Origin of the sequence: Streptomyces sp. NPDC052301, from assembly GCF_044593395.1 — a bacterium.
GTDB lineage: Bacteria > Actinomycetota > Actinomycetes > Streptomycetales > Streptomycetaceae > Streptomyces.
The window spans coordinates 378,834-606,548 of record NZ_JBIUBE010000003.1 but is presented as its reverse complement, the minus strand read 5'-3'; the positions used below and the strand labels follow the sequence as shown (position 1 = coordinate 606,548).

Sequence of the window (227,715 nt, the reverse complement as noted above, 5' to 3'; positions counted from 1 at the left end):
TAGGAGCCGTCCGCGTCGATCACGGCGGCGGTGTTGTACAGGACGCCCGGCTGTTCCTCCTCGTACATCGGCAGGACGAGGACGATGCCCAGCTCGCGGGCGAGGCGCCGGAAGCGCTGGACGGTGGGCCCGTCGGGGATGCGCTCGGCGTACTCGTAGAACGCCTTGTCCTGGACCTGGCAGAAGTAGGGGCCGTAGAACAGCTCCTGGAAGCAGAGGACTTGGGCGCCCTGGGCGGCGGCGTCGCGGGCCGCCTGCTCGTGGACCTGGATCATGGATTCCTTGTCGCCGGTCCAGGCGGTCTGGAACAGGGCGGCACGGATCACTCGGCTCATCGAGGCCTCCGGTAGCTCGGTGTGCGGTGAGCGTAGAAAGCCCGGACGGCCGCCTCGACGGGCAGCGTGTCACGTCTGCGGGCGGTCGGCGTGCCACCGTGTCACGCGTTCGCTGGCCCATGTTTCACCGCCGTTTTTCCAAGTCGTCTCTTGTTTCACCGCTGTTGCGCGTCGTGCGCGAGGAGCGCGATGTGCACGGAGGCCGCCTGTTCGAAGTCGTCCAGGTCGACGCCGAGGCGGGCCTGTATCGCCTCCAGACGGCGGTAGAGGGCCGGCCGGGAGACGTGGTGGAGCTGGGCGGTGCGGGACTTGTTGCGGCCGGTCGCGAGGTAGGTCCGCAGGACGTTCAGCAGCTCCGCGTCGCCCTCGCCCAGCAGCCCGTCCAGCTCCCGCTCGGCGAACGACTGCACCTGCGGGTCGTCGCGGAGCAGCCGGACCAGCCCGCGCAAGTGGACGTCCCTGAGCCGGACCACGGCCGGCAGGTCGAGCGCGCCGGATGAGTCGGCGACGGCGTCGGCGACGTGCCGGGCCTCGCGCAGTCCGGCGGGCACGTCGTCCCAGGCGGTGCGCGGCGCGGCGGCGGCGACGACCGCGGTCGGCGCGCCGGTCTGGTCACGCAGCCGGGCCGCGAAGTGTCCGGTGAGCGCCTCGGCGTCCTGGTCCCGGGCGAGGCTGAGGAGGACGGCGGTGGCGCCGCCGGCCGGCTCCGCGACCAGCCCGGACAGCCCGAGCAGCCGCAGCAGCCGGTCGAGCCGGCCCGGCTGCGCGCCGGGGACGACGAGCGGGACGAAGGTCCGCCGGTTCACCGGCAGTCCGGCCGCGCGGGCCCGGGGCAGCAGCTGCCGGGCCGGTACGGCACCGGAGAGGAGGTCGGTCAGGAGGCTCTGCGCGGACTGTTCCTCCCAGCTCTGCGCACAGCCGCCGCCGAGCATGCGGTGCAGCACCAGCGCCTCGGCGGCCCGGTCGGCGAGGAGGCGCCCGCTGGCCGCGTCCCCCCGGTAGCCGCACAGCAGCAGCCGGCCCCACCGCTCCCCGCGGCCGCCCAGCTCGGCGCCGATCCAGCCGTCGCCGGCGCCGGCGCCGGCCTGCCGGGCGATCCGCTCCCAGTCGCGCAGCACGTCGTCCACCGCGGACCGCTCCCCGGCCGTGGCGAGGACGCGGTGGGCGAGGTTGGTGACGACGACCGGGCAGCCGCTGTGCACGGCGACTTCGTCGAGGAGCCGCCCGAGGGGGGCTCCGGCCGTGATGAGGCCGGTGAGGGCGGTCCGCACCGACTCCGAGAGGCTGACGGCGGCGAACTTCCGCCGTACCAGCCGGGACTGGACCTCCTCCGTCAACTCGGCGAACGGGGAGGGCCGATGGAGGACCACCAGGGGCAGATCGCAGCGGTCCGCCGCCCGCCGCATCGCGTCCGGGGGCGCGGGGAAGGCGCGGCCCAGGCCGAGGACGACGGCGGCGGCCTCGGCCCGGTGCAGCGACTGGATGTACTCGGCCTGCTTGGCCTCGTCGCCGGCGAGGAGCACTCCGGTGGTGAGCACCATCTCGCCGCCGCTGAGCATCACCCCGACGTCGGCGGCCTCGGCGACGTGCACCCAGCGCACCGCCCGGTCGAGCTGGCCGCGGCCGGCCACCACCTCGGGCTCCCCGGCGAGCACCCGTTCCAGGGTGAGCACCTGGCGGACGGAGAGGGCGGTTTCCCAGCCGTACCGGGACTCCAAGGTGGTGGTCATGGCCGTACACCCGTTCTCTAGTAGGTGCTCCTGAGGGCCCGTTCCAGGATCGCCGCGCCCTCCTCGGCCTCGGCGACGGTGAGCGACAGCGGCGGGGCGATGCGCAGGGCGCTGGTGTTGTGCCCGCCGCCCTTGCCGATGAGCAGCCCGCCCTCGCGGGCCGTCTCCAGCACGGTCGTGGCGGCCTGCGGGTCGGCCTCGTCGGTGCCGGGCCGGGTCAGCTCGATGCCGATCATCAGGCCGCGCCCGCGCACCTCGCGCACGCCGGGCAGCTGGGCGGCGACCGACCGGAGCCGTTCGATGAGCAGTCCGCCGACGCGGCGGGCATTGCCCTGCAGGTCGTGTTCGAGGAGGTAGGTGAGGTTGGCGAGGCCGGCGGCCATGGTGATCTGGGTGCCGCCGAACGTCGAGATGCTGTTGGAGTCCAGGCAGTTCATGATCTCGGCCCGGGCGATCACGCCGCCGATCGAGGCGCCGTTGCCGATGCCCTTGGCGAAGGTGACGAGGTCGGGCGGGCCGCTGCGGGCGTGCGCCTGCCAGCCCCAGAAGTGGTCGCCGGTGCGGCCCCAGCCGGTCTGCACCTCGTCGGCGATCCACAGCACGCCGTGTTCCTTCAGCACCTCGCGGAACGCGGCGTAGAGGCCGTCGGGCGGGGAGGTGAAGCCGCCGACGCCCTGGACGGGTTCGGCGATCAGCGCGGCGGGCGGCCGGGTGTGCCCGAGGACGTCCCTCAGGTCGGCGACACACGCGTCGATGAACGCGCGGTCGTCCAGCTCGGCGAACGGGCCCCGGGTGCGCACCCCGCCGTGGACGTACAGCGTCTGCAGCGGGGACAGCGAGGTCGGGGACCAGCCGCGGTTGCCGGTGATGCCGACGGTGCTGAAGGAGCGGCCGTGATAGCTGTTGCGCATCGCGAGGACGGTGTTGCTGCGCCGGTAGGTGGTGGCGAGCAGCAGAGCGGTGTCGTTGGCCTCGGTGCCGGAGGTGGTGAAGAAGACCCGGGCGTCGGGGATGCCGCTCACCTGGGCGATCCGCTCGGCGAGTTCGACCATCGGCCGGTTGAGGTAGAGGGTCGAGGAGTGCAGGATGCGCCCGGCCTGTTCGGCGACCGCCTTGGTCACCTCGGGCAGCGCGTGGGCGGTCGTCGTCGTCAGGATGCCGCCGAAGAAGTCCAGGTACTTGTTGCCGGCGGAGTCCCAGACGTGGCGGCCCTCGCCGTGGGTGATCTCGATCGGCTCGTCGTAGTAGAGGGCGAGCCAGTCCGGGAGGACCTGGCGGTGGCGGGAGTACAGGTCGTTCACGGCTGCACCAGCCCTTCGTAGGCGTCGGGGCGGCGGTCACGGTAGAAGGCCCACTGCTGCCGCACGTTCTCGATGAGGTCGAAGTCGAGGTCGCGGACGAGGAGTTCCTCGGTCTTGTCGCTCGCCGGCTCGCCCACGAACTGTCCGCGCGGATCGACGAAGTAGCTCGTGCCGTAGAAGTCGTTGTCGCCGTACTCCTCCTTGCCGATCCGGTTGATGGCGGCGACGAAGTACTCGTTGGCGACGGCCGCGGCGGGCTGCTCGAGCTGCCAGAGGTAGGCGGACAGGCCGCGGTGGGTGGCGGACGGGTTGTAGACCAGCTGGGCGCCGTTGAGGCCGAGTTGCCGCCAGCCCTCCGGGAAGTGCCGGTCGTAGCAGATGTAGACGCCGACCTTGCCGACGGCGGTGTCGAAGACCGGCCAGCCGAGGTTGCCGGGTTTGAAGTAGTACTTCTCCCAGAAGCCCTTCACCTGCGGGATGTGGTGCTTGCGGTACTTGCCGAGGTAGCTTCCGTCGGCGTCGATCACGGCGGCGGTGTTGTAGTAGAAACCGGACTGCTCGACCTCGAAGACCGGTACGACGATCACCATGCCGGTCTCGCGGGCGAGGTCCCGCATCCGGCGGACGGTCGGCCCGTCGGGCACCGGCTCGGCCCAGCGGTAGTGCTCGGGCTCCTGGACCTGGCAGAAGTAGGGGGCGTTGAAGACTTCCTGGAAACCGATGATCCTCGCGCCCCGGCGGGCCGCCTCGCGGGCGTGCTCCTCGTGTTTCGCCACCATGGACTCGGTGTCGCCGGTCCAGGTCGCCTGGACCAGTGCGGCTCGTACGACGTTGGCCATGAGCTGCTCCTTCGACGGGACGTCAGAGCCTCTACGCCCGTAGAACAGGCCGTAGAGGGACGAACGTAAGCCTCCGCGCGGCCCTTGCCAAGACCATCGTCGTCAACCCGCGGAGTCGATCATGTTTCGCACTCCTGTGGGTGAGCCGACGGGCCGGCGGAGACGCCGGAACCGGGACACATCGGGACGACATTATCCGGCGCCGGTCACGTCGCGTGCCCGGCGACTCGCAGTGCGTGCACGAGGTCCCAGTGGCGTTCGTCGGAGACGGCGCGGGCGGCCTCCAGCAGCAGGGGCACCAGCCGCCGCGGATCGGCCGCGGCACTGCGCGCGGCCTCCTCGGGCGCACGGACCCGGACGTAGGCGTCCAGCAGCGTTCGCACCTCGTCCCGCCGTCCCGCGCCGTCCAGCCGCAGCACGGCGGCACCGATCCGCTCGGGCGGCCGGGCGACCCCCTGCCGCAGCATCTGCCGGCCGTCCTCCTGCCGCCCGGCCGAGGCCAGCGCGCCCGCGGCGGCCACCACCCGCTCCGCGGGCAGCGAGGCGGCCTCCCACAGCAGCGTCGCCCAGTCGGCGCCGAGCCCGGCCCGGTGCAGGGCGTCCGCGAGCAGCGGGAAGCGGGCGGCGGGCCACTGCGTGACCTCGACGAGCAGCGTGTGCGCCTCGCCGCTGCGCCCTTCGGCCCGCAACCGCCCCAGCCGGGCCACGGCCCGGCCGACGGCCTCCCGCGCCGCTTCCTCGGTCTCGCCCTCAGCCCCTCCCCCGACCCTGTCCGCCCCCACGGCGCCGGCCGCCCGCTCCGGCTCCCCCTCGGCCACACCTCCGGCGAACCGGGCCCCACGGGGCGTACGGCGCCCGTCGGCCACGTCCTGGGCCGGTACCGGCGCCTGCGGTACGACGAGGGGCGCCGTGTCGCTCTCGGCCATCCCGGCGAAACGCGCGCCGCCCCGGCGGCGCCTGCGAGGCTCGGCGGGGGCGGCAGTCGGCGGTGGCGCGCCGGCCCCGCCGGCCCGCCGCGCCACCTGCGCGCCAACTCCCCTCGGCCCCGGCACGTCCGCGGGGCGCCGGTGCAGCGCAGCCAACCGGTCGCGGAGTTCGGCACACCTTGCGGTGGCCCGCCCGTGGTCGTCGCGGGCCCAGGCGAGGTCGACGCGGAGCAACTCGGCCTCCTCGGCAGAGACCGGCGTGGACAGCAGGCGGCTCAGTTCCGCCTGGCGTTCGGCGGCGTAGCGCTGTTCGCGGAGCATGACGTCGAGCCGGTCGGCCAGGGCGTCCCGGGCGCCGGGCCGGGCGTCGTACGCGGTGAGCGCGGCCCGGTGCAGGGTGCGGGCCCGTTCCCGCTCGGCCGCCGCGGCGGCCGCGCCGTATGCCGCGCCGAGGTCCCGCAGCAGTGCCTCCACCACGTCCCACGGCGGGACTTCACACCCCTCCAGACAGGCTCGCATGCCCTCGGGGTCCCGCTGCCAGAAGACCCCGCTCCATCCTCCGCCCGGGTCGAGGCGGGCCAGCAGGCCGTCCAGGTAGCTCGCGAACTCGCTCATCGGATCGGGGAGTTGCCCCTCCGCCATCGTCCCGCTCCCGCCCGGCCGCCGGCACTGACGCCCAGCAGGCAACACCAGTCGTGTTACGGGCCTGCTACGCAGAGTTTTCCGGCAGAGGGCGGACCGCTCAGCGCGCACTCCGGGCCGGCGCGCGCACCCCTTGCGCCGTGCGGCAGCTCAGACGGCCACCGGCGCGCACAGGGCCGCCAGTTCGTCCATCGACAGCCCGAGCGCCCCGGCCAGCGCGGCCACGGTGAAGAACGCCGGCGTGGGTGCCCGCCCCGTCTCGATCTTGCGCAGCGTCTCGGGCGAGACGTCGGCCGCGGCGGCGACCTCGACCATGCTCCGCTCGCCGCGCGCCTCACGCAGCAGCCGTCCGAGCCGCTCGCCGCGTTCACGCTCTTCGGGAGTGAGGGGGGTGCGCACCATGGGCCCCATTCTAATACCGCCCCCTGCCCGCCCCGCCGGACCGCACCCACCCTCTTCCCATTCAAATACCGGTATAGTAATTGGCATGGTGGAACTGAAGACGGACACATCACTCGACGCGATGCACGCCGCGGGCCAGGTCGTCGGCCGCGCCCTGACGGCCGTACGGCAAGCCGCCCGGGTGGGCGTCTCGCTGCTGGAGCTGGACGAGGTCGCGCGGGAGGTGCTGCGCACGGCCGGGGCGACCTCGCCGTTCCTCGGCTACCGGCCCTCCTTCGCCCCGACGCCCTTCCCCGCGGTCATCTGCGCATCGGTCAACGACGCGATCGTGCACGGCGTGCCCAGCCGGTACCGCCTCCGCGACGGCGACCTGCTCTCCGTCGACTGTGGCGCCGAGCTGGACGGCTGGGTCGGCGACTCGGCGATCAGCTTCCCGGTGGGCCGGGCGCGCCCGGCGGACCGGCGCCTGATCGAGACGGCCGAGCGCGCCCTCGCCGCCGGCATCGAGGCGGCCGTCGTGGGCCACCGCATCGGCGACATCGCCCACGCCGTCGGCCGGGTCTGCCGCACGGCCGGCTACGGCATCCCGCAGGGCTTCGGCGGGCACGGGGTGGGCCGCCGGATGCACGAGGACCCGGAGGTCCCCAACGAGGGCCGTCCGGGCCGGGGCCTGCCGCTGCGCCCGGGCATGGTCCTCGCCATCGAGCCCATGCTGATCGCGAGCGGCAAGGACGACTACCACGAGGCGGGCGACGGCTGGACCCTCAGGACGAGCGACGGCTCCCGTGCAGCCCACGTGGAGCACACGGTGGCGGTCACGGAGCACGGCCCCCGGATCCTGACGGCACGCGTGCCGTCGGGATGACGCACCTCCCCGCCCCGTGGGCGAACATGCCACCCCCCACGGATCGTGCCATCGTGGGCATGAGCACCCCACCCCCGGGTTACCCGGCGGAGCCAGTCTTCAGCGAAGGAACGGAACGCCATGACCAACGGCTACCCTCCTGACCCCTTCGGCGAATTCCTGGCCCGCTTCTTCAGCGGGGCCGCCGGCGGAGCCCGGAGCCCGCGTCACATCGACATCGGCCGGCTGCTCAGTCAGCCGGCCCGGGAGCTGGTCAGAGGGGCCGCCGTGTACGCCGTCGAGCACGGCAGCCGGGACCTGGACACCCAGCACCTGCTGCGCGCGGCCGTGGCCAGCGAGCCCACCCGGAGCCTGCTGAGCCGGGCCGGCGCGGACCCCGACTCGCTCGCGACGGAGATCGACGACCGGGCGGGCCCGGCCCAGCACCCGCCGGGCGAGGCCCCGCCGCCGACCTCGCTGTCGCTGACCCCGGCCGTCAAGCGCGCCCTGCTGGACGCGCACGACATGGCCCGGGCCAGCGGCGCGGGGTACATCGGCCCGGAGCACGTGCTGAGCGCGCTGGCCGCGAACCCGGACTCGGCCGCGGGGCACATCCTGAACGCGGCCCGGTTCTCGGCCGGCTCCCTGCCGCCCGAGGCCCCGGAGACCACCCAGATGCGCCCGGAGCGGCAGCGGGCCACCGGCACGCCCACGCTGGACAAGTACGGCCGCGACCTCACCGAACTGGCCCGGCAGGGCGGGATCGACCCGGTCATCGGCCGGGACACCGAGATCGAGCAGACCATCGAGGTGCTGTCGCGGCGCGGCAAGAACAACCCCGTCCTCATCGGGGACGCGGGGGTCGGCAAGACGGCCATCGTCGAGGGTCTCGCCCAGCGCATCGTGGACGGCGACGTCCCGGACGTGCTGGTGGGGCGCCGGGTCGTCGCCCTGGACCTGACCGGGGTGGTGGCCGGCACCCGGTACCGGGGCGACTTCGAGGAGCGCCTGAACAACATCGTCGAGGAGATCCGCGCCCACTCCGACCGGCTGATCGTGTTCATCGACGAGCTGCACACCGTCGTGGGCGCGGGTTCCGGCGGCGAGGGCGGCGCGATGGACGCCGGGAACATCCTCAAGCCGGCCCTCGCCCGGGGCGAGCTGCACATCGTGGGCGCGACCACGCTGGAGGAGTTCCGCCGGATCGAGAAGGACGCGGCGCTGGCCCGCCGGTTCCAGCCGATCCTGGTGCCCGAGCCGACGGTCGAGGACACGGTCGAGATCCTGCGCGGGCTGCGCGACCGCTACGAGGCCCACCACCAGATCCGGTACACCGACGAGGCGCTGGTCGCGGCCGTGGAGCTGTCGGACCGGTATCTCACCGACCGGCGGCTGCCGGACAAGGCGATCGACCTGATCGACCAGGCGGGCGCCCGGGTACGGCTCGGCGCCCGGACCAAGGGCACCGACGTGCGGGCGATGGAGCGCGAGGTCGACCAGCTCGTCCGGGACAAGGACCAGTCCGTCGCGGACGAGGACTACGACCGGGCCAAGGAGCTGCGCGACCGGATCGGCGAGCTGAAGCAGCGGATCGCCGAGGTGAGCGGCGACGAGAAGGCCGACGAGGGGCTCGACCTGGAGGTGACGGCCGAGGCCATCGCCGAGGTGGTGTCCCGGCAGACCGGCATCCCGGTCAGCCGGCTCACCCAGGAGGAGAAGGAACGGCTGCTCGGCCTGGAGGAGCACCTGCACCAGCGGGTGGTCGGCCAGGAGGAGGCCGTCGCCGTGGTCTCGGAGGCAGTGCTGCGCTCCCGGGCGGGGCTCGCGAGCCCGCGCCGGCCGATCGGCAGCTTCCTGTTCCTCGGCCCGACCGGCGTCGGCAAGACCGAACTGGCCCGCGCGCTCGCCGAGGCGTTGTTCGGCAGCGAGGACCGCATGGTCCGGCTGGACATGAGCGAGTACCAGGAACGGCACACCGTCTCCCGGCTGGTCGGCGCCCCGCCCGGGTACGTCGGCCACGAGGAGGCCGGCCAGCTCACCGAGGTGGTGCGCCGGCACCCGTACTCGCTGCTCCTCCTCGACGAGGTGGAGAAGGCGCACCCGGACGTCTTCAACATCCTGCTCCAGGTGCTGGACGACGGCCGGCTGACCGACTCCCAGGGCCGGACGGTGGACTTCACCAACACGGTCATCGTGATGACCAGCAACCTCGGCTCCGAGGCGATCACCCGGCGCGGTGCCGGGATCGGGTTCGGGCCGGGCGGGGCGGACGCGGACGAGGAGGCGCGCCGGGAGCAGATCCTGCGCCCGCTGCGCGAGCACTTCCGGCCCGAGTTCCTCAACCGCATCGACGAGATCGTGGTCTTCCGGCAGCTGACGAGCGAGCAACTGCGGCGGATCACCGACCTGTTGCTGGAGGGCACCCGGCGACTGATGGACGGCCAGGGCGTCACGGTCGAGTTCACGGACGCGGCCGTCGACTGGATCGCCGAGCGCGGCTACCAGCCGGAGTACGGCGCCCGGCCGCTGCGCCGCACCATCCAGCGCGAGGTGGACAACCGGCTGTCCCGGCTGCTGCTGAACGGCACGATCTCCGAGGGCAGCCGGGTGACGGTGGACGTCACGGACGGACGGCTGGACTTCCGCCCCGAGGAGGCCCGGCCGCCCGCACCGGAGTTGTGAGACCCGCGGTGGGCCCTACGGCGCCGGGTCCACCACCATCGCCGAGCCGCCGCCGCGCCGTACCTTCTCGGCGGCGGCAAGCCACTTCCCGCCCGGCAGGCGCTGCACACCGGTCGCCGCGCCGATCTCCGGGTTGAGCGAGAAGGAGTGCCCGATGGCCTCCAGCTGCTTCCTCAGGCCGGAGTCGTAGAGCGCCGGTTCGAGTTCCGTCTTCGCCGCGTTGCGCTGGCTCGCGCGGGGTGCGGCGATGGCGTCGACCAGCGGCAGATGCCGGTCGAGGAACCCGGTCAGGGTCTGCAGCACGGTGGTGATGATGGTCGCGCCGCCCGGCGAACCGAGCGCCACCACCGGCCTGTTGTTCCGGTCGAGCACGATGGTCGGCGAGATGGACGAGCGGGGCCGCTTGCCCGGGCCCGGCAGGTTCGGGTCGTGCACGGCCGGGTTGGCCGGGGCGAAGGAGAAGTCGGTCAGCTCGTTGTTGAGCAGGAAGCCCCGGCCGGGCACGGTGATGCCGCTGCCGCCGGTCTGCTCGATGGTGAGCGTGTACGAGACGACATTGCCCCACTTGTCGGCGACGGTCAGATGGGTGGTGTTCTCGCCCTCGTACGTCGTGGGGGCCGCCGTACCGCCCTTGCCGCAGGCCGCCGGCCGGCGCGGGTCGCCGGGGGCGAGCGGGCTGGTGAGGACCGCGTCGTCCTTGATCAGGCAGGCACGCGAGTCGGCGTACTTCTGCGACAGCAGCTGCCTGGTGGGGACGTCTTCGAAGGCGGGGTCGCCGACCCAGCGTCCGCGGTCGGCGAAGGCGATGCGGCTCGCCTCGATGAAGTGGTGCAGGTACTGCACCTCGCTCGCCTCGGAGAGATCGGTCTTCTCCAGGATGTTGAGCGCCTCGCCGACCGTGGTGCCGCCCGAGGAGGACGGGGCGATGGAGTACACGTTCAGGCCCCGGTACGACGTCCTGGTGGGCGCCTGGAGCTTGGCGCGGTAGACGGCGAGGTCCTTCTCGGCCAGCTTGCCGGGGCGCGCGTTCCAGCCGGAAGCCGGGTCCACGGGCGGGTGTTCGACCGTCCTGACGATGTCGTCCCCGATGTCCCCGCGGTAGACGGCGTCCGTGCCCCTGCGGCCCAGCTCCTCGTAGGTGCGGGCCAGTTCCGGGTTCTTGAACGTGGAGCCGACGACGGGCAGCCGCCCGTTCGGCAGGAACAGCTTCGCGGTGTCCGGGAAGTAGCGGAACCGGGTCTCGTTCGACGCGGTCTGCGAGCGGAAGGTGTCGTCCACGGTGAAGCCGTGGCGGGCGATCCGCTCGGCCGGCTGCAGGACCGTGCCGAGTCTCCTCGTGCCCCACTCGTCCAGGGCCGTCTGCCAGGTGGCGGGCGTGCCCGGCGTGCCCACGCTCAGGCCGCTGCTGACGGCGTCGTTGAAGGCGAGCGGCTTGCCGTTCTCCGTGAACAGCCCGGAGTCGGCACTCTGCGGCGCCGTCTCCCGGCCGTCGACGGTGTGCACGGTGCGGGTCCTGGCGTCGTAGTAGACGAAGTAGCCGCCTCCGCCGACGCCGGCGGAATAGGGCTCGGTGACCCCGAGCGCGGCCGCGGTGGCGACGGCGGCGTCGACCGCGTTGCCGCCGTGCCTGAGGACCTCGATGCCGGCGGCCGAGGCGTCCGCGTCGACGCTGGCGACCGCGCCGCCGTAGCCCACGGCGACGGGGACCTTGGTGACCGTCTCGCTCGTCCTCGCGTCGGGCGGCGCCGCCGCTCCCACCGAGACCAAGGCGGCCGATACCGCCAGAACCGCCAGCTTCCGCGTGCCAGGACGACCCATCCGTACCTCCCGTCGGGACAGTCCGCGCAGCCTAACGAGATTGCCGTACCACCGACAGTACGCCTGCGCGCCCTGCCACACGAACGTCACAGATCGAACACCGGTGCGTACCCGGTCCCCGGGCCCGCTAGCATGCGCGGCCATGAACGACGACGTGCGCAACATCGTCCTGGGCCTGGTGGCGACGGGCATCTCCGCCTCGCTCGGCTGGCTCGCCCGTACGCATCTGTGGCGCCGCAAACTGCGGCGCAAGCAGGCGTTCTTCGGGCTGCCGGACCATGCGGAGTCGCTGCTGGTGGTCAACCGCAACGCGGGCGGCCCGGAGCTGTCGGTGATGCGGCACGACGTGTTCGCACTGCTGGAGCTCTCCGCTCTCATCAAGGACTGCAACGCCCACGCGCAGGTGGTGGCGCACGACGCCACCCGGCAGGGGTTCGGTGAGCGCACGGAGTTCTGTCTCGGCGGTCCCGCCTCGAACCGCCGGATGGAGGCCCACCTCTCCTCCCTGCTGCCGGGCGTACAGGTGAACGCCGAGGCCGAAGCCGGCCCGGAGCAGGGCAAGTTCCGGGTCGGAGGGGAGGACTACCGCATGGAAGGCGGCCGGAGCGAGTACGTCCTGCTCGCCCGGCTCACCGCGGGCGGCCGGAGCGAGGCCCGCCCGGTGTTCCTCTTCTGCGGCCAGCGGGCCGTCACCAACCAGGCCGCCACCCGCTACCTCGCCCGCCACCACGAGCGGCTGGCCCGCAAGTACGGCACGGGCTCCTTCGTGTTGCTGCTGAAGGTGGTCAACTCGCAGGCGTACGGCCCGGACGTGGTCGAGCTGGTGGCGGACGTGACGCGGGCGGCCCGGACGCCGCTGCCGGAGGCCGCGTCCGCCGACGCCGCCGCTTAGCGGTTCAACAATCTTTACTGGTACGTAACTTACCGACGGGTTACTTACAGTAAGGGGCGGCGGTTACCGTCGGGTCACTTTGCACCGACACCTGAAGGAGTGACCCATGGGAACCGGTCGCACCGCGCTGCGCACCTCCGCCGTCGGAGCCGTCTCGGCGGCGTTGATCGCCGGGACCGTCGTCGGCCTGGCCCCGGCCGCCCAGGCCGCGCCGTCCGTCCGCTTCGTGGACATCACCGGTGACGGCGGCACCGTGCTGAAGGCGAACGTCGTCACGCCCGCCGGCGCCGACGGCTCGCAGAACTACCCGCTGGTCGTGCTGCCCACGAGCTGGAGCCTGCCCCAGGTGGAGTACCTCGCCCAGGCCCAGAAGCTCGCCGACGCCGGCTATGTGGTGGTCACCTACAACGTGCGCGGCTTCTGGCAGTCGGGCGGACAGATAGAAGTGGCCGGTCCGCCGGACACAGCGGACGCCTCCAAGGTCATCGACTGGGCCCTCGCCCACACCCCCGCCGACCCGCGGCACATCGGCATGGCGGGGGTCTCGTACGGCGCCGGGATCAGCCTGCTCGCCGCCGCGCACGACAAGCGCATCAAGGCCGTGGCCGCGCTCAGCGGCTGGGCCGACCTGGTCGGCTCGATCTACTCGGGCCGCACCCAGCACGTGCAGGCCCTGGGCGTGCTCGACGGCGCGGCCACCCTCACCGGCCGCGAGAGCCCCGAACTGCGCCAGATCTTCGACAACCTGTACTCCTCGAACCTCGCCAAGGAACAGGAGATGATCGACTGGGGCAGGAAACGTTCCGTCGCGACCTATGTCGACCAGCTGAACAAGAACGGCGCCGCCGTGATGCTCGCCAACGCCTGGGGCGACACGGTCTTTCCCGCCAACCAGTACGCGGACTTCTACCAGAAGCTCACCGTGCCCAAGCGGCTGGAGCTGCGCCCCGGCGACCACGCGACCGCCGAACTCACCGGCCTGTTCGGGCTGCCCAACGACGTCTGGACGGACACCGAGCGCTGGCTCGACCACTACCTGAAGGGCACCGACAACGGCATCGACCATGAGCAGCCGGTCCAGCTGAAGTCCCGTAGCGCGGGGGGATACGAGGGCTACCCGGACTGGAAGTCGGTCGGCGCGACCCGGCGGAAGATCGCGCTCGCGGGCTCCACCACCATTCACGCGAACGTCGACTCCGGCGCGGACGGCGGGATCGTCTTCCTCTCCAGCATCCTCGACCAGGTGGCCCAGCTGCCGCCGATGGCCTCGATGCCGCTGCTGCCGCGCCGCTGGGCGGCCGTGTGGCAGTCGGAACGGTACGGCACGGCCCAGCGGGTGCGCGGCACCGCCGCCCTGCACACCACGCTCGAACCGACCGCCGAGAGCGGCACCCTCGTCGCCTATTTGTACGACGTGGGCCCCCTCGGTATCGGCAAGCTGGTCACGCACGCGCCGTACACCTGGCACGGGCGGACGCCCGGTGAGCCGTTCGACGTCGACCTGGACCTGTTCTCCACCGCCTACGACGTCCCCGCCGGACACCGTCTCGCGGTGGTGGTCGACACGGTCGACCCGCTCTACATCGAGCACAACCCGTCCGGCGCGCAGCTGACCTTCTCCTCGCCCCCGGACGACCCGTCGTACGTGTCCGTCCCGCTCGGCGAGCAGTGATCTCCGGCTGCCGCCGGACGAGCCTGGCCCGTGTGAACTGCCGCCCCCTGGGGTGCCGGGGCCTTGGGGGGCTTCCCATCCGGCCGGCGCACCACGAGAGCAGCATGCACATCCCGATGCGGTTCGGCGGAATCACCATCACCACAGGGATGAACGGCAAATCGTAGTCGAGGTTGGAGGCGATGGGCTTCCCGGTGTGGAGGAACTCCTCGCCGGCGATGAGGAAGCCGAGGGAGGTGTCCTTCGGCGCGGGCGGGAACTGCGCCTTCCGTGCACCCGGAGGGCATCCCCCCGGTGGACGCGAACTGCCTTGCGCCGACGAGGAGATGGAGGATCCGTCATCCTTACGGTCTCGATGCCGAAGCGCGCGCAGGCGGCGGCGAGCGGCGAGAGGAGGGCGAAGGGGGTGCGAGGTCCTCGCCCTCCTCGGGCAGCGGACGCCCGTCGAGCGGGACGGTGCCGGACCGGACGGCCGCGGACCGGTCGACCGTCGTGCGGAGCGTCGGCCTCCCCGGCCCCGACGGGCCGGTGACCACGACCGCCTCCCCCTCGCCGGCCGTGAGGTCGGTGTCCCCGAGGACATGCAGGTTCCCGTGGTGCGTGTTGACGTTCCGCAGTTCGATCAACGGATCGACGGCCATCCGCAGCCCTACTCACTCTCCGCCATGTCGTGGTCGCCGCAAACTATCCAGACGTCGGCGGACTTGAAGAACGACACGCACCTTTCGGGCATAAGCCGTATTTAAACCCGACGGGCGGGGCGGGTTCAGGTCTCGGCGATCTCCCCGTACAGCTGTGACAGCTCGGGCACGCCGCTCGCCGCCCACCCCTGTCCGGCGTCCACGACCTCGACCTCGCGGCCGGAGGCGAGGCGGACGACGATGTCGCCGTCGGGGCGGATCCGCCAGGCGGCGCCGGGCACCGTGCGCACCACGACCGTGCCCAGGTACAGTCCGGCGTCGTTGCCCAGCCAGGGCAGCGTCTCGGCGTCGTCGCGCCAGCGCGGGACGAGCTGGTCCAGGGCCTCCAGGGAGGCCGGGGTGTCGTCCAGGCGGACACCGGCCCGGGCCGCCTGCGAGCGGAGCAGTTCGCACTCCGACAGCAGCGCGGCGACCCCCTCGGGGTCGGCGGGGAGCCCCGCCTCACCGCGCTTCTTGTGCCGGTGGCCCAGGAACGGAAGGTTCATGGACCCAGCGTGGCATCAGACGACGAGGTCGACCACCACGGGCGCATGATCGGAGGCACCCTTGCCCTTGCGCTCCTCGCGGTCGACGTAGGCGTCCTTGACGGCCCGCGCGAACGGCTCGTTGCCGTACACCAGGTCGATGCGCATGCCGCGGTTCTTGGGGAAGCAGAGCTGGCGGTAGTCCCAGTAGGTGAAGGGGTGCTCGTACTTCAGCGGGCGGGGCACGACGTCGCTCAGACCGGCCTCGCGCAGGGAGGCCAGGGCGGCACGCTCGGCCGGGGTGACATGCGTGGAGCCCTCGAAGGCCGCCGCGTCGAAGACGTCGTCGTCGGTCGGTGCCACGTTGTAGTCGCCCAGGACCGCGAACGGGCGGCTGCCGGAGGCGTCCCCGGCGACGGCGGCCTTCAGGGCCTCGAACCACTGGAGCTTGTAGGCGTAGTGCGGGTGCTCCACCTCACGCCCGTTGGGCACGTACACCGACCAGACACGGACCGGGCCGCAGGTCGCCGACACGGCCCGCGGCTCGGTCACGCCCTCGTAGCCGGGGTCGCCGGGCAGGCCCTTGACCACGTCCGTCAGGCCGACGCGGGAGAGCACCGCCACCCCGTTCCACCGGCCGGTCGCGTGGACCGCCGCCTCGTAGCCCAGCTCGCGCAGCTGGTCGAACGGGAACTGCCCCTCGGCGATCTTGGCCTCCTGGAGGCAGAGCACGTCGGTGCCGCTGCTCTCCAGCCAGGCCAGCAGCCTCGGGAGGCGGGCGGTGATCGAGTTCACGTTCCAGGTGGCGATGCGCATGCCTCACAACCTACCCGGAGGGTGTGACAACGCCGGTGGTCACGTCAGACCTGCGCCGACGCCCCGGGCGTCAGCCGCTGGTGGTCCGTGCCGCCCAGGGCACCGATCTGGCGGTCGTAGATCGGCCGGGCCAGGTCGGTGAGCAGGGCGTCGTGGACGTCGTAGGCGCGCTGCGGCCGGACCTCACGGACGTAGTCGATGACCTCGGAGATCTTGTTCCAGGGCGCCATCACCGGGAGCATCAGCGTCCGCACCGGCCGGTCGGGGACGGTGAGCGCGTCGCCGGGGTGGAAGACCACGCCGTCGTCGATCAGATAGCCGACGTTGGTGATGCGCGGGATGTCCGGGTGGATCACGGCGTGCAGTTCACCGTGGACCTGCACCTCGAAGCCGGCGGCGGTGAAGGTGTCGCCGTGGCCGACGGTGTGCACCCGGCCCGGGAAGGCCGCGGAGATCCGCTCGGCGACCGACCGCAGCGTCCAGATCCGGGCCGCCGGATCGTGCTCCATGGCGGCCCGCAGCCGGGACTCGTCGAAGTGGTCGGCGTGCTCGTGCGTGATCAGGATCGCGTCCGCGCCGACCGCGGCGTCCTCCTCGCTGAACCCTCCGGGGTCGATCACGAGGGTCTGCCCGTCCTTCTCCAGGCGGACGCAGGCGTGGGACTTCTTGGTGAGCTTCATGCCCCGGCATCCTGCCGGACGCGGCGGCCCGCCGCCCGCGACCGCCCCGGCCGTATCACTCCGCCGGTGTGGTCTCCTCGCGGATGACCCGCTGGGCCACCCGGAAGGCGCTGTTCGCGGCCGGCACCCCGCAGTACGCGGCCGTCTGCAGCAGGACCTCCTTGATCTCGTCCGGGGTGAGGCCGTTGCGCAGCGCCGCCCGGGTGTGCAGGGCCAGCTCCTCCAGGTGGCCGCCCGCGACCAGCGCGGTGAGCGTGACGCAGCTGCGGGTACGGCGGTCCAGGCCGGGCCGGTCCCAGATCTCGCCCCAGGAGTAGCGGGTGACGAATTCCTGGAAGTCCCCGGCGAAGTCGTCGGCCTGCGCCAGCGCCCGGTCGACGTGCGCGTCGCCGAGCACCTCCCGGCGGATCTTCAGCCCGGTCCGGTACCGGTCCGGCGCCGCGGGGAGCTGCGCGGGTACGGCGGCCGGGGCGATCTCGGCGACCGGCACGGCCTGCGGCGGCGCGGCCTGCACCGGGACGGCCGGGGCGCCCGGCAGGGCCGTCTGGCCGGTGTCGAAGGGCTGCTGCCAGGCGGTGGAGAAGTGGTGCACGAGCAGGTCGGTGACGGCGGCGGGCTGCTCCACCGGGACCAGGTGGGAGGCGCCGGGGACGACCGCGAGCCGGGCGTCCGGTATGCCGGCGACCAGGGTGCGGGCCTCGGCGGGTCCGGTGACCTGGTCGTCGGAGCCGACCAGCACGAGCGTCGGCACCCCGACCCGGCCCAGCTCGGCCCGTACGTCGAACGCGGCGAGGGCTTCGCAGGCGGCGATGTAGCAGCCCGGGTCGGTGGTGCGGACCATCTGCACCGCCCACTCGGTGATCGCGGGCTGGGCGGCGGCGAACCCGCCGGTGAACCAGCGGTCCGGCGCGGTCCGGGCGATCGGGTCCAGCCCGTTCGTCCGGACGATCACCCCGCGCTGCCGGAACTCGTCGGCGGTGCCGAACCGGGGCGACGCGGCGACCACGGCGAGGGAGGCGAGCCGCTCGGGGTGGCGCAGCGCCAGCTCGAGGCCGATCGCCCCGCCCAGCGCACAGCCCGCGTAGGCGAACCGCTGCACGCCGGCCGAGTCCAGCGTGGCCAGCAGCCGGGCCGTCAGCTCGGCGACGGAACCGGCCGGCCGGGCGGGGGCGCCGCCGTGCCCGGGCAGGTCGAAGCGGAAGATCCGCCACTGCTTGACCAGCTCGGGCACCTGGCGGTCCCACATGTGCCATGTGGTACCCAGTGAGGGACCCAAGATCAGGACCGGAGCGTCTTCTGGCCCGTCAAAGCGGTATTGCAGGGTGTTCGGTGGTGTCTCACTCACGCCCCAGACCCTCTCACGTCTCACGGACGCCCCTATGACGCGGGGGTGCGGGCAACCGGTCTGACCAGGTTGAATACCTCGCGAGCTGCGTATCGCTTGAGGCATCGGATGATCTCACGGCGGGTCTTGCCCTCCTGGGTGCGGCGTTCGTAGTACGCCTTGGTGCGCGGGTCGTGGCGCAGGCGGGTGAAGACGATGCGGTGCAGGGCCGCGTTGGCCTGGCGGTCGCCGCCGTGGTTGAGCCGGCGCGTGCTCCGACGGCCGGAGGAGTACTCGATGGGGCTGACTCCGCAAAGGGCAGCAAAGGACGCCTCCGTATTCAGCCGCTCGGGGTTGTCCCCCATGGTGATCAGGAGAGTGACGGCGCTGTCCGGACCGATGCCACCGGTACGAGTAGCTGTGGGGCGTGGGCTTCGACGAGCCGGGTCAGGCGCTGGTTCAGCTCATCGATCTGCCCGGTGAACTGTTCGATGCGCTCGGCGAGCATGCACAACGTCAGGTGGGTGGCATGGGTCACCGCGTCCTCGTCTCCCCCACCGCCGGATAGGCCGAGGCGTGCGAACGTGCGGAACAGCTCGCGGTTGCCCAGGCTGGACAGCCGTTCCCGCAGGGCGGGATCGGCGATGACCAGGACGGCTTTGAGCTGGTTGATCGCCTGGGTACGGGCCTTGACCGCGGAGTCCTTGGCGAGCTTGAAGATCCGGGCGCTGTGCACCAAACCGTCGCCGGACTTGGCCCGAGCCCGGGCGCGACCGCTGAGCACGGCCCGCGCGGCGGCCTGAGCGTCGAGCGGGTCCGACTTCCCGAGCAGCCGGCGGGCCGAGCGATCGGGCCGGTTCACTTCGAACACCTGGATCTGTTGGGCCAGCAGGTAGCGGGACAGGACCGCGCCGAAGGTGCCGGTGCCTTCCACGCCGGCCCGACGCACCGTCCCCCGCTTACGGGCCCACACGAGCAACTGCCGGTAGCCGGCCGCCGTCGCCGGGAAGGACTCGGTGCTGAGGATATTCCCGAGCAGGGAGAGCACGGCGGCAACATGCACCTCGCCGTGTGTGTCCACGCCCAGGACGACCTCGCGCCGGACGGGAGGATCCGTGCTCGAGGAGGTGCTGCGCTGTCGGCTCGTCATGATGGTTCGCCTCCCACGTGACGTGCTGCTGGGGTGAATGGCACCGACCTGCTCGGGCGGTCTGAACCGTGATAGCGCCTAGAACGCGGCAAGGCCCCTATTGGGACGCGCCCTGTGGCTCGGTACCGGCAGACGCCATCCCGCAACGGCAGTCGACACGCCTGTGACTGGACACTTCGGTCATAGATCTCATGAGTCAGACCCCCGCCCGGGACGGCAGGGTGCAACCGTCCCACTGATGTCGGTCCAACTGCATGACTCGATCACTGCCGGACGACTCTGTCTGAACCGGCCCTCAACCTGGCTTGGTCGGGGTGACGCGAGTCGACTTCCCGGCCACCCGTGACCGGCATTGACGGACAGCCGTGGGCCGCCTTATCGGCAATCAGTTGTCGTGTTTATGGCACGAATCGGCCCGTGGCCGACACCGCGGCCAACGACTCGCGATCGTGCGTGGCCATGGCTTGACCGCACGCCTGACCGAGCGGGGGGACTGGGGCGGCCTCTGGCGACCGTGATCGGGCTTCACGCCGTACGGGCCTTAATGACTGCGCCAGGGCTCAACCGGGAAGCCGACATCACCATCTTCTCTGGCCGGACGACCGCCATCACCGCGCGTGCGGGCCAGATTTTGCCCTGGCGAAGGGTCGGTATTCGAGAGGCGCAGTAACCCGGCGGTTCGTCGCGCGGCCAGCCGAGTAGAGCTGGCTGCGATTGCGGAGCCGAGGCAGCGTCGTAGTCGCGTTCAGTGGCACCGATGCTGATCGTGGCGTGGTGGTGACCGTGCGGAGCCGTGGGAGCCATGGGGGTCGGTGAGCTTCGTCGTGATCACGGGACCCTCTGGCGTTCCAGATTGGCTGGCAAGCAAGATCGTGTCGTAGGTCAGCACCTCCTCGGAGATCGGCGATGCAGGGCAAAGTGGTACCTCCGCTCGGACCCAGCTACTGTCGAAAGCGCCTGGAGGTCTAATTCGGCACATTTCGGCCATCGTGGCCCCGGCCTCATTTGTTGGCCGGCCCGGCCGCTGTACGGTCCCAGACCGCGGGAGTCGTGATGACCGCACTCGCCTACATCGTCCACGTCGCTCCGTCGAAGCCGGCGGTGTCCGACGACCTCCCACCGGGCGAGGATCGGCGGATGTGGTCCCCGACATCGTCGACGCTCATCTACGGCGAACGTGACGCGGTGCTCGTGGACCCGTTGCTGACCGTGGACGAATCGCGCCGCCTGGCCGACTGGGTCGCCGCGCAGGGCAAGAACGTCACCACGATCTTCGTCACGCACGCGCACGGCGACCACTTCTTCGGGGCGCCCGCAGTACTCGACCGCTTCCCACAGGCCCGGCTGGTCGCCGCACCGGACGTCGCGGCCCACGCTGGGGCGCAGTGGGGGTCCGCCTGGTTCGACGGGTTCTGGCAGCCCCGCTTCCCTGACCAGCTCCCCGACCGTCACCTCGTCCCCGAGCCGCTGCCCGACGGCCGGATCGAGTTGGAGGGCGAGGAACTGCGCGCGATCGAACTCGGTCACACCGACACCGACGGCACGAGCGCCCTGCACGTGCCCTCCCTCGGACTGGTGGTTGCCGGCGACGCCGTCTACGGCGACGTCCACCTGTACCTCGGTGAGGCCAAGGGTGACGGCACGGAGCACTGGCTGCGCGCCCTGGACGTGATCGAGGCACTGCGCCCGAGCGCCGTGGTCTCCGGCCACAAGCGCGACGGCGATCCGGACAGCCCCGACGACGTGAGGCGGACCCGCCGCTACATCGAGGACTTCACGGCCGCGGCGGCGACGGCCAACGACCACACCGACCTATACACGTCGATGCTCCGCCTTTATCCCGACCGCGTGAACCGCGGCGTGCTCTGGAACTCGGCCAAGACCGCGCTCTCCTGAGGATTCCCGGCGCCGCCCTCGGCCCCGCTCCGGTCTGGAAACGGGTACGCGTGCGGCGTGAAGGCGCCGCTCATGGACCCGCGGCCGAGAGGCGTCCGCGTGCATCTGTTGCCGAGCGGCACTTCGCACCTGGGCAGGATCATTCGGTCGAGAGTCAGCTGACCGGTCGGCGTTGACGGGCAGTCAAGGAACCACCGAGGTGGACGCAGAGCCGGCAGCTTCGGACGGCGAGCGGCTCCCCTTCAAGATGTGCAGCGCAGTTCACGACCAGCGCCTGCGTTGCCACCGTTGTTTACGTGAGGCGTTCGTGAAGGTCGGCTTGCGACTGGTTCTGGGTGGCGGCCCAGGTGGCCAGGAGACGGAGGGCGTCGGCGCTGGGGCTGTGGGGGACGGCGGTGTAGATCACGAGTGTGAGGCTGGGGTCGGAGTCCAGGGACATGGTCTCGAAGTTCAGCTCCAGGTTTCCGACGGCTGGATGATGAATTTTCTTGGGTCCGGTGCGGTGTTGCCGGACGTTGTGGTCTGCCCAGCGTTTCCGGAAGATCTCGCTGCGGGTGGACAGCTCCCCGATGAGGTCGGTGAGGTCCTTGCTGTAGGGGTTTCGGCCGGCCTCCCCACGGAGCATTGCGGCGACGTCGTTGGCGGCCTTGTCCCAGTCGGGGAGGAAGTCGCGGGCGGCTGGGTCGAGGTAGATGAACCTGGCGATGTTGGCGGGGCGGCGCGGGCCAGCGAGGAGTGGGGCGTACAGGGCCTGTGCCAGGTCGTTGGCGGCCAGCAGGTCCTGGCGGTCGTTGTGGATCCATGCGGGTGCGTCCGTGATGGCGTCCAACATGTACTGCAGGGCGGGCCGGAGGCGCTTCGCCGCGGTGCGGCGGCGGGCCCTAGTGGGCGGGGAGGTGTGCCGGGCGAGGTCGAACAGGTACTGGCGTTCGGCGTCGTCGAGGTGGAGGGCGCGGGCCACGCCGTCCAGGACGCTGTCGGAGGCACCCGAGAGATTGCCTCGCTCCAGTCGCACGTAGTAGTCGACCGACACACCGGCCAGCATCGCGACCTCTTCACGGCGCAACCCCTTTACCCGCCGGTGGCCGCCGTAGGCGGGCAGTCCCGCCTGCTCGGGGGTGATGCGGGCCCGGCGGGAGGCCAGGAACTCCCTGATCTCGGCTTGGTCGTCCATCTCTCCACGGTAAGCGAGCCCCCTTGGGCGAGACAGGTACTGCCATTACCTGCAACACCAGGCACTGCCACCTGTAGGGGAAGCAGGGTTTGCTGGAGGTGGCTGTTCAGGGCGGCCGGCGCCGACGCATCGGCGACACCGCCAGCCGCCAGTCACCAGCGGCGGCCGCCTCCGACCCGGGAAAGTGATCATGAAGCAGACGGCTCTTGGACATTCCGAAGTATCCGGCATCGGCCTGCGCGCGATGGACACGTCTTCCCGCCCCGCCGACGGCGGCAGCGGCACGCGCTACATCGTCATCGGAGCGGGAGCGATCGGCGGAACCATCGGGGCGCGGATGGCTGAGGCAGGGCACGAAGTGGTCCTGGTCGCAAGGGGCGCGCAGTACGCGGCGCTGAAATCGGGCGGCCTGCGCTTCCGCGCCCCCGACGGCGAGCGCGTCCACCGACTCCCCGTCGTCGACGCTCCGGAGACGTTGGGCGCGTTGCGCGCCACGGACGTGCTCGTGCTGACCGTCAAGACACAGGACTGCGAGGGCGCCCTGAACACCTGGGGCCAGGCACCGGTGGAAGGCGGCGGCACGGCCGCGGAACGGCTTCCCGTGGTGTGCGCGCAGAACGGCGTCGAGAGCCAGCGGATCGCCCTGCGCCGCTTCCGCCACGTGTACGGCGTCTGCGTCTGGCTGCCGGCAACCTTCGTCGAACCAGGGGTCGTCTCCGCGTCGGGCGCTCCGCTCAGCGGCATCCTGCACCTCGGGCGGCACCCCCATGGCACCGATGACACCGTCCGCCGGATCGCCGCCGACCTGGAGACAGCGCGCTTCGAAGCCCCCGTGGTGCCAGACGTGGCGCGCTGGCAGTACGCCAAACTGCTGGGCAACCTCGCCAACGCGATCGACGCGTTGAGCGGGCCGGTCCCAGGTGACGGAGGCCGGCGACTGTACGCACAGGTGCGCACCGAGGGCGAAACAGTACTCGATGCCGCCGGCATTCCGTATGCGAGCGCGCAAGAACAGCACGACGCACGCGGCGCCAAGGTCCAATGGGCCCAGGGAGGCGGTGGCTCCTCCTGGCAGTCCCTGGCTCGCGGCACGGGCACGATCGAGGCCGACTTCCTCAACGGTGAGATCGTCCTGCTGGGCCGGCTGTACGGCGTCCCGACCCCCGTGAACGAACTCCTGCAACGTCTGGCCACCGAGTTCGCACGGGACAAGCGCCCCGCCCGGTCACTACCGGTCACCGATCTGCTACGACTCGCTGACGAGGCGGTGGACGCGGCCCGGGTCCGCGGCGGAACACATGCCCCACAAGACCGCCCGGCGCGCGCTTGAAGTCGGCGTTCCGCACGGCTCGGCGCAGCGGTGCGCCGAGGCCATCCACAGAAGGCGGGTCCCGGTTGCGAGGCAGGTACTGGCGTTACCTGGAAGGCCAGGCACTGCCACCGGACAGCGAAACGAGATTCCCTGGAGACGGCTGTTCGCCCGATGACATCTGGTGCAAACCGTGACATGGGGTGTCCGAGCAGCAGCGCCGCCCGCAGCGTGTCGCAATCTGCGGCGGCCGTATCCGCCCACTCCAAGAAAGTCATCATGAAGCACACCACTTTGCGAGATCTGCAGGTCGCCCGTATCGGCCTGGGCACGATGGGCATGTCCTCCTACTACACCGGCGCCGGCAGCGACGATGCCGAATCCGTCCGCACCATCGCGCGGGCCCTCGACCGGGGCGTCACCCTGATCGACACCGCCGAGGTCTACGGCCCTTACGTCAACGAGGAACTCGTCGCCAGGGCGCTGGCGGGCCGCCGTGACGAGGTCGTGCTGGCCACCAAGTTCGGCCTGATCTCGCACGCCGCACCGGAGCGGGGCACCCATGTCCTCGACAGCAGCCCGGCCACCATCCGTGCCGCTGTCGAGGGCTCCCTCAAGCGGCTGCGTACCGACCACATCGACCTGTACTACCAGCACCGCATCGACCCGGACACGCCGATCGAAGACGTGGCCGGCACGGTCGCCGAGCTGGTGCAGGAGGGCAAGGTCGGGCATCTCGGCTTGTGCGAGGCCGGCCCCGAAACGATCCGTCGGGCCCACGCCGTACATCCGGTGACCGCGGTCCAATCGTCGTACTCGCTGTGGAACCGTGAGGTCGAGGAGCGCGTGCTGCCCACGCTGCGGGAACTGGGTATCGGTTTCGTGCCGTACTCTCCGCTCGGCCACGGCTTCCTCACCGGCACGATCCGCTCCCCCGAGCAGTTCGCCGAAGACGACTGGCGCCGGACCAGCCCCCGCTTCCAGGGGGAGAACTTCTACCGCAACCTGGCTCTCGCCGACGAAGTCCGGGCGGTCGCCGACGAGGTCGGGGCCACGCCCGCCCAGGTCGCTCTGGCGTGGCTGCTGGCCAAGGGCGAGCACATCGTCCCGATCCCAGGAACCAAGCAGGTGACGCGAGTCGAGGAGAACGTCGCCGCCGACGGCGTCGCACTCACCCCGGAACAAATGGCCACGCTCGACAGCCTGCCTCCAGCTGCCGGCAGCGCCGAGAACGACGAGGCCAGGCAGCGGATCGAGCGCTGACACACTCGCAGCGCCCCGGCCGGCGCAGCCGGCACCTTCGACGATCGGTCGGCAACTGCCGCTACTTCACCGCGGATCCAGGCCGTCCCGGCCCGCAGGGGACCACCGTCCCACAGCAGCCATGCGCACACACATCGTCGTCTCCTTCAGCTCCCGCAAGGACAGCCTGCGGGGTGCGCCCCTCACCTAGCATGACCTGCGCGACCATCCAGGTGATGCCCTGTCAGAGGACGCAGCCGTGGGTGCCCGTCCGAAGCCGAGTTGGCGGGCGGTATCGCGGCGGATCCGTTTACCTGCGACTTCGCCCTCGGCCGGCACATGCCGCTTCTTCGGACTCAGACGTATCCGCAGACAGTGGGGCTCTTGTACGGTCCCGGAAACCGACCGCAGTCGGTGCGGCGCTGCCGCGGCCGTGGCTGAAGCCGGTTGCAGCGGCAGCGATCAAGCCGGTGACGGGCCCAGCTATGGACATCGCCCGCGCCCGCGGCTTTCGGAGTCTCCTTGGGTCTTGGGCGTTCCAGCAGCTCAGGGCTCTTCTGGCTTGCCCACAGGGTGGTGTCTGTCCACGCATGGGCCATGCCGGAAGCGCCCCGGATTCCCGCCGCGTGGCGAAGCCGCCTTGCTGAGGGGTCAGGCGTGCTCCGCCGCGCGCTCGATCCGGTCGAGCAGTCGGTGGTGCCGAGCTCCGTGGGCGAAGTCCGGCACCTCGGATCCGCCGTGCGTCAGGTCACGCCGGATCTGCGCGTAGGCGGCGCCGACGTTGTACGCGGGGGTGCCGCGCAGCTCCTGGAGCGCGGAGTCGAAGTACCGCTCGGGTACGGCGAGCCGGCTGAGCTCGGCGTCGGATCCGTGCGCCCCTTCGATGGCGAACTCGCCCAACTGAAGGTGCCCGATGTCGCCGGTGACGACCAGGTCGCCGTCCGTTCCGTTGATCTCCCAGTGGAAGTTGGTGCCGCGGGAGATGCCGCCGCGGTAGTGGGCAGAGGCCACGGCGCCGGAGGAGAGCACGCCGCCGAACACCACCTGGTCGGCGACGTCGGGCCGGTAGACCCGGCCGGACTGCGGGTCCTTGACTTCTCGGTGGCGCGTGGCGGTGACAGCGGTGATCTTCTCGACATCGCCGAGCACCATGGTCAGGCCGCTCATGGTGTGCCCGAACGGGATGGTCAGCATGGTTGCGCCGTTGGCGCGATCCAGCAGGTAGGCGCCGTTTTCAGGGAACACCGCTCCCCAGCCTCCGCCCGAGGCCACCAGGCTCGTCGAGAGCACCTCGCCCACGTAGCCGTCGGCGACCAGATCGCGCAGGTAGCGCACTGCCGGGGCGGACCGGGCCTGCAGTCCGGTGAAAGTGTGCAGCCCGCGCTCGGCAGCGGTGGCCGCCAGCTCCTCGGCCTCGGCCAGTCCGTTGCCCAACGGCCACTCGGAGAACACCATCTTCCCTGCAGCCAGGGCGGATTGGATGATCTCCCGATGGTCCGGCACCTTCACGGTGACCACCACCAGGTCGACCTCGTCGGCCGCCGCCAGTTCGCCGGCCGTCCCGAAGGACCGCGCGACTCCGTACTTCTCCGCGGCCTGCCGCGCGGACTCGGCGCTGCTCGCAGAAAGTGCGCGCAACTCAAAGCCGTCCAGCTGTTGCAGCGCGGGCAGGTGGGCCTGGGAAGCCCAACCGCGCCTGGCGGAAAGACCGACGATGCCCACACCGATGGGGGCCTGTTGGGTCGATGACACGGTGGGACTCCTCGGCAGCACGCGAGACTGTTTGATGAGTGGTAAAGGGCCGGGCCACTTACTTGAAATTTCATGTCACATCCTATGCCAGCGACGTATGAAGCTTCAAGCGTGAGCGTTCAAAGCGAGCCGGTGCGCCCACCCTGGTCCCCGCGGCAGAACCGCGGCCCGGCGGCTGTCGCCTCATCGGCGGGGGCGCCGGAAGCCGTCGAGGATGGGGCCGTTGGAGGAGCGGGAGCATGCCGCGCGGCAGCACGTAGAGGTCCTTCAGGCAGGCCCTGATCCGGCACGGGGTGCCCGCCGATCCGTTCCCGCCGTCGGCGGCGACGCGGACCGGGCCATTGCTTCCGCAGGACGGTCACCCCGACATCACTCACCGCAGGGCCCCGAGTGATCGCAGTACGGCTGATGGCCGCTCTGCCCGCAGGCGCACAGGATCGCCCTGGTCTCGGCGCGCGGGCCTTCCACGGTTTCCACGCTCAGCTCACCGCGCACGGTCAGCTGCCCGATGGAGCCGCGGACGATCCGCGCGGGCCGGACCGGGATCTCCGTCCCGCCGTCCGCGAGTTCGTACTGCAGCGCGCCCGAGGGGCAGCGCCGCACCACCTCGGCCAGGCGGTCGGCCGCGGCCACCGTCCGGCTGGATCCACGGGCGCTTCGCCGTGTCGAAGACCTCCGGCAGGCCACGGACGCATTCGGCGGCGTGCAGGCAGCGCCTGGCCTCGAACGTGACCGTGATCGCTTGCCCCTCGTACGCCTTCTTCTCGGATCTGCCGCTCATTCGGGCCTCCTTCACCATCGTGTTCGGCTGCTCGGCCGTTCGTTCAGTCACTGACCTTGCTGCGCGACTGGTACGGCAGGTCCTGGTACTCGGGGTGGCGGGCGATCCAGCCCGCGAAGAACGGGCATGTGGCCAGTACGAGGAGCCCCGAGGCGCGTGTCTCGTCGAGGGCGGAGCGGACCAGGGCGGACCCGCCCCCCTGCCCGCACTCCGGCGCTACCTCGGTGTGCACGAACGCAACGACTTTTGCCGTACGGATGTACTCCGCGACGCCCGCGACCCTGGCCTCTCCATCGACGCGGGCCTCATAGCGGTTCGCTCCGGGCACGTTGTTCACTTCGACCGTCACATGCCCTCCCCTTGGACCTGCTCCCGTTCAGCTCCGCGACAGTCCGGCAACGTGCGCGAAAGCGCTCCGGCATTGCCGCCACGCGGCGGAGGGCACCGTGCGACTTCATGAGCAACGGAGGCCGGGCCCTCCGGCCGGGCCCGGACCGATCAAGCGGACGGCCCGCCTTGGCGGACGACGCCGAGCGCGAGCTCACGGCGGTTCCACATGACGACTGCCGCCAGGACGAGCAGCACCGCTGCCGGTACCGGACTTTCGTCGATCACGAACAAGCAGGTCAGGAATGCGCCCGTCATGACTCCAGTGAGTATCAGACCACCCAGGGCACTCAGTCGGGGAACGAGCAGCAGGACGGCCCCGGCCAGCTCCAAAGAGCCGGTGACGTACCGAAGCCATTGCCCGGCACCGACGTCCTGGAAGACTTTGACCATGTCCTGCGCGCCGGCCAACTTCGAAGCCCCCACCATGACGAACACGCCGGCCAGAATGATCTGAAGGACCCACAGGACGATGTTCCGGGCCTTCCCGCCCACCCTAGGCACACTCTGCACAGTACGAGACATGTCTTCTCCCTAACGCACGAAGCGGCCGGCGCTCACCGTCCGGTGCGAAGCCGACCACACTTGAACTTTCATGTCACACCCTAAGACGCGACACATGAATATTCAAGCGAGAGTCGACTCGTGCTGCGGGGCCGAGGCGACCCGGGTGCACCATCTGCGGACCGCGGCCGACGTTCCGGTCGACGGACGGCCACACTGCCGTGCTGATCAGCGTCAACGCAGGCATCCTGGCGCGAGGTCGGCCGCGAAGCTCCGCGGAGTCGAGACGCCGCCTCCCGCCTGAGCGGATGGAGTCTTCGGCAAGGGCAGGGTCAGACGCTGATGTCGGCGGTGATACCGGCGAACAGGTCGTCCTCAGGGAGCGAGGTGTCGACCAGCGAGCGGGCCAGCTCGTACTCCTCGGTCGGCCAGATCTCGCGTTGGACGTCGAGCGGCACCAGGAACCACGGGCCGTCCGGGTCGATCTGGGTGGCGTGGGCGATCAGCGCCCGGCCGCGCACATCGAACCAGTCGGCGCACTGCACCCGGGTGGTGAACTCGCGTTCCCTGCGGCCCTCCTTGTCCCAGTCGGCGATCCACTCGCCGAAGGGGGACTCGTGGCCGTGCTCCATCAGGTAGGCGTGGAGGGCGCGGATCCGGGCCATCGACATGCCGTGGTTGTAGTACACCTTCAGCGGCTGCCAGGGCTCACCGGACTCCGGGTAGGCGTCGGGGTCCCCGGCCGCTTCGAACGCGGCCATCGTGATCGTGTGGGTCATGATGTGGTCAGGGTGCGGGTAACCGCCGGTCTCGTCGTACGTGGTGATCACGTGCGGGCGGAACTCCCGGATCAGCCGGACCAGCGGCTCGGCCGCCTTCTCCACCGGAACCAGCGCGAAACAGCCCTCGGGCAGCGGAGGCAGCGGGTCGCCCTCCGGCAGACCGGAGTCGACGAACCCCAGCCAGGCCTGCTTGATGCCGAGGATCTCGCGGGCGGCGTCCATCTCCTTGCGCCGCACCTGCTGGAGGTTGGCCTCGACCTCCGGGTTGCCCTGCAGCTTCGGGTTGAGAACGGAGCCGCGCTCTCCCCCGGTACATGTGGCCACCAGGACCTCCACGCCCTGAGCGGCATACTTCGCCATGCTGGCAGCACCCTTGCTGGACTCGTCGTCCGGGTGCGCGTGGACCGCCATCAGCCGCAACTGCTCTGTCAACGCATGCTCCTTCCGCATCGCCTCGCTGCGAGGACCGGAGACCTTCCCGGGGCCCTCCGCGCCGAACGGAGGCCCACTGAGCGGCCTGCCCTGCCTTTTGCGGCGGTGATGTCGTGCGCGTATCGCTCCACCGTCGCCGTGGCAATCGACTCGAGCCCTCCGCCCGGCATTTGAGCTCACGTCACATGACCGCGACCGGCGCCCGGAGCCGGCCGGAGGCCGCTGCCCGTCCACGAACGGCAGCAGATGACGGTGCACGAAGCGGCCGACGCTCGCCGACTGACGCGGGGTCGAACCTTCACTTGAACTTTCATGTCACACCCTAGGCGGCAACTCATGAAGATTCAAGCGTGGTGCCGTATCATGAACTTTCATGAGTGACGTTTCTGAGGTGATCGCCCGGCTGGAACGGGTCGAGACCGAGCTTGCCCTGCGCCGCGCGGCGCACCAGTACTGCGTCGCGGGCGACCTGCGCGATCTCGAGCTTTGGCGTGGCGTGTGGACGCCGGACGCTGTGTGGGAGCTAAGCCCCGACATGGTGTTCACCGGTATCGAGGCGATCTGCGAAACCGTCGAACGGCAGTGGCAGATGTTCCCGGCCATGTCGCACGGAACGGTCAATCTCGACGTCGACGTGGAGGCCGCTACCGGCCGCAGCGACGTCATCGTCCACATCCAGCTCCAGGACACCACCTGGGTCACCGGCGGAGCCACCTACCTCGACGAGTACCGCCGCCACGACGGCGCCTGGCGCATTGCGCGGCGGAAGGTGACCCGGACGTTCAACGTCGGGCCGATCCCGAACTGGGGGCCGCCAGGGGAGCGGTAGCCGGCCACGGGCCTGTGCGAGGGTCACGGCGGCTGTTCGGTCGTTGACGTCGAGCTTGGTGAACACGTGCAGCAGGTGGCTTTTCACGTGGCCTCGCTTACGTTCAGCACCTGGCTGATGGCGTTGTTGGACAGCCCACGGGCGACGAGCGCGAGCACCTCGGCCTCGCGCTCAGGCCCGGCCGTTGCATGGTGGGGCGGTCACGAATGTCGTACTCGGTCGGGATGATCATCACCGAACAGATTCACCAGGCTGTGCTCAAGGTCCCCGCCCCCGCCTGGACGCCGGCGATCGAGCCGGACGGTGGGATCCGGGACGGAGCCTGGGTCGCCGAACTCACCGGTGACTGCCTGAAAAGCCGGCCCAAGGGGATGCGGCTGATCGTCGCAAGGAACGTCGCCATCCGGGAGCCCAGTTGCGCATCACCGACGCCGACGGGCTGCGGCTCACCGCGTTCGCGACCAACAGCGCCGACGGGCCGATCGCCGTACTGGAGCTGCGACACCGCCAGCGCGCTCGGGCCGAGGACAGTTCGGTTACGGGCCCTGCGACGGCCGGTCAGCCGATCAGGGAGGGGTAGTCGGTGTATCCGGTGGCGTCGCCGCCGGAGATGACCTCGGGCCGGAGTGCGTTGAACGGGGAGCCGACGGCGAGGCGGCGCGGCAGGTCGGGGTTGGCGATGAAGAGGCGTCCGAATGCAATGGCGTCGGCCCAGCCCGCGCGCAGGATGCGGGCGCTCTTGTCGGGGGTGTAGTTGCCGGCGGCGATGATGACACCGTCGTACGCCTCGCGGAGCTTGATGCGGAAGTCGTCGTCGAGTGCCGGGCCGCCGTCCCAGTCGGGCTCGGCCAGGTGGAGGTAGCCCAGTTCGCGCCGGTTGAGTTCACCGGCGATGTGCAGGCCCATCTCCAGGCCGTCGCTGTCGTCCAGGCCGCGAGCCTTGATCATGGGGGAGATACGCATGCCGACGTGGGCCGGATCCCATGCGTCCACGACGGCGTCGACGACCTCCAGGGGGAAACGGGCGCGATTGTCGAGGCTGCCGCCGTACTGGTCCTCGCGGTGGTTGCTGCTGGTGGACATGAACTGCTGGAGGAGGTAGCCATTGGCGCCGTGGATCTCGACCATGTCGAAGCCGGCGGCGCGGGCGTTGAGGGTCGCACGGTGGTAGTCGTCGGCGACGCGGGGCAGTTCGTCGGTGGCCAGGGCGCGCGGGGTGGGCGCGTCGACGGAGATGAGGTTGCCGTCGGGGCCCTGGATCCTTGTGGTGCCCTCGAACGGCAGGGCGCTGGCGGAGACGCCCGGCTCGCCGCCGTGGACGGCGGGGTGGGTGATGCGGCCGACGTGCCACAGCTGGAGGGCGATCCTGCCGCCCGCTTCGTGGACAGCGTCGGTGATGCGGCGCCACCCGGCGACCTGCTCCTCGGAGTAGATGCCCGGGGTGGCGTGATAGCCCTTGCCTTCGGGGCTGATCTGGGTGCCTTCGGTGACGATCAGGCCCGCGCCGGCGCGCTGGGTGTAGTACTCGCGCATGAGGTCGGTGGGGACGTCACCGGGCTGGGCGGCGCGCATGCGGGTCAGGGGCGCCATGAACACGCGGTTGCGGGTGGTGAAGGCGGGCAGGGCGAGCCGATGGGTCAAATTGGGCATGGGTATCCCTCCAACCGGCATCGGCCGGCTGTGATCGGTGTTCTTGGATATGTGTACCGCCGCCCGACGCCGGACGGGCGGGCCTGCTAGTCGATGCCGTGGGCGGTCAGCAGGGCCTCCACCGCCGCGCGCACGGAATCCGGATAACGGCCGGTGAGCAGGGTGTAGTCCGCCGCCCCGGTGTGCACCACGACGAGCTGCTCCGCGAGTACCTCCGGCTCGGACGCCCCGGCGCGTTCGGCCTGGCGGCGCACATAGCCGTGCAGTTGGTCCTTGTGGGAGCGCGCCTGCCGCACGGCAGGGTGCGACGGGTCACGGAACTCGGTGCCGATGTTCACGAAGAAGCAGCCTGAGAATCCGGGAGCCTCACCGTGGACGCGCTGCGCCTCGAAGATTCCCAGCAGCCGCTCGCGCGGTGTGGCGTCATCAGTCTCGTCAGGGAAGTCCTGCACGGCCATGTCGTGGCACCGGTCAAGGACTTCCGTCAGGAGTTCGCCCTTGGAGCGGAACTGCTTGTAGAGCGTTTTCTTCGAGATTCCGAGATCGGCGGCAACGCGGTCTACGCCCACGGCATGGAACCCCTCACGGTGGAACAGGCCGGTGGCGTGCTCCACCAGGCGGTCCCTGGTGTTTTCACTAGCCATGATGCGAATGTAACACACATGGAAACAGATCTGTTTCCTGTTCCCTGGGCCGTGAGGCCCTGCTCCTCGAGGGGTGACGCAGATGACGCCGATGATGAGGTGCAGACCGGGCGGTTCGGCGACCCGGCGGCATTCAGCCTCTGTGTTGGATCACACCCGTAACGGGACCCTGGTTACCCAGGGCCCCGTTACGGGCTCAGCCGTGGAGCCGACCGAACAGGCCGCCGGCGCGGCGTTCGCGTTCGCACTCGGCTACGGCGATGGCAGTCCTCTCGCCCGCCTTCCGGCGGGCCAGGGCGTCAGACCCGGACCGCCTTGAGGGCGCGGGCCCAGGATTCCAGCTGGTCGAACAGAGTGGTCGCAGCGGCGTCGTGCTGCTCCGCCGGCTTGAAGACGGAGAAGTTCTCGAAGTCGGTGAACAGCGAGAAGGACAGCTGCTGACGCACGTGGGCCAGCTGCAGTTCGCTGGCGACGCCCCGCAGGTGCTCGATGGCCCGAGCGCCGCCGAGAGAACCGTAGGAGACGAAGGCGGCGGCCTTGTTGTTCCACTCGCCGTACAGGTAGTCGATCGCGTTCTTGAGTACGCCGGAGGTCGAGTGGTTGTACTCAGGGGTCACGAAGATGTACCCGTCGAACTCGGCGATCTTGGCCGCCCATGCCTGGGTGTGCTCCCCCTGGTACTGGCCCATGGCCGGCGGGATGGCCTCGTCCAGATGGGGCAGCGGGTAGTCGGCGAGGTCGACCAGCTCGTACTCGACGCCGGCGCGGGCGCCGGAGCGGTCGACCACCCAGTCCGCCACGGCCTTGCCGTTGCGACCGGGCCGGGTGCTGCCGAGGATGACGGCGATCTTCAGGTCACTCATGTGGTCTTCTCCTTGACGGGTCGACCGGCACAAGGCCGACCCTTCACTTGAATTTTCATGTCACAGCCTAGACCGTCGACTCATGAAGATTCAAGCCTGAACCGCGTCTCGTGAACGTTCATGCCGGATAGACTCCGGGCATGCCTGAAAAGCCTCAACCGTCGAACGATCAGCCCCGCTGGCTGACCCCGGCAGAACGGGAGACTTGGCAGCAGTTCGCCATGATGCTGCACAGACTGCCTGCCGCCCTGGGAGCGCAGCTGCAGCAGGACGCAGACCTCAGTTACATCGAGTACTACGTCCTTGCCGGACTGTCCGACCAGCCGGAACACCGCATGCGGATGAGCGATTTGGCCGTCCTCGCCAACTCCGAGCAGTCCCGCCTCTCCCACATGATCAGCAGGCTGGAACGCCGGGGCTTCGTCCGCCGCGAACCCGACCCCACCAACGGCCGCTACACCCACGCGATCCTGACCGAGGCCGGCCATGCCCATCTCACCGAGGCCGCCCCGGGGCACGTGGCCCGGGTACGCGACCTCGTCTTCGACGTGCTCGACCCCGCCGAGCTGGACAACCTGCGCACCGCCGCCGAGAAGATCAGCGAGCGCATCGACCACTGGGAGCAGCGGAAGTAACCCCGCAAGGACACCGCCCCGCCTCTCGGCTGCCGCAGCGGGACGCCACGCGTGGGGACGTCCGGCCAGTCGAGGACTGCACCTCCGACAAGCGCGGCCGGTGCGCGGTGCTCACCGACCAGGGCGTCGAGGGTACTGCGGCGCACCGCGCCGGGCCATGCCCTCCTCGCGCCCTTCCTCAGGCGGTGACCGGTGTCTCAATGGGCAACCACCGGGACCGCCACCTCGACCTCGGCGTCCTCGCCGGCCGGGCGGCGGTTGACCAGGGTCAGGGCAATGAGCGTGGCGATCAACAGCACGCCGACGCCGAACCAGAGGGCGTTGGCGTAGCCGTGCACCACACCCTGCAGCTGAACCAGCTGCTGCTGCGGCTTCGTCGCAGCATCGGCGATGTGGTCCTTGACGTACGAAGTCGTCGCGGAGGCGGCGATCGTGTTCAGCAGGGCGGTGCCGATCGCGCCGCCCACCTGCTGCGAGGTGTTGATCATCGCGGAGGCGACACCGGCGTCCCTGGGTTCGATGCCCAGGGTGGGCAGGGACATGGCGGGCGGCAACGCCGTACCCATGCCGAGACCGAGCAGCACCAGCGCCGGCAGGACGGTCGAGGCGTATGACGAGCCGACCTCCAGCCGGGCCAGCAGCAAAATGCCGACCGCAGACACCAGAAAACCTGGACCCATCAGGAACCGGGCCGGGACGCGAGTCCCCAGACGCGTGCCGATCTGGGTCGAGCCGACCATCATGCCCGCGACCATCGGCAGGAAGGAGAATCCGCTCTCGACCGGCGAGTAGCCCTTCACGACCTGCAGGAAATAGGTCAGGAACAGGAAGCTGCCGAACGTCGCGATGACCGCGATGCCGAGGGAGAGGTAGACGCCGCCGCGGTTGCGGTCCATGACCACGCGCAAGGGCAGCAGCGGGGCCTTGAGCCTGGCTTCGGTGATCACGAAGGCGAGCAGCAGGACCGCCGACGCGACGAACAAAGAGATGGTCGTGGTGTCGCTCCAGCCGTCGGACTCGGCCCGGGTGAAGCCGTAGACCAGCGAGACCAGGCCCAGGGTGGACAGGACGACGCCGGGGATGTCGAGCGGGGAGCGGTTACGGCTGCCCTCGGGCTCACGGACCACGAAGTAGGCACCTGTCGCCGCGGCGATCGCGAACGGGATATTGACGAAGAACGTCCAGCGCCAGTCCATGTACTCGGTGAGCACGCCGCCGAGAATGAAGCCGACGGCGCTGCCGCCACCGGCGATCGCACCGAAGATGCCGAACGCCTTGGCGCGCTCCTTGCCGTCCGTGAACATCACGGCAAGGAGGGAGAGCGCGGCGGGGGCGAGCACGGCACCGAAGGCGCCCTGGAGAGCGCGGGCGCCGAACATCGCCGCGCCGGTGGTTGCCGCGCCGCCGAGCGCGGAGGCGGCGGCGGCGGACCAGGCCCATGACGAACGCTTTCTTACGGCCCCACAAGTCGGATACCCGGCCGCCGAACAGGAGCAGACCGCCGAAGGCCAGGGCGTAGGCCGTGACGACCCACTGCCGGTCGCCGTCGGAGATGCCCAGGTCCTGCTGGGCGGAAGGCAGGGCGATGTTCACGATGGTGGTGTCGAGGACGACCATCAGCTGGGCGAGCGCGATGAAGACGAGCGCTTTCCAGCGGTTGGCGTGCGCGTCACCGGGAGCCTTGAAGGCTGTTCGGGACATGAAGGTTACCCACTTCGGGAAAAGAAGGAGCCGGCTGAAGGTGACTGAGAGCGTGCGGGAGACACGGCTCGCCCACGTCGGCGGCCGACGGTCTCGTCGCGTGTGACGTGCACGAAGCGGTCGACGCTCACCGGCCAGCGATGGGCCGGCCCCTCACTTGAATTTTCACGTCAACCCTAGACGGCGATTCATGAAGGTTCAACCGCGCACGGGCGGCCTCTTCCGACACCGGCACTCGGGTCCCAGGCCGACCGGCCCCACACCAGCGCCGACGGCTTCCCGTCCGCAGGCCGGTGCGGCGGGAGTCGGCCCGTCGAGTGGGGTTCAGGCGTGGGCGTCCTCGAGGGCGACTCGTCGTACCGTGCGCAGCGTCGACTGGAGACTGTCCATATCGGTCGAGCCGAGAGCGAGGCGGAGCGCCTGTGGCGTGTGCTTCGTGGTGGTGAAGGGCTCCGCTGTGCTGACCGAGATGTGCTGACGCGCGAGGGTGGCGGTCAGGCGATCGGCGCGTGCGTCGTCGGGCAGGGTCAGCCATGTGAAGTAGGACGAGGGGTGGCCGATGAGGGGGAGGCCGGCCAGTTCTCGTCCGGCGAGTGCTTGGCGGGCCTTGGCGTCCTCTCGTTTCTGCGCTTCCAACTGGTCCACCGTGCCGTCCTCGAGCCAGCGGCAGGCGATCGCGGTGGTAAGGGCCGGGGTGTTCCAGGTGGTCGCCCGAATCGCGCGTTCGAGCGACGGCACCCTAGACGGCGGGGCGACGACGAAGCCGACCCGGAGGCCGGTGGCGACGCTCTTGGACAGTCCCGAGACGTAGACGGTGATGTCCGGTGCACTTGCAGCCAGAGGCGGTGGAGGATCCTCGACCAGGTAGGCGTATGCGGCGTCTTCGATGATGAGCGGACCGTGCCGCCGGGCGATCTCGATCAGACGGGTGCGGTCGGTTGCCGGCATGACCCACCCCAGAGGATTGTGCAGGGTTGGCATGGTGTAAATCGCGCGCACAGGGCGGGTCGCGCACAGCTTCTCGAGGGCATCGAGATCCGGCCCGTCGGTGGTTGTGGGTATGGGCTCCAGGTCGAGATGGAAGGCATGCGCGAGCACCTTGAAACCCGGGTAGGTGAGGGCGTCGACCGCGACGACGTCGCCGGCGTTGAGCGCGGCCATGACGGTGATGGCCAGGCCGTGCTGCGCACCGTTGACGATGAGGATCCGATCCGCGTCAGGAGTGATCCCTCGACGCCTCAGGTGCCGGGCGATCGAGGCTCTGTCCTGGGGACGCCCTCGATGGGGTTGGTAGCGCAGCAGCGAGTCGAGTTCGCCGGAGGTGGCCACCTCTCGCAGAGTCTGCCGTAGGAGATCGGCTTGGCCGGGCAGCGACGGATAGTTGAAGTTGAGATCGACCACGTCCGTGGCGACGACGTGCAGATCGATGCCGTGGCCGGCGGGAACCGCGATGTCTCGCACGAACGTGCCGCGGCCCTGTTCCCGGCTCACCAAGCCCATCGCTTCCAGCTCGGCGTACACCCGAGTCGCGGTCACCACGGCGATGCCCTCGCAGGCGGCGAGCTCGCGGTGTGTCGGCAGCCGCACGCCTGCGGCGAGCCGGCCTGTCCGGATGTCGGATGCGAGCGCGTCGACCAGGATTTTGTACCGCGAGGCTGCCATACGCCGGATTGTATCCATGACAATTCTTTGACTGTCCTGTTCGCGGGTCCTTACCGTCAAGCCCCACTCATCCGGAAGGACGGCCGCCATGCACATCGCCATCCTCACCTTCGAGGGCTACAACGAGCTCGACTCCCTGATCGCGCTCGGCGTGCTCAACCGCATCAAGACCGACGACTGGCGCGTCACCATCGCCACCCCCGGCCCCAAGGTGACGTCAAGGAACGGGGTGACTATCGAACAGATGTCCACTCTCGAGGAGGCGTGCGCCGCTGACGCCGTCATCGTCGGCAGTGGCATCGCCACCCGCGAGGTCGTCGAAGACCCGGCGATCATGAACATCCTGCGCGGCCTGGACCCCTCGCGCCAACTCATCGCCGCGCAGTGCTCCGGCGCGCTCGTGCTGGCCAAGCTCGGCCTGCTCAACGACATCCCCGCCTGCACCGACCTGACCACCAAGCCCTGGGTCATCGCCGCCGGCGTCGAGGTGCTCAACCAGCCCTTCTACGCCAAGGACAACATCGCCACCGCCGGCGGCTGCCTCGCCTCGCACTACCTCGCCACCTGGATCATCGCCCGCCTGGAGGGCAACGACGCCGCCGAAAGCGCACTGCACTATGTCGCCCCGGTCGGCGAGAAGGAGGAATACATCGAGCGCGCGTGGCGCAACATCACCCCCTACCTGCCCGCTCCCACACCGGCGCTCGTCTGAAACGACCAGACGCAAGCAGTGACCGGGCGGGAGGTCATGCCCCCGGCAGCCTGGCTGGTCGTTCGCGGATCACCGTTGTGGTGTAGACGTGGGCTCCCGACCCAAATCCCGAGACCGCCGCGACCTGGGCGAGGGTGTCGTGCTTGCGCAGGTACACCAGGGCGACCAGGGCACGCTGGTGCGGTGGAAGCTTGCAGCGGCGCTCGCCCTCGCGGGTGACGATGAGCATGGTGACCCCTCAAGAATGCTGGTGGTCATTCGAGCGCACTCGGCGAACTGGTCGGCCGGCACCACCGCTCCCAGCCGTTCCGATATGACGGGCAGCAGGTCCAGTCCGGGTCGCTGATCGGGAGCCGGGTCAGCGCGAAGGCGAGTCTGCCCTCGCGCACGTCGGCGATCAGAGCCTGGGAGGTGCCGGGCCAGCGCAGGAGTTCGCACCTCTCGCTGACGCGCCCGGCGAGCGTGTTGAGAAGATCCCTCGGCCTGGGGTGCACGCCGACAGGAATGCCGACGAACAGGGTGCTGCGTCCCGGCCGGGCCGCATCGCGCAGGCGCCACGGAAAGGAGTTGACCTGCTCCAGTACGTCCCGCGGGATCGGCGGGAGAGCCTCTCCGGCCGGTGTGAGCGTGACATGGTGGGTGCGGCGTCGAACAGCCGGTGGTCGAGTTCCCGCCCGAGGTCTCTGATTCGCTGGCTCAGCGGCGAAGTGGCCATGTGCAGCCGACGGGCCGCCGCCGAGAAGCTCTGCTCCTCGCCAACCGCAACGAAATAGCGCAAATGCAACATCTCCACCCCGTCACGTTAGCCCCGATCCGCCAGTCGGTCCCGAGGCGTCGCACTCAGGACGGCCTTGCCGGGCCGGCTCAGCGAAACTCCGCCACAGCCTTGCCGAGGTCGCGTTCGAGCTCACCGGGCGTGTGGAGGCCCCTGCTCGCCAGGTAGTCCAGTCGCTCACGGGTTTCGGGCAGGCTGACCAGGCCGAGGAACATGGCCGAGTCCGAGCGGACGTTCGCCTGGTCCGGCAGCGTGAGGTTGTTGATGGCGCGCTTGGCGGCCTTGACCCCCTCGGGCGGAAAGCCGGCGATGCGCTTGGCCAGGCGCTCGACGAAGCCGTCCAGTTCGGCGTCGGGCATGGCTCGGTTGATCCAGCCGTAGCGTTCGGCGAGTTCGGCGTCGAAGTCGTCGGCGCCGGCGATGACTTCGATGGCGCGTGTCCTGCCGAGCCGCCGGGCCAGATGCTGTACGCCGCCGGCGCCGGGCAGGGCGCCGGTACCGGACTCGAACTGCCCAAAGATCGCGTTCTCGCGCACGGCGAAGATCATGTCGCACGCCAGGGCGAGTTCGTTTCCGCCGCCGCGGGCCCTGCCGCGCACCTTGGCGATGGTGATCACCGGGACGTGCGCCAGCTTATAGAGGAACATGCCGAGCGAGGCATCTCCAGGGCCGCCGGCCTTCGCGGCCTCTGCGGTGTACTGCGGTACCGCCGTGAGATCCACATGCGCCGAGAAGAACTCGGGCGACGCGCTCTCGACGACGACGACTCGCACATCACCGGGGTCGGTGTACAGCACGTCGACGAGCGATACCAGGTCGCGGACAAGTTCGACACCGAGGAGATTGAGAGGGCCGGCGTCGAGGGTGGCAAACAGGACACCGTCCTCTTGTCGGGTCTGGATCGAGGAGTAGGTGAATCGCATGATCACTCCATTGAGTGCGAAGGGAGCCGGGAAAGGGGCTGCAAGTTCTGCCGGAAACTGACTCCTGGACAGAGAGGGACGCCGTCTCAGATTTCGCAGTCCCTGTTCGCGCGGGCAGAGCCGTCCTCGTCCCGCCGGCGTCGCCCTTCGCCGGCGTCCTGCACTCTGGAAAGTCCCACTTCGAGCCGGTGCTGGACAGCTCCCCGGGCTCATGGATGTCGCGCCGAGGCCGAAGCTGCTCATGCGAGCCTCCCTCACGGTCGGGAGATTTCTCGTCACCGGCCAGCAGGCGGACCGTGACCTCCTGGAGCACCCAGCCGTTGCCGTCCGGGTCGCTGAACGAGGCGTAGGAGCCATAGCTGGTGCGGTCCGGATCCGGTCCGGACACCCGGCCCTCGGTCCCGGCGCGGTGGAACACCCCGCCCTCGTCGTGGAACACCTCACTGATCTCCACGCCGCGGCCGGCGAGCTCGGCCCGGGCCGCCTCAATGTCGGAGACGATGAGGTGAAGTCCCTCGGCGGAGCCCGGTGCGGCGGAGGTGAGCCCCGTACCGAAGATAACCGAGCACGGCGAGCCGGGCGGGGTCACCTGGATGACCCGGAAGTCCTCACCACGCGCGACGTTGGCGTCGAGCCGCCACCCCAGGCCCTCATAGAAACTCTTGGCCCAGTCGACATCGGCGACCGGCACCACAACGACCTCGAGCTTCATGTCCATGTTCGACGGCTCCTGCTGTTCGGCGTCCTCGCGGTCTCCGGCCTCGGCACCGGTGTGTGCCTGGTGGTACGTCGGGACGGTCAGGCGGGCGACGCCCGAGTCGGCCGCGAGGCGATCGTAAGCAGACGCCGGGCCCTGCCGCGTCCGGTGACGCCGGCGTTTCGTCCATCCGACTGGTGCCGTGCCCGCCCTCCCGCCGCTGTCTCCGCCGTCGGCGCGTGCCTGCCGACCTCGCCGTCGGCGAGCGGTCCGCGCCATACTGCGTATCACCCTGTCTCGGCTCCCCCAACAACTTGCCCTGCCATGGGAGTCCGTCGGCTCGTAGGACGTACCATCAGCGGTCGCGATCTCGCGCCGGTTCCCGATGCCGCGTTCGTAGTAGTTACAGGAGTGCGGATCGACGCCCACATGGACATCGCCCCTGACAGTAATGCAGCCATGGCTCCACCACAGACCGCCAGCTCATCTGCCGGTGACCAGCTGGTCGATCCGGCCGTTCCCGCTCCCGCACTCACATGACCCGGTCGCGCTGGGAGGGACACGCACCCCTAGTACGGACGCATGAGCGGGTGCGATCGCCAATCAGGCACCCGAGAGAGTCACAGACACACGGACCGCACGAGTCACCGACCGCATCGTGCGCGCCAGCGCGTTCGATCTCACAGCGAAGCCGCACCGGAGTGCTCCGGTGCGGCTTCGCCGTCTCACGGACCCGCGCAGAGATCCCGTCAGAACGGACCTCGGTGGAGCCTCGCCGTATCACCCGCGTATCACACAGCCATCACCAACTGGGCAGACCCTCCCGGACTAAGAGGCTCTGACCTGCAAGTCCATGCCCGCACTGGACTGGCATAGACGTCCCTGGACGGTCTCTACAACCTGTGCCAGGTGGTACCCAGTGAGGGACCCAGGATCAGGACCGGAGCGTCTTCCGGCCCGTCAAAGCGGTATTGCAGGGTGTTCGGTGGTGTCTCACTCACGCCCCAGACCCTCTCACGTCTCACGAAATCTCACACGGCCAGGTGAACCCGGCGGCTCGTGACCTCGCGGCGCGGCACGCCCCTGCACTGCCGAGACCCTCATGGGTCCACGTACGGGTTCTTCGGTGTGCACGCCTGACCGTGGGGACAGTGCGTCCTCCTCGCTCGCGCACCCTTCCGCTCCCTGCGCCGCACAGCTTCCCTCTTCGGCACGGCTTCCAGACGGTCTGGTGTGCAGCAAAGCGTGTAGTGCCGTCCCCAAGGGTCGGCATGACGCACCTAAAGACTCCGCCGACCTTGTCACCTCGTCCGTCGCATTCGTGCGGGTTTCGCAGCACGCAAGTTCTCAAGCGGCGATGACGCTGACGCCGTCCCCGAGCAGCTTGAGACCGAGGACGAAGAAGAGGACGGCCATGACGGCGACGTTGTGCTGCGCGGCCCAGTCCCGCCAGTTGCCGAGCACACTTTTCGCCCGTTCTCCCATGAGCAGATAGACGGCGAGGGGTGCGAGCACTCCGAGGGAAGCGATCACCACGAAGACCGCGAGTGTCCCGATCTGCTGGGGTACGGGGATGCCGGCCGAGCTGATCGAGGCGCCCGCGGCGATGGTCAGAGGCGCGTTCTTGGCGTTGGCTGCCGACAGTGCCAGTCCCAGCCCCAGGATCTTGACGGGGGTGAAGCGATCGATCGCGGCCATCCACTTCGGGAGCTGGGCCTGGGAGGGGTCTTTGGGGCGGCGGCGCCACAGTCGGGCGCCGAACAAGACAAGCAGCACACCCAGGGCAAGCTTGAGGGCTCCGACCCAGGTTGCCGGGTGCTTGTGGGTGGAGGCTGCGCCCGCGCCACCGACCACCAGCATGATCGCACCCAACAGGGCGAGCCCGAGAACCCAGCCGAGTGCGAACAGCGGGCCGTTGAGGTGTCCCCGGGGGGTCGCCAGGATGAGGATCATCGCCACGATCGGGAGCGGGCTGACCGCGACAGCGGCAGCCAGGCCAAGCACATCACCGACGGCGTGTCCCACTGCGGCCTCCGTAAGAAGGTAGTGATGGGCGGCTCGGATACTTTCAGGACCCTGGCCACGTCGGCCGGCTCGCACCTCACGTGCCTGCTCCGGCAGGGGGCGCGGCCCTCACCGGCATCGTGCGATCCCGTGGGCCCGATGGCCAGCGCCCTGCGGCGAACGGGTGAAGGCTCTCGTGGGTGCTTCAGCGAGCGCACGCGCTCGGCCTGTGTCTACGGTGGTGTGAGAGCGAGTCGCTCAGCAGTTCGGCCTCGGCTCCGATCCTGGATTCGGTCGGCGTCCGTTGCAGCGAGGCGGCTACGCCTCGGCGGACGACCCTCGAGTGTCCGGTTCACCACAAGCACCGCGCGGCAGGGCGGGTGCTGGTTCAGAAGGTGCAAGATGTCGCCGCAGTTCATTCGGTACACGCCGGACGTGGAGATCCCCGAGCCGGATTTCGATGAGAATCTGCCAACAGTGATCGCCAGGACGGAGCAGTTCATCACCGAGTCGGTGACGACGGGGGGAACCGGTCAGGCGGTCCGGGATGCGCATGCCAAGGGATACGGCCTGGTCAGAGGCGAGGTGGAGATCCTGGACGGGCTGCCTGCGGAGTACGCCCAGGGCATTTACGCGACACCTGGCCGTCACGACGCCCTGGTGCGTTTCTCCAACGGCTCACCCCATGCCGGGGCCGATGCCCGTCTGGGGCGGGCGACAGGTCTGGCACTGAAGATGTTCGACATCGACGGCCCGACACTGTTGGAGGACGAGCCGGACAGCCGGACCTTCGACTACAACACGATCAACGCGCCCGTCTTCTTCTGCAACAGCGTCGCGCACTACCTGTTCATCCAGGAACTGTTCCTCAACGCCGGCACCTACTTCGCCGAGGGCAAGAGCGGTCGGCACCGCTTCTTCCGCGAATTCGTGACAGGGAAAGGCTCGCTCGACCAGGACCACTGGGCTTGGGAGGAGTTCCTGACCTTCCTCCTCGTCTCGCAGAGGCCGTTGGTCAATGTGCTGCTGGCGACCTACACCACGATGGGAGCGGTCCGGCACGGCGACTACATCGCCAAGGTGCGTCTCGCTCCGGATCCGGCCTGCGCGGCGGGGGTGGCGGAACGCCGCATCGATCCGTCCTCCGCGCGCGAGGTGTTCCGGCCGGCGCTGGTGGCCGAGCTGCGCGCGCGCCCGTACGTCTTCGACATCCAGGTGCAGCTCTGTGCCGACCTGGAGCGGATGCCGGTGGAGGACCTCACCGTGGAGTGGCCCGAGCAGTTGTCCCCCTACGTCACGGTGGCCAAGCTCCGCTTCCCCGAGCAGGACATCTCGGGCGAGGACAACCTCAGGCGGATGGACGGGCTGTCCTTCACGCCTTGGCGGGTGACCGAGGCCCACCGGCCCCTCGGCAGCATGATGCGGGCCCGCAAGGAGGTCTACCGCGCCTCGTCACGCCTGCGTCATCGGCTCAACAACCAGGACCGGTGCGAGCCGCGCAGCGCGGACGACGTGCTGCCGCTCGCCGCGTCCGTCCCACACCACCACTGAAGGGCTCGGGCGCGAGGGCCGGGGCAGGCATCCAGGAAGGGCACGGTGACAGACCGCGATGGCAGAGCGCGCGAGCGAGTCCGCAGGTCAGGTGCTGGAGCTGGAGGACATCCAGGGCACCCTGCTCAGGCAGCGACCAGCCCCCTACGCCGGGGCGTACGTCCTGCTGCGCATCGACGACGCGGCGGACGGCCGCCGACTGATCGCACGTCTGCTGCCGCACGTGGCTTCGGCGGCACGCTGGTGGGATCCACCTAGCCAGGCGTGGCTGAGTGTCGCGCTCAGCTACGCCGGCCTGCGAGCCCTGGGTGTGCCGCAGGAGTCGCTGGACAGCTTTCCGCAGGCGTTCCGCGAGGGCATGGCGGCGCGGGCCGACCGGCTCGGCGACGTGGACGAGAGCAGCCCCGAACACTGGGACGCCCCCTTGGGCAGCGCCGACGTCCATCTCGCGATCTCGGTGTTCGCCCGGGACGCCGAGGGGCTGGAATCCCTGTTGGAGGCTGGCCGGGAGGCCCTGCGCGGCCTGCCCGGCGTACAGGTCATCTACCGACTGGACGCCGCCCAGTTGCCTACCAAACGGACCCATCTGGGCTTCGTGGACGGCATCGGCGAGCCGGACGTCGAAGGCGCGGGAGTAGCCAACCTCTTCCAGGCCAAGGGAGAAAACTACGGCTACCTGCCCGGGTTCGGCCCCACCATCAAGGCCGGCGAGTTCGTCCTCGGCTACGAGAACCAGCTCGGGCGGCTTCCTCCGACGCCGCAGCCGACCGAACTGGGCCGCAACGGCACCTACGTGGCCTTCCGCAAACTGCACCTGAAGGTGGCGGACTTCCGTCGCTACCTCCACGACAACGCCTCCTCAGCCGAGGAGGAGGAACTGCTCGCAGCCAAGATGGTGGGACGCTGGCGCAGCGGCGCGCCCTTGGTTCTCGCGCCCGACCACGACGACCCCGAACTCGCCGCAGACCCGAGGCGCGTCAACGACTTCACCTACCGCAAGGACGACCCCGCCGGTCTACGTTGCCCCATGGGAGCCCACATCCGGCGTATGAACCCCCGCGACGCTTTGGAAGAGACCATCGCGGATGTCCGTATCCACCGCGCCTTGCGCCGCGGCACGCCCTACGGCCCCATGCTCCCTGAAGGCCAGCTCGACGACGACGGCGCCGAGCGCGGCATCGTGTTCATCTTCATGGGCGCCGACCTCGTGCGACAGTTCGAGTTCCTCAAGGCCCAGTGGGCCAACGACGGAGACTTCGTCGGCCTGGGCACCGAAAAGGACCCCGTCGTCGGCGCCAATGACGGCACCGGCACCTTCACCATCCCCCGGCGCCCCGTCCGCCGCCGTCTCAAGGAACTGCCCCGCTTCGCCGTCACCAAGGGAGGCGAGTACCTCTTCATGCCCGGCATCCGAGCCCTGACCTGGCTGGCCGAACTCGAACCCTGAGCCACGCAGCCGGACAACCGGCTGCAACTCCATCCAAGCGGCCCTGTGACCGCCCAAAGCTTCCCGAGAGGGGATGTCCCACATGACCACGAAGACCGAGAAGCCGAGCCGCCCGGGCATGGAACAGGGCCGGACCAACGAGTTCACCCTGTTCTTCAACGTCAAGCCCGGCCACGGGCAACAGATCCGCGAGGTATTCCAAAGCCCCGGATTCGAAGAGATGCGCAACCGCCTCAGGGAGCGCCTCGACACTCTGCACGATGCGCGGTGGGTCCTCTTCGACGACGACACACGCCTGTTGTTCGCATCCAACTTCGACGGTGACTGGGACGCCTACATCGACGACTTCGCCAGCGAAGTCCCCGCCCTCTTCGACAGTGTCCTGGAGCACACCGAGGGCTATCCGGGCATCAACTCCCCGGACATCAAAGACCACGTCGTCGCCCACCAGACCACCGCAGTCTCCTATTTCCGCACCATCCCTGACGCAACGATCAAGGAGATCAAGAAGGCATTGCGCGTTCAGGATGCATTCCAAAAACTGCTCGACGAGGCGAGCTGACTCGCCGATCACAAGGACGCCCGTTCCGGGTGACCCGATGGCCTTCGGGGGCGTCAACGACCGCCCTCGTAATCCGGGATGAAGAGGCCGTGCCAGATCGTGCGGGGAACCGCGGGGAACACCGGGTAGCGGGAGCAGCGATCAACACGGCGCGAGCCCCCGTGGACGCAGGTCAGCAAGGCGGTCGAGGCGAGAGCACGCGAGCTTCCGAAGCTGAGGGCTCAAGGCGGCTCCATAAGTTGCTGGATGGCCCGGAAGGGCGGGGTGCGGCTCAAGGCGGCTTGTCGCTCGGAGCGAGTGGCCGCCGTGCCCTTTCGGGGCACCTTGGCTGCTGATTGAGATGTGCGCGCCTTGTGCGGTCGCTGGTTACGGAGCAGACAGCGGGGTGTTCCTCGGGCCGACGGAATGCCGCGCGGCGTGAGGAGGGGCGAGTGAGTGAGCCACGGACCCGAGTACGGGCCGGCATCGATGCAGGCAAGGGGCATCACTGGGCGGCGGTCGTCGACGAGACCGGTGCGACTCTGTGGTCAAAGAAGATCGACAACGACGAGTCGGCCATCCTGACCGCACTCGGCGAGATTCTCGGCCTGGCGGGCGTAGTCCACTGGGCCGTGGACATCTCCGGGACGTCCTCCGCGCTGTTGTTGGCCCTGCTTGCGGCCCATGGCCAGCAGGCTGTCTACGGGCCCGGCCGCACGGTGAACCGTATGTCCGGCGCCTACCGTGGCGAAGCGAAGACCGACGCCCGCGACGCCTATGTCATCGCCGAGACGGCACGTCACCGCAGCGACTTCGCCACCGTCTCGTAGAGGCGCACTCTGCGGAGTCCAAGGATCTCCATGAGCCGGTAAGCGCGTCTGCGGAGCTGCTTCGTGACCACCTCCAAGACGACATCGTCGCCCTGGCCACCTGGTGCACGGTCAAGACCCGTGGAGCCCTGAAGGGGCAGTACCGGCACCTGGCAGCCGACCGTTCACCGGTCACCTACGCGATCAAGCTCACCGACAGGATGCGGACCCCGCTGCCGCCGCACCCCGCCGCAGCCCGCGGGCATCCCGCCGCTTCACGCGGCCGGGGCTTCCTCGAAGTGGCTCGGTCTGCCGTCCTGCACGATCAGGCGGCCCCTGGGGGCGGCTTGCTGGTGGGGCAGGAGGGTCCACGTGCCGTCCCTACGGTGGAGGGCCGTCGAGTGCCAGGGGGTCGTCCAGGCGTCCGGCGCGTCGAGGAGGCGGATGCCGAATTTCGGGGCGCCGGTGGGCTGGGGGTGGATGGAGAGGCGCACGGCGCGGGGGTGGTGTTCGGCGATCAGGGTGCCCCAGGCGCGGCTGCGCTGGATGACGCCGTACGCCCGTTGTCTGCATGCGCGTTGGAGGGCGGAGCGGGTGCCGGTCCAGTCGGCGGTGTCCTCGACGAGGAAGCGGGTGATGCCCCGGTAGAGGGAGAGGGCCTGGTCGTCGCCGCGGACCTCGGCGCGGAGGGCCTCCAGGGTGGGGGCGTAGCTCGCATGGATGAGGGTCCGTTTCGTGTCGTGCGGGAGATCGCCGAGGACGTCGCGCAGGTCGAAGACGGACAGTCTGTCCAGTCCCGTCCGGTCTATCTGTATGCGTAGGTCGTCGGCGTAGGCGTCGATGTGCTCGTCGGGAACGCCGATGAGGTCGCCGAAGACGTGGCCGTCGGAGCAGATGATCACGTGGGCACCGGGTGGGTAGACCCGTTCGATCTTGGTGCACAGGGTGTTCAGGAAGGCCAGGGAGAGGCGTTCACCCTGGTCAGGCAGGTGACCGAGGACTTTGGCCGGGTTGGGGGACTTACACGGAAAGCCGGGCAGAGTGAAGACGACAGGGGCGCCGTCGCGGATGAAGCGGGCGATGCGGCGGACCTGATGAGGGAACGCTTCCACACGGGCGGGAAGAGGAGCGTGGTCGCGATCGGTCGTGCGGTGGTGGGGCAGGAGCAGGTTCAGGATCTCCTTGCCGATGCGGGTGGGGAGGGCGTCCGACGCGACCGTCAGTGGCATGTCGTTTCTCCGTGAGGACCAGGCAGTACGAGGGCACGTCGGCATGGCGCCGTGGCGGGACATGCGAGCCAGGCGCCGATGCTCGGTGGGTGGGTGGGTGGGTCAGCTGGGGCCGGGTCGACTGGTGGGGCGGGACCCGGTCAGCGGTACGTCGGTGTCAGAGGCGGCGTTCGTAGTCGGCGGGCAGGTGGTTGGTGCCGCGGCCGAGCACGGCCGGGATCCACTCGATGTCCTCGTCTCTGATGGCCAGGTGCAGGCCGGGCAGCCGGGTGAGCAGGGTGCCGAGGGCGATCTGGAGTTCGGTGCGGGCGAGGGCGGCGCCGGGGCAGAAGTGGATGCCGTGGCCGAAGGCGAGGTGGGGGTTGGGGCTGCGGTCGAAGTCCAGGGTGTCCGGGTCGGGGAAGCGGCGCGGGTCGCGGTTGGCGGCGCACAGGGAGACGATCACGGAGTCGCCGGCCGGTACCTTCGTGCCGTGCAGGTCGCTGTCCTGGTCGAAGAAGCGCCAGGTGGTGAGTTCGAAGGCGCTGTCGTAGCGCAGGAGTTCCTCGACGGCGCGTGGCAGCAGGCCGGGGTCGTCGCGCAGGCGGGCCAGCTGGTCGGGGTGGCGAAGCAGGGCGATCAGGGCGGTGGTGATCTGGTTGGTGACAGGCTCCTGGCCCGCGACGAGCAGCTGGAAGATCATCGAGTCCAGCTCTTCCTGGGAGAGTTCGCGGCGGTCGCGGGCCACGACGAGGCGGCTGAGCAGGTCGTCGTCCCAGTGCTCTCGCTTGTGGGACACGACATCGGCGATGTAACTCTGCAGGCCGTGCAGGCGGGCCTCATAGAGGGGGCGTCCGGGGTCGGTGGGGCCGACCGGCTGGACGACCTTGCCCCAGTCCCTGTCGAAGCGGGCCGCGAGCTCCTGCGGGAGACCGATGACTTCGGCGAGGACCTGGAAGGGGAAGTGGGCGGCGAAGCCGGTGACGAGGTCAGCGGGGCCCTGCTCCGGCAGTGCGTCGACGAGGGAGTCAGCGAGGTCCTGGAAGCGCGGGCGGAGCTGCTCGATGCGCCGCGGGGTGAAGGCGTCGGTGACGAAGCGGCGCATCCGGGTGTGCTGGGGCGGGTCCTGGTGGAGGAGGTGGACCTGGAGCTGGGAGTGCTGTGGCTCGGGCATGATCGAGGCTCGGGCGCGCCAGCGGTCGTTGCCGCGGTCGTGGTTCTTGCCCAGGCGCTCGTCGTTCAGCGCGGAGTACGCGGCCTCGTAGCCGGTGACGAGCCAGGCTTGGACGCCGCTGGGGAAAAGGACGCGGTGGACCGGACCGGCCTCGCGCATCTGCTCGTACAGAGGGTAGGGGTTGGCCTTGTAGGGGCAGCCCATCAGCGGGACCGGGTCGGGCAGGACGTCCGCATCGGTGGCGGGTATCGGTTCCTGGAGAGTCATGGAAAGGCTCCTCAGAGGGCGAGTTCGGGCTGGTAGTGGTCCAGCCACAGGGCGAGGTCGACGACGCGTTCGAGGCGCAGGCGGTGGCCCCACTCCAGCCGGTCGGGCGGGGTGTCGAGGCAGGGCTTGATGCGGGTCTCGTCGGCCAGGGCGCGGATCTGTTCGGTGGCGAGCGCGTCGCGGGCCATCTGCTGCAGGCCGCGGTTGTAGTCGGGGTGGTGGGTGGCCGGGTAGTGGTTCTTGGGGCGGTGCAGCACCGAGTCCGGAGCCAGGCCGGCACCCATCGCACGCAGCAGGCTCTTCTCCCGTCCGTCGAAGCTCTTCAGCGCCCAGGGCGTGTGGAAGGCGTACTCGACGAGCCGGTGGTCGCAGTACGGGACACGGACCTCCAGGCCCTGGGCCATGCTGAGGCGGTCCTTGCGGTGCAGGAGCTGGCGCAGCCAGCGGGTCAGGGACAGGTGCTGCAGCTCGCGCTGCCGGTGTTCGGCGGGGCTCTCGCCATCCGTGTGCGGTACGGCGGCCAGGGCGGCGCGGTAGGTGTCGTCGCGGAACTCGGCGATGCGCAGATCGAGTTCCGGGTTCAGCGGCATGGCGGCCTCGTCGCCCGTCACCAGCAACCATGGGAAGGTCTCCGCTGCCAGGGCCTTCGGATTGTGGAACCAGGGATAACCACCGAAGACCTCGTCGGCCGCCTCGCCGGAGAGGGCGACGGTGGAGTGCCGACGGATCTCGCCGAACAGCAGGTACACCGATGTGTCCATGTCGCCGACACCGATGGGTGAGTCGCGGGCCACGACGACGGCCTTGCGGTGCTCCGGGTCGAGCAGGGCGCGCGGGTCGAGGACGACGGTGCTGTGGTCGGTGCCGATGAAGGCGCCGGCCTCGATGGCGTAGGGCGTGTCGTGGCCGGTGCGCAGGACGTCGCCGGTGAACTGTTCCGCCTGGTCGCTGTAGTCGACGGCGTAGGAGCGGATCCGGGCGTCCGGGCCTTCGCGCCGGCGCAGTTCGTCGGCGAGCAGGGCGGTCAGGACGGTGGAGTCGATACCGCCGGAGAGCAGGCTGCACAGCGGGACGTCCGCTTCGAGCTGGCTGCGGGCCGCGGCACCGACCAGGGCTCGGGTCCGCTCGATGGCAGTGTCCTGGTCGTCGGTGTGGTCGACGGCCTCCAGTTGCCAGTAGCGGCGTCCGCGGATGCCGGCCCGGTCCAGGACGAGCACGCCGCCCGGCTCGACTTCCCTGACTCCGGACCAGACGGTCGGGCCGGTGTTGAACAGCAGGCTGTACGCCTCCCGCAGCCCGTCCGCGTCCACCCGCGGCCGGATCTCCGGATGAGCGAACAGCGCCTTCGGTTCGGAGGCGAAGGCGAGGCCGCCGTCGACAGTGGCCCAGAACAGGGGCTTCACCCCGAGCCGGTCGCGGACCAGGAGCAGCCGCTGGGCGCGTTCGTCCCATACGGCGAAGGCGAACATGCCCTGCAGGTGCTCGGCGACTGCCTCGCCCCACTCGGCGTAGGCGCGCAGCACCACCTCGGTGTCGCTGCGCGTGTGGAACTCGTGCCCGCGGGCGCGCAGTTCGGTGCGCAGTTCGTGGTGGTTGTAGACCTCGCCGCTGTAGCTGAGCACGAGGTCCGGCCGGTCGGGCCGGTCGGTCATGGGCTGTACGCCGCCTTCGAGGTCGATGACGGCCAGTCGGCGGTGGCCGATCGCGGCCCGTTCTCCGAGCCAGACGCCGCCGGCATCGGGTCCGCGTGGCGTGAGGGTGGCGGTCATGGCCTCGATGACCGGGGCCTGGGTGCGGGCGTCGCCGTGGAAGGACGCCCAGCCGGTGATTCCGCACATGGGAAGGACTCCTCGGTCAGGAATGGTGGGCGGCGGGAGCGTCGCCGGTGGACATCTCCTGCTCGAACGCCGGCCTGCGTCCCGGCAGTGCGAGCAGGGGTACGGCCAGACAGGCGGCGGTTGCCGCCAAGGTCAGCCCGGCCGTCACGCCGTCAGCCCCTCCCGCCAGGCCCCAGGCGGCAGTGGCCAGGGCCGGGCCGAGGGTGAAACCGAGGCTGCGGGCCAGCTGTACGGAGGAGCCCACGGTCGCCGTGCGGTCCGGTGGGGCGGCGCCCATGACCAGGGCCTGGGTCGGGCCGCCGTTCAGACCCATGCCCAGGCCGGCCAGCGCCAGCCGCCAGGCCACACCCACCGGTGACCAGTCACCCCCCAGCGGAACGAGGAGGAGCAGACCGGCAGCGGTGAGGGCGGCACCGATGACCGCCACCGGCCGAGCCCCGGTGGGGGTCCCCCCGCGCGAGCGGAGCCGAGCGTGGGGGAGGTCGGCGAGACGACCGCCAACCGGACCAGCCAGCCCCATCCCGAGCGGGAAGGCCAGCACGGTCAGACCGGTCGTGGTGGCGCTGACGCCGTCGTCGCGCTGAAGGTGCAGGGCGACGACGTAGTGCATCGCCGCGAAAGCGGCCGCCAGCGCGAGCACCGCCGTATGCGCACGGATCAGCCCCGTCGCCCGCAGTACGCCGACCACCGGACGGCCGCCCGGCCCCCGCAGCCACCACCACACCGGCGGTACGGCGGCAAGCGCGAGCACCAGCGCCCCCGGGCTTCCCGGCGCCAGGGTCAGCGCCAGCAGCAGGGCGGCCACGCCGGAACCCACCAGCACGGCATCCGCCGCCGACCGCCGGTCGGGCAGGCGCAGGCCCCCGTCCCTCGGCATCGCCCTCCACGCCACGACAAGGGCAAGCAGACAGAAGGGGATCTTGACCAGGAAGACGGCGCGCCAGCCCAGGTGGTCCAGCAGCAGTCCGCCCACCGCCGGACCGGTCACGGCACCCAGTGGGCCCAGCGTCGCGGGCACGCTCATGGCCCGCCCACGCAGTTCCGGCCGTACAGAACGCAGGGCGAGAACCGGCATCAGCACGAAGAGCACGGCCCCGAACGCACCCTGGGCGAGGCGGGCGGCGATCAGCCAGGACGCCCAGGGTGCGGCGGCCGCCAGCGCGCTGCACAGGGCGAAGCCCGCGGCCGCGACCAGCAGGGCGGAGCGCATCCCGACCCCGTCCAGCCACCGGCCGACAGGCAACAGCAAAGCAGCCACGGGCAGTTGATAACCCAGGACCGCCCACTGAGCGGTCGCGGCCGAGACGTGCAGACCTTCGGCGATGTCCGCCAGGGCCACATTGACGATGTTCATGTCGAGCATCGCCACGAACGCCAGCAGGCCGGCCACCGCAACGAGCAGCCAACGGTCCTCGCCGCCGACGGGTATGTGGCCGGGCTGTTCCGAACCGGGACTGTGGCCTGTCACCGTTGCCGCCCCTCACGCTCGTGGATGGGCTGCCGGACGGCAGCCTCGTCCCACAAGTCGGGAGGGATCGCACACGAGTTCCCGAGCGCGTCCAGAAAACTTGGCGGGCAGGCTGAAACTGCCCGCGCCGATCAGTCGCGGCGGCCACCGCGGGCCGGTCTCCCCGACACGGCCGACCCCACCAGCAGGTACAGCAGCGCGCAGAGGATCAGTCCGGCGGCACAGCCGACAGCCGCGCCGAACGCTCCGTCGACGACGGCTCCCAGCCGGCCGTACCCGGCTACGAGAACGGCCACGGTGGCCGCGAGCAACGGCCGGGCTCCTCCGTTGATCCGCGCCCAGCCACGCCGGATCATCCTTGGCTCAGGATCCCAAGGCCGTATCGCTTGGGAACCGCCGTGCACGCCCTGCCGAAGCCGCGCCATCCGACCGCCCTCCCCCACCGCGCTGAACACGCCCGCCGCCCGATGCGTGCCGCCGAGGGTTCCTTCCCTGCCACCGGACATCGAATCAGCATGCCTGCGGCGGAACTCCACGCTCCGCTCAGCCGACCACTGAGGCGACGGCGTCGGCCTGAACGACCGCATTCAGGCATCGGTACGCCACACCGAAGTCCCCGTCCGCACTCTGGAGTTGCGCCATGGAGCAGAAGAAGTACAACGTCACGGGAATGAGCTGCGAGCACTGCGCGGCGAGCATCAGGGAAGAGGTCTGCGAGGTACCCGGGGTGAGCGAGGTCGTGGTCGACCTCGCCGCCAACGCCGTCACCGTGCACGGCACGGACCTTGACGACGAGCGGCTGCGCGCGGCGATCACCGAGGCCGGGTACGGCATCGCCGACTCGATCGCCGCCTGATCCGGGCGGACGGCCGAGCGGGCAGGACGTGACCGGCGTCCTGCCCGAGCCCGTTCATCCCCGGCTGGGTGTCTCCAGCGGCACGGCCGTCGGTGCCTCGTCCGCCGGCGTCCGGTGGTCGAAGGCGATGAGCGGATCACCGGTCAGGGGATGGTCGACCACCGCCGCTCGCACCCCGAACACCTCCGCCATCAGCGTGGGTGTGAGGACTTCCCGCGGCGGGCCGGAGGCGACGACCGCTCCATCGTGCAGGACGTGGAGACGGTCACATACGGAGGCCGCGGCGTTCAGGTCGTGCAGCGACACCAGGGTCGTACGGCGCTGGGCGCGCAGGAGCGCGAGCAGGTCGACCTGGTGGCGGATGTCGAGGTGGTTGGTCGGTTCGTCCAGCACCAGGACGTCCGGGTTTTGTGTGAACGCCCTTGCCAGCAGCACGCGTTGGCGTTCACCGCCGGAGAGGGCCGTGAAGCGGCGTCCGGCCTGCTCCGCCATGCCGACGTCGGTGAGCGCCTGCGCGACGATGTCCCGGTCGGAGGCGTCCTCCCCGGCGAAGGCCCGCTTGTAGGGGGTTCGGCCCATGGCGACGACCTCACGCACGGTCAGCTCGAAGTCGCTCCCGCGCTCCTGCGGCAGGGCCGCCACGTGTCGTGCCGACTGGAGCGGGGTCATCTCCCGCAGGTCGGTGCCGGCGAGCAGGACCCGCCCGGCGGTGGGCTTCAGGTGCCGGTAGACGGTGCGCAGGAGCGTGGACTTGCCGCTGCCGTTCGGGCCGACCAGACCGGTGATCTCGCCCTCGGCCGCGACGAGATGGGCGCCCGCGACGACCCTACGGCTCGCGTAGGCGACGGACAGGTCCTCGATTTCGATCCTCAACTGCCGCTCCCCAGGCGCCGGTCCAGCAGGTACAGCAGGGCCGGAGCCCCCAGCAGCGAGGTGACCACGCCGACCGGCAGCTCCTGCGTGTCCATCGCCGTACGGCACACGATGTCGACCACCACCAGGAGCAGGGCCCCGAACAACGCGGAGACCGGCAGGAGGCGCCGGTGGTCGCCGCCGACGACCAGGCGGCAGACGTGCGGCACCATCAGCGCGACGAAGGCGATCGCGCCGGAGACCGCCACCAGGACACCGGTCAGCACGCTGGTCACGGTGAACAGCTCGCGGCGCAGCCGGGTGACGTCGATGCCGAGTCCGGCGGCCGTCTCGTCGCCCATCAGCAGGGCGTTCAGGCCCCTGGCGCGGGCCTGGAGCCACAGCAGCGCGGCGGGTACGGCGACGGCGGGTACCGCGAGCAGGTCCCACGTCGCTCCGCTGAGGCTGCCCATGAGCCAGAACAGGACACTGTGGGTCTGCTGTTCGTCCCCGGCCTGCAACACCAGGTAGCTGGTGAACCCGGAGAGGAACTGGCCGATCGCGACCCCGGCCAGCACCAGCCGCAGCGGCGCGAACCCGCCACCGCGCCGGGCCACCGCCCACACCAGCGCGAACGTCGCCAGTGCGCCGGCGAAAGCCGCCCCGGACAGGCCCAGGCCCAGTGCCCCGCCGGCGCCGAGGCCGAGGACGATCGCGGTGACCGCGCCGAGGGAGGCGCCGTTGGAGATGCCCAGCAGGTAGGGGTCGGCCAGCGGGTTGCGCACCAGCGCCTGGACGGCCGTACCGACGACGCCTAGGCCGGCGCCGACGAGGGCGGCGAGCAGGGCACGCGGGAGACGGAGCTGCCAGACGATGAGGTCGTCCGTGCCGGGGCGCGGCGCCTCACCGGAGAGCCGCCGCCACACCACACTCCATACCTCGCCGGGCGGGATCGACGTCGAGCCCCAGGCCACGGCCGCCGTCAACGCGGCCACCAGCGCCACGGCCAGAACCACCGCCAACGGACCGGCGGGCAGGCTGCCGCGCTCCTCCGCAGCCGCGGCTTTCCGGCGCACCAGGGTGAAGGCCACGATCAGGCGACCTTGCCCGGGTAGAGGGTCTTGGCGATGGCCTCGACCGCGTCGGCGTTCTCGACTCCCGCGATGGTGGTCTGCTCGGAGCCGATGCGCAGGAAGTGGCCCGCCTTGACCGCCTTCAGGCCCTTGGTGGCGGGGTTCGACTTCAGCCACTGCTCGGCCTCGTCGAACGCCTTCCTGTTCGCTACCTCGCTGCCGCGGTTGCGGACGCCGAGCTGGATCCAGTCGGGGTTCTTGGCGATCACGTCCTCCCAGCCGACCTGCTTGTGGTCGCCGTCGCAGTCGGCGAAGACGTTGCGGGCGCCGGCCAGGGTGATCACGGCGTTGGCGATCTGGCGGTTGCAGGTGACGGAGGGCTGCTTCGTACCGGCGTCGTAGTCGAAGAAGAAGTACGTCGGCCGCTTGCTCTCCGCCGTACCGCCGACCGCCTTCTGGACCGCGCCCACCTTCGCCTTCATCCCGGCGACGAGTTTCTGTGCCTGCGCACGGGTGCCGGTGACCGCGCCGAGGGAGGTGATGTCGGCCTCGACAGCGGACAGATCGGTCACCGGGGTCTTGCTCTGGGCAGCACAGGCGGTGGACTTCAGGTAGATGTGCTTGATCCCAGCCGCCTTGAACTCCTCCGCCGTCGGCGCGTCCCCCATGCCTGAGCCGCCCATGCTCCCCATGGAGGCGAAGGTGTCGATGTAGAGGTCGGCTCCGGAGCCGAGCAGCTTCTCCTTCGGGATCACCGTCTCGCTGAGCGCCTTGACCTTCCGCGCCTGTGCGTCGAGCGCGCCGGGCAGCGTGCCCTTTCCGGGCGGGAAACCGGTGCCGATCACCTGGTCGCCAGCGCCGAGGCGCAGCAGCAGTTCCAGACTGGAGGCGTTGCTGGTGACGATTCTCCTCGGCGCGCTGGAGAAGGTGGTCCTGGCGCCCGTGCAGTCCGTGACGGACACCGGGTAGCCGCCGGAAGCCGCCTTCCCTGCCTGCCCCGCGTTCCCGTCCGCCGTGCCCTTTCCCCCGCCGCCGCAGCCCGCCACCAGCAGGCCGCCCAGTACGACGGCCGCGGTACCGCCCCACACACGAGAACGCATCGAACAACTCCCGGATCCACTCGGTACACGGGCGAGCCTTCGTCACCCGCTCCAGTAGTCGGAGCGAAGGTGCCTTGAGTTCCCGGCCAGTTGGCGATCCGGCTCTGGTGAACCGCTCCCGGTGCTCCAGCGGCGGCGAGGGTGCCGGAGCCGTTCTTCCAGCCGGCACCGGCACCCTCCCGGCAGTCAGGCCGCCAACGCGGCGGGCTGGTCCTCCCCCACTGCCTTAAGGGCGTGGGAGGTGCCCCCATCGTCCAGCAAGCCCATCAGCGTTGCGCGGGCGCGGGCCACGCGGGAGCGGACCGTGCCGATCGGGCAGTCGCTCACCTCGGCGGCCTCCGCATAGGGCAGGCCGAGCAGCTGCGTGAGGATGAACGCCTCCCGGCGGTCGTCGGGCAGCGCGGCCAGCAGATCCAGCAGTGCGATGCCGTCGTCGAAGCCGGGCAGGTCGCACGGCTGGGCCAGCTCGGCGGCCAGCTGCCAGTCCGGCACGTTGGCCAGGCGTGGCCGGGCGGCGGCGTACCGGTAGCTGTCGATCACCGCGCGGCGGGCGATGGACAGCAGCCAGGCCCGCGCCGAGGAACGCCCCTCGAAGCGGTGCAGGCTGCCGAGCGCCCGCAGGAACGTGTCCTGCGCCAGATCGTCCACCGCCTGGGGATCGCCGCACAGATGGGCCACGTAACGCTGGACGTCCCGGTGCAGGGCGCCCACGAACTGCTCGACCGCCTCCGTGTCACCGCCCCGGGCGGCCAGCGCCCAAGCGGTGATCGATTCGTCGAGCGCTGCCGGCGTGTCACTCCGGGAGCGCGAGGTGGGCAGGGCAGAGGTATTCACCTGGTGTCCTTCTCGGGTCAACCGTGATCCGGACCAGGGCGCGCCACAGCACGCGGTCCGGTGAAAGTGGGAGAGACGGCCCTACGGCGTCACTGTGGCGCTACCGCGCCCTGTGCGGTCGTACGGCCGTGGCCCGAGGCGCGACCGGGCAGCCGGGCAGCCTCGGGAAACCAGCTGTCTTCAGACGACAGCCGTCCCCACCGGCGGACCCCGAGAGGTGATCGCGTGGACGAGGAGGAGAAGACGCGGCGCGCGGTCCGAGCGGCAGCGCCGCACCCGGACGCGTGGGCGGTCAGGGGTGACCGGCAGGGCGAGCAGCAGCCGCAGCGGGGCTGCCAGCCATCCGGCGGCGGCCCGCAGGATGCGGAAGGCGGCCTTCTCCCCGTACGCCAGCCACAGGCCGCACAGCACCGCGGCGAGCAGGTGGGCGGCGAGCATGCCGAACGACGACGAACCACCGTTCACGGAGTGCCCCATGTGGTCCATGGGGCCCATTCCCGTGTGGCGCACAGGCATGGAGCCCATGTCCATGGAGCCCATCGGCATCGAGCCCATGCCCATGGAGCTGTCCATGGGGCCCATGCCGCTCATGTCCACGGAGGCCGAGCCGCCGGACGTGCCGGACGTCGACTGGGCGTAGGAGAACGCCTCGTGGAGCACCGTCTGGGCGGCGACCACGACCGTCACGATGAACGGCAGCCCGCGCTCACGCCCCGCCAGACACCAGCCCACGAACCCGGTCACGGCCCCGCCGGCGGCCAACGCCCCCGCGGGCACATCGCTGCCGGACATCAGGACGTGGCCGAGGGCAGCGAGCAGCACGCACATGGCCGCGAACACCGCGGCCCGTATCGCGCGAGCACACCACCCTGCTGTCATGGCGCCTCATCCTCGCATCCGGGCTTCGGTCGTCATGCGTGGGTACGGACATCCACGGGGGACCGTACTCAATCCGCAGGATGTGATCCAGCCCACGACAACAGGCTGGAACTCGACGACACTCTGACCCGACGTCTAGAAGAGGACGCCTCCGCCACGAGGGTCGGCGATCACCGGCCGCCGCCGCTCGGGCGGATCACGACCGCGATCGTCTCGGCCGGCGCGCTGTGCTCGAAGTGCAGCGTGAACGGTACGAGGTCACCTGCCCGCCAGCCGGCCCCGGCCCGCAGCGTCACGTCCACACCGCGCGGCGACATGGACAACCCGCCGCCCGCCGGGACGCCGGCCGAGGTCACGTCGACCTTGTACGCGGCCCGGCCGCCCAGCATGCGGTGCCCGCTGAGGGTGATCCGGCCGTGCGTGGCGGTGGACGTCACGTTCACCAGCCGGTCGTCCGCGCCACCGGCGTTGGCGATGTCGAAGAGCGCCGCGGTGTCCGTGCTGTCGCCGTACGGCAGGAGGACCCGCCCGTTCGAGACGGTGATCCGGGCCGGGCTGCCCGCCTTCCCGGCCCCGACCCAGGTCGTCAGGCCGCCCAGGGCGAGACTGCACGCGGCCACGGGCGCGAACGCGGCGAGGAGGGTGTCGGTCAGTCGACGGCGAGTGGGGCGCCAGAGATTCCGCTCGGTCATCGGGTACGCCTCCGGGCGGGAGCGGGCGAGGGCTGCCAGGCGCGCAGCCGCAGGCTGTTGCCCACGACCAGCAGCGAACTCACCGACATCGCCGCCGCTGCGAGCATCGGATCGAGCAGGCCGACCATGGCGAGCGGCACGGTCACGACGTTGTAGCCGAAGGCCCAGACGAGGTTGGCCCGGATCGTGCCCAGCGTGCGCCGGGCGAGCCGGACCGCGTCCGCCAACGCCTCGATGTCCCCGCGTACCAACGTCACGTCGGCCGCCCCGATGGCCACGTCCGTGCCGCTGCCCATGGCGATGCCCAGGTCGGCTCCGGCCAGGGCCGCAGCGTCGTTCACTCCGTCGCCGACGACCGCGACGTGGTGGCCCTGCTCCTGCAGGTCCCGTACGAGGGCGGCCTTGGCCTCGGGGGTGCAGCGGGCGTGCACCTCGTCGATGCCCACGGCTGCGGCGACGGCCTGAGCGGGTGCCTCGCGGTCACCGGTGGCGAGCACCGGCCGCACGCCGAGGCGCCGCAGCCGGTCCACGGCCCGGTAACCTCCGGGCCGCACCACGTCCCCGACCTCGATCAGGGCCTCGGCCACACCGTCCACCCGGACCAGGACGGGCGTGTGGGCGGCGGCCTCGGCCACCGACAGCGCGTCCGCCAGGGCGGTGGGCAACTCGCCGTCCGCGGCGAGGACTTCCACCAGCCGGCCGTCGACCAGGCCGCGCACGCCCCGCCCCGGCACTGCGGCGAACTCACTCACGTCCGGCAGCGTCCCCTCGGGGAGTTCCCGCCGGGTGTAGGAGGCGATCGCGCGGCCCAGGGGATGCTCCGAGCCGTGCTCGACGGCCCCGGCCAGTTGCAGCAGCGCCTCCTTGCCCGGTCCGTCGGGTACGACCGTGACACGGGCGACGGTCATGTGGCCGGAGGTGAGCGTGCCGGTCTTGTCCAGGACGACCGTGTCGAGGTGCTGGAGCCCCTCCAGTGCCTGGGGTCCGCTGACGAGGACGCCCAGTTGGGCACCACGGCCGGTCGCGGCCATCAGCGCGGTCGGCGTGGCCAGGCCGAGCGCGCAGGGGCAGGCCACGACGAGGACGGCCACGCACGCGGTGACGGCGGCCTGCAGGTCGGCCCCGGCGCCGAGCCAGAAGCCGAGACAGGTGACGGCCAGTGTCAGCACGACGGGGACGAAGACGCCTGCCACCGTGTCGGCCAGCCGCTGCGCCCGCGCCTTGCCTGCCTGGGCCTCGGTCACCAGCCGGGTGATCCGGGCGAGCTGTGTGTCGGCGCCGACGGCCGTGGCCTTCACCAGCAGCAGCCCGCCGGCGTTGACGGCACCGCCGACCACCGCCGAACCCGGCCCGACCTCGACGGGGTCGCTCTCGCCGGTGACCAGGGACAGATCGACGGCTGAACTGCCTTCCACGACCTGCCCGTCGGTGGCCACGCGCTCCCCCGGCCGCACCACGAAAGCCTGCCCCACCCTCAACCGCGCGAACGGAACGAGCTGTTCGCCGTTGTCATCACGGATCGTCACTTCCTTGGTGGCGAGTTGGGCCAGCGACCTGAGTGCCGCCCCGGTCCCCCGCCGGGCCCGCGCCTCCAGGAAGCGCCCCGCCAACACGAACAGAGGTACGCCGACGGCCGCTTCCAGGTACAGGTGCGCCGCCCCGTCCGAAGCCGAGGGCACCAAAGTGAACGGCATCCGCATGCCGGGCTCTCCCGCACCGCCGAGGAAGAGCGCGTACGCAGACCAGGAGAAGGACGCCACCACACCGAGCGACACCAGGGTGTCCATGGTCGCCGCCGCATGCCGAAGCCCACGCGCCGCACGCACGTGGAAGGGCAACGCGCCCCACACGGCGACCGGCGCGGCCAGCACGAAGCACAGCCACTGCCAGTTGCGGAACTGCAGCACGGGCACCATCGACAGCACGAGCACGGGCACTGCGAGCAGCGCGGTGATCAGCAGCCGGCCCCGCTCCTGGCGAGCATCCTCGGACTCGCCCGCGTCCGTGGCCTCGCGCGTCTCGGACTGTTCGGGCGCTTCGGGAAGGGCAGCCGTGTAGCCGGCCTGCTCGACGGCGGCGACGAGTTCCTCGGGGTTGATCCCGGGCGGGTGGTTCACACGCGCCCGTCCAGTGGCCAGATTGACGGTCGCCGTGACCCCGTCCAGCTTGCCGAGCTTCTTCTCGACGCGCCTCACACAGGCCGCGCAGGTCATGCCACCGACGGTCAGGTCGGTCGTCACCAGGTCCACGGCCACCGGTTCCCCGCCCATCAGTGGCCACCCCCGTGCATGTCCCCCATGTCGTCCGTGCCGCCGCCCCCGCCGGGGCCACCGTCCCCCCGGCTCGTGCCGGTGCCGTGCATGCCGGGCGCGACGGGTCCTGCGGCGGCACCGACGGCGTACGACACCGTGAACACCAGCGCCAGCAGGAGAAGGAATCCGCACAGGGCGGGCGGAGGAACCAGCTTCCGCGACACCGCACCCGCGCCGGAGGAAGAGGATTGCCGGGACTCATCCATCAAAGGCGTCTCCAGATCACGTCGTACGGCGTCGGTCGGATCGCGCCGTACTGCCTCAGGAGTCGGAGCCGCCGGGAGTCGAGTTCCGGAGCAGGGTTGTGGTCCGCGTCACGTGAGGGACAACTGTGCCGGGGGTCGCGGCGACGGAACGGTGCCCTGCCGACGGCCACCGTCGGCAGGGCAGGTTGCGCTACTCCGCCTGAGACCCGGCGGAACGGCCGCGCACGACGGCGAAGCCCGCCGCTGCCAGGCCCAGCACGCCGACGACCAGCCCGGCGATGCCGAGACCGCGGGCGGTCGAGGAGGCGGCGTCGGTGATGGTGCCGTCGTCGGTCTTGACGGGCGTCTTGAGCTTGGTGTTGGTGACCTGGGCGGTCCAGCCGTCCTGCGGATGGACCAGGACGCCGAGGACGGGGTGGTCGGTGGGCAGGAAGACCTGGACCTTGGTGGCGGAGGCGTTGTCCTCCTCGTTGAGGACACGGAAAGTCAGCACACCGTAGGTGGCGCCCTTGGCGTAGCTCTCGGGGTGGACGGTGACGTGCGCGGAGGCGACGCCTGCCGCAGCGAGGAGTCCCGCGGCGGACAGGGCGGTCACGGCGCCCGCGCGGCGCAGGGTGGTGCGGGTCCTGGACATGAGGTGAGGGATCTCCGTACGGAAGAAGGGATGTCGGGTTCGGATCGCGTACGACATCCCCATCGGCGGCCCCCGCCGGTGAACGGCGTACCTCAGCCGTACCTGCCGCATCACCCACGGCTCGCCGGCGGCCCTACGCACAAGCCTCGGCGCGGCCGGTGCGCGCCACGCCCCGCCGGCCACCTGCCACCAGGCGGCAAGGCCCGGCACCAACGCGACCGCCCACCGCAGCAGCGACCACAGCGCCGCCTCACCCGCCGCAGCCACCAGGTCGCGACGGGTCCTACCCGCACGGCAACCCCCTCGACCCGCTCCTGGGCGCCGACCCCAAGCGCGCCGACGACGCTGGAGCGGGCGACGGAGACCCGTCCCAGCCGGTACGGCCCGGGCGGGTCGGTCGGCGAGGGAGGGAAGACCGGCCCGCCCGGGAGATCAGGGCTGCGTGTCGGCTACAGGCCCACGTCGCGGCTGCGGATGTCCTCCAGGGATTCCCGTCGGACGAGGAGGCGGGCGAAGCCGTCGCGCACGGCGGCCACCGGCGGGCGGCCGACCAGGTTGTAACCGGAGGCCATGGACAGGTGGTAGGCGCCGGCCACGGGTACGGCGAGCAAGTCGCCGGGGCGGGTGTCTGCGGGGAGATCGGCGTCAGCGGCCAGGACGTCCCCGGCCTCGCAGTGCCGGCCGACCACGGTCACGCGGGCCGGGACCGCGGCGCTGTGCCGACCCACCAGTCGCGGCGCATATCGCTCGCCGTACAGCGCCGGGCGCGGGTTGTCGCTCATGCCACCGTCGACGGCTACGAAGACGTGGTCGCCCGTGTGCTTCACCGACAGGACGCGGTACAGGGCGACCCCTGCCGGGCCCGCGATGGCCCGGCCCGGCTCGATGATCAGGCGGGGTACCGAAAGTCCTGCGGTGGCGCAGGCGTCGGCGAGTTCCGCGCGGACCTTGCGGGCAAGTTCCGTCAAGTCCAACGCCTCCTCGCCGGGGCGGTAGGCGATGCCGTGGCCGCCACCGAGGTCGAATTCCGGCAGGATCAGGCCGTGCTGCTCGTGCAGCCGTGCCATCAGCCCGACCATCCGGCGTACGGCCACCAGGTAGGGCTTGGCGCTGACGATCTGAGAGCCCAAGTGACAGTGGAGCCCGGTGAGTTCGAGCTGCGGCTGGTCGAGAATGCGGGCGATGGCATGCTGGGCGTACCCGTCGGAGATGGACAGGCCGAACTTCTGGTCGTCCGTACCGGTGCGGATCTTCTCGTGACCGCCCGCGCTGATCCCGGGCACCACCCGCACCATCACCTTCTGGTGGCCGTCCGGGCCGACGGCGGCGGCCAGACGCGCGATCTCCGAGGGGCTGTCGATGACGATCCGGCCGACGCCCAGGCGCAGGGCGGTGTCCAGGTCGCGCGGGGACTTGGCGTTGCCGTGCAGCACGATCCGCTCGGCCGGAAAGCCGGTTGCGACGGCGAGTTCGAGTTCGCCGGCCGAGCAGACGTCGAGGCCCAGGCCCTCCTCGTCCATCCAATGGGCCATGGCCCGGCACAAGAACGCCTTGGCGGCGTAGAGGACTTCGGCGTCCGGGAAGGCATCCCGGTAGGTACGGCAGCGGTCGCGGACCTCGGCCTCGTCCAGGACGTAGACGGGGGTGCCGAAGCGGTCGGCCAGTTCGGCGAGCGATACGCCGCCGACGGTGAGGTCGCCGTGGGCGGACTCGGTGGTCGAGGCGGGCCACACCGACAGATCGGTGAACCTGCTGGTCGCGGTGGGTTCGTGAACCGTGGTCATCGTGGCTTTCCCTCTCAGGCGATCCTTGCGATCCGCAGCGCGGGAATCTCGTGGGCGACCGGTGTGGGGGCCAGGGCGGTGAACTGCGGGTCCACCGTGACGGCGGTGACGCCGAGCGGGGCGGTCAGGGCACGGAGGGCGGGCTCGGCGAGCCGGATCCACGCCTGATCGGGGCCGAGAGTGGCAGTCAGCCGGCACTCGGAGGTGAAGCCGACAGCGGTCCGCTCGCCGAGCGGGGTTCGAAAGAGCCGGGCGGCACATCCGCAAAGACCCGGCCGGACCGGGACGTACAAGGGTCCGGCCGGGAAGGGATCGGAGGGCTCGGGGTCTTCGCCGTACAGAGGTTCTGCCATGGGGTGCCTCCCGAAAGGGCAGGGAGCGAGGGATGTGGGCTGCCCCGGACGCGGGGAGGCGGACCGGGGCTCGCTGTCGACGTTATGCCCGGTGTCCCCGGGTTCCGGGCATGCCCTGACGGGACGCTGACGACGATCGGGGCGACCTTGACGGGATGCTGACGCCCAGCTCAGGGGGCACGGAAAAGGTCGTCAGAAGGGCGCCAAGAACTGACGTGCGGACTGTTCGAAAGCCCCGGTGCCGAGGTGGGATGGAAGCGGTTCCCAGGAGAATCGCCGACCGTGAACCCTTCCGTCGGCGTGTGCAGAACGGTGAATGGCATGTCCGAGTAGCGCCCGCCCTCAGCCGCCCGCGTCGTGGTGGGGGTGAGCGGCTCACCGGGCAGCCTCACCGCGCTGGGCCGGGCGGCCGAGGAGGCCCGGCGCCGAGGAGCCGAGCTGTGGCCGGTGCTGGCCTGGGAGCCGCCGGGCGGGGACCCGACCGCCCGCAGGTCCCCGGCCGCGACCGCCCTCGTTCCGGAATGGGAGCGGCTGGCGCGGGAAAGGTTTTTCGGGGCGCTGCATGAGGTGTTCGGCGGCGTGGACACCGGTCTGCCCGGTCAGGCGCTCGTCGCACGGGGCGCCCCGGGTCCGGTGCTCGTGCGGATCGCAGATCGGGATGACGACCTCCTGGTGGTCGGTGCCGGACGGCGGGGTCGGCTGCACCGGGCGCTGTGGCCGTCGGTCGGCCGCTACTGCCTCGCCCGCGCCGCCTGTCCCGTCCTCGCGGTGCCGCCGTCGCCGCTGCAGGCCGCGCTGGCGGCCGTGCACCGTCGCAACATCTGGCGGCTGCGCCTGGACACCGGGGACATGCGGAGGGAGTTCGAGACGGTGCCGCCCGGCGCCTGATGTGTGCTCAGGTGGCGGCCGCCGCCGGTAGGTCCGGCTGTTCCGGTCGGGGGCCCGTTGCCGTCGGCAGGGCGAGCACCATGGTGAGGCCGCCGCCGGGCGTGTCCTCGGCGTGCAACGTGCCGCCGAGGGCCTCGGTGAAGCCCCGGGCGACCGCGAGGCCGAGGCCGACTCCGACACCGCGGGGCGCATCGCCGTACCGCTGGAAGGGTTCGAAGATGCGGTCCTTGGCCTCGTCCGGGACGCCGGGGCCGCGGTCCACGACCCGTACCTCGACCCGGTCGGCGAGGGCGCTCGCGGAGATCAGGACCCGCTCGTCCGGGGGGCTGTACTTGACGGCGTTCTCGACGACGTTGGCGACGGCCCGCTCGAGCAGCCCTCGGTCGACGTGGACCATGGGCAGGGTCTCGGGGATGTCCAGGTCCACGCACTCCTCCGGGTTGGGGACCCCGCCGAGCGCCATGGGCACGACCTCGTCCAGGTCGGTCTCGCGGATGATCGGGGTGACCGTGCCGGTCTGCAGGCGGGACATGTCGAGCAGGTTCCCGACGAGGTGGTCGAGACGGTCTGCGCCCTCCTCGGTGGCCTGCAGCAGTTCCGCCCGGTCCTGTTCGGACCACTCGACGTCGTCCGACCTGAGCGAGGTCACCGCGGCCTTGATACCGGCCAGCGGGGTGCGCAGGTCGTGGCTGACGGCCGCCAGCAGGGCCGTGCGGATGCGGTTGCCCTCGGCCAGTTCCTTGGCCCGGTCGGCCTCGCTCTGGAGGCGCTGGCGGTCCAGGACCACGGCGGCCTGCGCGGCGAAAGCGGCCAGCACCCGGCGGTCGGCGGCGGGCAGCACCCGGCCGCGCAGGGACAGGGCCATGTGGTCGCCGACGGGGACGTCGACGTCGGCGTCCTCCGGGATCTCGGCCGGCTGGGGTCCCACGCTGCCGGCGCAGGTCCAGGGAGCGGTCTCGCCGGAGCGCTCCAGCAGGGCCACCGACTCCATGCCGAAGGTCTCGCGGACCCGCTCCAGCAGCGCCTCCAGCGTGGTCTCGCCGCGCAGGACGTTGCCCGCGAGGAAGGAGAGGATCTCCGACTCTGCGCGCAGCCGGGATGCCTGGTGGGTGCGCCGGGCGGCGAGGTCCACGACCGAGGCCACGGACACGGCTACCCCGACGAAGATCGCGATGGCGACGATGTTCTTCGGGTCGGCGATCGTCAGGGTGTGGACGGGTGGGGTGAAGTACCAGTTGAGCAGCAGGGAGCCCACGACCGCCGAGGCCAGCGCCGGGAACAGGCCGCCGAGCAGGGCCGCCGCCACCGTCAGGGTGAGGAACAGCAGCATGTCGTTGGCGAGGCCGACGTCGGGAGTGGCGCTGGTGAGCAGCCATGTGAGCAGGGCGGGGCCCAGCACGCCCACGGCCCAGCCCCAGATGAGCCGGGAGCGTCCGAGGCGGGCGCCCCGGGCGACGGGCAGTCCGCGGCCCTTGCCCGCCTCGTCGTGGGTGATGAGGTGGACGTCGAGGTCGGGGCCGGAGTCCCGGGCGACCGTGGCGCCGACCCCGGGTCCGAAGACGTACTGCCAACTGCGTCGGCGGGAAACTCCGAGGACGATCTGGGTGGCGTTCACGCCCCGGGCGAAGTCCAGCAGCGCGACGGGTATGTCGTCGCCCACGACGTGGTGGAAGGTGCCGCCGAGGTCCTCGACCAGGGTGCGCTGGTCGGCGAGTTCCTTCGGGGAGGCGGCGGTGAGGCCGTCGCTGCGGGAGATGTAGACGGCGAGGACTTCTCCGCCGGCGCCCTTCTCCGCCAGGCGGGACGCACGCCGTATCAGGGTGCGCCCTTCGGGGCCGCCGGTGAGGCCGACCACGATCCGCTCACGTGAGCCCCAGATGGTCGAGACGCGGTGCTCGCGGCGGTACTCGTTCAGATACTCGTCGACCCGGTCGGCCACCCACAGCAGGGCCAACTCCCGCAGCGCCGTCAGGTTTCCGGGCCGGAAGTAATTGGACAGGGCCGCGTCGACCTTGTCCGATTTGTAAATGTTGCCGTGGGCCATGCGGCGGCGCAGGGCCTGCGGGGACATGTCGACCAGTTCGATCTGGTCGGCCCGCCGTACGACCTCGTCCGGCACGGTCTCCTGCTGCCGGATGCCGGTGATCGACTCGACCACGTCGCCGAGGGACTCCAGGTGCTGGATGTTGACCGTGGAGATCACGTCGATGCCGGCGGCGAGCAGTTCCTCGATGTCCTGCCAGCGCTTGGCGTTGCGCGAGCCGGGGATGTTGCTGTGCGCCAGTTCGTCCACGAGGACGACGGCAGGGGCGCGCCGCAGTACGGCGTCGACGTCCATCTCGGTGAAGACGCCGCCCCGGTACTCGATCTCCTTGCGCGGCACCTGCTCCAGGCCGTGGAGCATCACCTCCGTACGCGGCCGGTGGTGATGTTCCACGAAGGCCACGGCACAGTCGGTGCCCCGCTCGATACGGCGGTGTGCCTCGGACAGCATCGCGTAGGTCTTGCCGACGCCGGGTGCCGCGCCGAGGTAGATCCGGAGCTTGCCGCGTGCCATGTCATCCTTCGAAGCGGTAGCCCATGCCGGGCTCGGTGATCAGATAGCGGGGGTGAGAGGGGTCCGTCTCCAGTTTGCGGCGGAGCTGGGCCATGTAGACGCGCAGGTAGTTGGTCTTGTTGCTCTGCGAGACCCCCCAGACCTCCTGGAGCAGCTGCTTCTGCGTGATCAGCCGGCCGGGGTTGGTCACCAGGATCTCCAGCAGGTGCCATTCGGTCGGAGTCAGCCGGACGTCCTTCCCCTCCCGAAGAACCTTCTTGGCGAGCAGGTCGATGCTGAAGTGCTCCGTCTCGACCAGCGTCGTCTCGGGAACCAGCGGGGTGTCCTCGGTACGGCGGACCGCGGCGCGCAGCCGGGCGAGCAGCTCGTTCATGCTGAACGGCTTGGTGACGTAGTCGTCGGCGCCGGCGTCGAGCGCGGCGACCTTCTCGTCGGACGCCTGGCGGGCGGACAGAACCATGATCGGTACGCGGGTCCAGCCACGCAGTGCCTTGATGATGTCGACGCCGTCCATGTCGGGCAGGCCCAGGTCGAGCAGGACGACATCGGGCTGGCGCGCGGCGGCGAGCCGGAGGGCCGTGGCACCGTCCGGGGCGGCATCCACGCCGTAGTGGCGTGCCTGCAAGTTGATGACGAGGGCCCGCACGAGCTGCGGGTCGTCCTCCACCACTAGCACCCTGGTCATGGGTGTGTGCCTCTCCTGTCATGCGTCGGGCCGTGGGCGCGGGAAGCGGGGCGGCCGACTTCACGGCTGCGGGAGCCGGCGGAACCGGGATGCCTCCCGGACCGCCGACTCCCGTAGGGATCGCGTAAGGCCGTCACTTCTTCGCTGCGAGGTCCTTGAGCGCGATGTTGAGTTCCAGGACGTTCACCCGGGGCTCGCCCATGAAGCCCAGGGTCCGGCCCTCGGTGTGGTCCTTGACCAGCTTCTCCACCGCGGAGACGGACAGACCGTTCTTCGCGGCGACCCGGTGGACCTGGAGTTCGGCGTAGGCCGGGGAGATCGCCGGGTCCAGGCCGGAGCCGGAGGAGGTCACCGCGTCCGCGGGTACCTCCGACGGCTTGACGGTGTAGCCGGGCACCGAGTTGTCCTTCACGACGGCGTCCCTGGCGGCGAGCACCTGGGCGCAGAGCGTGCCGTCGTCGGGCTTGTCGGGGCACTTGCCGTTCACGGCGCCGCTGTCGGCGGACAGGTTGGTGGCACCGGACAGGATCAACTTGTACTGCGTGTTGACGCTGTTGGCGCCGAGGCCGTTGGCCGGGCGGCCCTGGAACCACTTCAGGTCCGGGTCCGGGGTCTGCTGCCCCTTCTTCAGCGGCAGGTTGTACGACTGCCCGATCAGCGACGAGCCGACGACCTTGCCGTCCGCCTTGATCTCGGAACCGTTCGCCTTGTCGTGGAACAGCCCCTGGGCGATGCCGGTGACCACCAGCGGGTAGATGACACCGGTCACCAGCGTCAGCACCAGGAGGGCCCGGAGGCCCGCCCAGAGCAACCGGGCGGTGTTCGTTACGGAGTTGTTCATGGCGATCAGCCGATTCCGGGGATGAGGGAGATGAGCAGGTCGATGATCTTGATGCCGATGAAGGGGGCGATCAGGCCGCCGATGCCGTAGATCCCGAGGTTGCGGCGGAGCATCCTGTCGGCGCTCATCGGCCGGTAGCGCACGCCCTTCAGGGACAGCGGCACCAGCGCGATGATGATCAGCGCGTTGAAGACGACCGCGGACAGGATCGCGGAGTCGGGCGAGGACAGGTGCATGATGTTGAGCTTGTCCAGGCCCGGGTAGACCGCCGCGAACAGCGCCGGGATGATCGCGAAGTACTTCGCGACGTCGTTGGCGATGGAGAAGGTCGTCAACGCGCCGCGTGTGATCAGCAGCTGCTTGCCGATCTCCACGATCTCGATGAGCTTGGTCGGGTTGGAGTCGAGGTCGACCATGTTGCCGGCCTCCTTGGCGGCCGACGTCCCGGTGTTCATCGCCACGCCGACGTCCGCCTGCGCGAGCGCCGGGGCGTCGTTGGTGCCGTCACCGGTCATCGCGACCAGCTTGCCGCCGGCCTGCTCCCGCTTGATGAGGGCCATCTTGTCCTCGGGAGTGGCCTCGGCGAGGAAGTCGTCGACGCCCGCCTCCTCGGCGATCGCCTCCGCGGTCAGCGGGTTGTCACCCGTGATCATGACCGTCTTGATGCCCATGCGGCGCAGTTCCTCGAACCGCTCCCGCATGCCCTCCTTGACGACGTCCTTCAGATAGATGACACCCAGCACCCGGGCGCCCCTGTCGTCCTTGACGGCGACCAGCAGAGGCGTGCCGCCCGCCTCGGAGATCCGGTTGGCTATCGCGTCGGCGTCCTTGGCGACCGTGCCGCCCTGCTCCTCGACCCAGGCGATGACCGAGGCGGTGGCGCCCTTGCGGATCTTCCGGCCGTCGACGTCCACACCCGACATGCGGGTCTGGGCGGTGAACTCGATCCACTCGGCGCCGACCAGCTCGCCCTGGTGCCGCTCGCGCAGCCCGTACTTCTCCTTGGCCAGGACGACGATCGAGCGGCCCTCGGGCGTCTCGTCGGCCAGCGAGGACAGTTGGGCGGCGTCCGCGACCTCGGCCTCGGTGGTGCCCTTGACCGGCACGAACTCGGCGGCCTGGCGGTTGCCGAGGGTGATGGTGCCGGTCTTGTCCAGCAGCAGGGTGGAGACGTCGCCGGCGGCCTCGACCGCCCGGCCCGACATGGCCAGCACGTTGCGCTGCACCAGGCGGTCCATGCCGGCGATGCCGATGGCGGAGAGCAGGGCGCCGATCGTGGTCGGGATCAGGCAGACCAGCAGGGCGACCAGCACGACCATGGTCAGGTGCGTGCCCGCGAAGGTGGCGAACGGCGGCAGGGTGGCCACCGCGAGCAGGAAGACGATGGTCAACGACGCCAGCAGGATGTTCAGCGCGATCTCGTTCGGCGTCTTCTGCCGGGCGGCGCCCTCGACCAGGTTGATCATCCGGTCGATGAAGGTCTCACCGGGCTTCGTCGTGATCTTGATGACGAGCCGGTCGGAGAGGACCTTCGTACCGCCCGTGACGGCGCACCGGTCGCCGCCGGACTCGCGGATGACCGGGGCGGACTCGCCGGTGATGGCCGACTCGTCCACCGAGGCGACACCCTCGACGACGTCACCGTCGCCGGGGATGATGTCGCCGGCCTCGCAGACCACCAGGTCGCCGATGGTCAGCGCGGTGCCGGGGACCTGCTCCTCGGAGCCGTCCTCGAGGAGCCGGCGGGCGACGGTGTCGGTCTTGGCCTTGCGCAGGGTGTCGGCCTGGGCCTTGCCCCGGCCCTCGGCGACCGCCTCCGCGAGGTTGGCGAAGATCACGGTCAGCCACAGCCAGGCACTGATGGTCCAGCCGAACCAGTCACTCGCGTGCTGGAAGGAGAAGACCGTGGTCAGGATGGATCCGATCCACACCACGAACATCACGGGCGACTTGACCATCACCCGCGGATCGAGCTTGCGGAACGCCTCCGGCAGGGACTTCAGAAGCTGTTTGGGGTCGAAGAGGCCCGCTCCGACACGGCCCTCGTCGGGCTTGTGCCCAGTGGGGACGTCGCTGTGCGGTGCCCGGGTGGGAGTGGCTGTGGACATCGAGTCCTCTTGCTTGTCTATGCCAGTGGTCATGACGCCAGCCCCTCGGCGAGCGGACCCAGCGCCAGGGCCGGGAAGTAGGTCAGACCGGTGATGATCAGGATCGCGCCCACCAGCAGGCCGGTGAACAGCGGCTTCTCGGTGCGCAGGGTGCCCGCCGTGACCGGGACCGGCGTCTGCTCGGCGAGCGAGCCGGCCAGTGCCAGGACGAAGATCATGGGCAGGAAGCGGCCGAGCAGCATCGCGAGTCCGGTCATGGTGTTGTACCAGTCGGTGTTCGCGTTCAGGCCGGCGAAGGCCGAGCCGTTGTTGTTCGACGCGGAGGTGAACGCGTACAACACCTCGGAGAAGCCGTGTGCGCCGGAGTTGAGCATCGAGTGCGGCGGGGTCGGCAGCGCCATGGAGGCCGCTGTGAAGACCAGCACCAGCGCCGGGGTGACGAGGATGTAGCAGGCGGCGAGCTTCATCTCGCGGCCGCCGATCTTCTTGCCCAGGTACTCGGGCGTACGGCCGACCATCAGGCCGGCGATGAACACCGCGATGACCGCCATGATCAGCATGCCGTACAGGCCGGAGCCGGTACCGCCGGGCGCGATCTCGCCCAGCATCATGCCCAGCATCGCGATGCCGCCGCCGAGGCCGGTGAAGGAGGAGTGGAAGGAGTCCACCGCACCGGTCGAGGTCAGAGTCGTGGACACCGCGAAGATCGAGGAGGCTCCGACGCCGAACCGGGTCTCCTTGCCCTCCATCGCGCCGCCCGCGGCCTGCAGCGCCGGGCCGTGATGGGCGAACTCGGTCCACATCATCAGCGCGGTGAAGCCCAGCCAGATGGTGAACATCGTGGCGAGGATCGCGTACCCCTGCTTCACCGAGCCGACCATCACGCCGAAGGTGCGGGTCAGGGAGAACGGGATGACGAGGATCAGGAAGATCTCGAAGAGGTTCGTGAACGGGGTGGGATTCTCGAAGGGGTGGGCGGAGTTGGCGTTGAAGTAGCCGCCGCCGTTGGTGCCCACCTCCTTGATGGCCTCCTGCGAGGCGACCGCGCCGCCGTTCCACGCTTGCGAGCCGCCCATGAACTGGCCGACCTCGTGGATGCCGGAGAAGTTCTGGATGGCACCGCAGGCGACCAGGATCACCGCGGCGACGGCTGCCATCGGCACCAGGATGCGCAGCGTGCCGCGCACCAGGTCGGACCAGAAGTTGCCCAGCTCACCGGTGCGCGAGCGCGCGAAACCGCGCACCAGCGCCACCGCGACGGCTATACCCACCGCGGCGGAGACGAAGTTCTGCACGGCCAGACCGGCGGTCTGCACGACGTGCCCCATGGTCTGCTCGCCGTAGTACGACTGCCAGTTGGTGTTCGTCACGAACGACACGGCCGTGTTGAACGACTGCGCCGGGTTGACCGACGAGAAGCCCATCGACCCGGGCAGCACGCCCTGCAGCCGCTGCAGCAGGTACAGGAAGAGGACGCTGACGGCGGAGAAGGCCAGCACACCGCGCAGGTAGGCGGGCCAGGTCATCTCGGCGTCGGGGTTGGCACCGATGGCCTTGTAGATCCACTTCTCCACCCGCAGGTGCTTCTTCGAGGAGTAGACCTTGGCCATGTAATTGCCAAGCGGGATGTAGGCGAGCGCCAGTGCCCCTATGAGGGCGAGCAGCTGGAGCAAGCCTGCGAGGACGGGACTCATGTCGCCCGCTGCGGAGGCAGCTGATGTCACAGTCAGAACCTCTCCGGGAAGATCAGGGCGAGGACGAGATAGCCCAGCAGGGCGACGGCCACGACCAGGCCGACTACGTTTTCGACGGTCACAGCTTCGTCACCCCCTTGGCGACAAGGGCCACCAGCGCGAAACCCGCGAGCACGGTGACGACGAAGGCCAGATCGGCCATCGCGAACTCCTGGAGTGAGGTTCGGTTGAATCGGACGATTAGAGGAAAGCGCCTCTCTGGCCGGTTCTGGTCGCCCGTTGACGACCCTCTTACGGCGGACCCGGAACCTTTGACGGGACTCATACGACTCCTGGCTCGTACCGGTAAGCAGGAGTCGGTGACAGTAGGTGACCCAGCTCACGGCAGCCGGAAGCGCAGCCGGCAGATCACCGCGTCCGTCTCCCACCGCACTGCCTGCGCGACGACCGCACCCCGCTGGTTCTGCAGCAGCCGCTGCCACAGCCGCTCCGGCTCGGTCTCCGGGATCAGCACGGTGACGCGGGTGCCGGGCTCGGCGGCGGCCAGCTCACGGACGTACGCGGCGATGGGACGGCCCAGACTGCGCCGCTCGCAGGACAGCCGCACCAGCTCCACCCCCGGATCCCACTCCGCCCAGGAACGCTCAAGCGCGTGCAGAGGCGCCCGATCCTCCGGGTCGGGACAGCAGACGGTCACCGCGCGGACCTCGTCGCCGAGGGAGGCGGCCGCGGTCAGCGCCTCCGAGGTCAGCCGGGACAGCGAGGACACCGGCACGACCACCAGCGAACGGTCGCGGCGGGGCGCCTTTGGGATCCGGCCCGAGCCGCTCGCCGATCCGGCCGTAGGCGCGGTGCACGATCTCGAAGGCGGCCACCAGCAGCGGCAGAGCGATGACGATCAGCCACCCCCCCTCGGTGAACTTGCTCGCCGTGACGACGACGGCGGCGAGCCCGGTGAGGACGGCCCCGAACCCGTTGAGCAGCGCCTTCCCGCGCCGGCCAACGCCCTTTTCGAGCCGCCAGTGCCGGACCATGCCGACCTGGGCGATCGTGAAGCCGACGAAGACACCGATGGCGAACATCGGCACCAGGGTGTTGGTGTCACCGCCGGAGAAGACCAGCAGCGCGGCCGAGACCACGGCGAGCGCCAGGACACCGTGCCGGTGCACCTGACGGTCGGCCTTCAGCGCGAAGACATGCGGCGCGTAGTTGTCCCGGGCGAGCAGCTTCAGCAGCACCGGCAGCCCGCCGAAGGACGTGTTCGCCGACAGTGCCAGCAGGATCATCATCGCGAACTGGATGACATGGAAAGCCCAGTTGTGGCCGAGCGCGGCGTCCGCCAGCTGGGCGAGGACCGTGACACCCTCGACCGGCTGGAGGTGGAAGCGGCCGATCAGCACCGACAGGCCGACCAGCATCAGGCCCAGTACGGCACCGAGGGCGACCTCCGCGCGCTGAGCCCGGCGCACCCGCGGCACCCGGAAGGAGGGCACGGCATTGGCGATGGCCTCCACGCCGGTCAGCGCGGCACACCCGGAAGCGAAAGCTTTCAGCAGAAGGAGCGCGCCCACGGAGGAGGCGTTGTCGGCGAGGACCGAGGCGTGTCCGGCCGCGGTCGCCGTGCTCACGGGACGGGAACGGAACAGCCCCACGCCGATGAGGACGAAGATCGAGCCGACGAACACGACGGTCGGCACGATGAACGCCTTCGCCGACTCCACGATCCCGCGCAGATTGACGCCCGTGATCAACGCGAGCACCGCAAGGCACAGCCACAGCCGGTCGCCGTAGAGAGAAGGGAAGGCGGACGTCAGCGCCGCCACGCCCGCCGTGACGGCGACCGCGACGTTGAGCACGTAGTCCAGCACCAGCGAGGCGGCCGCCACCAGGCTGGTCCGCGCACCCAGATGCGTCTTCGCCACGGCATACGGCCCGCCGCCGTCCGGGAAGGCCGCGATCACCTGCCGGTACGACGCCACGAGCACCGCGAGCAGGGCCGCGATGGCCAGCGTCACCGGCATCGTGGAGCCCAGCCCGTGCGCGCCCGCGGCGGCGAGAACGAGGACGATCGCCTCGACCGCAGCTCCCGGAGCCCGACGGCGAAACCCTCGCACTCCCGGTCCTGGAGGCCCAGGACGATCTCGGCAACGAGGACGACGACCGCGGCGGCGCCTACGGCACCCATCCGGATGGCACCTGCACCGACGGGAGCCTCAGTGGGCGTCCGTCCCTTCATCCGGACGCGAGCAGTCTGCGGGTCCGCATCACCTGGCTGCGGGGCGGCGGGGAAACGGCGTACGACATGACGCTGGGTGTCCGGCAATGAAGGCGCAGCAGGCGACACGCTCGGCCTTAACGCGGTCTTGACGCGTGAGGCGGACATACATGTGGGCCCATACGTCACTCCTTGCTTACGCTGGTGCCGCCGTCCGCGTGACGGCCCGAACCCCACGCTGAGCCGCACATCAGGAGAGCACGTCCATGGCCACCACCGACCACCCTCCCAGTACCAGCCGCCTGCGCACGTGGATGCTGGAGGGCCTGTCCGACATGGGCAAGCACGGCGGCCACACCGGCCCGCACGCCGAGCCCGAGCCGCCGCACAAGGGCCAGCGCTGGTACCGGGTGATGTGCCTGACCGGTGTCGACTACTTCTCCACCCTCGGCTACCAGCCCGGCATCGCCGCCCTGGCGGCCGGCCTGCTCTCCCCGATCGCCACGCTGGTCCTCGTCGTGGTCACCCTGGCCGGAGCCCTTCCCGTCTACCGCAGGGTGGCCGAGGAGAGCCCGCACGGCGAGGGCTCCATCGCCATGCTGGAACAGCTGCTGTCCTTCTGGAAGGGCAAGCTGTTCGTGCTGACGCTGCTGGGCTTCGCGGCGACGGACTTCCTGATCACCATCACCCTGTCCGCCGCGGACGCCTCCACCCACCTCATCGAGAACCCGCACCTGACGAACGTGCTGCACGGCCAGCAGATGCTGATCACGCTGCTGCTGGTGGCGCTGCTGGGCGCGGTGTTCCTCAAGGGCTTCCTGGAGGCGATCGGTGTCGCCGTCGCCCTGGTCGTGGTCTATCTCGCCCTGAACGCCGTCGTCGTGGTCGTCGGCTTCTGGCACGTCCTGACCGCCGGGCACGTGGTCACCGACTGGACCAGCGCCCTGACCACCCAGCACGGCAACGTCCTCGCCATGATCGGCGTGTCCCTGCTGGTCTTCCCCAAGCTCGCCCTCGGCTTGTCCGGCTTCGAGACCGGCGTCGCCGTCATGCCCCACGTCCAGGGCGACCCCGACGACACCGAGGACAACCCCAAGGGCCGCATCCGGGACACCAAGAAGCTGCTGACGGCCGCCGCGCTCATCATGAGCGTGTTCCTCATCGCCACCGCCTTCATCACCGCGGTGCTGATCCCGGCGAACGAGTTCAAGACGGGTGGCCAGGCCAACGGCCGTGCACTCGCCTATCTCGCCCACGAGTACCTGGGCAACGCCTTCGGCACGGTCTACGACCTCTCGACCATCGCCATCCTGTGGTTCGCCGGCGCCTCCGCGATGGCCGGCCTGCTCAATCTCATGCCGCGTTACCTGCCGCGCTACGGCATGGCCCCGCACTGGGCGCGGGCGGTACGCCCGATGGTGATCGTCTTCACGCTGGTCGCCTTCCTGGTGACCTGGATCTTCGACGCCAACGTCGACGCGCAGGGCGGGGCGTACGCCACCGGTGTACTGGTCCTGATGTCCTCCGCGGCCATCGCCGTGACCATCGCCGCCCGCCGCGCCGCCCAGCGCGGGTGGACCATCGGCTTCGCGGTCGTCTCGGCCGTCCTGCTCTACGTGACCGTGGCGAACGTCATCGAGCGCCCGGACGGTGTGAAGATCGGCGCCTGCTTCATCGTCGGCATCATTCTCATCTCCCTGGCCTCCCGGCTGGCCCGCGCCTTCGAGCTGCGCGTGACCCATGTCGAGCTGGACGACATGGCGGAACGATTCATCCGCGACATCGCCAGCCGGAAGATCCGGTTCATCGCCAACGAGCCGGGCCGGCGGGACAAGGCCCAGTACCGCGACAAGGTCGAACAGATACGGGCCGACAACGACATGCCCGAGCAGGAGGACTTCGTCTTCGTCGAGGTCACGGTCACCGACCCCTCCGAGTTCGAGGCCGGCCTGACCGTACGGGGCGAGGTCCTGCACAACCGCTATCGCGTGCTGACGGTCGAGTCCTCCTCCATCCCCAACGCCCTCGCCGCGCTCCTCCTCCACGTCCGGGACATGACGGGCTGCACCCCGCACATCTACTTCGAGTGGACCGAGGGCAACCCCTTCGCCAACTTCCTCCGCTTCTTCCTCTTCGGCCAGGGCGAGGTCGCCCCCGTCACCCGCGAGGTCCTGCGCGAGGCGGAACCGAACCGGGAGCGACGCCCCCGCGTTCACACCGGCTGACGCAGACGGCGGCATCAGGATCCCGTCAAGGTTCAACCGTTCGGCGTTAGGGCCCCGTCAGCGTCGGTCGCCGGACCCGGCAGGGCCTTCTAGCGTCGGCTCCGTGCAGCGGAACGGACCGACGGGCCCGGCCGGCGACCGCCACTGGCGTGGCAGCGCCCGGCTCGCGGTCAGCTGTGCCCTGCTGTTCTGCGCCATGGCCCTGCTCGTCGACTGGGACGCGGGAAGCCTCACGCCCCTGCGCGCCCTGCTCTGGGTCATCCTGACTGCGGCGGTGGGCGCCGTCCTGCTGCCGCCCCTGGTGAGCGCGGGCCCCGGCTGGCTCGCGGTACGCACACCCTGGCGCCGGCACGTCGTCCGCACGGACGCGCTGACGGCCGTACGACAGTACGACGGCCCTTCCTCCCACCTGGTCCTGCGCGACATCCACGGCCACCGCCTGGAGCTCGATCCGCGGACCCTTGCGGCCAACCCGTTGCTCTGGCACGAGCTCGACACGGGTGTGCGCCGCTCACTGGAGCGCGGGACCCTGCGGCAGGGGGCGGATGTCCTGGACCGGCTGGGCCACCGCATCGACGACGCGACGCTGCAGGCGGTCCTCCGGGCATCGGATCTCTCCTGACCAGGCACGGAGGAGCCGGTCCAAGACGACGCCAGACGATCGGGGACGCATGTTCCGCCGCGCGTCGAGCGACACCTCCCCCTGCTCGGTCAGCCCGAGCACGAGGCGCTTGCGCATGCCAGGGGTGACATGCGCGCACCGCGTCGAGTCCGAGTCGTCGACGTGCACCTTCGAGGGGACCACTCAGTGCTTCTCCGCACGCCTCCTGGGCGGCGTCTGCGGCATCGTCGGCGCCTCCCTGGCCGCCTTGCCAGGACGCCGTCCCGCATTCCCGCCGCCATGGCCGCGTTGGAGGCGTGCGTCCCTCGGCGACCGGGGCGTCTATACCTCGATGTGCGAGCCCATGATGACGGTGCGGTCACGGGGCAGGCCGAAGTACTCGGCGGCGTCGGCCGTGATGTAGGACGTGGCGATGAACAGCCGCTTGCGCCAGGGCGCCATCGTCGGCGCCTTGCCCCGCCGCAGGTCGATCTTCGACAGGAAGTACGACGCCTGGTCGAGCTGCAGCGGCCCCTCGGTCTGGCCGGGTCGAGCATGGCCAGGGTGCTGGGCACGTCCGGTGTCTCCATGTAGCCGAACCGGGCGGTGACGTGGATGATCCCGTCGTCGGTGTAGCCGAGGTCGTCGACGACGAGCCGCTGGTCGCCCGGGACGCGGGGCACGGTCTCGGTCTGGATGGAGAGGATCACGACCTGGTCGTGGCGCACGTGGTTGTGTTCGACGTTGGCCCGCATGGCGAGCGGCGCGGTCTGCTTGCCCCGGTTGAGGAAGACAGCCGTACCGGGGATCCGGAGCGTCGGCACCTTCCCACTGCGCAGCTGGTCGATGAACTCGGGCAGCGGGCCTTCCTGCCGGGCGCGTTCCGCGGTGACGATCTCGCGGCCGCGTTGCCAGGTGGTCATGACGGTGAACGCGGTCAGGCCGATCAGCAGCGGCAGCCACGCTCGGCCGCCGTGGCTGTTGCTGACCGCCGCGCTGGGAGCCGAAGGCTTATGTGATCACTGCCTTGATGTGTCGGATGCGGCGCGGCAGGGCGCGACCGGCGCCGCAAGGTGGGCCACCGGGCGTGGTGAAGCCCGCCGCGTGTGCGGCGGGCTTCCCGGGTGCGGAGGTCGTCGGGCTCAGTGATGGGTGAGCATGCCTTCGCGCAGCCGGGCGAGTGTGCGCGACAGGAGCCGGGAGACATGCATCTGGGAGACGCCCAGGTGTTCGCCGATCTGGGCCTGGGTGAGTTCCTCCACGAACCGCATGTGGATGATCCGCCGGTCCCGCTCGTCGAGTTCGGCGATCAGTGGAGCGAGGGCATGGAAGTCCTCGACCAGTTCCAGCGCCTGGTCTTCGCTGCCGATGAAGTCCTGCAGGGCGCTCTCGCCGTCCTCGCTGGTGCCGATCGCTGCATCCAGGGAGGAGGAGTTGTAGCCGTTGGCGGCCAGGCGTGCCTCGCACACCTCTTCCTCGGGCAGGCTCATCAGCTCCGACAGCTCCTTGACCGTCGGGGTACGACCCAAGCGGCTGCGCAGCTCCTCGGTCGCCCTGGCGAGCTGCACGCGAGCCTCCTGCAGCCGGCGCGGCACGTGCACGGCCCAGGACGTGTCGCGGAAGAACCGCTTGATCTCACCGACGATGTAGGGGATGGCGAAGGAGGTGAACTCCGCCTCCCTCGACAGGTCGAACCGGTCGATGGCCTTGATCAGACCGATCATGCCGACCTGGACGATGTCCTCCATCTCCTCCGGCCCCCGGCTGCGGAACCGGCCGGCCGCGAAGCGGACCAGGGACATGTTCATCTCGATCAGCGTGTTCCGCGCGTAGCTGTACTCCGGCGTTCCCTCCTCCAGCACCGCCAGCTGATCGAAGAAGACCTTGGACAGCTCGCGGGCGTCCTTCGGCGCCACCCGGGAGGGGTCAGCGACCTCCGGCAACCGGGCCGTCTGCGTGTCCACTACCCGAGTGCTCGTGAGCGCCATACTGTTCCCCTCCCAAAAGCCGAACCAACCGCTGCTGCCCGCCGAAAGGCCGGCGATGCTGCGGCTACCCCTTCATCCTGCACTCATGTCCGCGCTGCGTACGAATCGGCCCGCGCAGGCGCTCACCCTGCCGGCCCGTTCCAGACCCTCGACCCGGGCGGCCCGCTGCTCACCGGTAACCCGGCGACCGGGCCCTGCCCTTCTTCGCGCCGCGGACCATGCCAGTCCAGGATGAGAACAGTGGCGTCGTCCCTGAGGTTTCCCCGACAGGCGTTCAGCACCGCGGTGGTCAGGCTGCGCACGGCTTCCCTGGGATGTGAAGTGCGGGTGTCCCACACGAGGGATGCCAGGTCGACGGCTCCGGCGCCGCGTTCCTGCATGCCGTCCGTGAGCAGAATCAGACGGTCGCCGGGGCGAAGTTGGAGTTCCTGGACACGGTAGGAGGCGGGGGCTGCCACGCCGAAAGGGAGGTTGACCGCGAGCTGGACCTCTTCGACCTCGGCGGCGCCTCTGCGCAGACGCAGGGGACGCGGATGCCCTGCGTTGACCAGTTCGCAGGTGCCCGTTGCGAGGCCGATGCACAGCAATTGGCCGGTGGCCAGGCCGCGGCTGTGGGTCAGCAGGGCGTCATGGGCGCGCTGCGCCTGCTGAAGTGCGTCACAGCCGCTGCGGCGGGCGCCGCGCATGGCGCCGACCAGGAGCGTGGCGAGCAGCGCGGAGTTGGTGTCGTGTCCCATGGCGTCGGTGATGGACAGGTGCAGTGTGTCGCGATCGAGTGTGTAGTCGTAGGTGTCACCGCCGATGTCGTCGGCCGGCACCAGCCCTGCCGCGAGGGTGAACTGCGGAGCCTCGCAGCAGGAGGCCGAGGGAAGCAACTGATGCTGGATCTCGGCGGCCAGGCTGGTCCGGGTGGTGCGCCGGCCCGCGTGGTACAGGTCGGTGAAACGGCGGTCGGTGACGATGATGTAGGCCAGTGCGTGCGCCGCGTCTTCGATCTGCGCAAGCACGGAGTCGTCGGCGTTCTGCAGCGTCGCCTCCAGCAGACCGATGCAGTCGCCGCGGTTGGTCACCGGCGAGATCACGCGCCGCCCGCCCTGGCCGTCCGGTTCCGCGTGCTGGCGCTGGCTGCGCAGGACCGCTTCGTAGACACTGCCTTCGAGGTCGATCCGCTCGGCGGCGTCCCCCGCGTCGTCCTCGGCCTGTGCGGTCAGGCGCAGCAGCCGCCGACCCACGAGGTCGACGAACAGGAACGACACACGCTCCGCCCCGAAGCGCTTGCGCAGGTCGTTCGCGAGTACCTCGACGGACTCCCCGGGCGGTGCCGCCTCGGCGGCGGCCAGAAGCTGCCCCAGTTCCAGATCCCCGCCACCCATGGCAACCTCCTGTCGGTTGCCGCTCCTTCTTCCCCGGGTTCGCCCCTCGTCACCCGGTCCGTCCGTCACGCCCGCTCGCACGTGTCTTTCCGGCGGAGTCCGGTTGACGCGCCGAGCACGGCTGAGCTGCGGAACGGCGGTACGGCCCCTCAGCGGCGTCGTCCGCCGGCGGTGCCTCGGTTGCCTCGGGGCCGGGCGCTCTGATCAGGCTGATGTCCTCGGCTGAGGCTTACCGCCCTCGGCGCGCAGTTGTTCGTTGATGCGCTGCGCCTCTTCGAGCTGGTCTTCGAGGATGACGATGCGGCAGGCGGCCTCTATGGGGGTGCCCTGGTCGACGAGTTCTCGGGCGCGGGCGGCGATGCGCAGCTGGTAACGCGAGTAGCGGCGATGCCCGCCGTCGGAGCGCAGCGGGGTGATCAGACGGTGTTCACCGAGGGCGCGGAGGAAGGCAGGGGTGGTGCCGAGCATCTCGGCGGCCCGACCCATGGTGTAGGCGGGGTAGTCGTCATCATCGAGAGGGCCGACGGGACGGGTACCGGCAGGCGGCATAGACCTCTTCTTTCAAGACGCGTCGGGGGGCCCGGGTGCCAGAACGGCACCCGGGCCCCGAGCTTTCAACACCATCTACCGGCGCTCTGCGCCGGCCTCTTTTTTCCGCAGGTGTCGCCCGCGGGGGCGGGGCTGCGGGGATCGCGAATGCGTGACCGGGGACCACCTTCCAATCCGGGGCCTTGCGGTACCCGGGCGGACTGCTTCCTCGCCCGGGCGATCCTGATGGCGTTCTGCTCCTTACCTTTCGATTACGCGGATACCGCGGGTGCTGCTCACAGCCCCACTGGGGCCGTGTCCTTCTGACTAGCTGCACAGCAGTTCGTGCCTACTGTGCCCACTTCGACTTCTGGGTACGCGAATTACGTTAACCCTACGACGGCGGAATGTCTACTGCCGCCATGACAGTTTTTCTCGCTGGAGCGTGCGTGTGCTTCTACCCCGGGTGCACTAGGAAGGTGGTGAGGCGGGCCGCGTCGGCGCGCAGGCGAGCGTCGGTCGAGCCCGGCGGTCGCTCACCTGCCGCTCCAGGCGCTGACACCGAGCGGTTCGTCCGTCAGGGCCAGACGGGCGGTGATGCGCTTGCCGACCGGCTCCCGCATGACTTCAAAGCCCTGGCAGACGGCCATGACGATCTCCAGGCCGTGCTGCCCCACCCGGCCCACATCGGCGGCCCGAGCCACCGGCAGCACTGGATCGGAGTCCCACACCTGGACCTCCACCAGAGCACCGACGATCCGCAGATCCAGCAGGATCGGGCCGACGGCGTACTTCTGCGCATTGGTCACCAGCTCGCTCACCACCAGCTGCGTCACCTCCACGGACCGCTGCGAGACCGCGATACCGTGCTCGGCGCGCATCCGGGTCAGGAAACCGGCAGCCGTGTGGCGCGCCTCGGCGATACAGGACCCCTGCCCGTCCAGTGCCACCGCGGCGCTCAGGGGAGCGTCGTCCGAATGGGGCGTCATGCTGTCCTCGCCCACCAAGGCCCGTTCCATCCGCACCGCCTCTGCTACCTCATGCTTCCAGGCGCGGATACCCGTGATCGGGCCGGGCAATCAGGGTGATCGGACTGTCGGCCAGGCCACACAGCGACGTCGCCTCATACGATGCCGGGCACCGCCCAGGACGTTCCGGGAAGGCCCTTCGAGGTGTTTCGGCGGAACCGGTCGCCACCGCCGGCACCCGGCCGGCCCGGGCTGCACTGCTGCATGGTGGGCGAGGGCCCACAGGGAAGGCGCCCTTTCGGCAGGCGCGGCACGCAGAGGCGAGCGCAGGCACGGGTGTCGTCGTCGAGGCCGTCACCGAAACCGTGCAGCGGTTCGGTCAGGGCCTGGATCGCACCGGGCGCGGCTCGCCGGCGCGGCCGGCGGCGAAGGCGAGCAGGGCCTCGTCGCCGTTCGGGCCGGTGCGGTCTTCGCCGGTACGGGCCCCGGTGAGGCAGGCGGTGTCAGCCGCCACAGGGTCCGGATCGACCCCGGATCCTCCACCTTCAGCCCGACGCCTTCGCATGCCGGTTGGCGACCACGGTGGGTCAGCGTCTTGCCGGTGGCTGCATCGGCCTCGGCCGTGAGCGCCGTGGAACCCGCTCGTAGGCGCCTGAAGGCGACATCAGTTCTCGCTCGGCTCTCCGTGGCTCCGCACGACTTCCTTCACCTTGGCCACCGCGAAGCCCCAGCCCTGCGCGACCGTCGGCTTGGCCGGAACGGCGATCTCGTCGGGATTGGTGAGGACATCGAGCAGGACCGGGCCCGGACTGCGCAGGGCGCGGCGCACGGCGGGCTCGACGTCGGCCGGGTCGGTCACGCGGATGCCGGTGATGCCCATGGCCTCGGCCACGGCGGCGAAGTCGGGGTTGTCGAGCACGGTGCCGAACTCAGGCAGACCGGCCTGCTCCTGTTCGAGTTTCACCATGCCCAGGCGACGGTTGTCGAAGACGACGAGCTTGACGGGAAGACGGTACGTCTTCAGGGTCATGAGGTCGCCGAGGAGCATGCTCAGCCCGCCGTCACCGCAGAAGGCCACGACCTGCCGCTCGCGGTCCAGGCACTGGGCGCCGAGGGCCTGGGGCATGGCGTTGGCCATCGAGCCCAGGTTGTAGGAGCCGATGAGGCGCCGCTCGCCGCGCATCTCGACGAAGCGCGAGAGCCACACGGTGGCCATGCCCGTGTCGGAGGTGAAGACGGCGTCGTCGGCCGCGACCCGGTCGACGGCCGCGGCCAGGGCCTCCGGGCGGATGTCGTGGGCGCGGTTGTCCAGCGCGGAGCGGACTCGGCCCAGCAGGCCCTTGTCGTGCGACGGGTCGGCGAGCCGTGCCTGACCGGCGCGCCACCGGTCGAATCGTTCACGCGCCGTGTCCAGGTGGGAGCGGTCGCGGGCGCCGCCCGGACCGGGGCCGTCCGCGAGGTGGCCCAGGAGGTCACGCACGGTGGCGCCGGTGTCCCCGACGAGCCCGACCTCGACCGGTACACGGCGTCCGATGTGGGTGGCCTCGGTGTCGACCTGGATGACGGTCCGGCCCTCGGGATACCAGTCACGGTAGGGGAAGTCGGTGCCGAGCAGGAGGATCGTGTCCGCGTCCTGCAAGGCCGATGCGGCGGCGGGGTTGCCGATCAGTCCCGTCTGGCCGACCTGGAAGGGGTTGGTCTCGCCCTCGTAACCCGCCTTGGCCTTCAGGGTGAGGACCATCGGTGCGGCCAGACGGTCGGCCAGAGCGAGGACGTCCTCGCGGGCCGCGCGGGCGCCCTCCCCGACGAGCAGGGTGACCCGTTCGGAGCGGTCGAGGAGTTCCGCGGCGCGGCGGACGGCCGACTCGTCGGGCCGGCTCACTGGAGGGTTCAGGGAGAACCGGGACGGCCGGTCGGCGGTCAGCTCCCGCTCGCCCAGGTCGCCCGGCACGGTGAGTACGGCGACGCCCTTGCGGCCACGTGCGGTGCGCACCGCCGTCTCCAGCATCTGCGGCAGCTGGTCGGGCGAGGTGACGGTGGCGCGGAAGACGGCCACGTCGCTGAAGAGGGCGTCGTTGTCCACCTCCTGGAAGTAGTCGCTGCCGAGTTCGGCGAGCGGCACCTGGCCCGCGATCGCCAGAACTGGGGCGTGGCTCTTGGCCGCGTCGTACAGCCCGTTGAGGAGGTGGACGGAACCCGGTCCGACGGTGCCCATGCACACCCCGAGCGTTCCGGTGAGCTGCGACTGGGCGCTCGCGGCGAAGGCCGCCGCCTCCTCGTGCCGACAGCCCACCCATTCCAGGCCGTCGGTGGTGCGGATGGCGTCGGTCAGCGGATTGAGCGCGTCTCCCACGACGCCGAACACCTGGCGCACGCCGAGTTCGCTCAGCGCGTCCACGATGGCGCGGGCAACGGTACGGGCCATGTGAGTCCTCCGGGTCAGATGGTGAAGCGGTCGGGGTCGGCGGCGTTCCAGTCGGCCGCCCAGGAGGCCGGCGGCTCGGCGAGCAACTGCCCCGGCTCAAGCCACTCGTACAGTTCCTCGTAGGAACGCTCGGTGACGGGGTCGACGCGCCGTCGGAGCATGTGCGGACGCAGTTGGGCGGGGTCGGTGACGCCCATGGACGCCATGATCTGCAAGGCGCTGGCCACGGTCGCTTCCTGGAAGCGCTGTACGCGTGCCGTTTTGTCGGGGACGTGGAGGGCGCGGGCTCGGCGGGGGTCCTGGGTCGTGACGCCGGTGGGGCAGGTGTTCGTGTGGCACCGCTGCGCCTGGATGCAGCCGACGGCGAACATCATCGCCCGCGCGGCGTTGCCGTAGTCGGCACCCTGCACCATGCGTTTGACCAGGTCGGTCCCGGTGGCGATCTTGCCGCTCGCGCCGATCTTGATGCGGTCGCGCAGGCCCGTGCCCACGAGGGCGTTGTGCACGGTGAGCAGCCCCTCGGTGAGCGGGGTACCCACATGGTCCGCGAACTCCAGCGGCGCCGCACCGGTGCCGCCCTCGGCGCCGTCGACCACGATGAAGTCGGGTGCCGTGCCTTCCTCCAGCATGGCCTTGCACACGGCCAGGAACTGCCGGCGCGAGCCCACGCAGAGCTTGAACCCGGCGGGCTTGCCACCGGACAGCTCCCGCATGCGGGCGACGAAGCGCACGAGTTCGCGCGGGGTGGAGAACACCCGGTGGTACGGCGGAGAGACGACCGTCCGTCCTTGCGGCACGTCCCGGACCCGGGCTATCTCGGCGTTCACCTTGGCGCCCGGGAGCACACCGCCGATGCCGGGCTTGGCTCCCTGCGACAGTTTCAGGGACACGCACTTGACGTGTTCGTGCGCGGCCTTGTCGGCGAACTCGGCCGCGTCGAAGTCGCCTTGCCCGGTACGGCAGCCGAAGTATCCGGTGCCGATCTCCCATACCAGGTCCCCACCGGGACGCAGGTGGTGCTCCGACAGCCCGCCCTCACCGGTGTCCTGTGCGAAACCTCCCGCCGCCGCACCCCCGTTGAGAGCGAGGACGGCGTTGGCGGACAGTGAGCCGAAGCTCATCGCGGAGACGTTCAGCAGCGCCATGTCGTAGGGCCGGCCGCAGTCCGGACCGCCGATCCGCACGCGCGGCGGGGCCTTCGGGACCGGTCGCGGCGCCATCGACGGCACCAGGAACTCGTGACCGGGCTGGTACACGTCCCGTTCGGTGCCGTACGGTTCCTCCGCGTCGGTGCCCTTGGCCCGCTCGTAGACGATGCTGCGCACGTCCCGGTCGAAGGGTCGTCCATCGTAGTTCCGCTCGATGAAGTACTGCTGAAGCTCCGGACGGATGCGCTCCATGAGGAAGCGGGCGTGACCGAGGACCGGATAGTTGCGCAACACCGAATGCCGGCGCTGCAGCAGATCCCATGCGCCCACCAAACCCAGCAGCATCACCGGTACGGCGACGATCAGCCACCAAGGGGAGATCCAGGCCGCTGCCAGGGACGCCAGTACACCTGCGACGAGAGTCAGGACGACGATTGCGATGCGTGTCACCCCTTGCTCATTGCCGGGCGATCGCTGTCCAGTCCTGGGAGACGTCCTCGGGTCACCGGCGCCGGGGCGGCAGGCGTCCACCGGAGAGAGCGGCGTACGGTGCCGCCGACTCCGAAGACTCCGCTGCCGCGCCCGGCCGGCGTCGAGCAGATGCGCTTCCGGCCGCGGAGGCCGGGTGACCGGCGTCCGCGGAGGCCGACAGGTCAACGGCGGCCGCGACGAACTCAGCGAAGGCCCCGCCGGGATGGTTCCCGACAGGGCTCCGCCGTATCACCCGCCATCACACGGAGGCCCCGCGACGAACTCCGGGCGTGATCAGCGGGAACTCGGGAGGGGCTGCTCGGACCAGATGGTCTTGTGGTTCCGGCCGTGGCGGCAGCCCCAGCGCTCGGCGAGCCGGGCGACGAGGAACAGGCCGCGTCCGCCCTCGTCGGTGGTGCGAGCGCGGCGCAGGCGAGGTTGGGCGGTGTTGGAGTCGGTGACCTCGCAGATGAGAACACCGTGGCGGATCAGCCGCAGCTCCGCCGGCGGACGACCGTGGCGGATCGCGTTGGTGACCAGCTCGCTGACGATGAGTTCGGTGGTGAAGAGGAGGTCGTCCAACCCCCATGCGGTGAGTTGGCGGGTCGCCCATGCCCGGGCATCGCAGACAGCAGCCGGATCGGCCGGTATCCGCCAGTGAGCGGTGTCCTCGGCCGGTACGGCGCGGGTGCGTGCCAGCAGCAGGGTCACGTCGTCACGCGGTGCTTCGCCCACCAGATCGCCGAGGAGGGCCCTGCCGGTCTCGCCCAGGGCGCGGTCCGGGCGACAGGAGGTGGCGAGGGCATCGGTCAGCCGCTTGAGCCCGTCGTCGCTGTCGTGCGCGCCGCGGTGGACCAGGCCGTCGGTGTAGAGCGCGAGGACGCTGCCCGGCTCGAGGTCGATCACGGTCGTCTCGTACGGCATGCCGCAGACGGCGAGGGGCGGCCCTGGGGAGACGTCGACGGCTTCAGTGGTTCCGTCGGGCCGTACCAGCACGGGCGGCGGGTGCCCGGCACTGGCCATGGCACAGCGTCGGGTGACCGGGTCGTAGACCGCGTACAGGCAGGTGGCGCCCATGACGTCGTGGTCGCCCGGTGGTGCTTCCGCCGCGAGGCGCTGGACCAGGTCGGCGATCCGCGTGAGCAACTCGTCCGGCTCCAGTTCGAGGTCGGCGAGGGTCTGGATGGCGGCGCGCAGACGGCCCATGGTGGCGCTGGCGGGTATGCCGTGGCCGATCACGTCTCCGGCGACGAGGGCCAGCCGGAGCGAGGGCAGGCGGATGGCGTCGTACCAGTCGCCGCTCGTGCCGGCCCCACGCCCTGTGGGCAGGTAGACGCCGGCGGTCTCGGCCGCCGGGGTGTCGGTCGTGGCCGGAGGGAGGAGCCTTTGCTGCAGGGCCATGGCCGCTCTGTGCTCGCGTGTGTAGCGGCGGGCGTTGTCGATGGCCAGTGCTCCCCGTGAGGCGATCTGCCGCATGAGATCCACCTCGTCCTCGGTGAACGGTTCGGACGGGCCGGTTCGCCAGATCACGATCGCGCCGAGGGTGAGGCCGTGGGCGTGCAGCGGCGCCACCATCACCGTGTGGGTGTCCTGCGGGAGGAACTCCTCGACACACGGTGGGCCGCCGATCAGGGCGGTGTAGTCGTCCCGGCCGTAGACGACCGTCTCGCCGCGCCGGAAGCGGAGCAGGAGGGGGTGGTCGGACAGGGGTGGGACGAGGTTGCCGCGCTGGATGCCGGGCGGCCAGGCCGCCGTGGTCGGCGCCAGGGCCGCGATGCGCAGGTGCAGATCTCCTCCGCCCAGCCGCCCGGCGGGTTCGTCACCGTCGAAGACGGCGTGCGCGAGGTCGACCGCGGCGAGATCACCGAAGGTGGGTACGAGGACGTCCGCGAGATCCTGCCCGGTCCGCACGACATCCAGGGACCCTCCCACGCGCTCGGCAACCTCATGGGCGAGATCCAGCTGCCGACGGGCACGCAGTTGGTCGGTGTCGTCTATGTACAGGGCTGCGACCCCCGCGGGGCGTCCTCGCGCGTCCTCCAGGGGGAAGGCGGACAGCGACAGCGCGTGCCGCCGCGCCGGGCGGTGCCGCCAGCTCACTCGCTGGTTCCTGTGGATCACCGGGACACCCGTCTCGAGCACCTGCCGCAGCACCGCCTCGATGCTCTCGGCGTCCTCGGCACACAGCACGTCTCCCAGTCGGGTGCCGGGCTGTATCGGACGGCCGTCCGGAGTGTCCGGCATGGCGTTCGTCTGCACGGTGGTGAGATCCGTGTCGTGCAGGGCGATCGTGATCCGGTTCTGTGCGGACAGTGCGCGCAGGAGAGCTGCGCCATGCCGGCGGTCGGCGACATGAGGGGTGGGGGCCGCGAGCACGAGGAAGTCCGCCGAGCCCTTCACCTGTGTGGTACGGAATGTGACGTCGATCGTGTTGCCGCGCTGGTGGCGCAGTCGTATCCGGCCGGTCGTCGGCCACAGCGTGACCTTGCGCGGGCCGTGCGGGAGGTCGGCCACCAGTTCCTGCACGGGGCGGCCGTGGACCTCGTCGGCGCTGAACCCGGTCAGTTCCTGTGCTGTGCAGGTCCACCCCACCACCGTGCCTCGACCGTCGAGCACGGCCGCGGCCAGACCTTCGAAGGCGGGCGGTTCACCGCCGGGGGTGCCGACGACGCTCGTCGCTCCTCGGGAGGCGCCTGCCGGGTCGGGGTTTTCAACAGTCGGTGTGTCCATGTCTCTGGCTTCCGTTGCGAGGGTCCGCGGCTGCGGGTGAAGGGCGTCCTGTGACGGCTGTCGGCACTCAGACGGCGCCGGCTGCGGACGGCAGGTCTCGTTCGGCCCAGACGACCTTGCCGTCCACAGCCGAGCGGGAACCCCACCTGCGCGACAGTCGCGCGACCAGGTACAGGCCGCGGCCGTGCTCGTCGAGAGGGCGGGGATGACGGGGGCGCGGTGGGCCGGTGCAGGTGTCGGAGACCTCACACGTCAGCACCCGGTGCTGGATGAGCCGCAGGCGGCTCGGGCCGCCGCCGTGGCGGATCGCATTGGTGACCAGTTCGCTGACGATCGACTCCACGGCTGTCACCAGCGGCTCCAGACCCCACTGCCTGAGCTGACGGACGGCCAGTTGCCGGGCTGTCGTGACGGTGACGAGTTCGTTCGGCAGGTCCCACGAGGCGACTTGGGCGGGCTTCAGCGCGCGGGTCCGCGCGAGGAGCAAGGTGACGTCGTCGGCTGCTGCCCGAGCCGGCAACGTCTTCATCGCCCGCGAGCACAGGTCCTCCAGGGAGGCACCGGGCTGCGCCAGGGCGGCGCCCAGGCGCTGCAGGCCGACGTCGATGTCCTCGTCGCGGGACTCGACCAGGCCGTCGGAGTAGAAGGCGAGGACACTTCCTTCGGGCAGGTCCACTTCCACGGACTCGAAGGGCACCAGGCCGAGACCCAGACCCAACGGGGCCCCGGCGGGCAGGTCGGGGACGGTGACCCTGCCCTGCGCGTCGACGATCAGGGGCGGTGGATGCCCGGCCCGCGCCAGCGTGCACCCTCGGGTGACCGGGTCGTAGACGGCGTACAGACAGGTGGCACCCACCACCGCGGGGACCGGGTCGGAGACGTCGCAGTCTTCGTCGTTCAGCCGCCGGACCGTGTCGTCGAGGTGTGCCAGCAGTTCGTCGGGCGGCAGGTCGAGGTCCGCGAGCGTGCGTACGGCCGTGCGGAGCCTGCCCATGGTCGCCGCGGCGTTGATGCCGTGTCCGACGACGTCGCCGACGACGAGGGCCACCCGCGCGCCGGACAGCTCGATCACGTCGAACCAGTCGCCTCCCACGCCGTGATCCAGGTCGGCCGGCACGTAGCGCGAGGCCACCTCGACGGCGGCACCGCCCTGCACCCGGTGGGGAAGCAGGTCGCGTTGCAGGGTGAGGGCCGCGGTGCGCTCGCGCGCGTACTGCAGGGCATTGTCCAGGCAGAGCGCGGCCCGGGTGACGAGCTCCTCGGCGAGGAGCAGATCGTCCTCCTGGAACGGCGTCTGTTCCTCGGAGCGTGCGAACAGCGCCAGCCCCAGCACGCAGCGCCGCGCACGGATGGGCACGACCATCAGGGAGTGGACGCCGCTGTCCCGCACTTTCCGCGCCCGCACCGGGTCGTGGTCGACCCAGGGGCCGGCATGGGTGTCGAGAACTGGTTCGAGGTGCGACCTGCCCGTGCGCAGGGCGGCTGCGAACGATGAGCTCGGGTGGGCGTGGATCACCTCTTCCCGCACCCACGGCAGCTTCAGTATCCCCAGGTCGATGGAGGCCAGCCCGGCACGCCGCAGCAGCGGCGGGCGGCTGCTCGCCGTGCCGGTCCGTGCCGAGGGCTCCACGCCGAACGGAACCGACTCGACCAGATCGACGAGGGCGTGGTCGGCCAGCAGGGGCACGGCGAGCTCGGCCAGTTCCTGCCCCGTCTGCATGACGTCGAGCGTGCTGCCGATGCGCGTACTCGCCTCGCTGAGGATGGCCAGGCGCTCGCGCGCCCGCCGGTTCCCGGTGGCGTCCACGGTCATGGAGCACACGCCCATCGCGGCGCCGTCCGCGTCCTGGAGGCAGAAGAACGAGGCCGAGAACGCGTGCTCACGGCGCCCGTCCGTCGGCGGCCACGCCCGGTACTCGTGGACCATGGTGGTACCGCTCTGCAGCACCTGCCGCATCACCACCTCGAGCGCTTCGGCCTCCACGGCGGGCAGCGAGTCCTTCAGGCGGCGTCCGAACCGCCGGTCACGGGAAATGCCGTCGTGGCGCTCCATGGCGTCGTTCACCCAGGTGCAGCGCAACTGCGGGTCGTACACCACGATGCCGATCGGCGCATGGGCGAGGAGCGACTCCCGCACCGGTCCGTTGGCGGGCCCCGAGGACAGGGCGCCTATGTCGGTCACGGACACCAGCCACCGGGTGCCGGCGTTCCGTCCCCACAACGGCGAGACCCGCAGGGACATTTTGAGCGTGTGGCCGTCACGGTGGCGGACCGCGGCGGTGCCGGACCAGCCATTGCGGGCACGGCACTGCTCGGCGAACAGCGAAGCCCTTCGGGCCTCCTCGGGGGGCGGCAGCACGTGCGCGGCGGACCGGCCCACCACTTCCGCGGCCGGGTACCCGACGAGTTGCTCAGCGGCCTGCGTCCACGCCGCCACCGTCCCGTCCACATCGATCATCGCTATCGCCGCGTCCGGTATCTCGCCGGGGCGCACCGGCCTGGCCAGTGGCGTGTGGTCGCTATGCGTCATCGTGGTCGATCCCTTTCGGTGCGGAGGTGAGGAGGTGCCGGCAAGTGGGCGCCACCGCCCGCCTCCGCCAGCACTACACCGCATTTTGTCCATTTCTGATGAAATAATCAGATACGACCGCTTCATCGTCAAGACCACCAGAACTGATTGTTCAATCACATATGGCCCGCACAGTGTGACGAGGGGAGGCCGGGTGGACAATCCGCACCAACAGCGCGATGATGAATTCATCAGAACTGGTGACCTTGTCTGCGGTGTATGCCGATGTCAGCCTCACCCAGGAATCGATTCGAACGCCGTCGGGCCGAGACCCGGCAGGCGCTCGTCCGCGCCGCGCGGCAGCTTCTGGCCGATTCGGGCGATACGAGCGCCAGCATCCGGACCATCGCGGAGCTCGCCGACGTCGGCTTCGGCTCGTTCTACAACCACTTCACGTGCAAGCCGGACCTGTTCGACGCGGCCGTGGCCGATGCCCTGGAGGAGTTCGCCCGAGCCGTCGACCGACATCTGTACGGCGTCGACGACCCCGCCGAGCGCCTCGCCGACGGTGTGCGGCTCAGCGCACGCATGGCCGACTCACACCCGGAGATCATGCGGATTCTCTGCCACAGCGACCTCGGCCGCATATGCGCCGGCCGCGGACTGGCTCCGCGCGCGAGGCGCGACGTGGAGCAGGGCATGGCTTCCGGCCGCTTCACCGTGATCGACCCGGTGATCGCCCTGACCGCGCTGAACGGCAGCCTGCTGGCGCTCCTGCAGCTGTGGATCTGTCAGCCCGAGGCCGACAGGGACCATGCAGCCGGGAAAATGGCCGAGATGCTCCTGCACATGCTCGGCCTCTGCGCGGACGAGGCCCGTGACCTCGCCCGGCGGCCCCTTCCCGCTGCGGCGTGAACACGACGTGCCGTCTGCCGTCGTCCCCAGTCCCCCCCGGGACAGGGAGCCTGTGCCCGCCACGGACACCAGCCACCGCCGGGTCCGGTCGACGGGAGGCCGGGGTGTCTCCCCCAACGCTCGTGATCGCAACGGCCGCTTTGTTGCGGACAGGCCTTGCGCAAGCCCCTGACCTGCGTGAACCGATCGATGGTCCAAGAGCCTCAACCGCCTTGAGGCAGCCTGTTCTCCGCATCGGCGGGTTTGCGGACGTCGTCGGGCGGGACGACTATTTTTCTAGGCCCAACAGACGCCGACGCCATTCGGATGCCGTACCCGGCCCTTCGGCCCGGGACGCTCTCAGCCACTGGACATGCAAGCTGCGCAGCCAGGGCCTCGGCCGGGGTGACAGGTGAGACATTCGGCCGAGTCGCCTGACAGGGGCCTCGAGAACCGCTCCACGGCCGCAGGACCACGTCGATGACCCCGCGGGGCGGAAGGCAGAGCGGAAGGAGTCTGCTCATGCGGATCGTCGTGGACTTGAATCGATGCCAGGGATATGCGCAATGCGTGTACCTGGCTCACGACGTCTTCAGGTTGACTGGCCAGGAGGCGCTCACCTACGAGCCGAACCCCGATGACGAGCGGCGCCTGCAGGTCGAGCGAGCCGCCGCGGCGTGCCCGGTACAGGCGATCGTGATCGACCGCTCGGACGGCGCGGACGGGAGCGCGACGTCATGACGTTGCGGGCAACGGTCGCGGAGCTGGTGCGCGAGTTCAGGGCCAACGGCCGGATCGTCGTCGTGGGTGCCTCTCTGGCCGGGCTGCGGGCCGCGGAAACCTTGCGGGAGGAGGGCTTCACCGGTTCCCTGACCATCATCGGGGACGAGCCGTACGAGCCTTACGACCGTCCTCCGCTGTCCAAGCAGGTGCTCAAGGGCTGGGTGCCGGCCGACCACACCAAGCTGCCGCGCCTGCGAGAAGTGGATGCGCAGTGGCGGCTCGGGGTGGCCGCCATCGGGCTGGACCGGGTCGCCAAGCAGGTGCGCCTGGCCGACGGCGAGCACGTCCCGTACGACCGGTTGCTCATCGCCACGGGGACCCGGGCGCGACAGTGGCCGAACCCGGACGAGGCCGCCCTGGGCGGGGTCCACACGATTCGCTCGCGTGATGATGCCGCCCAGCTGCAGAAGGCGCTGGCCGAGTCGCCGTCGCGGGTCCTGGTCATCGGCGCCGGGTTCATCGGCTCGGAAGTGGCCTCCGTCTGCCGCGAACTGGGCATCCCGGTGACCGTCGTCGAGCGGGGTTCGGCGCCGCTGGTCGGCGCGCTGGGCGGGGTGATCGGGGAGATCGCCGCGAAAATGCAGCGCGATCACGGCGTGGACCTGCGCTGCGGGCTGGGGGTGTCGTCACTGGAGGGCGACTCCGGCGGGCACGTGCGGCGTGCTCGGCTCTCGGACGGTGCCACCGTGGACGCCGATGTGGTGGTGGCCTCGCTGGGGTCGATCCGCAACGTGGAATGGCTGGAGGGCTCCGGGCTGGCGGCCGGTTTCTGGGGCGTCGGGTGCGACGCCGGTGGTCGTGCCTTCGACATCAACGGTGTGGTCACCGACAGCATCTACGTGGCAGGTGACGTGGCGCGTGCGCCGCATGTGCTCTACGAGTACCAGTTCCTGGCGATGGAGCACTGGGACAACGCCGTCTTCGGCGCCGAGGTCGCGGCGCACAACATGGTGAACCTGGAGCCCCACTACCGCCCGCATCTGCTGCTGCCCGGCTTCTGGTCCGGTCAGTTCGGCGTGAACATCAAGTCCGTCGGCGTGCCGCCTTTCGGTGACGAGATCGTCTTCACCCAAGGATCGGTCGAGGAGCGCCGTTTCGCTGCCGCCTACGGTCACCGGGGCCGCATCGTCGCCGCCGTCACCTTCGATCACGGCAAGTGGCTGGAGTACTACGGGAAGCTGATCGAGCAGTCCGGTCCGTTCCCGCCCCCGCCGCCGGGCTGGGACCAGCCGGCCGACATGAAGCCGATGCCGGCCGAGTTTCCGGACCCACGGGTCCCGACGGCGGTCCCCGACGTCGTCCTGACCGGCCATGCCCCGAGCGAGCGGACGGCCGAGTTCCGGCCGCGCCGTCACTGACGCGCCCGCCGGATCGAGCCGTGCAGGCGGACAGCACCGACAGGAAGAAGGAGGGGAGCCTCGTGGTCGAGGAAACCCCCTGGCAGCAGGCCCTCCGCTACGCCAACCGCGCCAACCCGTACCCGTTCTACGAGGAACTGCGCAAGACACCGGTGGCGCGGCAGCCGGACGGCACCTATGTCGTCAGCACCTACCGGGAGATCGTCGCGCTGCTCCACGACCCCCGGGTCAGTTCGGATCCGTGGAAGTGTCCCGCCCCGGCCGCGGCCCGGGCAGAGGACTCGGCGGAGCCGGTGGCCGAGCCGATCAGGCAGGCACTGACCGAGCCGAACATCATCACCTGCGATCCGCCCGAACACGATCGGGATCGCCGGATGATGATGCCGCATTTCGTCGGCCCGCCCCACGCGCCTCACCTGATATCCGACCTGGAGCCCGACATCCGCCGCATCGTCGACGGCCTCCTGGACAACATGAAGGGCAGGAACCGGATCGACGCTGTCGACGACTTCGCCTATCCCCTGCCGGTCACGGTGATCTGCAAGGTCCTGGGCGTGCCGGTGGAGGACGAACGACGGTTCCACCACTGGATCGAGACCGCCCTGGACGCTTTGGACTTCGGCCCCGAGGCCGCATCCGAGGAGATCCAGAGCCGGCAGGCCGGGGGGCGGCAGGCCGTGCAGGAGTTCGGGCAGTTCGCAGCCGAACTCCTCGACAGGTACGCCCAGCAGCCGGGCCCGGGCATGCTCTCGGCGATGGTGAACGAGGACGGCCCGGAGGGACGGATGTCCAGGGGCGTACTCGCGAGCAACGCCCTGCTCCTGATCTTCGCGGGACACGAAACCACGGTCAACCTCATCGCCCACAGCGTGCTCACCCTGCTGCGCCACCCCGATGCGCTCGAGAAGCTGCGCCGCCGGCCCGAGCTCATCGTGTCCGCGGTGGAGGAGCTGCTGCGCTTCGAGTCGTCGGTCCAGTTCTGGCACACCCGCTCCGCCGTGGAAGACATCGACATCGCCGGCACCACCATTCCGAAGGGGGCGCCGATCTTCCTGGCGTACGGCTCGGCGAACCGCGACCCCGAACGGTTCACCGACCCCGACGAACTCGACCTCGAACGCCGCGACAACCAGCACCTCGGCTTCAGCCAGGGCATCCACTTCTGCTTCGGCGCACCGCTCGCACGGCTCGAGGTCCAAATCGCGGTCAACGAGTTTCTCCGGCGCGTGGAGAATCCGCGGCTCGTCGAGGACCCGCCGCCGTACCGGCACAACCAGATCTTCCGCGGCCCGCGCCACGTCCTGGTCGACATCGACGGCATCCGCGACTGACGCGACACAGGAAGGATTGCTGTGCGGGCTTTCCAAGCGCGCCGACGCCGCCTATCAGCTCCTGCGCGACGGCAAGATCCGAGGACGCGCCGTCATCACTCCCTGGGCGTGAGTACCGACGTGTCGGCCCTCGACAGGGCACGTGCCGGTGAGCAGACCGGAGGAGCTTGCTCGTGGAACACCCCGGACGCCACGGACCGCCGCCCTTTCCACCGAGCGACATGAGACTGATCGGGCGACGATGGACACAGAAGACCCATGACGGCGCTGTTGTTCCCAGAAGGAGGCAGGTGCCATGACAGCTCCTTCCGATACCCCCGGCCCGGCTCCCTCACGCGGCACCGAACCACGAGAAGGCCCCATGGCTGAAGGCATGGCCGCACTGGCGAACGTGGGCTGGCAGCTTCTGCTCACCATGGGCCTCGCCACCATCGCCCTGGGCGTCATCGCCCTGGTCTGGCCGGGCGAGACACTCCGTGTCATCGGCATCCTGTTCGGCGTCTACCTGTCGGCCACCGGTGTCTTCCAACTCGCCGCCGCCTTCGGCACCCACGTTCCCCGGCATCTTCGCGTCCTGCACTTCATCACCGGCGCGGCCTCCATACTGCTGGGACTGATCTGCTTCCGGGGCACCCTGGAGTCGATTTTCCTGCTCGCCCTGTGGATCGGCTTCAGCTGGCTGCTGCGCGGCATCACGGAGACGGCCGCGGCGGCCTCCGCCCCGGGCATGCCGGCGCGCGGCTGGCACGTGGCCTTCGGGATCATCGGCGCGATGGCCGGCATCGTGATGATCATCATGCCGTTCGCCTCGATCGCGACACTCACCTTGGTCGTGGGCGTCATGGCCATGGTTCTGGGCCTGACCGAGGTGGTCCGCGCCATCAGGACACGCGTCGAGATCGGCCACCTCGCTCCCGGCACAGACGCCCGGCGGCGCCCCCTGTTCCGCGCACGTCCACACCCCCAGCACTGATCGGCGAAGCCGGCGGGATCGGACGGAGCCACCCCATGCCTCCGCCGATCACGACTCCGCCGTCGGCGAGAACCGGCTGGAAGGGCTGATCACCGAGGCGCGGACGGCCCTGCAGGCCGCACTGCCCGGCCCGGCCGACCGATGGGCCTCGGACCTCGGCCCGGGCACCGCGCGGGGCTACCTCGCCGACTCGCGACAACGGGGGCTCGTCCCTCGCGACGAAGCCTTGCAGCCACTGCCGACGAACCGCTCGTCGGCCGACCGGGCGCATCACACGCTCGCCACGACGGCGACGGCGACGGCGACGGCGACGGCGACGGCGTGATCATCCGTCGGGCAGACGCCGTGACGGCCATGAGAGACGCTCGACAAGTGAGGCCGCCCGCTGGGCGACGGCCCGTCCCGGCGGCTGCCGACCGGTGGGCACGGCGCCCGGCCGATGACGGGGAACCCATACCCGCAGGGCCCGAGGGCTGATCCGGCACCGCACGGGAGTCCGCAGGGTCACGGCTTCGCCGTCCAGCCCGACGGGGACGACCGGGGCGTCGGCGTGGACGAAGACGTCGTCGGGTGTCGCGAGACGGGTCAGCCCGTGCATCCGCCCGCTTCGCAGTCGGGCGGCCGTTTCGGCGGGCGTCTCCGCCCTGGCGGCCAGTACCCCCAGCAGGCCCGAGTCGAGCTGTGCACGCCTGCCGAGCCCGGCCGGGTCGTCGACCTGATAGGGGTTGTTGCTCACCAGCACGGCGTCCGGCCGGTCCACGGTGAGCAGCCCCGCGCGCACCGCCAGCTCCGGACCCGCGTGGCGGGCCAGGAACTCCGGAAGGATCCGTACCATCGTGCCGATCTTGTCCTCCCGATAGGCCGGATCCTGCACCAGCGCCGCATACGCTCCGAACGACACGTTGTTGACGAACGCCCGCTCGCCCGCGTACCCGAGATCGACGCGCAGCTCGACGCCGTCCGTGAGCGCCTCCAGCGCGGCCGAAGGGTCCGCACGGTCCAGGCCGAGGTCCGCCGCGAAGTGGTTGCGGGTACCGGCCGGAACGACCAGGAAAGGCAGGTCGCTCTGCGCGGCCACCGCGGCGACAAGTGCCTGCGTGCCGTCTCCGCCGGCCACCCCCAGCAGATCCGCACCGTCGTCCACCGCCCGGCGCGCGACAGTCGCCACGTCCTGCGGGAGGGAATGATCGAGCAGGAAGACCTGAACTCCCAGCGCACGGGCGCGTTCCGCGATCCGGAACCGGCTCGCCTTCCCTCCCCCCGAACGCGGATTCACGATCAGCCAGGGACGCCGCGCCCCGGTCACCGGTCGCGACGCCTTCTCGGTCACGGCACGAACCGACAAGCCGCATGCATCAGCCATGCGCACGTCGTCGGCGGCAGCAGGACTGCCGCTGCCCCGTCCGCGGCTGACGGCGGCATCCTCCACCGGGCCGGCACTCCCGCTCTCGCGCCTGCGGCCACCGCCACCATGACCCTTCCTTCGACGGTTACGGACTACGGCACCAGCTTGCAGTCCGGCCCGAGCGGCCGCATCCGGGACGTGCGGGGCCGTCCCGCCACCGTCGTGAAGGTCCACCGCGCCCCGGACCGGTTGTCGCAGCCGTGTCAGAGCCGGCAAGTGCGACAGCGCAGGGAGATCACGGCCCGCCGGGAAAGAGGTCTCCTCGTTTCGCGTGAGGGGGGCTGGGCACCCAGTGCCCATGGCGACGCGTCCGGTTCCGGTGCGAACCATCCTCGCCACCATCGGTCTGGTACTCGCCACCTACGTCGTACTCGAGCTGGTGGTGCAAGCTCGCCGGGTCCTGATCTGGGCGGTCATCGCATTGTTCTTGGCCGTCTCCCTCCATCCGGGAGTCGAGGCGCTGCAGCGTCGGGTGCCGCGGTGCCGACGGTCGGTGGCCACCTTGCTCGTCTTCCTGGCCGCGGCCGCGGCCGTCGGCGCGGTGGTCGCCCTGTTCGTCATCCCCCTGGCTCAGGAGGGAAGCCGGTTCGCCGGCCGTCTGCCCGCGATGATCAGGGAGGCCCGGGCCGGCCACGGGCCAGTCGGTGACCTGCTGCAGCGGACGCACGCTCTGCGGTACGTCCAGCGCCATGAGGCCCAGATCCGCGCGTTCGCCACCGGACTGAGCACGCCCGCCTTGAAGTTCATCCGCGGTGCCGCGAGCACCGCGACAGGCGCTCTCACCATCTTCGTCCTGGCCTATCTGATGGTGCTGGAGGGCCCCAGGGCCATGGACCGGTCTCTGGCCCTCGTGGACGAGGCGCCTGCGGACCGCATACGCCGAGTCGGAGCCGCGTGCGCCCGTACCGTCAACGGCTACCTGACCGGAAACCTGTTGATCAGCGTCATCTGCGGGGTCCTGACCTACGTCGTGCTCCTCGTTTCCGGAGTGCCGTTCGCCGGCCTGCTGGCCCTCTTCGTCGCCGTGACCGACCTCATTCCCCTGGTGGGGGCCACCATAGGGGCTGTCGTCGCCTCCACGGTGGCGTTCGTCCACTCCCTGCCGGCCGGCATCGGAGCCATCGTGTTCTTCATCGTCTACCAGCAGGCCGAGAACCACCTCCTGCAACCGGTCATCCTGTCCCGGACGGTGAAACTCAACCCCCTCACCGTGCTGCTGGCCGTCCTGATCGCGGCCGAAGTCGCCGGGATCCTCGGGGCCCTGCTGGCGATTCCCGTCACCGGCATCATCCAGGTCGTCCTCGGTGACATCTGGGCTCATCGCGGCGGTCGGCCGCTGAGGATGCCGATGAGGGCGGACGACAGCCCCGAGAACGCCGACCGGTCCGACGACCGGCCCGATTGACCGCCTGGAATCCGGCCGCCACAAGCGCGGCGAGCGGGTCGCCCAGAGGGGGGACGACGCCTTCGTCGTCAGGTGCCGGGCCGCCTCCTTGGCTCCGGAAGGCTCCTCGCCATTGACGTGGGCCGGGAGGTGTCGAAGTCCTCACCGACGGCGGGGGTGCTGGGCCCCGCCCCCCTTCATCCGCTGACTCGGCTCACGGAACCGCCGCCCCCATGTCGAGGCCGCGCCAACGCAACTCCGCGGGCCGAAGGGGCGGCAAGAGGCAACTCGGCCAGAAACCTGTGGATGGGTGTGGCACTCCTGCGCAGGTTCGCCTTCGTCGCCTTCATCACTTCGACGTTTCCATACGACGTATGGTAATACTGGAGGGACAGTTCCGTACGACGTATGGAACTGCTCGTCCGGGCCACGCCGGGCGCCACACATCGCCTGACCGAACCGCCGTCGGCGCAGATCGCGCCCTCGGAAAGGAAAGATCATGAAGAAGCTCACGAAGCACCTCGCCCTCACCGTCTCCTCCGTCGCGGTCGCGGGTGCCGCCGTCCTCGGTGCCGGGGGCACCGCATCGGCCGCCCCCCTTGCGTCCGCCCACGTCCAGCGGCCGTCCGACAGGGGCGCCGCCGCTGATCACGGCTGGGACCACGGCGTCGGCTACCTGCTCGAGCGGGGCTACTCCTGCGACGTAGTCCGCGGCTGGCACCAGGCCCCCGGCACCGACTCGCCCCGGCACGACTGCGACGGGCTCTCCTACCGCGACGGTCACTTCTACCGCTGGGAGAGCGAGGGACACGGCGGGACGTCGGACAGGGCGTACCGGCACGACGGAAACCGCTGCGAGCACGACGGCCGGCGCGGGGAGTACCGCGCCCCGAGCCGCGACGACCGGTGAAAGCGGGACCGCTCGAGGCCGTGAGCCCCAGCAGTTCCCCTCGGCCCGTTCCCTGCCGACGGCAGGGACCCGCCCGGCGGGAGTCGGCGTCCCCGGCCGCCGGCCGAGTGAGTGCCGCGCCGCTCACCGTGCGGTCCGCCGGTGCCGTCCGTCGCCCGCGCCCTGCCGTACCACCTCCGCCCGCCCTGTGTCTTCGCCGCACGCCGGGCGTGAGACGCCACCGAGCCACGCACAGGAGCGGAAGTCGATGAAGAAATCCTCGAAGCCGGTGGAGCGGCGGATCGACGTGCAACTGGTCGTCTCGTACGCCTGCTCACTACCACTGTGCGTACGTCTTCGGTATGAGCCCACCGACCCCTATGTCGTCCGTGCCGTCTTCTTCGCCGACGGTGACGAGCCGGTCGAATGGGTCCTGGGGCGGGATCTCCTGACTGATGGCCTGGAGGGTTCCGCAGGCTACGCGGACGTCCGGATCTGGTCGGCCACGGGGCGGGGTGACCAGTCGATCCACATCGCCCTCGGGTCTTGCGCAGGCACCGCCTTGCTCGAGGTCCCCGTTCAGGACATCACGTGCTTCCTTCAGGACACGGAGGCTCTGGTGCCCCGGGGTACCGAGTCCGGACACATCGACTGGGATGCCGAACTGGCGCACCTCCTCCCCCAAGGTTGACCGCCGACCGTCCACGCTCAGAACTCGGAAGAAAAGGAACAAGTGTCATGCCCCAGTACCAGCTTCGCGTCTACACCCTGCGCAGCCCCGACGCACTCTCCGCCTACGAGAAGATCTGGGCCCGGCACATTCCCGGCATGGCCAAGCACCGGATCACCACACACGGCGTCTGGACGGAGCCCGCGGCGCCCGGAAGCGGGACTCCCCGGCTCTACGCCCTCGTTTCCTACCGGGACGCCGACGACGTGCGGGAGCGACTGGAGGCGTACCTGTCGAGTCCTGAGTTCCGTGCGGACATGGAGGGCTTCGACATCGGCCAGATCGTCGGCCTCGACGAGACCCTGCTCACGCCCACCGTCGACTCGCCCTTGCGCTGACGGCCGTCCTGCGACGAGTGACGCCGTCAGGCGGGCCGGCACCCGGCGGCTCGGCGCAACCGGGCCAAGGCGCTCGCCGGACGGCGACGGGCGGGAGCAGGATCGGCGAGTTCGGCTGGGCGTCAGGTCCGTCAACCGTGCCGCGGCCGCCCGGGAGGCGTTCACCGCCACCAGGGCGGTCTCGATGCGGTCACGGCGCGGCGGTCGGTGATCAGGACGGCGACCGAGCAGTCCTAGCGCGCAGCCGGTGAGGGTGCCGAGGGCCCGGTCCGACACGGCCGGAGGCGGCGTGGACCAGCGGCAGCATCAGGGCCTCGCCCTCGGGCGAGCGGACGGCTGTCAGCGGCAGGGTGCGCCCGGCTTCGGCTGCTGCCGTGTCGGCGGTTCGGCAGGCCGAGGCATGGGCGGGGTCGTCGTCCTGGGTGCGGGCGAGCCGCACGGCGGCGTCCAGGGTCCTGGCCGCCGCCAGACGTCTCGGTTCCCGCGGTCGTCCGAGACCCGGGCCCTGCACACCGCCAGGCGAACACGCGGCGGCGAGGGCGAGCCCGAGATGGCCGGGGATGTCGGCGCAATGCTGCGGAGACAAGGCGCAGCCCGCGGCGACGAACGTGAGGACGGCGTGGTCCGGAGGGCCGATCCGGGTGGCCTCGCACACGAGCCGGTGCGCAGCGGCGAGGACCGCTGCCGCAGCGCACCGGACGACCGTGCTGTTTGTGGCGGCGGCGGTCGCCGGCCCCACCGCGCCGCTCGCGGCCCTACCGAGCACGACAGCGGCCGGTGCTCGGGCGCGGGCGGCGCAGGGCGGGCTGTGTCCGTAGAGCGCGCAGGTGGATCCGCCGACGCTGTGCACCACCAGGTCGGCTCGGCCGGCGGCCAGCAGGATCGGACTCGGCACGGCCCGTCGCCACGAGGACACTGAGCGCCGTCTTGGCCACAGGTCGCTCGCCCGGCCCAGCCGCAACGCATCACGCGCCGGCCGCGGCCGCATCGGGACGGTCCTTCCGGAGGGGGATGGGGTGCTCCCCGTGCGTCTCGGCGGGTTGCGGCCCGGACTCGCCCCAAGACGGACGGGCCCAGGCCGCAACGCCCTGGAACCACCGACTCAGCGGCCGGCGCCCTGGCCGTCACGACGAGCGGCGAGCCGGCCCTCCAGGCCGGTGATGAGCGTGTCCATCACCAGCCGGAACATGCGGTCCTGATCAGAGCCCGCACGGTCTGCGACCGTGGTCCCGTCCGCGCCGGCGGCGGCTCCGGGGGACTGGAGGCTCGTCCATTGCTGGAGCGAGCCGTTGAGTTCGGCGCCGAGGACACCGATGACGACGGCGACCATGAGAGCGGCGATCTCGGGAACCTCCGACTGTGGCACGCCCGCTGCGGCCACGATCGCGGTGAGCGCGGTCCAGAACGGGTCGTCGGGCTGGATGAAGTCGGGCTGCCCGAACGAATAGGCCATCAGTTTCGGGTGACGGTGCGCCAGCGTCCGGAAATCCGTGGCGAGCAGGCGGATGCGCTCCTGCCAGGGAGCGTCCTGCAGCGTCACGGTGCGGAACTCGGCGCCGACCATTCGCGCCACGCCGCGCAGCACGGCTTCCTTGTTCGGCACGTGGTGGTACAGCGACATCGGGTTCGCATCGAGCACGGTGGCGAGCTTGCGCATGGTGAGCGCCTCGACCCCGTCCTCGTCGATGAGCCGCAGGGCGGCGGCATGGATCCCGGCCTCGGTCAGAGGCACGTCCCTCTTCCTCGTTCCCCGAGGGGGACGCCTCACCTTTTTTTCCATACCTCGTACGGTACCAGTTTCGTACGCCGTACGGAAATGACCTCCACCGCGGGAGCCGATCGAGAGGGCGGGACTTGCGCCGAGTTTCCATACGACGTACGGTACTAATTCCATACGTCGTATGTTTCTGTGCGGCGCCACGGCATCGACCAGCGCACCGCGCCCTTGCCCATCCCCTCCACCCCCTCCACGCAGAGGAGCAAGTCATGACCACGCACTCGGCGAACGACCTCCGTCCCATCCGGTCCCCGCGCGGCATTCCCCTGCTCGGCCACACTCCGCAGATCCCCGACACCAACCCGGTGGAGTACTTCAACGAGCTGTCCAAGCGGTTCCCCGAAGGCATCTACGGCATGGACATCGCCGGCATCGAGCAGGTCTTCGTCTACGACCCGGACCTGGTGGCCGAGGTCTGCGACGAGACCCGGTTCTTCAAGCAGATCGAGAAGACGCCGCTGAGCCATGTGCGGGACTACACGGGCGCGGGCCTGTTCACGGCCCACCAGCACGAAGAGGAATGGGCCATGGCCCACCGGATCCTCCTGCCGGCCTTCAGCCAGCGGGCCATGAAGACCTACTTCGGGCAGATGCTGGAGATCGCCCAGAACCTGGTCGGCAAGTGGGAGAGCCGGGAAGGTCAGCCGGTCGCCATCACCGACGACTACACCCGGCTCACCCTGGACACCATCGCCCTGTCCGGTTTCGGCTACCGCTTCCAGTCGTTCGACGAAGAGGAGCTGCACCCCTTTCTCAACTCCCTGCTGGAGGCGCTGATCGAGTCGATGCGGCGCTCCCAGGAGCTGCCGATGATGACCAAACTGCGCAAGGCGGACGACAGGAAGTACCGCGAGAACATCCAGCTGATGCGCGACCTGGTCGAGAACGTGATCAAGGAGCGCCGTGAGGGGAAGGGCACCGACGAGGAGGACCTGCTCGGCCTGATGCTGGAGGCCACCGACCCGGAGACCGGCAAGCTGCTGGCCGACGACAACGTCCGCGACCAGGTGGTGACCTTCCTGATCGCCGGGCACGAGACCACCAGCGGCCTGCTGTCGTTCGCCACCTACTCGCTGATGCGCAACCCGCACGTCCTGGCACAGGCGTACGCCGAGGTCGACCGCCTGCTGCCCGGTGACACGGTCCCGGACTACGACACGATCATGCAGCTGGACGTCATCCCGCGGGTCCTGGAGGAGACCCTCCGCCTGTGGGCTCCCATTCCGCTGATCGCCAAGGCGCCCCTCGACGACACCGTCATCGGCGACCGGTACGAGCTGAAGAAGGGGACCAGGGCCAACATCCTCATGGGCGCGCTGCACTCCCACTCCAAGGCGTGGGACCGGCCGGACGAGTTCGACATCGACCGGTGGCTGCCGGAGAACCGTGTGGAACAGCACCCGCACGCCTACAAGCCGTTCGGCAACGGCGTACGCGCCTGCATCGGCCGCCAGTTCGCGCTGACCGAGGCCCGCCTGGCACTGGCGATGGTGCTGCAGAAGTTCAGGTTCTCCGACACCACCGACTACAAGATGGACGTCCGCGAGGCGCTGACGCGCAAGCCCGGCGACTTCCAGCTGGTCGTCCGCAAGCGCCAGGAGCACCAGCGGACCGTCTTCGGCGCCGCGGACCTGCAGACCGGCGACACACGGGCGCAGACAGCGGTCAGCGGCGTCGGCGTGAACCTGACCGTCGCCTACGGCTCCAGCCTCGGTTCCTGCGAGGACCTGGCGCGTACCATCGCCGACCGCGGTGAGCGCTCCGGGTTCGGCACGACGCTGGTGAGCCTGGACGAGCTGGGCGACAACCTGCCCACCGAGGGCCTCCTCGCCGTCGTCGCCGCCAGCTACAACGGCAAGGCGCCCGACAGCGCCCAGCGTTTCGACGACCTGCTCGCCGCCGGTCTGCCGGAGGGTGCGCTGTCGAACGTGCGGTTCGCGCTGCTGGGCGCCGGCAACACCCAGTGGGTGGCGACCTACCAGGCGTTCCCCAAGCGGATCGAGGAAGGTCTGCTGGCCGCCGGAGCCACCCCGGTGGTCGAGCGTGGCATCGCGGACGCGGCCGGTGACTTCGACGGCATGGCCACCCGTTGGCTGGACACCCTGTGGGCGACCCTGGCCGAGGAGTACGCCGCCGACACCTCCGAGGCGAGCGGCCCGCGCTACCAGGTCCAGCTGCTCACCGAGTCCGACGTGCGCCCCGCCATCGTCTCCGAGCAGGCGTACCCGCTCACGGTGGTGGCCAACGAGGAGCTCGTGGCGGATGCGACCGGCCTGTGGGACTTCAGCATCGAGCCGCCGCGCCCGGCCGCGAAGTCCATCACCTTCGAGCTGCCCGACGGCGTCACCTACGACACCGGCAACCATCTGGCGGTCTTCGCCAAGAACGAACTCGCCCTGGTGGAGCGCGCGCTGAGGCGGCTCGGTGTCGACTACGACCAGGTGCTCCGGCTCGACCAGCCCGGCGGCGGCCGCACCCATCTGCCGGTCGGCGTCCCCGTCACCGCCGGCATCCTGCTCACCGAGTTCCTGGAACTGCAGGACGTGGCCACCCGCTCCCAGATCCAGGCCCTGGCCGAGCACACCCAGTGCCCATGGACCCGGCCACAGCTCCAGGCGTACACCGCCGACACGGAGGAGGCCGAGGAGCGCTACAGCAAGGAGATCCTCGGCAAGCGGGTCTCGGTGCTGGGCCTGCTGGAGCGCTTCCCCGCGATCGAGCTCCCGCTGGCGGTCTTCCTGGAGATGACGGGGCCGATCCGTCCCCGCTTCTACTCCATCTCCTCGGCCCCGTCGGCCGACCCGCGCCACGTGCGCCTGACCGTCGGCCTGCTGGAGGGCCCGGCCCTGTCCGGCGACGGCCAGTACCGCGGCACCTGCTCCTCCTACATCGCCGGCCTCGAGCCCGGGGACGTCGTCTACGGCTACGTCCGCGTGCCCTCCCCGACCTTCGCCCCGCCCGCCGACCCCGCCACGCCGCTGATCCTCATCGGCCCCGGCACCGGCATCGCGCCGCTGCGCGGATTCCTGGAGGAGCGGGCCTGGCAGCACGCGAACGGCACGCAGGTCGGCCTGTCGCAGGTCTTCGTCGGCTGCCGCCACCCGGAGCACGACTACTTCTACCGCCAGGAGATGCAGGACTGGGAGCAGGCCGGGATCGCGCAGGTCCACACCGCCTTCTCCGCCGTGACCGGCCACCCGGCCCGCTTCGTGCAGAACGCCATCGCCCATGCCGCCGACACGGTGTGGCAGGCCATCGAGGACGGCGCGTACGTCTACGTCTGCGGTGACGGACGCCGTATGGCGCCGGCCGTCCGCGAGGCACTGGCCGCCATCCACCGCCAGAAGACCGGGAGCGACGACGAGACCGCCCAGCAGTGGCTCGCCCGGCTCGAAGCGGACGAGCGCTACCAGCAGGACGTCTTCGCCTGATCCCCCCCCCCGGACGCCGGGAGGCGTGCGGCCCCGTCCTGCCACTCCCCGCACGCCTCCCGGCCACCACACGCCGTTCAGACACCACATGGCACCCATGTCCCGAACCGTCGGGCGGTGCCGCTCACAGAAAGCAGATCCTCATGGACACCATGCTCGCCGGACGCTTCCACCTCGACAGCAAGAAGTTCGCGGTGGAAGAGGTCCCGATCCCCGTACCGGGCCCGGGCGAGGTCCTCATCGAGGTCAAGGCCGCAGGCGTCTGCCTCTCCGACGTCCACCTGATCGACGGCTCCCTCGTCCCGCTGTTCGCCACCTCCGACACCGTCACCGTCGGCCACGAGGTCTCCGGTGTGGTCCACACGCTCGGCCCCGACCTCAAGCGCGGCCTGCCCGTCGGCACCCGCGTCACCCTGGAGGCCGGCAAGACCTGCGGCACGTGCGCAGGATGCGTGCGCCGCCGCCCCTGCACCCAGATGCTCACCGCCGGCATCGACTACGACGGCGGCTGGGCCGAGTACGTGATCGCCCGCGAGGACACCCTCATCCCCATCCCCGACAGCCTCCCCTTCGACCAGGCCGCGATCATCCCCGACGCGGTCTCCACCCCCTACGCCGCCGTCGTCACCACCGCGGGCGTCCGTCCCGCCCAGTCCGTCGGCGTCTGGGGCGTGGGCGGCGTCGGCGCCCACAACGTACGCCTCGCCCGCCTGGTCGGCGCCGCCCCGATCATCGCCGTCGACCCGCTGCCCGGCGCCCGCGAGCGCGCCCTGGCCTTCGGCGCGGACCACGCCCTGGACCCGGCCGCCCCCGACTTCGCCGACCAGGTCCGCGCGGCCACCGAAGGACGGGGCCTGGACTTCGCCTTCGACTGCGCCGGAGTCCCCGCCGTCCGCGAGCAGGCCGCCTCCGTCCTCGGCCTGGGCGGCTCCCTCATCCTGGTGGGCATCACGCCCAGGCCGCTCACCATCACCGAGGGCCTGACCTTCAACTACCTGTGCAAGCAGGTCCGTGGCCACTACGGCGGCAGCCCCGAGTCCGTCTCCGAGCTGGTACGGCTGACCGCGGCCGGCCGCCTGGACCTGGCCCCCTCCATCACGGACCACATCTCGCTGGTGGACGCGGCCGACGCGGTCAGCCGTCTGGAGAACAAGATCGGCGACCCGATCCGCCTCATCCTCGTCCCCTGACGCCTGTCAGCAGGACACCAAGCCACCCTGGGCAGGGGTGAGTGGGCGCCGGTGCGTGAGGGAGCACCGGTGCCCACGGCTTTCCGGCGACCGTGGAGAGACAGAACCATGCAGACGACCCGCCCCCTGGGCCGTACTCCGCAGCGCGGGGACGCTCACTCCCACCGCGGACGCATCCTCGCGACCGCGCGGCGGACACTGCGGGACGACCCCGAAGCCAGTCTCGACAGCATCGCTCGGGCGGCCGGCGTCGCCCGGCGCACCCTCTACGGACACTTCCCCGGCCGGCAGGCGCTGATCGCCGGCCTGACGCGGGAAGCAGCCCATGAACTCCGGCAGGCGTTCGCCGCAGCCCGCGCCCCGGATGCCGACCCGGTCGAGGCGATGACGCGGATGGTGCTGGCGGGGCGGCGCCATCCGGGCGAGGACGCGATCCGCGCCGCGCTGGCACCGGCTCGCGAGGAGGCCGCCGCGACCCTACGACGCGGTCAGCGCGAAGACGTCTTCGCGGACCACCTTCCGGCACCCGTACTCGCTCACGCGCTGGAGGCACTGATGCCGGCCCTGGCTGAGGAGAACGCCGCGCACCCGTGGGCGGACCCCACGGGCGAGGCCGCGGCGACCGCGTTCCTCGTCGCCGCCGGCGTGGCACCGCAGGCGGCCGCGCTCCAGGTGCGGGACGTTGTCAGGCGAGACCGGGCAGCGGGCGCCGGGTGACCTCATGGGCGTCGTCCGGAGCGAGGCCGAGCATGCGCAGGACCATCTCGGCCAGGTCGGAGGCGGCCTCGTCACCGTCGAGGTCGGGACGGCCCAGCCTCAGAGCCACGAGGGACAGCAGGGTGCCCCCCAGGGCGGACAGGGCGGTGGTCGCGTCGCCGCAGGTGAAGCGGCCCGACGCGATGCCGATCTCCAGGTCGCGCAGGGCGCGCGGGGAGAGGCCGCTGTCGGAGTGGATGTGGGCCAGACCGCGGTCACGCAGGATCCGCATCAGTTCCGGGTGGGAGTCGGCCATCCGGGCGGTGAGCCGGAAACCGGCCGAGACCAGCTCGGCCGGGTCGTCGATGCCTTCCACGCGCGCGTCGATGACCTGCCCGAACTCCTCCAGGGCGTCCGTCACCGCCGCGTCGAACAGCTCCGTCTTCGACGCGAAGTGGTTGTAGAAGGACCCGAAACCGACATCGGCGCGCTCGGCGATGGCCTGGATGCTGGCGCTGGTGTCCCCGGTCTCCGCGAGGATCTGCCGGGCCGCACGGACGAGCGCCTGACGGGTCTCGGCGCGGCGCCGCTCGAAGCGGTTCTTGGGCGGGGCTGACGTCGGCATACGCCCAGTGTAACCGCCGCCACGATGACACTGCCATTACTGATGAGATCCTCAATTATTTCGCTGCACCCATTGACGGAGGGAAACGGCAGAGTTGATGATTTCCTCATTACAGCAGTGTTGCCTGGAGGACACCATGTCCCACATCCCCGTTGACAAGGGCGGTCCTCTGACGCCCCACCAAGACCTCCACAGTGCGCAGGGCGCCCTGCGCGGCGAGCACCCAGGACGATCCCGGAACCCCGTGATCAAGGTGGCGGACCTGGCCTGGCTGGAGTTCGAGAAGCCCGACCTGGACCGGGCCGAGGTGTTCGCCCGTGACTTCGGCTTCGCGATCGCCGCCCGCACCGATCGCGAGCTGTGGCTGCGCGGCACGTTCGCGGGCTCTCCCTGCATGGTCATCCGGCGTGGGCGCGCCTCCCGCTTCCTCGGGCCGGCGTTCCGCGCGGCCGAGCGAGCCGACGTGGACCGGCTGGCCGCGGCCGTCGGACACACCGTCCGGGACATCGACGTCCCCGGCGGCGGTCGGTCGGTCGGGCTGTTCGATCCCTCGGGCGTCCCGGTCCGGGTGGTGCACTGCGCCGAACCGCTGCCCGCACTGCCCGAGCAGCCACCGCTGCCCCTGAACACCGGCACGGAGCGTCGCCGTACGAACGCCACCCAGCGCCCGCCCCGCGAGCCGTCCCGCATCCAGCGCCTGGGTCATGTGGTGCTGGAGACGCGGACGTTCAGCCGCACCCTGGACTGGTACCTGGACACCCTCGGGATGATCGTGTCCGACTTCCTGTTCCTGGACGGGCAGCGCGGGCGCGGGCCGACCATGGCGTTCATCCGCTGCGACCAGGGCAGCCTGCCCGTGGACCACCACACCCTCGCCCTCCACCTGGGCCCCGGTACCGGCTACGTCCACTCCGCCTACCAGGTCACCGACCTCGACGCGATCGCCGCGGGCGGGGAGTACCTGGCCGAGCGCGGCTACCGGCGCAGCTGGGGCATCGGCCGGCACATCCAGGGCAGCCAGCTCTTCGACTACTGGCGCGACCCCGACCGCTTCATGCTGGAGCACTTCGCCGACGGCGACCTGTTCTCCTGCGACCTCGAACCCGGCTGGGCACCGATGTCGGCGAGCGGCCTCGCGCAGTGGGGTCCGCCCGTCACCCGCGACTTCCTGGGCACCAACCCCTCCCCCGCCAAGCTCCGCGAGGTCATGACGGCCCTGCGCGACGACAACGAACTCGACCCCGCACGCCTGCTGGGCCTGATGAAAGCGATGAACTCATGAGCACCAACGTCCTGCGCACCCCCGACGGCTGGTGGGCCGTCCGGGACGAGCGCGCCGTACGCATCGAGACCAAGGCGGTCACCACCGCCGAACTGATCGCCGACCGGGCCGCCGTGCGGGAGGCCGCCGCCTCCGGCGAGAGCGGCACGCCCGTCGCCGACCTGGTGGCGCTGCCCCCGGTCACCACGCCCTGCCGGGTGGTGGCCCAGATGGTCAACTACCGCAGCCACGCCAAGGATTCGGGCTTCACCGGCGACATACCGCCCACCTTCTTCCGCAAGGCGTCCGGCTCGGTCAGCGGCCCGCACGAGACGATCGTCCGCCCCGCGCACGTGAACTTCCTCGACTACGAGGTGGAACTCGGCCTCGTCATGGGCGCGCCGCTGCCCGTGGGCACCGTCGTGGAGGAGCGGGACCTGCCTTCGTACGTCGCCGGGCTCGTCCTCACCAACGACGTCAGCGCCCGCGACGTCCAGCTGACCAAGACCCAGTTCTACGAGAGCAAGTCCTACCCGACGTTCACGCCGACGGGGCCGTACCTGGCCCTGCTGGAGCCCGAGGACTTCGCCCGCCTGATCGACCTGCGGCTGCGCCTGAACGTCAACGGGGCACCGCGCCAGGACCGCACCCTCGCCGACATGATCGTGCGACCGGCGAAGGCGCTCACCCTGCTCGCCCGCTTCCAGACCCTCGCCCCGGGCGACCTGCTGCTGACCGGCACGCCCGGTGGCACCGCCCTGAAGGCCCCGCCCAAGCCGGTCGAGAAGATCGCCGCCCTGCTGCCGCCCGCGCTGAAGTGGAAGGCGTTCTTCAACGGCCAGGCCAAGAACCCCCTGTACCTGCGCGACGGCGACCTCGTCACCGCCACCATCGCCACCCCCGACAGGCACATCGACCTGGGCGAGCAGCGGACCGCCGTGGCGGACGCGACGTGAGCGCCGCATCCCGGAGACCGGTGGTCGTCATCGGCGCGGGACCCGTGGGAGTCACGGCCGCGCTCCTGCTCGCCCGGCACGGAGTGCCCAGCCTGGTCCTCGAACGCCACCGGGACGTCTATCCCCTGCCGCGCGCAGTCGTCGTGGACGACGAGGTCCGCCGGATCCTGCAGAGTGTCGGCGTCCACGAGGAGTTCGCCGCCCTCGCCCGCCCGGCGCGCGGGCTGCGCCTGCTGGACGCCCGGCACCGCGTGATAGCCGAATTCGCGCGGTCGCCGCACGGTCACCACGGCTTCCCCCAGACCAGCATGTTCGACCAGCCGGACCTGGAGCGCCTGCTGCGCGCCGCTCTGGCGCGCCGCCCTGAGTGCGAGCTGAGGGGCGGGGTGGAGGTCGTGTCCGTCACGCAGGACCGCGACGGGACGGCTCCGGTCCGGGTCACCTTCCGTCGCGACGGCAGCGAGGAGGACGAGCACGTGTGGGCCGACGCCGTCCTCGGCTGCGACGGCGCCGGCAGCCTCACCCGCGACGCCGTCGGGGCCGTATGGGAGGACCTGCACTTCGAGGAGAGCTGGCGGGTCGTCGACGTACGCACCAGCCGCCCGGTGCGGACCTGGGAAGGCGTCGACCAGATCTGCTGTCCCAGCCGGCCCGCCACCTTCATGCGCCTGGGCGAGGACCGCTACCGCTGGGAGTTCCGGCTGCCCGCCGACGTACGCCTGGACGGCCCGGACGGCCGGGAGCGCCTGCGCGAGCTGGTCGCCCCCTGGGTGGACGTGCCGTCCGGCACTGCGGGGGCCGACGACTTCGAGGTGATCCGGCAGGCCCATTACACCTTCCGGGCCCGCCTCGCCGACCGGTGGCGCCAGGGACGCGTCTTCCTGCTGGGCGACGCGGCCCACCTCACGCCTCCCTTCATCGGCCAGGGTCTGTGCGCGGGCCTGCGCGACGCCCGGAACCTCGCCTGGAAGCTAGCCCGTGTTCTCCGCCAGGGCGCGGACGAAGGGCTTTTGGACACCTACGAGCGCGAGCGCAAACCGCACGCCCGCTACGTGATCCGGCTAGCGGTGGCCATCGGCTGGGCCATGACCGGTGGACAGGACCGCGGCGCGGCACTCCGCCGGGCCGTCGTCGGCGCCGCATGCCGCATCCCCCGCGTGACCGCGGCGGTGAGCCGCGACCTCAGCCCCGCGCTGACCGCCGGCCCGCTCGTGCGGCGCCGCCCCGGACTCCTCGGTCGTGGGCCGGCCGGCACCTTCTGCCCGCAGCCCTCGGTGGTCGTCGACGGCAGGCGAACACGCCTGGACGAGGTCCTCGGAGACTCCTTCGCCCTCCTGACCGCTGTGCCGCCCACCCCGCACATGACGGCCGTGGCCACGGCACTCGACGCAGCCACGATCCACGTCGACGACCTGGAAGACGACGGCACGCTGGCCGACTGGCTGGCACGCGGCCGGGCCGACGCCGTCCTGCTGCGCCCCGACCGCGTCGTGATGGACGCAGTCCCCGTCGGGGCCGGCCACTTCCCGGACCCCACCGCCTGGGCCTCCCTGCTCCACACGGCCCGCCGTACCGCAGACGCCCGGCCCGACCTCCTGCCGAGGAGCACCACACCATGACCGCCCAGCCCCCCATGCCGCATCCGGAACCGTTCCTGTCACCCGACCCGGAGACGGCCGCCGGCAGCCGCATCGCGGACTTCGCCCGCCGGGCCGCCCGGCACCGGGGCGCCGAAGGGATCCGGCAGCCCAGCGACTACGAGGCCCTGCACCACTGGTCCGTCACCGACCTGGAGGGGTTCTGGGCGGCGGTGTGGGAGTACTTCGCCATCGACGCTGCCACTCCGTACGAGCGGGTGCTGGACGGGGAGACCATGCCGGGCGCCCGCTGGTTCCCCGGCGCCACCCTCAACTACGCCCACCACGCGCTGCGCAACCTGCACCCGGACGCACCCGCGATCACCGCGCTGGACGAGACCGGAGCCGGCCACGAGATCACGGGCCGGCAGCTGCGTGCCCAGGTCGCCTCCGTCGCGGCCACCCTGCGCGACCTGGGCGTCGGACCGGGCGACCGGGTGGTCGGCTACCTGCCCAACACCCCTCACGCCGTCATCGCCTTCCTCGCCACGGCCAGCCTGGGCGCGGTGTGGTCGGTGTGCGGCCAGGACTACGCCCCCAAGGCGGCAGCCGACCGCTTCGCACAACTGAAACCGACCGTTCTCATCACCGCGGACGGCTACCTCTTCAACGGCACGCGGCACGACCGCCGCGCAGCCTCGCTCGACCTCGCCGGAGCCCTTCCCACTCTGAAGGCCACGGTGCTCGTGGAACACCTCGGCCTCACGTGGCCCGCCACCCGGCACAGCGGCCTGACGGTGCCCTGGGACGACGCCGCCACCCGCGCCGAGTACCTCACCCTCACGCCGGTGCCGTTCGACCATCCGCTGTGGATCGTCTTCTCCTCCGGCACCACCGGCCTGCCCAAAGGCATCGTCCACGGCCACGGCGGTGTCCTGCTGGAGCACCTGAAGATTCTCGGCCTGCATTGCGACCTGGGCGTCGGTGACCGCCTGCTGTGGTACACCACCACCCACTGGATGATGTGGAACCTGGTCGTCTCCACCCTGCTGACCGGCGCCACCACCTGCACCTACGACGGCAGCCCCGTGCCGGTGGCGCGCCCGGACGTACTGTGGGAGCTGGCGGCCCGCCACAAGGTCACCGTCTTCGGCACCAGCCCCCAGTACCTGCTGGCCATGGCCAAACTGGGCATCGAACCCTCCGCGCACGACCTGTCGGCCGTCCGGGCCATCGGCAGCACCGGCTCCGCCCTGCCCGCCTCCGCCTATCCCTGGGTCCGCGACCACGTGGGCGCAGGGATCCAGCTGGCCTCCACCAGCGGCGGCACCGACGTCGTCTCCGCCTTCGCCGGCAGCGCCCCCACGACCCCCGTCTGGGCGGGCGAGGTGTCCGCCCCCAACCTCGGCGTGGCGCTCGCGGCGTACGACGGCGCTGGACGGCCGGTCGTCGACCAGGTCGGCGAACTGGTCGTCACCCGCCCCATGCCGTCCATGCCGCTGTATTTCTGGAACGACCCCGACGGCAGCCGCTACCGCGACGCCTACTTCACCGCCTACCCGGGCGTATGGCGGCACGGCGACTGGATCACCCACACCTCCCACGGCTCGGTGATCGTCCACGGCCGCTCCGACGCCACCCTCAACCGCAACGGCGTGCGCCTGGGCAGTGCCGACATCCACGACGTCGTCGAGCGCCTCCCCGAGGTCACCGAGGCTCTCGTCATCGGCGCGGAGGAAGACGACGGCGGCTACTGGATGCCGCTCTTCGTGGTCCTTGCCCACGGCATCGAGCTCGACGAGGCCCTGCGCGAGAGGATCCGCGACGCCATCCGCACCGGCGCCTCGCCCCGTCACGTCCCCGACGAGATCCTCGCCGTGCCGGCCATCCCGCACACCAGGACCGGCAAGAAACTCGAGGTTCCGGTCAAGCGCCTCCTCCAGGGCGCCTGTGCCGAGCAGGTCCTCAATCCCGCGGCGGTCGACGACCCGGACCTGGTCGCCTACTTCGCCGAGCTGGGAGCCGAACGCCGCCGGGCCCGTCCCCCGCGCACCGTCAAGGACGCTTCATGAGCCTTTCCGCCGCCCTGACCTCTCTCATCGTGCTGATCTTCGCCGTGCTGGGCGTGGCCAAGATCATGGCGCTCGGCCGCATGCCCGAGCCGGCCGCCCATGCCGGCTTCACCACCGCCTCCTACCGGGTGATCGGTGCGCTGGAGCTGGCAGGTGCCGTCGGCGTGGCCCTCGGCCCGGTCCTGCCGCTGTTCGGCGAGCCGGCCGGCGCCGGACTCCTCATGCTGCTCGCCGGTGCCGTGACCACCCACGCGCGCAAGAGAGACGGGCTCCCCGAACTCCTCCCCGCAGTGGTGAGCGCCGCGCTGGTCGCCGGGTACCTCGCGCTCCTGGCCGAGGTCGGCTCGTGACGTCGGTGGACCGTCCTCGGCGGCCGCCCGGTGGCCCGCAGGACCGTCCTCCTCGCCGGCTGCCGCGGGGGGCCGCGGAGGGCCCTGAGTCCTGTCAGCGAGCCCACGCCGGGGCTGTCAGACTGGATCCGTGGTCCCGCTGATGACCGCGACCGATCAGGCAGCGTCCTCATCGCTCACAGGCGCCGGTGTGGTGTCGGTCTGCGCATTGTTCTTCACCGTCGCGTCGTTCTGGTGGCTCAACGCCAGACAGGGGCGCCTGAAGACGTGGGAGCCCCACGCCTTCGCAGCGATCATCCACTCGTCCACCGCCCGCCTGCGGCTCCCGCTCGTCCTCCACAACACCGGCCCCAAGCCGATCGTCGTGCAGGACCTCATCCTGACCTTCCCCGACGAGCCCGCTTCCCACCTGCCGCTGCTGTGGGTGTCCTCACCCTCTCGCCTCCAGCCCGGCCCGGACGAGGATGCGAAGCTCCCGGCCGGCTTCGTCGTGCCCGGCAGAGAAGCGCAACAACTCTTCATCGAGTTCGAGGCACCCTTTTCCGGATTCATGCCGGAAGCCCGTGACTACCGTGTCCAGCTGCAGGCGAGGGTCGGCCACCGCAAGGGGTGGCGCCGCCTGCTGACGTTCACCCTGCGGGCCGCCAACATCATCGATCCGGATCGCTACACCGTTTACAACAACGCACCGGTCGAGCTGACGAAGGAGGACCGGAAGAGAGCAGATGCTGCACTGCTGGAGCTGTTGGACGAGCAGGGGGACGGCTCCGCCACCGGCGAGAGGAAGCACCGGGACGCACCAAGTGATGACGACGACGCCGGCACGAGTCGGTAGGGGCCGGCTTCACACCGGCCTCAAGACCGCCAGGACGCGACGGTTGTCGGTCGGACCGCCCCTCGAGGTGACGCCGATCCCCCCGAGGTGTGCAGGCCTCCCGCCGAGCGCGTCAGCGCGGGCCGCCGCGTCGGCGGCGAGGCCGCGCAGGGTGTAGGCGGGCGCCTCCGGATCCGACGTCGTCGGCTCCCCGCTGTCGCGCAGGTCGCAGCGCACCACGCGGCGCCCGCCGGCGGCCGGGCGCTCGCACAGCGCGTCGGGCCAGGAGCGCATGGTCGTCCCGCCGGCGAGCAGGACGAGTGGCGCGTCGTCGTCACCGAACGACTCGATGCCCAAGGCGATCTCATTGGCGTTGACAGTGGTCATCGGATCAGCCGAAGAGGTCGTCGATCAGGTGCGTCGTGGTCGATGTCGCAACACGCTCCGCTGCTGCGGGGCCTCGTCGCCGGAGCCCGGCCCGTTGTCCGGGGTGGGGCCGGGTGCTGTGACGAAGCCGTCGAGAGACCGGGATGTCAGCGATGATTCGACTCATGCAAGGGCAGACACCATCCGCCGCCCGAACTCATCGCTCGCGCTGAAGCGCGTGGCGGATGCGAAGTGACAGCGGTCGCACGCGCCTGTTCATGCGCCGACTCGGCCGTCGTACCCTGACCAGCTCCCACGACCGGGACCGTGGGCCATGGTCTCGGGGCCGGCTGGTCTCCTGTCATGCACAGGTGTCGCCATGCATGCGGCCTTCGCGGGGAGACTGCACGTCACGCGCCACGATCAGGTCTTGGTGATCACAGTCGGCGGAGAGGTGGACCACGAGGACGCCGAGGAGCTCGCGGCGGCGTGGGACGCGGCCGACCAGGCCGGGCTCCTCACCACGGCGGTGGACCTGTCGCGGGTCGTCTTCGCCGACAGCATGCTCCTCAACCCCCTCCTCGTTGCCAGACACCGTCATGCGGCCGCCGGCCGGGACTTCATTCTTCTCGGCCCGCTGCAGCCGGCCGTCACCCGCCTTCTCACCGTCAGCGGCACGCTCGAGCAGTTCACGATCGCCGGCACCGGCCCCGCGCCGATCAGCTGGACCGGCGGCCGCCCGATGAGCACGGCGACAGCGGGTAATCGAATACGCGACAACGACAGTCTGCGATGAGACGACAAGGAACAACCCACGGGGAGGGGTTCGTGGTCACCCCGCTGAACGATCGGGCATCGGATGGACAGGAGCCTGCGGCGTGGCGGTACAGCACTGCCTGGGACACGGCAGACGTGTCGATCGCTGCGGCCCGAGCGGCCGTACGCACGCTACTGGCCCAGGCCGGCCACGAACCCCACCACCGGTCGGCCAGGACGCTCAGCTCATCGTCAGTGAGCTGGTCACCAATGCGGTGCGACACGCACCCGGCCCGGGCGCCCTCGTGCTGGAACTGGCTCCGGACGCCGCCCTGCTGCGCATCAGCGTGCGGGACGGCTCCCCTCACGTTCCCGGACTGCCGGCCCGCGACGTCCGCCGCGTCGGCGGACACGGCCTGCACCTGGTCGACCGCACGGTGACCGTGGGGCTGCCCACGCGTCGCCGCCCGGCGTCCGTCCCGCTCCGGGACGCGAGGTGGGCCCCGGGTACCTGAAGATCGCTTACGACAGGAGCCTGGTGGCGAAGGCTCCGGCCATCGACGTCGACGGCCGTCGCCCTCGGCGTCATCGGGTTCGCCGCCCATGGACCGGCGCGCGTCACGCGGTGACCGTCCCGCGCGCTGACGGGGGGCGCGTCCGTCCGCTCGGCCGGCCTGAACGCGCGGCGCCGCCCCGGATCCGGCTCGTCGCGGCACAGCGCGGGTGACCGGCGGTCGAGACGTCGTACGGCGTGCCCCGTGGTGCCCTCACGTCGATCAGCGGCGACGCCGGAGAAGCGGGAGCGCGGCCCGGGGCATCCCGCCCTGACGCGTGTTCGTCCCCGGAGACCGTGCACCACGCATGCGGGACAGCCGGAGCGTCACGGGTCGGCCCGGCGACGTTCCGCGGACCTGAACAGCTCCCAGTCGGCCCGGCCGCCCGCTCCCATGACCTCGGTGGCGGACGCGAGTTCGTCGGCGGACGTACGGCGCAGTGCGCGCCGTGCCACCCGGCCCACCAGCGCCGGGAACAGCGGGCGCAGGGGCTGGCACCAGCGCAGCCACGGCGGCGCGTACACGTGGTGGGCACGGTGCGCGATGCCGGTCGCGAGCCAGTCGGCCACCTGTGCGGGGGTGTGGACGCGGCGTGCGAACCAGGGCTGGTTCTCGCGCAGCGAGCGCAGGACCGGGTGGTCGTCGATGCCGGTGATCATGTCAGTGCTCGTCCAGTGCAGGTAGGCGACGCCGACGGCGACACCGTCGGGCCGGACCTCGCCGCGCAGGGCTTGCGCGAAGGACTCGGCGCCTGCCTTGGACGCGCAGTACGCGCTCATCATGGGTGCCGAGCCGAAGGCCGCGGTCGACGCGACCTGCAGGAAGTAGCCGCGGGTACGGGTGAGCTGGGGCAGGAAGGCCCTGGCGGTGTTGGCCGCCCCGACGAGGTTGACGTCGATGACCCGTTGCCACAGGTCGCCGTCGGTACGGCTGAAGGGGCCGCCGACGGCGATCCCCGCGTTCGCCACGACGACGGACGCGCTGCCGAGCCGGTCCTCCACCTGCCGCGCGGCCCTGTCGAGCGCCGCCCGGTCGGTGACGTCCGCCTCGACGCAGAGACTCGGGGAGACGAGGCAGGCGGCGGCCGCGCGCAGCGTCTGCCCTTCACGGCCGAGCAGCGCGACCCGCATGCCCGCCTCGGACAGGCGACGCGCGAGGGCCGCACCCACCCCGCGGGCGGCTCCGGTGACGACGACGGTCCGCCCCCGCAGGGGCGCGTGGGCGGCTGCGGCGGGTACGGCGCTGCCGAGGACGGTGTCCATGGCGATCCTCGCTCTTCCTGGGGGCGCAGTGCCCCGGCGGCACTGCCATTGCCGTGGACGCGTTCCGGCGTCGAGGCGGCCCGCCCCGGACACGGGGGACCGCGGAGACGTCGCCGGCCGGACGCGGCCTGTACCGGCAGGGTGCTCCCACACCCCGCGCCCATGCGAGTCCGTTCGGCCGTGCGGGCGAGGGGCCGCCGGCAACGGTCAGGGCACGGCCGCTCGTCCCACCGGCGGTCCGTGATCGGCACGTCCTCCGCGTCGGTGCGGCGGTCCAGGCCCTGAACTGCACGGGAGGTGCGCTGGTCGGCGGCGAGCAGCGTGCGGGGCGGTGGACGCAGGACGAGCAACCGGTCGTGCAGGGGCAGGCCCGCTCTCCGGTACGGTCGCCGCGTCGGTGGGCGCAGCCGTCGCACTGGCCGCTCATCCGGTGTGGTCGAGGGCGGCACGGTCGGTGCCGGTCGGCTTCCACGGCTCGTCCACCGCCGGATCCCCGACGTCCCGCAGTTCCGGCACCCGACGGCGGACGTGGATGCCGTCGGGGTCGTACCGCTCGGCCTGGGTGACGGGGTCGAGCACCCGGCCCGGCCGGATGCCGGTGCCGGCCACCCACTGCGTGGCGGCTCCCTTCACGCCGGCCGTCCACCCGGCCCACTCGTCCGCCACGCGAACCGCCTCAGTCGTCGTCCGTGCACCCTCGCGCTCCCGCGCGCTTCCCGTGTCCACGGTGCCGCCCGTCGTCCTTGACCGGCACGTTCGAGTCGGAGGGCTTCGAGGCCGAGGGCCGCGTACCTGCTCGCGGCCGACACCCGCCGGAACTCCAGCACGTGCGACGCCAGGTGACCGGTGCACAGACGGCCACGGGTGACCATGCGCACTTACTGGTCCCGCCCCGGAAAGCCATGGGCAAACGCCTCGTTCGAGGTCGTGAGAACAGTGCGCGACGCTCATCGACGCCGCTCACCTCTCCCCCGATTCTCCCTCCGGCGACGTGTTCCTGCCACCGGATCCCGATCCGCATGCAGACGTTTTCATCATCAACCAGTGATGCTTCAACAACATATGACGGGGCATCAGCTCAGGGGAACGTCACCTTCACCACCGTGCCCCTGGGAACGGTCGCTCCTCTGGCGGGGTCCTGGCGGGAGATGGCGGCCGGCGCCGCGGACGGTCCCGAGTCGGGGGCCAGCTCGAGCTTGAGCGTGGTCGGGCCCAGCTTCAGGGCGGCCTGATCCTTGGTGCACTTGATCAGGTCGGGCACCACCTCCTCGCCCCCGAACGCGGCGCTGAGCAGGTCCTTGCGGGCGGCCTCGGCACCCTTGCCCGAGAAGTAGAAGGCCACCGCCGACCCCACGGCCGCGGCGAGCGCTCCGATCAGTGTGCTGCGCAGGTTGGTGTCCCGTACGGCGAAGGCCACCGCGCAGAACGCCACGAGTCCGGTGACGAGTGCCATGGCGACCCAACTGCGGACGATGCTGTTCGACGACGCCGTACGGCTCGGCACCATGCGCCGGGCGACGACCAGGACGATCCCGATGGCCAGGAGGGCGGACAGCAGGATCCACAGCAGGACCTGGACATGCCCCCACGAGATGGTCGCCGGGTCGTTCGTCTGCAACCGGAGAACGCTCATGGTTCCGTCCTCCCACCAGTGATCCGGGCGTCGGACCGTGCCTGGATGGAAATCCCCATGTCGAGTCTGATCGCGGGTCGACGGGTCCGCAAACCGCGAAGTTGCGCGGCCCGGTCGCACCGGCCGAGACTGATGTCGAGAGGCTCACGGTGTCTTCCCCTCCCGAATTGCGACTGCTCGGCCATTTCCGGCTGGAATGCGATGCCGAGCCCGTCGAGCTGTGCCGCAACGGGCAGCGCCTGCTGGCGTTCGTCGCGCTGCGCGGACGCGTTCCCCGCACGGTCCTCGCCGGGTCGCTGTGGCCCGAGGTCACCGAGGAGCGCGCCAGGGGCAGCCTGCGCACGACCCTGTGGAAGCTTCCGCGTGGTGAACAGCCGCTGATCCGGTGCTCCGGGGACTCGCTCGTGACCGCCGACACCCTGCACGTCGACGTGCACGCCTTCACGGAGACGGCGCTCGGAGTGGTCCAGGGCTGCGGACCGCCGCGCACCGCCCAGCTCCCGCAGGGGCTGCTGCTGGCGGAGGACCTGCTGCCGGGCTGGGACGAGGAATGGGTGCTGCTGGAGCGCGAACGCCTGCGGCAGTTGCGGCTGCACGCCCTCGACGCGCTGGCCGAGGCGCTCGTCCGCGAGGGCAGGCCGGCGCTCGCCCTGGAGGCGGCGTGGGAGAGCGTGCGCACGGAGCCGCTCCGGGAGAGCGCGCACCGGGCCGCCGTCTCCGCGCATCTCGCGGAAGGCAATCTCATCGAGGCGGTCCGTCACTACCGCTCGTTCCAGCGGTTGCTGCGGGAGGAGCTGGGGGTCGAGCCGTCCCCGCGCTTCACCCGCATGCTGGCCCGACACGGGTGGCGCCTGCCGGGCGGATGACGCCGGATTGACGCCGGGCTGACGGCGCGTCCGTAGCCTCGACATGCCGATCCTGGAGGACCGCATGGCACCGACCCCGAAACTGCCGATCGTCTACGTCCGGGGATACGCCGGTGACACCGCCGGCATCGACAAGGTGGTGACGGACCCCTTCTACGGGTTCAACCAGGGCTCCACACACATCCGTATCGGACCGGACGACACACCGTGCTTCTACGAGTTCGAGAGCCCTCTGCTCCGTCTCCACCTGGACGAGGGCTACCGGATCCTCGTCGACGGCGGCCAGGCGCTCTACCTCGCCGGCCACGACAGCGTTCCGCCGGACACCATCTGGATCCACCGGTTCTACGACGCGTCCGCGACCACCTGGGGCGGACGCCCCCGCGGGTTCCGGCTGGAGACGGCCGCGGAGGACCTGCTGCGGCTGATCGACACGGTCAGGGACAAGTCCGGGGCGGAGCGGGTGCATCTGGTCGCCCACTCCATGGGCGGCCTGGTCTGCCGCTGCCTGATCCAGAAGATCCTCCCGGATCTCGGCCGCGATCCGGCCGACTGCGTGGACAGGCTCTTCACCTACGGCACCCCGCACGGCGGCATCGCCTTCGACGTCGGCCTCGGCGTGCTGGAGAGGCTGCGCGACCTCACCGGCGTCAACGGCGCGGACGTCTTCGGGCGTGAGCGCATGTACGAGTACCTGACGCCGAAGAGGCTGACCGACCCCGACGGTCCGCCGCCGGGGTGGGACGCGCGCGCGATGCCCGACGAGGGGGGATTCCACCCCGACGACCGCGTCTTCTGCCTGATCGGCACCGATCCGGCCGACTACGACGTGGCGCACGGCCTGTCGACGGCCACGGTCGGACCGCGCAGCGACGGTCTGGTGCAGATCGACAACGCGTACGTTCCCGGCACCCACCAGGCGTATGTGCACCGCAGTCACAGCGGGCGCTACGGACTCGTCAACTCCGAGGAGGGGTACCAGAATCTGCGACGCTTCCTGTTCGGGGACTGCCGGGCGGAGGCCGCGCTCGTCGGTGTCCGGCTGCCGCGGCGGGCCGACACGGTGTGGCAGGCCGAGGTCCGGCTGTCGGTCCGCGGCCTGCAGATCGTCACGCACGAGCGGACGAGCGCCCACTGGTGCCCCCTCCAGTTGCCGGACGGCGGCGCGGACGACGGGGTGACGGTGCCGCTGGTGCAGACGTTCCTGTGCAGCGGCCTGCGGCCGGACGCCACGGGCAGCATGCGGTACGCGCTGCACCTGCGGATCCTGTCGCTGCGGCGCCGTGACGGTCTGCTGAGCTTCGACGACCATCTGGAGCAGACCGCCGACTTCGACGACATCCTGGTCATCGACGTCCGCGCCGACCCCGCCGGCCCGGTCCCCGCGGTCTCGGCCATCTGGAACTCCGCCATCGCCGGCCCGATCAGCGCCTACCGGCCCGACAGCCACGCCCTCCACGACGACGACCCCACCTCCGGCACCTGGGTCGGCCACGTCCCCCTGCCCGGCACCGCCGCCCCGATCCTCGGGGAGGACGCGCGGATCAGGCTCACCGTGGCCCCCTGGGGCTGACGACACGAAAGGAAGTGAACCGGTCATGGTCTCCCTGAACAACGTCCGCCCCGGCGCGCGCAACGACGACGTCCGCATCGTTCAGAAGGCCCTGATCGCCCGGGGCCACCCGATCGCCGAAGGTCCCACCGGATTCTTCGGCGAACAGACCAGGGCCGCCTACCGCGCCGAACTGCTCGCCCAGGGCTACAAGGGAGCCGACGCCGACGGCATCCCCGGCTACGCCTCCCTCAGCACACTCGGCAGACACGCCGGCTTCACCGTCGACCGCCCCGCGGCCGCTGCGGGGACCGGGCGGCTCACCCTCGGCCAGGTCACCTACGACGATCCGCACGACGCCTCCGGGCCGGACGCGATGCGGCGCTACGCGCGCAAGGCGTGCGACCTGACCGGCATGGACCCGCGGTACGGCGTCCCGGCGCTGGTCACCATCACCGAGCGCGAGTCCGCCTACAACGCCCCGCAGTGGCGGGTGAACCTCCATGACAGCAACGCGCGGGGCCGGAGAGCACCCGACGGCCACCCGCAGAACTGCTCGCGGGGCGCGACCCAGTGCATTCCCACCACCTTCGCCACCTACCACCAGGCGGGTACCGCCACCACCCCGTACGACGTGGTCGCGGACATGTGCGCCACGATCAACTACGTCCGCGACCGGTACCACGTGAACCGTTCCGGTTCCGACTTCGCCGCCCGCGTGCAGCAGGCGGACCCGCACCGCCCTCCGCACGGCTACTAGGAGCCGGTCATGGTCTCCCTGAACAACGTCCGCCCCGGCGCGCACAACGACGACGTCCGCATCGTTCAGAAGGCCCTGATCGCCCGGGGCCACCCGATCGCCGAAGGTCCCACCGGCTTCTTCGGCGAACAGACCAGGGCCGCCTACCGCGCCGAACAGCTCGCCCAGGGCTACAAAGGAGCCGACGCCGACGGCATCCCCGGCTACGCCTCCCTCAGCACACTCGGCAGACACGCCGGCTTCACCGTCGACCGCCCGAAGGCCTCCGGCGGCGGACGGGTGGCGTCTCCCGTGCCGGGGCACAAGGTCACCTTCGAGTTCTTCGCGCGGGGCCCGTACGCCTGGAAGCCGGACGGCTTCGGCCGCCACACGGGTGAGGACTTCGCCGCGCCGACGGGCGCCCCCGTGGTCGCCGTGCGCAACGGCACCGTCGCCTGGTCGAACGGCAAGGGCGGGGCGTACGGCCAGTGGATCGGGCTGAGCGCCGACAACGGTCATGTCTACACCTACTGTCACCTGTCGCAGCGGCAGGTGAACGACGGTCAGAAGGTCACCGCCGGTCAGCAGCTCGGCAGGGTCGGGGCCACGGGCAACGCCACGGGGCCGCACCTGCACTTCGAGATGTCCAAGGGCCCCCACTGGTCCTACGGCGCGGTGGCGAAGCCCAGCTGGTGAACCGCGGGCGCACCGGGGAGGTCCCACGTCCGGGGGCGTCCGATGGCGCCCCCGTGGATCACCCCGGACGATGGTGACGAACCCTCGGCACGGCAGCGGACCCCCCGCGGCCGCGCCGCACACGTGTGTCCCGGCACGGCACATCAGGAGGTGATCGGGTGCGCACTTCGCCCAGGTCGCACAACGGCTTGCGCCCGAAAGTGCTGCGGCCCTCGCTGAACACCCGGCGGTCGCAGGTGGTTGTCGTGCTGATCGAACTGGTCCTTGTGACGACGACGGTGCTGCTGGCCCGGTTCGGCCTCGAGGACTTCTTCCATGCCCTGAACTTCCCCGGCCGGTTCACCGGTGCCGTTCTTCTCGTGGGCGCGCTCACCACGCTGGTGGGCGCCACCGCAGTCGTGGACCACTGGATCCGGCACTGCTTCCCCTACTCGGGACTGGTCGCCCTGTTCTGCGCGTTCACGGCCCTGTTGGCCAACGTCATGATCCTGATCTCGACGCGCAAGAACGCCGATTCCATTTTCTACATGGTGGTGTTCGGCGTACTCGCGGTGGGTTCGGCAGCGGCTGTCTTCGCGGTGTGGCGGACGTCGGTCCTGGTCCCCACCCCCAAACGGGTGGCCGCGGCAGTGATTCTTCCCTCGGTGATCGCGATCGCCAATTACGGTTACCAGAACCTCTATCAACCGTACGAGCGAGAAACCAGGCCCGTCATCACGTTGTCCCCGGGGAAAGCGGTCCGGAGCAAGGACGGCAAGGCTTTCGTCGTACCGGTCGACATCACCATCCAGAACCGCGGTGACAGGAGCTTCTATGTGCTCGGCTCCGAATTCCATGCGATGGCGCAGAAGGTGACGCTGAGCGACAGGGACCGGCTCCGCCAGCAGTGGCGAGCCGATGCCGATCAATGGACCAAGCCCTCCGAAGTGAACCCGCTCTCCCGCAGGGAGATCCACCAGGCCGGCGATCTGGTGGACGCGCAACCGTGGATGCCCTATGGATACTGGATCGAGTCGAGCGACACCTTCACCACGCGACTGGTCGTACAACTACCCAGCAACACGCCGTACGACCAGGTGACGTTCTATGCCACTGCGAATCTCGCACGCAAGGACCGACTCGTACTGCAGCCACCGCTCCATTTCCTGACGAAAACCTGGGGCGAGAAGAAGTACCCAGAATGGGTGAAGAAGGAACAGAAATCAGGCTTCGACTCCGTCATCTACCGTGCCAGGGTGCGGGAGAACAATTCGATCGACGAATACACGAGGGATGCACGTTTCGTGACGGTCTACTGGAGGTTCGGCACTCACGGCGCGAACGTGGTGACGACCATCGCGCGCGAGGGCGAGGAGGGTCGCCAGCTCAGCCCCGAGGAAGAACGTGAGGTGACGACCCAGTACGGCCTGATGGAACTGCTCGCGGGCCCCTACGTGCGGAACCTGTGGGACATCAAGACCGCGCGTTGAGCCCCTCCAGCCAGGCCACCACGGCGAGCGAACTGTTCATCCGGTCCCAGGAGTGCGCGTCGCCGATGCCGAGCTGCGCCTCCCGCACGGCCCGGCACAGCGTCTCGGTGTCGAACATCTCCGTGACCAGTGGATGCCGGGCGGAGCGGCACAGGGCGATGAGTTCGTCGCCGTGCCTGCGCAGGCCGCGGGCGTAGAGGTCGTCGAAGGGGACCTTGACCGCCCTGCCGCGGATCGGGGCGGGGAGCAGGTCCGCCAGGGCCGCGCGGAGAACGGCCTTCGGACGGCCCGGCCGGAACGTGGCCGCCGCGGGGAGGCGGCTCATCGTGTCGACGACCTCGGGGTCGAGGAACGGGTGCGAGAGGAAGAACCCGTCCTGTCCGGCCCGGTGCCAGGACAGCGGATCGGGCGCGGCGACGTAGTTGGCGGCGTCGTACAGCGATCGTTCGGGTCTGCGCCCGAACACGAAGCGGCTCTCCGCGACGCGCGCCTCCCGGAATCCCTGCGCCCGCGCGAATCCGGGCCGCAGCCAGCGGGGGCGGGCGAAGGTGCCGAGTCCGCCCAGCACCGATCCGCCACGGGACAGTGCGGTGATCCGTTCGGCCGTGAGCGGGAGAGCCGGCTGGACCACATAGGCGTGGACGACGTCCCGCAGGCCCCGTTCGCTCCCCTCGGCCCAGGCGCGTGCCTGCCGGGTCATCTGCCGGAGCCGGCCCGTGCGGGCGAGCCTGTGCAGGTCGAACGGGTTGGCGTCGGCGACCGGGTCGGCCCCGCAGCCGGTCAGGAGGGTGTCGCAGCCCAGTTGCGCGGCCTCGCCGTGGAGTCTGCTCCAGAACGGGGCGCGGAACGCGTGCGCATGAGGTTCGTCGGCGTCTCCTGCGTGGTGCCGGAAGTCGTCGAAGTCGGCCACGTCGTCGGCGTCGACGATCACCGGGCGGGCCGCGGGGGCGTACCGGCGGATCTCCTGCAGCGCGAGGTCGAGGTACGGCTGCTCCGCGGCCAGCTCTCCGCGGGAGAAACGCCCGGCGAGCAGGACGAGCTCCCGGGGGCCGTCGGGGGCCGCGGCCAGCAGACGCGCGGCGAGCAGCGCGACACCGGTGGAGTCGGTGCCGCCCGAGACATGGCAGGCCGTCGTCGTGCCCATACGGCGTCCGACGGCGCTCTCCAGCGCCAGGCGGAGGTCCTGCGCGGCGTCGTCGAGGCGGGGTGCGTCGGCGGTCGACGCGGGCGCGTCGGTGGCGGGACGGGGGCGTCGCGGCGTACGACCGCGCAGCTGCCCGGTGAGGGAGAGCTCCACCACCTCGCCGCCGAGGACGCGGTGCACTCCGGTGAACGGGGTGAGGTCCGTGTGCGGCTGCGCCATGTTCCCGGTCAGGCAGCGGCAGAAGTAGCGGAGGTCCAGCTCGCCGGTGCTGCCCAGGGCGCGGGCGGAGGTGCTCACGGCGTTCACGCGGCCCCCGGACTCCCTGAAGAACAGGGGGATGCGTGCCTGCTCGTCACGCGTCAGGAGGATGCGGTCGCGGCACACCACCACGGCCGCGTAGTCACCGGCCGGCAGCGGTGGGGCCGCTCCCTGCCGGCCGTAGGCGTCGAGGAGACCGCGGGCACCCGTCGCCCGGTCGTGGGCCGATCCGACCCAGCCGACGACGGCCGCGGTGCCGGCCGGCGAGGAGACCGTCGTCACGAGTCCTTGACGTGCCATGGCGTCGGCGGTCCTGAGCCTCGGGGCGCCGCCCGCCCATTCGAGGCGGAGGGCGTCCATGTCACCGTCCCCCGCCGTCGACCGTGAGCACCGGGTCGAAGGCGTGCCCTCGCGGATCGGCGTCCGGTATGCACAGACCGGCCGAGACCGTCCAGGCGTGCAGGGCGAAGGGGTGCTCGCGCACACCGACGTGCAGGACGGCCTGCAGGCCGGACCGTCGCAGCAGGACGAAGGCCGTCACCGCCTCTGACTTGCAGTCGCCGTCGACCAGCCAGCTGCCGCGGCTGCGTGTCTGTACCGCTCGTTTCAGCCGTCGGACCTCTTCCGCGGAGGGGACGTCCGCGCGGGCGTATCCCGGTGCGGCCAAGGACAGCAGCCGGAGGACCCGACCGAATCCCACGGTCCGGATCAGCAGGTGCACTCCGCGCAGCCAGGGCCCGACCCCGGCGTCCGCGTGCCGCTTCCGGCGGTCCGCGGCGCACCCGGCGCGCAGGAGCACGCCGGCGAGCTCGGCGCGTTCCTCAGGGGTTCCGTCGGCGAACTTGCGGACGTCCTCCGCCGCCATCCCGAGAAAACGCGTCCGTTTCCAGTCCGCGATCAGCGCTCCGTCGGACATCGCTGTGACACGGCAGTGCGGTGACAGGGTCCTTGTCATGGCTGCCAGGGCATCGGTCTCCTCTGTCACCGCACTTCCTCCAGGATTCCGCCGTGACCGGAGTCAGGACATGTAACCGTGACCGTCGAAGAGTCCGCCGCTGAAGCCCCGGATCGAACGGCCGTCGCCGAGAAGGACCAGCCGATGCGGCTTGCGATGCCGCAGAAATCGGAGAAACATCGCCCACCTCCCAGATCAGGCAGGGCCGATCAACTCCAGGCTACTCTGCCTGGAATGCCCCGCAACCGGACTGCCGGCGCCGACCGGGCCGGCCTTCCACGACGGCGCTCCGCACCGGACCACACACCGTCAACAAGACGTGTACGCAGGGGCATTGCCCACGATCGTGGTCGCCCGCCCGGGTCGCGGTCGGCCGGTTCGCGGAGCACGCTGGATGCAGGGGGATCCCCGCCCCGCGAGCCGGCGGCCGGCCCGTGAGGCCGAGCCAAGGAGGTCAGCCATGGGCCACCCCGAACCCCGGCCGGGCGGCATCGAATCGGAGAACCATCCGTGGAAGATCCGCCTCGTCGAGCACCCGAAGCGCTTTGAATCGTCACAGTTCCGGGCCGCCAAGGAGACAGCCCACAAGATCCTCCACGCCATGGAGGACGCCGACCTGCCGTACGGGCCGAGACCCGAGGAGGCGGGGCAGGGGGCGCAGAATTCCGAGCGCTGGGAGATGCACCACGGCGGCAGCCTGTGGGTCAAGGGATCCCGCGACTGGCTCATGTACCGCGCCCGGGTCGGCATCGAGTGGAGCATGCAGTTCTGCGCCGACCCCGCGAAGGTGGACCGGCTCCGGCAGGAGGCCGCCGAACTGGTCGACGCCTTCCCGCTCACGTTGCCCGCGCTGGCGGACCTCGGCTACGACCGCGCCGAGGACCTGCTGCGCACGCCGATCAAGGACGCCGACGGCGTCGAGGCGTGGACCGACTCCCTGTTCAACTCGTGCGTGCCGCTGAGCCACGGCAACCACCAGGGCATCCTTCCGAGCGTGCCCGGTGAACACCATTACCCCTGGCCGGTGAAGGGCGCGGACTTCGTCCGGTACGACGACTTCCAGCTGTGGGTGACCCTGCCCGACGGCACTCACGGCGCCGTCGCACCGGTGGACCGCCGCGGCTCCGGTGACGGGCACGTCCGCCTGACCTTCGTCCCGGAGGGGAGCGCCGCCGCCCCCACGGTCGCCGAGGCCCAGGACCGGGGGCTGATGGCCGTCCTGCCGGCGAACAGCGATGTGGCCCTGCAGGCCTTCGCCCAGCAGGTCGCCCCCGGTCGGCGCACCGCGTCCGGTCCGCTGACGCCCCGTGCACCGCGGCGCGCGGGCCGGAGCTCCGGCTAGCGAGGTCCCGGGGTGCCCCGCTCGATCGCCGGGCCGATGCCGGTCATCGGCTGGTGCCTGTCGCTCGGCTGATGCCGGCGCTCGGCTGATACGCGTCGCTCGGCCGATGCCGATCGCCGGGCCGATGCCGGTCGCCGGGCCGATCGGGATGCCGGACGCCGATGATCCGGCACGGCACCTTCGGCCTTCCGGCGCATGACCGCCGCCCGCCGGAGCAGGGGCGGGCGCGCCGCCGGTCATTGCGGCCCAACCGCTCTGTGCGCGGCGGGCGTTGTTCAGGCGATGTCGTCCAGGGCGCCCAGTCCCGTGAGGGCGCCCACCGGGTCCAGGTCCGGGGTGCCGCGGGGCCACCAGTCGTCCTGGGCGGGCTCGGACTCGTAGGCGTACCACAGGCCGTCGCGGCCGAGGCGGAGCTGGACGTGGCCGCGCGGGTGGGTGAGACGGTTGCGCCAGGGGCGGAACGCGGGGAGGTCGGCGGCGAGCAGCAGCGGGCGGGCCCGGTCGAAGCGGCCGGCCGGCGGGTCCCACGGCTCCTCCAGGACGGCCAGCCCCTCCAGGCCGCCCTGCCGCCAGGCCGCGACGGCACGCGCGAGGTCGGCCGGGGTGCGGCCGGCGGCCGTGGCGAGCGTGGCGTACAGGGCGCGGGTGGCGGCCGTGAGCCCGGAACCGGGGCGGGCGGCGGCCAGCCGGACAGCGTCCTGCCACAGGGTCAGCTCGCCGACCGGGTCGCGCCCGGTGCCGAGCAGCGCGTGCGCGCGAGCGGCGGCGTCGGTGGCGAGCTGGTCCAGCGCGAAGGGATCCGGGCCGCCGGGGGCCGCCGGATACACCGGGGGCTGCTCGGGGTGCGGCGGAACCGGCAACGGCGGTGGCAGGGGCGGGAGTTGGCGAGGCGCGAGGGCGTCGCCGGCGCGCAGGCCCGGCAGGGACCGCGGCTGCCGCTCCTGGGCGGCCCGGGCCGCGCGGGCGGCGCTGCGCCGGGACATCGCGTCGAGCAGCTCCTTCTCGCCCCGGCCACGCAGCAGGAGCAGTACGAACGGGTCGGCGTCGAGCAGGCGTGCCGTCTGGTAGCACAGGGCGGCGGCGTGCTTGCAGGGGTGCCCGGAGTCGGGGCAGCTGCAGCGCGGGGCGAGATCGCCGGGACCGGGCAGCAGGGGGACACCGCAGTCGGCGAGGGACTGCGGCAGCTCCTTGTCGAGCAGTGCGGCGATGTGTCCCGGCCGGTCGGCGGCGGCGTCCAGGAACCGCTCCCAGTCCTCGTCCGCGAGCGTACGGACCCGCATCTGTACGCGGTACGGACGCGGACGGCTGCCGCGCACGTACGCCAGCACGAGTCCCGGCGTCACGGTGATGGCGTCCACATGCCCCTGGTCCGCGTACCCCCGCCCGCGCATCAGCCGCTTGCCGTCCAACGCGCCCTGCTCCAGCGCACCCACCCAGGCATTTCCCCACCAGGTCCCGGCGAACGCGGCGCCTTCGCTTCCCGGCTCACGAGGCGGGAACGCCGGGAAGGTGCGGCGGAGTTCGGTGTCGCGGTGGGGGGTGGCCATGGTGGGGGGCACGTGCGGGGCGGGCGGGGTGGGCGCCGGGAGGGCCGAAGGGGGCGGGGCGGCGGTGGCCGTGGTGGCGGGTGCGGAGTACGGGCCGGCGGACGGGGACTCGGTGTCGCCGGTGCTGTCCGCCTGGGTCTCCTCCTCCGGGGTCTCGGACCACGCGGGCATCCGGAAGGCGTTCGCCAGGTAGTGCCGCATGTCGTGGACGGCCTTGACCCGGGCGGCCCGGGAGTCCGGTCCGGAGGCGGACGCAGCACGCGTCCACGAGGACGCGCCGGGCCGCGCCCGCTCATGTGCCTCCCGTCGGGCTGCCCCGGACTCAGCGGTCTCGCCCCGCAGCGCCTCGCGCCGGGCCGCACGCAGCGCTTCGCGGGCGGCGTCGGCGGGGCGGGCACCCGTCGGGGCGGCGGGGGTGGTGGCCGGAGCACCGGCATCGGCGCCCGGAGCAGCGGTGCCTGCCCGTGCGTCACCTCGGCCGTACGCTGCGGAGGCGGGGGCGGCGGCGGGGGCGGGGGCGTCCGGGGGTACGTCATCGGTCTCATGGCCCGGAGCGACAGCCGCCGAAGCCCCCTCACCGCCCCCACGCCCGGATACGCCGGCCATCGGGGCGGCCCCCCTGCCCTTCGCCGCGGAATCGGCCTCCGCCGCTGCCTCTCCCCCGCCCCGCGGAGCAGGATCGGCTTCCGCCGAGGCCACTTCCCCGCCCCGCGGCACAGGATCGTCCTCCGCCGGAGCCTCTCCTTCACCGCGTGCCCCGGCGTCCGCCCCCTCCGGCGTTTCCGCTTCGCCCCTGCCTCCTGACAGCGCAGCCCTCAGCGCCGCTCGTGCCGCGTCTCCCGGGCGCTTCGGTGTGGTGTCGGCCGGGAATTCCGCAGAGCTCTCGTCGGAGGCCGCCTCCTCGGCGGACCCGGTCCTGTCCCGTGCGGCCCGCAGGGCGCGGCGGGCGGCGTCGGCGGGGCGGTCCTGGCCGGCCGTCATGAGGTCCTCCGCAGGGAGACGAGGTCGGACAGCTCGCGGTCCGTCAGTTCGGTGAGCGCCGCCTCGCCGGAGCCGAGGACGGCGTCGGCGAGGGCGCGCTTCGCGGACAGCATCTCGGCGATGCGGTCCTCGACCGTTCCCTCGGTGACCAGGCGGTGGACCTGCACGGGCTGGGTCTGGCCGATGCGGTAGGCGCGGTCGGTGGCCTGTTCCTCGACCGCCGGGTTCCACCAGCGGTCGAAGTGGATGACATGGCCCGCACGGGTGAGATTGAGGCCGGTGCCCGCGGCCTTCAGCGACAGCACCAGCACCGGGGTCTCGCCGCCCTGGAAGCGGTCGACCATGCGTTCGCGCTCCGGCACGGGTGTGCCGCCGTGCAGCAGGTCCACCGGGACGGCGCGGGCGGACAGGTGGGCGGTGATGAGGCGGGCCATGCCGACGTACTGGGTGAAGACGAGCGCGGAGCCGTCCTCGGCGAGGAGGGTGTCCAACAGCTCGTCCAGGAGGGCGAGTTTGCCGGAACGGGCCAGGAGCCGGTCGGCGCGCGGGTCCTCCTTCAGGTACAGCGCGGGATGGTCGCAGATCTGCTTCAGGGCACCGAGGAGCTTCAGGACCAGGCCCCGGCGGGCGATGCCCTGCGCGGTCTCGATGGCCAGCATCGACTCGCGCACCACCGCCTCGTACAGGGCGGCCTGTTCGCGGGTGAGCGGTACCGGGTGGTCCGTCTCGGTCTTGGGCGGCAGCTCGGGGACGATGCCGGGGTCGGACTTCCTGCGGCGCAGCAGGAAGGGTCGGACCAGGCGGGCCAGGCGCTCCACCGCCTGAGCGTCCTCGCCGTTCTCCACCGCGCGGGCGTGCCGGGCTCGGAAGGACTTCAGCGGGCCGAGCAGTCCGGGGGTGGTCCAGTCGAGCAGGGCCCACAGCTCGGAGAGGTTGTTCTCCACCGGGGTGCCGGTGAGCGCCACGCGCGCGGGGGCCGGGATGGTGCGCAGCGCCTTGGCGGTGGCCGAGTAGGGGTTCTTCACGTGCTGGGCCTCGTCGGCGACGACCATGCCCCAGGGGTGGGCGGCGAGCAGGGCTGCCGCCGACCGCATCGTGCCGTACGTGGTGAGGACGAAGCCGCCGTCGAGGCCGTCCAGGGTGCGGTCCTGGCCGTGGAAGCGGCGGACGGGGACGCCGGGCGCGAACCGGGTGATCTCCCGTTGCCAGTTGCCGAGGAGGGAGGCCGGGCAGACCACGAGGGTCGGCTCGGGGCGGGCGCGCTTCAGGTGCAGGGCGATGAGGGTGACGGTCTTGCCGAGGCCCATGTCGTCGGCGAGGCAGCCGCCGAGGCCGAGGGAGGTCATGAGGTCGAGCCAGGCCAGGCCGCGCAGCTGGTATTCGCGGAGGGTGGCGGCGAGGCCGGCGGGCGGGTCGGCGGGGCGCAGGCCGGCCGTGAGGCGGTCGCGGAGGGCGGCCAACGCGCCGACGGGCACGGCCTCGACCGTCTCGCCGTCGACGTCGGCGGTGCCGGTGAGCGCGACGGAGAGCGCGTCGACCGGGTCGAGCAGGCCCAGTTCGCGGGTGCGGGCCTTGCGGACGAGGGCCGGGTCGACCAGCACCCAGCGGTCCCTGAGCCGTACGACGGGGCGGTGGGCCTCGGCGAGCGTGTCCATCTCGGCCTCGCTGAGCGGGTCCCCGCCGATGGCGAGCTGCCAGCGGAACTGGAGCAGGTCCTCGCTCTCGAAGAAGCCGGTGCCGTCGGTCGCGGAGCCGGGGGCGGGGCGGACCACCGCGGCGGCCGTGAGGTCGCGGGCGAGGTCCCGGGGCCAGTGCACGGCGACCCCGGCGGCGGCCAGCCGGCCGGCCGCCAGGCCGAGCAGCTCGCCCAGCTCCTCCTCGGACAGCGCCAGCACGTCGGGCACGTCCTGCTCGGCGAGCCGGTCCAGGGGCGACCACACGCGGGCCGCGCGCCGCACGGCGAGGACCGCGTCCACGCGCGCGCGAGGCCCGAGGGCGGTGTCGGCCCCGTCCGCCCACAGGGTCGCCGCGTCGGCCACCAGAGTGGGGTCGGCGAGGCTGTGCACCTGCACGATCGCGGCGCCCGCGGCACGCGCGCCGTCGCTCGCCCCGGCGTCGAAGACGTCGTACGCGGACAGGTCGAGGCGGAGCGAGATCCGCACGCCCGCGTCCATCCCCGCGGCGACCTCGGCGGCCCACTCGTGGGCCTGCGGCAGGGCCACCGGCTCCCGGGCGGCGAAGGGCCGGCCGGAGGTGTACGGGGCGGCCGGGGTGCGGGGCAGGGTGTCGGCGACCGCGTCCAGGAAGGAGCGGATCAGGGCCTCCGGCTCGGGCAGCCGGAGCGGACCGGGGTCCGGCAGGGGCACGGCGTGACCCTCCGGGGGCAGAGCGGCGGCGACCGCGCGCAGGTGAGCGATGTCGTCGGGCTCCAGGGGGCCGGCCCGCCAGGCGTCGTGGCCGCCCGGGGTGAGGCCGGGCAGCAGCCGGCCGCGGGCGACCAGTCGCAGCGCGTGCAGGGCGGCGGCGCCCCAGCAGGCCGTCGCCGGGTGGGCGGCCGGGTCGCGCCGGGCCCGGACCAGCAGCGGCAGCGCCTCGGCGAGCGGCAGCGTCAGCGCGGGGACCCGGCGGCGGCGCACGCCGGCTCCGTGGCGTCGTACGACCGTCAGCTCGGCCGGGTCCGCCTCGGTGCCGGGTCCGGTGGGCAGCGGGCCGCCGTCGGGGTCCCAGAAGGCGATGCGGCCCTCGCGCGGGAGGGGCGCGGGCAGGTAGACCGACGCGAGGCGCACCGGGACCGCGCTCCCGCCGTCGCCGGGGCCCGCCGTGCGCTCGGCCACCGCGGCCGTGCCACCGCTCATACGTCCTGCCACCTCCCGCCCGTGTACCGGATCAGTCGTCTTCGACTCTACGGGCGGGGTCTGACAACCGGCCCCGGACACCGGCCGGGGCCGGTGCTCACGGCACGGTGCGGGAGACGACGTACACCATCGGATAGTTCGGGTCGGACAGGTTCACGACGACGTCCTGGGTGGGCGCCGGGTTCTTCTGCCGGTGCGTGAGCCCCCACCAGGGGCCGGGGCCGGTGAAGTGCCAGCCGCTGACCTTCTGGTCGCGGGAGCCGATGGTGATGTCGTCCTTCTTCAGCTCGTCCCGGCGGACGCCCATCGTCTGCAGGAAGCTGTCCAGGCCCGCGGGGTTGGTGCGGAACTGCACGTACAGACGGCTGGTCTTCCAGTTGTTCGTCTCGTAGTAGGCGATGTAGTCGGCCGGGTGCGGGACGGTGACCTGGTAGAGGCGGCGCTGCACCTTCGACGGCCAGCCCGGGGTGAGGCCGGTCGCCGAGTACTTCGCCTCCTTGTCCTTGCCGCTGTTGCGGCTCTGGTTGGCGGAGATCACCAGGTAGCCGGCGGGGACGCCGATGAGCAGGACGATGATCAGCAGGGTGAGCGCGCGGCGCCTGGCCTTGTGGCGCGGGTCCTCGGCGGGGCGGCGCGGCTCGTCCGGCGGGTCGGCCTGGTGGGGCAGGGACGGGGTCATGCGCTGTCCCGGTCGCGGCGGGCCTGGGCGTACCGCTCGTAGCGCTCGTACCGCTCGACCCGGCGGCGCTTGGCCCGGCGGAACCGTCGGGCGACCAGCCGGGCCAGGTCGGCGGCGCCCACCATGCCGGCCTCGGGGCCGAGCTGGGCGCGGGTGATGCGGGCCTCGGGGCGGTAGCCGCGGCCGGTGAGGTGGCGCTTGAAGGCGTCCCGGGCCGGGCCGATCAGCAGGTCGTCGGCGGCGCTGACGCCGCCGCCGATGACGAAGCAGGACGGGTCGAGGGCGGCGGCGAGGTTGGCGATGCCGACGCCGAGCCACTGGCCGATGTCCTGGAGCAGCTCCACGCACATGGCGTCGCCCTCACGGGCCAGCTCGGTGATCAGCGGGCCGGTGATGTCGCCGATGTTGCCCTTGACGCGCTCGATGATCCCGTAGGCCACCGGGGAGTCGGCGGCGGCCAGCTCCCTGGCCTCGCGGACGAGCGCGTTGCCGGAGCTGTACTGCTCCCAGCAGCCGCGGTTGCCGCACGGGCAGCGGTGTCCGCCGGGCACGACCTGCATGTGGCCGAACTCACCCGCGACGCCGAACTTGCCGCGCTTGACCTGGCCGTCCTCCAGGATGGCGCCGCCGATGCCGGTGCCGAGCGTGATCATGACGAGGTGGTCCTCGCCGCGGCCGGCGCCGAAGCGCCACTCCGCCCAGGCGGCGGTGTTGGCGTCGTTGTCCACGAGGACCGGTACGGACAGGCGGCCGGCGAGGCGGTCGCGGAGGGGCTCGTTTCGCCAGGACAGGTGGGGGGCGAACAGGACGCGGTTGCGGTCGGCGTCGACCCAGCCCGCGGCGCCGATGCCGACCGCGTGCACGTCGTGCCGGTCGGAGAGGTCCAGGACCAGTTCGACGATGGTGTCCTCGACGACCTTGGGGCTCTTGGACTTGTCCGGGGTCTCCGTGCGGAGCTTCTCCAGGATGTTGCCGTCGGCGTCCACGACGCCCGCCATGACCTTGGTGCCGCCGATGTCGATGCCGACGGTGGGGACACGGGGGGCAGTCAGGTGTGACCGGCGCTCCCTGGTACCCACTGTGCGGAGCACGGGGGCTCGGCGGGAGCCGATGGGGGCCGTGAGGTCGCGGTAGGTGCTCATCGGGCTCGATTGTGCCGCACGCTCACTCCGAGTGCGGCGCGGGGCAGGAGGCGGGGGTGCTCGGTCGTCGCCGGGTGCGGCGTGCGTCGTGGCTGATCGCGCCCCGGGGCGGAGCCGCCGATCGTTGCGGCCCCGCGCCCCTAACCCCGCTGCAGTTCATGGCGCAGAGCGTCCAGGTCGGAGCCGCCGGCCATCTGCTGAGTCAGTTCGTCCAGCGTGATCTGGTCCCGTGTGCAATGGCCCACCATCGTGCCCCTCCTCAGGAGCACGAACCTGTCCCCCACCAGGTACGCGTGGTGCGGGTTATGGGTGATCAAGACAACGCCCAGGCCCTCGTCCCGTGCCGCCGCCACATACTTAAGGACCACACCGGACTGCTTCACGCCCAGTGCCGCCGTCGGCTCGTCCAGCACCAGGACCTTGGCGCCGAAGTGGACCGCACGGGCGATCGCCACGCACTGGCGTTCGCCGCCGGAGAGGGTGCCGATGGGCTGGTCGACGTCGCGCAGGTCGATGCCCATGCGCAGGAGTGCGGCCCGGGTCGTGTCGCGCATGAAGTCGACGTCCAGGCGCTTGAAGGGCCCCTTGCCCCTGCGGGGCTCGGAGCCGAGGAAGAAGTTGCGCCACACCGGCATGAGGGGGACCACCGCCAGGTCCTGGTAGACCGTGGCGATGCCGCGGTCCAGGGCCTCCCGCGGGGAGGAGAGGGTCGTCTCCTCGCCCTCGACGGTCAGCGTGCCGCCGTCGTGCCGGTGCAGACCCGCGATGATCTTGATCAGGGTGGACTTGCCGGCTCCGTTGTCGCCGAGGACACAGGTGATCTCCCCGGAGTCGACCTCCAGCGAGACGCCTTGGAGGGCACGCACGGTGCCGTAGTGCTTGCTGACGTCGGCCAGCCGGACGAGAGTCACTTGCTGACCTCCGCGCGCTTCTTGACCCAGGCGTTGAGCAGGGTCGCGAGGAGCAGCATCGCTCCGAGGAAGAACTTGAACCAGTCGGGGTTCCACTCGGCGAAGACGATGCCCTTGCTCGTCATGCCGAAGAGGAGGGCGCCCACGGCGGAGCCGATCGCGCTGCCGTAGCCGCCGGTGATCAGGCAGCCGCCGATGACGGCCGCGATGATGTAGATGAGCTCGTTGCCGACGCCCTCGCCGGACTGGACGGCGTCGAAGGAGAAGAGCAGGTGCTGACCGGAGACCCAGGCGCCGAAGGCGACGCCCATGTAGAGGCCGATCTTGGTCCGGGCGACCGGGACACCGACCGCGCGGGCCGCGTCCTGGTTGCCCCCGACGGCGAAGATCCAGTTGCCGGCGCGGGTGCGCAGCAGGATCCAGGAGGCGAGGGCGACCAGCCCCAGCCACCACAGGATGGTGACCTTGAAGTCGACGCCGCCGATGGTGAGGGTCGAGGCGAAGACGGCGCGGGCGCTGGGGAAGCCCTCCATGTCGCCGACGGTCTTGGTGGAGACGGTGCCGTCGATCAGCTTGGTGAAGCCGAGGTTCATGCCGGTCAGCATCAGGAAGGTGCCCAGCGTGACGATGAAGCTCGGCAGCTTGGTGCGGGTGAGCATGAAGCCGTTGAACGCGCCGACGGCCAGGGTGACCAGCAGCGAGACGCCGACGCCGACCCAGGTGTTCGCCGTCATCTGGTAGCTGAACATCGAGGAGACCAGCGCCGAGGACGTCACCAGGACACCGGCCGAGAGGTCGAACTCGCCGCCGATCATCAGCAGCGCCACGGGTACGGCCATGATGCCGATGGTCGAGGAGGCGTACAGGACCGTGCTGAGGCTGGAGGCGTGCAGGAAGCCGTCGGCGGCGAAGGCGAAGAAGAGGAAGACGGCGAGCGCGCCCACCACCGAGCCCAGTTCCGGCCGGGCGAGCAGCCTGCGCAGCGGCGAGGTGCGCAGAATCCTTTCGTCAGCGGTGGACCCGGTCGTGTCGCCGGTCCTGTCGCCGGCCGCTTCGCCGTCCGTCCGTTCGATGGTCGCGCTCACCGGGTGCCCCGCTCGGTGTACTCGGCCAGCGCGGACGCCTGGTCCTTGGTGATGATCTGCGGGCCGGTGAGCACCGGCCTGCCGCCGCCGAGCACGTCGCCGTTGTACTTGTACAGCCACAGCAGGTCGACGGCCTGGTAGCCCTGGAGGTACGGCTGCTGGTCCACGGCGAAGCCGAGGGTGCCGTCCTTCAGCTCGGCCGCGACCTTGGCGTTGAGGTCGAAGGTGTCGACCTCGGCCTTGCTGCCCGCGTCGTTCCTCGCCTTCACGGCGGTGTCGGCGTAGGGGGCACCGAGGGTCACCACGGAGTCGACGGACGGGTCGGCCTGGAGCTTGGCACCGATCGCGGACTGCACGTCCGGCATGTCGGTGCCGTTGACGTAGAGCTTCTGCAGGGTGCCGCGGAAGGTCTTGGCGACGCCGTCGCAGCGCTGCTCGTGGCCGACGTTGCCCTGCTCGTGCAGCACGCACAGGGCCTTCTTCCTCCCGCGCTCGTTCAGCTCGTCGCCGACGGCCTCGCCGGCGACGGTCTCGTCCTGGCCGATGTGGGTGAGGGCGCCGAAGGCCTTGGACTCCTCGGAGCCGGAGTTCACCGTGACCACCGGGATGCCGGCCTTCTCGGCGCGGGCGACGGCCGCCTTCATGGCGTCCGGCTTGGCGAGGGTGACGATGATCCCGTCGACCTTCTTGTCGACCGCCGCGTCCACCAGCTGCGCCTGCTGCTGGGCCTCGTCGTCGTGCGAGTACAGGAAGTCGATGTTGTCCTTGACGGCGGCCTGCTTGGCGCCGCTCTGCACGATGTCCCAGAAGGTGTCACCGTCCCCCGAGTGGGTGATCATGGCGAAGGTCCAGCGGGGCGTGTTCACCGCCGACCTGCCCTGAGCGGCGGCGGCCCTGCGGGCGTCCTCGGCCCGTTTGCCGCCGGTGCTGCTGCAGCCCGCCAGGGACACCGAGAGTGCCCCTGCGAGTGCGATGACTGCCCAGGTCCGAAACCGTGCCACGAGGCCGTGCCCTTCTTGCTGTGTGCGTGACGTGCGCGAGGGGCCGATGCGTCACACCTCAGCGGCCCCAAACGCTTCAGTATCGAACACGGGGAACACCCCTGACACGACCGGGGGCCCACCTCGGTCGCATTGTCCGGACATCAGGGCGAACGGACGGCGGCCGTCAGGACCGGACGAGCAGCTGGAACTCGAAGGAGTAGCGCGTGGGCCGGTAGGTGTGGTCGCCGAACTCCACCGCGCGGCCGGTGTCGTCGAAGGTGGTGCGCTGCATGGTGAGCAGCGGGGCGCCCTCGGCCTCGGTGAGCCGCTCGGCCTCGGCGGCCGTGGCGCCGCGGGCGCCGATGGACTGGCGGGCGCTGTGCAGGGTGATCCCGGCGGAGCGCATGAGCCGGTACAGGCCGGTCGCCTCCAGCTGGCCGGTGTCCAGGTCGAGCAGGCCGGGCGGGAGGTGGTTGATCAGGTACGCCATCGGCTCGCCGTGCGCGAGACGCAGCCGCTCGATGCGGTGGACGTCGCCGCCCTCGGTGACGCCGAGCGCGGCGGCGACCGCGGCGGAGGCCGGGACGACCGTGTTGACCAGCACCTTCGTCGCGGGGCGCTGGCCGGCCGCCTCCAGGTCGTCGTAGAGGCTGCTCAGTTCCAGCGGACGTTTGACCTGGCTGTGCACGACCTGGGTGCCGACGCCCCGGCGGCGGACGAGGAGCCCCTTGTCGACGAGGGACTGGATGGCCTGGCGGACGGTCGGCCGGGACAGACCGAGCCGCGCGGCCAGCTCGATCTCGTTGCCCAGCAGGCTGCCCGGGGTAAGACTGCCGTGCTCGATGGCGGCCTCCAGCTGCTGGGAGAGCTGGAAGTACAACGGCACCGGGGAGCTACGGTCCACACGGAGGTCGAGCGACACGGTCGGGTCCACATCTGGTTTCGGCACGGGCTCGAGCGTAGCTCCGTGATCGGTTGACGGGAAGTTGTGTAGTCCGGTTGTCCGGACATGCGCATTGACAGGGCGCCGGGTTCCGCCTCACTTTGTTTCCATGCGCATCGGGGTCATCGGTACGGGCCGGATCGGCACCATCCACGCGAGGACGCTCAGCCGCCACCGCGACGTCGGCTCCCTGATCCTGACGGACGCGGATCCGGCCCGGGCACAGGAGCTGGCGCACCGGCTGGGCGAGACGGCGGCGCCGGGGGTTGACGAGATCTTCCGGTGGGGCGTGGACGCGGTGGTGATCACCACGGCGACGGCGGCTCATGCGGAGCTGATCGGCCGGGCGGCCCGCTCGGGGCTGCCGGTCTTCTGCGAGAAGCCGATCGCCCTCGACCTGCCGGGCACGCTGCAGGCGCTCGCCGAGGTCGAGGCGGCCGGAACGATCCTGCAGATGGGCTTCCAGCGGCGCTTCGACGCCGGGTACGCCGGGGCCCGGGAGGCCGTGCGCTCGGGACGGCTCGGGCGGCTGCACACCGTGCGCGCCCTGACGTGCGACCAGGCACCTCCCCCGGCCGCATGGCTGCCGCTGTCCGGCGGGCTGTTCCGGGACACCCTGATCCACGACTTCGACGTGCTGCGCTGGGTGACGGGACGTGAGGTGACCGACGTGTACGCCACCGGCTCCGACGCCGGTCCCGCGCTGTTCCGCGAGGCCGGCGACGTCGGCACCGCAGCGGCGCTGCTCACGCTGGACGACGGCACGCTGGCGACGGCGACGGCGACCCGGCTGAACGGCGCCGGCTACGACGTGCGCATGGAGCTGGCCGGGGAGGCCGACACCGTGGTCGTCGGCCTCGACGACCGTACGCCCGTCGCGTCCACCGAGCCGACCGGGCCGCCGCCCGCCGACAAACCGTGGAGCGGTTTCCTGGAGCGGTTCGGGGCCGCCTACGAGGCCGAGCTGTCCGCCTTCGTCCAGGTGCTGCTCGGGGGGCGGCCCAACCCGTGCGACGGCGGCGAGGCCCTCCAGGCGCTGCGGATCGCCGAGGCCTGCGAGACCTCCCGGCGGGAGCGCCGCCCCGTCCGGCTGGCGGAGGTCCCGGACCGCGGACGGCCGTCGTACGACTGACGCCCGGATGCCGGGCGGCTGCCGTACGACGTGCCGGGGCGGCTGCTCACCAGCGCACCGGAAGGCTGCGCATCCCTCGCATCAGCATGCCCGGCAGCCACTCGCCCGGCGCGCCGTCGAGCGCGAGGCCGGGGGCGCGCTCCAGCAGCGTGCCCAGCGCGATGCGGCCTTCGAGCCGGGCGAGCGGTGCGCCCAGGCAGAAGTGGATGCCGTGGCCGAACGCGAGGTGGCCACGGGCGTCGCGGTGGATGTCGAACCGGTGCGGGTCGCCGTAGCGAGCGGCGTCGCGGCCGGACGCGGTCAGGCCGACCACCACGTGGTCGCCCTGCTCGATCACCGTGCCGGCGATCTCCACGGGTTCGGCCGCGTACCGGAACGTGGCGCTCTGCACCGGGCCCTCGTAGCGCAGCATCTCCTCGACGGCGCCGTCCAGGAGGCTCATGTCGGCGCGCAGGTCGGCGAGTTGGGCGGGATGCGTGAGGAGCGCGTGGACGCCGTTGCCGATGAGGTTGACGGTGGTCTCGTGGCCCGCGACGAGCAGCAGGTAGGCCATGCCGCGCAGTTCGTCCGGGGAGAGCCGGTCGCCGTCCTCGGCGGTGGTACGGATCAGGTCGCTGAGCAGGTCGTCGGTCGGAGGAGCGGAGCGCTTGTCCTCGATCAGCTCCGTGAGGTACTCGGCGAGGCGGACGACCGCGTCGTACTCGGTCTGCGAACTGGTCGGTGCCACCATCTCGTTGGACATCTTCCGGAACTCCGCGCGGTCCATGTCCGGGACGCCGAGGAGTTCGCAGATGACGGTGATGGGCAGCGGGAAGGCGAGCGACTCGATGAGGTCGGCGCGGCCTCGTGGCAGCATCTCGTCGAGCAGGTCGTCGGTGATGCGCTGGATGCGCGGGCGCAGTCGCTCCACCCGCCGCATCGTGAACGCGCGGGTGACCAGGCCGCGCAGGCGGGTGTGCCGGGGCGGGTCGACGGCCAGGAGATGCTTGCCGATCATCTCCTCGTCCAGGAACGTCGCACCGATCTCGGCGCCGTCCTTGGCCAGCCGGGGGTCGGCGAGGGCGGCGCGTGCCTCCTCGTACCCCACGATCAGCCAGGTCTCGTAGGTCTCGTCGGATCCCGGCAGCCGGACCCGGTGCACGGGGCCCTGCTCGCGCAGGCGGGCGTACACCGGATGGGGGTCGCGGCGCAGTTCGTCCGCGCACTCCCCCAGATCGATCACCCGTCGCCTGTCCATCGCTCCCCTTCCGGACTCCCCCGAGGCCTCCGGGCGTCTCCCGGTACAGGGACAACGCGCGGGGTGCCCGGTCAGTGCCCGGTCTCGTCGAGCAGTCCGGCGTCGTAGGCCAACAGGGCGATCTGGACCCGGTTGTTCAGGCCCAGCTTGGCGAGAATGCGCGAGACATGCGTCTTGACGGTGGCGACGCTCATGAAGAGCCGGTCGGCGATCTGGGCGTTGGGCAGGCCCCGGCCGACGGCCACAGCCACCTCCCGTTCGCGGTCGTTGAGGCCGGCGAGCCGCTCCCGCGCGCGGGTCCGCCGGGAGTCGGCGGCGGCGCCGGCCGCGTGCCGCATCAGCTGGCGGGTGACGGCGGGCGACAGCACCGGTTCCCCGGCCGCGACCCGGCGCACCGCGTCCACGATCTCGGCGGGCGCGGTGTCCTTGAGCACGAACCCGGCGGCGCCCGCGCGCAGGGCGTGCAGCACCTGCTCGTCGGCATGGAAGGTGGTGAGCACCACGACCTCCGGCGCGTCCGCCCGCCTGCGCAGCCGCTCGGTGGCCGCGAGGCCGTCCACCGACGGCATCCGGATGTCCATGAGGACGACGTCGGGGCGGGTCCGCTCGACCAGATCCTCGACCTCGCCGCCGTCGGCGGCCTCCCCGACGATCTCGATGTCCTCGGCGCCGCCCATCATCAGCGCGAGCCCGGCCCGCACCAGCGGATCGTCGTCTACGAGGAGGAGTCTGATCGGCGTCCCAGTCATGGGGGTCACGTAATCATGCCCACGCGTGCGTGCGGGCGCCGTCGCCGCGAACCGGTCGGGCGGCCGGGATCGGGCACCGCCGTCAGACCTGGCCCCAGGGCAGCCAGGCCCGGACCTCGAAGCCCCCGTCGGCCGTGGCGCCGTGGTGCAGCCGGCCCCCGGTGAGCGTCGCGCGTTCGGTGAGGCCGATCAGCCCCTGCCCGGAGCCGGGGACCGGCGGGGCCTCGGTCTCGGGCGGCGGGTTGGTGACCGTGAGCGTGAGGCCGTCGCCGGGGGTGCCGGTCAGGCGGAGCGTGACCTCGCTGCCGGGGGCGTGCTTGCGGGCGTTGGTCAGTGCCTCCTGGGCGATGCGGTAGGCGGTGCGGCCGACCGAGGCGGGGGCGGCGGCGGGGTCGGCGACGCGATGGTCGAGGGTGATCTTCATCCCGGCCTCCCGGCATTCGGCGACCAGGGTGTCCAGCGCGGCCAGCGTGGGCTGCGGCCGGCCGCCGGCCGCGTCGTCGGGGCCGCCGGTGCGCAGGACGCCGATGATCTCCCGCAGGTCCTGCAGGGCCTCGTGGGCGCTCTCCCTGATGACCCCGGCGGCCCGCGCGATCTCCTCGCGGGGCGCGTCCGGCCGGAACTCCAGCGCGCCGGCGTGCACGCTGAGCAGGGTGAGCCGGTGGGCGAGCACGTCGTGCATCTCCCGGGCGATCTCCTCGCGGGCCAGCCGCTGCGCCTGCTCGGCGCGCAGCCGGGCCTCGGTCTCCGCCCGGTGGGCCCGGTCCCGCAGGCTCAGCAGCAGCAGCCGCTTGGAGCGGACGAACATGCCCCAGCCGACGACGGAGACGGTGAGCAGCGCCGCGAACACCACGGCACCCGTGAAGGGCAGGCCGGACTCCGGGCGCAGCCAGTAGTAGAGGGGGACGAGGGCGAGGTCGATGCCGCCGATCCAGGCGACGTACCGGAACGGCCGGTGCACGGCGACGGTGAACAGGGCGATCATCGCGGTCCCGCCCGAACTGTCGGACAGGAACCCGACGACGATCATGGCGACGGCGAGGCCCACCGGCCGGCTGCGGCGCAGCCAGACCGCGAGGCAGGACAGGGCGCCGAGCAGTACGTCCCCGACCACGAGGGGCCGGGGCACGCCGGGGTGGCGCACCAGGCCGGCCGCGATCACCAGGAACAGCAGCAGGGCCAGCAGGAAGCAGCACACGTCGACGGCCCAGTCCCGGGCCGTGCGCCCGGGGCGCCGGCCCGCGGGGTCCGGGTCCAGCTCCCCGGCCAGGGCCGACGGGAGCATCCAGCGGCGCAGCTCGGTCCCGGAGACGGTGGGCCGGTGCGGCCTGTCCTCGTTCACGGTCGGTAAATCTACGCAGGGCGCGGGTCCGTGGCCGCCCCCGCCCGGGATCGGCTACCGAAGTCGCGGCACCGTGGACTTTCGGCGGACACGGCCCGCCCCGCGGTCCGGCATGGGGGGCGACCGCGGGGCGAGGCTTTCCGTGTCACACGTGGTGCGCTGTTCTCCCGGATCCGGTCGAGCGGCTCAGCAGCCGAAGTCGACCAGATCGAACGTGGCGTAGTGGTCGGCGGTGTAGTAGTCCTCCTGGGACTCCTCGCCGGTGACGATGCGCCGGGCCCCGCGCGTGGAGGCGCCGGGGGTCTTCACCGTGTACTCGTGGTAGTAGCCGGACGACCGGGTCGGCAGCACGCCCTCGCGGTTGGAGAAGACGGTGCCGTCCTGCGAGTACGGGAAGGGGCCGCCCTGGTCGATCAGGTCCAGGGTGTCGTGGGCCTGCGAGGGCAGGTCTCCGTAGCAGATGCCGCCGACCGACGAGGCCGCGGCGTCCGCCGTCCCGGCGGAGACGGCGCCGCCGGCCAGGAGGGCGGACAGGAGCGCGGCCGCGACGCCGATGCGTGTGGTACGTGGGGGGAATCTCATGCCCTCATGATGACGCGCGTAGACGTTGGCATGTCAACGACAAAGTTGAAGGTTTTCCTGTCGAGTTCGAGGAATTTTCGGGGAGTTAACCTGCCGCCCGGCGTCCCCACGCGGTCCCCACGAGCACCAGCGCGCCGCCCGCCAGACCGAGCGCGCCGAGCCGCTCCCCGCCCAGCAGGGTCCCGGCCGCCGCGGCCCACAGCGGCTCGGTGCCGAGCAGCAGGCCGACCCGGGAGGGGGAGGTACGGCGGACGGCCCACATCTGCACGAAGAAGGCGAACACCGTGCACAGCGCGGACAGGAACAGCAGCCCCGTCCACTGCCGTGCGCCGAAGCCGTCCGCGACCGCCCAGGGCGCCGGACCGCCGCCGACGGCCGACAGGAGAGCGAAGACGCCGACGGACGCGCCGAGTTGCACCGTGGTGAGGGGCAGCGCGCCGGCGCCCTGCACGGCCCGGATCCGGGACATGGCGAGGACGTGCAGGGTGCGGGCGAGCGCGGCGAGCAGCATCAGCAGGTCGCCGGCCGAGGGCCGGGTGAAGCCGCCGCCCTGGGTGAGCAGGACGACGCCGAGCACCGACAGGCCGGCCGCGCCGAGGAAGGCGGGGGTGGGCCGGGTACGGGTGACCGCGGCCTCGGCGAGCGGGGTGAACACCATGGTGAGGCTGATGATCAGACCGGCGTTGGTGGCCGAGGTGTGCACCACCCCGTACGTCTCCAGCAGGAAGATCCCGCTCAGCACCAGGCCCAGCAGAGCCGCGCCGCGCCACTGGGCGCCGGTGAGCGCGCGCAGGGCACGCCGGCCGGCGACGGCCAGGACGGGCAGGGCGAACGCGAACCGGACCACCAGCACGGCGAGCACCGTACGGGCGGTGGTGATGTCCTTCGCGGCGAGATAGCTGGCGCCCCAGCACACCGCGACGAGCAGGACGGGCAGGTCCGTGTGCCAGGCACGGCGCGGTGCGAGCGCGGCGCCCGGTACGGCGATCGACGACATGCGAGCGGCTCTTTCGGCTCTCCGGAGGGGTGCGGAGACGTCGGCGGCTCGCACGGGGCGCGATCACCGTACCGGCGGGGACGATCTTCGGCCAGGGGTGTGCCGCGGCGCGGGCGCCGGGAAGTCAGAACGACCCGTACTCGGGGCGGCCCGCGAGGTCGTACGTCTGGAGGGAGACGCCCGTGCCGGTGACGCGCCCGCCGGTGTGCCGGAAGCGGGTGGGGGCCGTGCCGTCCGTGAACACGCGGCGGCCGGTGCCGAGGACGACCGGGAAGGTCAGCAGGTGCAGGGTGTCGAGGAGCCCGAGGTCCACCAGCGAGCGGACCAGCGCGCCGCTGCCGTGGATCTGCAGCTCGCCGTCGGTCTTCTCCTTCAGCGCGGTGACCTCCTCGGCGAGGTCGCCGCGGACCACGGTGGTGCCGGGCCAGCCGGGCTCGGTCAGGGTGGAGGAGACGACGTACTTCGGCAGGCCGTTGAGCCGGGAGGCGATCGGGTCGGCGGGGTCGGTCATCCGCGGCCAGTAGGAGGCGAAGATCTCGTAGGTGCGGCGGCCGAGCAGGAAGGCGCCCGCGCGGTCGAAGCCCTCGGTGACGAACCGGCCGAAGTCGTCGTCACCGAACGGGAAGCTCCAGCCGCCGTGGGTGAAGCCGCCGGAGGTGTCCTCCTGGGGGCCGCCGGGCGCCTGGTGGACGCCGTCGAGGGTGACGAAGAGGGTGGAGACGAGCTTGCCCATGACGGGTGCCTTCTTCCGGGTGCGAGGTCTGCTGTCGTCAGGCAAGACCCCGCGGCCGCCCGGAACTCATCGGTCAGCCGGTGTGGGTGGAGAACAGTCCGCCGGTCGGGCCCTGCTTGTCGCCGCCCTGGGCCTTCCTCAGGGCGTTGGCGAGGCTCTCGATGGTGAGGGACTGCAGGATCACCCGGCCGTTGCCCTCCAGGGTGGCCAGGGACAGTCCCTCGCCACCGAAGACCGCGTTCATGATCCCCTGGCGGTTGAGGCCGCCGACGCGCTGGACGCCGTACCGGATGCCCTCCTCGAAGGCGACCACGCAGCCGGTGTCCACCTCGATCCGGCCGCCGAAGTCCGCCGGGTTCAGGTCGATGAAGTTGCCGGCGCCCGCGATGATCACCGTGCCGTACCCGGTGAACTTCTCCAGGACGAAACCCTCGCCGCCGCTCATGCCGGTGCGCCCGCCGGCGAAGGCGATGCCGAACTCCACGGTGGACTCGGCGGCCACGAAGGCGTCCTTCTCGGCGAACCACGCGCGCGTGCCGTCCAGCTCCAGGGCGCGCATCTCGCCCGGGAGCACGCCCGCGAAGCCGACCGTGCCCGGGCCGCCCTGGGAGGTGAAGTACTGGAACGCCAGCGACTCGCCCGCGAGCATGCGCTGGCCGACCTGCATGGCGGTGCCCATGGCCTGGCGCAGCATGCCTCCCATGCCGCCACCGCCGCTCGGCCGGTCTCCGTTGCCCTGGCCCGACGGGCCGGACAGACGCGTCTCCATGGTCACGTTCGTCGTCTTGAACAGGAACTTCCCGGCCTCGCAGTACACGGTCTGGCCGGGGTGCAGGTTGACGACCGCCATCTGCATGGCGTTGCCGACGATCTCTTGCTGAAGGGTCACGAGGGGAAGAACGCGGGAGGGGGAGCGAAGAGTTCCGGGCCCCTGCATCTCCGTGTCCGTTCGCCGCCGGCACGGCCGCGCCGGGCCCGGTGGGATGGAGCCATGACAACGACTCACAAGAACCTGACCGGCAGGAAGGCCCTGGTCACCGGGGGCAGCCGGGGCATCGGCGCGGCGACGGCACTGCGCCTCGCCCGGGAGGGCGCCGACGTGGCGGTGACGTATGTGCAGGGGAAGGACGCGGCCGAGGAGGTCGTACGGGCGGTGCGGGGTCTGGGACGCCGGGCCGTGGCCGTGCGCGCGGACCTGGCGGACCCGGCGGACGCGGCGGGCGCGGTGGACCGTGCGGCCGGGGAGCTGGGCGGGCTCGACGTGCTGGTGAACAACGCGGGGGTCGGACTGCTGGGCCCGCTGGAGACGTTCCCCCTGGAGGACGTCGACCGGGTCCTCGCCGTGAACGTGCGCGGTGTCTTCCTGGCCTCGCAGGCGGCGGCCGCGCGGATGGCGGACGGCGGGCGGATCGTCACGATCGGCACGTGCATGACCCAGCGGGTCCCGGGGCCGGGCGGGACGCTGTACGCGACCGGCAAGACGGCGCTGGTGGGGATGACGAAGACGCTGGCGCGGGAGCTGGGCGGGCGCGGCATCACCGCGAACGTGGTCCATCCGGGGCCGACGGACACCGACATGAATCCGGCCGACGGTCCCTACGCCCCCGCGCAGGCGGCCATGACGGCCTTGGGGCGGTTCGGCACGGCGGACGAGGTGGCCTCGATGGTGGCGTATCTGGCGGGACCGGAGGCCGCGTACGTCACCGGTGCCCAGTTCGCGGTGGACGGAGGGCACGCGGCCTGAGACGACACGCGGGGCGCACCGGTGCTGTCCAGTCCGGTGCGCCCCGCGCGCGTGTGAGGGGGAGGTCAGCCGCCCAGCTCCTGGTGGCGGGCGGCGAGCCGGGCCGCGCCCTCCTCGGTCAGGGAGCCGAACAGGCGCAGGCGGGAGATGCCGCCGTCGGGGTAGATGTCGACACGCGCGTGCGTGCCGACGGCCGGCTGCTCCAGCACGAAGCGGTGGTTGGTGTCGGGCTGCATGCGGGTGCGGGGCAGGACCTCGACCCACTCGCCGTCCTCTCCGTCCTTGACGGAGACCGAGGCCCAGCCCGCGCTGTTGCCCTTGAGGTAGGCCGTGTCGATCTCGACCGCGCGGATCTGCGACTGGGCGACCAGCTGGTAGCGGATCCAGTCGTTGCCCTGGTCCCGGCGGCGGCGGGTCTCCCAGCCGTCGTCCATCTTGCGGGAGCGGCCCGGCTGGATGGTGTTGGTGGCCGGGGAGTAGAAGAGGTTGGAGGCGTCCTCGACCCGTCCGCCGTTCTCCAGCGCGACCACGTCGAAGGTGCCGAGCACCTCCAGCCACACCGGGTCCGGGGCGACCTCGCCGTACACCCGCAGCCGGGCGATGCCGCCGTCGGGGTGCTGGTTGACGCGCAGGTGCGTGAAGCGCTGCTCGGCGGTGACCTCGAAGCCGTTCGCCGCGTGGCCGCCGACCGCGGTGCGCGGGACGAGGGTGGTCCACTTCACGTCGGCGGAGAGCAGCTCCTCGGGGGAGGGCGAACCGGGTACGGACGCGCCCTCGACCGAGACCGCCTGCGGGTAGTTGCCGCGGAAGTGGGCGGTGTCGACGACGATCCCGCGGATCACCCCGGGCGCGCCGAGCCGGACCAGCGCCCAGTCGTGGTCCTCGGCGGTCGGCCAGGGGTGCTCGGCGGAGACACCGCGCCGGCGCCGGGTCTCCCAGCCGTCCATGATCTTGCCCTTGTGCCCGAAGTGCTCGGGGTCGAACTCGGCCGGCTCGGGCACCAGCAGGTTCTCCCGCTGGGCGAAGAACTCGTCGTTGGCGGCGATGACACCGGCGCCGAGCTGCCGGTCGGCGAGGTTGGCGTACTGGGTGAAGGGGAAGTCGGCGGTGCGGTAGTCCGCGTACGGGTCACCGCCTCCGTAGGGGTTCGCGTCGCCGGTGAAGGAGGGTGTCGCCGTCACGGTGATCAGGGGGTCCTTTCTGGGAGTCGGCCGGGTACGGATGCGGTGGCGGGTCACCGGGGGCGGGCGAGGAGCGTGCCCTTCGGCTCGGTGAACTCGCCGGCGTCGACGATGCGCTCGCCGCGCAGCCAGGTGGACTTCACGACGCCGTACAGGGTCTTGCCGGCGTAGGCGGTGACCCGGTTGCGGTGCTGCAGGTGCGCCGGGTCGACGGTGAAGGTCTCGTCGGGGGCCAGGACGGCGAAGTCGGCGTCGCGGCCCGGGGCGATGGCGCCCTTGGTGGCGCCGAGGCCGGCCAGGCCGGCGGTCTGCGTGGACATCCAGCGGACCACGTCCTCCAGGCCGTGGCCACGCCTGCGGGCCTCGGTCCACACGGCGGACAGGCTGAGCTGGAGGCCGGAGATGCCGCCCCAGGCGGTGGCGAAGTCGTCGGTCTTCAGGTCGGCGGTGGAGGGCGAGTGGTCGGTGACGACACAGTCGATGGTGCCGTCGGCCAGCGCCTGCCACAACAGGTCCCGGTTGGCGGCCTCGCGGATCGGCGGGCAGCACTTGAACTCGCTCGCGCCGTCCGGGACTTCCTCGGCCGTGAGGGTGAGGTAGTGCGGGCAGGTCTCCACGGTCACCCGGACGCCGTCCGCGCGGGCGGCGGCGATCAGCGGGAGCGCGTCGCTGGACGACAGGTGCAGGATGTGCACGCGCGCGTTCAGCCGCCTGGCCTGGGCGACGGCACCCGCGATGGCGGTGTCCTCGGCGTCGCGCGGCCGGGAGGCGAGGAAGTCGGCGTACCTGGGGCCGCCGTGCTGCGGGGCGGCGGCCAGGTGGTGCGGGTCCTCGGCGTGCACGATCAGCAGGCCGTCGAAGCCGGCGATCTCCGCCAGGGACTGGGCGAGCTGGTCCTGGTCGAGGTGCGGGAACTCGTCCACGCCGGACGGGGACAGGAACGCCTTGAAGCCGAAGACGCCGGCGTCGTGCAGCGGGCGCAGGTCCTTGACGTTGTCGGGCAGCGCGCCGCCCCAGAAGCCGACGTCGATGTGCGCCTTGTCCCGGGCCACGTCCTGCTTCACCCGCAGGTGCTCGACGGTCGTGGTCGGCGGGAGGGAGTTGAGCGGCATGTCGATCAGCGTGGTGATGCCGCCGGCCGCCGCCGCGCGGGTGGCGGTCCAGAAGCCCTCCCACTCGGTGCGCCCCGGATCGTTGACGTGCACGTGGGTGTCGACCAGGCCGGGCAGCAGGACGTGGTCGCCGACGTCCTCCAGCCGGGCCGCGGCCGGCACCTCGGCGTCGTACGGGAGAACGGCCGTGATCTTCCCGGCGGCCACGGTGACCGTGGCGGCCCGCGTCCCTTCCGGAGTGATGACGCGCGTCGAGCGCAGGACCAGTTCAGCGTCGGACACCCGAACCCCTCTCTGTACCGCCGTTTTACGCCCAGGAAACGGGATTTACACCACGTAACGGATTTCAACGTTCTGTTGAAGGAGTCTTCACTCCCCCTCGCCCGCCGTCAAGAGGCACACTTCTGGGCAGCGGGCCGTCCGCATCCACTCTGGACGTTTCCACAAAGCGGAATTAGAATTCCGGCAAGCAGAACGTAGCTACGTACAAGCAGGGAGTCAACCGACTGCCGGGTAGGCTTCTCACCTCCTGCCTGTCCCGAAAGGAACGCGCCGTGCCGACGTCCAGCGCCAGCACCACCGACTCCGCCAAGCCCTCCGCCGGCGGCGGGGTCCAGTCCCTGGAGCGCGCCTTCGACCTGCTCGAGCGGATGGCGGACGCGGGCGGCGAGGTCGGGCTGAGCGAGCTGTCCGCGACCAGCGGGCTGCCGCTGCCGACGATCCACCGGCTGATGCGCACGCTGGTCGCCTGCGGCTACGTCCGCCAGCAGCCCAACCGGCGGTACGCGCTCGGCCCCCGGCTGATCCGGCTCGGCGAGTCTGCCTCCCGGCTGCTCGGCACCTGGGCGCGGCCCTACCTCGCGCGGCTGGTCGAGGAGACCGGCGAGACCGCGAACATGGCGCTGCTGGACGGCGACGAGATCGTGTACGTGGCGCAGGTGCCCTCCAAGCACTCGATGCGGATGTTCACCGAGGTGGGCCGGCGGGTGCTGCCGCACTCCACGGGTGTGGGCAAGGCGCTGCTGGCGAGCGTGCCCGACGACGAGGTGCGGGCCCTGCTCGCCCGCACGGGGATGCCGGCCGCGACGGAGAAGACCATCACCACGCCCGACGGCTTCCTTCAGGCGCTGGCGGAGGTGCGGCGCGCGGGGTACGCCGTGGACGACAACGAGCAGGAGATCGGGGTGCGCTGCCTCGCGGTGTCCGTCCCCGACTCCCCCACCGCGGCGGCGGTCTCCATCTCCGGGCCGGCCGGACGGGTGACCGAGGCCGCGACCGAGAGGATCGTGCCGGTGCTGCAGGGGATCGCGGCCGAGCTGTCGGCGGCCCTGGTGAGCCAGAACCCCGGGTGACCGGGCCGCCCGGCGGCCCGGGCACTGCACCGACCGGCACGGCGGCGAGGCCGTCGTCCTCGAGTCCGACGGCCGGGAGCTGATCCGTACGACCGTCCGGGGCGTCCGCTTCGAGGGCGTCACCATGGACGACCTCCGCGCGGTCGACGGGGAACCGCCCGGGGGATGTTCTCGTTCTCCGCCGGGGCACTGTGCTCCTGCCTCCCGGAGTGGGAGGTGCCGTTCTCCGTCGAGCGGGACGGACAGGGCGTGCGCGAGGGGACGCTGCACTGCGCGCTCCGGCTGGAGGATCCGGCGGGCGGGCGACGCGGCCTGGGCGGGGAGACGCTCTCCCCGGAACTGCGGATCGACGGACAGGCGTACCGCACCGCGACCGCCCCGGCCGACTTCGAGGACGCCCTGTGCGACCTGCAGCGCCACCTGCCGGCCGGGACGCGGATGAGGGCGTGCCTGGCGTGCGCCTGGTCGCACTACCACCCGGTCGGGCACGGCACGATGGCCGATCCGGCCTGCTTCCGCGACGCCAAGGACGTCCACCGGCGCGTCGACGGCAGGTACGGACCGCACAACATCTTCGACGCCTGGGAGGCACGCACGGGCTTCGTGCAGGAGACCTGGCCGTGCGAGCAGTTCGAGCACCGGGCCCCCGGCCAGGGGTACCGGGGCACGTTTCCGTGACCGGGTGACCCCGCCGCGGCGGGCTCGCCGCGGGGCTTCACCGGGGCGGCTCCCCGAACAGGTCCACCGCCTCCCGTACGTCGCTCAGGCCCCGGGCGAGCGCGCTGACCGAGCCGATCGCCCCGGCTATCAGTAACAGGGAGCGGCGCAGGCGGGGTGTCTCGGGGCGGCCGCCGGTGGCCATCGCCGCCAGCGCCGCCAGCTCGTCCTCGGCTATGGCCCGGTCGGGAAACTCGGAGGGGAGTGCGGCGAGTTCGCGGCGCAGCCGGGACACAGCGGTCCGCAGTTCCGCCACTCTCGGGTCCTCCACTCTCGGGTCCTCGTCGCTGCCGGTCACCGGTCTCTGCCCCAAGCTCCGCAACACAGCCCTCCCCCTGACACGCCGTCGTGCGCGGGACAGTAAACGCCACCCCGTCCGGGAGCGCCACAGCGCGGACCGAAATTCAGCCCAAGGGAACGGGCCGCCGCCTGCCGCGTCAGGTATGCAGGACGCATGACGGACAACCATCACGAGGAGGTCGCCGGACTGCTGCTCGCCGCGGGCGGGGGCAGGCGGCTGGGCGGGCGCCCCAAGGCGCTGCTGGAGCACCGGGGGCAGCTCCTGGTCGAGCACGCGGTCGGCGTGCTGCGCGCGGCCGGCTGCGGCCGGATCCATGTCGTCCTCGGGGCGCGGGCGGACGAGGTCCGCCGCCGCGCCGGTCTCGACGGCTGCGTGCTCGTGGACAACCCCGACTGGGCCGAGGGCATGGGCTCCTCGCTGCGGGCCGGGCTGGGCTCGCTGGCCGGTACGGGGGCGCGCGCGGCCCTGGTGAGCCTCGTCGACCAGCCGGGGATCGGGCCGGCGGCGGTGGCGCGGGTACTCGGCGCGTACGAGGACGAGAAATCACTGGTCTCGGCCGCCTACGACGGGGTGCGCGGGCATCCGGTGCTCTTCGGCGCGGCCCACTGGCCGGGGATCGTGGCGACGGCCACCGGGGACCGCGGGGCCCGCACCTACCTGAAGGAGCACGCGGCGCGCATCCGGCTCGTGGAGTGCGCGGACGTGGCCGAGCCGTACGACATCGACACCGAGGCCGACCTGCGCCACCTTGAGTGAACGGGGTGGCACTGGGCGCCACCTTCCCTCGACTCAGAGAATCTCGACATCAACAAACCATTGAAGTTCCACGATGAGGAAACTACTATCCACTGTTCAGAAGCGCCTGACCGCACAGCGGGCGCTGTTCGCCCTATATGTGCCGCTAGGCACCCGGTGCCACCGCTGAAGGAAGTGACAGCTCATGTCCGCACCAGCGCCGTCCCCGCTGGCCATCGTCGACGCCGAGCCCCTGCCCCGGCAGGAAGAGGTCCTCACGGACGCGGCGCTCGCCTTCGTGGCGGAGCTGCACCGGCGGTTCACCCCGCGCCGTGACGAACTCCTCGCCCGCCGGGCCGAGCGCCGCGCCGAGATCGCCCGCACCTCCACGCTCGACTTCCTGCCGGAGACCGCCGCGATCCGCGCGGACGACACCTGGCGGGTCGCCCCGGCCCCGGCCGCGCTGAACGACCGGCGCGTCGAGATCACCGGCCCCACCGACCGCAAGATGACCATCAACGCGCTCAACTCGGGCGCGAAGATCTGGCTCGCCGACTTCGAGGACGCCTCCGCGCCCACCTGGGAGAACGTGGTCCTCGGCCAGGTCAACCTGGTCGACGCCTACACCCGGAACATCGACTTCACCGACCCGAAGACCGGCAAGTCCTACGCCCTGCGCCCGAACGAGGAGCTGGCGACCGTCGTCATGCGCCCGCGCGGCTGGCACCTGGACGAGCGTCACCTCGTCGACGCCGACGGCCGCGCCGTCCCGGGGGCCCTCGTCGACTTCGGCCTGTACTTCTTCCACAACGCCCAGCGGCTGCTGGACCTCGGCAAGGGCCCGTACTTCTACCTGCCCAAGACCGAGTCGCACCTCGAGGCCCGCCTGTGGAACGACGTGTTCGTCTTCGCCCAGGACCACGTCGGCATCCCTCAGGGCACGGTCCGCGCGACCGTCCTGATCGAGACCATCACCGCCGCGTACGAGATGGAGGAGATCCTCTACGAACTGCGGGACCACGCCGCCGGGCTGAACGCGGGCCGCTGGGACTACCTGTTCTCCATCGTCAAGAACTTCCGTGACGGCGGGGCGAAGTTCGTCCTCCCGGACCGCAACGCGGTCACGATGACGGCCCCGTTCATGCGGGCGTACACCGAACTCCTCGTCCGCACCTGCCACAAGCGCGGCGCGCACGCGATCGGCGGCATGGCGGCCTTCATCCCGTCCCGCCGGGACGCCGAGGTCAACAAGGTGGCCTTCGAGAAGGTCCGCGCCGACAAGGACCGCGAGGCGAACGACGGCTTCGACGGCTCCTGGGTCGCCCACCCCGACCTGGTGCCGATCGCCATGGAGTCCTTCGACAAGGTCCTCGGCGACAAGCCGAACCAGAAGGACCGGCTGCGCGAGGACGTCCGGGTCGAGGCGGCCGACCTGATCGCGATCGACTCGCTGGACGCGAAGCCGACGTACAACGGTCTCGTCAACGCCGTCCAGGTCGGCATCCGGTACATCGAGGCCTGGCTGCGCGGGCTCGGCGCGGTCGCCATCTTCAACCTGATGGAGGACGCGGCCACCGCGGAGATCTCCCGCTCCCAGATCTGGCAGTGGATCAACGCGGGCGTCGAGTTCGAGAACGGCGACCGGGCCACGCCCGAGCTGGCCCGCAAGGTCGCCGCCGAGGAACTGGACGCCATCCGCAAGGAGATCGGCGAGGAGGCCTTCGCGGCCGGCCACTGGCAGGAGGCGCACGACCTGCTGCTGACGGTCTCCCTGGACGAGGACTACGCCGACTTCCTCACCCTGCCGGCGTACGAGCAGCTGCGCGGCTGAGCGCCGCGACGCGGGCGGCTCCGGGAAGCGTCCCGGGGCCGCCCGCGCGCGTTCAGCCCAGGTGCGCCGACCAGTCCCGTTCCGCCGCCGGCTTGCCGTGCAGGTCGGGCACCTGCTTGAGCCAGTCCGGGCGGCCCGCCTGCGTCCGCCGCGCGCGGGCGGCCTCCTCGGCGGCCAGCTCCTCCCGGCTCGGGAAGTCGGTGGGCAGCCAGTCCGCCGAGAGCCGGACGCGCTGCAGGAGGTAGTCGACGTAGGCGGCCCGGACGTCGTCCGGGGTCGCGAATCCCGCGTCCTCGGCCAGCCAGGCGTCCGGGACCTCGGCGACGATCCGCCGCAGCAGTTCCCCGGTCACGCGCGGGGCCAGTTCGGCGTCGGCGGCGCGCATGTCGGGGCCGTAGTGGCCGAGGGCGTGGTGCCGGAAGTCGTACCGCTTGCCCGGGGTCGTGGTGTCCCAGCGGTGGTGGAAGACGAGGGCGGCGCCGTGGTCGATGAGCCACAGCCGCGCGGGCGCGGTGCCGAGCGTGGGCCAGACCATCAGGTTGGAGCTGTGCACCGTGCGGTCCACGTTGACCGTCAGCGCGTCCAGCCAGACGATCCGGCCCGCCTCCAGAGGGTCCACCGGGAAGGTCTTCGCGATCTTCGGGGTGAAGTCCAGCGCGCCCGGCAGATGGTCCATGCCGAGGTTCACGCCCGCGCTCGTGCTGTGCAGCTCCCGCACCTCCTGGTGCGGCTCGGCCGCGGCGATGGCGGGGTCGAAGTGGACGAGGACCAGCTCGGGGAAGCGCAGGCCGAGCGCGCGGGCCAGTTCGCCGACGATCACCTCGGCGACCAGCGCCTTGTGCCCCTGCGCCGACCCCGTGAACTTCACGACGTAGGTGCCGAGGTCGTCGGCCTCCACGACTGCGGGCACGGAGCCGCCGGACCGCAGCGGGGTCACGTATCGAACAGCAGTCACATCGCGCAGCACACCGGCCAGCCTAGAGCAGGTCGCCGCGGTGACATCCCTCACACCAAGGGCGCCGACTAAGGGTGCCGGTTAGTAGAGGCCACGCCGGAGATATAAAGGACTTGTCCGGCTTGCCGTAGATGTGACCGGCCCTCCGGGAGACGGCACGCCCGCCTCCCGTCGCCCTGCCGTATCCGTCACCCCTCGTGCGCTCCTGACGGGGCGACAGCACCGAGCAAACGTCGCGACCGCGAAGTCGGCATGCCTCCGCTCACCTGACAAGGGCCTGGTGGGTCTACGAAGCCAGGTAGTAGAAAGGCCCTTTGCGCTCGCTGTGAGGCCGTCCTGACAATGACCGCTCGGCGATCACCGAGTGAGGTTTCACGCATGGGCAAGCATCGAAGGACGCAGCAGTACCGGCGGATAGTCATCGCCGCCGTCACCATCGGAGCCGTGGGCGTACCCTCCGTCGCCCTGGCCTGTTCCGACTGGCCGTACGGCACGGCGGACCGGTCCGACACCGCCGTGACGAGCGCGTCTCCGCAGGGGCGGCAGCACATCCACCGCCATCACCACCGTCACCACCGCAACGTCCACCACACCGTCGTACCGCGGACCACCGCCTCGCCCGAGGCCGCCGCACCGGCGCACCCGAGCCCGAGCACGAGCCCGAGCGCCAAGAGGACGGCCACGGCCCCCAAGCCGAGGACCACCACGGCACCGAGCACGCCCCGTGCGCCGCGGGCCACCGCCCCCGTCGCCCCGGCCTCCGCCGCGCCGAGCACCCCGAAGGCCACGGCCACGGCGTCCGGGGTCACCGCCCGCATCGTCCAGCTCGTCAACGCCGAGCGCGCCAAGGTGGGTTGCCCGGCGCTGACCGTGAACGCGAAGCTGACCGAGGCCGCACAGGCCCACAGCGCGGACATGGCGGCCCACCAGAACATGTCGCACACCGGATCCGACGGCTCGTCCCCGGGCGACCGCATCACCGGCGCCGGCTACGCCTGGAGCAGCTACGGCGAGAACGTCGCCTACGGGTACGCCACCCCGGACGCGGTCATGGCGGGCTGGATGTCCAGCCCGGGCCACCGGGCCAACATCCTCAACTGCTCGTTCAAGGAGATCGGCGTCGGTCTCGCCCAGCCGAACAGCTACTGGACCCAGGACTTCGGCACGGGCCGCTAGGGGCGGTTCAGGCCCCTGCCAGCGGGTTCGGCAGGGGCAGGTAGCGGGCGTCCGCGCCGTCCGCGCCGGTCCAGCGCAGCAGCAGGTTGGTCTTGCCGGGCAACGTCGGCGCGGTGAGCAGGGCGGGGATCTCGGGCAGGTCGTGCCGGGCCAGTTCCCGGCGGGCGGCGGGCCAGGGGTCGAGGCCCGGGTGGTGGTCGGCGAGGGCGGCGGCGATCTCGGTGAGGTGGTTGACGACCAGGCAGTACACCAGCCGCTCCCAGCCGGCGGCCCGGGAGACGTCCGGCAGCAGCTTGGCGCCCTCGGCGTCCCGGAACAGCGCCTGCACGGGCAGCCCGGCCGCGTCCACGGCCGCCAGGGTGTTCTGCAGATGGGCCTCGAGGACCACCCCGTGGTCGTCGAACGCCGTGAGGACGGGCGCCACGACCTGCCGCAGATAGGCCTCCCACCAGGCGTGCGGGTCGGTCGTGGCGGCCGCCGGGCTGCCCTCGAAACCCTCCGCGAGCCCGGCCGCGAGCAGCGGGGTGGCGCCCGGCAGCAGATGGCCGCGCAGCCCGTCCCGGACCAGCACGGCCAGTTCCTCGAAGGCGAACGCGGCGGTGCGCCAGCCGCGGTCGCTCAGCCAGGCCGCCGACGGGCCCATCGCCGCGAAGGCGTGCCGGGCGGCGGTGTCGGTGCGGCGCAGCCTGCGCAGGTCGTGGCGCCACAGCCGGCGGATGTCGTTGGTGATGCGGACGTCCAGGCTGAACTTCAGGAACACGTCGCGCCGGGACTCGTACACCGTGCGGACGGCCGCCGTGGGCCAGGTGTCGAACGGAGTCTCGCCGAGGCGGAGCAGGCGACCGTCGGCGAAGGCCTCGGTCAGCTCCCGGCCCACCAGGTCCAGCTGCCACGGGTGGGCCGGCAGCAACCGGTAGCCGGGCGGGGCCGTGCCGAGGGCGTCCAGGGCGCGCGTGTCGCCCTCCTCGGCCACCAGGTCCTGGCGGACGCCGAGCAGCACCAGCGGGAACCGCGCGTGGGCCTCGGGGGCGTACGGCAGCCAGGCCGCGGCCGGGCCGCCGCCGCGCGCCTTGGGCGCCGGGTGACAGGGGTGGCCGGTGATCAGGGACTGCTCGGAGCGCAGATAGGGGTCGGCGGGCGGCGTCGCCCGGGCGCGGGCGGCGAGCAGCGCGGCGACCGCCTCCCGGCTGTCGAGCATCTCGGCGGGCAGGTCGCCACCGGGCAGCCCGGTGTGCCGGCGCAGCTCCTCGGCGACCAGTTTGACCAGCTCGGTGTGGCCGACGGGGCGCCAGGACCCGGCCGCGCGCAGCTCGGGGGCGGCGGGACGGCGTCCGGGACGCACCCGCAGCAGCCGCCCGCTGGGCAGCCGGTGGACCCGGCGGTCCCCGGGGCCCGGGAGCGGCTCGGCCACCTCGCGCAGCAGGCAGTTGAGCAGGGGCGCGGCCGCGTAGGCGTCGGCGCGGCGGCCGACGGCGTCGGTGGGGGGTGTGAGGTCCACGCGATCCGTTCGTTTCGTCGGGGGTCGTCGCGCCCAGTATGTCTGTCGTCCCCGACAATCGTCCTGCGTGCAGCGTGCAACCGAGGAGCCGACCGTGCACCGTCCCCCCACCGCCGAGGCCCGGGTCGCCGAGGAGCTGGCCGCCGTCCGGCCCGCCGTGCTGCCCCGGTACACGCAGGAACTGCCGGGCGCCCGCGCCGCCGTGCTGACCCGGCTGTGGCGGGCGCTGTGCCATGAGCCGCTGCCGTGGATCACCGGCAGGGAGCGTGGCGCGCACGGTCTCGCGCTGCGGCTCGCCGACGGCCGGACGCTGCACGGGCCGCACGCGGACCCGTACGCCACCAGCGCCTACGTCACCGGCGTACGCCTCGGCCGGGAGCCGTACGCCGATCCGGCGCGCCTGATGACGGCGCTCGGGGTGCCGCACGCGTCCGCGTTCGCCGCCGAACTGGCGGACAGCGTCGCCTCGCTGGCGCTGTCCCGGGCCGGCGCGGATCACCCGAAGGAGTGGCCGGTGGGGGTCCCCCCGGCCGAAGGGCGGGCGAGGGACTGGGAGTGGGAGCAGCGGGTGGTCGACGGGCATCCGTTCCACCCTGGCTGCCGCTCCCGGCCCGGCTTCTCGGTGGCGGACCAGCTGGCGTACGGCCCGGAGCACCGGCCGGTGGTGGAGCTGGGGACGGTGCCGGTGCCGTCCGGCGAGTGCCTGGTGAGCGGGGACTGGCCGGAGGAACTGCGGGACGGCGACCGGTGGTTGGTGCCGGTGCACCCGTGGCAGGCGGCCCATGTGCTGAAGCGGCCGCAGCGCCCCTGGCGCCCGGCCCGTCCGCTGCTGTCCCTGCGCACCCTGGCGCTGCCGGGCGGTCCGCATGTGAAGACCGCGCTGAGCGCCCGGCTGACGTCCTCGGTGCGGGACATCTCGCCGTACTCGGTGCGGACCGCCGCCCCGCTGTCCGACCTCGCCGTCGAACTGGCGGCGCGCACGGGCGGCCTGCTGCACGTCACCCGCACGCTGGGCGCGGTCACGGCCCACTCCCCCGATCTGGCCGCGCTGCTGCGGGAGTCGCCCGAGGTGTACGCGGCTCCGGGCGAGCACGTCCTGCCGGTGGCGGCCCTCGGCACCACGTCGTTGCCCGACTCCCCCGAGTGGCTGGCCGCGTTCGCCCGGCTGGCGCTCACGGTGGGGCTGCGGCTGCTCGACCTCGGGGTGGCCCTGGAGGCCCACGGCCAGAACCTGCTGGTGATCCTCTCGCCCGACGGCGCCCCCCGGCGTCTGGTCTACCGCGACCTGGCCGACGTCCGCGTCAGCCCCGCCCGGCTGGCCCGCCACGGCATCACCCCGCCCGCCCTCACCGGCCGTCTGGTCACCGACGACGCGACCGCCCTGCGCCGCAAGCTGTTCGGCTCCCTGGTGGCGGGCGCGCTGGCCGGTACGGCGGGCTCCGGTGCGGCCCTCGCCGCCGCCCTGGCCACCGCCGTACCGCACCTGCCGGACACCCCGGACCTGACCGCACTGCGCGAAGCCCCGCTGCCCGCCAAGGCGTTGACCCTGATGCGCCTGTCCCCCGACCGGCCCGGTGACCTGTGGGCCGCCCTGCCGAACCCGCTCGTTTTGGAGCCCGGCCGGTCTGATCAATAGGATCCGGCGATGATCACAAGACAACGGCTGGCGGCGGGCGTCTGTGCTCTGCTCGCCGCCCTGACGGCCGGGATCGCGTTCCCCGGCGGGGCCGTCGCCGACGAGACGCAGGAGGCCGCCCCGAAGGTCGAACTCGTGCTGGACGTCAGCGGTTCGATGCGGGCGCGGGACATCGACGGCGACTCCCGGATGGCGGCGGCGAAGCAGGCGTTCAACGACGTGCTGGACGCCACGCCGCAGGAGGTGCGGCTCGGCATCCGCACCCTGGGCGCCAACTACCGCGGCAACGACCGCAAGGAGGGCTGCAAGGACACCGCGCAGCTCTACCCGGTCGGCCCGCTGAACCGGACCGACGCGAAGACCGCGGTGGCCACGCTGCAGCCGACCGGCTGGACGCCGATCGGGCCCGCGCTGCTGAAGGCCGCGGACGACCTGAACGGCGGCTCCGGAACGCGCCGTATCGTGCTGATCAGCGACGGCGAGGACACCTGCCGGCCGCTCGACCCGTGCGAGGTGGCCCGGGAGATAGCGGCCAAGGGCATCGGCCTGACCATCGACACCCTCGGCCTGGTGCCGGACGCCAAGACCCGCGACCAGCTCAGCTGCATCGCGGACGCGACCGGCGGCACCTACACCGACGTCCGGCACAAGGAAGAACTGAGCGACCGCGTCGGTCAGTTGGTGGACCGGGCGGCCGATCCGGTGGTGACACCGGTGGCCACCGAGGGCGCCGCCGCCTGCGAGAAGGCGCCGACGCTGAAGTCCGGGCTGTTCACGGACCGCGAGGAGTTCGGGCAGCAGCGCTGGTACAAGGTCGACGTCGCCCCCGGCAAGGAGCTGCGCGCCTCGGTGAGCGTCGCCGACGACCGCGCAGTGAACCCGGACTACGGGGTGCTGCTGCGGGCGGTGACCGTGCACGGACGGGAGATCGTGCGCGGTGAGGCCGCCGGCACGGGCCGTACGGACGTGATCTCGACCGGGCTGCGCTATCCGAAGCCGGAGAGCGACGACGACGACGCACCCGCGGAGACCGTCTGTCTGCAGGTCACCAACTCCTTCTCGGCCGCGTCCGGGGTGAAGACCACGCCGGGCCTGCCGCTGGAGCTGACCGTCGACGTCGTGGACGGTCCGTCGGGCCACCACGACGTGGCCTCCTTCGGCCTCGGCCGCGGCTGGTGGCTGCTGGGTGCGCTGGTGCTGACCGGCTTCGTGGCGGGTCTGCTGTGGGGCTGGCTGTCGCGCTGGCGGGTCGCGGTCTGGAGGACGAACTGATGCGTATCACACGTGTGCTGGGCGCCGCGCTGCTGGCGCTCGGGCTCGCGGCCGGACCGGCCGCCGCCGACTCCTCCCCGTCGCCGAGCGCCTCCGCCGACGGCTCGGCGCCCACCCGGGCGGGCACCTCCTTCCGTACGGCGACGGAGGTCCGGCAGGGGCAGCAGGCCACCGCGTCCGGCTCCACCGGCGACTACCTGTACTGGTCGTTCCCGGCGGACACCGGGCAGCGCCCCACCGTCGGGGCGACGGTGAAGCTGCCCGCCACGCACGGGACGCAGACCTGGCAGATCGACGTCTACGACGGCCTGCGGCGCCGGCAGGCCTGCCAGTACGGCGCGGCGACCCGCACGGCCGAGCAGGGTGCGTCCACCGTCGAGCTGGCGTGCGTGCTGCGGACCGTGCGCGGCTGGTCGGAGCCGTGGGGCAACGACCCGCTGCCGGGCACGTACTACGTCCGGCTGACGGTCGTGGACCTCGGCTCCGCCGACCTCGGCAAGCCGGTCGGCGTCGACGTCCGCGTGGACTCCAAGGACATCGGCGGCGCGGCCGCGGTGGACGGCTCGCTGGGCAAGCCGCTGGTGCCCGGGATCGCCGTCAAGTCCGAGGCGGACGGGAGCGGTTCGAAGACGGCGGTGCTGTCCAGCTTCGGCTCGGACGACGGCTGGTCGTCCGGGTGGTGGTCCGACCGGTGGGTGTGGACCGCGATCGGCGGCGTGCTGGCCGCGCTGGCCGGCATCGGAGGATACGCGCTGACGCGCGGCTCGGGACGGCCGTCCCGGGTGCCGCCCAACGTCTGACCACCTCTGCCCGAAGGCCCGCCTCCCCGGCGGGCCTTCCCTTTTCGCCCGCCCGGCCCACCTGACCGCAGAAGACCTGTGTCTCACTGCTCCCGCAGGGATGCGGCGAGGGTGCCCTCGCCGGTCACGGTGATCCGGCCGGTGCGGACCGCGTCGGCCAGGAGCAGTTCGCCGCGGGCGAGGGCCTCGCAGGTCGCGGCGTCCAGGGCGAGCCGCGCATCGGCGTCGCCGGGGGCCGGTCCGTCACCGTACACCGGTCCGCCCCCGGCGCCGACGTGCAGGTGGAAGTCGCCTTCCTCCAGGTGGACCTCGACGACGCCCTCGCCCTCCAGCGCCCGCAGCAGCGGCAGCGCGAACCAGTGCGCGCGGACGGCGTCGGTGGGCCGCCGTGCCCCGAGCTCGCCCTCGCCCCACTTCCCCAGCGCCTGCAGCACCGGCAGCAACGCCCGCCCGCGGTCGGTGAGTTCGTACACGTACGCCGCGGCCGGCGGGGGCAGCCGCCGCCTCGTCGTGAGCCCGTCGCGCTCCATGTCCTTCAGCCGCGAGGCGAGTACGTCCGTGCTCACGCCGGGCAGGTCCGCGTGCAGGTCCGTGTAGCGGCGGGGGCCGGCCAGCAGCTCCCGGACGATCAGCAGGGTCCAGCGGTCGCCCACGACGTCGAGGGCGCGGGCTGCTGAGCAGTACTGGTCGTAGCTTCGGCGAGGTGACATGCGACGCAGTCTAGACACGTTGTTGGACTTTCCAAGCTCCTACTTGGTAAAACCAAGCAACACGAGTTTCCGGAGGGGCGCATGGAGTTCCGGCAGTCGAACAAGCTCAGCGAGGTCTGTTACGAGATCCGCGGTCCGGTGATCGAACACGCCAACGCCCTGGAGGAGGCGGGCCACAGTGTGCTGCGCCTGAACACCGGCAACCCCGCGGCCTTCGGGTTCGAGGCGCCGGAGGAGATCCTCCAGGACATGATCCGGATGCTGCCGCAGGCCCACGGCTACACGGACTCGCGCGGCATCCTCTCCGCCCGCCGGGCGGTGGCCCAGCGCTACCAGAACCTGGGCCTGGAGGTGGACGTCGACGACGTGTTCCTGGGCAACGGCGTCTCCGAACTGGTCTCCATGGCGGTCCAGGCGCTGGTCGAGGACGGCGACGAGATCCTCGTCCCCGCCCCGGACTTCCCCCTCTGGACGGCCGTGACGACCCTGGCCGGCGGCAAGGCCGTGCACTACCTGTGCGACGAACAGGCCGACTGGAACCCGGACCTGGCCGACATGGCGTCGAAGATCACGGACCGGACCAAGGCCGTCGTCATCATCAACCCGAACAACCCGACGGGCGCGGTGTACCCGAAGGAGGTCGTCGAGGGCATCCTCGACCTGGCCCGCCGGCACGGCCTGATGGTGTTCGCGGACGAGATCTACGACCAGATCCTGTACGACGACGCGGTGCACCACTCGGCCGCCGCGCTCGCGCCCGATCTGGTCGTCCTCACCTTCTGCGGCCTGTCGAAGACGTACCGGGTGGCGGGTTTCCGCTCCGGCTGGCTGGTGGTGACCGGGCCCAAGCAGCACGCGAGGAACTACCTGGAGGGCCTGACCATGCTGGCCTCCATGCGCCTGTGCGCCAACGCCCCTGCCCAGTACGCCATCCAGGCCGCGCTCGGCGGCCGCCAGTCGATCCGCGAACTGACGGTGCCCGGCGGCCGGTTGCACGAGCAGCGGAACGTGGCCTGGGAGAAGCTCAACGAGATCCCGGGGGTGTCCTGTGTGAAGCCGAAGGGCGCGCTGTACGCGTTCCCTCGCATCGACCCGAAGGTGCACGCCATCCACGACGACGAGAGGTTCGTCCTGGACCTGCTGCTGCGCGAGAAGATCCAGGTGGTCCAGGGCACGGGCTTCAACTGGCCCTCCCCCGACCACTTCCGCATCCTCACCCTGCCCCACGCGGACGACCTGGAGGCGGCGATCGGCAGGATCGGGCGGTTCCTGAGCGGGTACCGGCAGTAGCCCGTTCCCCGCATTCGCGCACCTGTGCGAAGATCGCCCCGCACGAACCGGGGGGATCTTCGCGTCTGACCAGCGCGGCGCCACCGTTCCCCCGGCTCCGGATCCGGCAGAGCCGCACCAGACCAGGGGGAGCACCGTTGTTCTCGTCCAGCAGACCGTCCTCGTCCCGCCTGCGCCGGACGGCCGTCGCCGTGGTGTGCGGCGCGGCCCTCGGGGGCGGGGTCGCGCCCGTCCAGGCCGCGCCCACCGCGTCGCCGGCGCCTCCCGCCGGGCAGGAGGCGCGGCAGGCCGCCCGCTTCTGGACCGCGCAGCGGATGGCGGACGCGGTACCGCTGGACGGGGACCGGGCACAGCCGGCCGGGGCCGGGGCGTCGGCCGCGGCGGCGGGCCGGCCACAGGGCACGCTGTTCAAGGGGACGCCGCTGGTCGGCACGTTCTTCGGTTCCGACGGGCCGGGCGGCACCACCTGGCACTGCACCGGCAGCGTGCTGAACACCCCGGCACGCGACATCGTCCTCACCGCGGCCCACTGCGCGCGGAGCATGAAGGGCGACTACGTCTTCGTCCCGAAGTTCGTGAAGGGCGCCGGGCCCGACCGGCAGCCGTACGGCATCTTCCACGTCCAGCGGATCTTCGTCGACCCCCGGTACGTGCCCGACAAGGGGTCCACGACCACGAAGAAGGCCGTGTCCGACCTGGACACCGCGTTCGCCCGGGTCTCCGCCGACCAGCGCGGGCGGACGCTGCAGGACGCGGTGGGCGGCGGGCTGACCTTCACCCGGCCGTCCGGCTACACCCACAAGAACGTGACCGTGGTCGGGTATCCGTCGTACCGGCACAACAGCGCGGGGCGCGCCGTCCGGTGCACGGTGCCGACGAAGCAACTCCCCGGCTACCGGCAGCTGTCGATGACCTGCGGCGGCTACTACGGCGGGGTGTCCGGCAGCCCGTGGATCACCGACTACAAGGACGGTGCGCACACCGGTCACGTCATCGGCGACCTGGGCGGCTACAACGGCGGCGGCAACGACGCGGACGTCGACTACATCAGCTACGGCACCGCGTTCGGCGCCGACGCCGCGAACCTGCTCGCCGACGCCGTCGCCGACCAGGCCCCGCCCGCGGACCTGCCCCCGTACCGGGGGCTGAAGGGCACCCTGCCGGGTGGTGCGGCACGATGGCGGAAGGCCGGCCTGATGACCGCCGGCGACTACACGGGCGACCACCACGACGACCTGCTCGTGGTCTGGTCCGACGGCGGGGTCACCCTGTATCCGGGCAACGGCAGGAGCGACTTCGGGGCCGAGCGGCGGCTGCGGAAGGCCGACTCCGCCTGGACGCACGTCCGCGCCCTCACCGGCGGCGACTTCACCGGCGACGGCCGGCCGGACCTCCTGGTGGGCCGGTCCGACGGCACGGTCACCCTGTACCCGGCGGTAGGCGCCTCCGGCCTCGGCCGGGAGGTGCGCATGGCGGGCGCCGGATCCGTGTGGAAGAACGCCGTCCAGCTCACGGCCGGGCAGTTCGACGGCCAGGGCGCCGCCGACCTGCTCGTGCGGTGGTCCGACGGCCGGCTCGCCCTGTACACCGGGGTCGGGCCCGGCACCTTCGGCCCGGAGCAGCCGCTCGCGGCCAAGGGCACCTGGACCGACGCCGCCCTGCTGGCCGGCGGGGCCTTCGCCGGTTCGGCCGGCACGGACCTGCTCGTGCGCTGGAGGGACGGCTCGCTCGACACGTACGCGGGCACCTCGACCGCCGGCCTCGGCACCCGGTCCCGGGTCCGCGGCCCGAACGGCACGTGGCAGCACGCCCAGGTCATGACGGCCGGCGACTTCACCTCCGACCACACCAAAAACGACCTGGTCGTCCGCTGGTCCGACGGCGAGACCACGCTGTACGCGGACACCCGCGCACGGTCCCTCGGCACCGAGTTCACGCTGGTCCACCCCGGCACCTGAGCGACGGCCGTCCGGCGCAGTCCGTCCTGCGGCGGCGGCCCGGCTGTGACACGGTGCTGGCAGGCGAGCGGGAAGGGCGCTGACGTGGGTGACCTCTTTCTCGTCCGGCACGGTGAGACCGAGTGGTCGCGGTCCGGACGGCACACCGGCTCGACCGACGTACCCCTCACCGAGCACGGGCGGGAGGAGGCGCGCCGGCTGGTGCCGCTGATCCGCTCCCACCGGATCGGGGCCGCGTTCGTCAGCCCCCTGCAGCGGGCCCGGGAGACGGCCGAGCTGATCGGGATCCACGACGCCCGGGTCGACGCCGACCTGCGCGAGTGGGACTACGGCGGCTACGAGGGCGTGACCACGGCCGAGATCCAGCGCGGCCGGCCCGGCTGGTTCCTGTTCACGGACGGGGTCGCGCCCGGCCCGCCCGAGCATCCCGGCGAGACCCCGGAGCAGGTCGGCGAGCGCGCCGACCGGATGCTGGCCAAGGCCGACGCCGCCCTGGCCAACACCGAGGGGATCGTCGTGCTCGTCGCGCACGGCCACTTCCTGCGCGTGCTGACCGCCCGCCGCCTGGGGCTCCCGCCCCGGCACGGCGCCCTGTTCCAGCTGGCCACGGGCACGCTGTGCCGGCTCGGCACGGAGCACAACCGCCCGGTGGTGGCGGGCTGGAACATCCGCCCGCCCGCCTGAGCGCGGCTCACCGGCCGCCCCCCGTTGTCGGACCCCGGTCGTACGCTTCGAAGAAGCCGCCCGCGCAGGAAAGTCCCGGGCGCCGCCGACGCACCGGAGGGAGCACGCCGTGGTACGACCGCCGACCGCCGCCCAGCGGCGTGTGATCGACGCCGCCGACCCGGTGACCGGGCGGCTGCGCGGCACCGAGGCGCAGCTCGCGGCACTGGTGAGGCGCGGGCTCGCCTTCCGCCACCCGAGACCGCCGCACGACCACTTCCTCACGCCCGCGGGGCACCGGATCCGCGAGGCCCCGCCCGAGCGGGCCCCCGCCGTGGAACCGCGGCCGGACGGGGCGGACCGGGACGACGGGGTGTTCACGGCCCGGGTCGGCGGCGCCGAGGAGCCGGCCCTGCCGGGGCCGGAGCGGCTGCGGGAGGTGCACAGCGCCTGGCAGGGGCTGCTGGAGCTGCGCCGGATGACCAATCCCGACGGCGCCGTGGACCGGCCGTGCGGCTGGGAGCGGACGCACCTGGTGCGGGCCGCCGCGCTCGCTCTGGAGGCGGCGGGGCACCGCCCGGCGGGCGGGGACGCGGACGGCTACCGGGTACGGGCGACCCCGCAGCCGGAGGCGGTCGCCGTGTACGCGCCGGACACCGGGGCGCTGACGGCCTGCGCGGCCACGCTGGAGCGCGCGGGCTGGCAGCCGGGCGAGTGCACCGAGCCGCGGACGGGGGTGCGCTATCTGCTGGCCTCCCCGCGCCGGGTGTGAGCGGCATGCCAGGATCGATGGTCCGTCAGAGGCGAACGTGAGAAGGGCGAGCAGTGACCGAACCGTTTTCCGTGCGGGTGACCGTCCGCGGCTACGAGACCGATGTGCAGGGCCACCTCAACCAGGCGGTGTACCTCAACTACGCGGAGCACGCCCGCTGGTCGCTGCTGCGCGCGGCCGGGGTGAGCCAGGCCGAGCTGATAGGCAAGGGGGTGGGCCCGGTGACCCTGGAGACGACGATCCGCTACCGGCGTGAGCTGCTCGCCGGCGACGAGGTCGACGTGACGTGCGCGTTCGAGTGGGGGGACGGCAAGACCTTCCGGGTCCTGCAGGAGATCCGCAGGCCGGACGGCACCGTGGCGGCCGAGATCACCGCGGTCGGCGGACTGCTGGACCTGACGGAGCGCAGACTGGTCGCCGACCCGGGCAAGGCCTTCGCCGAACTGGCCGCCGAACCGGGCCTCTTCGGCCTCTAGCTGGTCCAGGTGCTGACGATCGCCACGATGTAGGGGTTCCGGTTCGTGGGCGCGCTGTGGCTGCAAACGGGTGCTCGGCCACGACGCGTCGGCGACCGGTAGGGCGTTCCTCCCGGCACCGGTGCTGATCACCGCCGGCACGGCCCTGCTGGTCCGCGCCCCCGCCGACGGCTCCTACGCCGTCGACGTACCGGCCCCCGTGCTGCTGGTGTCCGCCGCGTTCGCCGCGGCGATGCCCGCGCTCACCGGGCTCGCGATGTCCGGGGCCCGCGCGGAGGACGCGCGACTGGCGTCCGGGCTGTTCGACACCACCCAGGTGGTGGGCGGTTCGCCGGGCCTGGCCGCCCTGACGACGCTGGAGGCGAGCCGCACCGGCGCCCTGCTCGACCGGGGCACGGAACTGGTCCCGGCCACGGCGGAGGGCTACCGGGTGGCGTTCCGGGTGGCGACCGGGATCGCGCTTGCGGCGCCGGCCCCGGCTGCGGTGATGGTGCGGCCTCGCCGTGACCTCACCCCGCGCTGAACGCCTCCTTGTGGTCCTGCGCCCACTCCCGGTACGTCCGCGCCGGCCTGCCCAGCAGCTCGGGTACGTCCGTGGTGACCACCGCGTTGCCCCCGTCCCGGACGAACGCGGTGCTGAGCAGGACGGCCTCCGCCTGCGCGTCGTCGAAACCCCAGGCGGTGCGCAGGAAGTCGCGGGTCTCGTCCGGTGAGAGGTTCCGGTCGAGGACCGGGCGGCCCAGCACCGAGGCGAGGACGGCCACCTGGTCCGGGAGACTGATCGCCTCGGGCCCGGTCAGGGTGTACGTCCGCCCCGCGCACCGCTCCTCGAGCAGGGCCCGCACCGCCACCGCGGCCACGTCGCGCGGGTCGATCACGCCCGACGTCCCGTCGCCGGTCATGTTGGGCACCGGCTCACCCGCCCGGACCGCCCCGGCCCAGCTCAGCGTGTTCGAGGCGAACGTCGAGGGCCGCAGGACCACCCACTCGGCCCCGCTCTCCCGCACGGCCCGCTCGCCGTCCACGTGCCATCGGCCGAAGGGGCCGAGCGCGGGCTCGCCCGTCCCGACGGCGGACAGCTTCACCAGCCGGCGCGCTCCCGCCGCGCGGGCCGCCGCGACCAGGGCGGCGTCCTGTCCCTCGTCCGGACCGGGGGGACGGAGCAGGAACGCGGCCGTCACACCGGTCGTCACCTCCCGCAGGGAGTCCGGGTCGCGAAGGTCACCGCGTACCGCCTCCACGCCCGCGGGCACATGGGCCCTCGCCGGGTCGCGGGTCAGGGCGCGCACCTTCTCGCCCCGCTCCGCGAGCTGTCGTACGACCTCACTGCCGATGGTGCCCGTGGCACCCGTCACCAGAATCATGGCTCCACGGTGCGTCCGCCGGAGCCTGCGATTCTTGTAGATTCCGGCACGGTTCGACGGCTCGCGGACCGGTGCGGTGCGTCTACCGTGGAGGGGTGCCTACCATCACCGCCGAGCCCGGCCCCCTCACGCCCGAGGCACTGCTCCCCTGGATCGCCGGGGTGCGGACCCTGCTCCTCACCGATCCGCGCGAGGAGACCTTCGTCCGGCTCCCCGCCGCGGAGACCAGGGTGGTGCTGCGGGTGGGGCGGGGCGGGCGGCGTGACGTGCTGGCCGTCGGACCGCGGGTGCGGGCCTCGTACCACCCGGGCAAGGCCCACCTGTCGTGCGTGGAGCTTCGTCTCGCGCCCGGCACGACCCGTCCCCTGCTGGGCGTCCCGGCCGCCGCGCTGGTCGGCCGGGCCGTGCCGCTGGAGGAGCTGCCCGGCGAGACGCCCCGCCGGCTCGCGGCCGCACTGCGCCCACTGGATCCGCGGGAGGCGTCCGCGCAGCTGGCCGAGGCGCTGCCCGCCCTGTTGCAGGCCGCGGTGGATCCCGCTCGTACGGCGCTGCTGCGGGCGGGGGTCGACGCGCTGTCGGTCCGCCTGGACCGGGCACCCGCGCAGGTGCGCCAGGTGGCCCGCGAACTCGCGGTGAGCGAGCGTCAGTTGCGCAACCTGTTCGCCGAGGGCGTCGGTGTCTCACCGAAGCACTACGCCCGCATCGACCGGGTCCGCACGGTCCTCACCCGGGCCGCGAGCGCCCCCTGGTCCGATCTCGCCGTGGCCACCGGCTACTACGACCAGGCACACCTGACGTCGGACTTCCGGTCCCTGATGGGTGTCCCGCCCCGCTCGTACCTCACCGGCCGGCTGCCCGCGGCCACCCCCTGCCGGTTCGGCACCGGGGCCTAGAAACAAGGTGCGCGCCACGGCCCCGCCTGCCATGCTCCGGGTCCATGCCCGCACGACGCGTCAGACCCGGCCGGTACATCTCCGTCGACATCGAGGCCGACGGCCCCATCCCGGGGCCGTACTCGATGCTGAGCGTCGGCGCGGCCGTGGCCGGCACGCAGGACGCCGGCGGCTTCACCCCGGAGGATCCGCAGCGGCTGACGTTCTACCGCGAACTGCGTCCGATCAGCGAGGACTTCGTGCCGGAGGCGCTGGCGGTCAGCGGGCTGGACCGGGAGCGGCTGACGGACGAGGGCGCCGAACCGGGCGTCGCCATGGCGCAGTTCGCCGCCTGGGTGCGCGAGGTGAGCGCGGGCGCGCAGCCGGTGATGTGCGGCTATCCGGCGTCGTACGACTGGACGTTCCTGTACTGGTACCTGATCCGCTTCACCGGCGAAAGCCCGTTCGGCCACTCGGGCTGTCTGGACATGAAGACGCTCTACGCCACCAAGGCCGGGCTGCCGTTGCGGGCGGTGGCCAAGGGCACGATGCCCAGGCACCTGCTGTCCCGGCGCCGCCACACGCACCACGCCCTCGACGACGCGGTCGAACAGGCCGAGCTGCTCGCCAACCTCATGGCGTGGCCGGGTCCTTGCACCACGGAAGGCGGGGCGGGTACGGCGTCCTCCGTACCCGCCCCGCCGGTTCCTCGCCGGTTCAGTGTGCCGCGGCGATCTCCTCCCCCGCCTCCATCGGGTGGGTGACGTCCTGGGCCTCACGGCTCCGGCCGAGGTGGTTGAAGAGGAGGTTGAGCACCACGGCCGTCACACAGCCGGTGGAGATGCCCGAGTCCAGGACGATCTTCGCGGTCTGCGGGAACGCGTGGTAGAAATCCGGCGCGGTGATCGGGATGATGCCGACCGCCAGGGAGACGGCGACGATCAGGACGTTGTTGTCCCGGTCGAGGCCGGCCCGCATGAGGGTCTGGATGCCGCTCGCGGCGACCGAGCCGAACAGGACGACGCCGGCGCCGCCGAGGACCGGGCGGGGCACGACCGCGATCAGCGAGGCGGCCATCGGGCACAGACCCATCAGCACGAGGAAACCGCCTCCCGTCGCGACGACGTACCGGCTGCGGATCCGCGTCATCGCCACCAGGCCGATGTTCTGGGCGAAGGCGCTGCACATGAAGCCGTTGAACAGCGGGCTGAGCGCCGATCCGAGGGTGTCGGCACGCAGGCCGGCCGCGATCGTCCTCTCGTCGGCCGGGCGTTCCACGATCTCGCCGAGGGCCAGCATGTCGGCCGTGGACTCCGTCATCGAGACCACCATCACCACGCACAGCGAGAGGATGGCGGCGAGCTGGAACCGGGGGGCGCCGAAGTGGAACGGGGTGGGGAAGCCCACCACGTCGGCGTGGGCGACGGGACTGAAGTCGGTGACGCCGAACGGTATCGCGATGAGGGTGCCGCAGATCAGGCCGAGCAGGACGGCGATCTGCTTGACGAAGCCCCGGGTGAACCGGCGCAGCAGCAGGACGATCAGCAGGGTGATGCCGGCGAGGGAGAGGTAGGTCGTCGAGCCGTAGTCGTGGGCCTCGGGGTCGGGGCCCTGGGCCCAGCCGAAGGCGACCGGCAGCAGGGAGACACCGATCAGGGTGATGACCGAGCCGGTCACGACCGGCGGGAAGAAACGGATCGCCTTGCTGAAGAAGGGGGCGGCGAGGAAGCCGAGGAGGCCGGCGACGATGACCGCGCCGAAGATGATCGGCAGGGCGTCGGACTTGTCGTGGGTGGAGGCGACCACCGCGGTCATGGGGGCGACACCGGCGAAGGTGACGCCGTTGACGAAGGGCAGCCGGGCACCGATCTTCCAGATGCCGAGCGTCTGCAGGAAGGTGGCGAGGCCCGCGGTGAACAGGCAGGCGCCGGTGAGGAACGTCAGATCGGTGGCGGACAGGCCCACGGCCGCGCCGACGATCAGGGGTGGGGCTACGACTCCGGCGTACATGGCGGCCACGTGCTGCAGGCCGCTGGTCGCCATTTTCAGGGCGGGGAGTTTTTCGTCTACGGGATGGGCGGCCACGGCTGCTCCTCCGGGCGGGTGACACGTCGTGGGGCGACGCGGGTTTCATGGAGGTGGTGCGGGTGGTCGTGCGGGACCGTGACGGGGGTGTGGCGACATGTCTGAGCGGGGGTGGGGACCGGTGACCGTACCGGGGCGCGCGCGTGGAAGCGCGCGCCCCGGACGGCTGCCGTGAATCCCGCTCGGATTCACGGCCCCGGCCGGGAGCCGTCCCTCTCGGCCGGAGTTCTTCGACAGCCCGGGTGAACGACCCGGCTGTGCGACCCGGAGCGGATCAGCCCTGAGCGGTGATCCGGGCGAGGCGCTGGGCCTCCTCGCGGGTGGAGCGGGCGATGGCGTCCTCGTCGACGGTGAGCAGCCGGCCGTTCTCGACGACCTGCTCGCCGTTCACGAAGGAGGCGGTGACCGGGGCCGCGGCACCGAAGACCAGCGCGGTCACCGGGTCGGCGATGGAGGCGTGGGCGAGCGTGTCCATCTTCCACAGCACCACGTCGGCCAGCTTGCCCGGCTCCAGCGAGCCGATCTGCTCCGCCCGGCCGAGGACCTGGGCGCCGCCGTAGGTGCCGAGCCTGAGCGCCTGACGGGCGTTCAGCGCGGCCTCGCGGTGCGCGCCGAGGCGGTTGATCAGCAGGGCGTTGCGCAGCTCGGTGTGCAGCTCGCCGGACTCGTTGGAGGCGGTGCCGTCGACGCCGAGGCCGACCGGGACGCCCGACTTCAGCATGTCGGGGACGCGGGCGATGCCGGCGGCGAGGCGGGCGTTGGAGGAGGGACAGTGGGCGACACCGGTCTTCGTGCGGGCGAAGGCGGCGATGTCGGAGTCGTTCATGTGGACGCAGTGCGCCATCCACACGTCCTCACCGAGCCAGCCCGTGGACTCGAAGTAGTCGGTCGGGCCCATGCCGAACAGCTCGTGGCAGAACTTCTCCTCCTCCACGGTCTCCGAACCGTGGGTGTGCAGCCGCACCCCCAGCCGGCGGGCCAGCTGGGCGCCGTCCCGCATCAGCTCGGTGGAGACGGAGAACGGCGAGCAGGGGGCGACGGCGACCTGGGTCATGGCGTCGAAGGAGGCGTCGTGGTGCTTGCGGACGGTCTCCTCGGTCGCGCTGAGCGCGCCCTCCAGCGTCTCCACGGCGAAGTCCGGCGGCAGACCGCCGTCCTTCTTGCTGCGGTCCATCGAGCCCCGGGCCAGCGTGAAGCGGACACCCATCTCGGCGGCGGCCCGGATGATCGAGCCCGACAGGTCGCCGGAGCCGTGCGGGTAGACGTAGTGGTGGTCCATGGCGGTGGTGACACCGCCGCGGGCCATCACGGCCAGGGATCCCTGCGCGGCCGCGTACGTCATCTGCTCGTCGATGCGCGCCCAGGTGGGGTAGAGCGCGACCAGCCAGTTGAACAGGTTGTGGTCGGTGGCCAGGCCCCTGGTGATCCACTGGTAGAAGTGGTGGTGGGTGTTGACCAGGCCGGGCGTGGCCAGATGACCGCTCGCGTCGATCCGGCGCACCACGTTCTCGAGGCCTTCGGGGGCCTTGCCCGCGCCGACGGACTCGATGCGGTTGCCGGCGAGGACCAGGTGTCCGGAGGCGTACTCCGTGTCGCCCGCGTCCACGGTCGCGATCGCACAGTTCTCGATGACGATGCGCTGGGCTGCCGATGGTGCCATCGTGCTTCCTTGTCTTTCAGTGGCGGGCCCGTGAACGGAGGGGCCCGGAAGGGATGTCCACGGGGAGGGCACGGCAGGACCCTAGGAGGATTTGAGTGCCGGAGCCGCTTGGCCACTCCGGGTGCCGAGATGATGGAAGAACAGATTGAGCAGGACCGCGACGAGCGCGCCGGCGCTGATGCCGGAGCCGAGCACGGTCTGCGCCCAGGCCGGGAAGCCGGCGTAGAAGGTGGGTGCGGCCAGCGGGATGATGCCGGCACCGAGCGCCACGGCCACCAGGATGATGTTGGAGCTGTCGTCCAGGCCCGCCTCCGACAGCGTACGGATACCGCTGACGGCGATCGAGCCGAGGAGCACGATACCCGCACCGCCGAGGACCGGCATGGGCACCAGCGAGACGACCGCGCCGAGGACCGGGAAGGCGCCGAGGACCAGCAGGGTGCCGCCGGCGACGGCGACGACGTAGCGGCTGCGCACCCGGGTCAGCGAGACGACGCCGACGTTCTGCGCGAAGGCGGAGGTGGGGAAGCCGCCGAAGACCGGACCGAGCAGGGTGGCGATGCCGTCGGTGCGCAGGCCCCGGGTGATGGTCCTGGCGTCGGCGCGGCGGTCGCAGATCTCGCCGAGGGCGAGCATCCCGGCGGAGCTCTCCGTCATCAGCACCAGCATCACGATGCACAGCGAGAGGATCGCCGCGGGCTGGAACTCGGGCGCACCGAAGGCGAACGGGGCGGGCAGCGCGGCGACGGGGGCGGACCTGAAGGCGCCGGAGTCGGCCATGCCGAAGGGGATGGCGACCAGGGTGCCGACGAGCAGCCCGAACAGCAGGGCGACCTGCTTGACGAAGCCACGGCCGAAGCGCTGGACGAGCAGGATGACGGCGAGGGTGAACCCGGCGAGCGCGAGGTGCCTCATGGCGCCGAAGTCGGCGGCGGTCTTGTCGCCGCCCTGCGCCCAGCTCACCGGGACCGGCATCAGCGTGACGCCGATCAGGGTGATCACCACGCCGGTGACCAGGGGCGGGAAGAAGCGGAGCAGCCGGCCGAAGAACGGGCCGATCACCAGGCAGAAGACACCGGCGACCATCACCGCGCCGTAGATGGCGGGGAGCTGGTGGCCTGTGCCGTTCGTCTCGGCGATCGCGAGGATCGGGGCGATGCCGGCGGAGGAGGCGGCGTTGACGAAGGGCAGCCGGTTACCGACGAGGCCCTTGACACCGATGGTCTGCAGGATGGTCGCGACACCGGCGATGAGCAGACTCGCGGCGATCAGCCGGGTGCGGGCCGCGACGTCGAGTCCGCAGGCCTGGCCGATGATGAGCGGAGGAGTGACGACGCCCGCGTACATCGCGGCGATGTGCTGGAGCGCGGCGGGGACGAGCCGCGAGAGGTGGAGCTTCTCGTCCACCGGGTGCACGGACGTGACGGCGTCCTCGGTGTGCACCGGCGGGGTGGAACAGGGGGCTTTCGCCGGCCCCTTTGCAGGCAGTGCCATGGTGTTCCCTCCGGTGTGGCGCGTCCCCGGTCCGGGTGGCGGGACCGGGGACGCGCGTCCCGCGTCAGAGGTTGGTCATGTCGACCGGGATCTGCGGCTCACAGCCGTCCCGGAGGATGGTCGCCTCGATCAGGCCGTAGGGCCGGTCGGCGGCGAAGTAGACCTCGTTGTCGTTCTTGAGCCCGAACGGCTCCAGGTCGACCAGGAAGTGGTGCTTGTTCGGCAGCGAGAAGCGGACCTCGTCGATCTCGCTGCGGTTGTTGATGATGCGCGCACCCATCTGGTACAGCGTCTGCTGCAGCGACAGGGAGTAGGTCTCGGCGAAGGCCTGCAGCATGTGCTTCTTCACCTGCTCGTAGGACTTCTCCCAGTGGGGCATCTTCTGCTCGTCGTCGGTCCAGTTGAACCGCCAGCGGCCGGAGACCGAGGTCGCGAGGATGCGGTCGTACGCCTCCTGCAGGGTGGTGTACTTGTCCTTGACGTAGCCCCAGAACTCGGAGTTGGTCGAGTTCATCACCGTCAGGTCCTTCAGACCCGAGATGACCTCCCACCGCTCACCGTCGTAGGTGATCTGGGTGACACGGGTCTCCTGGCCCTTCTTCACGAACGAGTGCTTGACCTCGTCCGCGCCGATGAACCGGGAGTTGGCGTCGGAGGTCTCGATCCGCTCCCAGGCGTACTCCTCGATCCGGATCCGGGCGCGGTGGATCGCCGGCTGCGAGGTGACGAAGTGGCGGGCCAGGTGGATGCCGAACTGCTCCGCGGACTCGATGCCGTACTCCTTGGCGAACGCGAACACCGTGTTCTTGGTGGTGTCGGTCGGCAGGACGTTGGCGTTGGAGCCGGAGTAGTGGACCTCCTCCATGTCGCCGCTCAGGGCGACGGAGACGTTGAGGTCCTTGATGTGGTGGGTGGCGCCGTCCCGCGTGATCTTGACGACTCGGTTCTCGGCCTTGCCGTACTGGTTCTGTCCCAGGATCGTGGGCATTTAGCTAGCTCCCTCGGTAAACGGAGTAGCCGAACGGGTTGAGCAGCAGCGGCACGTGGTAGTGCTCCCCGGGCTTCACGGCGAAGGTGATCGCCACCTCGGGGAAGAACACGGCACCGCTGTCCCGATTCGCGGGGGCGTCCTGCTGCGCATCGGCTTGCTTGTTCTCGGACTGCAAGAAGTACGCCTCGACGGCGAAGTCGAGCCGTACGTGTGTGGTCCCCTCCGGCAGGGCCGGCAGGTCCTTGCACCGGCCGTCGGCGTCGGTCGCGGAGCCGCCGAGCGCCTGCCAGTCCGCGTCGCTCCCGGCACGGGCGGCGAGCTGGACGGCGACGCCCTCGGCGGGGCGGCCGATCGAGGTGTCCAGGATGTGCGTGGACACGGAGGCGGTGGTGCTGGTGCTCATGGTGTCAGGCGTCCTCTTCGACGAGTCGGGCCAGTCGGATACGGTTGATCTTGCCCAGCTCGGCGCGGACGATCTCCCGCTCCTGCTCCGGCGAGTTCCCGATCCGCTCCTTGACCGCGTCCCGCATCTGCTCACCGGTCCGGCCGGTGGCGCAGATCAGGAACACATGGCCGAACTTCTCCTGGTAGGCCAGGTTGAGTTCGAGCATCTCGGCCTTGAGCTCCTCGGCGGCGCCGGCCATGCCGGCCTGCTCCCGCGCGGAGGTCGGATCGCCGGGCCTGGGCCGCCCGATCGGCGGGTGCCCGGCCATCGCCTCCTCGAGGTCCCCCGTCGTCAGCTCGGCCATGGCGGCGTCACTGGCGGCGCAGAGGTCCTCCACGGCGGCGTACGGACGGGCGGCGAGCAGTCGCCGGGCCCACTCGGTGGAGGCGCACGCCTCGTGGAGGGCGGCGAGGGCCGCCGACTCCTCCAGGGCGTTGAACCGGGCCAGACCCGGGGGCGTGGAAGTCGAAGTCACGGGAGCCTCCGTGGCCGGATGCGGCCTTCGTGCTGAAGCGGGCTGCCGATAGCTAACGCCCCCGGAAACGCCACGTCAACACTTTGTTGAAAAATCGGCGTAACAAGCCGCACCGACGCGGGGGCAGCGCCACCGAAGGGGCGCGGGCCGTCTCGACATGCGACTCCGCCGCGTGGGCGCGCCCGGCCACGACGGCGCGACGGCCGCCCGACGGCACCCGGAGGCACCTCCGCACGGCGCACCCGCCTCCCCCCGGCGGAGCGCTACGCGCCCTTCTCCCGGTTGAGGTAGTTGTAGACCGTGAAGCGGCTCACTCCGAGCGCGCTCGCCACGGTCTCCACGCCGTGCCGCACGGCGAAGGCACCCCGCGCCTCCAGTATGCGCACGACCTCCTGCTTGGACCTGCGGTCCAGGTCGGCCAGCGGCCGGCCCTGCCGGCGTTCCATGGCCGCGAGGATGTGGTCGAGGGAATCGGCGAGCTGAGGCAGGCGAACGGCGACGACGTCGACCCCCTCCCAGGCGAGGACGACGTCCTCGCGACCGGCCTCGTCCGGCGGGATCATCTCCGCGCCCATGGCGTCGACCAGCGGCTTCACGGCCGCGATGAAGGGCTCTTCCCCGGCCACTACCGCCCCTCCCCGATCCCGTCCTCGATCACGTTGACCTGGAGCGAGACCCGGGTGGCGCCGGCCTCCAGCGTCTTGCGCAGCAGCGCGTCCACGGCGGTGAGCACGCGATCCGCACCCCCCTCGGCCGTGTTGCCGAACGGGCCGACGTCGACGGCGTCCAGCTCGGCCGTCTCGATGACCTCCCGCGCCACCACGGCGTGCGCGGGCGCCTCGTCCAGGTCGAAGGGCTCGGTCGTGAACTCCACTCTCAATCGCACGCGCTCAACCTAACGCGCGGCGGGGGTTTTGGGACCTCCCGGCCGGGACGAGGTGCGGACAGCCGGCCGGCCCCTCTTGACAAGCACCGACGCCCGGCGGCAATCTTCCATTAAGCAGAAATGAACTTCCGCATTACGGAAAACGACCACGGAAGGGAGCGCGGCCCGAATGGGATTCGCAGACCAGCGCTTCAACGTCAACCTGTCGATCCTCTTCACGGAACTCCCGCTCCTGGAGCGTCCCGCGGCCGCCGCCGCGGCGGGCTTCACCGCGGTCGAGCTGTGGTGGCCCTGGGTCGACTCCCCCACCCCCGAGCAGTCCGAGCTCGATGCCCTGAAGAAGGCGATCGAGGACGCGGGCGTCCAGCTCACGGGGCTGAACTTCTACGCCGGACAGCTGCCGGGCCCGGACCGCGGCGCCCTGTCGGTCCCCGGTGAGGAGTCGGAGAGGTTCCGCGCCAACATCGACGTGGCCGTCGGCTTCGGCCGGTCCCTCGGCTGCACGACGTTCAACGCCCTCTACGGCAACCGCGTCGACGGCGTGGACCCGGCCGAGCAGGACGCGCTCGCCCTGGAGAACCTGGTGCTCGCGGCCCGGGCCGTCGGCCGGGTCGGCGGAACCGTCCTGATCGAGGCCCTCAACCAGCCCGAGTCGCCGAAATACCCGATCGTGAGCGCGCCCAAGGCCGTCGAGATCGTGGACAGGGTCAACGCGGCGACGGGCCTCGGGAACGCCAAGTTCCTCATGGACCTGTACCACCTGTCCATGAACGGCGAGGACCTGCCCTCGGTGATCGAGCGGTACGCGGCGAGGACCGGGCACGTGCAGATCGCCGACAACCCCGGCCGCGGCGCCCCCGGCACGGGCGCGCTCCCGCTGGAGGAGCTGCTGGACCAGCTGAAGAAGGCCGGTTACGAGGGCTGGGTGGGCCTGGAGTACAAGGCCGGCGACCGCCCGAGCGCGGAGGCCTTCGACTGGCTGCCGCGCGAAGCACGCGCGGCGCGCTGAACACCCCGACTTTGCAGAGCAGTTGAGAGAGGCACCCCCATCATGAGCAACCTTCCCAAGATCGCCTGGATCGGCCTCGGCATCATGGGCTCCCCCATGTCCGAGAACCTGATCAAGGCGGGTTACGACGTCACCGGCTTCACCCTGGAGCAGGACAAGCTGGACCGCCTGGCCGCCGCCGGCGGTACGGCCGCCGCCTCGATCGCCGAGGCCGTGCGGGACGCCGACGTGGTCGTCACGATGGTGCCCGCGTCCCCGCAGGTCGAGGCCATCGCCTACGGCCCGGGCGGCATCCTGGAGAACGCGCGGCGGGGTGCCCTGCTGATCGACATGTCCTCGATCACCCCGCAGACCTCCGTCGACCTGGCCACCGCGGCCAAGGACAAGGGCATCCGGGTGCTCGACGCCCCGGTGTCCGGCGGTGAGGCCGGCGCCATCGAGGCCGTACTGTCGATCATGGTCGGCGGCGAGCAGGCCGACTTCGACCAGGCCAAGCCGCTCCTCGAGGCGCTCGGCAAGACCATCGTGCTGTGCGGTCCGCACGGCTCGGGCCAGACCGTGAAGGCCGCCAACCAGCTGATCGTCGCCGTGAACATCCAGGCGTGCGCCGAGGCCGTGGTCTTCCTGGAGAAGTCCGGCGTCGACCTGAAGGCCGCCCTTGACGTCCTCAACGGCGGCCTGGCCGGCTCGACGGTGCTGACGCGGAAGAAGGACAACTTGCTGAACCGCGACTTCAAGCCGGGCTTCCGGATCGACCTGCACCACAAGGACATGGGCATCGTCACCGACGCCGCCCGCAACGTCGGCGCGGCCCTGCCGGTCGGCGCCGTGGTCGCCCAGCTCGTCGCGTCCCTGCGTGCCCAGGGTGACGGCGGCCTGGACCACTCGGCCCTGCTGCGGGCCGTCGAGCGCCTCTCCGGCGCCCAGGTCTGACCCGGCCCCAAGGCTTCCGGGCGGCGCCGCCGCTGACACCTGTCCTGTCGCGCCCAGGCGGCGGCGCCGCCCGGATTCAACTTCAACAAACTGTTGACGTTCAGATGGCCCACTTCTAGGCTCCACCAAGACTTCTAGGCTCCACAAAGCGGAAGAAGATTTCCGCTGCCACCGCACGGAAGGTCCACGATGTCGAAGCGCGTGCTCACGACAGAGGCCGGCGCACCGGTCGCCGACAACCAGAACTCCGCCTCCGCCGGCGTCGGCGGCCCGCTCCTGATCCAGGACCAGCAGCTCCTGGAGAAGCTCGCGCGCTTCAACCGCGAGCGGATCCCCGAGCGCGTGGTGCACGCCCGTGGCTCCGGCGCGTACGGCCACTTCGAGGTGACCGACGACGTCACCGGCTTCACCCACGCCGACTTCCTCAGCGAGATCGGCAAGCGCACCGAGGTCTTCGTGCGCTTCTCCACGGTCGCCGACTCGCTCGGCGGTGCCGATGCCGTCCGTGACCCGCGCGGCTTCGCGGTGAAGTTCTACACCGAGGAGGGCAACTACGACCTCGTCGGCAACAACACCCCGGTGTTCTTCATCAAGGACCCGATCAAGTTCCCCGACTTCATCCACTCGCAGAAGCGGGACCCGTTCACGGGCCGCCAGGAGGCGGACAACGTCTGGGACTTCTGGGCCCACGCCCCCGAGGCCACGCACCAGGTGACCTGGCTGATGGGCGACCGCGGCATCCCCGCGTCCTACCGCCACATGAACGGCTACGGCTCGCACACCTACCAGTGGACGAACGCCGAGGGCGAGGCCTTCTTCGTCAAGTACCACTTCAAGACGAACCAGGGCATCCGCTCCCTCTCCGCCGAGCAGGCCGCCGAGCTCGTGGGCAAGGACGCCAACTCGCACCAGACCGACCTGCTCCAGGCGATCGAGCGCGGGGTGCACCCGTCCTGGACCCTGTACGTGCAGCTGATGCCGGCGGCCGAGGCGGCGGACTACCGCTTCAACCCCTTCGACCTGACCAAGGTCTGGCCGCACAAGGACTACCCACTGCAGCGCGTGGGCCGCCTGGTCCTCGACCGCAACCCGGACAACGTCTTCGCCGAGGTCGAGCAGGCCGCCTTCTCCCCGAACAACTTCGTTCCGGGTATCGGCCCCTCCCCCGACAAGATGCTCCAGGGCCGCCTGTTCGCCTACGCGGACGCCCACCGTTACCGCCTCGGTGTCAACCACACCCTGCTGCCGGTCAACTCCCCGAAGGCCGTGCCGGGCGGCGCCCGGAACTACGGCCGCGACGGCTACATGGCGTTCAACGCCCAGGGCCGCGGCGCGAAGAACTACGAGCCGAACTCCTACGACGGCCCGGTCGAGACCGGCCGCCCGCTGTCGGCCCCGCTGCCGGTGAGCGGCCACACGGGCAACCACGAGGCCCCGCTGCACACCAAGGACGACGACTTCTTCCAGGCGGGCGAGCTGTACCGCCTGATGTCGGAGGAGGAGAAGTCCCGCCTGATCGCCAACATCGCCGGCGGCCTCTCGCAGGTCTCCCGAGACGACGTGATCGAGAAGAACCTGGCCCACTTCCACGCCGCCGACCCCGAGTACGGCAAGCGCGTGGAGGAGGCGGTCCGCGCGCTGCGCGAGGACTGAGCCCAGCAAGCCCCGAGCGGCGTACGGAGTCTGACGGGAGGTCATGACGTCCGCACGCGGCCCGCGCAGGACGCCGTACGGCCCGGATGAGGGGTGGCCGACAGGCGGACGGCGCGGGCAGGGCGAGGACCGCGGTGGTCTGCGAGCCAGTGCGGTGGTGAAGGATCCGCGCTCCCCTTCCAGACCAGAGGGAAGGGGCCGCCGGCTCCGTCGCACCCACCGCGGTCCCACCCAGCCCCCTGCCGGGGGCCACCCGCCCCGTCCGGCGGCGCGAACGACCTGTCGCGCCCAGCCTCGCGCCGTCGGACGGTCACCACGTACGAAGCGCTCCCTCGCCGGACCCACGTCCGGCGGGGGAGCGCTCGTGCGTTCCGGGCGCCCGGCACCACCGCCGGCTGTCGGCCGCCGCGGCCCTCCTGCCCGCGCCGCACCGCCGCCCGCACGGCCTCCTCGTCCTCGACGGCACGAGTCCCGGACGCGCCCGCGGCCCCGAGGATCACGTCGCCGTCGGTGACCGGCACACCGCCGGCCCACGGGACGAAGTCACCGCCGTACAGGTGCTGGATGCCGTCGACGATCCCACCGGGCAGCTTGATCGTGCCGGAGGGCTGCAGCGCGAGCGACGCGGTGCGCGCCTTGGCCACGGCGATCCGGCAGGTGAGGTCGTCGGCATACCGCCGTCGTCCCGGCGCAGGACGATCACCTCACCTGCCAGGTCGACACGGCCACCGCCGGCGGAGGGAAGCCTCGCTCGGCACCGACCGCCGGCGCGGTGTGCACCAGCCGGTCCGCGTCGGCCGGCGTCAGCCCGGGCAAGCGTGGATGTCAGACATGCACGCGAAATCAGCACGGCCGTCCGCCGCCCCGTGGCGGTGCGCGCGGGACGGGACCGACGTGCGGGAACGCGAACGCCGCCGCACGCTGAATTCATGGGCAATCCGACACACCATCCGCACATCGTGGTCCACTCCCCGGCCCTGGACGGGTCCCGGCGGGTCACCGAAGGGGACGTGACCCTGGGACTCGCCTCGCACCTGGACGACGTCGTGGAGATCCTGCGGCTGGCCGACCTGGACCGGATCGAGGTGGAGGAGAGCGATCTCATCGAGTGGCAGGGCGGCGGCCCCGACGACTGGCCGGGGCTGTCGGAGCACGAGCTGTAGCGGCCGGGCGTACCGCAGCCGTCGTAGGCGGGCTACGTCATGCTCAAATCAAGCTCTGAACACGGCCGCTCAGGCTTCAACCGCCCCCGGAGTCGGGCAGATTACGGGCACAGGGCCCGCCGGCACGGGGGCGGCGGGCCCTGAACGGGGATGCACGGGGGAACCACGGGGGACGCGCAAGGGCGGCCCGTCCGAGAGGACGGGCCGCCCTTGGTGTTCCTGGGGTGCCGGGCCTGCGGCGGCCCGGCGGATCAGACCTTCAGCGGCTTGACCGAGGTCGGCGCGTGGCCGGGCTCGGTGGCCAGGTCCTCGAACTCGGAGATGTCGCTGATGTCCATGGTGCGGCTCATCGAGATGTTGGTGATCCGCTCCAGGATCGCCTCGACGACGACGGGCACCTGGTGCTCGGCGGCCAGCTTCTTCGCCTGCTCGAAGGCCGCGCCCAGCTGGTCCGGCTCGGTGACCCGGATCGCCTTGCAGCCGAGACCCTCGGCGACCTTGACGTGGTCCACGCCGTAGACGCCGATCTCGGGCGTGTTGATGTTCTCGAACTCCAGGTTGACCTGGAAGTTGATGTCCAGGCCGATCTGCGCCTGCCGGATCAGGCCCAGGTAGGCGTTGTTCACCAGCACGTGGACGTACGGGATCTTGTGCTGGGCGGCGACCGCCAGCTCCTCGATCATGAACTGGAAGTCGTAGTCGCCGGAGAGCGCGACGACCGGGGCTTCCGGGTCGGCCTTGGCGACGCCGATCGCGGCCGGGATGGTCCAGCCGAGCGGGCCGGCCTGGCCGCAGTTGATCCAGTGGCGCGGCTTGTAGACGTGCAGCATCTGCGCGCCGGCGATCTGGGAGAGGCCGATGGTGGTGACGTACCGGGTGTCGGGGCCGAAGGCCTTGTTCATCTCCTCGTACACCCGCTGCGGCTTCATCGGCACGTCGTCGAAGTGGGTACGGCGCAGCAGCGTGGCCTTGCGCTCCTGGGTGGAGGCGACCCAGTCGGCGCGGTCGGGCAGCTTGCCCTCGGCCTTCAGCTCCTTGGCGACCTGGACGAACAGCTCCAGCGCGGCCTTGGCGTCCGAGACGACCCCGTAGTCCGGCGGGAAGATCTTGCCGATCTGGGTGGGCTCGATGTCGACGTGGACGAACTTGCGCTCGCCGCGGTAGACGTCGAGCTTGTAGCCGGTGTGGCGGTTGGCCCAGCGGTTGCCGATGCCGAGGACGAAGTCCGACTCCAGGAAGTTGGCGTTGCCGTACCGGTGCGAGGTCTGGACGCCGACCATGCCGGCGTTCAGCTCGTGGTCGTCGGGCAGCACGCCCCAGCCCATCAGGGTCGGGATGACGGGCGTGTCGGTCAGCTCGGCGAACTCGACCAGCAGGTCGCAGGCGTCGGCGCCGATGACGCCGCCGCCGGCGACGATGACCGGGCGCTCGGCGGCGAGCAGGAAGGAGATCGCCTTCTCGATCTGGGCGCGGGTCGCGGCCGGCTTGTAGACCGGCAGCGGCTCGTACGTCTCCGGGTCGAACTCGATCTCGGTGAGCTGGACGTCGATCGGCAGGTCGATGAGGACCGGGCCGGGACGGCCGGAACGCATCAGGTGGAAGGCCTGCTGGAAGACGCCGGGGACCTGCGCGGCCTCCAGGACGGTCACCGCCATCTTCGTGACCGGCTTGGCGATCGAGGCGATGTCGACGGCCTGGAAGTCCTCCTTGTGGATCACGCTGGTGGGCGCCTGGCCCGTGATGCACAGGATCGGGACGGAGTCGCCGATGGCCGAGTACAGGCCGGTGATCATGTCGGTGCCGGCCGGGCCGGAGGTGCCGATGCAGACACCGATGTTGCCCGGCTGGGTCCGGGTGTAGCCCTCGGCCATGTGCGAGGCGCCCTCGACGTGGCGGGCGAGGGTGTGGCTGATGCCGCCGCCCTCCTCGAGGGCCTTGTAGAACGGGTTGATCGCGGCGCCCGGCACACCGAAGGCGTCGGTGACGCCCTCGCGCTTGAGGATCTCAACTGCCGCGCGGGCAGCGGTCATACGAGCCATCGAGTACTCCTGCCTCGGCTGTCGGTTGCGTACTCCCGTCGCGCCCCGCGGTGAGCACAGTCTCCAGCATGTCAATCTTCCGCATAGCGGAATATAACTTCTACTATCTGGAAGTAATGTAGGGGGGTGGGGTGGACGTCGTCAAGAGAGGCCCGGCCGCCGGGACACGGCAAGCGCCGGACAACGGGGGTGCGGCAGGAGGATGATGGGGGCGCTGTCCCGAGACGACTGGCGTGACGCGACGCCTGGGAGTGGTGGGCCCATGCCCGAGAGCGTGCCGGTGCGCTGTCCGGCCTGTCGGCGCGAGCACGTCTACACCGCGCCGGCGTATCCGTGCGCGTGCGGGGCGCCCACCGCCCCGCGGCTGGATCCGGCCGCCGAGCCGGCCCCGGCGGCGCACCGGACCTGGGACGAGGAGTGGCTCACCGTGCCGTGCGCGGCCTGCGGACGCCTGGGCCAGTGGCCGCACCCGGAACTGGGCTGCCCCTGCGGCACGGTCCTGCGCATCCCGGTGACCCGGACGCCGGCCGGTGACACGGGGACACCGGCGACGGCACCGGCCGCCCGGCGCCCCGCCTTCCGGCCGCGCACGATCCGTACCGCGCGCGACGCGGTCACCGCCGCCGCGCTCTACCTGCACCGGCTCGGCTACCGGGACGTCCGCCGCGCCGACCAGTGGCCCCCGAACGGCATCGGGCTCGCCGCCCGCGGGCTGCTCGCCCAGGTGGACCCGACCGTGCGCCCGGCGGCGCCGCGGGACGTGGAGTGCCTGTGGCTGACGGCGATGACCGAGTCCGCGGACTGTGCGTACTTCTCGCTCGCCGACTACACCGACGAGGCGCGGGCCTGCGCGGACGCGCTCGGGGTCCCCCTGTTCGTCCTCGACCTCGCGGGCGTGCCGCAGCCGGCAAACACCCCGGCCGGCAGACTGCACGCCGAGGGCGCCCCGCGGCCGGGGACCGGAACACGGGACGAGCAGGCCTGAGCGGTCCCCGGCCGGCCGCCGGGCCGGGACCGGAGAAGCCCGGACCGGCACGGACACGCTCGGGGCCCGGCTGCTCGCACCTCGCGGCCCGCCGCAACGGCGGACCGGGACACGGGACGGGCAGATCCGACGGTCTCGCCGGGCCGGCCGTGCCGACGGATCCCGGGCCGAGTGCGCCGCCGACAGCGCGCTCGCCCGCCCGGGACCCGCCGTCGGGCACTCAACGGATGCTCGTTCTCCGGTGACTCACACCCCGTACGTCTCCCGCAGTTCGACCTTGCGCACCTTCCCGGACACCGTCATGGGGAAGGAGTCGAGGGTCTGCAGCCTGCTGGGGACCTTGTAGTGCGCGAGCCGGTCCCGGCAGAAGGCGTGCAGTTCCTCGAGCGTGAGCGGGTCGGCCGGGTCCTGCGGGATGACACAGGCGAGGACCTCCTCGCCGTACTTCTCGTGCGGGACCCCGACGACCTGGACGTCCCTGATCTTCGGGTGGGCGTGGAGGAACTCCTCGATCTCGCGCGGGTAGACGTTCTCACCACCACGGATGATCATGTCCTTGATACGGCCGACGATCTCGACGTAACCGTCCTCGCGCATCACCGCCAGGTCCCCGGTGTGCATCCAGCGGCCCGCGTCCACGGCCTCGGCGGTCTTCCCGGGCTCGTTCCAGTAGCCGAGCATCACGCTGTAGCCGCGGGTGCACAGCTCCCCCGCGGTGCCGCGGGGCAGGGTGACCCCGGTGGCGGGGTCGACGACCTTGACCTCCAGGTGGGGCAGGACGCGGCCGACGGTGCCGGTGCGGTGCTCCAGGTCGTCGTCGATGCGGGTCTGCAGGGAGACGGGTGAGGTCTCCGTCATTCCGTAGCAGATGGAGACCTCCTCCATGTGCATCTCGGCGACCACCCGCTTCATCACCTCCACCGGGCACGGCGAGCCCGCCATGATCCCGGTGCGCAGGGTGGAGAGGTCGTGGTCCGCGAAGCCGGGGAGGTTGAGCTCGGCGATGAACATGGTCGGGACGCCGTACAGGGACGTGCAGCGCTCCTGCTGCACCGCCTCCAGGGTCGCCCGCGGCTCGAAGGACGGCGCCGGGATGACCATGCAGGCGCCGTGCGAGGTGGCGGCCAGGTTGCCCATGACCATGCCGAAGCAGTGGTAGAAGGGCACCGGGATGCAGATCCGGTCCTGCTCGGTGTAGGAGACCAGCTCGCCCACGAAGTAACCGTTGTTGAGGATGTTGTGGTGGGAGAGGGTGGCGCCCTTCGGGAAGCCCGTCGTCCCCGAGGTGTACTGGATGTTGATCGGGTCGTCGCAGGACAGCTCCGCGTAGGCGGCGTCACCGGTCCCCCGCGCGAGCAGCGCCTCCCAGCTCGGGTCGCCGATGTACACGACCTCGCGCAGCTCGGGACACCCGCCCCGCACCTGCTCGACCATCCCCCGGTAGTCGCTGCTCTTGTGACTCGGGGAGGCGAACAGCAGGGAGATCCCCGCCTGTTGCAGAACGTACTCGACCTCGTGGGTGCGGTAGGCCGGGTTGATGTTCACCATGATCGCGCCGATGCGGGCGGTGGCGTACTGGACCAGCACCCACTCCGGGCAGTTGACCGCCCAGATGCCCACCCGGTCGCCCTTGGCCACCCCGCTCGCGACCAGCGCCTGCGCCAGCTCCTCGACCGACGCGCCGAATTCCGCGTACGTCCAGCGCCGCCCGGACACCACGTCCACCAGCGCCTCCCGGTCCGGCCAGGCGGCCACGGTCCGGTCGAGGTTGGCGCCGATGGTGTCACCGAGCAGGGCGGTGGAGCCGGTTCCGTGCGTGTACGACAGCTGGGCGCTCACCGGAAGTCCTCCTCGCGGTACTCGTCCTGCGAGCCCGCGGCCGTGGCCTCGCGCAGCTCGATCCGGCGGATCTTGCCGGAGACGGTCTTGGGCAGCGCGCCGAACTCCAGCCGGCGGATGCGCTTGTAGGGGGCGAGCACCTCGCGGGCGTGCTCGAAGATGACCTTCGCGGTGCCGGGGCCGGGCTGCCAGCCCTCGGCGAGGACGACGTACGCCTTGGGCACGGCGAGCCGCAGCTCGTCCGGCGCCGGCACGACGGCCGCCTCCGCCACCGCCTCGTGCTCCAGCAACGCGCTCTCCAGCTCGAACGGGCTGATCTTGTAGTCGGAGGCCTTGAAGACGTCGTCCGCGCGGCCGATGTAGGTGAGGTAGCCGTCCTCGTCGCGGGAGGCGATGTCGCCGGTGCGGTAGTAGCCGCCCGCCATGACCTCGGCCGTACGGTCGGGATCGCCGTGGTAGCCGGTCATCAGGCCCACCGGCCGCTCGGCCAGGTCGAGGGCGATCTCGCCCTCGGCGGCCCCGGGCGCGCCGGAGACCGGGTCGAGGAGTTCGATGCGGTAGCCGGGACTGGGGCGGCCCATGGAGCCGGTCTTGAGCAGCTGGCCGGGGCTGTTGGAGACCTGCACGGCCGTCTCGGTCTGCCCGAAGCCGTCCCGGATGGTCACGTCCCAGGCCCGCCGGACCTGTTCGATGACCTCGGGGTTGAGCGGCTCCCCGGCGGCGACCGCCTCGCGGGGCGGGGTGCGCAGCTGGCCGAGGTCGGCCTGGATGAGCATGCGCCACACGGTCGGCGGCGCGCAGAACGTCGTCACCCCGGCCCGGTCCATCTCGGCCATCAGCCGGGCCGCGTCGAAGCGGGTGTAGTTGAAGAGGAAGACGGTCGCCTCGGCGTTCCACGGCGCGAACAGGTTGGACCAGGCGTGCTTGGCCCAGCCGGGCGAGGAGATGTTCAGGTGCACGTCACCGGGTTGCAGGCCGATCCAGTACATGGTCGCCAGGTGCCCGATCGGGTACGAGGTGTGGGTGTGCTCGACCAGCTTGGGGCGGGCGGTCGTGCCCGAGGTGAAGTAGAGCATCAGCGGATCGTCGGCCAGGGTCGGGCCGTCGGGCAGGAACTCGGCGGGGGCGGCGTACGCGTCCTCGTACGGCTCCCAGCCCTCCTCCGGCAGGCCGCCGACCGAGATCCGGGTGTAGGCGCCGGGCACCTCGGCGAACTTGGCGGTGTCCTCCGCCCGCGCGATCACGTGCCGGACCCGGCCGCGCTCCACCCGGTCGCGCAGGTCGGCCGGGCCGAGCAGCGGGGTGGCCGGGATGACGACCGCGCGCAGCTTCATCGCGGCCAGCGCGGTCTCCCACAGCTCGGCCTGGTTGCCGAGCATGACGAGGACGCGGTCCTCGGCGGCGACACCCCGCTCGCGCAGCCACCGGGCGACCCGGTTGGAGCGCTCGGACATCTCCGCGAAGGTCAGCCGGGTCTCGGTGCCGTCCTCCTCGACGATGTGCAGCGCGGTGCGGTCGTTGCCGGCGGCGATCGCGTCGAACCAGTCCAGCGCCCAGTTGAAGTGCCCCGGCCGCGGCCAGGAGAAGCCCTCGTAGGCGGTGGCGTAGTCCTCCCGGTGTTCCAGCAGGAAGTCCCGGGCGCTGCGGAACAGATCGGTCGCCGTCGTCATCTGGTGCCTCCTAGGTTCCGGACCATTGCCGGGCGGCTCTCTGGCATCGTCTAATCCGTGATGCAGGTCTCACTACCCCCGAACGGGGGTGTGGGTCACCGAAGGGGCGAACAGGTGACGGCAGATGCGGCAGGGGCAGTGGAGATCGGCACGGCGCTGGCCCGGCTGCGGCGTACGACGGGACTGCCGGTGGCGTTCGGCGGGCTGGTGGAGTCCGGCCGGCCGCAGATCCGCATCAGCGAGCTGAGCGGCACGGCCACGGCCGCGCTGCGCTCGCTCGCGGTGACGTCGGGCAACGGGCTCGGCGGCAAGTCGGTGGCGCTGGCCCGGCCCTGCGCGGTGACGGACTACTCCAGCTCCCGGCAGATCAGCCACGAGTACGACGTCCCGGTGGCCGCCGAGGGTATCCGCTCGGTGCTGGCGGTGCCCGTCGTCGTACGGCGGCGGGTGCGCGGGGTGCTGTACGGCGCACTGCGCGCGGCGCAGCCGCTCGGTGACCGCACGCTGGGCGCGGCGATGGCGGTGGCACGGGACGTGGAGCAGGCGCTGGTGGTGCGGGACGAGGCGCGGGGGCTCCTGGCACAGGCCCGGCCTCAGGGCGCGGACGGGGAACGGGGCGCCTCCTGGGAGCAGGTGCGCGAGGCGCACGCGGCGCTGCGGGCGCTGGCGCCCCGGATCACGGACCCGCAGCTGCGGGCCGAACTGCTCGCCGCCTGCGGCCTGCTGACCGCTTCCCGTCCCGCCGGAGGCGCGAGCCTGGCGCCACGCGAACTGGACGTGCTCTCCTGGGTGGCGGCGGGCGCCACCAACGCGGCGGTGGCCGAGCGGCTGGGGTTGCGCCCGGAGACGGTGAAGGGCTATCTGCGTTCGGCGATGCGGAAGCTGGGCGCGCACACCCGAGGGGAGGCGGTGACCGCGGCCCGCAGGGCGGGACTGCTGCCGTAGGAGCGGACCGGGAGGCCGGGGCGACAGCCGTGAGGAAACTGTCCATTCATTCGGTGACACCTTGAATTTACATATGCTTGACCGTTTGTTATTTCCCTCACCACGGCTTCCGTCCGAATTTCATCGATCGTTGCCTAGAATTTGGCCCGGACACGACACACGAGGGGAGCGGTGACCGTGCGACGGGACTTCCAGGAGCCTGCCAGGTGCCGCCCCGACCTGGTCATCGGCCGCGAGGACCTGTTCGCCGGAGCCCGGGACCAACTCGCCTCGGGCGGCAGTGTGCTGCTCCACGGTCCCGCCGGAATAGGGAAATCCACCGTCCTGCGGGCATTGGCCGAGGAATACGGCGCCACCGTGCGGACCGTGTTGCGCTGCTCGGCCACGGAGTCCGAATCCCACCTCCCCTTCCTCGCCCTCGCCGACCTCCTCGGCCTGGTCCTCGACGAGGTCTCCCCCCGGCTGCCCGCCGCCCAGCGCACCGCCCTGGAGTCGGCGCTCACCGGCCGCGGCGAGTCCAGCCTGCAGCGCGACGGCCTGGCGCTGCGCCTGGCGGTGCTCTCCGCGCTGCGCACCCTGGCCGCCCGGGGCACCGTCCTGGTCGTCGCGGACGATCTGCAGTGGCTGGACCCGGCCAGCGCCGAACTGCTCGGCTTCGCCGCCCGCCGCCTGGAGGGCACCCCGGTGCAGCTGCTGTGCGCGGTACGCACCGAGGGCCAGGAGAGCCAGGAGTACGACCGGCATCTGCGCGCCTGCCCGCCGGACACCCTCGCGGTCCGGCTGGGCCCGCTCTCCCGCACCCAGGTCGCCGATCTGCTCGACCACCGCGGCCACGGCCGGCTGCCCCGCTCCACGGTCCGCGAGATCCACCGCACCAGCGGCGGCAACCCCCTGTTCGCCCTGGAGCTGGGCCGTGCCCTCGCCGACAGCCCCACCCCGCCCCGGCCGGGCGAGCCGCTGCCCGTGCCGACCTCCCTGCGCGCCCTCGTGCTCAGCCGGCTGGACATGCTGTCCGTCGAGGCCCGCCGCACCCTGCTGGTGGCCAGCGCCGGCGCCCGCCCCACCCCGGCGCTGCTGCACGCGGCCGGCCGGGAGAACGCCGAGGCCGAGTGCGCCCAGGCCGCCGAACTCGGGCTGCTGGCCACCGAACCCGACGCCCCCGCCGTACGGTTCGCACACCCGCTGATCTCCGCCGCGCTGTACGCCGAGGCGCCCGCCCACGAGCGGCGGGCCGCGCACGCGGCGCTGTCCACGGCCGCCTCCGACCCGATCGAGCGGGCCCGGCACCTGGCCCTCGCCACCACCGGCACCGACCCGGAGGTCGCCGACCGGCTCGCCGAGGCCGCCGCCCTCGCCCGGGACCGGGGCGCCCCGTCGGTCGCCGCCCAGCTGGGGCTGCTCGCCGCCCGGCACACCCCCGCCGACGGCGTGCCCGGCCAGGAGGAGCGCCGGCTCACGGCCGCCGAGGACGCCATCACCGCCGGCGAGGTGGACCTGGCCCGGGACATCGCCCGGGAGGTGCTGACCCGGGCGAGTGTGCCCGCCGACCGGGTGCGGGCCTGGATCATCGTCATCGACACCGCGGGCCACACCATGGCCGAGGTCGACGCCGTCTTCCCGCAGGCCCTCGCCGACGCCGGCGACGACCCGCGGCTGCTGGCCCTGGTGCACTACCAGCTGGCGTGGCGGGCGCTGATCGTGGAGGGCGACTTCACCGAGGCCCGCGAGGCCGCCGCGCACGCCGCCGAGCTGGCCGCGCGCGGCAAGGACCGGCGCACCGAACTGCTCTCGCTCGCCTTCCAGGCACAGACCGAGACCCTGATGGGCCATCCGGAGGCGCCCCGGACCATCAAACGCGCCCTGAGGGAGCCTCAGGACCCCAGGGTGGCCTGCCATCACAACGGGGCGGGCAGCGCCCGGTTCCGCTGGCTGGTCATGGGCGACCAGCTGACCGAGGCCCGGGCGACGGTCACCGCGCTGCTGCGCGAGGTGCGCCGGCGCGGCTCCGTGGAGAGCGAGGTGCACTTCCTGCGCGGCCTGGCCGAGACCGAACTGCGCGCCGGGCACTGCGGCCGGGCCCTGGAGCTGGCCCGGGAGAGCCTGCGCCTCGCGCGGGACTCCGGGATCGGGGAGACCGCCTCCGCGATGCTCACCTCCCTCGCGGAGGCCTCCGGCGGCGACGTGGACCGGGCCCTCGCCCTCGCCCGGGAGGCGGTGGGGCACGCCGAGGAGGACGGCGACCAGATGTACCTCTCGCGGGCGCTGGGCGCCCTCGGGTACGCCCAGTTGGTGGCCGGTGACCCGGCGGGCACGGTGCGCTCACTGCGCCGGGTGCGCCGACTGGAGCTGGGTCTCGGCATCACCGACCCGGCGCGGGGCCGCTGGCAGGGGGACCTCGCCGAGGCACTGGTCCGCATCGGTGAACCGGCCGAGGCGCAGGACGTCATCGACGCCAGCCGCGAGCACGCGCTGCGGCTGGGCCGGGACAGCGTCCTCGCCGTCCTCGACCGCTCGGAGGCCCTGGTGCGGGCCGCCCAGGGTGACACCGAGGCCGCCTTCGCCCAGCTGACGTCCGCTCAGGACCGGCTCGGCAAGCTCGGCTACGGCCTGGAGGAGGCGCGGGCCGCGTTCGCGCTGGCCCGGCTGCGCGGCCGGCGGCCCGCCACGGGCTCACGCACCCCGGAAGCGGCCCGGAAGGCCGCGGGGGCCTTCGACGAGGCCACCCGGATGTTCCGCCGCTGCCGGGCGCTGCCCTGGCTGCGCCAGGTGGACGACGTCCTCGCCATCCCCGAGCAGGAACCGGCCCTGGCCGTCCCGGACGCGCTGGACGCCCTGGAGGTGCTGGCCGCGATGGAGCGTCAGGTGGCCGCGCTGGTGATGGAGGGCGCCACCAACCGGGAGATCGCCGCGCGGCTGTTCATCAGCGTGAAGACGGTGGAGGCGACCCTGACCCGGGTCTACCGCAAGCTCGGGATCCGGTCGCGGGTGGACATCGTCCGATTGGCGGCAGGTCGGCGCGCGCGCTGAGCAGCGCTCTTGTTAACTGATCCGGACCGAGGGTTTTCCCTCACCCCACCCCCTAGGGGGTTCCCTCATTGGGAGCCGAGGGTTCCGGGTCCTAGCGTAAGGGGCGTGCCGCTCGCCCGGGCATACGGGGGTCGGTCCCGCGACCCCCGTGAAGCACCCCCGTCCGCGCGACCCCCCACCGGTGCAACCCCCACTGAGGAGACTCATGTTCGGGCTCAGACGTGCCAGACAGTTCGCCGTGCCTGTGGTGGCCTGCGCCGCCGCGGCGACGGCGCTGCTCGCCTCCCCCACGGCGAGCGCCGCCCCGCAGCCGATCGTCGGCGGTACGACCACCACGACGGCCGCGTACCCGTTCGTCGTGCAGATCACGGACGCCTCCGGCGACCAGTTCTGCGGCGGCACCCTGGTGGCCGCCAAGAAGGTCGTGACGGCCGCGCACTGCATGGCCGGCGAGTCCGCGAGCAGCGTCCGGGTGGTCGGCGGGCGCACCTACCTGAACGGCACCGACGGTACCGTCAGCAAGGTCAGCAGGATCTGGGTCCATCCGGACTACACGGACGCCACCAACGGTGACGACGTGGCGGTCCTGACCCTGGCGACGTCGATGCCGTACAAGCCGGTGTCGTTCGTCTCCTCCTCCCAGACGGGCGTCTACGCGGCCGGCACCACGGCCCGCATCCTCGGCTGGGGCACCACCTCGGAGAACGGCGGCTCCTCCAACCAGCTGCGGACCGCGACCGTCCCGGTCGTGTCCGACACCGGCTGCCGTTCCTCCTACGGTTCGGACTACGTCCAGTCCGACATGGTTTGCGCCGGATACACCTCCGGCGGCGTTGACACCTGCCAGGGCGACAGCGGCGGTCCCCTGATCATCGGGGGCGTCCTGGCAGGGATCACTTCCTGGGGCGAGGGGTGCGCGGAGGCGGGTTACCCGGGTGTCTACACCCGGCTGACCACCTTCTCGGACCTGGTGACGGCACAGGTCACCTCGTGACGGGAAAGGTCTCCTGAGCACGACTCAGGTGAGAAACCAGGGGGCGTTGCGGGCTTCCACGAGCAGCCCGCAACGCCCCCTATCCACCGTTACGGCTGCTTGTCGGCGGTGAGCTTCCCGGCGGCGCCCCAGCTGTCGGCCGGGACCTCGTGGATCCACACCTGCACGGTCTCCGCCGGGATCCGGTACGCGTCCACGAACGCGTCCGTAACCCGCTTGACCAGCTCCCGCTTCAGCTCGACGTCGCGCGGACCCTGCTGGATGGTGACGATCGGCATCTCTGAACTCCCCTGAGCGGTGTTCCTGTTCGGTGGGTCCAGTCCATCGCGGCGCGGCTCGCGGACCAAGGGGCAGTCCGCGACCGCAGCGATCAGCTTTCGTGATCGCCGCAGGCCGTCACCAGTTCCTCCAGGTGTGGCGAGGGATCGGCGACGGGTACGGCGAGGCCGGTGGCCAGGGCGAGTCCGGGTGCGCCGAAGGGGACGTAGGCCACCCGGGGGGTGCGCAGCACGCGCGCGTGGGAGGCGTAGACGACCGTCCACAGCGGCCGGGCGCCGATGGTGGCCAGGGTGTCGTACAGGGAGCCGCCGACCGGCCCCGGGACCGGGTCGAACCCGGCGGCGCGGCAGGCGCCGAGGACCAGGTCGACCAGGGCGGGGTTGTTGCGGCGCGCGGTGAGCGCGAGGGGCAGTGCGGCGAGGTCCGTGAGGGCGATCTCGTCCCGTCCGGCGAGCGGGTGCGTGGCCGGCAGGGCGGCCACCAGCGGGTCGGGCCACAGCGGCAGCACCCTTATGCCGGGCGGCGGTTCGGCCGACCGGACGAACGCGGCGTCCAGCTCGCCCGCCGCCACCCGGGCCAGCCGTTCGCCGACGGGCAGCGAGTGCAGCTCCACGGGCACGTCCGGTGCCCGTTCGGCGAACGCGGCGAGCACCCGGTCCAGGTGCTCGCCGAGGCCGGTGCTGGTGCCGAGCCGCAGCCCGGCGGGCCGGGCGACCGCGGCCCGCGCCTTCTCGGCCGCGCCGAGCACCGACCGGGCCTCGGGCAGCAGCCGTTCCCCCGCCGCGGTCAGCCGCACCCGGCGCGGTGAGCGGTCGAACAGTTCGGCCCCCAGCTCCCGCTCCAGCCGCTGTATCTGCTGGCTGACCGCGGACTGCACGATGTGCAGCCGCTCCGCCGCCCGCCCGAAGTGCAACTCCTCGGCGACGGCGACGAAATAGCTGAGCTGGCGGAGTTCCATGGGCCCGACTGTAGAACGGGTGCCGGGGCGCGGTTCACCGCCGTACGACCGTGCCGAACCGGATGTCGTACGACGCCTCGGGGTGCATCAGCCGCAGCATCCGCTCCGCCTCCGCGGTCACCTCCTCCCGCTCGGCCCTGCCCGGCTTCCCGAACGGCTCGATGACCAGGCACGCTTCGTCGAGCCTCCACAGACCGGCCAGGAAACCGTCCGCGAGGAAGGTGCGGTGGGCCTGGTTGCCCTGCCAGGTACGGCCGCGGTACTCGGGCGGCACGACCCGGCCGCGGTCGGCGTGGGCGAGGAGCAGGTTGTCGAACTCGGGCAGGAAGCGGGGCGGGGCCGGGGTGGTGGGGTCGGGGCGCGGGGCGTCGGGGAGGTCGAACAGCTCGACGCCGGCCGGGTCCCGGAAGGTGAGCAGCCGCGGGCGCAGCCGCTCGAAGGCGGGCCGCAGGCGGGTGAGTCCGGCCCAGGCCTGCATGTCCTGGACGGACGCCGGGCCGAAGGCGGCGAGGTAGCGCAGGACGACGGTGTCCGGCTCGGGTGCCGGTGCGGCGGGACGCCCCAGCCAGTGCTCGGCGGTGGTCAGGGCGACCTGGCCGCTCTCGCCCCACAGGCCGCGCGGGGTGACCTGGACCAGCGGCAGGGTGCAGCGGGCGGCGACGGCCAGGGCCCGGGGATCGGCGTCCGGCCACTCTGCGCCGAGCGCCGCCCGCAGCGCGGCCATGGTCCGCGGCTCGGCCTCGACCAGCTCGCGGGTGAGCCGGGCCAGCCGGGTGAGGTCGACACCGGCCAGCCCGGTACGGAAGTTCCGCAGCTCGCGGTCCCGGGCGGGCTGGACGAGCGGCCGCAGGGCCAGGCAGTCCTCGGCGGTGTGGGTGTGCAGGGTGGAGCGCAGGGTGACGATCCGCGCGACCTCGCGGCCGGCCATGAGCGCCGACAGCTGCTGAGGCGCGAAGCCGTCGAGACGGGCGGCGAGGGCGTAGTACGGGGGTTTGACGTTCTGCGCCTGGAGGCCGAGCAGATGGTGCACGGCGTCCGGGACGGAGCGCGGGGAGCGGCGCAGCAGGAGCTGCCGGCCGAGGGTGGCACGGTTCAGGGCACGGACGTCCAGGAGGGGAGCCTCGGGTGCGCTGCTCTGGGTCATGTCCGCACACGCTAGTGCCGTGGCCGGGCGGGAGTGTCGCCCTTGCGGGCCCGCTCAGCCGGTGTGCAGGACCCGGAAGCGTGCGGGGTCCGCCGGGTCCCGGTCGACCACCTGGACGGGCGCCCGGGCCCGCTGCCACACGCCGATGCCCGGGGTGCGGGAGAACCGGATCGGTCCGCGGGTGCCGTCGACGGCGACGTGTGGCCGGGCCGCCGCGGTGCGCGCCCGGTCGTCCGTGCCGTGGGAGCGCAGGACGTCGGCGAGGACGGTGACCGAGTCGTAGCCCTCGAAGGCGGCGAAGGAGGGCGCCCCGGCCGGCTGTTCGCGCAGCGTCGCCGCGACGCGTGCGCCGAGGGGGCCGAGGCGCTCGGGCAGGTGGCGCAGGAAGGGGATCGCGGCACCGTCGGCGCCGAGCGGCGTCGCCCATTCAGGGTGATCGTGCCGCACAGTGCATCCGGCACCGCCGGTGGCCGGCAACCGGTTGTCCGCTTGTCCGTCCGAGCGGGCCGCCGGGCCCCGAGGCGCCGCCGCTCCTCCTCCTGGTTCCTCCGGACTCTCACCGGACCCTGACCGTGGCGGGCGCCGGGGGCCGGGGATGCCGCGGATATCCTGCTCGTACCCCCGCCTTAGTGATCACGCCGTCCGCGGGCTCGACGGAGAGGCAGCCGATGTCCGAGCGAGAGAACGGCAGGAACGGCGGCCGCAGGTCCGTCTGGCGCCGCGCCCCCGCCCCGCCCCGGTCACCCGCCGGCGGCCAGGCGCCCGCGCCCGGCCCGGGTCCGGCGGAGCCCGCCGAACCGGCGAGCGTCGTCCGGACGGCGCTGTACCGCGACGGCGTCCGTGTCTCCTCCCCCGCCACGCTCGCCGAGACCTACCGCGAACTGCGCGATCAGCCGTCGGGCATGGCATGGATCGGCCTGGCCGGCCCGACGGCGGCCGAACTGCACTCCCTGGCCGTCGAGTTCGGTCTGCATCCGCTCGCCGTCGAGGACGCGATGGAGGCGCATCAGCGCCCCAAACTGGAGCGGTACGGCGACACGCTGTTCGTCGTGCTGCGCGCCGCCCGCTACCTCGACGCGCCCGAGGAGGTCGACTTCGGCGAGCTGCACGTGTTCGTCGGCCCGGACTTCGTCATCACCGTCCGGCACGGCGCGGCCCCCGATCTGTCCGCGGTCCGCCGCCGCATGGAGGACACCCCCGAGCTGCTGAGACTCGGCCCGGAAGCGGTCCTGTACGCGATCCTGGACGCGGTCGTCGACGGGTACGCCCCGGTCGTGTCCGGCGTGCAGAACGACATCGACGAGATCGAGACCGAGGTGTTCCGCGGCGACCCCGAGGTCTCCCGTCGCATCTACGAACTGTCCCGGGAGATGGTCGAGTTCCAGCGCGCGACCCGCCCGCTCGTCGGCATGCTGCACGGTCTGATGGCGGGCTTCGCCAAGTACGAGACCGACGAGGAGCTCCAGCGCTATCTGCGGGACGTCGCCGACCACGTCACCCACATCAGCGAGCGCGTCGACGGCTTCCGCCAGGCCCTCAGCGAGATCCTCACCGTCAACGCGACCCTGGTCACCCAGCAGCAGAACGCGGAGATGCGGGCGCTGGCGGAGGCGGGCTTCGAGCAGAACGAGGAGATCAAGAAGATCTCGTCGTGGGCGGCCATTCTGTTCGCTCCGACGCTGGTGGGGACGATCTACGGGATGAACTTCGACCATATGCCGGAACTGCACTGGGGGTTCGGCTACCCGTTCGCGATCGGGCTGATGGGCGTGGTCTGTACGACGCTGTACCTGGTGTTCAAACGGCGGGACTGGCTGTAGCGGGAATGCGCACGCGCCGGCCGGCGTCTTCCCCAGGTGATCGCCTAGTGGCAAGGAGTGGGGATGACCGAGGCGTTGGTGTTGGGCGGCGGCGGTGTGGGCGGGATCGCCTGGATGACCGGACTGCTCGCGGGGCTCGCCGATTCCGGGCAGGACGTCAGCGGGGCCGGTCTGCTGGTGGGGACCTCCGCCGGGTCGGCCGTGGCGGCCCAGCTGGGCAGCGGGCTGAGCCTGGAGGAGCTGTACGCCCGGCAGGTGGATCCCGCGCTCCAGGCCGCCGAGATCATGGCCGAGATGGATCTGGAGAAGTTCGCCGCCGAGATCGGGGCCGCCACCGGTTCCGCCGCGTCGGTGCCGGAGCTGCGGCGGGCGGTCGGGCGGGTCGCGCTCGGGTCCCGGACGGTGCCGGAGCCGGAACGGCGGGCGGTGATCGAGTCGCGGCTGCCGTCCCACGGCTGGCCGGAGCGCGCGTTGAAGGTCGTCGCGGTGGACGCCGGGAGCGGCGAGCCGCGCGTCTTCGACCGGGACTCGGGCGTGCCCCTGGTGGACGCCGTCGCGGCGAGCTGTGCGGTGCCGGGGGTGTGGCCGCCGGTGACGATCGGCGAGCGCCGCTACATCGACGGCGGGGTGCGCTCCATCGCCAACGCCGACCTCGCCGCAGGCGCGGAGCGGGTGCTGGTGGTGGTGCCGCTGGGCGTCACCGAGCCGTTCCCGAGCGAACAGCCGCTGGAGGCCTCCGTGGCCCGTCTGCGCGCCCAGGGCGCCGAGGTGGTGCTGATCGCGCCGGACGAGGCATCGACGGCAGCGATCGGCGACAACGCCCTGGACCCGTCCACCCGCGGCCCCGCCGCCGAGACGGGCCGCACCCAGGGCCGAACGCTACGGCTGCCGTGGAGCACGGGGGCCTGAGCGAGGGCCCGGCGGACCGCCGGGGGCTTGCGCCTGGGGCGATGCGGAGATCCGCGTCCGAGCCAGAGCTCGGGGCTGCCGGGGCCTGAGGGCGGGTCGGCGCGGAGCTCGAGGCCAGAGGCAGGGCCCGTGGGCTGCCGGGGCCTGAGGGCGGGTCGGCGCGGAGCTCGAGGCCAGAGGCAGGGCCCGTGGGCTGCCAGGGCCTGAGGGCGGGTCGGCGCGGAGCTCGAGGCCAGAGGCAGGGCCCGTGGGCTGCCAGGGGCCTGGCCCAGGCCCGGTCGGAGGCCGGGGCCTGCGTCCGAGGCCGGTGGCAGGCCCGGGCTCGGGCCCATGGACCGCCGACAACCGATCCGGCCGGCAGCCGGCGGGCCCCTGGACCGCCGGGAGCCGATCCGGCCGGAGGCCGGAACCCGGGCCGAGGCCGGCGGCAGTCCCTGGCCTGAACAACCGCCCGTGGATCCCTGGAAAACTGATTCGAGCCCGGTCGGAGGCCGGGAGCCGAGCCTGGACCGCCGGCCGGCCCGGGTCTGGGTGACAGTCCGTGGACCGCCCGACACCGAGCCCGGACCGGCCGGAGGCCGGAACCCGAGCCTGGACCGCCGGCCGGCCCGGGTCTGGGTGACAGTCCGTGGACCGCCCGACGCCGAGCCGGGACCGGCCGGAGGCCGGGAGCCGAGCCAGGTCCCACGGACCGCCAGGGCCGAGCCGGTCCCAGTGGGACGCCGGAACCCGAGGCAGGCCCAGGGGGACGCCGAGGGGAAGCCGGAGCCCGAGGCAGGCCCAGGTGGACGCCGAGGGGAAGCCGGAGCCCGAGGCAGGCCCAGGTGGACGCCGGAACCCGAGGCAGGATCGCCGGCAGCCCACGAACCGCGCCGGCCCTCGGGTCACCGAGGCCCAGGCCGGCCCAGGCCGGAAGCCGGGCCCCGAGCCACGGACCGTGAACCGCCCACAGCTGGCCCGCGCCCGGCCGGAGCCTCGAACCCGGACTCAGGTTCCGTGGTCGCACACCGTCGGCAGCCAGGTCAGGTCGCGGGTGGTGCCGAGGGTGTCCAGGGACTTCAGGAGTGCGGGCAAGTGGTCGGGGTGGGCCAGGAATTCGATCGTCGCCTCGGCGAACGCGTCGCGCACCGCGGGCGGCATCGCGTCGGAGGCGTCGAAGCAGTGGACGGCGCGGGTGTCGAGGAGGGTGGCCGCGAGGGAGCGGTGCCAGGCGGAACCGGCGTCGCCGGGGGCGGGCTGCGCCTGGGCGTCGACGGAGAAACCGGACTCCCGGGCGTTCCAGGCCCGTTGGGTGTCGGCGGAGGCGAGGTGCCGGATCAGCTGCCTGGCCTGCGGGGTGTCGTGGAGCAGGGCGACCAGGTCGCCGGAGACCTCCCAGGCGTCGGAAGCGGTGGCCCCGGGGACCAGCCGGGCCGACGGCTCGTAGCGGCCGTCCGCCCGTGTCCACGCGTCCTGGTTGCGGATGAACGAGGCCTGGTGTTCCAGCGTGCAGCCCCGCGGCTCGGCGGTGACCGGCTCGGACGCCTTCTGGTACGGGGTCTTCAGGGCCCGCCGGACCAGTTCTCGGTTCCCTCCGGCACCCACCAGCCGGCCCCAGGTCGTCCAGGCCCCCTTCACCTTCTCGGACCGCCAGGACAGTTCGCCGCGCGCCCACTGCTGGTAGGTGCCCGGGCCGTACTGCTGGAGCAGGATGTCCTCGATCCAGTCCGTGCCCGGCCAGCCGCTGGTGGCCCCGGAGCCCAGGCCCACGCACCACTGCCCGGGCCGGCCGGCGGCCTGCGCGCGCTGCCGCTCGCTCGTGCCGGCCGGGTACCAGACGATGCTCTTCAGGTCGGCCTTGAGCGGGAACCAGTACACGTGCCCGTTCAGGGGCGTCGCCCAGGACGAGCTGAAGGCGTCCCGCGGGATCAGGCCGTCGAGCGGTTCCAGCTGGTTCTGCCCGGCGTAGGCGGCGAGTTCGCCGGGGCCGGTCAGCACCACCACGTCGGGTGGCGTGCCGGCCTCCACGTCGGCGCCCAGCACCTGGCTCTCGGCGGAGCTGCCCTGGTAGTCGACGTGGACGTGGTGCTCCCGCTCGAACGGCTCGACGACCGCGGCCCGGAAGTTCCGCTCGTCGTCCCCGGTCCAGTTGGCGAGCAGGGTGACCGTCGGCTCCTGCCCGAGGGCGCGTACGCCCACGACGACGGCCGCCGCGAGCACGGCCAGGCAGCACAGCCCCGCCGTGACGGTGCGGGTGAGACGGCGCGAGGGGTGGCGCCGGGTGCCGGATGCGGCCGGCGCGGGGCCGGCGGGCGGGGCGCTCACCGGGGCCTGAACCGGTAGTCGTCGATGTGCCGCCGCAGTGCCGTCTCGGCGAGTGCCATGAGCAGGATGCCTCCTATCGGGATCCACCCGGCCGCCGCGGCGCGGAGACCGGTGTGCGCGAGGGACGAGACGGTGTGCTGCCCCGCGTCGGTGAGGAGCGGCCCGCTCAGCGGGCGGTCGAGCAGGTCGCGGGTTTCCGCCATCCCCTGGAGCGTCCAGAGGGTGAACAGCAGGCAGGTGGCGAGTCCGACGATCAACAGGGCGACAGCCGCTACGAGTTGGCGGTTGTACCGGCGGCGGAAGCGGCGGCGCAGGAAGCGCTGGGTCTCCAGCAGGGCCGCGGCGAGCGCGAGGGCGAGCAGCCCGGTCACGCTCCAGCCGAGCCACAGCAGCGGCCCGAAGGAGGTCTGGCGGTGCACCGCGGCCCGCTCCTGCCGCTGCAGGACCCTCAGGCGGGCCGTGATCCCGGAGCCCGGGTCGGTCAGGACGCTGGTGGCGTAGCTGAGGTAGGCCTCGCGCAGCACGCTGTCGGCGGGCTGGAGCTGGGCCTGCTGGACCTTGACGGCGTACACCGTGATCAGTCCGGCCACCGTCTGCAGGGCCTGCCGGCCCGCGGGGCCGCCCACGTCGTCCCCGGCGGCGGCCGCGAGGCTCTGCGCGGCGACCGAGATCTGCCGCTGGAAGTCACTGGTGGGGGCCGCCGCTCCGGCGTCCTGCTGGGCCCGGCCGAGGGCGTAGAGCGCGGTGTCGACGGACAGCACGGCCGGTGCGCTGGAGGTGCGCAGCGGGTTGGCGTCGCCGTGCACGCCCTCGTAGGACAGGAACAGGGACAGGGTGAGCAGGGCCGACAGCGCCAGCAGCAGGCGGTGGCGTACGGCGAGGTCGTGGGCGGTGGTGCTGCCCTGTCCCGGCGCCCGCCGCCCGCCGAGGAGGCGGGTCAGGGCGCGCAGCGGGCCGGTGACGGCGCGGCGGCCGGCCGGGACCGCCGCGCGCCGGGTCTTCGGGCGCGCGGCGGCGGGCGTCCCGTTCTGCGGGCCGGTGCCGTCGGCCGCGGTGCCTGCGGGGACGCTCATGCGGACGGCCCCCTCAGCAGCCGCCCGCAGTCGCCGCCGCAGTAGACGGAGTCGGCCGGCCCGAGCCACTTGCAGTCCGGGCACTCGGCGAGCGCGTCGGCGCCGGCCGGGGCGGGAGCGGCGGCCCCCGGCGGCGGGGCGGCGCCGGTGCCGGGCGGGGCGGCGGACGGCGCTTGGGCAGGGGCCGGTTCCGGCGGGGTGGTCATGGCGCTGGAGAGGATCAGGTGCTGCCAGTCGACGTCCTTGAGGCCGGCCCGGACCCGGTCGGTGCCCGGCCCGTCCTCGATCCGCCGCAGCGCGCCGAGCAGTTGGGTGTCGCCCAGCTCCGCCGCCAGGGCGAGGGCCCGGGCCAGCGCGCGGTTCGCCGCCGCCCGGCCGTCCGGGCCGCGCAGCCAGGCCCGGTAGGCCTCGGCCACGGCCGCGCTCGCCCGCTGGTACAGCTCGTGCCGGCGGACCCCGGGATGCTGCCGGGAGGCGTCGAGCGGGTTGTCGGTCCAGCGCACCAGGATGGGCTGCGGCGCGGGCAGCCGTACCGGGCGCCCGAGGTCGGGTACGACGACGTCCACGGCGGCGAGCTGGAGGTCCTCACCGATCTCGCGGCCGGTCGGGTCGGCGGCCAGGACGACCTGGAAGTGCCGTACCTCGTCGCCCCAGGCGCGGGTGACGTACTCGGCGCCGCGCCCGCCGGCTCCGGCCGTGACGGCCGGCAGCTCCTGCTCGCTCGGCACCACCTGCGTGACCCGGCGGACGACCGTGCCGGGGGTGGGGGTGAGCCTGATTCGCAGCTCGGGCACCGCCGTGCCGAGCAGTCCGCTGATCAACTCCTCGTAGACGGCGGGGAGTTCCGCCTCCTCGCGGACGGCCCCGGCGCGGCCGTGCAGCCGCCGGGTGATGCGCAGCAGCAGTTCGGCGTCCCAGTCGTCGCCGATGCCCCAGGCGTCGCACACGAACCGGCCCTCGCAGGCGTCCAGCGCGGTCTCCAGGGACATGGCGGCCCGGTGGTCGTGCTCGTTGCGCCCGTCGGTGAGCAGCAGGACGTGCTTGACGGGTGCGGGCTGTTCGCGCAGCAGCCGGCGGGCGAGGTCGAGCCAGGTGCCGATGGCGGTGCCGCCGTCCGCGTCCAGGATCCGTACGGCGCGCTCGGCCGCCTCGCGTTCGGCGGGCCCGGCGACGGCCGGCACGGGGCTGCCGGGGCCGGGGTGGACCAGGGTGGCGTCGAACCGCCCGGACAGCACGGCGAAGGCGGTCCCCTCGGGCAGCATCCGGACCGCGGCGACGGTGGCGTCCTTCGCGGCGCGCAGTTTGGCGGGCGGATGCAGCATCGAGCGGGAGGTGTCGACGATGAGCACCTCGGCGAGCGCGGGCCCGCTGCCGGGGGCGTGCCCGGTGGCGGGCCCGGCGCCGCCGTGGCTGCTGACGCCGATCTCCACGATGGCGTGCATCTCCCGGTCGGGGGCCCCGCCGGCCTGCGGTGGGACGGCGGGCAGGTCCTTCTGCTGGCCGACCGCGAGCGTCACCTCTGTCTCCCGGGCCACGGTCATCGCTGTGTCCCCTTTGTGGTCATGGCGTTCTCAGAAGGTGGTCATGGGCCGGACCGCGTGGGCCAGGTCGAGCAGCCGGCCGTGCTCCGCGGCGGTGCGGGCCTGTCCGGCCAGGTGCCGGAAGGAGTGCTCCAGCAGGGTGCGCAGGCTGTCCTCGTCACCGGGTCCGAGGAGCTCCTCGGCGGTGACCTCCGGCCCCCAGCCCTGTGCGGGCCGGCAGTGCAGGGCGTTCTCGCGGACCTCGGCGACGAGCCGGGCGCGGGACTCGCCGTCGGCGGCGCCGCCGTCCAGGCGCAGTTCGGGCAGTCGGCGGGCGGCGTCCCGCAGGTCGGCCGGGGTGGGCGGGCTGCCGTGCAGGATGCCGGCGCGGACGCGGACGGCGGCGATCCGGGCGGCGTCGTAGTGGCGGGAGGTGGCGGGGACGTCGTCGAGGACGCGGACGGCGGCGTCCCGGTCACCGCCCGCGAGGTGGCCGCGGGCCAGGCCGAAGGCGGCGGCGGTGTGGGCGAAGTCCCGGGTCCAGACGGCCTCGTGGTACCGCATGGCCCGCGCGATCCGCTGCCCGCCGGCGGGCCCGGCGCCCCCGCCGCTCCCCCTGCTGCCGCCGTGCCCGCCGTGAAGGCCGCCATCGTCGCCTGCCCCGCTTCCCGCTGTGCTTCCCGGGGGGTGTGCGGGGGCGGCGGTCCGCCCGGACGCGTTTCCGGCGCGGTCGCCGGAGGCCGGTCCGTCGTGGGGCGGCGCTCCGTGTTCCGCGCAGTGGGCGAGGGCCAGTTTGGGCACGTACTCGCCGGGCAGGGCGCGGTGGACGGCGTCGAAGCGGGCGCCGGCCCGGCCGACCTCGCCCCTGCTGAGGTGGAGGACGCCCCGGTGCCAGGCGATGCGCCAGTCGTGGGCGGCGGCCCGCTCGCCGAGCTGGGTCTCGGCCTCGGCGAGCCAGCTCTCGGCCTCGCGCTGCTCGCCCCGCCTGAGGTAGGCGCGGCACAGCCACAGCGCGGTCTCGGGGGTGCCGAGGCGGGACTCGCGGGGCCACTGCCGGGCGACCCGGTCGGGGGCGTCGGGCGGGAAGGTGTCCAGCAGCAGGGCGGCGCCGTCGTCGGGGTCGGGGACCGGCTCCGGCAGGGCCCCGGCGACCTCGGCGGCGGAGGGCGGGGAGACGTCGAGGCCGGCGGGCCGCTCGCCGGGCCGGCCGGTCCAGTGGCCCAGGGCGGGGATCGCGCCGAGGCCTGCGTCGAGGCTGGCGCCGGTGGCGCGGAACCGGGTGGAGCTCTCCGGCAGCTGCTCGCCGAACTGCAGCGAGCGGAACTCGCGCAGCACCTCCCAGAGCTGCCGCGACATCTCGGCCGCCGAGCGGAACCGGGCGCGGGGCTCGGCATGGGTGGCGCGGTCGATGAGCCGGCGGAAGGAGTCGGGGGCGAGGCCGCGGGCCGGTTCGGTGCCACGGGCCAGCGCCTGCAGGGTCATGCCGACGGTGTACAGGTCGCTGTCGACGTGCCAGCCGCGCCGGTCGATCTCCTCCTTGGGCGGGGCGAAGGACGCCGTGTACACGTAGGCGGAGGTACGGTCGCCGATCGCGCGGACCGCGCCGAGGTCGATGACCTTGACGGCCCGGCCGAAGTGGATGACGTTGGCGGGCTTCATGTCGCAGTACAGCAGCCCGCGTTCGTGCATGTACTGCAGGGCGCCGAGGATCTTGCAGCCGTAGGTGAGGACGTGGTCGAGGCGGGGGCGGCCGTGGAAGATCCGTTCGGCGTCGTCGGCGTCGAACAGCTGCTGCAGGGAGCGCCCGCCGATGTAGTCCATGACCAGGTAGCCGGTGGGCGGGCGGCCGGGGGTGCGGTGCTCGGCGTAGGTGATGATGCGGACGATGTCCGGGTGGTGCAGGCCGGTCAGGGAGCGGCGTTCCTCGACGGCGGTGCGGCGGGCGAGCGCGTCGTGGACGTCGATCTGACTCTTGAGGACGACCCGGTGGCCGTCGGCGCGGGTGTCCTCGGCGAGGTGGATCCAGCCGAGGCCGCCGCGGGCGAGGCAGCCGAGCACCTTGTAGTGGTCCGCGACCACGTCGCCCGCGGCCAGCCGGGGCAGGAAGGAGTACGGCGTGCCGCAGCGGGGGCAGCGGCCGGTGGCGCGGGCGGGCTGGCCGCCGTACCCGATCCCGATGGTCATCGTGCAGCCGTCGGCGCCGCAGCGGCGGCCCCCGGTGGGCGGCCTGGGGTCCTCGATCAGCACGTCGTCGGGGACGGGGACCTCGGGCAGGACCACCAGTCCGTGCTGGTCGAGTTCGCCGACCCCCGCGACGGCGTGCACGGTCGGCGGGCCCGGGCTCTCCTCGGCGGCGCTTGCGGGCGGCGGTTCCGGTGGTCGGGGGCGCGGCTCGACGTGCCGGTGGCCGCACGTGTCGCAGTAGCCGGTCGCCATGATGTGGCCCGCGCAGCCGGGCCGGACGCACGAGGTCATGACGTGCCCTCCTGTCCGGGTTCGGGGGCCGAGCAGAAGCCGACGAACCGTTCGACGGCGGCCTCGGCCCGTTCGATGTCGCAGGGTGTCTGCCGCAGCAGCGCCAGGGCGTCCTCGTAGAGCCGGTACGCCTCCATCACCCGGTCGCCGTCCGGGCCGGCCCGCCGGCGGCACAGCGGCCACTCGGCGCCGGTCCGGCCGAGGAGTTCCTCGCGGCGGCGCAGCCGGGCGTCGAGGAGGCCGATGGCCTGTTCCAGGCGCTGCCGGCGGCGGTCGGCGGCGTCCTCGAAGGTGAACAGCAGGTCGGCGCCGCGGGGTTCGCGTTCCCGCTCGGGGGTGTGGGCGACCCAGGCGCGCAGCATCCGGGTGCGCCCTACGCCGGATTCCGCCTGGTCCAGCAGGTGCCGGGTGCCGGGGCCGGGCAGCACGATGTCCTGGCGCCGGTCCAGTGCGGGCCCCAGCTCGTCGACGATCCGGTCGAGTTCGCGGTGCAGCCGGCGCCAGCGGTCGCGCAGCGGGCGGTCCACGAGGGACTCGGCGGTCTGCGCGAAGCGCTCGCCGCGGCGGCGGAAGACGAGCAGCAGCCGGGCGCCCTGCTGGGCGAGCCGGTCCGCCAGGCCGAGCAGGGCGTCGGGTTCGGCGGCCTCGTCGACGCCGACGAGGACGGCCGCGAGCGGGACGCGCAGGGAGCCGAGCCGTTCGGGCCGGGGGTCGTCGGGGATGCCGAGGCGGGCGGCGATGCGGTCCATGACCTCGGCGGCGGTCAGCCCCTTGAGGTCCAGGGCGAGGTCGTGGGCTCCGGCCGGGGGCACCGTCTCGGGCGGGTCGTGGCCGAAGACGCTGCTGTGGTGCCGGGTGCGCAGTTCGCGGTCGGCGAGGGTGACGGCACGCCGCAGGGTCCAGGCGCGGTCGCTGCGGGCGGGGACGACGGTGACGAGGACCGGCCAGCCCTCGCCGCGCGACCAGGAGGCGAGTTCGGTGGCGAAGGGGACGTCGAGCGCGCCGTCGGTGCCCGGGCCGGTTCTCAGCCGCGGGTCGACGGCCTCGGTGCCGTCGGTCCAGGCGGCGACCTGCGGCAGGTGGCTGAGGATGGTCTCGGTGGGGCTCATGTAGCTGAAGGCGGAGCCCGCACCGCTGTCCACGCTGAGGACGACGCCGATCACCCGGTCCGTGGTGTCGTCGACCACTCCCCCGCCGCTGAAGCCCGGGGCGGCCAGTTCGCCCGGGGTCAGGGGGCGCAGCTGCACCTGGCTGTCCCGGCCGCGGGCGGCGACCAGGGTGGCGCCGTGCCAGCGCCCGCCGTCGTCGCCGGCCGGGAAGCCGTACATGCTGACGGGTCCGTGCGGCGAGGCGAGCCGGTGGAGGCGGGTGGTGTGCTCGGCGGGCAGGGGCGTGGCCAGGCGGAGCAGGGCGAGGTCGCCGCTGCGGTCGCCGGAGGCGTCCTGCTGCTGCGGTACGTGCTCGTCCGCGCGGACGTCGGCGGCCACGGCGTCGAGCCCGCGCACGCCGACGAGGCGGACCGCGTAGGGGCGTTCGGGCGTGACGACGTGGGCGGCGGTGAGCACCCGGTCGGGGGCGAGCAGCACCCCGGCACCGAGGACCCGCCCGTCCGGCGACTCGATGCGCGCGATCCAGGACGGTGTCCGTAACCGCGATGTGACGGCTCGTTCCCCCGTGCACGTCATGCCCCGAGGCTACTCCGCGTACCGGCCCGGTACTACTGGTGTGCACGGGGTCGTGACGGTGGGGAGGGGGGCCGGGGCGAGCGGGTGCGCGGTGGGACGGCTGCGCCCGTGGTCGCGCGGGTGGCGGCACGGGAACCGCCGCAGTGGCGCGGGCACCGGTCGCCGGGTCAGTGGCCGCGCAGGGCGGCCAGCACCTCGTCGTCGGTGAGCTGCTCGAAGTCGTCGTACCACTGCCCCACCGCCATGAAGCCGGCCGGCCGGTGCGGGCACAGGACCGTGTCGGCCTCCCCGGCGAGCAGGCGGAGGGAGTCGGGGGCGCCGACGGGAACGGCCAGGACGAGGTGTGCGGGGCCGCGGCGCCGGACGTGGCGCAGGGCCGCGCGGGCGGTGGCGCCGGTGGCCAGTCCGTCGTCGACGACGATCACCGTGCGCCCGGCCAGGCCGGGGGGCGGCCGGTCGCCGCGGTAACGCTCCTCGCGACGGCGCAGCTCCCGCCGCTCGCGGTCCACCACCGGGGCGAGGGAGTCCTCGGTGAGGCCCAGCCGGTCGAGGGTGTCCGCGTCGAACAGGGGCGGGTCGTCCCCGACGAGCGCGCCGACGGCGAACTCCTCGTGGTGGGGCGCTCCGATCTTGCGGACGACGAGCACGTCGAGCGGGGCGTCGAGGGCTCGCGCGACCGGCTCGGCGACGGCGATGCCGCCGCGCGGCAGGGCGAGTACGACGGGGTCGGCGAGGTCGCCCTTCGCACGCAGGTCGGTCAGCAGTCCGGCGAGTTCCCGTCCGGCTTCGGCACGGTCCCGGAAGCGCATGGCTGGTCCTCCTCCGCGGTGCCTCTCCTTCCATGGTGCTACGCGGTGACGCACTCCAAAAAATCGAACCTCTGCTCTATACGCTGAGTGTATAGTCCCGGCATGCCTCTTTCGACCGAGACCATCCCGACCACGCAGCACGCGACGGGGAAGATGCGGAAAGCGGCCCGGAGGTTGCGTCCGGCCGCGCTCGCGTCGGCCGTCGCCTGTCTGGCGCTCACCCTGTCCGGCTGTGCGCAGGTCGACACGACCGCGCCGAGCACCGCCCGCGCGGAGGCGGCGCACGCAGGGGCGCACGGGGCACAGGCGGGATTCGGGTCCGTCGACTGCCGCCAGGCCAAGTGCATCGCACTCACCTTCGACGCGGGGCCCAGCGAGAACTCGGCGCGGCTGCTCGACATCCTCAAGGAGAAGAAGGTCCCGGCCACCTTCTTCCTGCTGGGCAAGCGGCACATCGAGAAGTACCCGGAGCTGGTCAGGCGGATGGCGGCCGAGGGCCACGAGGTCGCGAGCCACACCTGGGACCACAAGATCCTCACGCAGATATCGGACGCGCAGATACGCGAGGAGCTGAAGCGGCCGGACGACGCCATCGAGCGGCTCATCGGGCACCGGCCCACGCTGATGCGCCCGCCGCAGGGCCGCACCGACAGCAACGTGCACCGGATCGCCAAGGAGGAGGGCCTGGCGGAGGTGCTGTGGAGCGTGACCGCCAAGGACTACACGACGAACGACTCCGCGCTCATCACCGAGCGGGTCCTCGACCAGGCCTCACGCGACGGGATCATCCTGCTGCACGACATCTACCCGGGCACCGTGCCCGCCGTGCCCGGCATCATCGACGCGCTGAAGCAGCGCGGCTACGTCTTCGTGACGGTCCCTCAGCTGCTGGCGCCCGGCAAGGCCGAACCGGGCAAGGTGTACCGGCCCTGAGCCCGAGCCCGCCCGGCCGGACCGATCGGTGCTGGTCCGACCGGGTGAGGCGGCGGCGAGCGCACAGGCAGGGGGCGTCCATTGCCTACGATCGTGCCGTGCCCACCTTCTCCCTCGAACGCACCGCCCCCCTCGCCCCGGACGAGGCATGGCGCCGGCTCACCCAGTGGCCCCGCCACGCCGACGCGGTACCGCTGACCCGGGTCAGGGTGCTCACGCCCGCCCCGACCCGGGAGGGCACTCGTTTCGTCGCCCGTTCCGGTGTCGGCCCGTTCACCGTCGACGACGTCATGGAGGTGACGGTCTGGCGCCCGCCCGCCGACGGGGAGCCGGGCCTGTGCCGCCTGGAGAAACGCGGCCGGGTGGTCCTGGGCTGGGCCGAGATCGAGGTCGGGCCCGGGCCCGGCGGCCGCAGCCGGGTGGTCTGGCGCGAGGAGCTGCGGGTCCGCTTCCTGCCCCGCGCCTTCGACGGCGTCCTGGAGCGCACGGCCCGCGCGATGTTCGGACGCGCCGCGAACCAGCTCCTCAGAAGGCCCTGACGGGCCGGTTCCTCAGTCCTTGCGGCCCGTGGCGGCGACCGTCACGCCCAGACCGATCATCGTCAGGCCGCCGACGCCGCCGACCGCCGACAGCCGCCGGGGCGAGCGGGCGAACCAGTTCCGGGCGGCCGAGGCGACCAGTCCCCAGAGGCTGTCCGAGGCGAGCGCGATGACGTTGAAGACCAGGCCCAGCAACAGCATCTGCACCGGCACGTGTCCTCGGTCGCGGTCCACGAACTGGGGCAGTACGGCGGCGAAGAACACCATCGTCTTGGGGTTGGCGATCCCGACCGCGAATCCCTCCCAGAGGGTGCGCAGACCGCCGTGCGCCGGGCTGCCGGACTCCGCGAACGCGGCCCGCAGCGAGCCCCGCTGCCGCCATGCCTTGATCCCGAGGTACACCAGGTAGGCGGCGCCCGCGAGCTTCAGCGCGGTGAAGACGAGGACGGAGCGCTCGACGACGGATCCGACGCCGAGCGCGACGGCCGCGACGAGGGCGTACGCGCCGAGTGTGTTGCCGACGACGGTGGTCAGCGCGGCACGGCGGCCGTGCGCCAGCGCCCGCCCGATCACGAAGAGCACGCTCGGACCGGGTATGACGATCAGCAGGAAGGACAGGGCCGCGAAGGCGAGCAGCCGGTCGGTGGACACCATGGCCTCATGCAACACAGGGGCCGGCGCGAGCGGCAAGCCGTTTTCCCGGGATCGCGCTCAGGCCACCGAGCCGATCCGCCCGGCCGGCAGGGACACCGGGTCGTGGTGGATCGGGGTGTGCGCGCCGGTCAGCGAGACCCCGCTGCCGCCACGCCGGTGCGCGACGATCTCCGCGCCGATGGACAGGGCCGTCTCCTCCGGCGTACGGGCCCCGAGGTCGAGCCCGATCGGGGAGCGCAGCCGGGCCAGTTCGAGCTCGGTGACGCCGACGTCCCGCAGGCGCTGGTTGCGCTCCAGGTGGGTGCGGCGGGAGCCCATCGCACCGATGTAGGCGACCGACAGCCGCAGCGCCAGCTTCAGCAGGGGAACGTCGAACTTGGCGTCGTGGGTCAGGACGCACAAGGCGGTGCGGCCGTCGACCTCGGTGCGCTCCAGGTACGTGTGCGGCCACTCCACGACGATCTCGTCGGCCTCGGGGAAGCGGGTCCTCGTGGCGAACACCGGGCGGGCGTCGCACACGGTCACGTGGTAGCCGAGGAACTTGCCGACGCGGACCAGCGCCGACGCGAAGTCGATGGCGCCGAAGACGATCATCCGGGGCGCGGGGACGGAGGATTCGACGAGCACGGTCAGCGGCGAGCCGCAGCGCGAGCCCTGCTCCCCGATCTCCAGGGTGCCGGTGCGGCCCGCGTCCAGGAAGGCGCCGGCCTCGGCGGCGACGGTGCGGTCCAGTTCGGGGTGGGCGCCGAAGCCGCCGTCCCGGGAGCCGTCGGGGCGGACGAGGAGGGCCCGGCCCCGCAGCTGTGCCGGTCCCTCCACGATCCGTGCGACCGCCGCCGCCTCCCCACGGGCGGCGGCGGCCAGCGCGGCCGCGACCACCGGCCGGGCGGGACCGTCCGCCCGGACCGGTGTGACGAGGATGTCGATGATGCCGCCGCAGGTCAGACCGACGGCGAAGGCATCCTCGTCGCTGTAGCCGAAGCGTTCGAGCACGGTCTCCCCGTCCTCGAGCGCCTGCCGGCACAGCTCGTACACGGCGCCCTCCACGCATCCGCCGGAGACCGAACCGATGGCCGTGCCTTCGTTGTCGACGGCGAGCGCGGCGCCCGGCTGCCGGGGCGCGCTCCCGCCGACGGCCACCACGGTGGCGACGGCGAAGTCACGTCCCTGCTCGACCCACCGGTTCAACTCGTCGGCGATGTCCAGCATGTTCGGCCTCCTGATCTGGTCCAGCGGATGCGTGGAGGGCCCGGGCGTCAGTGCACGCCCAGCAGGGCCCGGAGCGGATGGAGCGAGAAGTAGACGAGGAAGAGCACCGTCAGACCCCACATGAAGACGCCGATCTCCCGCCACTTGCCCTGCGCGAGCCTGATGACGACGTAGGAGATGACACCGGCGGCGACACCGGGGGTGATGGAGTAGGTGAACGGCATGATCACGACGGTCAGGAAGACCGGGATCGCGACGGACCGGTCGGCCCAGTCCACATGACGGGCGTTCATCATCATCATGGCGCCGATGGTCACGAGGGCGGCCGAGGCCACCTCGCGGGGCACGATCGCCGTGATCGGGGTGAAGAAGAGGCAGAGGGCGAAGAACCCGCCGGTGACGACCGAGGCCAGTCCGGTACGGGCCCCCTCGCCGACGCCGGTCGCGGACTCGACGAACACGGACTGGCCGGAGCCGCCCACCACACCGCCGACGACACCGCCGGCACCGTCGATGAACAGCGCCTTGGACAGGCCCGGCATACGCCCCTGGGAGTCGGCCAGGTCGGCCTCGGCGCCGATGCCGATGATGGTGGCCATCGCGTCGAAGAAGCCCGCGAGGACCAGGGTGAAGACGATGAAGGTGACCGTCATGTAGCCGACGTCGCCCAGGCCGCTGAAGGACACCTTGCCGATGAGCGAGAAGTCCGGCATCGACACGGCGCTGCCGTGCAGGGCTGGTCCCTCACCGTTGGCCCAGGATTTGTCGCCGGCGAGGCCGAGCGCGTTGACGATCACCGCGAGGACGGTGCCGGTGACGATGCCGATGAGGATGGCGCCGGGCACCTTGCGGGACTGCAGCGCGAAGATGAGGAGCAGGGTGACGGCGAAGAGCAGGACGGGCCAGCCGACGAGCTCACCGCCGTCGCCCAGGGTGACCGGGGTCGCCGTGCCGGCGTGCACGAACCCGGCCTTGACCAGGCCGATGAACGCGATGAACAGACCGATGCCGATCGTGATGCCGTGCTTGAGCGGCAGCGGGATCGCGTTCATGATCATCTCACGGAGACCGGTGACCACCAGGAGCATGATCACGACGCCGTAGGCGACGCACATGCCGAGCCCCTGGGCCCACGTCAGGTCCTTGGTCCCCATGACCAGGCCGGCGAGCACTCCGGAGACGGAGAGTCCGGCGGCCATGGCGAGCGGCACCTTGCCGAACCAGCCCATGAGGAGAGTGGTGGCCGCCGCCCCGAGCGCGGTGGCCGTGATGAGAGCCTTCTGGCTCAGTGAGTCGCCCGACCTGTCCGCGCCGCTGAGGATCACCGGGTTGAGCAGAAGGATGTACGCCATCGCCATGAAGGTGGTGACGCCACCGCGGACCTCGGTCCCGAAGGTGGATCCTCTTTCGGATATGTGGAAGTACCGGTCGAGCCACGACCTGCCGGCCGGCGGACGCGAACCCGCGCCCGCTTCTTCGGCGGTGGTCGTCGGCTCCACTGACTGCTGGGTCATGGGGGCCATCTCCCAAGGTTCAAAGGGGCACCCGTGCAACCGCTTTGACGGTCACGGGATTTGGGAATGGACGACCCGGGGGACGGCCCGAGACGAACGTATTTCCAGGTCCTTCAAGGACCGCGAGCGGTGCGGAACTCAAAGAGGATCCTCCGGGCGGCGCGGCGGAGTGTGTGACGTTCCCGGCGCCGCCCGGAGAGTTGTGGGGTGTTACACGGTCCCCGTGAGGTGCTCGGGCCGTACCGGAGTGCGGTTGAGCTCCAGCCCGGTCGCGTTCCGGATCGCCGCGAGGACGGCCGGGGTGGACGACAGGGTCGGGGCCTCGCCGATGCCACGGAGCCCGTAGGGGGCGTGGTCGTCGGCGAGTTCGAGCACGTCGACCGGGATGGTCGGCGTGTCGAGGATCGTGGGGATCAGGTAGTCCGTGAAGGAGGGGTTCATGACCTTGGCGGTCTTCGGGTCGACGATGATCTCTTCCATCACCGCGACGCCCAGGCCCTGGGTCGTACCGCCCTGGATCTGGCCGATGACGGAGAGCGGGTTGAGCGCCTTGCCGACGTCCTGGGCGCAGGCCAGCTCGATGACCTTGACCAGGCCGAGCTCGGTGTCGACCTCGACGACCGCACGATGGGCGGCGAAGGAGTACTGGACGTGTCCGTTGCCCTGGCCGGTGCGCAGGTCGAAGGCTTCGGTCGGCCGGTGCCGCCACTCCTCCTCGATCTCCACGACCTCGCCCTCCAGGACGTCGACCAGGTCGCCGAGGACCTCGCCGCCGTCGGTGACGACCTTGCCGCCCTCCAGCAGGAGTTCGGCGGTCGCCCAGGCCGGGTGGTAGGAGCCGAACTTGCGGCGCCCGATCTCCAGGACCTTCTCGCGGACCAGCTCACAGGCGTTCTTCACGGCGCCGCCGGTGACGTACGTCTGCCGGGAGGCCGAGGTGGAGCCGGCGGAGCCGACCTGGGTGTCGGCCGGGTGGATGGTCACCTGGGCGACGCCCAGCTCCGTGCGGGCGATCTGGGCGTGGACGGTGACACCGCCCTGGCCGACCTCCGCCATCGCGGTGTGCACGGTCACGACCGGCTCGCCGCCGACGACCTCCATGCGGACCTTGGCGGTGGAGTAGTCGTCGAAGCCCTCGGAGAAGCCGACGTTCTTGATGCCGACGGCGATGCCGACACCGCGTACGACGCTCTCGCCGTGCGTGGTGTTGGACAGACCGCCGGGCAGCTGCCGTACGTCGGCGCCCTCGCTGGACTCCCACTGGCGCTCCGGCGGCAGCGGCATCGCCTTGACGCGGCGCAGCAGTTCGGCGACCGGGGCCGGGGAGTCGACCGGCTGCCCGGTGGGCATGATCGTGCCCTGTTCCATCGCGTTCAGCTGCCGGAACTCCACCGGGTCCATGCCCAGCTTCTTCGCCAGCTTGTCCATCTGCGCCTCGTAGGCGAAGCACGCCTGGACCGCGCCGAAACCGCGCATGGCGCCGCAGGGCGGGTTGTTGGTGTAGAGGGCGATGGCCTCGATGTCGACGTCGTCGACGACGTACGGGCCGACGCTCAGCGAGGAGGCGTTGCCGACGACCGCCGGGGAGGCGGAGGCGTAGGCGCCGCCGTCCAGGACGATCCTGCACTTCATGTGCGTGAGCTTGCCGTCCTTGGTGGCGCCGTGCTCGTAGTGGAGCTTCGCCGGGTGCCGGTGGACGTGCCCGAAGAAGGACTCGAACCGGTTGTAGACGATCTTGACGGGCTTGCCGGTGCGCAGCGCGAGCAGGCAGGCGTGGATCTGCATCGACAGGTCCTCGCGGCCGCCGAACGCGCCGCCGACGCCGGAGAGCGTCATGCGCACCTTGTCCTCGGGCAGGCCGAGGACGGGCGCGATCTGGCGCAGGTCGGAGTGGAGCCACTGGGTGGCGACGTAGAGGTGGACGCCGCCGTCCTCCTCGGGCACGGCGAGGCCGGACTCGGGGCCGAGGAAGGCCTGGTCCTGCATGCCGAAGGTGTACTCACCCTCGACGATCACGTCGGCCCGCTTGCGGGCCTCCTCCACGTCGCCGCGGACGATCGGCTGGCGGTGCACGATGTTCGGGTGCGGGACGTGCCCGGAGTGGTGGTCGTCGCGGTTCTCGTGGACGAGGATCGCGTCCGGCGCGGTCGCGGAGGCCTCGTCGGTGATGACCGGGAGTTCCTTGTAGTCGACCTTGATCTTGGCGGCGGCGCGGCGGGCCGTCTCCGGGTGGTCGGCGGCGACGATCGCGACCGGCTCGCCGTGGTGGCGCACCTTGCCGTGCGCGAGGACCGGGGTGTCCTGGATCTCCAGGCCGTAGTTCTTCACCTCGGTGGGCAGGTCGTCGTAGGTCAGGATCGCGTAGACACCGGCCATGGCGAGGGCCTCGGAGGTGTCGATCGACACGATCTCGGCGTGCGCGACGGTGGAGCGCAGGATCTGGCCCCACAGCATGTCCTCGTGCCACATGTCGGACGAGTACGCGAACTCGCCGGTGACCTTGAGGGTGCCGTCCGGGCGCAGCGTGGACTCGCCGATGCCGCCCTTGGTCCGGGATCCCTGCGTGATCTTCGTAGGGGCGCCGTTGGTGGGCATCGTCAGACCTCCTCGGACTGGCGGGCGGCCGCCAGGCGGACCGCGTCCATGATCTTCTCGTAGCCCGTGCAGCGGCACAGGTTGCCCGACAGCGCCTCACGGATGTCCGCGTCGGACGGGTTCGGGTTGCGCTCCAGGAGTTCGTCGGAAGCGACGAGCAGGCCCGGGGTGCAGAAGCCGCACTGGACGGCGCCGGCGTCGATGAACGCCTGCTGGATCGGGGAGAGTTCGGTTCCCTCGCCGGTCTGGGAGTCGGTGCCCTTGGCCTGCCACTGCTGGGCGTCCTGCAGCGTCGTACCGCAGGCGCCGGTCGCGCAGCCGCCCTCGGCGCGCTGCTTGGCGAAGTCCGCGAGGCCCTCGACGGTCACCACGTCGCGGCCCTCGGCCTGTCCGGCGGCGACCAGGCAGGAGCAGACCGGGACGCCGTCCAGGCGCACGGTGCAGGAACCGCATTCGCCCTGCTCGCAGGCGTTCTTCGAACCCGGCAGGCCGAGGCGCTCGCGCAGGACGTAGAGCAGGGACTCGCCCTCCCAGACGTCGTCGGCCTCCTGGGGACGTCCGTTGACGGTGAAGTTGACGCGCATTACGCAGCTCCCTCAGATGCGCGGCGGGCGCCGCGGTAAGACTCCCAGGTCCAGGTGAGCGTCCGGCGGGCCATCACACCGACCGCGTGGCGGCGGTAGCTCGCGGTGCCCCGGACGTCGTCGATCGGGTTGCAGGAGCCGGAGCACAGCTCCGCGAACTGCTTGGCGACCGACGGGGTGATGATCTTTCCGTTGTCCCAGAAGCCGCCCTCCTCCAGGGCCGCGTTCAGGAACTCCTCGGCGGTCTTGGCCCGTACCGGGGTCGGGGCGGCCGAGCCGATGCCGGTCCGCACGGTACGGGTCTCGGGGTGCAGGGCGAGCCCGAAGGCGCACACGGCGATGACCATGGCGTTGCGGGTGCCGACCTTGGAGTACTGCTGCGGGCCGTCCGCCTTCTTGACGTGCACGGCCCGGATCAGTTCGTCGGGCTGGAGCGCGTTGCGCTTGACGCCCGTGTAGAACTCGTCGATCGGGATCAGACGGGTGCCGCGGGCCGCGGACTCCGCCTCGACCTCCGCGCCCGCCGCGAGGAGCGCGGGGTGGGCGTCACCTGCGGGCGAGGCCGTGCCGAGGTTGCCGCCGACGCCGCCGCGGTTGCGGATCTGCGGGGAGGCGACCGTGTGCGAGGCGAGCGCGAGGCCCGGCAGCTCGGCACGGAGATTCTCCATGATCTTCGTGTACGGGACGGAGGCACCCAGCCGCACGCTCTCCTCGCCGACCTCCCACTCGGTGAGGTCGCCGATGCGGTTCAGGTCGAGCAGGTACTCGGGCCGGCGGTGGTCGAAGTTGATCTCGACCATCACATCGGTGCCACCCGCAATCGGCACAGCGGTGGGGTGCTCGGCCTTAGCGGCGAGCGCCTCCTCCCAGCTGGCGGGGCGAAGGAAGTCCATGACCGGCTCTCTTCTTCTTCGTCTCGTGGGTCGTGCAGATTGAGCCAATCCGTGTGCGGCGGGCCCGGCTCGTTCATGTGCTGTTAACGCGGAGTGGACTCAGTACACCGCTCCGTACTCCGGCGGGGTCAGTCACCGAAACCATGAAGGAGTTGGCTGGCCAGGCCAGGCATCTTGTAGATTCGTATGAACGGAGGTCATCGGTAACCTCTCCGTTTTCCTGGAGAAACGCAGGAAACACCGCGGAGACCCCGGCGTGCGCCCCTGGGCGCCCCGCTCCGGGCGCCTCCCACACCATCCCCAAGATCCATCGTAGGTTTCGAGACAAAGAACGGCGGCGACGAGATGCGGCTGCGCGCACTGCTGGACACCGATGCGCTGGGCCTGCGGCTGCTCGGCGGCGAGGACGAGCTGGACCGCTCGGTACGCGGTGTCATGACCACCGACCTGCGCGACCCGAGTCGCTACCTGTCCGGCGGTGAGCTGGTGCTCACGGGTCTGGCCTGGCGGCGGGACGCCGACGACTCCGAGCCGTTCGTGCGCACCCTCGTGCAGGCCGGCGTGGCGGCCCTCGCGGCCGGCGAGGCCGAGCTGGGCGATGTGCCGGACGACCTGGTGCTGGCCTGCGCGCGGCACCGGCTGCCGCTGTTCGCGGTGCACGAGTCGGTGGCGTTCGCGACGATCACCGAGCACGTCGTCCGGCAGGTCTCCGGCGAGCGTGCCGGGGACCTGGCTGCCGTGGTGGACCGGCACCGCCGGATGATGACCTCGGGCCCGGCGGGCGGCGGCCCGGACGTGGTCCTGGACCTGCTCGGCTCCGACCTGGACCTGCGCGCCTGGGTGCTCTCGCCCACCGGCCGCCTGATCGCCGGCTCCAAGGCCACGGCCCCGGCGCTGCCCGCCGAGACCTGCGCGAGGCTCGCCGCCGAGCACCTGGCCGCCACCCGCACCGGCCGGCGAGGCCCGCACCGGTTCCCGCTGGCCGGTACGACGTACTCGCTCTTCCCGATCCGCTCCTCCGGCCGCTCCCCGCAGGCCTCCCGCGACGTGCGCGAGACGGTGCTGTCGGACTGGCTGCTGGCCGTCGAGGCGGACGCGGGCGACTGGCCCGAGGAGCGCCTGGACCTGCTCCAGGGCGTCACCCAGCTGATCGCGGTGGAACGGGACCGCCGGGACGCGGCCCGCACGGTCCGGCGCCGGCTCGCCCAGGAGGTGCTGGAGCTGGTCCAGACGGGCGCCGCGCCCGCCGAGATCGCGGCCCGCCTCCGGGTGGCCGCCCCGGTGCTGCTGCCCGGGCTCGGCGCCGCCCCGCACTGGCAGGTGGTCGTGGCCCGCGTGGAGTGGGACGGCGACGACGTCGAGGGCGGCCCGGTCGCCCAGTCCCTGCTGGAGGAGGTCCTGGTCGACCCGCTGGCGACCGGCCCGGAGCCCTCGGACCGGATCGCCGTGGCGCACACCGGCGACGAGGCGATCGCCCTGGTCCCCCTCCCCGCGGTCTCCTCCGAGCACGACGGCTCCGAGACCGGCCTGCTCGCCGACGCGCTGCTGCAGTCCGTACGGGAGCCGCTGTCGGCCGGTCTCGAGGGCGACGGCCGGCTCACGCTCGGCGTCAGCGCGGCCGTGCACTCGGCCGAGGGGCTGCGCGGCGCCCTGGAGGAGGCCCGGCACGCCCGCCGGGTGGCCGCCGCCCGCCCCGGCCGGGTCTGCGCGGCCGGCCACCAGGAACTGGCCAGCCACGTCCTGCTGCTGCCGTTCGTCCCGGACGACGTCCGCCGCGCCTTCACGGCCCGTCTGCTCGACCCGCTGAAGGACTACGACCGCCGCCACCGGGCCGAGCTGATCCCCACCCTGGAGGCGTTCCTGGACAGCGACGGCTCCTGGACCCGCTGCGCCACCCGGCTCCACCTGCACGTCAACACGCTGCGCTACCGGGTGGGCCGCATCGAGCAGTTGACGGGACGTGACCTGTCGCGCCTGGAGGACAAGCTGGACTTCTTCCTCGCGCTGCGCATGAGCTGAGGTCAGTGGGGGCGCGCAACGGCCAAACCCGGTCACGCCCCCGCCCCACGACTTTGTGAAATCTTTCACCCACCCCCTTGGCCCGGCCCCGCGATTGGTGCTGGAATGCGGCCACCACTCAACAGCTCGATGGCGTGCTCGGGGAGGGCAACGTGGCGCATACCGCCATGTCTGGTAACGGAACGACCGCCGGTGACGATCCGCTCCAGACCGCGGTGTGGCGGCTGCGCTCGCGGGCCTGCTGGGCGGACGCGGCGGCCCTGCTGCCACCCGACACCCCCGGGACGGCCCTGCAGCGGGCCACGCTGCTGGTCGAGCGGTGTCTGTACACCGAGCGGGGCTGGGAGGACGCGGAGGACGCCCTGCGGACGGCGGAGGCGCAGGCGCACACCGACGAGGAGCGCGGGGCCGCCGCCTGCGAGCGCGGCCAGCTCGCCTACGCGGCGACGCTGCACGGGGTGCGGGACCGGGCCGACGAGGCGCGGGCCGCGCTGGGCCGCGCGGCGGCGCTGATCCCTCCGGGTGCGGCGGGGAGGGCCCTGCTGGACTTCCGCCGGGGGCTGCTCGCGGAGAACCTGACCCGCTCCCCGCAGGCGGCGCGGGCCGCGTACCGCCGGGCCCACGCGGGCGCCGCCGCGCAGGCGGACCCGCTGCTGCTGTCGTTCACCTGGCGGCACCTGGCCGGACTTGCCCTGCGGGACGGCGAGTTGACGGAGGCCCGGCACGGGTTCGCCGAATCGCTGCGGATCCGCGAGGAGTTGGGCTATCTGGTGGGTACGGCGCCCGCGCTGGCCTCCCTGGCCGACGCGGAGTCCGAACCGGAGGCCTCCCGGCTCCGCGAGGAGGCCCGCCGGCTGTTCCGGCTCCTGGGGGGCGTACCGACCTGGCTGGCACGGCAGTTGACCCCACCGGCACCGGGCGCGGCCACGGCCTGACGCACGGCCTGTGGCGGGGCCCCGTCCCTCAGGGTGTCGGCGAGCAGCACCTTGTGGTCACGCAGTTCCCCGCACCCCTTCGGGCCGGTCCGCGGCGGGCCGGAGTGCGGCTCCCCAGGGGGCGCGGGCCTGCATCGATGTGCGGCTCCGCCGCGTCCGCGCGACCGGCCGGTACGGGCCCGCACCCGGGGGGCGGCGAACCGGGGCGGCGCCGCCCCGCTCAGCTCGCGCCGGCGAAGTGCTCCCCGACGAGCGCCCGCACCACGTCCAGATCACGGTCGATCAACGCGTCCAGCAGGGCCACGTGCTCCGCCGCGTCCGCCACCAGCTCGGCCCGCCCGTGCCGCACCGGCCCCCCGACCAGCGGCCACTGGGCGCGCCGGTGCAGATCCTCCGCGATGCGGACCAGCTGCTCGTTGCCCGACAGGCCGAGGAGGGCCCGGTGGAAGGCCCGGTCGGAGTCCGCGTACGTCGCCGCGCTGCCGGAGGCCGCCGCACGGACCGTCTCCTCCGCGAGCGGCCGGAGTTCGGCCCACCGCTCGGCCGGCACGGTGCGCGCGAGCCGCAGCATCACCGGCACCTCGATCAGCGCCCGCACCTCCGCGAGTTCGGCCAGCTCCCGTCTCCCCCGCTCCACGACCCGGAAGCCGCGGTTGGGCACGACCTCGACGGCGCCCTCGAGGGACAGCTGCTGCATGGCTTCCCGCACGGGCGTCGCCGAGACACCGAAGCGCTCGCCCAGCACCGGCGCCGAGTAGACCTCGCCCGGCTTCAGCTCGCCCGCCACCAGCGCCGTGCGCAGCGCGTCCAGGATCTGTCCGCGCACCGAGGAGCGCTGCACCGGGGACCGCGGCACGGAGACCCGCGGCTGCGGGATCGGCCGCTCGCTGTGCGTGTGCTCGCCCCGCGCGCCCGGCAGACCGTCGCCCCGCTCACGGACGTCGTCGAGGGGGGCCGGCACGCCCTGCTGCCGCGGCACCCGGGCCGCACCCGGCGCCCCGCCCTCCGGCGCGCCCGCCCCGGCGGAACCCTGCAGGTCCTGCTTCACGGGTCCTCCTGGCGGCTTGTCGGTACTTGGGGTCATTGGCGACGGCTTGTCGCTTGTCCGTCAAGCACCATAGGCGCACCGGGCGGGACTTCCAATTCACGCACAGGTAAGTAAGGTTAGCCTTGCCTGTGCCACTTACTCGTGATCAAGGATCGGTGGTTCCGTCGCGCCTGCCGCGCCCTCCCCCCTCACCGCCGCCCACGACCGCCTCACCGCGGCCCGTCGGGGCCCGGCCGTGACCGAGCCGGGCCCGCACGCCCCGGCACCCCGGGGCGCGGGCCGGACGGCCGCCGCGGGCCTCGCGGCGGGCGGTGGGGAGCCGGACGCCTTCCTCGCCCGGGACGAGGCACAGGTGCTGCGGGACCACGGCCGGCGGGCCCGCCCGGCGTGGTCGCGCTTCGGCCTGTACCGCTACGCCCGCGCCTGCCGATCACCGTGCCGTGGTGCCGCTGCGCCGCGCGCCCCGGCCGCCCGTGACGCATGTCTCGTACGACCGCGCCGCCGGAGGGACGGCCGTACGCCGTCCGGTGTCGCTCTCCTGCCTGTCCGGCGACCCGGGGTCGGCGCTGCGGGCGCCGTCGTCGTACCGGACGAGGCGCTGCGGGCCGAGGCGCGGGCGGGCGCCGTGGGGCATGGGCGACGGACGAGATCGTGGAGGGACTCCGGTACGTCGCGCAGCCGCTCGGCGGGGCCGAGGAGGGGCGGGCCGTGCGCGAGCCGGAACTGCTGCTGCCCGGCGCACCCCCGGCCCATCCGGGACCGGGCGCGCTGCGGCGTGTTCTCCACCGTGCACCCCGAGGACACCTGGGCCACCTGGCCGCGTATCCGTGACGCCGACCGGATCGCCGAACTCACGGGTGACGGCCATGGTCTGAGGTTCCGTCAGGACCTGGAGCACCCCCTCGGATCCACTAAGATCATCGCGGTCCCGGACAAGTGATTCACACCTTCCCCACCCGTCACGGGAACTTTTCCGGGAACCACCCGTACGGGTAGTCTTATTCGAACTCAACTCCCGCCCCTCACGCGGCAGTTCGAGCAGAACGCCGCCTTGGGCATCTCCTTGCGCGCTCTTGGCGGCCTCTTGCCCCGAAACCCCCTGAGGGCCGTCGGGAGTGGGCCACTATGGCGGGCGTTACGCCCTATCCCAATGCAAGGGACCCCTGATGAGACTGACCGACATATCGCTGAACTGGCTGCTTCCGGGCGCCGTGCTGCTCCTGGGGATGCTGGCGGCGGTGGCGGTGCTCGCGCGCGGCAAGCGCTCCTCCGGGGAGAGTGCGAGTGCCGACGACTCGTGGGAGCGCAGCGAGGAGCGCCGGCGGCGCAAGGAGGCCATCTACGGCACCGCCTCCTACGTGCTCCTGTTCTGCTGTGCGGCGGTGGCGGCCGCCCTGTCCTTCCACGGCCTGGTCGGCTTCGGCGAGCAGAACCTGGGGCTGACCGACGGCTGGCAGTACCTGGTGCCGTTCGGCCTGGACGGTGCGGCGATGTTCTGCTCCGTGCTCGCGGTGCGCGAGGCCAGCCACGGTGACGCGGCCCTCGGCTCCCGGATGCTCGTGTGGATGTTCGCCGCGGCGGCGGCCTGGTTCAACTGGGTGCACGCGCCCCGGGGCGCCGACCACGCGGGTGCCCCGCAGTTCTTCTCCGGCATGTCCCTGTCGGCGGCCGTCCTGTTCGACCGGGCGCTGAAGCAGACCCGCCGGGCCGCGCTGCGCGAGCAGGGCCTGGTGCCGCGTCCGCTGCCGCAGATCCGTGTGGTGCGCTGGATGCGGGCCCCCCGCGAGACCTACAAGGCCTGGTCGCTGATGCTCCTGGAGGGCGTGCGCAGCCTCGACGAGGCGGTCGAGGAGGTCCGCGAGGACAAGCGGCAGAAGGACGAGACGCGGCAGCGGCGGCGCGACCAGGAGCGCCTGGACCGGGCCCAGCTCAAGGCCATCAGCCGCGGCCACCGCGGCTTCGTCGGCCGGACCGTCGGCCGGCAGGTCGAGGTCGAGGTGCAGGCCGTCGAGCGCGGCCCCGCCCCGGCGACCGCGGAGCCTGCCATATCGACCGCGGAGCAACTGCCCGTACGCGCGCGTCCCTCCCTGCAGCCGGTCCGGAGCGGTTCTGAGCCGGTCACCGTCGACCTCACCGCGGAGGACGACACCATGGCCCTGCCGCGCCTGGAGTCCCTGGAGCGCAAACTGAAGGACCTCGAGCAGCAGTTCGGCTAGACCGGCCGTGACCACGGCTCGATCCGGGGGGGGGGGGGGGGGGGGGGGGGGGGGGGGCCCCCCCCCCCCCCCCGCCGCCCGCGGGCCCGGGGGCGCCCCCCCCCCCCCCACCCAACCCCCCCCCCCGCCCCCCCGCCCCCCCCCCCCGCCGCGCCGCGCCCGCG

193 protein-coding genes and 13 pseudogenes (1 of these 206 cut by a window edge) are annotated in these 227,715 nt (G+C 71.8%); 79 read left to right on the top strand and 127 right to left on the bottom strand.

Annotated elements, in window-relative coordinates; translation table 11 throughout:
• The 6 genes from ACIHEJ_RS09980 to ACIHEJ_RS09955 form a co-directional block, all read right to left on the bottom strand.
• On the bottom strand, positions 1-335 hold the 5' end (the start) of the coding sequence (locus tag ACIHEJ_RS09980) for a nitrilase-related carbon-nitrogen hydrolase (RefSeq protein ID WP_400133704.1). Its footprint begins 508 nt before the window's first position; 335 of the gene's 843 nt are visible here — the first part of the coding sequence; it begins with the start codon at positions 333-335; its stop codon lies off the left edge, out of view.
• Between the two features lie 155 nt (positions 336-490).
• Complete coding sequence (locus ACIHEJ_RS09975; RefSeq protein ID WP_400133702.1) at positions 491-2,065, bottom strand: PucR family transcriptional regulator; 1,575 nt, start codon at positions 2,063-2,065, stop codon at positions 491-493.
• Positions 2,066-2,082: 17 nt separating this feature from the next.
• Positions 2,083-3,366: an aspartate aminotransferase family protein gene (locus tag ACIHEJ_RS09970; RefSeq protein WP_400133700.1), complete on the bottom strand. Its 1,284-nt coding sequence runs from the start codon at positions 3,364-3,366 to the stop codon at positions 2,083-2,085.
• Positions 3,363-4,205, bottom strand: coding sequence for a nitrilase-related carbon-nitrogen hydrolase (locus ACIHEJ_RS09965; RefSeq protein ID WP_400133699.1), 843 nt, complete (start codon positions 4,203-4,205; stop codon positions 3,363-3,365). The genes ACIHEJ_RS09970 and ACIHEJ_RS09965 overlap by 4 nt, the downstream gene beginning before the upstream one ends.
• 206 nt (positions 4,206-4,411) lie before the next feature.
• Complete coding sequence (locus ACIHEJ_RS09960) at positions 4,412-5,773, bottom strand: hypothetical protein (protein ID WP_400133697.1); 1,362 nt, start codon at positions 5,771-5,773, stop codon at positions 4,412-4,414.
• 150 nt (positions 5,774-5,923) lie between these two features.
• Positions 5,924-6,175: a helix-turn-helix domain-containing protein gene (locus ACIHEJ_RS09955; protein WP_400133695.1), complete on the bottom strand. Its 252-nt coding sequence runs from the start codon at positions 6,173-6,175 to the stop codon at positions 5,924-5,926.
• A gap of 85 nt (positions 6,176-6,260) precedes the next feature.
• Between ACIHEJ_RS09955 and map the strand changes: the two genes are divergently transcribed.
• Positions 6,261-7,040 (top strand): type I methionyl aminopeptidase, encoded by a 780-nt coding sequence (gene map / locus ACIHEJ_RS09950; protein WP_400133693.1) that lies wholly within the window; start codon positions 6,261-6,263, stop codon positions 7,038-7,040.
• A 120-nt stretch (positions 7,041-7,160) separates the two neighbouring features.
• Positions 7,161-9,701 (top strand): ATP-dependent Clp protease ATP-binding subunit, encoded by a 2,541-nt coding sequence (locus ACIHEJ_RS09945; RefSeq protein ID WP_400133691.1) that lies wholly within the window; start codon positions 7,161-7,163, stop codon positions 9,699-9,701.
• Between the two features lie 15 nt (positions 9,702-9,716).
• Here the strand turns inward: ACIHEJ_RS09945 and ggt are convergent, their stop codons facing one another.
• Positions 9,717-11,519, bottom strand: a complete 1,803-nt coding sequence (gene ggt, locus ACIHEJ_RS09940; protein WP_400133690.1) for a gamma-glutamyltransferase — start codon at positions 11,517-11,519, stop codon at positions 9,717-9,719.
• A 142-nt stretch (positions 11,520-11,661) separates the two neighbouring features.
• Between ggt and ACIHEJ_RS09935 the strand changes: the two genes are divergently transcribed.
• Positions 11,662-12,411 carry a hypothetical protein gene (locus tag ACIHEJ_RS09935; protein ID WP_400133688.1) on the top strand — a complete coding sequence of 250 codons (750 nt, stop codon included), beginning with the start codon at positions 11,662-11,664 and terminating at the stop codon, positions 12,409-12,411.
• A gap of 106 nt (positions 12,412-12,517) precedes the next feature.
• Positions 12,518-14,083, top strand: coding sequence for a CocE/NonD family hydrolase (locus ACIHEJ_RS09930; RefSeq protein ID WP_400133686.1), 1,566 nt, complete (start codon positions 12,518-12,520; stop codon positions 14,081-14,083).
• An 84-nt stretch (positions 14,084-14,167) separates the two neighbouring features.
• On the opposite strand, the pseudogene ACIHEJ_RS09925 reads toward ACIHEJ_RS09930, so the two are convergent.
• From ACIHEJ_RS09925 to ACIHEJ_RS09895, 7 genes and pseudogenes are all read right to left on the bottom strand, one after another.
• A pseudogene (locus ACIHEJ_RS09925) lies at positions 14,168-14,336 on the bottom strand (amino acid ABC transporter permease); the annotation flags it as partial.
• 513 nt (positions 14,337-14,849) lie between these two features.
• A complete protein-coding gene (locus tag ACIHEJ_RS09920) occupies positions 14,850-15,269 on the bottom strand; it encodes a DUF6278 family protein (protein WP_400133684.1) in 420 nt (139 codons plus the stop codon).
• Between the two features lie 15 nt (positions 15,270-15,284).
• Complete coding sequence (locus ACIHEJ_RS09915) at positions 15,285-16,064, bottom strand: exodeoxyribonuclease III (protein WP_400133682.1); 780 nt, start codon at positions 16,062-16,064, stop codon at positions 15,285-15,287.
• Positions 16,065-16,108: 44 nt separating this feature from the next.
• Complete coding sequence (locus tag ACIHEJ_RS09910) at positions 16,109-16,744, bottom strand: MBL fold metallo-hydrolase (RefSeq protein WP_400133680.1); 636 nt, start codon at positions 16,742-16,744, stop codon at positions 16,109-16,111.
• A gap of 55 nt (positions 16,745-16,799) precedes the next feature.
• A complete protein-coding gene (gene pcaC / locus ACIHEJ_RS09905; protein ID WP_400133678.1) occupies positions 16,800-18,089 on the bottom strand; it encodes a 4-carboxymuconolactone decarboxylase in 1,290 nt (429 codons plus the stop codon).
• 32 nt (positions 18,090-18,121) lie between these two features.
• Entirely contained in the window at positions 18,122-18,433 is a 312-nt protein-coding gene (locus tag ACIHEJ_RS09900; RefSeq protein ID WP_400133676.1) for a transposase, read from the bottom strand.
• A gap of 5 nt (positions 18,434-18,438) precedes the next feature.
• Positions 18,439-19,218, bottom strand: a complete 780-nt coding sequence (locus tag ACIHEJ_RS09895; protein ID WP_400133675.1) for a transposase — start codon at positions 19,216-19,218, stop codon at positions 18,439-18,441.
• Between the two features lie 1,053 nt (positions 19,219-20,271).
• On the opposite strand from ACIHEJ_RS09895, the gene ACIHEJ_RS09890 reads away from it, so the two are divergent.
• Positions 20,272-21,114 (top strand): MBL fold metallo-hydrolase, encoded by an 843-nt coding sequence (locus ACIHEJ_RS09890; RefSeq protein ID WP_397641628.1) that lies wholly within the window; start codon positions 20,272-20,274, stop codon positions 21,112-21,114.
• A gap of 292 nt (positions 21,115-21,406) precedes the next feature.
• Here ACIHEJ_RS09890 and ACIHEJ_RS09885 read toward each other — a convergent pair whose 3' ends face one another.
• A complete protein-coding gene (locus tag ACIHEJ_RS09885) occupies positions 21,407-22,288 on the bottom strand; it encodes a helix-turn-helix domain-containing protein (protein WP_400133673.1) in 882 nt (293 codons plus the stop codon).
• Positions 22,289-22,532: 244 nt separating this feature from the next.
• On the opposite strand from ACIHEJ_RS09885, the gene ACIHEJ_RS09880 reads away from it, so the two are divergent.
• Both ACIHEJ_RS09880 and ACIHEJ_RS09875 read left to right on the top strand, forming a co-directional pair.
• The gene (locus ACIHEJ_RS09880; protein ID WP_400134021.1) at positions 22,533-23,618 is read left to right on the top strand and encodes a ketopantoate reductase family protein; all 1,086 of its coding nucleotides are present in this window, start codon (positions 22,533-22,535) and stop codon (positions 23,616-23,618) included.
• A gap of 258 nt (positions 23,619-23,876) precedes the next feature.
• Positions 23,877-24,860: an aldo/keto reductase gene (locus tag ACIHEJ_RS09875; RefSeq protein WP_391853747.1), complete on the top strand. Its 984-nt coding sequence runs from the start codon at positions 23,877-23,879 to the stop codon at positions 24,858-24,860.
• 630 nt (positions 24,861-25,490) lie between these two features.
• Here the strand turns inward: ACIHEJ_RS09875 and ACIHEJ_RS09870 are convergent.
• The 5 genes and pseudogenes from ACIHEJ_RS09870 to mca all read right to left on the bottom strand — a co-directional run bounded on the left by ACIHEJ_RS09870 (position 25,491) and on the right by mca (position 29,477).
• The gene (locus ACIHEJ_RS09870) at positions 25,491-26,591 is read right to left on the bottom strand and encodes a Gfo/Idh/MocA family protein (RefSeq protein ID WP_400133670.1); all 1,101 of its coding nucleotides are present in this window, start codon (positions 26,589-26,591) and stop codon (positions 25,491-25,493) included.
• Between the two features lie 369 nt (positions 26,592-26,960).
• Positions 26,961-27,372, bottom strand: a pseudogene (locus ACIHEJ_RS09865) ((4Fe-4S)-binding protein).
• 43 nt (positions 27,373-27,415) lie between these two features.
• On the bottom strand, positions 27,416-27,721 hold the full coding sequence (locus ACIHEJ_RS09860; protein ID WP_100829086.1) for a GNAT family N-acetyltransferase: 306 nt from the start codon (positions 27,719-27,721) through the stop codon (positions 27,416-27,418).
• 149 nt (positions 27,722-27,870) lie between these two features.
• Positions 27,871-28,254 carry a DoxX family protein gene (locus tag ACIHEJ_RS09855; RefSeq protein ID WP_400133667.1) on the bottom strand — a complete coding sequence of 128 codons (384 nt, stop codon included), beginning with the start codon at positions 28,252-28,254 and terminating at the stop codon, positions 27,871-27,873.
• A gap of 341 nt (positions 28,255-28,595) precedes the next feature.
• Positions 28,596-29,477, bottom strand: a complete 882-nt coding sequence (gene mca, locus ACIHEJ_RS09850; protein WP_400133666.1) for a mycothiol conjugate amidase Mca — start codon at positions 29,475-29,477, stop codon at positions 28,596-28,598.
• A 373-nt stretch (positions 29,478-29,850) separates the two neighbouring features.
• On the opposite strand from mca, the gene ACIHEJ_RS09845 reads away from it, so the two are divergent.
• Positions 29,851-30,306 (top strand): nuclear transport factor 2 family protein, encoded by a 456-nt coding sequence (locus ACIHEJ_RS09845; RefSeq protein WP_400133664.1) that lies wholly within the window; start codon positions 29,851-29,853, stop codon positions 30,304-30,306.
• An 83-nt stretch (positions 30,307-30,389) separates the two neighbouring features.
• Here ACIHEJ_RS09845 and ACIHEJ_RS09840 read toward each other — a convergent pair whose 3' ends face one another.
• Positions 30,390-30,464 (bottom strand): LuxR C-terminal-related transcriptional regulator, encoded by a 75-nt coding sequence (locus ACIHEJ_RS09840; RefSeq protein ID WP_400134019.1) that lies wholly within the window; start codon positions 30,462-30,464, stop codon positions 30,390-30,392.
• A 48-nt stretch (positions 30,465-30,512) separates the two neighbouring features.
• On the opposite strand from ACIHEJ_RS09840, the pseudogene ACIHEJ_RS09835 reads away from it, so the two are divergent.
• Positions 30,513-30,859: pseudogene (locus ACIHEJ_RS09835) on the top strand (IS1380 family transposase); the annotation flags it as partial.
• A 5-nt stretch (positions 30,860-30,864) separates the two neighbouring features.
• On the opposite strand, the gene ACIHEJ_RS09830 reads toward ACIHEJ_RS09835, so the two are convergent.
• The 3 genes from ACIHEJ_RS09830 to ACIHEJ_RS09820 all read right to left on the bottom strand — a co-directional run bounded on the left by ACIHEJ_RS09830 (position 30,865) and on the right by ACIHEJ_RS09820 (position 33,463).
• The gene (locus ACIHEJ_RS09830) at positions 30,865-31,956 is read right to left on the bottom strand and encodes an alkene reductase (protein WP_400133662.1); all 1,092 of its coding nucleotides are present in this window, start codon (positions 31,954-31,956) and stop codon (positions 30,865-30,867) included.
• Between the two features lie 86 nt (positions 31,957-32,042).
• Positions 32,043-32,600, bottom strand: coding sequence for a TetR/AcrR family transcriptional regulator (locus ACIHEJ_RS09825; RefSeq protein WP_400133660.1), 558 nt, complete (start codon positions 32,598-32,600; stop codon positions 32,043-32,045).
• Positions 32,601-32,899: 299 nt separating this feature from the next.
• On the bottom strand, positions 32,900-33,463 hold the full coding sequence (locus ACIHEJ_RS09820) for an NADPH-dependent FMN reductase (RefSeq protein ID WP_400133658.1): 564 nt from the start codon (positions 33,461-33,463) through the stop codon (positions 32,900-32,902).
• 140 nt (positions 33,464-33,603) lie between these two features.
• Between ACIHEJ_RS09820 and ACIHEJ_RS09815 the strand changes: the two genes are divergently transcribed.
• Positions 33,604-34,098, top strand: coding sequence for a MarR family transcriptional regulator (locus tag ACIHEJ_RS09815; RefSeq protein WP_100829079.1), 495 nt, complete (start codon positions 33,604-33,606; stop codon positions 34,096-34,098).
• 197 nt (positions 34,099-34,295) lie between these two features.
• Here the strand turns inward: ACIHEJ_RS09815 and ACIHEJ_RS09810 are convergent.
• Positions 34,296-35,799 (bottom strand): annotated as a pseudogene (locus ACIHEJ_RS09810) (MFS transporter).
• A gap of 324 nt (positions 35,800-36,123) precedes the next feature.
• On the bottom strand, positions 36,124-37,461 hold the full coding sequence (locus ACIHEJ_RS09805) for a PLP-dependent aminotransferase family protein (RefSeq protein ID WP_400133656.1): 1,338 nt from the start codon (positions 37,459-37,461) through the stop codon (positions 36,124-36,126).
• A gap of 88 nt (positions 37,462-37,549) precedes the next feature.
• Here ACIHEJ_RS09805 and ACIHEJ_RS09800 point away from each other — a divergent pair, with 88 nt between their 5' ends.
• The gene (locus ACIHEJ_RS09800; protein WP_400133654.1) at positions 37,550-38,173 is read left to right on the top strand and encodes a DJ-1/PfpI family protein; all 624 of its coding nucleotides are present in this window, start codon (positions 37,550-37,552) and stop codon (positions 38,171-38,173) included.
• A 40-nt stretch (positions 38,174-38,213) separates the two neighbouring features.
• Here ACIHEJ_RS09800 and ACIHEJ_RS09795 read toward each other — a convergent pair.
• The 6 genes and pseudogenes from ACIHEJ_RS09795 to ACIHEJ_RS09770 all read right to left on the bottom strand — a co-directional run.
• Positions 38,214-38,402 (bottom strand): annotated as a pseudogene (locus ACIHEJ_RS09795) (transposase family protein); the annotation flags it as partial.
• A 25-nt stretch (positions 38,403-38,427) separates the two neighbouring features.
• Positions 38,428-38,667, bottom strand: a complete 240-nt coding sequence (locus tag ACIHEJ_RS09790; RefSeq protein WP_400134044.1) for a hypothetical protein — start codon at positions 38,665-38,667, stop codon at positions 38,428-38,430.
• A complete protein-coding gene (locus ACIHEJ_RS09785) occupies positions 38,571-38,960 on the bottom strand; it encodes a LysR family transcriptional regulator (RefSeq protein WP_400134017.1) in 390 nt (129 codons plus the stop codon). Before ACIHEJ_RS09785 ends, ACIHEJ_RS09790 begins: the two co-directional genes overlap by 97 nt.
• Positions 38,961-39,037: 77 nt before the next feature.
• The gene (locus tag ACIHEJ_RS09780; RefSeq protein WP_400133652.1) at positions 39,038-39,871 is read right to left on the bottom strand and encodes an enoyl-CoA hydratase/isomerase family protein; all 834 of its coding nucleotides are present in this window, start codon (positions 39,869-39,871) and stop codon (positions 39,038-39,040) included.
• 286 nt (positions 39,872-40,157) lie between these two features.
• A pseudogene (locus tag ACIHEJ_RS09775) lies at positions 40,158-40,589 on the bottom strand (VOC family protein); the annotation flags it as partial.
• A 1,326-nt stretch (positions 40,590-41,915) separates the two neighbouring features.
• The gene (locus ACIHEJ_RS09770; protein WP_400133650.1) at positions 41,916-42,593 is read right to left on the bottom strand and encodes a GAP family protein; all 678 of its coding nucleotides are present in this window, start codon (positions 42,591-42,593) and stop codon (positions 41,916-41,918) included.
• A 456-nt stretch (positions 42,594-43,049) separates the two neighbouring features.
• On the opposite strand from ACIHEJ_RS09770, the gene ACIHEJ_RS09765 reads away from it, so the two are divergent.
• From ACIHEJ_RS09765 to ACIHEJ_RS09750, 4 genes and pseudogenes are all read left to right on the top strand, one after another.
• Complete coding sequence (locus ACIHEJ_RS09765) at positions 43,050-44,123, top strand: catalase family protein (RefSeq protein ID WP_400133648.1); 1,074 nt, start codon at positions 43,050-43,052, stop codon at positions 44,121-44,123.
• Between the two features lie 58 nt (positions 44,124-44,181).
• Complete coding sequence (locus ACIHEJ_RS09760; RefSeq protein WP_400133646.1) at positions 44,182-45,570, top strand: Dyp-type peroxidase; 1,389 nt, start codon at positions 44,182-44,184, stop codon at positions 45,568-45,570.
• An 82-nt stretch (positions 45,571-45,652) separates the two neighbouring features.
• A complete protein-coding gene (locus ACIHEJ_RS09755) occupies positions 45,653-46,132 on the top strand; it encodes a hypothetical protein (protein WP_400133644.1) in 480 nt (159 codons plus the stop codon).
• Positions 46,133-46,563: 431 nt separating this feature from the next.
• Positions 46,564-46,935: pseudogene (locus ACIHEJ_RS09750) on the top strand (IS110 family transposase); the annotation flags it as partial.
• Positions 46,936-47,195: 260 nt separating this feature from the next.
• Here the strand turns inward: ACIHEJ_RS09750 and ACIHEJ_RS09745 are convergent.
• The 5 genes from ACIHEJ_RS09745 to ACIHEJ_RS09725 all read right to left on the bottom strand — a co-directional run bounded on the left by ACIHEJ_RS09745 (position 47,196) and on the right by ACIHEJ_RS09725 (position 53,186).
• The gene (locus ACIHEJ_RS09745; RefSeq protein ID WP_400133642.1) at positions 47,196-48,149 is read right to left on the bottom strand and encodes an L-tyrosine/L-tryptophan isonitrile synthase family protein; all 954 of its coding nucleotides are present in this window, start codon (positions 48,147-48,149) and stop codon (positions 47,196-47,198) included.
• Positions 48,150-48,306: 157 nt separating this feature from the next.
• On the bottom strand, positions 48,307-49,569 hold the full coding sequence (locus ACIHEJ_RS09740) for a cytochrome P450 (protein ID WP_400133640.1): 1,263 nt from the start codon (positions 49,567-49,569) through the stop codon (positions 48,307-48,309).
• An 11-nt stretch (positions 49,570-49,580) separates the two neighbouring features.
• Complete coding sequence (gene asnB / locus ACIHEJ_RS09735; RefSeq protein ID WP_400133639.1) at positions 49,581-51,407, bottom strand: asparagine synthase (glutamine-hydrolyzing); 1,827 nt, start codon at positions 51,405-51,407, stop codon at positions 49,581-49,583.
• Positions 51,408-51,423: 16 nt separating this feature from the next.
• Entirely contained in the window at positions 51,424-52,875 is a 1,452-nt protein-coding gene (locus ACIHEJ_RS09730; RefSeq protein ID WP_400133638.1) for an MFS transporter, read from the bottom strand.
• Positions 52,876-53,006: 131 nt separating this feature from the next.
• On the bottom strand, positions 53,007-53,186 hold the full coding sequence (locus ACIHEJ_RS09725; RefSeq protein WP_400133636.1) for a hypothetical protein: 180 nt from the start codon (positions 53,184-53,186) through the stop codon (positions 53,007-53,009).
• A gap of 329 nt (positions 53,187-53,515) precedes the next feature.
• On the opposite strand from ACIHEJ_RS09725, the gene ACIHEJ_RS09720 reads away from it, so the two are divergent.
• On the top strand, positions 53,516-53,731 hold the full coding sequence (locus tag ACIHEJ_RS09720; protein ID WP_400133634.1) for a heavy-metal-associated domain-containing protein: 216 nt from the start codon (positions 53,516-53,518) through the stop codon (positions 53,729-53,731).
• Positions 53,732-53,785: 54 nt separating this feature from the next.
• On the opposite strand, the gene ACIHEJ_RS09715 is transcribed toward ACIHEJ_RS09720, so the two are convergent.
• The 11 genes from ACIHEJ_RS09715 to ACIHEJ_RS09665 form a co-directional block, all read right to left on the bottom strand.
• Positions 53,786-54,604 (bottom strand): ABC transporter ATP-binding protein, encoded by an 819-nt coding sequence (locus ACIHEJ_RS09715; RefSeq protein WP_400133632.1) that lies wholly within the window; start codon positions 54,602-54,604, stop codon positions 53,786-53,788.
• On the bottom strand, positions 54,601-55,674 hold the full coding sequence (locus ACIHEJ_RS09710; protein ID WP_400133630.1) for a FecCD family ABC transporter permease: 1,074 nt from the start codon (positions 55,672-55,674) through the stop codon (positions 54,601-54,603). The genes ACIHEJ_RS09715 and ACIHEJ_RS09710 overlap by 4 nt, the downstream gene beginning before the upstream one ends.
• Positions 55,675-55,676: 2 nt before the next feature.
• Positions 55,677-56,756 (bottom strand): ABC transporter substrate-binding protein, encoded by a 1,080-nt coding sequence (locus tag ACIHEJ_RS09705; protein WP_400133628.1) that lies wholly within the window; start codon positions 56,754-56,756, stop codon positions 55,677-55,679.
• A gap of 186 nt (positions 56,757-56,942) precedes the next feature.
• A complete protein-coding gene (locus tag ACIHEJ_RS09700) occupies positions 56,943-57,590 on the bottom strand; it encodes a sigma-70 family RNA polymerase sigma factor (protein ID WP_400133626.1) in 648 nt (215 codons plus the stop codon).
• Between the two features lie 180 nt (positions 57,591-57,770).
• On the bottom strand, positions 57,771-58,469 hold the full coding sequence (locus tag ACIHEJ_RS09695; protein WP_400133624.1) for a hypothetical protein: 699 nt from the start codon (positions 58,467-58,469) through the stop codon (positions 57,771-57,773).
• Between the two features lie 170 nt (positions 58,470-58,639).
• Positions 58,640-59,161, bottom strand: a complete 522-nt coding sequence (locus tag ACIHEJ_RS09690) for a copper chaperone PCu(A)C (RefSeq protein ID WP_400133622.1) — start codon at positions 59,159-59,161, stop codon at positions 58,640-58,642.
• On the bottom strand, positions 59,158-61,431 hold the full coding sequence (locus ACIHEJ_RS09685) for a heavy metal translocating P-type ATPase (RefSeq protein WP_400133620.1): 2,274 nt from the start codon (positions 61,429-61,431) through the stop codon (positions 59,158-59,160). The genes ACIHEJ_RS09690 and ACIHEJ_RS09685 overlap by 4 nt, the downstream gene beginning before the upstream one ends.
• On the bottom strand, positions 61,431-61,679 hold the full coding sequence (locus ACIHEJ_RS09680; protein WP_053707475.1) for a hypothetical protein: 249 nt from the start codon (positions 61,677-61,679) through the stop codon (positions 61,431-61,433). The genes ACIHEJ_RS09685 and ACIHEJ_RS09680 overlap by 1 nt, the downstream gene beginning before the upstream one ends.
• A 190-nt stretch (positions 61,680-61,869) precedes the next feature.
• Positions 61,870-62,313 carry a DUF1775 domain-containing protein gene (locus tag ACIHEJ_RS09675; protein WP_400133618.1) on the bottom strand — a complete coding sequence of 148 codons (444 nt, stop codon included), beginning with the start codon at positions 62,311-62,313 and terminating at the stop codon, positions 61,870-61,872.
• Positions 62,314-62,762: 449 nt separating this feature from the next.
• Positions 62,763-64,097, bottom strand: a complete 1,335-nt coding sequence (lysA, locus tag ACIHEJ_RS09670) for a diaminopimelate decarboxylase (RefSeq protein ID WP_400133616.1) — start codon at positions 64,095-64,097, stop codon at positions 62,763-62,765.
• 14 nt (positions 64,098-64,111) lie between these two features.
• Positions 64,112-64,450 carry an SAV_915 family protein gene (locus ACIHEJ_RS09665; RefSeq protein ID WP_400133614.1) on the bottom strand — a complete coding sequence of 113 codons (339 nt, stop codon included), beginning with the start codon at positions 64,448-64,450 and terminating at the stop codon, positions 64,112-64,114.
• A 366-nt stretch (positions 64,451-64,816) separates the two neighbouring features.
• Here ACIHEJ_RS09665 and ACIHEJ_RS09660 point away from each other — a divergent pair, with 366 nt between their 5' ends.
• The gene (locus ACIHEJ_RS09660; protein ID WP_400133612.1) at positions 64,817-65,338 is read left to right on the top strand and encodes a universal stress protein; all 522 of its coding nucleotides are present in this window, start codon (positions 64,817-64,819) and stop codon (positions 65,336-65,338) included.
• A 7-nt stretch (positions 65,339-65,345) separates the two neighbouring features.
• On the opposite strand, the gene ACIHEJ_RS09655 is transcribed toward ACIHEJ_RS09660, so the two are convergent.
• From ACIHEJ_RS09655 to ACIHEJ_RS09625, 7 genes and pseudogenes are all read right to left on the bottom strand, one after another.
• Positions 65,346-67,895 carry a DUF4118 domain-containing protein gene (locus ACIHEJ_RS09655; protein ID WP_400133610.1) on the bottom strand — a complete coding sequence of 850 codons (2,550 nt, stop codon included), beginning with the start codon at positions 67,893-67,895 and terminating at the stop codon, positions 65,346-65,348.
• A 1-nt stretch (position 67,896) separates the two neighbouring features.
• Positions 67,897-68,580: a response regulator gene (locus tag ACIHEJ_RS09650; protein WP_400133608.1), complete on the bottom strand. Its 684-nt coding sequence runs from the start codon at positions 68,578-68,580 to the stop codon at positions 67,897-67,899.
• A gap of 133 nt (positions 68,581-68,713) precedes the next feature.
• Positions 68,714-69,421: a potassium-transporting ATPase subunit C gene (locus ACIHEJ_RS09645; RefSeq protein ID WP_400133606.1), complete on the bottom strand. Its 708-nt coding sequence runs from the start codon at positions 69,419-69,421 to the stop codon at positions 68,714-68,716.
• Between the two features lie 5 nt (positions 69,422-69,426).
• Positions 69,427-71,562 carry a potassium-transporting ATPase subunit KdpB gene (gene kdpB, locus ACIHEJ_RS09640; protein ID WP_400133604.1) on the bottom strand — a complete coding sequence of 712 codons (2,136 nt, stop codon included), beginning with the start codon at positions 71,560-71,562 and terminating at the stop codon, positions 69,427-69,429.
• Positions 71,559-73,223 (bottom strand): potassium-transporting ATPase subunit KdpA, encoded by a 1,665-nt coding sequence (gene kdpA, locus ACIHEJ_RS09635; protein WP_400133602.1) that lies wholly within the window; start codon positions 73,221-73,223, stop codon positions 71,559-71,561. Before kdpA ends, kdpB begins: the two co-directional genes overlap by 4 nt.
• 32 nt (positions 73,224-73,255) lie before the next feature.
• Entirely contained in the window at positions 73,256-73,345 is a 90-nt protein-coding gene (gene kdpF / locus ACIHEJ_RS09630) for a K(+)-transporting ATPase subunit F (protein WP_037770757.1), read from the bottom strand.
• Between the two features lie 257 nt (positions 73,346-73,602).
• Positions 73,603-75,298: pseudogene (locus tag ACIHEJ_RS09625) on the bottom strand (APC family permease); the annotation flags it as partial.
• 406 nt (positions 75,299-75,704) lie between these two features.
• Between ACIHEJ_RS09625 and ACIHEJ_RS09620 the strand changes: the two are divergent.
• The gene (locus ACIHEJ_RS09620; protein WP_400133599.1) at positions 75,705-77,663 is read left to right on the top strand and encodes an amino acid transporter; all 1,959 of its coding nucleotides are present in this window, start codon (positions 75,705-75,707) and stop codon (positions 77,661-77,663) included.
• Positions 77,664-77,766: 103 nt separating this feature from the next.
• Positions 77,767-78,285 (top strand): hypothetical protein, encoded by a 519-nt coding sequence (locus ACIHEJ_RS09615; protein ID WP_400133597.1) that lies wholly within the window; start codon positions 77,767-77,769, stop codon positions 78,283-78,285.
• Between the two features lie 321 nt (positions 78,286-78,606).
• Here the strand turns inward: ACIHEJ_RS09615 and ACIHEJ_RS09610 are convergent, their stop codons facing one another.
• From ACIHEJ_RS09610 to ACIHEJ_RS09565, 10 genes and pseudogenes are all read right to left on the bottom strand, one after another.
• Complete coding sequence (locus tag ACIHEJ_RS09610) at positions 78,607-78,750, bottom strand: hypothetical protein (protein ID WP_400134015.1); 144 nt, start codon at positions 78,748-78,750, stop codon at positions 78,607-78,609.
• 131 nt (positions 78,751-78,881) lie between these two features.
• A pseudogene (locus ACIHEJ_RS09605) lies at positions 78,882-79,019 on the bottom strand (hypothetical protein); the annotation flags it as partial.
• Positions 79,020-79,406: 387 nt separating this feature from the next.
• Positions 79,407-80,252: an RNA polymerase sigma factor SigF gene (locus tag ACIHEJ_RS09600; protein WP_400133595.1), complete on the bottom strand. Its 846-nt coding sequence runs from the start codon at positions 80,250-80,252 to the stop codon at positions 79,407-79,409.
• Between the two features lie 122 nt (positions 80,253-80,374).
• Positions 80,375-81,625 (bottom strand): PP2C family protein-serine/threonine phosphatase, encoded by a 1,251-nt coding sequence (locus tag ACIHEJ_RS09595; RefSeq protein WP_400133594.1) that lies wholly within the window; start codon positions 81,623-81,625, stop codon positions 80,375-80,377.
• 204 nt (positions 81,626-81,829) lie between these two features.
• The gene (locus ACIHEJ_RS09590) at positions 81,830-82,174 is read right to left on the bottom strand and encodes a MerR family transcriptional regulator (RefSeq protein WP_400133592.1); all 345 of its coding nucleotides are present in this window, start codon (positions 82,172-82,174) and stop codon (positions 81,830-81,832) included.
• Between the two features lie 515 nt (positions 82,175-82,689).
• Positions 82,690-83,142 carry an ATP-binding protein gene (locus ACIHEJ_RS09585; protein WP_400133590.1) on the bottom strand — a complete coding sequence of 151 codons (453 nt, stop codon included), beginning with the start codon at positions 83,140-83,142 and terminating at the stop codon, positions 82,690-82,692.
• 643 nt (positions 83,143-83,785) lie between these two features.
• Positions 83,786-85,546, bottom strand: a complete 1,761-nt coding sequence (locus tag ACIHEJ_RS09580; protein WP_400133589.1) for a thiamine pyrophosphate-dependent enzyme — start codon at positions 85,544-85,546, stop codon at positions 83,786-83,788.
• A 14-nt stretch (positions 85,547-85,560) separates the two neighbouring features.
• A complete protein-coding gene (locus ACIHEJ_RS09575; protein WP_400133587.1) occupies positions 85,561-87,144 on the bottom strand; it encodes an FMN-binding glutamate synthase family protein in 1,584 nt (527 codons plus the stop codon).
• A gap of 315 nt (positions 87,145-87,459) precedes the next feature.
• Positions 87,460-89,895, bottom strand: a complete 2,436-nt coding sequence (locus ACIHEJ_RS09570) for a SpoIIE family protein phosphatase (protein WP_400133585.1) — start codon at positions 89,893-89,895, stop codon at positions 87,460-87,462.
• Between the two features lie 67 nt (positions 89,896-89,962).
• Positions 89,963-92,425: a SpoIIE family protein phosphatase gene (locus ACIHEJ_RS09565; protein ID WP_400133583.1), complete on the bottom strand. Its 2,463-nt coding sequence runs from the start codon at positions 92,423-92,425 to the stop codon at positions 89,963-89,965.
• Positions 92,426-92,683: 258 nt separating this feature from the next.
• On the opposite strand from ACIHEJ_RS09565, the gene ACIHEJ_RS09560 reads away from it, so the two are divergent.
• From ACIHEJ_RS09560 to ACIHEJ_RS09540, 5 genes are all read left to right on the top strand, one after another.
• Positions 92,684-93,319 carry a TetR/AcrR family transcriptional regulator gene (locus ACIHEJ_RS09560; protein ID WP_400133582.1) on the top strand — a complete coding sequence of 212 codons (636 nt, stop codon included), beginning with the start codon at positions 92,684-92,686 and terminating at the stop codon, positions 93,317-93,319.
• 501 nt (positions 93,320-93,820) lie between these two features.
• On the top strand, positions 93,821-94,039 hold the full coding sequence (locus ACIHEJ_RS09555; RefSeq protein ID WP_400133580.1) for a ferredoxin: 219 nt from the start codon (positions 93,821-93,823) through the stop codon (positions 94,037-94,039).
• Positions 94,036-95,439 carry an NAD(P)/FAD-dependent oxidoreductase gene (locus ACIHEJ_RS09550; protein WP_400133578.1) on the top strand — a complete coding sequence of 468 codons (1,404 nt, stop codon included), beginning with the start codon at positions 94,036-94,038 and terminating at the stop codon, positions 95,437-95,439. The genes ACIHEJ_RS09555 and ACIHEJ_RS09550 overlap by 4 nt, the downstream gene beginning before the upstream one ends.
• 62 nt (positions 95,440-95,501) lie before the next feature.
• Positions 95,502-96,770 carry a cytochrome P450 gene (locus ACIHEJ_RS09545; RefSeq protein WP_400133576.1) on the top strand — a complete coding sequence of 423 codons (1,269 nt, stop codon included), beginning with the start codon at positions 95,502-95,504 and terminating at the stop codon, positions 96,768-96,770.
• Between the two features lie 295 nt (positions 96,771-97,065).
• Positions 97,066-97,743 carry an HdeD family acid-resistance protein gene (locus tag ACIHEJ_RS09540; RefSeq protein WP_400133574.1) on the top strand — a complete coding sequence of 226 codons (678 nt, stop codon included), beginning with the start codon at positions 97,066-97,068 and terminating at the stop codon, positions 97,741-97,743.
• A 325-nt stretch (positions 97,744-98,068) separates the two neighbouring features.
• Here ACIHEJ_RS09540 and ACIHEJ_RS09535 read toward each other — a convergent pair whose 3' ends face one another.
• The gene (locus ACIHEJ_RS09535) at positions 98,069-99,106 is read right to left on the bottom strand and encodes a diacylglycerol/lipid kinase family protein (protein WP_400133572.1); all 1,038 of its coding nucleotides are present in this window, start codon (positions 99,104-99,106) and stop codon (positions 98,069-98,071) included.
• 340 nt (positions 99,107-99,446) lie between these two features.
• Here ACIHEJ_RS09535 and ACIHEJ_RS09530 point away from each other — a divergent pair, with 340 nt between their 5' ends.
• The 4 genes from ACIHEJ_RS09530 to ACIHEJ_RS09515 all read left to right on the top strand — a co-directional run bounded on the left by ACIHEJ_RS09530 (position 99,447) and on the right by ACIHEJ_RS09515 (position 102,489).
• Positions 99,447-100,553, top strand: a complete 1,107-nt coding sequence (locus ACIHEJ_RS09530; RefSeq protein ID WP_400133570.1) for an AI-2E family transporter — start codon at positions 99,447-99,449, stop codon at positions 100,551-100,553.
• A 478-nt stretch (positions 100,554-101,031) separates the two neighbouring features.
• Positions 101,032-101,442: a hypothetical protein gene (locus tag ACIHEJ_RS09525; RefSeq protein ID WP_400133569.1), complete on the top strand. Its 411-nt coding sequence runs from the start codon at positions 101,032-101,034 to the stop codon at positions 101,440-101,442.
• Positions 101,443-101,689: 247 nt separating this feature from the next.
• On the top strand, positions 101,690-102,112 hold the full coding sequence (locus ACIHEJ_RS09520; RefSeq protein WP_400133567.1) for an SsgA family sporulation/cell division regulator: 423 nt from the start codon (positions 101,690-101,692) through the stop codon (positions 102,110-102,112).
• A gap of 47 nt (positions 102,113-102,159) precedes the next feature.
• A complete protein-coding gene (locus tag ACIHEJ_RS09515; protein WP_400133565.1) occupies positions 102,160-102,489 on the top strand; it encodes an NIPSNAP family protein in 330 nt (109 codons plus the stop codon).
• A 211-nt stretch (positions 102,490-102,700) separates the two neighbouring features.
• Here the strand turns inward: ACIHEJ_RS09515 and ACIHEJ_RS09510 are convergent, their stop codons facing one another.
• Together ACIHEJ_RS09510 and ACIHEJ_RS09505 are read right to left on the bottom strand one after the other, a co-directional pair.
• Positions 102,701-103,384, bottom strand: a complete 684-nt coding sequence (locus ACIHEJ_RS09510; protein WP_400133563.1) for a hypothetical protein — start codon at positions 103,382-103,384, stop codon at positions 102,701-102,703.
• A gap of 207 nt (positions 103,385-103,591) precedes the next feature.
• Complete coding sequence (locus tag ACIHEJ_RS09505; protein ID WP_400133561.1) at positions 103,592-104,221, bottom strand: TetR/AcrR family transcriptional regulator; 630 nt, start codon at positions 104,219-104,221, stop codon at positions 103,592-103,594.
• 254 nt (positions 104,222-104,475) lie between these two features.
• On the opposite strand from ACIHEJ_RS09505, the gene ACIHEJ_RS09500 reads away from it, so the two are divergent.
• From ACIHEJ_RS09500 to ACIHEJ_RS09490, 3 genes are all read left to right on the top strand, one after another.
• Positions 104,476-107,697, top strand: a complete 3,222-nt coding sequence (locus tag ACIHEJ_RS09500) for a cytochrome P450 (protein ID WP_400133559.1) — start codon at positions 104,476-104,478, stop codon at positions 107,695-107,697.
• Between the two features lie 143 nt (positions 107,698-107,840).
• Complete coding sequence (locus tag ACIHEJ_RS09495; protein ID WP_400133558.1) at positions 107,841-108,887, top strand: zinc-binding dehydrogenase; 1,047 nt, start codon at positions 107,841-107,843, stop codon at positions 108,885-108,887.
• 108 nt (positions 108,888-108,995) lie between these two features.
• Positions 108,996-109,604 carry a helix-turn-helix domain-containing protein gene (locus tag ACIHEJ_RS09490; RefSeq protein ID WP_400133556.1) on the top strand — a complete coding sequence of 203 codons (609 nt, stop codon included), beginning with the start codon at positions 108,996-108,998 and terminating at the stop codon, positions 109,602-109,604.
• Here ACIHEJ_RS09490 and ACIHEJ_RS09485 read toward each other — a convergent pair.
• Positions 109,573-110,208 carry a TetR/AcrR family transcriptional regulator gene (locus ACIHEJ_RS09485; RefSeq protein WP_400133554.1) on the bottom strand — a complete coding sequence of 212 codons (636 nt, stop codon included), beginning with the start codon at positions 110,206-110,208 and terminating at the stop codon, positions 109,573-109,575. The two genes, ACIHEJ_RS09490 and ACIHEJ_RS09485, sit on opposite strands and share 32 nt — an antisense overlap.
• A gap of 136 nt (positions 110,209-110,344) precedes the next feature.
• Here ACIHEJ_RS09485 and ACIHEJ_RS09480 point away from each other — a divergent pair, with 136 nt between their 5' ends.
• The 6 genes from ACIHEJ_RS09480 to ACIHEJ_RS09455 all read left to right on the top strand — a co-directional run bounded on the left by ACIHEJ_RS09480 (position 110,345) and on the right by ACIHEJ_RS09455 (position 117,259).
• Positions 110,345-111,490: a VOC family protein gene (locus ACIHEJ_RS09480; protein WP_400133552.1), complete on the top strand. Its 1,146-nt coding sequence runs from the start codon at positions 110,345-110,347 to the stop codon at positions 111,488-111,490.
• Positions 111,487-112,425 (top strand): fumarylacetoacetate hydrolase family protein, encoded by a 939-nt coding sequence (locus ACIHEJ_RS09475; protein ID WP_400133550.1) that lies wholly within the window; start codon positions 111,487-111,489, stop codon positions 112,423-112,425. The genes ACIHEJ_RS09480 and ACIHEJ_RS09475 overlap by 4 nt, the downstream gene beginning before the upstream one ends.
• Positions 112,422-114,044, top strand: a complete 1,623-nt coding sequence (locus tag ACIHEJ_RS09470; protein ID WP_400133548.1) for a bifunctional 3-(3-hydroxy-phenyl)propionate/3-hydroxycinnamic acid hydroxylase — start codon at positions 112,422-112,424, stop codon at positions 114,042-114,044. Before ACIHEJ_RS09475 ends, ACIHEJ_RS09470 begins: the two co-directional genes overlap by 4 nt.
• 14 nt (positions 114,045-114,058) lie before the next feature.
• The gene (locus tag ACIHEJ_RS09465) at positions 114,059-116,074 is read left to right on the top strand and encodes an acetoacetate--CoA ligase (protein WP_400134013.1); all 2,016 of its coding nucleotides are present in this window, start codon (positions 114,059-114,061) and stop codon (positions 116,072-116,074) included.
• The gene (locus ACIHEJ_RS09460) at positions 116,071-116,424 is read left to right on the top strand and encodes a DoxX family protein (protein WP_400133546.1); all 354 of its coding nucleotides are present in this window, start codon (positions 116,071-116,073) and stop codon (positions 116,422-116,424) included. Before ACIHEJ_RS09465 ends, ACIHEJ_RS09460 begins: the two co-directional genes overlap by 4 nt.
• 130 nt (positions 116,425-116,554) lie before the next feature.
• A complete protein-coding gene (locus ACIHEJ_RS09455; RefSeq protein WP_400133545.1) occupies positions 116,555-117,259 on the top strand; it encodes a hypothetical protein in 705 nt (234 codons plus the stop codon).
• A 69-nt stretch (positions 117,260-117,328) separates the two neighbouring features.
• Here ACIHEJ_RS09455 and ACIHEJ_RS09450 read toward each other — a convergent pair.
• Positions 117,329-117,625, bottom strand: a pseudogene (locus ACIHEJ_RS09450) (alpha/beta hydrolase); the annotation flags it as partial.
• Between the two features lie 313 nt (positions 117,626-117,938).
• Here ACIHEJ_RS09450 and ACIHEJ_RS09445 point away from each other — a divergent pair.
• Both ACIHEJ_RS09445 and ACIHEJ_RS09440 read left to right on the top strand, forming a co-directional pair.
• Positions 117,939-118,400 (top strand): STAS domain-containing protein, encoded by a 462-nt coding sequence (locus ACIHEJ_RS09445; protein ID WP_400133543.1) that lies wholly within the window; start codon positions 117,939-117,941, stop codon positions 118,398-118,400.
• Between the two features lie 235 nt (positions 118,401-118,635).
• A complete protein-coding gene (locus ACIHEJ_RS09440; RefSeq protein WP_400133541.1) occupies positions 118,636-118,875 on the top strand; it encodes a hypothetical protein in 240 nt (79 codons plus the stop codon).
• 365 nt (positions 118,876-119,240) lie between these two features.
• Here the strand turns inward: ACIHEJ_RS09440 and ACIHEJ_RS09435 are convergent, their stop codons facing one another.
• From ACIHEJ_RS09435 to ACIHEJ_RS09425, 3 genes are all read right to left on the bottom strand, one after another.
• Entirely contained in the window at positions 119,241-120,176 is a 936-nt protein-coding gene (locus tag ACIHEJ_RS09435; RefSeq protein WP_400133539.1) for an SDR family oxidoreductase, read from the bottom strand.
• 423 nt (positions 120,177-120,599) lie between these two features.
• Positions 120,600-120,842: an FAD-binding domain-containing protein gene (locus ACIHEJ_RS09430; protein WP_400133537.1), complete on the bottom strand. Its 243-nt coding sequence runs from the start codon at positions 120,840-120,842 to the stop codon at positions 120,600-120,602.
• Between the two features lie 412 nt (positions 120,843-121,254).
• Entirely contained in the window at positions 121,255-121,809 is a 555-nt protein-coding gene (locus ACIHEJ_RS09425; protein WP_400133535.1) for a hypothetical protein, read from the bottom strand.
• 149 nt (positions 121,810-121,958) lie between these two features.
• Between ACIHEJ_RS09425 and ACIHEJ_RS09420 the strand changes: the two genes are divergently transcribed.
• From ACIHEJ_RS09420 to ACIHEJ_RS09400, 5 genes are all read left to right on the top strand, one after another.
• Positions 121,959-122,675, top strand: coding sequence for a BTAD domain-containing putative transcriptional regulator (locus ACIHEJ_RS09420; protein ID WP_400133533.1), 717 nt, complete (start codon positions 121,959-121,961; stop codon positions 122,673-122,675).
• 64 nt (positions 122,676-122,739) lie between these two features.
• A complete protein-coding gene (locus tag ACIHEJ_RS09415; protein ID WP_400134011.1) occupies positions 122,740-124,248 on the top strand; it encodes an alpha/beta fold hydrolase in 1,509 nt (502 codons plus the stop codon).
• A 25-nt stretch (positions 124,249-124,273) separates the two neighbouring features.
• Positions 124,274-124,987 carry a hypothetical protein gene (locus ACIHEJ_RS09410; RefSeq protein WP_400133531.1) on the top strand — a complete coding sequence of 238 codons (714 nt, stop codon included), beginning with the start codon at positions 124,274-124,276 and terminating at the stop codon, positions 124,985-124,987.
• 9 nt (positions 124,988-124,996) lie between these two features.
• Positions 124,997-125,662: a peptidoglycan DD-metalloendopeptidase family protein gene (locus ACIHEJ_RS09405; protein WP_400133529.1), complete on the top strand. Its 666-nt coding sequence runs from the start codon at positions 124,997-124,999 to the stop codon at positions 125,660-125,662.
• A gap of 158 nt (positions 125,663-125,820) precedes the next feature.
• Complete coding sequence (locus tag ACIHEJ_RS09400) at positions 125,821-127,131, top strand: hypothetical protein (RefSeq protein ID WP_400133527.1); 1,311 nt, start codon at positions 125,821-125,823, stop codon at positions 127,129-127,131.
• Here the strand turns inward: ACIHEJ_RS09400 and ACIHEJ_RS09395 are convergent.
• Together ACIHEJ_RS09395 and ACIHEJ_RS09390 are read right to left on the bottom strand one after the other, a co-directional pair.
• Complete coding sequence (locus tag ACIHEJ_RS09395) at positions 127,115-128,893, bottom strand: asparagine synthase-related protein (protein WP_400133526.1); 1,779 nt, start codon at positions 128,891-128,893, stop codon at positions 127,115-127,117. The two genes, ACIHEJ_RS09400 and ACIHEJ_RS09395, sit on opposite strands and share 17 nt — an antisense overlap.
• A gap of 1 nt (position 128,894) precedes the next feature.
• Complete coding sequence (locus ACIHEJ_RS09390) at positions 128,895-129,488, bottom strand: lasso peptide biosynthesis B2 protein (protein ID WP_400133524.1); 594 nt, start codon at positions 129,486-129,488, stop codon at positions 128,895-128,897.
• A gap of 319 nt (positions 129,489-129,807) precedes the next feature.
• Between ACIHEJ_RS09390 and ACIHEJ_RS09385 the strand changes: the two genes are divergently transcribed.
• A complete protein-coding gene (locus tag ACIHEJ_RS09385) occupies positions 129,808-130,830 on the top strand; it encodes a DUF6424 family protein (protein ID WP_400133523.1) in 1,023 nt (340 codons plus the stop codon).
• Between the two features lie 275 nt (positions 130,831-131,105).
• On the opposite strand, the gene ACIHEJ_RS09380 is transcribed toward ACIHEJ_RS09385, so the two are convergent.
• The 8 genes from ACIHEJ_RS09380 to ACIHEJ_RS09345 form a co-directional block, all read right to left on the bottom strand.
• The gene (locus ACIHEJ_RS09380) at positions 131,106-132,983 is read right to left on the bottom strand and encodes an SWIM zinc finger family protein (RefSeq protein ID WP_400133521.1); all 1,878 of its coding nucleotides are present in this window, start codon (positions 132,981-132,983) and stop codon (positions 131,106-131,108) included.
• 371 nt (positions 132,984-133,354) lie between these two features.
• Positions 133,355-136,213, bottom strand: coding sequence for an SNF2-related protein (locus ACIHEJ_RS09375; protein WP_400133520.1), 2,859 nt, complete (start codon positions 136,211-136,213; stop codon positions 133,355-133,357).
• A 97-nt stretch (positions 136,214-136,310) separates the two neighbouring features.
• Positions 136,311-136,892 carry a sugar kinase gene (locus ACIHEJ_RS09370; protein ID WP_400133518.1) on the bottom strand — a complete coding sequence of 194 codons (582 nt, stop codon included), beginning with the start codon at positions 136,890-136,892 and terminating at the stop codon, positions 136,311-136,313.
• On the bottom strand, positions 136,889-138,034 hold the full coding sequence (locus ACIHEJ_RS09365; RefSeq protein WP_400133516.1) for an ROK family glucokinase: 1,146 nt from the start codon (positions 138,032-138,034) through the stop codon (positions 136,889-136,891). The genes ACIHEJ_RS09370 and ACIHEJ_RS09365 overlap by 4 nt, the downstream gene beginning before the upstream one ends.
• Before the next feature lie 140 nt (positions 138,035-138,174).
• Entirely contained in the window at positions 138,175-138,945 is a 771-nt protein-coding gene (locus ACIHEJ_RS09360) for an ATP-binding cassette domain-containing protein (protein ID WP_400133514.1), read from the bottom strand.
• Positions 138,942-139,946: an ABC transporter permease gene (locus tag ACIHEJ_RS09355; RefSeq protein ID WP_400134009.1), complete on the bottom strand. Its 1,005-nt coding sequence runs from the start codon at positions 139,944-139,946 to the stop codon at positions 138,942-138,944. Before ACIHEJ_RS09355 ends, ACIHEJ_RS09360 begins: the two co-directional genes overlap by 4 nt.
• A gap of 80 nt (positions 139,947-140,026) precedes the next feature.
• The gene (locus ACIHEJ_RS09350; protein ID WP_400133512.1) at positions 140,027-141,031 is read right to left on the bottom strand and encodes a sugar ABC transporter substrate-binding protein; all 1,005 of its coding nucleotides are present in this window, start codon (positions 141,029-141,031) and stop codon (positions 140,027-140,029) included.
• A gap of 166 nt (positions 141,032-141,197) precedes the next feature.
• The gene (locus tag ACIHEJ_RS09345; RefSeq protein ID WP_400134007.1) at positions 141,198-141,935 is read right to left on the bottom strand and encodes a GntR family transcriptional regulator; all 738 of its coding nucleotides are present in this window, start codon (positions 141,933-141,935) and stop codon (positions 141,198-141,200) included.
• Positions 141,936-142,065: 130 nt separating this feature from the next.
• Here ACIHEJ_RS09345 and ACIHEJ_RS09340 point away from each other — a divergent pair, with 130 nt between their 5' ends.
• Positions 142,066-143,088 carry a Gfo/Idh/MocA family oxidoreductase gene (locus tag ACIHEJ_RS09340; protein ID WP_400133511.1) on the top strand — a complete coding sequence of 341 codons (1,023 nt, stop codon included), beginning with the start codon at positions 142,066-142,068 and terminating at the stop codon, positions 143,086-143,088.
• Between the two features lie 46 nt (positions 143,089-143,134).
• Here ACIHEJ_RS09340 and ACIHEJ_RS09335 read toward each other — a convergent pair whose 3' ends face one another.
• The 7 genes from ACIHEJ_RS09335 to ACIHEJ_RS09305 all read right to left on the bottom strand — a co-directional run bounded on the left by ACIHEJ_RS09335 (position 143,135) and on the right by ACIHEJ_RS09305 (position 149,617).
• The gene (locus ACIHEJ_RS09335) at positions 143,135-144,325 is read right to left on the bottom strand and encodes a cytochrome P450 (protein WP_400133509.1); all 1,191 of its coding nucleotides are present in this window, start codon (positions 144,323-144,325) and stop codon (positions 143,135-143,137) included.
• A 71-nt stretch (positions 144,326-144,396) separates the two neighbouring features.
• Complete coding sequence (locus tag ACIHEJ_RS09330) at positions 144,397-145,074, bottom strand: response regulator (protein WP_400133507.1); 678 nt, start codon at positions 145,072-145,074, stop codon at positions 144,397-144,399.
• An 82-nt stretch (positions 145,075-145,156) separates the two neighbouring features.
• Positions 145,157-146,359, bottom strand: coding sequence for a sensor histidine kinase (locus ACIHEJ_RS09325; RefSeq protein ID WP_400134005.1), 1,203 nt, complete (start codon positions 146,357-146,359; stop codon positions 145,157-145,159).
• Positions 146,360-146,602: 243 nt separating this feature from the next.
• Positions 146,603-146,998, bottom strand: coding sequence for a ribonuclease domain-containing protein (locus tag ACIHEJ_RS09320; RefSeq protein WP_400133505.1), 396 nt, complete (start codon positions 146,996-146,998; stop codon positions 146,603-146,605).
• Between the two features lie 85 nt (positions 146,999-147,083).
• Entirely contained in the window at positions 147,084-147,995 is a 912-nt protein-coding gene (locus tag ACIHEJ_RS09315; RefSeq protein WP_400133504.1) for a DMT family transporter, read from the bottom strand.
• Positions 147,996-148,119: 124 nt separating this feature from the next.
• A complete protein-coding gene (locus tag ACIHEJ_RS09310) occupies positions 148,120-148,728 on the bottom strand; it encodes a dihydrofolate reductase family protein (protein WP_400133502.1) in 609 nt (202 codons plus the stop codon).
• 73 nt (positions 148,729-148,801) lie between these two features.
• Positions 148,802-149,617 carry an AIM24 family protein gene (locus ACIHEJ_RS09305; RefSeq protein ID WP_400133500.1) on the bottom strand — a complete coding sequence of 272 codons (816 nt, stop codon included), beginning with the start codon at positions 149,615-149,617 and terminating at the stop codon, positions 148,802-148,804.
• Positions 149,618-149,719: 102 nt separating this feature from the next.
• On the opposite strand from ACIHEJ_RS09305, the gene ACIHEJ_RS09300 reads away from it, so the two are divergent.
• Positions 149,720-150,472, top strand: a complete 753-nt coding sequence (locus ACIHEJ_RS09300) for an SDR family oxidoreductase (protein ID WP_400133498.1) — start codon at positions 149,720-149,722, stop codon at positions 150,470-150,472.
• Positions 150,473-150,537: 65 nt separating this feature from the next.
• Here the strand turns inward: ACIHEJ_RS09300 and alc are convergent, their stop codons facing one another.
• Complete coding sequence (gene alc, locus ACIHEJ_RS09295; protein ID WP_400133496.1) at positions 150,538-151,653, bottom strand: allantoicase; 1,116 nt, start codon at positions 151,651-151,653, stop codon at positions 150,538-150,540.
• 53 nt (positions 151,654-151,706) lie between these two features.
• Entirely contained in the window at positions 151,707-153,047 is a 1,341-nt protein-coding gene (gene allB, locus ACIHEJ_RS09290; RefSeq protein ID WP_400133494.1) for an allantoinase AllB, read from the bottom strand.
• Between the two features lie 272 nt (positions 153,048-153,319).
• Here allB and ACIHEJ_RS09285 point away from each other — a divergent pair, with 272 nt between their 5' ends.
• Together ACIHEJ_RS09285 and ACIHEJ_RS09280 are read left to right on the top strand one after the other, a co-directional pair.
• Complete coding sequence (locus tag ACIHEJ_RS09285) at positions 153,320-154,117, top strand: IclR family transcriptional regulator (RefSeq protein ID WP_400133492.1); 798 nt, start codon at positions 153,320-153,322, stop codon at positions 154,115-154,117.
• A 73-nt stretch (positions 154,118-154,190) separates the two neighbouring features.
• Positions 154,191-154,795 (top strand): annotated as a pseudogene (locus ACIHEJ_RS09280) (DUF6304 family protein); the annotation flags it as partial.
• 37 nt (positions 154,796-154,832) lie between these two features.
• Here the strand turns inward: ACIHEJ_RS09280 and ACIHEJ_RS09275 are convergent.
• Positions 154,833-155,159 (bottom strand): DUF5955 family protein, encoded by a 327-nt coding sequence (locus tag ACIHEJ_RS09275; protein ID WP_400133491.1) that lies wholly within the window; start codon positions 155,157-155,159, stop codon positions 154,833-154,835.
• 129 nt (positions 155,160-155,288) lie between these two features.
• Here ACIHEJ_RS09275 and ACIHEJ_RS09270 point away from each other — a divergent pair, with 129 nt between their 5' ends.
• Together ACIHEJ_RS09270 and aceB are read left to right on the top strand one after the other, a co-directional pair.
• Positions 155,289-155,891: an NTP transferase domain-containing protein gene (locus ACIHEJ_RS09270; protein WP_400133490.1), complete on the top strand. Its 603-nt coding sequence runs from the start codon at positions 155,289-155,291 to the stop codon at positions 155,889-155,891.
• Between the two features lie 184 nt (positions 155,892-156,075).
• Positions 156,076-157,701, top strand: a complete 1,626-nt coding sequence (gene aceB, locus ACIHEJ_RS09265) for a malate synthase A (RefSeq protein ID WP_400133488.1) — start codon at positions 156,076-156,078, stop codon at positions 157,699-157,701.
• Between the two features lie 52 nt (positions 157,702-157,753).
• On the opposite strand, the gene ACIHEJ_RS09260 is transcribed toward aceB, so the two are convergent.
• Complete coding sequence (locus tag ACIHEJ_RS09260; protein WP_400133487.1) at positions 157,754-158,668, bottom strand: HipA family kinase; 915 nt, start codon at positions 158,666-158,668, stop codon at positions 157,754-157,756.
• Between the two features lie 366 nt (positions 158,669-159,034).
• On the opposite strand from ACIHEJ_RS09260, the gene ACIHEJ_RS09255 reads away from it, so the two are divergent.
• Positions 159,035-159,832, top strand: a complete 798-nt coding sequence (locus ACIHEJ_RS09255; protein ID WP_400133485.1) for a CAP domain-containing protein — start codon at positions 159,035-159,037, stop codon at positions 159,830-159,832.
• A gap of 7 nt (positions 159,833-159,839) precedes the next feature.
• On the opposite strand, the gene ACIHEJ_RS09250 is transcribed toward ACIHEJ_RS09255, so the two are convergent.
• Positions 159,840-161,330 (bottom strand): IucA/IucC family protein, encoded by a 1,491-nt coding sequence (locus ACIHEJ_RS09250; protein ID WP_400133483.1) that lies wholly within the window; start codon positions 161,328-161,330, stop codon positions 159,840-159,842.
• Between the two features lie 94 nt (positions 161,331-161,424).
• Here ACIHEJ_RS09250 and ACIHEJ_RS09245 point away from each other — a divergent pair, with 94 nt between their 5' ends.
• From ACIHEJ_RS09245 to ACIHEJ_RS09235, 3 genes are read left to right on the top strand one after another with little or no spacing between them, the layout of a single operon-like run.
• Positions 161,425-162,966: an IucA/IucC family protein gene (locus tag ACIHEJ_RS09245; RefSeq protein WP_400133481.1), complete on the top strand. Its 1,542-nt coding sequence runs from the start codon at positions 161,425-161,427 to the stop codon at positions 162,964-162,966.
• 9 nt (positions 162,967-162,975) lie between these two features.
• Positions 162,976-164,238: a VWA domain-containing protein gene (locus tag ACIHEJ_RS09240; RefSeq protein WP_400133479.1), complete on the top strand. Its 1,263-nt coding sequence runs from the start codon at positions 162,976-162,978 to the stop codon at positions 164,236-164,238.
• Positions 164,238-165,038 (top strand): hypothetical protein, encoded by an 801-nt coding sequence (locus ACIHEJ_RS09235; protein WP_400133478.1) that lies wholly within the window; start codon positions 164,238-164,240, stop codon positions 165,036-165,038. Before ACIHEJ_RS09240 ends, ACIHEJ_RS09235 begins: the two co-directional genes overlap by 1 nt.
• A gap of 83 nt (positions 165,039-165,121) precedes the next feature.
• On the opposite strand, the gene ACIHEJ_RS09230 is transcribed toward ACIHEJ_RS09235, so the two are convergent.
• Positions 165,122-165,748 (bottom strand): winged helix-turn-helix transcriptional regulator, encoded by a 627-nt coding sequence (locus ACIHEJ_RS09230; RefSeq protein WP_400133477.1) that lies wholly within the window; start codon positions 165,746-165,748, stop codon positions 165,122-165,124.
• 81 nt (positions 165,749-165,829) lie between these two features.
• Here ACIHEJ_RS09230 and ACIHEJ_RS09225 point away from each other — a divergent pair, with 81 nt between their 5' ends.
• The 6 genes and pseudogenes from ACIHEJ_RS09225 to ACIHEJ_RS09200 all read left to right on the top strand — a co-directional run.
• A complete protein-coding gene (locus ACIHEJ_RS09225; RefSeq protein ID WP_400133475.1) occupies positions 165,830-167,038 on the top strand; it encodes a pyridoxal phosphate-dependent aminotransferase in 1,209 nt (402 codons plus the stop codon).
• A gap of 137 nt (positions 167,039-167,175) precedes the next feature.
• On the top strand, positions 167,176-168,996 hold the full coding sequence (locus ACIHEJ_RS09220; RefSeq protein ID WP_400133474.1) for an FG-GAP-like repeat-containing protein: 1,821 nt from the start codon (positions 167,176-167,178) through the stop codon (positions 168,994-168,996).
• An 84-nt stretch (positions 168,997-169,080) separates the two neighbouring features.
• Positions 169,081-169,680 carry a histidine phosphatase family protein gene (locus ACIHEJ_RS09215; RefSeq protein ID WP_400133472.1) on the top strand — a complete coding sequence of 200 codons (600 nt, stop codon included), beginning with the start codon at positions 169,081-169,083 and terminating at the stop codon, positions 169,678-169,680.
• A gap of 109 nt (positions 169,681-169,789) precedes the next feature.
• Positions 169,790-170,431 (top strand): hypothetical protein, encoded by a 642-nt coding sequence (locus tag ACIHEJ_RS09210; protein WP_400133470.1) that lies wholly within the window; start codon positions 169,790-169,792, stop codon positions 170,429-170,431.
• Between the two features lie 53 nt (positions 170,432-170,484).
• Positions 170,485-170,907, top strand: a complete 423-nt coding sequence (locus tag ACIHEJ_RS09205) for an acyl-CoA thioesterase (protein ID WP_400133468.1) — start codon at positions 170,485-170,487, stop codon at positions 170,905-170,907.
• 3 nt (positions 170,908-170,910) lie between these two features.
• Positions 170,911-171,430 (top strand): annotated as a pseudogene (locus tag ACIHEJ_RS09200) (MFS transporter); the annotation flags it as partial.
• Here the strand turns inward: ACIHEJ_RS09200 and ACIHEJ_RS09195 are convergent.
• On the bottom strand, positions 171,417-172,271 hold the full coding sequence (locus tag ACIHEJ_RS09195; protein ID WP_400133466.1) for an NAD(P)H-binding protein: 855 nt from the start codon (positions 172,269-172,271) through the stop codon (positions 171,417-171,419). The pseudogene ACIHEJ_RS09200 and the gene ACIHEJ_RS09195 sit on opposite strands and share 14 nt — an antisense overlap.
• 95 nt (positions 172,272-172,366) lie before the next feature.
• Here ACIHEJ_RS09195 and ACIHEJ_RS09190 point away from each other — a divergent pair, with 95 nt between their 5' ends.
• Together ACIHEJ_RS09190 and ACIHEJ_RS09185 are read left to right on the top strand one after the other, a co-directional pair.
• Entirely contained in the window at positions 172,367-173,164 is a 798-nt protein-coding gene (locus ACIHEJ_RS09190) for a helix-turn-helix domain-containing protein (protein ID WP_400133465.1), read from the top strand.
• 44 nt (positions 173,165-173,208) lie between these two features.
• Positions 173,209-173,907, top strand: coding sequence for an exonuclease (locus tag ACIHEJ_RS09185; RefSeq protein WP_400133464.1), 699 nt, complete (start codon positions 173,209-173,211; stop codon positions 173,905-173,907).
• On the opposite strand, the gene ACIHEJ_RS09180 is transcribed toward ACIHEJ_RS09185, so the two are convergent.
• From ACIHEJ_RS09180 to ACIHEJ_RS09145, 8 genes are all read right to left on the bottom strand, one after another.
• Positions 173,861-175,228, bottom strand: a complete 1,368-nt coding sequence (locus ACIHEJ_RS09180) for a nucleobase:cation symporter-2 family protein (RefSeq protein ID WP_400133462.1) — start codon at positions 175,226-175,228, stop codon at positions 173,861-173,863. The genes ACIHEJ_RS09185 and ACIHEJ_RS09180 overlap by 47 nt on opposite strands.
• Before the next feature lie 274 nt (positions 175,229-175,502).
• Positions 175,503-176,888 (bottom strand): 8-oxoguanine deaminase, encoded by a 1,386-nt coding sequence (locus ACIHEJ_RS09175; RefSeq protein ID WP_400133461.1) that lies wholly within the window; start codon positions 176,886-176,888, stop codon positions 175,503-175,505.
• Between the two features lie 81 nt (positions 176,889-176,969).
• Positions 176,970-178,382, bottom strand: a complete 1,413-nt coding sequence (locus tag ACIHEJ_RS09170; protein WP_400133459.1) for a nucleobase:cation symporter-2 family protein — start codon at positions 178,380-178,382, stop codon at positions 176,970-176,972.
• Positions 178,383-178,446: 64 nt separating this feature from the next.
• A complete protein-coding gene (pucL, locus tag ACIHEJ_RS09165; RefSeq protein WP_400133457.1) occupies positions 178,447-179,370 on the bottom strand; it encodes a factor-independent urate hydroxylase in 924 nt (307 codons plus the stop codon).
• 4 nt (positions 179,371-179,374) lie between these two features.
• The gene (gene uraH, locus ACIHEJ_RS09160) at positions 179,375-179,776 is read right to left on the bottom strand and encodes a hydroxyisourate hydrolase (RefSeq protein ID WP_400133455.1); all 402 of its coding nucleotides are present in this window, start codon (positions 179,774-179,776) and stop codon (positions 179,375-179,377) included.
• A 4-nt stretch (positions 179,777-179,780) separates the two neighbouring features.
• Positions 179,781-180,293, bottom strand: coding sequence for a 2-oxo-4-hydroxy-4-carboxy-5-ureidoimidazoline decarboxylase (gene uraD, locus ACIHEJ_RS09155; protein WP_400133453.1), 513 nt, complete (start codon positions 180,291-180,293; stop codon positions 179,781-179,783).
• A gap of 263 nt (positions 180,294-180,556) precedes the next feature.
• Positions 180,557-180,868 carry a helix-turn-helix domain-containing protein gene (locus tag ACIHEJ_RS09150; protein ID WP_400134004.1) on the bottom strand — a complete coding sequence of 104 codons (312 nt, stop codon included), beginning with the start codon at positions 180,866-180,868 and terminating at the stop codon, positions 180,557-180,559.
• Positions 180,869-180,918: 50 nt separating this feature from the next.
• Entirely contained in the window at positions 180,919-181,179 is a 261-nt protein-coding gene (locus ACIHEJ_RS09145) for a hypothetical protein (protein WP_400133451.1), read from the bottom strand.
• Between the two features lie 169 nt (positions 181,180-181,348).
• Between ACIHEJ_RS09145 and ACIHEJ_RS09140 the strand changes: the two genes are divergently transcribed.
• The 3 genes from ACIHEJ_RS09140 to ACIHEJ_RS09130 all read left to right on the top strand — a co-directional run bounded on the left by ACIHEJ_RS09140 (position 181,349) and on the right by ACIHEJ_RS09130 (position 184,774).
• On the top strand, positions 181,349-182,188 hold the full coding sequence (locus ACIHEJ_RS09140; protein WP_400133449.1) for a TIM barrel protein: 840 nt from the start codon (positions 181,349-181,351) through the stop codon (positions 182,186-182,188).
• Between the two features lie 42 nt (positions 182,189-182,230).
• The gene (locus tag ACIHEJ_RS09135; protein WP_400133447.1) at positions 182,231-183,121 is read left to right on the top strand and encodes a 2-hydroxy-3-oxopropionate reductase; all 891 of its coding nucleotides are present in this window, start codon (positions 182,231-182,233) and stop codon (positions 183,119-183,121) included.
• A gap of 189 nt (positions 183,122-183,310) precedes the next feature.
• Entirely contained in the window at positions 183,311-184,774 is a 1,464-nt protein-coding gene (locus ACIHEJ_RS09130) for a catalase (RefSeq protein WP_400133445.1), read from the top strand.
• Between the two features lie 41 nt (positions 184,775-184,815).
• Here ACIHEJ_RS09130 and ACIHEJ_RS09125 read toward each other — a convergent pair whose 3' ends face one another.
• A complete protein-coding gene (locus ACIHEJ_RS09125; protein ID WP_400134002.1) occupies positions 184,816-185,424 on the bottom strand; it encodes a heme-binding protein in 609 nt (202 codons plus the stop codon).
• A 279-nt stretch (positions 185,425-185,703) separates the two neighbouring features.
• On the opposite strand from ACIHEJ_RS09125, the gene ACIHEJ_RS09120 reads away from it, so the two are divergent.
• Positions 185,704-185,937, top strand: coding sequence for a hypothetical protein (locus tag ACIHEJ_RS09120; protein WP_400133443.1), 234 nt, complete (start codon positions 185,704-185,706; stop codon positions 185,935-185,937).
• 251 nt (positions 185,938-186,188) lie between these two features.
• Here the strand turns inward: ACIHEJ_RS09120 and gcl are convergent, their stop codons facing one another.
• Complete coding sequence (gcl, locus tag ACIHEJ_RS09115) at positions 186,189-187,976, bottom strand: glyoxylate carboligase (protein ID WP_400133441.1); 1,788 nt, start codon at positions 187,974-187,976, stop codon at positions 186,189-186,191.
• A gap of 262 nt (positions 187,977-188,238) precedes the next feature.
• Between gcl and ACIHEJ_RS09110 the strand changes: the two genes are divergently transcribed.
• Positions 188,239-188,961: a hypothetical protein gene (locus ACIHEJ_RS09110; RefSeq protein ID WP_400133439.1), complete on the top strand. Its 723-nt coding sequence runs from the start codon at positions 188,239-188,241 to the stop codon at positions 188,959-188,961.
• A gap of 246 nt (positions 188,962-189,207) precedes the next feature.
• Here ACIHEJ_RS09110 and ACIHEJ_RS09105 read toward each other — a convergent pair whose 3' ends face one another.
• Entirely contained in the window at positions 189,208-190,800 is a 1,593-nt protein-coding gene (locus tag ACIHEJ_RS09105; RefSeq protein WP_400133437.1) for an AMP-binding protein, read from the bottom strand.
• Positions 190,797-192,470 carry an AMP-binding protein gene (locus tag ACIHEJ_RS09100; RefSeq protein ID WP_400133435.1) on the bottom strand — a complete coding sequence of 558 codons (1,674 nt, stop codon included), beginning with the start codon at positions 192,468-192,470 and terminating at the stop codon, positions 190,797-190,799. The genes ACIHEJ_RS09105 and ACIHEJ_RS09100 overlap by 4 nt, the downstream gene beginning before the upstream one ends.
• A 114-nt stretch (positions 192,471-192,584) precedes the next feature.
• On the opposite strand from ACIHEJ_RS09100, the gene ACIHEJ_RS09095 reads away from it, so the two are divergent.
• From ACIHEJ_RS09095 to ACIHEJ_RS09085, 3 genes are all read left to right on the top strand, one after another.
• A complete protein-coding gene (locus tag ACIHEJ_RS09095) occupies positions 192,585-193,415 on the top strand; it encodes a LuxR C-terminal-related transcriptional regulator (protein WP_400133433.1) in 831 nt (276 codons plus the stop codon).
• 171 nt (positions 193,416-193,586) lie between these two features.
• Entirely contained in the window at positions 193,587-196,442 is a 2,856-nt protein-coding gene (locus tag ACIHEJ_RS09090; protein WP_400133431.1) for an ATP-binding protein, read from the top strand.
• A 205-nt stretch (positions 196,443-196,647) separates the two neighbouring features.
• Positions 196,648-197,436: a S1 family peptidase gene (locus tag ACIHEJ_RS09085; protein ID WP_400133429.1), complete on the top strand. Its 789-nt coding sequence runs from the start codon at positions 196,648-196,650 to the stop codon at positions 197,434-197,436.
• Between the two features lie 89 nt (positions 197,437-197,525).
• Here ACIHEJ_RS09085 and dmpI read toward each other — a convergent pair whose 3' ends face one another.
• The 4 genes and pseudogenes from dmpI to ACIHEJ_RS09065 form a co-directional block, all read right to left on the bottom strand.
• Positions 197,526-197,714: a 4-oxalocrotonate tautomerase DmpI gene (gene dmpI / locus ACIHEJ_RS09080; RefSeq protein WP_400133428.1), complete on the bottom strand. Its 189-nt coding sequence runs from the start codon at positions 197,712-197,714 to the stop codon at positions 197,526-197,528.
• Between the two features lie 92 nt (positions 197,715-197,806).
• The gene (locus ACIHEJ_RS09075; protein ID WP_400133426.1) at positions 197,807-198,673 is read right to left on the bottom strand and encodes a LysR substrate-binding domain-containing protein; all 867 of its coding nucleotides are present in this window, start codon (positions 198,671-198,673) and stop codon (positions 197,807-197,809) included.
• 34 nt (positions 198,674-198,707) lie between these two features.
• Positions 198,708-199,817: a winged helix DNA-binding domain-containing protein gene (locus ACIHEJ_RS09070; protein WP_400133424.1), complete on the bottom strand. Its 1,110-nt coding sequence runs from the start codon at positions 199,815-199,817 to the stop codon at positions 198,708-198,710.
• A 54-nt stretch (positions 199,818-199,871) separates the two neighbouring features.
• Positions 199,872-200,246 (bottom strand): annotated as a pseudogene (locus ACIHEJ_RS09065) (ABC transporter substrate-binding protein); the annotation flags it as partial.
• 239 nt (positions 200,247-200,485) lie between these two features.
• On the opposite strand from ACIHEJ_RS09065, the gene ACIHEJ_RS09060 reads away from it, so the two are divergent.
• Together ACIHEJ_RS09060 and ACIHEJ_RS09055 are read left to right on the top strand one after the other, a co-directional pair.
• Positions 200,486-201,637, top strand: a complete 1,152-nt coding sequence (locus tag ACIHEJ_RS09060; RefSeq protein ID WP_400133422.1) for a magnesium and cobalt transport protein CorA — start codon at positions 200,486-200,488, stop codon at positions 201,635-201,637.
• Positions 201,638-201,700: 63 nt separating this feature from the next.
• Entirely contained in the window at positions 201,701-202,546 is an 846-nt protein-coding gene (locus ACIHEJ_RS09055) for a patatin-like phospholipase family protein (protein WP_400133420.1), read from the top strand.
• 987 nt (positions 202,547-203,533) lie between these two features.
• Here the strand turns inward: ACIHEJ_RS09055 and ACIHEJ_RS09050 are convergent.
• The 6 genes from ACIHEJ_RS09050 to ACIHEJ_RS09025 form a co-directional block, all read right to left on the bottom strand.
• Positions 203,534-204,850, bottom strand: coding sequence for an extracellular solute-binding protein (locus ACIHEJ_RS09050; RefSeq protein ID WP_400133418.1), 1,317 nt, complete (start codon positions 204,848-204,850; stop codon positions 203,534-203,536).
• Entirely contained in the window at positions 204,847-205,923 is a 1,077-nt protein-coding gene (locus ACIHEJ_RS09045; RefSeq protein ID WP_400133416.1) for a hypothetical protein, read from the bottom strand. Before ACIHEJ_RS09045 ends, ACIHEJ_RS09050 begins: the two co-directional genes overlap by 4 nt.
• Complete coding sequence (locus ACIHEJ_RS09040) at positions 205,920-207,464, bottom strand: VWA domain-containing protein (RefSeq protein WP_400133414.1); 1,545 nt, start codon at positions 207,462-207,464, stop codon at positions 205,920-205,922. Before ACIHEJ_RS09040 ends, ACIHEJ_RS09045 begins: the two co-directional genes overlap by 4 nt.
• A 30-nt stretch (positions 207,465-207,494) precedes the next feature.
• Positions 207,495-209,918: a tetratricopeptide repeat protein gene (locus tag ACIHEJ_RS09035; RefSeq protein ID WP_400133413.1), complete on the bottom strand. Its 2,424-nt coding sequence runs from the start codon at positions 209,916-209,918 to the stop codon at positions 207,495-207,497.
• Entirely contained in the window at positions 209,915-211,603 is a 1,689-nt protein-coding gene (locus tag ACIHEJ_RS09030) for a trypsin-like serine peptidase (RefSeq protein WP_400133411.1), read from the bottom strand. The genes ACIHEJ_RS09035 and ACIHEJ_RS09030 overlap by 4 nt, the downstream gene beginning before the upstream one ends.
• 167 nt (positions 211,604-211,770) lie before the next feature.
• Positions 211,771-212,412 (bottom strand): phosphoribosyltransferase, encoded by a 642-nt coding sequence (locus ACIHEJ_RS09025; RefSeq protein ID WP_400133409.1) that lies wholly within the window; start codon positions 212,410-212,412, stop codon positions 211,771-211,773.
• A gap of 153 nt (positions 212,413-212,565) precedes the next feature.
• Between ACIHEJ_RS09025 and ACIHEJ_RS09020 the strand changes: the two genes are divergently transcribed.
• Complete coding sequence (locus ACIHEJ_RS09020) at positions 212,566-213,345, top strand: polysaccharide deacetylase family protein (protein ID WP_400134000.1); 780 nt, start codon at positions 212,566-212,568, stop codon at positions 213,343-213,345.
• A 98-nt stretch (positions 213,346-213,443) separates the two neighbouring features.
• On the top strand, positions 213,444-213,884 hold the full coding sequence (locus tag ACIHEJ_RS09015; protein ID WP_400133407.1) for an SRPBCC family protein: 441 nt from the start codon (positions 213,444-213,446) through the stop codon (positions 213,882-213,884).
• A gap of 12 nt (positions 213,885-213,896) precedes the next feature.
• On the opposite strand, the gene ACIHEJ_RS09010 is transcribed toward ACIHEJ_RS09015, so the two are convergent.
• The 6 genes from ACIHEJ_RS09010 to ACIHEJ_RS08985 all read right to left on the bottom strand — a co-directional run bounded on the left by ACIHEJ_RS09010 (position 213,897) and on the right by ACIHEJ_RS08985 (position 221,333).
• Complete coding sequence (locus ACIHEJ_RS09010) at positions 213,897-214,538, bottom strand: LysE family translocator (RefSeq protein ID WP_400133405.1); 642 nt, start codon at positions 214,536-214,538, stop codon at positions 213,897-213,899.
• 57 nt (positions 214,539-214,595) lie between these two features.
• On the bottom strand, positions 214,596-215,747 hold the full coding sequence (locus tag ACIHEJ_RS09005; protein ID WP_400133403.1) for an XdhC family protein: 1,152 nt from the start codon (positions 215,745-215,747) through the stop codon (positions 214,596-214,598).
• 47 nt (positions 215,748-215,794) lie between these two features.
• Positions 215,795-217,261: an NCS2 family permease gene (locus ACIHEJ_RS09000; RefSeq protein WP_400133401.1), complete on the bottom strand. Its 1,467-nt coding sequence runs from the start codon at positions 217,259-217,261 to the stop codon at positions 215,795-215,797.
• Between the two features lie 210 nt (positions 217,262-217,471).
• Positions 217,472-219,856, bottom strand: coding sequence for a xanthine dehydrogenase family protein molybdopterin-binding subunit (locus ACIHEJ_RS08995; protein ID WP_400133399.1), 2,385 nt, complete (start codon positions 219,854-219,856; stop codon positions 217,472-217,474).
• Between the two features lie 2 nt (positions 219,857-219,858).
• Entirely contained in the window at positions 219,859-220,440 is a 582-nt protein-coding gene (locus tag ACIHEJ_RS08990) for a (2Fe-2S)-binding protein (RefSeq protein WP_400133397.1), read from the bottom strand.
• Positions 220,440-221,333 carry an FAD binding domain-containing protein gene (locus tag ACIHEJ_RS08985; protein WP_400133395.1) on the bottom strand — a complete coding sequence of 298 codons (894 nt, stop codon included), beginning with the start codon at positions 221,331-221,333 and terminating at the stop codon, positions 220,440-220,442. Before ACIHEJ_RS08985 ends, ACIHEJ_RS08990 begins: the two co-directional genes overlap by 1 nt.
• A 345-nt stretch (positions 221,334-221,678) precedes the next feature.
• Here ACIHEJ_RS08985 and ACIHEJ_RS08980 point away from each other — a divergent pair, with 345 nt between their 5' ends.
• Positions 221,679-223,352 (top strand): PucR family transcriptional regulator, encoded by a 1,674-nt coding sequence (locus ACIHEJ_RS08980; RefSeq protein ID WP_400133394.1) that lies wholly within the window; start codon positions 221,679-221,681, stop codon positions 223,350-223,352.
• Positions 223,353-223,519: 167 nt separating this feature from the next.
• A complete protein-coding gene (locus ACIHEJ_RS08975) occupies positions 223,520-224,287 on the top strand; it encodes a hypothetical protein (protein ID WP_400133392.1) in 768 nt (255 codons plus the stop codon).
• Between the two features lie 220 nt (positions 224,288-224,507).
• Here the strand turns inward: ACIHEJ_RS08975 and ACIHEJ_RS08970 are convergent, their stop codons facing one another.
• The gene (locus ACIHEJ_RS08970; protein WP_400133390.1) at positions 224,508-225,335 is read right to left on the bottom strand and encodes a GntR family transcriptional regulator; all 828 of its coding nucleotides are present in this window, start codon (positions 225,333-225,335) and stop codon (positions 224,508-224,510) included.
• A gap of 430 nt (positions 225,336-225,765) precedes the next feature.
• The gene (locus ACIHEJ_RS08965; RefSeq protein ID WP_400133388.1) at positions 225,766-225,969 is read right to left on the bottom strand and encodes a hypothetical protein; all 204 of its coding nucleotides are present in this window, start codon (positions 225,967-225,969) and stop codon (positions 225,766-225,768) included.
• Between the two features lie 17 nt (positions 225,970-225,986).
• Between ACIHEJ_RS08965 and ACIHEJ_RS08960 the strand changes: the two genes are divergently transcribed.
• Both ACIHEJ_RS08960 and ACIHEJ_RS08955 read left to right on the top strand, forming a co-directional pair.
• Positions 225,987-226,166 carry a hypothetical protein gene (locus ACIHEJ_RS08960; protein ID WP_400133387.1) on the top strand — a complete coding sequence of 60 codons (180 nt, stop codon included), beginning with the start codon at positions 225,987-225,989 and terminating at the stop codon, positions 226,164-226,166.
• Between the two features lie 335 nt (positions 226,167-226,501).
• Complete coding sequence (locus ACIHEJ_RS08955; protein WP_400133386.1) at positions 226,502-227,551, top strand: DUF2637 domain-containing protein; 1,050 nt, start codon at positions 226,502-226,504, stop codon at positions 227,549-227,551.
• The last annotated feature ends 164 nt before the right edge of the window (positions 227,552-227,715 follow it).

Excerpts from the sequence above, each read along its gene's own strand:
- ACIHEJ_RS09975 (WP_400133702.1), bottom strand. The coding sequence starts at position 2,065 with ATGACCACCACCTTGGAGTCCCGGTACGGCTGGGAAACCGCCCTCTCC.
- ACIHEJ_RS09965 (WP_400133699.1), bottom strand. The coding sequence starts at position 4,205 with ATGGCCAACGTCGTACGAGCCGCACTGGTCCAGGCGACCTGGACCGGC.
- ACIHEJ_RS09960 (WP_400133697.1), bottom strand. The coding sequence starts at position 5,773 with ATGGCGGAGGGGCAACTCCCCGATCCGATGAGCGAGTTCGCGAGCTAC.
- ACIHEJ_RS09955 (WP_400133695.1), bottom strand. The coding sequence starts at position 6,175 with ATGGTGCGCACCCCCCTCACTCCCGAAGAGCGTGAACGCGGCGAGCGG.
- map (WP_400133693.1), top strand. The coding sequence starts at position 6,261 with ATGGTGGAACTGAAGACGGACACATCACTCGACGCGATGCACGCCGCG.
- ACIHEJ_RS09945 (WP_400133691.1), top strand. The coding sequence starts at position 7,161 with ATGACCAACGGCTACCCTCCTGACCCCTTCGGCGAATTCCTGGCCCGC.
- ggt (WP_400133690.1), bottom strand. The coding sequence starts at position 11,519 with ATGGGTCGTCCTGGCACGCGGAAGCTGGCGGTTCTGGCGGTATCGGCC.
- ACIHEJ_RS09935 (WP_400133688.1), top strand. The coding sequence starts at position 11,662 with ATGAACGACGACGTGCGCAACATCGTCCTGGGCCTGGTGGCGACGGGC.
- ACIHEJ_RS09930 (WP_400133686.1), top strand. The coding sequence starts at position 12,518 with ATGGGAACCGGTCGCACCGCGCTGCGCACCTCCGCCGTCGGAGCCGTC.
- ACIHEJ_RS09920 (WP_400133684.1), bottom strand. The coding sequence starts at position 15,269 with ATGAACCTTCCGTTCCTGGGCCACCGGCACAAGAAGCGCGGTGAGGCG.
- ACIHEJ_RS09915 (WP_400133682.1), bottom strand. The coding sequence starts at position 16,064 with ATGCGCATCGCCACCTGGAACGTGAACTCGATCACCGCCCGCCTCCCG.
- ACIHEJ_RS09910 (WP_400133680.1), bottom strand. The coding sequence starts at position 16,744 with ATGAAGCTCACCAAGAAGTCCCACGCCTGCGTCCGCCTGGAGAAGGAC.
- ACIHEJ_RS09900 (WP_400133676.1), bottom strand. The coding sequence starts at position 18,433 with ATGGGGGACAACCCCGAGCGGCTGAATACGGAGGCGTCCTTTGCTGCC.
- ACIHEJ_RS09895 (WP_400133675.1), bottom strand. The coding sequence starts at position 19,218 with ATGACGAGCCGACAGCGCAGCACCTCCTCGAGCACGGATCCTCCCGTC.
- ACIHEJ_RS09890 (WP_397641628.1), top strand. The coding sequence starts at position 20,272 with ATGACCGCACTCGCCTACATCGTCCACGTCGCTCCGTCGAAGCCGGCG.
- ACIHEJ_RS09885 (WP_400133673.1), bottom strand. The coding sequence starts at position 22,288 with ATGGACGACCAAGCCGAGATCAGGGAGTTCCTGGCCTCCCGCCGGGCC.
- ACIHEJ_RS09880 (WP_400134021.1), top strand. The coding sequence starts at position 22,533 with ATGGACACGTCTTCCCGCCCCGCCGACGGCGGCAGCGGCACGCGCTAC.
- ACIHEJ_RS09875 (WP_391853747.1), top strand. The coding sequence starts at position 23,877 with ATGAAGCACACCACTTTGCGAGATCTGCAGGTCGCCCGTATCGGCCTG.
- ACIHEJ_RS09845 (WP_400133664.1), top strand. The coding sequence starts at position 29,851 with ATGAGTGACGTTTCTGAGGTGATCGCCCGGCTGGAACGGGTCGAGACC.
- ACIHEJ_RS09830 (WP_400133662.1), bottom strand. The coding sequence starts at position 31,956 with ATGCCCAATTTGACCCATCGGCTCGCCCTGCCCGCCTTCACCACCCGC.
- ACIHEJ_RS09825 (WP_400133660.1), bottom strand. The coding sequence starts at position 32,600 with ATGGCTAGTGAAAACACCAGGGACCGCCTGGTGGAGCACGCCACCGGC.
- ACIHEJ_RS09820 (WP_400133658.1), bottom strand. The coding sequence starts at position 33,463 with ATGAGTGACCTGAAGATCGCCGTCATCCTCGGCAGCACCCGGCCCGGT.
- ACIHEJ_RS09815 (WP_100829079.1), top strand. The coding sequence starts at position 33,604 with ATGCCTGAAAAGCCTCAACCGTCGAACGATCAGCCCCGCTGGCTGACC.
- ACIHEJ_RS09805 (WP_400133656.1), bottom strand. The coding sequence starts at position 37,461 with ATGGCAGCCTCGCGGTACAAAATCCTGGTCGACGCGCTCGCATCCGAC.
- ACIHEJ_RS09800 (WP_400133654.1), top strand. The coding sequence starts at position 37,550 with ATGCACATCGCCATCCTCACCTTCGAGGGCTACAACGAGCTCGACTCC.
- ACIHEJ_RS09785 (WP_400134017.1), bottom strand. The coding sequence starts at position 38,960 with ATGTTGCATTTGCGCTATTTCGTTGCGGTTGGCGAGGAGCAGAGCTTC.
- ACIHEJ_RS09780 (WP_400133652.1), bottom strand. The coding sequence starts at position 39,871 with ATGCGATTCACCTACTCCTCGATCCAGACCCGACAAGAGGACGGTGTC.
- ACIHEJ_RS09760 (WP_400133646.1), top strand. The coding sequence starts at position 44,182 with ATGGCAGAGCGCGCGAGCGAGTCCGCAGGTCAGGTGCTGGAGCTGGAG.
- ACIHEJ_RS09755 (WP_400133644.1), top strand. The coding sequence starts at position 45,653 with ATGACCACGAAGACCGAGAAGCCGAGCCGCCCGGGCATGGAACAGGGC.
- ACIHEJ_RS09745 (WP_400133642.1), bottom strand. The coding sequence starts at position 48,149 with ATGCCACTGACGGTCGCGTCGGACGCCCTCCCCACCCGCATCGGCAAG.
- ACIHEJ_RS09740 (WP_400133640.1), bottom strand. The coding sequence starts at position 49,569 with ATGACTCTCCAGGAACCGATACCCGCCACCGATGCGGACGTCCTGCCC.
- asnB (WP_400133639.1), bottom strand. The coding sequence starts at position 51,407 with ATGTGCGGAATCACCGGCTGGGCGTCCTTCCACGGCGACGCCCGCACC.
- ACIHEJ_RS09720 (WP_400133634.1), top strand. The coding sequence starts at position 53,516 with ATGGAGCAGAAGAAGTACAACGTCACGGGAATGAGCTGCGAGCACTGC.
- ACIHEJ_RS09705 (WP_400133628.1), bottom strand. The coding sequence starts at position 56,756 with ATGCGTTCTCGTGTGTGGGGCGGTACCGCGGCCGTCGTACTGGGCGGC.
- ACIHEJ_RS09695 (WP_400133624.1), bottom strand. The coding sequence starts at position 58,469 with ATGACAGCAGGGTGGTGTGCTCGCGCGATACGGGCCGCGGTGTTCGCG.
- ACIHEJ_RS09690 (WP_400133622.1), bottom strand. The coding sequence starts at position 59,161 with ATGACCGAGCGGAATCTCTGGCGCCCCACTCGCCGTCGACTGACCGAC.
- ACIHEJ_RS09685 (WP_400133620.1), bottom strand. The coding sequence starts at position 61,431 with ATGGGCGGGGAACCGGTGGCCGTGGACCTGGTGACGACCGACCTGACC.
- ACIHEJ_RS09680 (WP_053707475.1), bottom strand. The coding sequence starts at position 61,679 with ATGGATGAGTCCCGGCAATCCTCTTCCTCCGGCGCGGGTGCGGTGTCG.
- ACIHEJ_RS09675 (WP_400133618.1), bottom strand. The coding sequence starts at position 62,313 with ATGTCCAGGACCCGCACCACCCTGCGCCGCGCGGGCGCCGTGACCGCC.
- lysA (WP_400133616.1), bottom strand. The coding sequence starts at position 64,097 with ATGACCACGGTTCACGAACCCACCGCGACCAGCAGGTTCACCGATCTG.
- ACIHEJ_RS09665 (WP_400133614.1), bottom strand. The coding sequence starts at position 64,450 with ATGGCAGAACCTCTGTACGGCGAAGACCCCGAGCCCTCCGATCCCTTC.
- ACIHEJ_RS09655 (WP_400133610.1), bottom strand. The coding sequence starts at position 67,895 with ATGGCACGCGGCAAGCTCCGGATCTACCTCGGCGCGGCACCCGGCGTC.
- ACIHEJ_RS09650 (WP_400133608.1), bottom strand. The coding sequence starts at position 68,580 with ATGACCAGGGTGCTAGTGGTGGAGGACGACCCGCAGCTCGTGCGGGCC.
- ACIHEJ_RS09645 (WP_400133606.1), bottom strand. The coding sequence starts at position 69,421 with ATGAACAACTCCGTAACGAACACCGCCCGGTTGCTCTGGGCGGGCCTC.
- kdpB (WP_400133604.1), bottom strand. The coding sequence starts at position 71,562 with ATGACCACTGGCATAGACAAGCAAGAGGACTCGATGTCCACAGCCACT.
- kdpA (WP_400133602.1), bottom strand. The coding sequence starts at position 73,223 with ATGAGTCCCGTCCTCGCAGGCTTGCTCCAGCTGCTCGCCCTCATAGGG.
- ACIHEJ_RS09620 (WP_400133599.1), top strand. The coding sequence starts at position 75,705 with ATGGCCACCACCGACCACCCTCCCAGTACCAGCCGCCTGCGCACGTGG.
- ACIHEJ_RS09600 (WP_400133595.1), bottom strand. The coding sequence starts at position 80,252 with ATGGCGCTCACGAGCACTCGGGTAGTGGACACGCAGACGGCCCGGTTG.
- ACIHEJ_RS09595 (WP_400133594.1), bottom strand. The coding sequence starts at position 81,625 with ATGGGTGGCGGGGATCTGGAACTGGGGCAGCTTCTGGCCGCCGCCGAG.
- ACIHEJ_RS09590 (WP_400133592.1), bottom strand. The coding sequence starts at position 82,174 with ATGCCGCCTGCCGGTACCCGTCCCGTCGGCCCTCTCGATGATGACGAC.
- ACIHEJ_RS09585 (WP_400133590.1), bottom strand. The coding sequence starts at position 83,142 with ATGACGCCCCATTCGGACGACGCTCCCCTGAGCGCCGCGGTGGCACTG.
- ACIHEJ_RS09580 (WP_400133589.1), bottom strand. The coding sequence starts at position 85,546 with ATGGCCCGTACCGTTGCCCGCGCCATCGTGGACGCGCTGAGCGAACTC.
- ACIHEJ_RS09570 (WP_400133585.1), bottom strand. The coding sequence starts at position 89,895 with ATGGACACACCGACTGTTGAAAACCCCGACCCGGCAGGCGCCTCCCGA.
- ACIHEJ_RS09565 (WP_400133583.1), bottom strand. The coding sequence starts at position 92,425 with ATGACGCATAGCGACCACACGCCACTGGCCAGGCCGGTGCGCCCCGGC.
- ACIHEJ_RS09560 (WP_400133582.1), top strand. The coding sequence starts at position 92,684 with ATGCCGATGTCAGCCTCACCCAGGAATCGATTCGAACGCCGTCGGGCC.
- ACIHEJ_RS09555 (WP_400133580.1), top strand. The coding sequence starts at position 93,821 with ATGCGGATCGTCGTGGACTTGAATCGATGCCAGGGATATGCGCAATGC.
- ACIHEJ_RS09550 (WP_400133578.1), top strand. The coding sequence starts at position 94,036 with ATGACGTTGCGGGCAACGGTCGCGGAGCTGGTGCGCGAGTTCAGGGCC.
- ACIHEJ_RS09540 (WP_400133574.1), top strand. The coding sequence starts at position 97,066 with ATGACAGCTCCTTCCGATACCCCCGGCCCGGCTCCCTCACGCGGCACC.
- ACIHEJ_RS09535 (WP_400133572.1), bottom strand. The coding sequence starts at position 99,106 with ATGGCTGATGCATGCGGCTTGTCGGTTCGTGCCGTGACCGAGAAGGCG.
- ACIHEJ_RS09530 (WP_400133570.1), top strand. The coding sequence starts at position 99,447 with ATGGCGACGCGTCCGGTTCCGGTGCGAACCATCCTCGCCACCATCGGT.
- ACIHEJ_RS09525 (WP_400133569.1), top strand. The coding sequence starts at position 101,032 with ATGAAGAAGCTCACGAAGCACCTCGCCCTCACCGTCTCCTCCGTCGCG.
- ACIHEJ_RS09520 (WP_400133567.1), top strand. The coding sequence starts at position 101,690 with ATGAAGAAATCCTCGAAGCCGGTGGAGCGGCGGATCGACGTGCAACTG.
- ACIHEJ_RS09515 (WP_400133565.1), top strand. The coding sequence starts at position 102,160 with ATGCCCCAGTACCAGCTTCGCGTCTACACCCTGCGCAGCCCCGACGCA.
- ACIHEJ_RS09500 (WP_400133559.1), top strand. The coding sequence starts at position 104,476 with ATGACCACGCACTCGGCGAACGACCTCCGTCCCATCCGGTCCCCGCGC.
- ACIHEJ_RS09495 (WP_400133558.1), top strand. The coding sequence starts at position 107,841 with ATGGACACCATGCTCGCCGGACGCTTCCACCTCGACAGCAAGAAGTTC.
- ACIHEJ_RS09490 (WP_400133556.1), top strand. The coding sequence starts at position 108,996 with ATGCAGACGACCCGCCCCCTGGGCCGTACTCCGCAGCGCGGGGACGCT.
- ACIHEJ_RS09485 (WP_400133554.1), bottom strand. The coding sequence starts at position 110,208 with ATGCCGACGTCAGCCCCGCCCAAGAACCGCTTCGAGCGGCGCCGCGCC.
- ACIHEJ_RS09480 (WP_400133552.1), top strand. The coding sequence starts at position 110,345 with ATGTCCCACATCCCCGTTGACAAGGGCGGTCCTCTGACGCCCCACCAA.
- ACIHEJ_RS09475 (WP_400133550.1), top strand. The coding sequence starts at position 111,487 with ATGAGCACCAACGTCCTGCGCACCCCCGACGGCTGGTGGGCCGTCCGG.
- ACIHEJ_RS09465 (WP_400134013.1), top strand. The coding sequence starts at position 114,059 with ATGCCGCATCCGGAACCGTTCCTGTCACCCGACCCGGAGACGGCCGCC.
- ACIHEJ_RS09460 (WP_400133546.1), top strand. The coding sequence starts at position 116,071 with ATGAGCCTTTCCGCCGCCCTGACCTCTCTCATCGTGCTGATCTTCGCC.
- ACIHEJ_RS09445 (WP_400133543.1), top strand. The coding sequence starts at position 117,939 with ATGGTCTCGGGGCCGGCTGGTCTCCTGTCATGCACAGGTGTCGCCATG.
- ACIHEJ_RS09435 (WP_400133539.1), bottom strand. The coding sequence starts at position 120,176 with ATGGACACCGTCCTCGGCAGCGCCGTACCCGCCGCAGCCGCCCACGCG.
- ACIHEJ_RS09425 (WP_400133535.1), bottom strand. The coding sequence starts at position 121,809 with ATGAGCGTTCTCCGGTTGCAGACGAACGACCCGGCGACCATCTCGTGG.
- ACIHEJ_RS09415 (WP_400134011.1), top strand. The coding sequence starts at position 122,740 with ATGGCACCGACCCCGAAACTGCCGATCGTCTACGTCCGGGGATACGCC.
- ACIHEJ_RS09410 (WP_400133531.1), top strand. The coding sequence starts at position 124,274 with ATGGTCTCCCTGAACAACGTCCGCCCCGGCGCGCGCAACGACGACGTC.
- ACIHEJ_RS09405 (WP_400133529.1), top strand. The coding sequence starts at position 124,997 with ATGGTCTCCCTGAACAACGTCCGCCCCGGCGCGCACAACGACGACGTC.
- ACIHEJ_RS09395 (WP_400133526.1), bottom strand. The coding sequence starts at position 128,893 with ATGGACGCCCTCCGCCTCGAATGGGCGGGCGGCGCCCCGAGGCTCAGG.
- ACIHEJ_RS09390 (WP_400133524.1), bottom strand. The coding sequence starts at position 129,488 with ATGACAAGGACCCTGTCACCGCACTGCCGTGTCACAGCGATGTCCGAC.
- ACIHEJ_RS09380 (WP_400133521.1), bottom strand. The coding sequence starts at position 132,983 with ATGGCCGGCGTATCCGGGCGTGGGGGCGGTGAGGGGGCTTCGGCGGCT.
- ACIHEJ_RS09375 (WP_400133520.1), bottom strand. The coding sequence starts at position 136,213 with ATGAGCGGTGGCACGGCCGCGGTGGCCGAGCGCACGGCGGGCCCCGGC.
- ACIHEJ_RS09370 (WP_400133518.1), bottom strand. The coding sequence starts at position 136,892 with ATGACCCCGTCCCTGCCCCACCAGGCCGACCCGCCGGACGAGCCGCGC.
- ACIHEJ_RS09365 (WP_400133516.1), bottom strand. The coding sequence starts at position 138,034 with ATGAGCACCTACCGCGACCTCACGGCCCCCATCGGCTCCCGCCGAGCC.
- ACIHEJ_RS09340 (WP_400133511.1), top strand. The coding sequence starts at position 142,066 with ATGCGCATCGGGGTCATCGGTACGGGCCGGATCGGCACCATCCACGCG.
- ACIHEJ_RS09335 (WP_400133509.1), bottom strand. The coding sequence starts at position 144,325 with ATGGACAGGCGACGGGTGATCGATCTGGGGGAGTGCGCGGACGAACTG.
- ACIHEJ_RS09330 (WP_400133507.1), bottom strand. The coding sequence starts at position 145,074 with ATGACTGGGACGCCGATCAGACTCCTCCTCGTAGACGACGATCCGCTG.
- ACIHEJ_RS09325 (WP_400134005.1), bottom strand. The coding sequence starts at position 146,359 with ATGCTCCCGTCGGCCCTGGCCGGGGAGCTGGACCCGGACCCCGCGGGC.
- ACIHEJ_RS09320 (WP_400133505.1), bottom strand. The coding sequence starts at position 146,998 with ATGAGATTCCCCCCACGTACCACACGCATCGGCGTCGCGGCCGCGCTC.
- ACIHEJ_RS09315 (WP_400133504.1), bottom strand. The coding sequence starts at position 147,995 with ATGTCGTCGATCGCCGTACCGGGCGCCGCGCTCGCACCGCGCCGTGCC.
- ACIHEJ_RS09310 (WP_400133502.1), bottom strand. The coding sequence starts at position 148,728 with ATGGGCAAGCTCGTCTCCACCCTCTTCGTCACCCTCGACGGCGTCCAC.
- ACIHEJ_RS09300 (WP_400133498.1), top strand. The coding sequence starts at position 149,720 with ATGACAACGACTCACAAGAACCTGACCGGCAGGAAGGCCCTGGTCACC.
- ACIHEJ_RS09270 (WP_400133490.1), top strand. The coding sequence starts at position 155,289 with ATGACGGACAACCATCACGAGGAGGTCGCCGGACTGCTGCTCGCCGCG.
- aceB (WP_400133488.1), top strand. The coding sequence starts at position 156,076 with ATGTCCGCACCAGCGCCGTCCCCGCTGGCCATCGTCGACGCCGAGCCC.
- ACIHEJ_RS09255 (WP_400133485.1), top strand. The coding sequence starts at position 159,035 with ATGGGCAAGCATCGAAGGACGCAGCAGTACCGGCGGATAGTCATCGCC.
- ACIHEJ_RS09240 (WP_400133479.1), top strand. The coding sequence starts at position 162,976 with ATGATCACAAGACAACGGCTGGCGGCGGGCGTCTGTGCTCTGCTCGCC.
- ACIHEJ_RS09235 (WP_400133478.1), top strand. The coding sequence starts at position 164,238 with ATGCGTATCACACGTGTGCTGGGCGCCGCGCTGCTGGCGCTCGGGCTC.
- ACIHEJ_RS09230 (WP_400133477.1), bottom strand. The coding sequence starts at position 165,748 with ATGTCACCTCGCCGAAGCTACGACCAGTACTGCTCAGCAGCCCGCGCC.
- ACIHEJ_RS09225 (WP_400133475.1), top strand. The coding sequence starts at position 165,830 with ATGGAGTTCCGGCAGTCGAACAAGCTCAGCGAGGTCTGTTACGAGATC.
- ACIHEJ_RS09195 (WP_400133466.1), bottom strand. The coding sequence starts at position 172,271 with ATGATTCTGGTGACGGGTGCCACGGGCACCATCGGCAGTGAGGTCGTA.
- ACIHEJ_RS09185 (WP_400133464.1), top strand. The coding sequence starts at position 173,209 with ATGCCCGCACGACGCGTCAGACCCGGCCGGTACATCTCCGTCGACATC.
- ACIHEJ_RS09175 (WP_400133461.1), bottom strand. The coding sequence starts at position 176,888 with ATGGCACCATCGGCAGCCCAGCGCATCGTCATCGAGAACTGTGCGATC.
- ACIHEJ_RS09170 (WP_400133459.1), bottom strand. The coding sequence starts at position 178,382 with ATGGCACTGCCTGCAAAGGGGCCGGCGAAAGCCCCCTGTTCCACCCCG.
- pucL (WP_400133457.1), bottom strand. The coding sequence starts at position 179,370 with ATGCCCACGATCCTGGGACAGAACCAGTACGGCAAGGCCGAGAACCGA.
- uraH (WP_400133455.1), bottom strand. The coding sequence starts at position 179,776 with ATGAGCACCAGCACCACCGCCTCCGTGTCCACGCACATCCTGGACACC.
- ACIHEJ_RS09150 (WP_400134004.1), bottom strand. The coding sequence starts at position 180,868 with ATGGGCGCGGAGATGATCCCGCCGGACGAGGCCGGTCGCGAGGACGTC.
- ACIHEJ_RS09140 (WP_400133449.1), top strand. The coding sequence starts at position 181,349 with ATGGGATTCGCAGACCAGCGCTTCAACGTCAACCTGTCGATCCTCTTC.
- ACIHEJ_RS09135 (WP_400133447.1), top strand. The coding sequence starts at position 182,231 with ATGAGCAACCTTCCCAAGATCGCCTGGATCGGCCTCGGCATCATGGGC.
- ACIHEJ_RS09130 (WP_400133445.1), top strand. The coding sequence starts at position 183,311 with ATGTCGAAGCGCGTGCTCACGACAGAGGCCGGCGCACCGGTCGCCGAC.
- ACIHEJ_RS09120 (WP_400133443.1), top strand. The coding sequence starts at position 185,704 with ATGGGCAATCCGACACACCATCCGCACATCGTGGTCCACTCCCCGGCC.
- gcl (WP_400133441.1), bottom strand. The coding sequence starts at position 187,976 with ATGGCTCGTATGACCGCTGCCCGCGCGGCAGTTGAGATCCTCAAGCGC.
- ACIHEJ_RS09110 (WP_400133439.1), top strand. The coding sequence starts at position 188,239 with ATGCCCGAGAGCGTGCCGGTGCGCTGTCCGGCCTGTCGGCGCGAGCAC.
- ACIHEJ_RS09100 (WP_400133435.1), bottom strand. The coding sequence starts at position 192,470 with ATGACGACGGCGACCGATCTGTTCCGCAGCGCCCGGGACTTCCTGCTG.
- ACIHEJ_RS09085 (WP_400133429.1), top strand. The coding sequence starts at position 196,648 with ATGTTCGGGCTCAGACGTGCCAGACAGTTCGCCGTGCCTGTGGTGGCC.
- dmpI (WP_400133428.1), bottom strand. The coding sequence starts at position 197,714 with ATGCCGATCGTCACCATCCAGCAGGGTCCGCGCGACGTCGAGCTGAAG.
- ACIHEJ_RS09075 (WP_400133426.1), bottom strand. The coding sequence starts at position 198,673 with ATGGAACTCCGCCAGCTCAGCTATTTCGTCGCCGTCGCCGAGGAGTTG.
- ACIHEJ_RS09070 (WP_400133424.1), bottom strand. The coding sequence starts at position 199,817 with ATGACCCAGAGCAGCGCACCCGAGGCTCCCCTCCTGGACGTCCGTGCC.
- ACIHEJ_RS09060 (WP_400133422.1), top strand. The coding sequence starts at position 200,486 with ATGTCCGAGCGAGAGAACGGCAGGAACGGCGGCCGCAGGTCCGTCTGG.
- ACIHEJ_RS09055 (WP_400133420.1), top strand. The coding sequence starts at position 201,701 with ATGACCGAGGCGTTGGTGTTGGGCGGCGGCGGTGTGGGCGGGATCGCC.
- ACIHEJ_RS09045 (WP_400133416.1), bottom strand. The coding sequence starts at position 205,923 with ATGAGCGTCCCCGCAGGCACCGCGGCCGACGGCACCGGCCCGCAGAAC.
- ACIHEJ_RS09040 (WP_400133414.1), bottom strand. The coding sequence starts at position 207,464 with ATGACCGTGGCCCGGGAGACAGAGGTGACGCTCGCGGTCGGCCAGCAG.
- ACIHEJ_RS09035 (WP_400133413.1), bottom strand. The coding sequence starts at position 209,918 with ATGACCTCGTGCGTCCGGCCCGGCTGCGCGGGCCACATCATGGCGACC.
- ACIHEJ_RS09030 (WP_400133411.1), bottom strand. The coding sequence starts at position 211,603 with ATGACGTGCACGGGGGAACGAGCCGTCACATCGCGGTTACGGACACCG.
- ACIHEJ_RS09025 (WP_400133409.1), bottom strand. The coding sequence starts at position 212,412 with ATGCGCTTCCGGGACCGTGCCGAAGCCGGACGGGAACTCGCCGGACTG.
- ACIHEJ_RS09020 (WP_400134000.1), top strand. The coding sequence starts at position 212,566 with ATGCGGAAAGCGGCCCGGAGGTTGCGTCCGGCCGCGCTCGCGTCGGCC.
- ACIHEJ_RS09010 (WP_400133405.1), bottom strand. The coding sequence starts at position 214,538 with ATGGTGTCCACCGACCGGCTGCTCGCCTTCGCGGCCCTGTCCTTCCTG.
- ACIHEJ_RS09005 (WP_400133403.1), bottom strand. The coding sequence starts at position 215,747 with ATGCTGGACATCGCCGACGAGTTGAACCGGTGGGTCGAGCAGGGACGT.
- ACIHEJ_RS09000 (WP_400133401.1), bottom strand. The coding sequence starts at position 217,261 with ATGACCCAGCAGTCAGTGGAGCCGACGACCACCGCCGAAGAAGCGGGC.
- ACIHEJ_RS08995 (WP_400133399.1), bottom strand. The coding sequence starts at position 219,856 with ATGCCCACCAACGGCGCCCCTACGAAGATCACGCAGGGATCCCGGACC.
- ACIHEJ_RS08990 (WP_400133397.1), bottom strand. The coding sequence starts at position 220,440 with ATGCGCGTCAACTTCACCGTCAACGGACGTCCCCAGGAGGCCGACGAC.
- ACIHEJ_RS08985 (WP_400133395.1), bottom strand. The coding sequence starts at position 221,333 with ATGGACTTCCTTCGCCCCGCCAGCTGGGAGGAGGCGCTCGCCGCTAAG.
- ACIHEJ_RS08980 (WP_400133394.1), top strand. The coding sequence starts at position 221,679 with ATGCGGCTGCGCGCACTGCTGGACACCGATGCGCTGGGCCTGCGGCTG.
- ACIHEJ_RS08975 (WP_400133392.1), top strand. The coding sequence starts at position 223,520 with ATGTCTGGTAACGGAACGACCGCCGGTGACGATCCGCTCCAGACCGCG.
- ACIHEJ_RS08965 (WP_400133388.1), bottom strand. The coding sequence starts at position 225,969 with ATGCCCCACGGCGCCCGCCCGCGCCTCGGCCCGCAGCGCCTCGTCCGG.
- ACIHEJ_RS08955 (WP_400133386.1), top strand. The coding sequence starts at position 226,502 with ATGAGACTGACCGACATATCGCTGAACTGGCTGCTTCCGGGCGCCGTG.